Source organism: Vallitalea longa (assembly GCF_027923465.1).
Classification (GTDB): domain Bacteria; phylum Bacillota; class Clostridia; order Lachnospirales; family Vallitaleaceae; genus Vallitalea; species Vallitalea longa.
Window position 1 is genome coordinate 57,672 of record NZ_BRLB01000001.1, and the last position, 230,686, is coordinate 288,357.

Here is a 230,686-nt window from a genome sequence, read left to right on the forward strand (position 1 = left end):
AAACCATTCACCTTTTCCATGAATAGAATACAATCCCCAATGCATGAATAATCCAAATCTATCATTAAGAAACCATTCTGTCCTTTTAGTTCTATCTTCTATTATTTTATTATCCATATACTGTCACCTATCCTTTCACAGCACCTGCTGTTAGACTCTTTACAAACATTTCTGATGTCAAGCTAAAAATAATTATTGTAGGCAATACAGCAACTATTATCGCTGAGAACATTCCATTAAGATTCTGTGAATATGCTGTTTTGAATTGTCCTAACAAAGCTGGTATTGTCATATTCGATTTACTTTGCAATAAGATACTTGCATAATAAAATTCATTCCAGTTATTGAGGAAAACCAGAATTCCACCTGTTGCAAGTCCCGGTTTAGCTATCGGAACAATAATATTGACAAAAGTCTTTGTATACCCACATCCGTCTATTTGTGCAGCTTCTTCCATTTCCTTTGGTATAGTTAGGAAATAACTTCTTATTATGAAAAAAGTTACTGCTATACCAAGTCCAGAATATACAAAAGTCAAACCCATTCTAGTATCATATAAGTTCAATTTGTTCACTAATCTGTATATGGGAAAACTAATGGCTATTGAAGGTATGAATAATGTAGAAGCAAACATAGCAGTAATTATTGAACGCCCTTTAAAATCAACTCTAGCTGATACATAAGCTGCCATGGAAACGATAATTACACTTATTATAGTAGAACCTATTGTGATTATTATGCTGTTAAGGAAATACGTTCCAATATTTAATTTAGTAAATATAGTGATATAACCATCAAACACCCATTTTTCAGGAAGACCAAGTCCACCAGGAGTTTGCTTGAATGATGATATAAATACCCATAATATAGGATATATGGAGATGATCAATACTACAATTATTACTAAATATGAAATTATTTTACCAGCAGGAGATAGATTGTTGTTCTTTTTCGTTTTTGCCATTTATTAATTCACCCCTAATCATTATAAGATTTCCCTGTATTGAAAACTTTTGTAATTAATCCAACTAATATCAACCCCAATATTAATTGTATAACACCAGCTGTATTTGCAAGTGCAAAGTTGAGTTTACTGCTTCCAAGTGCTGTTCTTTCAATAAAAAAACTTATGCTATATGTTGCTTTGTCTGGCCCTCCAGCAGTTATTAACGCTATCTCGTTATATAATAATAGACCATAATTAGCTGCTAGAATAGATATTGTACCTATGGCATTCTTTATTAAAGGCATTGTTATGTATGTGATTGTCTGTATCTGATTAGCTCCATCAATCCTAGCAGATTCAAATAATGGTTTTGGAATAGAAAATATCTGCGCTAATAAAAGAAGTGCAGAAGTTCCTGCAAATAGAACGAAAGAAAATGTTACTCCCCAAAAAGCCATTTTTTCATTAGCTAATATATTAATAGTGCTATTTGGATTAAAGAATTTAACAATCTCTGTTACTGCTCCACGAGCTGGATCATATAAATTGAGAAAGATCAGCCCTATTGCAGCAGAGGAAATTATATTAGGAATTATAAAAGCATTCCTTGTAAATTTCCAACCTCTTGGTTTGTTCGATAGTACCAAAGCGACTATTATCGCTAATGGAACTTGAATAATTAATGCCAAAGCCATCCATTTAAGTGAATTAGTGAGTGCTGTCATGAAATAGTAATCTTTCGTTAATAGTCTTATATAATTATCAAACATATGTGAGAATCCAAGAAATGTTGGATTCGTAATATTTTTGTAATTCCATTTCTGGAACGAAGTAATAAAAATATTAATCAAAGGATAAGCATAAATGATTCCGAATAATAGTACACTGGGCAATAAAAACAATATTATAAATGTCTTTTTCTTATTTTTAGTTTTCATTGATCTGTACTCGCTTTCTTATAATTTAGTATAATTACTGTGAAGATAGTTAAGGCACTAACTTCACAGTAAATAATATATTAATATTATTCATCTAATAACTGATTCAACTCAGATACAATGTCTTCAATTGATTTTGAACCATCTTTTAATCCAGCATATTTACCATCAATGGCATCTGATATATCTTGACCCCAATCAACGCCTAATGATGCTATTTGATATTTGGAATGAGCTGCAAGTTCACATGCGAAAGCTAAATTGGATACTACATAGTCTCCTTCACTTTCATGTTCAAGTTTTTTATAATCTAATACTGTACTTGGTGGCATAGCCATTACTTTAGTAAATATCTTATCTGCAATTTCTTGACTTGTCATATATTTTACGAATTCTATACACGCATCAATTTTAGCTTTATCTTGGTTCTTAGCTATAATGTAACCTGGAGATGCTGACATGATAGCTGCATTTTGGTTATCCTCATAAGTTGGAAATACAGCAGGTTTAATGCTATTGACATCAATAGTTACATTATCTCCTACAAAACTACCTGACTCCCATACTCCGTTAAACAGCATAGCAGCTTTTCCAGTGAAGAAGTCTTCTCTGTATTTATCTGAATCTCCCGCAACAAAGTACTCCGAAGTTACTTTATCAAGTGCATTATCTTTTAAAAATGTTAGAGCTTGTTTAAAAGCTTCATTGTTGAAGTCTTTTACATTATCAGCTAACATGTTTCTTCCATCTTGACTTCCCATCATAAGACCCGTAAATAATATGTTAGTTGTCCAACCTTGTGATAAGGTAAATGGGGTTTCGACTTCACTAGAGTCTACTAATTTTTCTACTGCTATAGCAAAATCATCCCATGTTTTCCATTTATCAGGTGTATCTGCTCCTGCTTTATTGAATAAGTCTTCGTTATACCAGAATCCCATGGTTTCTAACTGGTCACGTACTGTATAGATTTTTCCATCCATGTTATTTTGTTCTATGTTTACTCCAATACCGTTTTTAAAATTTTCATCTTCATCAATATATGGTTTCAAATCAATGATCAGATCTGCTTCTGATGCTGCTGGAATTACATTGTACCCTGCAAGGTCAACAATATCAGGTATTTTACTTGCTGCTATTTCTTGAGTACATTTGTTGTATACTCCTTCCCCACCTGTTTCCATTGCGATTGGCTTAAATATGAATTCGTCTTTATGTAGCTCAGCAAAGTCATCATATATCTTTCTCATTTCCACTGCTGGTTGCCAGTCATCTTGGAAATATCCATGATAGAAAGTTATTTCTGGTATGTCTTTCGCTACTTCTTGGTCTTTATTTTCATTGTTTTTAGTGCTTTCTTGATTTTTGGTGGTGTCTTCTCCTTTTGATGTCTTACTTGAGTCTTTAGAACAAGCTGTAAAGCTTAGTACTAAACATAATGCTAGTACTATTGATAATAGTTTTTTAATATTCTTCATGTTCTTTTCCTCCCAATTGTTTTTGTTTTCCTTCGCTTATAAGGATAACAATTAGTGGTAATTTAGTTAATATAAAAAACTGTTGATTTATTGATTTTTATTTACTTTATTATTTTGGATGGTAAAGAAAGATGTGATTTTTTATCTAAAAGGAAGATTTATTTATTAGAGATAAAAAAATTACAATAATATTTAATGTACATTTAATTTATATTTAATATTAGAGAAGTTTGTTTCAATTGAATTTAAGAAGGAATTTTATTATAGAAGATAAAATTAGGGCTATATTAAGATTTAGTAAGTGAAGATGGACAACGGATATTTAGGTGAAATAATATATAGGGATAATAACTCTCGTTACATTTGTTGCTTTATCTGATTTAAATGTAGCAACAAGCTGTAAAAGTCGTTATTATCCCTATATATTATTTGCTTACTATTCAACCACGCTCAAGCATGAAAAAACCTCTACTTTAGCATTAAAAATAATTAATGTATATAAATGTATGTAATTTCTATATATGTAAGAATAATTAATAGTAGTTCTCATGCTATGCAATAAAATGATAACTAGGTATGTCACTAGAAGAATATAAACAAAAGTGATCTTATCTAGTTTATAGGTTTTTTTGCCTAAAATATTGACGTAGATTTATTTTACAATTCTTTTATAAATTTTATAAGTATCTTCTGCCATATCTCTATACCCAGTATGACTTAAATTTGTTTTACCTTCCGTTTTAATAATAAAATCAAATTGTCTTTTAAAAATGTTAGCCATCTTTTCATCCGAAAAGCTCTCACTAAAATCATCATGTACTCTCAATCCATTATCAACAAACAGTTGGTAAAGTTCTTTTTCGGGCATATCACGTAATTCTTCAAGAGTGTATTTTGGGTTAGTATTTTTTATGTAGTTCAAATATAATGCTCCTATCAATACAATGAAGCCGACTAAGAGTAAGGCTATAGATTTTCGTTTCATCTCATACCTCCTTTAATTTAATATTGCTATTGCTGTACAAATAACATTTATATCTTTTATTCCTCAAATTAACCTTATTCAAATAATAACGTATTAAAATTACAAATTCAACACTTGTTTTGAAAATGCAAAAAACACTTGTCATATAATCCGCCAAGTTCCTAATTGATATTTCATAAATATAGGAACAGGATTAAATCCAAGTGTTTTTATGTTTTTACTAGGCTAATATGTCTGCCACGAAGGAAGGGTAAAGTGTTACAATCATGCAGACCGATCGCTTCTCAGGGTAAGGCAAGTGATTGTAACACTTTACCCTGACCTTACTCTACAGGAATCTTCACAAATTCTTGTGGCACAGCCCACCTCTCTTTTTCTTTTGAACCTGTTAATAGACTCCAATCGTTAAGTATATTATGATTTAAGGCATTCTCTTTGAATTTTTCAATTATTAGTGGTATATCCCAATCTTTCTGAACAGTATTTCTCAATTTCTGTACTATGTTATTATTGTAATCCGCAACATTATTTAATTCGTAAGGGTCCTCTTCCATATCAAAAAGCAAATCGTATTCTTCATGATATGCATATGTGATGAGTTTCCATTTATCTTGCCTTATCATACGTCCTGGAATAATCTTACCATGGATGTTTTCAACGAATTCACTTATTATATACCGATGTGGTTCTCTGGTATCATTTGTTAATTGCTTCATCAAGCTTTTTCCATCTGGAACAGGAGGCATATTAGAACCTGTTAATTGACATAGTGTAGGACCTAGATCCATTATGCTTACAGGGTCATCTATTACACTTCCCTCTTGTATACCATCTCCTTCAAAAATCAATGGTATTCTGGAAGCTCCTTCAAAGAATGTCTGTTTTCCATACATATCGTGTTCACCAATTTGGTCACCATGATCTGACATATATATGAATATGCCTTCTCTATCATAATTATCTAGATATTCTTTCCACTTGCTATGCAACTTACCTATTTCTCTATCCATATTAGTAATCATTCCGAAATATGCTGCACGGATACTCTTTATTTTCTTTTCTTCCGCTTTTTGCTTTCTATGTTGTAAAACAGGATGATCGTGATTTGTTTTATTTTTCATTGACTTAGGTAAAACAACTATCTCTTTATAATAGTCATATAAATCTGGCGGTGCTATATACGTGAAATGAGGTGCATAAGTTCCTACTACTATACATTGAGGTTTGTCATGCTTTTCACTTAAGTATTCTAAGGCTTTTTGTACAACTTGGCGGTCATATTCAATGATAGGTGAAATTCCTCCTCCAGAATAATTCAAACAACCATTAGCACCTACTGTATTACATAATGGTCCTAGTTCATTTCGAAAATAACTTTCTCCCCAATATATTTTAGTTATATCTCCCATTATTCTTTTTGTGAAACCATGACGCTGGTCTACTCCATTGAAATGCATTCTTCCACAAAGGACTGTTTCATAGCCTTCAATCGCTAACATATGTAAAAATGTGGCTTTATCCTCTGGAAGTGCTCCTTTGTTATTATATATATGTGTTTTAGAAGGTAATTGACCACATAGCATTGACATTCTTGCAGGAACACATAAGGGACATGAAGTATATGCTTTATTGAAAAAAGTACCTTTTCCTGCGATGTCTACAAGGTTAGGGGTCTTAACCCCCCAATCAGAATTAAATTCCCAATATAGAGGGCTATGTTGATCACTAAGAAATATCAATATATCCTTTTTGTTCATGTTAATCCTTCTTTCTTATTTATCCAATTCCCACTTTTCATGTTCAAAACCTCTATTATCATCATCCATAGGTACTACATCGGCAGTATGTATATACCAATCCAACATTTTCATTTCAAGTTCATTTCTGATTTTATTATAGGATTCATCGTTGTAACAGTTATATAACTCTTTTGGATCTTTGTTAAGGTCATATAGTTCGTTACAGCCATTTGTTCTTCTAACCAGTTTATGATCAAGCGAACGTATCATAGTAGTTCTACATACACTTTCAGGATGTTCTTGCTGCTGCATTCTCTTAGGATAATAGTCATTTGCACTTGTCATTTTATTAGGATTATAATTTCTACCTACATATCCTTCAAAACAGTTGAGTTCGTGGTCGTCATATCCTCCTTCTGTGAAAACATAACGATCAGCATCTCCACTTGCTCCATTTAATTGTTCCACTAGACTTCTAGCAAAATGTGTATGTTTACATTCTATTCCACCTAGTTCAAGAACAGTAGGCATGATATCAAATAATTCCACTTGTTCATTTACTACATGATTAGCTTTATTACCAGGCATTCTTATAATTAATGGTACTCTGGTAATAACATCACTCATAGCACTTGGCCATTTTTCTACTAAACCATAGTCTCCAGCAAAGTCACCATGATCTGAACTAACTATTACAGTTGTATTCTCTGACAGACCAGTTTGGTCAAGAGCGTCAAGTAGCATACCCAACATACTATCCATACAGGAGTTCATTCCTAGATATACTGCCTGAATTTTCTTCAATAATTCTTTCGGTATACTTTCAAGATTGCGATATTTACGTATTAGTTTATGAAAATCAGGTTTACCATCTTTTATATACGGTCTGAGTTCTATATCATCTATATCATACATATTGTGATATTCATTTGGAGCTGAATAAGGTGGATGAGGCATGGATAATGGTAGATATAACATAAAAGGTTTATCATTTTCTTCATCATAGGAATTAAGAAAATCTACCGCACATTTTACGTTCTGCATATCATTTGTATTTTCTACCCCTTTATTATAACTATCCTTCAAAAATGTATAATAACCTTGATCTTTTATATCAAATATATTATCTCCTTTGTGTCCTCCCGTTGAATTCTTATTACCATATGTATCTGCATTTACATCTAAGAAATCTGATGCGAAAACATCATTTTTTCCGAACCAACGTATTTGGTAAGATGCCTGTTTCAGATATTTCAACATACTTGGTTCATGACTTCTCAATAGATGCCATAATGTTCTATGTCCATGTACATGAGGATACCATCCTGTCATTAAACAACATCTTGATGGTGAACACACAGGATGTTGTACAAAACATTTATCAAATCTTACCCCTTCTTTTGCTACTCTATCATAATTAGGCATTTTTACCTTAGGATGCCCATAACATGAAACACTCTCTGCTCTCATTTCGTCTGGAAAGAAAAATATAAAGTTCATTTTTTTACTCATTTGTTGTACTCCTTTCACATGTTGTATTAGCTGTTTCTATACATATTTGGTGTTATTCCGTAGGTTTCTTTGAATTTTTTAATGAAATATTTAGTATCATTGAAACCCACTGCATTAGCTATAGTACTGATGTTTTCATTACTTGATTTTAATAATTCTGCTGATTTTTGTATACGCACCCTATTAATATAAGATACTAATGTAATTCCTCTATGCTTTTTGAACTTTCTACTTAGGTGTTGTTGAGTTATATTAAGCTCATCTGCCAGATTAGATAAATATATTGGTTCAGTATAATTATCTTTTACGTATTCCAACACTTTACTAATAATGACATCATTGCATTCACCACTTAAACTCTTATAGTAATTAGAAACATTATGGGATAAGTTAACAAACCACTCTTCTATTTGCTTAACGGTTTTCATTTTATCTATCTCTTTGAATATATCTAATTCTTTATCTAGGACACTATTAAAATCGAGTCCTTTGTCAATCATATCTTTATATATGATAGTTACCATTTGAATAGTACAGAACTTAACATTCTGCAATGACATTACATTTTTCCTTATATCATCAAATATATCTCTTATCATCTTATCCACAACATCTTTTTTACCTATCATAATGTTATTTGATATTTTTTCAACATTTTTTAACGGATAATAAATTGCCTCTTGATTGAGGTTAAGTTCATCATGAGCTACTACTGAATGTTTTTCAGTTATTATATTATAATTCAATGCTCTCAAAGATGAAGTATATGATAAACAGATATCTAGAAATTCGTTGATTATATCACCTATTCCTATTGAAAGCAATATACCTGCATATTCATAGATTACTTTTTTTATTTCATTGGCTATATCTATTAGAGATTTATATTCATTATTGAAAGAATCAAAATTCAGCACGATAATTACTTTTTTTTGATCCAAATCAACTCCTACAGCAGTGATATTCTTTTTATTAAGAATTTCTTCTGCCATATTAATAACCGCAAACCTATCTACGATATCAATTTCTTTATTTGCTATACCATTTTCCAGATAAATAGCAAACAAGCAATAACTTTCTTTGTTAAAGTCTATTCCAAGTAGTTCGAGATTAGATTTAATGTCGCTATATTGAAGATAATCTTTATTAAATAACCTATTGAACACACTATTTTTTATCATATTTTTGTTTTTCCTCAAAATGCTCTTAGTATTACTACTTGTTGTCTTATATTGTTTCATTGCATAATTAATGTATTCCACTTCTCCTTTAATATTACCTGATGGTACGTTATTCATATTGGATATATCTTTCCTTAATGAATATATAAGTGTTTCTATGGGATTATACAATTGTCTTGATAAATATATAGACACCAATACACCTACTATCAATAATATCATGCTAATAGATAATACTGTATTCCATATAGGTCTTGATATGTTATCTATATAACTTTTTGGCATGACAGCTAAATATATGTAACCTTGTTTACCTGATAATTTATTAAATAATATATTGTCTCCTAACTTAGTTGTTTTATCTTCTGTTAAGAGATTTGTATCTATGATTTCATTCTTTAGGCTATTATCTGTGGAAACTATAACATCCCCAGATTCTGCTTCAATTAATGCTAAATTGATTTTATCGATGTAGATTCTATTTTGTAGTACTTTAGTCAGTTTATCTATACTGAAGTTATATACAATGTAACCCTCTGGATGTGAAGAATGTAACGGTATCTTCATATACCATGATATTACATCTACGCCTTTTATATTTCGTTTTGCATTTATTTTATCCCGTCTCAATTCGTTTAGAAAATCTTTATCATCAAAATTTTGAAGATCTTCGTAAGTTTGATTGGTAATGATTTTATTATTTCTTACATTATATATATAAATAGAATCCATTATATTAGAATGATACACCCCTGTATCTAACAAATTCCTTATATCTTTTACTTTTAATAGTTTCTTAGTATCTGATATATCCTCTCTGAAGAATTCTAATACATTAGTATTCAACGCTAATGTAAGCATCTTGTACTGTGCATTATCCAGTACTTCATCAATATTTTTCTGAACTAGATCCAATGCCTTTTTATTGAGTTCTCTTTGTTCCTGCTCAGATCTTATAGTCATATTCTCATAAAAAAATATGCCCATGATTAATGTAGGAAGAATTATCAGTAATATGAAACCACTCAGTATCTTAAAAAATAATTCTTTTGAATAAACTACTTCAACAATCTTATCCTTAACCATGTTTACCCCCAACGTCAATACAGATTATATGATATAAATTTACATTTTTAATATCATAAATCTGTATTATCTGTACTTATTATAGAATAAATGACTTAAGAATTTAGTACTAAAATATTATTTTTTCCATACTGCATTTACTTCATCAATAATGTCCTGACCACCTTCAGACAACCATCTTTCTTGCATTGCATCAATTGCATCTAGTGGTTCTTCTCCTATAACAACTTTAGAGAATACTGGATTGACTATTGTCTCAAATAGACTGGAACTTTTAGCCATTGATGGTGTCGCACCTTCAAATTCATTAGTTAACACATATTTGGTTACATTCTTAATCGCTTCAAATACATCATCACTACTGTGTCTTCTATCCTCAATTCTATGAATTCTGTTAGGATTACCTATGCCCACTTTGAATTTTGCATCCGACACACCCCAATCATCAATAAATTCTACTTTAGATTCTGTTTCATCTGTCCAATTCCAATGTTCTCCTCTTATACCGAAATGTGGTATTAAATAATTTTCATCTTTACCAAACCAGTTAAGAAAATCTACAATCAATTCTGGATTCTTGACTTCTGAGCTTATGACAGCTCCGCCTTTTGCAGAAAGTGGTGCACTATATCCTCTTTCTCCATTAGGTCCTTGGAGTGCAGGTACCATAACAAAATCTGCATCTTCATTTGTTTTATGGAGTGAATTTTCTACCTTCCAGAATCTATCTGTATACCAAACATGTCCTTTAAAACTACCTACTTTTTCTTGAACAAGTTTCTTTTCTACTTCTGATACTTTGTTATATACTACGAATTCTTTATCAATCAAACCCTCTTCATACCATTGTCTAATTGTTGCAACGGCTTCCTTATATTCTGGTGTAACTAGCCCCATCACTAATTTACCATCTCTTTCATACCACTGCTCTGGATCAATACCATAAGCATTAAATACCATCTTAAAGGCACTACCCTTGTTTACGACTCCAGAAAGCCCATATGTGTCATCTTCATTATTACCATCAGGATCATCATATGTAAACGCTTTTAAAACATCATGATATTGCTCTAATGTAGTTGGTATTTCAAGCCCTAGATTATCAAGCCAATCTTTTCTTAGAATCATACCTTGTGTTAATGGTTGATTAATATCACCTTTACCAGAACCCCAAGGAATTACGTATAACTCACCATCTATACTAAATCCGTCTATTGCTTTTTCATCTATATAAGGTAATAGATCTTTTCCATATTCTTGTAGTAAATCACCCACAGGCTGTATTACTCCGGCTTCTTTCCATTCTATAACCTGCTGTGGGTTCTCTGCATACCACATGTCAGGATATTTCCCTGAAGCAAGATAAAGTTGAAGTTTTGTTTTGTAATCATCTCCTTTATACATTTCTAATCTGTATTCGTATCCTGATGAATCTTGAATCTTTTGTTTTATGATATCGTCTTCTATATCCTTTGGCCAACCTGGCTTCACTTGATTGGAAAGTATGAAAAATGGATCTTTCTGCTTAGCAGAGTCTCCATCAGAACTACCTGAATCTGCTACACTTTTTACATCTCCTGTAGTTTCTTCCTTACCTTTTTGACATCCTGTAAATAATAACCCTATAACCATAATTGATAATATAAATGTAATTATTCTTTTCATGATAATCAATGACCTCCATAATATGTTTTTTAAATATCCAAATACTATCTTATCCCTTTACAGAACCAACCATAACACCTTTTACAAAATATTTTTGAATGAATGGATAGACAATTAATATTGGAATCGTTACAACCATAATAGATGCTGCTTTTAGTGTTTCTGGAATGGCTGTCAGATCATCCGCATCCATAATATCTTGTGGGTCTGATGTTGTTACAATATCTCTTAGGACTAATTGCAACGTATACTTGTTTCTATCATTCAGATATACTAATCCATGAAAATATTCATTCCATATACGAACAGCTACCCATAATGTAATAGTTGCTAATACTGGTTTAGATAGAGGAAGTATGATTCTCATAAATATTGTAAAGTCACTAGCTCCATCAATCTTGGCAGATTCTTCTAGAGAGTCAGGTATGTTGGAGAAAAAGTTTCTCATGATAATAACGTTGAACCCTCCAATCATAGTTGGTAGGATTAATGACCACAAACTGTCTAATAGACCCATACCTCTAACTACTAAATATGTTGGTATGATTCCTCCACTAAATAACATAGTTACAACTATAAATATATTAAAGAATTTCTTACCAGGAAGATATCTCCTTGATAAGGGATAAGCAAATAATGAAGTTGTAAATACTGCTAATGTTGTACCGACTACTGTAATAAATAACGTATTTCTATATCCAATCCATATTTCTTTGAATTTCAGTACAGCTTTATATGCTGATAAGGAAAAACCTTTCGGTATAAGAAATAAGCCGCCTTTTATCGCTAACTCCGGTTTACTTAATGAAATACATATCTGGTTCCAAAAAGTATACAACATCAATAATCCAACTATAGTCATAAATATAAAATTAAATATATCAAAAACTTTTTCACCTTTACTTCTTTTTATTTTCATTGTTCAACCTCCTTCTACCAAATTCCAGCTTCTCCTAATTTTTTACTGATTTTATTAGCTATCCTTACTAATGCAAATCCTATAACACCTTTAAATAATCCAGCAGCTGTCGCAAAACTGTAATTACTTTGATTAATACCTACTCTGTAGACGAAAGTACCGAATACATCAGCAACATTATATACAATTGGATTATATAGAACTAGAATCTGTTGGAAACCAACATCTAGAATCCTTCCTATTCTTAGAATCAATAGAACGATTATGGTTCCCTTTATAGCCGGTAATGTTACATTCCATATACGTTGAAATCTATTAGCTCCATCTACAACAGCAGCTTCATATAGAGATGGATCCACGCCAACTATTGCAGCCAAGTAAACAACTGTACCCCAGCCGCTTTCCTTAAATATTGAAGAACCGACTACGATACCTCTGAACATATTTGTTTTAGTCATAAACATGATTGGCTCAAGACCTATTGATTGTAAAAGTGTATTAACCGGACCTGATAAGGATAATACATTGTAAACAATTCCTCCGAATATTACCCATGATAGAAAGTGAGGAAGATATATTAAAGTCTGTATTGTCCTTTTATGACCTATATATCTTAATTCATTTATTAGAATCGCTAATATAATAGGTATTGGAAAACCAATCACAAGTTTATAAAAACTTATAATTATCGTATTTTTGAATACATTTATAAACTCAGGTGAATTAAAAAATAGATGTTTGAAATGATCAAGTCCTACCCACTGACTGGCAAAAAATCCTTTGGCTGGTATATAATCTTTAAAAGCTACAGCAATACCAAGCATAGGAACGTACTTGAATATCAATAAAATAAGTATACCTGGTATCATCATAATATATAGCTGTCTGTACTTAACTATATTTTTCATTACTTTATTTTTATATACCTTTTTCCCTGTTATCTCCTTTACAACATTTTTTTGTTTTAAGTGCATTGCTGTTTTCATTACTATCCTCCCATATACAAGTATTTTGCTTTTGACATGGACTATTATTCCATAATAGCTTGTCAATGTATATGAAAGTTTTTTGATATAGTAGGGGGTATTTTTGATATGATTAATAAAATGCCCCTTTCCAAATACAGTAAATATAGAAGTTTGTGGGTTTATCTTTAATCAAGGTAAAATTTTTAACATGAGTATGATTTTTTTAATATGTATTGCAAAAATGTATTTATGGTTATAAAGTTGTTAAGAAAATACTTCTATCAATATGTTAAAATAGAACTATCAAGAACATTGAATTAGCTAAGAATACAAGAAGCCCTTATATTCTTAGCTATTAAATTAGTTAGATCATTTATTTACTTCTATCTTTTGGGACTCCTTAGCAGATTTATATACACCCAATACAATTTCTAGAGCTTTTCTGCCTTCACATCCAGTAACTTTTACTGGTGTATCTTTTATTACATTGTCATAGAATTCTTTTATCTGATGATAATGATATATACCCCAATATCCTTTTCCTTCAAATTCTATTTTATCGTTATGCTTTATAGTAGATGTTTCACCATCTTTTTCAATAGTTACATCGAATCCTTTTATATTGATGATTCCTTTTTCGCACATTATCTCTATTTGGATAGGAGCGCTTTTGGTATAATAATTGGTAGCAAACAGTGAATAGATACAGCCACTCTCAAAACCTATTGCAGCACTTGCCACATCCTCTACTTCTACACTCTTCAATACTCTGTTATCAATTTGACCCTGTATCCATTCGACCTTGCTACCAACTAAATATTGCACTAAGTCAATACTATGAATAGCTTGGTCTATTAATACACCGCCGCCTTCTTTTTCCCAGCTTCCTTTCCAATCACATTCATAATATGAAGGTGGGCGCCACCATGTTAATGATGACCAAGCTCCTAATACCTTGCCCATTTCACCACTATCGATTAATTGCTTTGCCTTAACTACACCTTCAATATATCTATTTTGAAATATCACTCCAAATTTCTTATCTGATTTATTTGCTGCATCAATAATAATATCTGCATCTTCCATAGTAATAGCTAAAGGTTTTTCTGTAAGAACATTAATCCCTTTATCAAGGCACTGTAATATCTGTTCCTTATGAAGAAAATGAGGAGTACATATATGAACAATATCAAGTTTTTCTTCCAGTAAATCTTCTAGCTTATCAGAATAAGAACAATCTTCAAAATCCGTAGCAAAAGTTTTGGCTCTATCTAGCACTTTATCAACTGCAAATGCAACTTCAATCTGGTCACTACATTTTTTGAATACTTCTTTATAGACAACTGAAATTCTCCCACACCCTATAATTCCAATCCTTAACTTTTTCATATTTTCATCCCTTTTTACATAAATTTTTGTAAAAATTCATATGCACGTATATATCTATTAATATCCTGTTCTCCATGTTCATATTCAACTACGGCCCAACCATCTTCACCAAGTGTTTTCTTAAGAGCCTTTATTAATTTGGTATAATCTATGATTCCTTCGCCTAGATCAACAAATTCCTTATTTTCATCAATATCTCTAAGATGAACATAACTTATTCTGTCAGCATAGTTCTCTACAACTTCTATAGGATCAAATCCTCCAGCATATACCCAGCCTAAATCTAAACCCAAATATAGATTAGGTGCATACTCAACTAGTGTTTTAAAAATAAATCCATCATTTTCAAATTCCCAAATATGATTATGCAGATTGAGCTTAACTCCCATTTCCTTACATTTTTTTGCTGCTACATCAATATTTTTAGCTGCCTTGATTAGTTCTTCTTCTGAGCCAGAAAATCTCTTAGTAGACATCATTACATTTTTATTAGGCATATCCTTCATAAAATCTGCTACCTTAAGAATTTTATCAATTGCTTCTTCACCGTTACTAGCCCAATCTTCTATTGGCAAGCCGATATGCATTCCTGTTATCTGATAGTTATAAGTGTTAAGTATGTTAAGTAAGTATTCTTTATCATCTGTTCCAAAGAATCTTGAACCTATTTCTGAACCTGCAAATCCTGTACTTGATAATAGTTTAATAGTATTCTCTGTCTCAGTCTTAATCTTTTCTTTAAATAATACAGCATGACATCCTAAATTCATAATTCTCTCCTCCTAAAATTCAGCTTATTGTAGATATGTTGATTTATAATCCTATTATCCTTCTATAAATCTTTGAACATGATTCTTAGCTCGTATTAATCCTTGCTCAACTTTATCAAGGCTCCCTTCCCATACTGGGTCTTCGTGTTCAATACTAATAGTACCTTCATAACCTATTTCGTATAAATTGGCTATGATTTTATTCCAATCAATATCTCCAAGACCCACTAAACGATGTCTCCACCATTGATGTTCGAAAAACTTTGTTTCTTCTGTAATATTATGAAGTATACCAACTTTGCTTAGGTTATTATATAAAACCTCAGTATCTTTACCATGAAAATGGAATATCTTATCTCTATATTTTAATATGTTCTCGTAAGGGTTCATGAACTGCCAAATCATATGTGAAGGATCATAAGCTAATCCTAATTTGTCTGAATCAACTTTATCAAATAGTACTTCCCACATGTATGGTGATATTGCAATATTACCCATCATTGGACAGTTTTCTATAGCTATTTTCACATTATGTTTTTCTGCATGTTCCATGAGTTCTTTTAACCATATAGTAACTGCTTCTACACTTTTTTCAGGATTGAATCTTGCACCATAGTATGCATCTTTAGTAACACCAGTGGAACATATTACTTTTTCAATACCCAGCTTACCTGCAAATTCAATTCTTTTGATTAGTTGTTCTTTATGTTCTTTCCCTATATCATTTTCTTCATCAAGGAAATTCCTACAATAAATCAATGCTGATATATCTATCTTACCTTCTGCTTTTATATCCGAAAAGATTTTTTCATCTAATTCAACAGTAGGGCCCACTTCTAAATCACGAAAACCATTTTCATAAGCCCACTCGCTAATTTGTTTTAAATCTTTCATTCCAGCCCAAGTTAAGCTGTTAGTGATTAATCCTACTTTCATTTTCATTCTCCTTTCTATCTATTTAAAGTATAACTGTTTTTTTCTCATTAGCTGATGTTTGTAACGCTTCTAATAATTGTTGAATGTATAATCCTCTAGCGAAATCTCTTTCAGATTGTTTGTTGTTAATTACATTATCAATGAATTCATTAATCTCTTCATGGAATTTGGATTCTTCTAATAGTTCATCTGGTACAGGTACGACTTCTTCTTTTCTACCATTATAACCTCCATCTTTTTCCTTAAGATTAATTTTCAATTCCTTATCTTCATGTTCATATATAAGCATGCCGCCTTCTCCTATTATTTCAAGTACATGTCCTCTAGTTCCTAACCTACTTGAATAATAAGTTCCTGCTGCACCATTTTGTAACTTCGTCATAAATACAGTCGTATCATCATTGGTAACTGCTCCCATACCTTCTTCATCGATTTTGTTCCTCTCTGGTATAGAAATTGTTGAAAAAGCTGTTAATTCCGTAATAGGACCTTCAGTATCTTTTAATAAATAATCTACTAAATCAATCATATGTGAACCGAAATCAGCTAAAGCTCCTGTACCAGAATATTTCTCCTGCATTCTCCACTCTAACTTAACATCAGTCTTATTAGCTATTCTTCCTCCGCCTAGGCATTGTCTGAATCCAAATATTCTTCCAATTTTTCCTTCATCTATAATTTGCTTCATATACTTTATAGCTGGAATACCTCTATAGCAGAATCCTATCATATTAATTAATTCAGGATGTTTTTTGGCACATGCTACCATTTCTTCTGCATATTCGATTTTAGAACTCATTGGCTTCTCACATAGAACATTCACTCCTGATTCTAGAGCTTTAATAGCTAATTCTCCATGAGCATCGTTTGATGTACATATACTTACAGCATCTACCATATCAAGTAGTTCTTCATATGTTTTGCATATAGTCACATTCTTAAGTTCTTGTTTTTCTGCCCATTCCTTTGCTCTTCCTTCAACTTTGTCAAATAAAGCTATAAGCTCGCATTTTTCATTAGCTTTATATGCCTTTACATGTTGTTTTGCAATTCCAATTGTATAACCTGTTCCTACTATACCTACTTTAACTTTTTTCATAATAAAATCCCTCCATATTATATTTTAACTTACACGTGTAAGTTGATTGCAAAAAATTATATTGATCTAATAGAATCTCTTTCTTTTAGCTCGCAAGGCAATGTAATATTGAGTGGTAATGTATTGGTATCTTCCAACATCTCTATCAATCTTTTAGCACTTTTTTGTCCTAAAGAATATAAAGGTAAATTACATGTACATAACCTTGGATAAGTATATTCATCAAAATTAGAACCTGCTAAAGCTATTACTGATATTTCATCTGGTATATCTATTTTAAGTTTTTGGGCCTGGTATAAAACTGTATAAGCCATTTTGGTCCATGAAGTAATTATTGCAGAATAGTCATTTCTATTACTAAGAATATCAATAATCGCTTCTTTTTCTTCTTCATTACTTGTTAATATATCTCTTCTAATTAATGTTACATCTTCGTATTCTTTTACAGCATATTCTATTCCTTTTATACGTTGTTCTTCTTGTTTGGTATTGAAATCAGGTGTCAAATATACAATCTTCTTGTGACCATTATTTATTAAATAATTAGCAGCCATATATGCTCCATGATAATAATTGATATCAACACAATTAACCATAGGATTATTCAAATGATAATCTGCAAACACCATTGGTATTTTTTCTGATATTGACATACGTATATAGTCATCAATCTTTTCTTCGAATATATGTTCATGATATGACAGAAACAATATCCCATCTATTTTCTTGCGTTTATAGTAACTATAATATTCTGGATATCCAAAGTCATCTGTATGGTCTGAGCATAAAATGATACTATACTGGTCTTCTAATACAGACTTAATACCATCTAAGAATTTCACATACCTTTGTTCAGATATATTCCTTCTAGATACAATACCTATGGACATAGCTTTATTGGTTTTCAAAGCTACTGCCATTGAATCAGGATAATACCCTAATTTTTTTGCTGCTTGTATTACTTTCTTTTTAGTAGTATCTTTTATACTTACGCCTTGCACATTATTCAATATATAAGAAACTGTAGCTCTAGAAACTCCAGCCTCCCTTGCAACATCCATACTAGTTACTCTTTTAGATTTATCCATTACCTAATTCACCTTATTCATTTCATTTGTATATATCAAATTATACCTCATCTATTTACACCTGTCAATAACGAATCAATGAATCAATGGGGACGGACCTTTTTGATTCACATTAATCAAAAAGACTGCCCCTTGATTCTAGAACCGTCTCTATTGATTCTTATATAGAATTTCAGATGTAATTAAAGCTGTTATAGGAATAATAAGTATAATCCCTATTCCACTACATAATATCTGATAAACTTCTGAACAAAATATTTTGTTATTAATTATATCTGCTAATGTATAGTTAAGTGAGCTAAAGTATATAATCAAAGCCATAAAGCCACTTATATATGCAAATAACAGTGTATTTGTCATTGTTCCAATAATATCTTTTCCAATATTCATTCCTGAATTAAATAAACTCTTCTTAGTTATTAATGAATTATTATTATATATTTCATTCATTGATGATGAAATTGATATTGATACATCTATTACTGCTCCTAATAAACCTATTAATATTTCACATATTATGATGCTAGTAAAATTAAGTTTTATATATACTGATAATGAAGAAATGGAATCATACTGCTCTTTTCCAAATCCTTGTATTTTTGCACCCATTCCCATTGAATAAGTAATAAGAGTTGTAAATAAAACAACTATGGTAACAGAAATCAATGATGCTATAGTTTTCTTATTAACACCGTTTATATAGAATAGAGTTATGGAGCTTATTATTATACACATAATTATAGTAATTATAAGAGGATTGAATTTATTGGCAATAAGTATAACCATGATAAAAAACACTAGAAAATTGAAGCAAAGTGTAAAAAAAGATCTTAATCCTCTATCTCCTCCAACTATAACCATCAATAAAAATAATATTATTAATAAAATAGTTATCACACTCATTCGTCACTCACCCCAATCTTACTATTTTTTAGAAGTATAACAGATATATACATAGTTATTGGGATACTTATAACAACACCAATACTTCCAACTAAAGCTCTTATAATCTCAAGATTGATTCCAATATTAATTATGTACGAAAGAGAAAGTCTATTTCTTAACCAAAACAAAATAATTGGAATACTACCACTGATATATACAAAAACTAACGTATTAGCCATAGTAGCCATAACATCTTTTCCAATTTCCATTCCAGATTTAATTAGGACTTTTTTATCTATATCAGGATTTTTATAATATAATTCATTTATTGATGATGACATAGTTATGGCAATATCCATTATTCCTCCTATTGTACCTATCATAAGTCCTATAAAAAATATTTTATCAGGAGATGTCATAAGGAATTCCATTTCTTCATAATAAATTCCCTTTGATTTAGTGGATATTACAACTATAGCAGTTATTATCATAGTAATAATAATACTAATTATTGTACCAACTATTGCACAAAGGGATTTTTTGTTGATTCCACTTACTATTAATATAGATATGATTATAAATATAATGCTCATCACAGATGTAATAACCCATAGATTACACCCATTCATATATAACTTAATTACACTATAAAAGATTAAAATATTTATTATGACACTTGTTAAAGACTTGAATCCTTTAAATCCACCAATTAATAATATCAATACAGCAAATATTATTGCAATATATGCTAGATATTTATCACGTTTATAACCTGATATGTATGAAGATATGATCTTATTGTTTTCATCTTCGGTTATAGAAACAAATATTCTATCATCTACATTGTATTCTAAATCACTTATTTTTGAATAAGATGTCGTATTTTTAAGTTTTAATTCTTCACCTTTGTGATTACCATTCATTATAATCGCTAGTATTTGTTGATTTTTTATGTATTTAGTATTACCTTCAGTTTCACTAACTGATATGATTTTTGCTATAGTTCTATTATAGTAATTGTCATTATTAGCCACAAAATAATAGCAAAGTATACCAATAACAATTAATACAATAGCTCTTATATAAAAACATCTATTCTTTTTATTAAAAATATGCTTTTGACAAAATAATGCTGTATTTTTAACATTGTCTTTGTCCCGTAATTTGCTAAACATTTTCTAGTACCTCCTTTACTTCAATTAAAAATATTATATAATATCATGTTAATTGTAAATATTACCATTAATCAGCAATTATCATATTATCATATTAATAAATTTATATCAATAATCAGACTATAAAACAGATTAATATAGATTTTGAAATGAAGTATGTATAATATTATACAACTCAAAAAAAGGTACATCTAAGACATTTTCTTGAATGCACCTTTATTTATAACAATCATATGTATTGCTTAATTCTTACCTATCTTATTAACATCATATCTAATTGACCAGGTATACTAGGAAATTCTACCGTTGATATAACCTCTTTATTATATAATGCTATTTGTTTTTGATATGATATCGGTATATATATTGCACTTTCATGTAGTTGTTTCAATATACTATCATAACAATCCTTAATCTCTTTTTCATCATTTATGGAAAAAAGCTTTAATATTTTTTCATCCAACTCTTTTTTATCTTCTAATCCTTGTTGTGCAGGATTATCTAGACTATAACTCATCATACCACCGATATATGTATGTGGATCATAAGGAGCTGCATAAGTTGCATTGAACGAAAGATCAAAATCACCTTCAAATCCTCTAGAACCCCAAACCATTAATTCTACACCATCTAATTCTACATCAATTCCAATTTCTTTCATTTGAGCAGCAAAAACTTGAGCGATACTTTCTTCTGCACCTCTACCTGTTACATACATGAGACTTAATGAAAGTTTATTCCCATCTTTTTCTCTGATTGTTTTACCTTCTGGTAATGTCCATCCTGCTTCTTCTAAGATTTTACAAGCTTCTTCTTTATTATATTCATAAGATTCAACTTCTACATCACAATACTTCAATAATGGATTTAATATTGTATCTGCTTTGTTTTCTATATCTAATAGCACTGTTCCTATAATATCTTTTTTATTAACTCCAAATAATATAGCTTTTCTGACATCCATATCTTTTAATACTTCATTTGCTGTATTCATTAAGATACTTCTGGTTTCTGATTCACTTTCAGAACAAGCTGTTCCAATCTTTTTGTTATCAGTAAACTGTGCATAAGCTTCATATGATAATTGTTTCGCACCATATATAAGATCCACATCACCACTTTGTAACGCCATCACTCTTGAATCATGATCCGGTATTACTTTTACTATAACTTTCTGGTAGGCTGGTTTATCTCCCCAATAATTATCATTTACTGTAAATACATATTGTTGATCCTTCACAGCTTCAGTTAATACATAAGGTCCTGTACCAATACTACTTTTTAGAATATTAGCTGTATTACCATCATCTGGTATAGAATCAGGACTTATCATTCTTATAGGAAACTGAGAACACATATCAAGAGTTGCAGCATAATAAGGCTCTTTGTATACGAATTTTATTGTGTAATTGTCTACTAATTCAACTTTATCTAATTTACCGATAGCTCCCATCCATGAAAATCTATCTGCATTTTGTAGTATTCCATCCATATTTTTTTTAACTGCTTCAGCATTTAATGGAAGCCCATCTGAGAATTTCACATCTTGTCTTAGTTTAAAAGTATATTCTTTTCCATCAGGAGTAGCTTCATAACTTTCTGCTAAATTAGGAACTGCTTTTTTACCATCATATTTTAATAATGATTCATATACAAGCCCTAGTATTTCATGACTATATCCATCTTCTGATGTAAGTGGACCAAAATTGTCTAGATCACTGGCCCAAGCAATTACTAGTTCATCTTTTTGTGCATCTTCAGTAGCTTTTTCTTCATTGTCTGCATTATCTTTTTTAGCTGTGTCATTAGTAGCATTATCATTTGATACAGATTTTTCATTATCCTCAGATTTTGAACAACCTGCTAATGATACTGTAAATAACATTGTTATTAGTAAAATACTTATAATTTTCTTCATCTTATTACTTCCTTTCTTTGTACTCTAGGTACTTATATACATATTCAACTTAAACATCTATACACTCATTTTAATAAGTTCAATATATTTTAGTTTTGGTACTGCCTCTATTAATTCATGAGCATAACTTGTCTTAAGATTGGATATATCATTGGAATGTATTACATCTTCAACAACCATGCCCTCTTTGAGAATAATAATATGAGATGTTAAACTCATGGCTACACTTATATCATGTGTTATGACAATAAATGTGATGTTATAATCCTCTTGAAGTCTTTTTATCAAGTCCATTATATTATTTTTTATTTCAGGATCAAGACCAGAAGTTAATTCATCAAGGATTACTATTTTGGGATTACATATTATCGCTCTTGCCAGATTAATCCGTTTTTGCTGCCCAGTACTAAATGCATAAGGATACTTCTCTCCATCTTCCGACTTAAGGTCAACAAGTTCTAATATTTCATTAACTTTACTATATCTATCTTCTTTACTTAGTCTAGTAAAGTTGCAAAGAGGTTCTGCTATAATATCTTTTACTTTCATCCTAGGATCCAGACTATTCTTAGCATCTTGAAAAACTGGTTGTATATTCTTCCTGTAATTCTTCCAGTCATTACTATTAAATTCATTCAATGACCTTCCTTGGTAATATATTTCAGCTGTATTTTCTTTGTAAAAACCCAATAGAATATTGGCAATAGTAGATTTTCCACTACCACTTTCTCCTACTATTGATATACTTTGTCTATATTTTATTTTAAAACTAACATTATCAAGTATTATATTGTTTCTAAATTTCCTACTAAGATTCTTTATTTCAATCATACACATAGTTCCTTTAGCATTTTAATGGTTAATTCTTTTTCTGGAGCAGTCAGTATTTTCTCTGTACTTCCATATTCAATAAGCTTCCCATCTGATATTACAGCTATATGATTAGCGATTTGACTAATTATTCCAAAGTCATGGGATATGAAAATAATGGTTACTCCATATTCTTTATTGATTCTTATGAATTCTGACAATATCTTTTTTTGGGTTATGGTATCAAGAGCTGTTGTTGGTTCATCAGCTATTATCATCTTACTCCCTACTGCCATTGCTAGAGCTAACATAACCCTTTGTAACATACCACCACTTAATTCGTAACAATAACTTTTATATACTCTTTTCGTATCATTCAGGTTAAGCTTATAAAACCAATCAATTACAATCTTGTCTGCTTCTTTTTTACTTACCTTAAGATGCTCCATTAGAGTTTCCCTGCAATGTGAACCAATGGTAATAACAGGATTAAAAGCAGTCATAGGATTCTGCATGACATAAGATATTTCTTTTCCCAAAAAAGTATTCATCTCACTAGGAGTATAATATTCACTATTCCATTTGATTTTGCCAGTTACTGTTAATTCCTTTGAAGTTAGTAACCCTGTAGCACCCATGAATGTTAAGGTTTTTCCACTACCTGATTTACCTGTTATTGCAATAATTTCTCCTTCTTCAACAGATAAGTTAACAGAATCAACCAATTTTCTAGCTGCACTACCCACTATTAGATCTTCAATTACAAACTGATTCATTTACGCCTTCCTTTCTGTGGTCAAATATATCTCTCAATCCATCCCCTAACAAGTTAAAAGCCATAGCTGTGAAAAATATAAACAGTCCAGGATAAAGCATCAACTCTGGATGGGTAAATATACATTTTCTATTTTCATTGAGCATTGCTCCCCATTCAGGAATCTCTGGACTTACTCCAAGACCTAAGAAAGAAAATGCAGAAAGCTCTAATATTACACGTCCCATACCAACACTTACATATACTATAAATGCAGGTAAGATATTAGGTATTATATGACGTAAGATTATTTTATAACTCTTGGTACCGGACGCTATGGCTGCTTTTACATAACCTTTGTTTTTTTCTTCTAACACATAACCTCTAACGAATTTTGCATACCATGCCCATTGGGATATAATCATAGAAATCATTAGATTACCAATACCCTTTCCCAATATTCCAATGAGAACGAGGACAAAAATCATTTGTGGAAAAGCCATAATCACATCACATACAGCAACAAAAGCCCTATCATATTTTCCTCCATAATAAGCAGGAATTGTTCCTATTAATAGACTGATAACAGAAATTGCTCCTATTATGACAAAAGATACTAAGAGCGAGTACTTAGTCCCTACAGCAATCCTTGTCAGTACACATCTTCCAAAACTATCTGTACCAAGTGGAAATCTTGTTGATGATACTATGTACTTATCTGCTGATGATACCGCATATGGGTCATTTGGTGAAACAATAGGATAAATGACACCGAAAATAATGATTGCTAAAATGATTATTAAACCAACTTTGCACTTTTTGTTTTTAATGAATTTATTTATCATAATAAACTATTTTCACCTACTCTTTTGTCTAATTTCATCGCTGCTACATCTGATAATAAGTTGACAAATACAAAACAAAAAGCAATTATGACAACATATGCATTAATAGCTGGATTATCTCTTGTAAATATAGCATCTATTCCATATCTCCCTAATCCTTTGATAGAAAATACCGTCTCTATAACTGCAGTACCTGCTAAGATATTACCAATATTCTGCCCTAGAAGAGAAATCAATGATACACTTGAACTTTTTAATATGTGCTTCAACATAATCTTGGATGTAGATATCCCTCTTGCTCTTGCATAAACAACAAAATCTTCTTCTATCCTTTCCAATATATTAGTTCTAACCATTCTGGTATAGGTAGCTATAAAAGGTATAGCCAACGTAAAACTCGGCAGAATATATGAACTGAAAGAATCATTGAATATAAATGGTAATATCTCTAACTTGATCGAGAAAAGATATATAAGCATAAATCCGATCCAGTATGAAGGAAGGGACATGCCCATCAATGTAACTACTCTGACAATCTGATCAACTATCTTATCCTTCTTAATTGCCGACAATATCCCCAGTACTACAGATAAAAACAACATAATCAACACTGCACCCAGTACTAATTTAATAGTCCTAGTACAACATATTGATATTTCATTTATGACTGGTTTACCTGATACAAACGAATCTCCAAAATTAAGAGTTAAAGCATTTTTCAACCATAAGACATACCTTACCCCTAGTGGTTTATCAAGACCTAACTTCATCTGTATCTTTTGAACAGTTTCTTCTGTAGGCGGCATCATGTGTTTATGTATATATGCATCTGTAGCATCTATCGGTGATAAATTCAGTAAGGTAAAACATAATATAGTTATAGCTAGAAGTACTAATACTAATAAAACAATTCTTTTTATAAGGAATCTTATTATCTTTAGTTGCTTCGTATTTTCCATTTGTTTACTCCTAACTGACGTTCCCATAAGGACTTATATATACCTTCTTTTTTAGTTAGTTCTTCATGAGTACCTTTTTCTTTCAACTGTCCTTGGTCCAATACTATAATCTGGTCTGCATCAGTTATAGATGATAATTTATGAGCAATAGTAAATACAGTCTTTCCTTTTACCAATTCAGATATCGCTCTTTGTATCTCTACTTCATTAATAGGATCGACACCGCTTGTAGCTTCATCTAAAATAATGATAGGTGAATCCTTTACAATAGCTCTTGCAATAGCGATTCTCTGACGTTCTCCTCCTGATAAGGTAGAACCGCCCTCACCTACCATAGTGTCATAACCATTAGGTAAGGTTTTTATGAATTTGTGACAACAAGCTAATTCTGCCGCTTTTATTATATCTTCTTTTTTGGCATTTTCATTTCCATATATTATATTGTTATAAATCGTGTCGTTGAAAAGATAATTATCTTGAAACACTACAGAAATATATTTCATCAATGTCTCAATTTTATAATCATATATATTTCTTCCTCCTATTTTGATATTGCCTTTATCTATATCCCAGAATCTCATCATAAGTTGTATTAGTGTAGTTTTACCACTACCAGATGCCCCTACAATAGCTGTTGTGGTATTTTCCTTAGCTTTAAAAGAAAGATTTCTAAGTATGGGCTCTTTGGTATAACCAAAAGTCACATCTTGATATTCTACGCTGAAGTTATCTGCCTTGACATCTTCCTTTGGTTCCTTAAGAGGTCTGAATTTCATTAAATATTCCAATCTATCTAAACTCACCTCCATAGCTTTTAATGTTCCTGAATAAGAAGATAAAATTTCAAAAGGTTGATATATATGTACTCCAATAACAGCAAACATAAGAAATACACTGAAATCTATTTTGTTATTCATCAATAAATAAGTTCCAAGTGATAATACAACCCCAAACCCGAGATACATGAATAATGCATATCCCTGTAGTAATGGAATCACTTTTGCATCCGCTTTAATGGTTTTGTTAGCAAATTCTTTGAAAACACCTTTCATTCGTTCTGAGTGATTTCTACCATTATTATAGGCTTTTACAGTTGCAACACCCTGAGTATACTCTACAGTATTGTTTATCAAATAACTTTCTGCCTCTATTTTCGTATTAGCCGATTTTATATACATCTTATGGGATAATTTATTAATCACAAACGAAACAGGAAATCCTACGAAAAAAGCTATTGTCATAGGAATGTTGAGTATTCCTAAAAATATAATTGTGATAACAAGTATTGTTATACTACTTATAACCTTAGAAACCAACTGCATAGCATACAACTCTATTTGAGTAAGTTCATTAGTCACTATTGCATTGATTTCTCCCAAGCTTTTACCAACAAAATCTCCCATAGGAATTTTTTTGAGAAACATTGCTATATCTTTTCTTTTCTGATCAATCACTTCATATCCAACACTGCTGATTGTTGCTGTTTCTTTATAATGGAACAAAAACTGTATCAATATACTTATTGAAAATGTCCCAGTGTATATTAATATATTAGTAGCTGTTAGCTCTTCATTAATCATGTCTCTAATAAAAAATAACATGAACAGTAGTGGCGCACAAGAGAATATACTTTCAAGAATTCCTAACAATATTCCCTTTTTCACTTTCGATTTATACTTACCTGATAGATCCAAGATTCTTTTTATTGAATGCAACATATTAACTTACCTCCTTTGAACGGATTTTGAAGTTAAGGGATTCTTGATATTTCATATACATATTTTCATATAATCCTTTGTGTAATAATAATTCGGAATGAGTTCCCTGCTCTTTTATATGTCCCTTTGAAAGTACTATTATTTTATCTGCATTTTCTATAGTTGATAATCTATGGGCTATAACAAGCACCGTTTTGTTTTTAGCAAGATTAGATATAGCCTTTTGAATTTCCATTTGATTCTCTGCATCAGAAGAAGCAGTAGCTTCGTCCAAAATGATTATAGGTGCATCTTTTAGTATTGCTCTTGCTATAGCTATTCTTTGTTTCTCACCACCAGATAATTTTACATCCGTTCCTCCAATAATTGTATCTAGACCTTTTTCTTCTATCAACTCTGTACACGATGCCAGTTTTGCCACTCTCATAATCTCTTTATCCGAAGCATTTGGTTTACCCATTTTAATATTATTTTCTAAGGGTATCATGAAAGATTATTGTATCTTGGAAAACAAAACTTATATTATCCATTAGCTGTTGAAAAGGTATTTCTCTAATATTAATACCTCCTATTAATATCTTTCCGCTATTTACATCAAAGAAACGTGCAGCCAGTTTGGCAATTGTACTTTTCCCACAACCTGATTCACCAACAAGTGCAGTTAATTTTCCTTCACTTGCAACAAAAGATATATCTTTGATGACTTGTTTTTCACCTGTATAAGAATAAGATACGTTTCTAAACTCTATAGAATTATTCTTAATCTTTACATTAGTTTTGCTATCATTGAACTCTTCTAGTGCCAAAAACTCTTTAATCTGAGAATATGACTGATTAATCATTGGCATAGTATCTGTGAATTCACCTAATTTCACCAGTGGTACAGAAAAAGAGAATGACATCAAGAAGGAAAATATGACTTTACTTATATCCGCTTCTCCATATAAGAATAATAATCCACCGACTGGTAAAAGAATAAGTAAGTTAGCTTTTATTAGTATGGCAAATCCAGACATGTACTTCCAACAGGATTTATACCAATCTAACACATGGAATTTGAAACTATCTACAGAAGAATCTATTCTATTTATTGCTGCATCTGTTTTATTGAAAGATTTTATTACCATCATTCCTTGAATATATTCTATAAGTGAAAAATTCATATTCATTAAGGAAGTAGAGTAATTTTCCATCTTCTCTTCGCTTCCCTGCATCATTCCTGATAAAATTTTGTAAGCAATTGGAATTAAGATTACAGTTGCTAAAGCCATTCTCCAATCTAATATGAATAGTAGAATCGCAACTACTATTGGTACTCCCAGACTTGATGATACTTCTGGAATATGATGTGCAAGAAATCTTTCTAGGCTTTCTATATCTTCTACAATTAATTTTTTGTAATACCCGCTGTTATTTTGCATTACCACACCAAGAGATAATTTCTCTAATTTGCCAAGTACCTCTAGACGTAGATTATAAAGCAAATCAGCTGTAGCTTTATGAGAAGTGTAAGAAGATATGCTAAAACATACAAATCTCAAAATAATACCTAATACAGCAATGAAAATATAATTTCCTACTTGATAACTTGATGCTAGAAATTCTGTAATAATCTTATAAGTACAATAATAAGGTACTATAGAAAAAATCACTGATAAAAATCCACATATAACTGATAAGTAATACTTTCTTTTTTCCCCGCTGCAAATGTTAATGAGTTCTTTAATGCTATTAATCATAATGGTATAATAGTTAATAGAATATAACTATTAATCCTCCTTCCAAGAAAAAAATAAGACCATACAATCTTTATATTAGGATTATATAGTCTTATCAAATATTTTTCTGCCTATGGGGGGAGTATTTATGCCCCGTAAAGAAAAATTTTAGGATTTTCTCCATAATATTCTTTAAATTTTTTTGAAAAATGGCTTGCGTTAGTGTAACCTACTGCACATGAAATTTGACCGATATTCATATCCCGTTGTTCTAGTAGTTCTTTTGCTTTCACCATTCTTATGTGTCTTAGATACCCAAAAATGGTCGTATTATAGAGTTGTTTGAAAGCTTTTTTCAGTTTGTATTCATTCATATGTACTTGTTTTGCTAATTCTTTAATTGTAAAAGGCTCTACCATGTTTTCTTCAATTAGCTGTCTTGCTAGTTCTATTGATTCTAGAGCATCTTTATCAATAAATAATGTATTTTCTTGATTTTCTAACATAGTGATCTCTTTTTCCCATACATAGCATAGTGCTTCTATTGATTTACTTTGAAGATACATTAATTTCCCCACATTGGAGAAATCGCATGATACCATCTGATTAAATATAGCTTTTAATTCTGCTCTTGGTTTATGAGGTCTAGTAAGTTCAATAGCTCTACTTGATCGTTTAAAGTTACTAAGACCTTTATGGTATTCTTCGTTAAGCAAACTCTCTTCAATGAATCTCTCATCGGCTATTATAGTTATGTATCTTACTCTTCTATCTTTTATAATTTTAAATAATCCACTCATCTTTTTTCTGAAATACACACTTATGTTACCACTGCTTATGTTCATATCTTTAGCTTCCATCTCATTATGAAAAAGATTGCCTTCAACCATGTAGTTAATTTCATATGGTGGATTCATTAGATCGTATTCAAAACCAATAGATTTTTTTAGATATAAATCGGTTATACATAACTCCAACCCATTAGGAAATTTTATCTGTTCTATAAAACCTTCTCCGTATTGTGGACTTACATAATATCTTATGTACATACCTGCTTTTTCACTTTGAAATTCACACTCTTCTACGAAAAATTCATAAAATTCGTTTGCATTACTAACAATGATATTATCATTCAAAGCAAGCACCTCTTTCAATATAGTTAACGTCATAAATACTATTATTGTATCATTATACGATTGATAATAATTATCATTATTAATATTATATTCTATTATGTCTTAATTGTAAAGTTTCATTTGCTCATTTTACATTACTCCTTCTACTATAAAATTATTAATTATATTTTTTTTCTATGTTTCATCAGCCCTTATACTCACTAGGACTTACCCCCGTTATAGATTTAAATGTTCTACTGAAATAATGCTGGTCCTCATATCCCACCATTTGTCCTACAGTCTTTATCCCTATATCTTCTGTTTGCTCGATTATTCTTTTAGCTGTTTCTATTTTCTTATTAGTAATATACTTACTCATTGTTGTTCCTGTCATTTTTTTAAATAATCTAGATAAATATGTATAGTTATAATTAAATATTTCTGCGACTTCTTCTACCTTTTCGATTTTAATATAATTCTCATCTACATAGTTCAAAATCTCTTCTTGAATATCTTTAGTTTTCATAGCCAGTTGATTATCTTTTAAAAAATTATTGATACAATATGAAAATACTTTTTCTACTTCTCCATAATCTTTCGTAAGACTTATTGTTCTAAAAAGATCAATCTGAAGTTTTTCCGACCAGATATTATCATATCTATCCATATAAAATTCCAGCATCTGCAAAATGTTCGCTAATATTTTTTCATATTGTTTTTGATTAACATTTACTTTTGACAGATAAGTAAGGATATCCTTTATTTCTTTATACAACTCATCATATTTTTTAGCTTTTATATAAGATTTTATATTCTTATCTATTCTAGATTTTATAGTGTACAAGTAATCCATATACACTTTATTTTCATCCTTCTCCAAAATAAAAATTCTGGGCATTGTTATAACCACAGAGTTTTGTATAATATTTCTCATTCGCTTAGTATATAACCATATCTGACTTCTAATTATAGGTTTTCTATGGCAGCATATGTTCAACATGAATTGTGGATACATCTTTCTAATGACTAATGTCAATCGTTTGGCGATTTCTTCAAAATTATATTCTTCATTGTCTATACCTATAATTATATTTTTCTGATTAATTATATGGTCATCAATAATTATCCATTTTGTTATATCCATTCTAAGTGTAGAAATAATTTTGTCCCAATCCAATTCAGAAAAATTCTTTTCATAATATTTAATAAGATAATCATCTAGATTATCGTAACAAAGATTGTTGAAACAGAGAACAAATAACCCATAATTATTTGTTTTAAATACTTCATTCATAGGATTAGAAGTAACTTTCATAGAATCTGGTATAACAATCGACCTATTACTATTTACTAGATCAACTTCTAATTCATCTTTTATATCATTAAGAGTATCTCTAAGTTTTTCTTTTTCTATAGGTTTCAACAAATAATTGAACACACCAAATTGAATTGCTTGTTGTGCTAAAACAAAATCTGAAAACCCACTAATTATAACCACATATATACTTGGAAAACGACCTTTGATTTCCTTTGATAACTCTAAACCATCCATATTGGGCATCTTGATATCAGTAAATACTATATGCGGATGGTATTTTTCAATAGCTTCTAATGCTTCTTCTCCATTAGTTGCAGAAGCTACGATCTCGCATTCTTTCATCACAGATCTTATTTGGGATATGATATTATTTAATATTTTCGTTTCATCATCAACTACGACAATTTTAATTCTATATATCTCTTTCATCATTAAACCTCTCAACCTGGCCGCCTATTTCTACAAAACAACCGCCATTTTTTATATTACCTATATTGAAACTCATATTATCTTCATATAACAATTTCAATCTAATATATATATTGAGAATCCCCATTCCATCTATTTGGAGACTGTATGACTTATAATTTTTTGATACTTTCTCGCAACGCATCATTATATTATCAATAGTTCCATCACTAAATCCTATCCCATCATCTATAACTCTGATAGTCCAAATATCATCTGTAACAAAACCATCAATTCTTATATTACATTTTTCATTATATTTCAAGCTGTTTTCAACTAAAGGTTGAATTATTAGCTTAGGAACTAATATATCAATCATATCTAAAGAAATATTCCAATCAATACATATATCTTCAAAACGTTCCTCCATAATATCCATATACTTGTCCACATATTGCATCTCATCTGCTATAGTGACACTATTAGTATTATTAGATGATATATACCGTAACATATGTGTCAGGGCAAAACAGACTCTTGAAACTTTATCATTCTCATTATTTTCTGCTAACGCTGATATTGTCATAAGCGTATTATATAAAAAATGTGGTTGCATCTGTGATTGTAACGCTAACATTTTAGATTGAACTTCAAATGATTCCAAACTAACTATTTTATCTAAAGAATCAACTAATTTTTTTTGCATATTATTTATAGTTGTATTTAATATGTCTATCTCATGAATATCTGTTTGAATTAAATTATATTGATATGAACTTCTTTGACGCAAATCAATATTTTCTATTTGGCTGCATATATTTTTTAAAGGTGTTGTAATTCTAATTGCAATTTTATATGTAAGGACTATAAGTATTATATTGACTATCAAGAAAATAACTACAGCAAATAAAATGTACTTTTTTAAGGAAGAATAAAGTCTTGATGATTTAACTATTGATACCATATAGATATTTGAAGATTCTACTGGTAATATACTGATGATGTTCTTATTCTGCTTATATTTTCCTTGATTGATTTTACCATCTGACATGAAATCAGCAATGTCGAATTCATCTTTACCGTATATCGCATTACCTTTAATATCATATAACAATATTTTCATATCCTTAGTATCTTTAGTAGCGATAATGTCATTCATTAGCTCTTCTAATTTGATATAAGGAATATGAACTTCTAACATGGCTTCAGGTCTATTGAATATATTTTTCTCATTTATTGTTCTTGATAAAGAAATAGTGTCTTCATTAACAATTCCCTTACTCTTATGACTTTTGAAAAATTCTTCTAGAAAAGGATTATTTTTAACATAATTGATATTCTTATAACCATAATTAGCATAGTCTTGATAATAAGTAGAACTATCTACCTGTGTCTTATTAATGAAGTAGTTATTACCTAGCCATATATAATATCCATCATAAACATATATACCCACTTTATAACTTTTTTCAATCATTTTATATGCACTTAAATACATATCTCTAAAATAACTGCTGAGATTACCGTTACTTTCATAAGTTTCCGGTAAATTAGTAATAGCTATATTCTTAAAAATCTTAGAATCTTTTAACGCAATGGAAAACTCATTCATGTCTTCAAATATATTATCAATGTTTTTATTAATACTATGGACCATTTGCTCTTGTGTATCAATGATATTATTATTCATATCCACTCCCACATACAGCCCAAAAGTAATTAAAAGAATAGATATAAATGCAGTAAAAAAAATCACATATACTTTAAATAACTTATAAGATATATTTTTTTTCATAAAATCACCTAAATGTGAGACTTAATTATTATAATGTATACCACTTAATTACTTTTTATATTTTATTAATATATATTATACACTATTTTTAAGTTGATTTGTAGAACACTTAACCTTTCACTGCTCCAGCAACCATTCCGGATATGATATATTTTTGACCTATAGCATATATTATGATTATTGGTAATATCGCATATAAAATAGTCACACTGACTAGATTCCAACTTGCTGTAAAAGTACCATAAAAATTATAGACTTGCTGTACAATAACTGCTTTTGAAGGATCAGGCAACATATAAAGTGGTATAGTGAAGTCATTCCAGACATTAAGGAAATTAATCATAACAACCGTTACAGTAACTGGCTTTACCATAGGAAATATTACAGAAAAAAATATTTTGTTAGCAGAAGCACCATCCATTATTGCAGCTTCATCCATTTCAACGGGTATACTATTAATAAAACCATAGTATAAGAATACACTAAGAGGTAATATAAGTGCTGTACATAAGAATATTACTCCAACACGTGAGTTATAAAGATTTAACCATCTCATAACTTTTACAACTGTAACCATATTAACAGGAAACATTAACCCTAATGAAAAATAAATATAGATTCCTCGATTAACACGTGTCTTATTTCTAGCAAGAACAAAAGCACATAAGGACGAACAGATGACACTAATAGTTACAGCTCCACCACTAAGTAAAAAACTGTTCATATAAGACCTTGGTATATTCCCTACTTCCCATACTTTCTTGAAATTTTCCAAATGTATAGATTTAGGTAAAGACAAGCTCATATTAAGTGCTTCATTAGTTGTCTTGAATGCATTAAATAGAACTATCAAAAATGGAGTAATCACTATTAATGATATTATCCATGCAAGTAATCCTTTTAATAAATTAATTAACTTCGTTTTTGTTTTACCGTTCATTTTCTTAACCCTCCCCAACTAAGCATCGTTATCTTTATTAGTCAACTTTAATGTAATCAGTCCAAAAATTGCAGTTATAAAAAATACGATAACACCATAAGCAGTTGACATACCATATAGTTTCTTACCAAATTCTTTGTAAACAATTGTATTAATAAGTTCTGTTGAACCTGCTGGACCTCCTCCTGTTAATACAAAAATTATATCAAAAGCTTTTAAGCCTTGTGAGAGGTTCAATAAAAGATTGATTGCGAAAGATGGCATCATACGTGGCAAAGTTATGTAAATAAGTTGTTGCCAAGCAGTTGCACCGTCTATTGAGGCTGCTTCATAATAAACTGCATCAATCAATTGAAGACCAGCTAAATAAATTACCATATTAAATCCTGTCTGTCTCCATATCTCAACGAACATTGTTGTTCCAAGTGCCGTAGATTTAGTAGTTAACCATGGGACTGCTATATTATCTAATCCCAAGCTTATCAATAACTGATTGACAAAACCATTAGTCATAAATAAAGATCCAAATATCAGACCAATGATTAATGGTGAGAGCATAGAAGGTAAAAAGTATATTGACCTTAAGACATGTCTTGTTTTCAAACCTTTATTCACCAGTAAAGCAAGTGCAAAACCTATAATGTTTTTGAATACAGTAGTTATCAAACCGAAATAGATTGTTCGTAGAATAATGCCTGATAATTCTGGAGTAGTAAATATCTTCTTAAAATTACTGAACCCAATGAATTTAGAAACCTCTCCTGATAATTTTATTGCATTCCAATTAGTAAGCGAATAATAAAAACCTAAAATAACAGGTATTATAAATAGTATTGTATAAAAAGCTAGTGCCGGTATTGTAAATCCCTGACGATATATTTTTTTAGTAGCCATATTGTACCTCCAAGACTTAATATTAATCTAAAATTCTCTTACGTCTAACTCAAGATTTTTCATGGTTTCTTCATCAAAATTCCCCCTCATCATTCTCATCATTTAAGAACTTTATCTTTGTATATAATTATATTTTAATGATTACTTGATTTCCATGGATTGTTCTTACTTGCTTTGTGTAAATATTTTACCTTGTTATATGAATTTTTAGGATAATAAAAGGACCTTAATTTCATATCAAGGTCCTTTGTAATAATTTGATTTATTGTATTAATACAACATACTTACTTATATATGATAAATGTTACATGTACATCATTTATTTATTTTCTCCAAAATCAGTATTTCTGAATTTCGGTGAAGTCGCGTTTTCATTGTAAGGCCACATGTTCGCAAATAGTCCAACGTATGAATCATTGACAATATTGACATTATCTCTATACTCTAGTTGAAGTACATCATCAATATAAACATTAATTAATCCATTTTGAAATTCCGTTTTTAGGCTAACCCAATCACTATCATCCATTATGTATTGTTGGGACTTCAGTATGCCTATTCCACTTTTTTCAATTGCAACCTTATTCTTGCTAATCAGTATTTCATATCCTTGTTGTTTTGCACCATCACTTGTATCATTTCCCCAACCGATAGCTAATCCCTGCTTTTGACCATTATCTGACCCTAAGAAAACATCAGCTTGAATAACCCCTTCTGACATAGTTATACCTTTTCTGATCAACACCTCATCTTTTCCAGTTACCGGAGCAATAAATTCACCATTTTCATTTAGAATCCATTCTGCATCTCTGACTGATAGATTTTGCCACTTGACCTCTAACTCACCTAGAACGTTCACAATCAATGGTTCAGATATATAGTCTACTCCATTAATCTGAGTTTTTGCGGTTATTGTTATATCTTGCGTTGTATTTGGTGTTTTTATGACTGTTATTGTTTGACTATCTTCATTAATACTAATCAGTGATGTATCACTTACATCATATATAATATTTTCATTATTAATATTAATATCGGGGTTTTCAGGAGTTACAGTAAATGCAACCTCATCTCCCTGTTTCATTTCTACACTGTTATTATCATTCACTTGTAAATTAAATTTCGTTGAACCGTCATTATTATTATCTCTACCATAAGCTTCAAGTTCTACAACATTTACATAAGATTTCATATTGGAATCATCAAGAGTATAGAAACCACTATTATATAGTCTTACATATCTACCAACTATAGGTTCATCAAATACGATATCATTTCCAAGTTCGGTAGAAACAAATAATTGGTCTTTACCATTACCCATACCCAATTCATTATTAATATCATTATTAAATACTGTAACTACATCAGAACTGAAATCTTCTTTGGTTGATACTTGTATAACAGTATCATAATATCTGAAACCAGCTTGACCGTATCCCATCTGACCATAAGGTCTATAGAATTGTGTGAAAGATATAGCATCAATAAGATATTCTTTTCCTAGATCAATCCCATACATTAATTTTCCTACATTGTCTTTTCTAGCCGACCATGGTGTATCTTTTCCAGCTAAATCTAGTGCCTTACCATCATTTATTCTATGCCTATCGGTCATATTATCACTGAATATGTCTTTACCCGTAGAGATATTGGTTGCTTTCCCTTTATCAAAACTTAGATTATTAGTAAATCTATCAATTTTTGTTTTGGATACAGCTTCATTGTAGAAAACAAATTCATCTACTATTCCATTAAATATATTATCTTCATCTATATCCGAACCAATATACATATTTGATGAACTATCTTTAACATTATCTTGTGTCCCTCTTGCTACCTCTATGCCATTTTGATAAAGAATAAAATTATTGTTATCTCGTATGACTGCAAAGCTATTGAATGCCTGCCGTTTTTCCTCAGCTAGGGCATCGTATTTTATAGATTTATTAGCTACAAGCTCTATATTATTTACATTGCCCAAAATATTAAGATGCAATTTTCCATCTTCAATATATAGATTCATTTGATTATCGGATAACAGAACTTGTTTCCCTGCCATTTCATATTCATCATTCAGATCATTATTATCTCTTGGTTGATATTTGAACCAACCCATTATTGAATATGAATCTAATTCTTTTATAGGTGATGCAATTTTAATCAAATTATTTTGTGTCTCATTGATGTATATTCCCTTATCAAATGGTGTGTATAATCTCATAAAATCTCCATTTGCCATATTGCCAATGTTACCTGATAGCCCATCAATGATTTCATTACCATCTTCTTCATCCATAGAATATATACTGACTGCTGATTCATATTCATCAAGTAGCTTGAGGTTATCTTTTGCTTCATTCACTGAGATTAATTTATTTACTGCTTCATTGGCATCATAATCATCGTTTTCCAATATAGTCTTTAATTGAGTAAAAGCATCTTCATATATACTATAACTATTATCTGTATAATATTTCTTATTGATGTATGCAACCTTAGCCAAAGCATTTTTAAAACCTATAGAATTAGAATAATATAAACCATTTACTTGTTCTTGTGTTAAACCTATTTTGAATATCTCAACATCACTTATTAATCCGTTATAGAAAAATATTTTATCTCCACCTGCAGAATTAGTTATAGCACCTAAATATAATGCATTATGATAATTACCTATTACTCTTTCTGTACTTATTTCTGCAGCTACATCACCATTTAAATACATAGCATACGAATTTCCATTACAGCTAACTATGATGTTATTCCACTCACCTAAATTAATACTTTTTTTACTTATCAAATTGACTGATTCAGCATTATCGGAGTTACTGATATTAAATTTCGGTATACCATCTTCAATATAAACAGTAAAATCGTTTTCAGCTATTTCATCTTGACCTTGACTCATTATTATTTGTTTTGATATATCAGTCGTATTTATCCACATACTTATTGAATAGTCACTGTCATTCTTGATTAGATTAGTTCCTAAGTCTGCATATGCTCTTTTACTTGAATCAAACTTAGTAACATCTCCAATTACATCCTTAACGATTGTTGCATTTTTTATAGTAATTTGTTGCTGATTAATTATCTCAGGTGTTTTATCATTAACAATACTATCTAAAGGATATCTACTTATATAACCATACATTACATTATTATCCTCAGTATCAACAACATTACTTGCTGCTGATCTGTCTTTTACGTTTTTGACTGTTAATGTATATGTTTTCATTGGAATCAGATTATCTACGGTTAATGTAACCTCATTTTCATGTACCTCACTGTTTATTACATTGATGTTCTCTGTAAATGTATAGTTCTCAATATTGCTTCCTGACATTTCATCAATCGGCTCATTAAATATTATCTTGATTTTATTTTGTTCTAAAGGAATTACATTAATTATGTCTGGATTTACTGTATCAACTAAAGTTTCTGCAACAAACTCATCACTCTTGGTTCCTTTTGTGTCTGCTACTACTGCTTCTACTGTATATTTAAATGTAGCATTTTCAGGTAATGTTTCATCCCTATAAGTATTGGTAATAGAACTACCTACTAGCTCTCCATTTCTGTATATATTAAAATAATCAACAGCAGGTTCATCAGGACATATTTCACCATTTTGAATAACTGTTACTTCAACATCTTTATCCCAAGAAAAAGAAATAGAATGTTCAGTATTAGATGTTAAAACAACATCATTGACTTTTCCTATATTTATTTTTGTTTCAGGTACTTGTCCTTGCTCATAAATTGTATAATATGTAAATGACATTGGTGGCAAAGTGACTTCTAGCATAACATTTCCATTTGAATCAATTGGCATATTTTGAACATTCGTACCTTCTTTTACAAAATCTGCTTGACCTCTTGTAATACCAATTTCAGGTGTTTCATTACAATAATTTGGTTCTTCACTTGGAATCCATGAATAATTAGGAGGCCATTGCCCATAACGTTTTACATTTTTACCAAGAGAACCTTTTAGAGGTATATTGGGATAAGTCATATCAGTAAGTCCTGTATAATACATAGGTACAGTAATTACTTCTGTCCTCTCTTCATCTGACTGATTGTATACCCACAGTAAACCTTTTTCACCATCATTCTGAGAATTGACATGATAGAGTGTATCTAATTTAGTTGTTGATTGTCTATTTGAGTTTTCTGGATACATAGCTTGAGAAATTTTGATCATATCAGAATTAATAATTCCTCTATGTCTCTTATAGAAATCAACCCATTTTTTCATTATTGGCAGAGATTCATCATCAAATAAACTATCACCTCGATAATCTGATGTAACACCATTACCTAAATTCTGAGCTAATACCCAATTATAGTCATCCAAATGTTCACGAAATGGTTTAAAAGCTGCAGCATCACCACCTCCGTGATATTGGACAAATGGTATATGAGACCAACTTAGAGAAGTATTCTTTCCATATGATGAATTATATATGATTTGCCTGCCATATAGAAGTTGTTCATGTCTCGGTTGACTCCAAGCTATTTCTTCATATCCAATAGCTCCTTTGTTTCCACCATTCAAATAATACCATGCAGGTAATTTTACATATACATCTAAATCTCTCATTGTTTTAGTCAACGTTCTAACTGCATTTTCCCACTGTTTTACTACAGAATCATAATAACCGTTATGTACCTTATATTTTGATTCGTTTCCTGTCGTTGTGCTTGACGAATCACCAGGATCTGTCTCTCTATCTTTATTTATATGTTCTTCTCCATTATCACAAGCACTGCCTGGATAAGCACCATCGATTTCAACACAATCAACACCTGTATATTCAACAAAGTGTTTAAAATTATCCCAATAATCATCAAAGGCAGCACTAGCCATACACCATGTTCCCCATTGTCCTATATCGTTAGAACCATATGATGCTCCATTATTTCTATATTTCCCTAAAGTATATTGTGCTTGATATATACCAATATCAATTCCTTTAGTATGAGCATAGTCTATCAGGTCCTTATAATGATTTAATCTATCCGTATTTCGGGTAAGCATAGATTCTGACATGTCTGGTGCAGCATAAGATTGGATAATCATTTCAAAACCTGCTTCTGCTGCATGATCTATAACCTCTTTAGTCAATCTTTGAGTACAATGAAATGTTATTGGATTATCTGTAGTCCATGGGAATAATTTTTTATACATACCTTTTATTTCTTTACATTTATTTTCAAACCAATATGTACTATGTAATAATTCATAAACATCAAATGTTATAAATTCTTCATCTTTATTTAATTCATACCCAGGACCTATTTCATAACATGCATGTACCATATCTGGCAGTTCTTTAAATGCACTATTCTCTTTTTCGTTTTTACAACCACATGGAAGTTTTGTGTTAATTGGTACCGTAGATTCAGTCCCACAAGTATACGTCGTTTCCATATGAATTTGGTCTTTCATATCTTCTTTGGCATTTAGTACTTCTGGTGCTAATTTTCCTACTGTAATTACATGTTCTGATGTATTACATATTTCAACACGCTTTTTCATCGCTGAAATACCATCATACATTTCATATATTACTTTAATATTAATTCCTTGATAAGCTTCTTTAAATGTATCTGGCGCTCTAAACTTGAAAACTACTCTCTTACCTGATGGTGGCCACTCACCAACCGATGGATCACTATATAATTTACTAGGAGTCCATTCAAATGGTTTTTCGCACTCATCATAGATTTCATATCCATCAAATATAAATGTATTGCTATTTTCTATCCCACCAACATAATAATACTCTGGATCCAAATTTATTGTCTTATGATTATAAATCTCATTATATGGTTTATCATAAAGTCCTATATATATATCAGGTTTTACTTCTTCTTTCAGAAATTCCTGCTCTGTATATAGATTCTTATAACTTTGTGAATAGAATTCTGTTGAGCCAATCTGGGGAATATTGAATTTTCTTTCAATAACAGCATTCTTCATGATAATAGAATTTTCATTTTTAATAACCGTGGTAGGCATATCGTTTGTTGTTTCAAGCCAAAATTCTTTACCCTCTTTTGTTACTGCTTCTTCTAGGTTATGGATTTCAATTCCGTTTTCATCCATATAAGGTGTTGCTATGAAACCTTCATCTTGGTTAGCTCTTTCCTGAGCATTTACTGTTAAAGATATTGATGGTATTAATGAACTAACTATCATTGTAATACTAATTAAAAATACTCTAATATAATTTTTAAAATTATTCAACATATAGTCCTCCTTAGTTCAAAATTATAAAATCACAAAATCTTTTCATAAACACATAAATATAAAAATAAGGCTTAAGGAGAGCTATACGAATCAACTCTCCAACCATACCTTTATGTTCATATAAAACCTTAATTTTCTGATGCCTCAAAAAGTGTAGCTCTATAGTTATCAATATTAGTGATGAATTCATCAACAGTTGTAGTTCCTTCTGCGAAACCTTGTAGATATTTATACATATCTGGGTCCCAATACAGTATGTCCCTCATCATCATTACTGGTACATCTGCTCCACCTGATAATTCAATGATTTCGTTTGTTGCATCAGTAGGTTTAACTGAATTGACACCCATAAATGAAGCACTGACAAGGTCACTTCTAGCACCATAGTATTCTTCAAGATTATCTTCTCTTGATAAGAATTCAAGTAATTCTTTACATAAATCAATGTTTTTACTATTTTTGTTAATATATTTTGATATTCCTCCACCATTAGAAATACCTTTTGTATTTCCTGCTATAGGAAGTGGAAACATTCCCCATTCATCTGTACTTTCTTTTTGTTTCAGTTCAGATACGTAAGCGCTATATGTAAACATCATAACCGTATCACGATTAACCATTGAAGGATAGCTCCCGAACCAATCCTCAGATTGTCCATCATTAGTATAATATTTTGGTTTTCCATCTTCTTTTGCATTTAACAATTCATATAGCTGTGATAATCCTAATTTTAATTTTTCACTTGAAGCGAATTTATTGTCAGCTGTTTGATTTAATTTGCCAATAAAATCTGGATCTTCTTCAAACATAACAGGTGTCATAGCGTATATCCAACTTTGAGTATGCCATACCCCATTAATACTCTCATATAAAGGTATTTTTCCAAGTCCTTTTATCGTATCTAGCAATTCCATGAACTGGTCCCATGTTTTTGGTACTTCCAATTTATTTTCATCAAAATAAGATTTATTATATAATACTCCCTCAAAATCAATGCCCCATGTACTAAAACCATATAATGTATTTTTGTATGTATTAGCTGCAACAGCCCATGGCTCTAATCTTGAAACCCATTCTTCATCTGATAGATCAAGAGCTACCTCAGGGATACCTGCTGATACCATTGGTGAACCAGCTGAAAACATAAACATATCAACAGCATTACTTCCACCTGATAAAGATGTTCCAAGTAAAGTTTCATATCCATTATCTGGTGTCAGAAGCACTTTCACTTCGATACCTGTTTCATCCTGAAATTTCTTGAATAACGTACGATCAATATCTTTTATCCAATTTTGTGACGCCATCATTGTGATGGAACCACCTTTTTTCTTATCTGCTGTAGCTTTTGAATTATTGTCCTCAGATGCTTGTTCTTTAGAAGAATTGGTTTCTTTTGGTTCTGATGATTTAGTTGAACAACCTACAATCATTAGAATAATCATAGAAATAGATAAAAACATACTTAATACTTTTGAAAAGTTTTTCATCAAACTTCCTCCTCCATATTTTATATACTACTTTAATAAGATAAAATCATTCTTATCACAATAATAATTTTATAAAAATAATATAGTAATTACTATGGATAGTTTTTACCTTTAAGGTTAAATAATTTTACATATTGAAAAAATGAACTCTTGATAAAACCTAAATATCGTGCTATTATATTTTTTAAAATGGGTATGGTCATTGTACCACTCTATTTATACTGAAAGAAGGCAAAATATGAAACTACTAAGGCAATTCGGCATTATAATAGGTATTTTTCTAATTGGAGAACTACTGAACAAAATATGCCATGTCCCGATCCCGGGTAATATTCTTGGAATGGTAATACTTTTTGTTTTATTGAGTTTGAATGTTATCAAAGTGGAAGCGATAAAGGAAATAAGTGATTTCCTACTTAATCATTTAGCATTTTTCTTCATACCACCTGGTGTGGCATTAATCTCATCTCTTGATACATTGAGCTCTATATGGCTAAGTTTTTTATTTATAACAATTCTTACCACTGCTATCGTTATGAGTGTAACTGGTCTAACTGTGCAAAAAGTCATGAAAAGAGGTAAGAAATAAATGGAAGAAATAATAAATAATCCAACCTTTGGAATATTGATATCAATAGTTATGTTTGAAATCGGACTCTACATAAATAAGAAGACAAAATTAGCGATCATGCATCCTTTACTGATAAGTATAGGGTTGATAATAGGAGTGTTACTAATATTTGATATTCCCCTAGATTCTTATGAAAAAGGCGGAGACATGATATCTTATTTATTAGGTCCTGCGACCGTAATATTAGCTGTTCCTTTATATAAACAATTTCATTTGTTTAAACAAAATAAAAAACCTATCCTTATAGGTATCATAGTGGGAGTACTTACAACAATAACAAGTGTCTTTGCACTTTGTAAGGTTTTTTCTTATGAACAAGAATTGTTATACACACTTATCCCGAAATCAATTACTACACCAATTGGTATAGAAGTTGCTAATAGCATAGGTGGTATTCCATCAATAACTGTAGTTGCAATTGTACTGACTGGAATAACTGGTGCCATAATCGCTCCTATAATATTAAAGCTTTTTAGAATAAACGATAAAGTTGCAATAGGTATTGCAATAGGAACTTCATCTCATGCAGTTGGAACTTCAAAAGCTATGGAAATGGGAGAGATAGAAGGAGCTATGAGTGGTTTATCCATTGGTCTAGCTGGAATAATAACTGTATTATTCAGTTCATTATTCGTTAGAATTCTAGAATTGTTTATGTAAATAAATCAAACCCGAGTAATTATTATTTACTCGGGTTTTACTTTTTTATAATTAATATATATATTTAGTTGGGTTTTGTGGAACTCCATTTTTACGTATTTCAAAATGCACATGTGGTCCTGTACTATTACCTGTACTACCTGAAGCGGCAATAACATCGCCTCTGGATACTTTTTGTCCTTTTTTGACATATAATCTGCTGTTGTGTGCATAATAAGTAGTATATCCGCTACTATGGCTTATTTTAACTAGATAACCATATCCTCCACTCCATCCAGCAAATATAACTGTTCCACTCTCCGAAGCTTTTACTCTTGTTCCAGTTCTTACACCTATATCAATTCCTGTATGGAATGAACCCCATCTTGATCCGAAAGGAGATGTAATCATACCATATACTGGCATACCGAAAACAGGAAGAGTTCTAGTTCCAACTGCTACTATTTTTTTAACTGGTTCTTTTATGATTTTTTCAGATATTATTTCTCTTTCTGATTCTAAACCATTAACATATGTAACATTTGATGTTATCTCTTTAATACCAGGTTCACCTTCTTGAATTACTTTTGAATATGATTTATATTGAGTATCATCATCTTTATATTCAACTGGTGTTTTAATATCTTCTTGATATGTAAGTTTTTCTTGTACTTTTACTGATAACACTGGTTTTGGTATCATTAAATTTAATTCTTGCCCTATATGTATTAAGCTATCTTGTTGTAATTGTGGATTAATCTTCAATAAGTCCGCTAAACTCATATCGTTATTTAACGCAATTTCATATAAAGTATCACCAGATTTTATTGAGTATGTAACTTTTTCATCTTTACTTGACTTTAATTGTTCTACCGCTTCTTCTTTTTCAACAACACTACTTGTCGCTACAAAAAGGGAAGCATCATCCACAGATTCAAGGAATTCAATATTTTCTACTTTAGCTGATGTATCATCTTTCAGATAACCACTTTTGACATCCTCTAATACTGATTCTGCTGTTTCTTTGTCTTTAACAATAACTTTAGTATCTTCATTAATTGATAATACGTTAGCTTTAACAAAAAAATCATCTTTATTATATAGTAGAACATTAAATAATTTATCTTCTAATTCCTGTTCAGTCATAAGAACTTGATCATCTTTATAAACAGGTAAAATATTAACTATATCATCTATTAGGATTGATGTATTCAATTCATATTCCAAACGTAATTGTATATTGTTGATTACTTGTTCCATAATTTCTTTATCTTCTATAAAACCTACTTGATTATTTTTATAAGAAACATTATATATCGTACTAGATTGATCGTTCATATTAGCTTGAATAAGTACTGTAGCAAATATTAGTGAAAAGAATATAACGATTAATGCAACCGTATTTCTACCAATAGTCTTCATATTAATATGACACATAGTTCTCCTCCATATTAGTTTTATTTTTATCAATTATTTATTATAAAAAATACCTATTTATTATCTTCTTAAAATGTTAATTATTCTAATGCTCAATCTGTTCTTTTCTATGTATATATGACTTTTTCAAACACCCTCTTTTCTTATCTTCAAAAATATTAATTTTCTACGATATTTTGTCGAAATTCTACTTTATTACTTGCCTCTGTTCATTTATTACATAATTATAACATTCTTTTATCCAAACGTCAAACTTTTGTAACAATTTTTTGTAACTTTTTTGTAACATCTTGATTTCATTAAATTCTTTTTTATAGTATAATTAATATACGTAAAAGATATCACCTTTATCAATACCTTACTATTCTAATTAGATTTGCTTATAGAAACCCTTACAGAATTATAATAATAGTCTCTTCTGTTTTTTATCTTTGAAATACAAAGCGTAATTTTTCACTTTATTAATGATTGTTTTTTAGTATTAATAATAATTTTTAATATCCAGGGAGGTTATATTATGCAAAATGAGATTATTCATTCAGGTGAACTGCTTAATATTAACGGAGACTTAACTCAAAAAGGGTGGGCAAAAGAATTATTACTTCATTATAATAGACCTAATATTAGAACTTCCAAACTAAAAATCAAAGAATGGGATTACTATTGCATATTAAATGAAAAATTTGGTGTAGCCTTCACTATTGCTGATAATGGTTATATAGGATTAATATCTATAACATTACTAGACTTCCTTATACCAACCCAGTGGACAAAAACTATACTGATACCATTTCCTCTAGGTAAATTCAATATGCCTTCTACTTCACATAAAGGTAATGTTGTATACAATAACAAGAAATGCAGGCTAGAATTTATAAAAGAAGGGGAATACAGATATCTAAAAGTAAATATCAAGGAATTCAATAAAGTAGATACTCTAGAAGGTGAAATAACTTTACATCAACCTAATAATTTGGAATCTATGGTTATTGCAACTCCTTTCTATAAAAAACATCGATTCTATTACAATCAAAAAATTAATTGTATGAAAGCTTACGGAAATTTGATACTAGGCAATAAAAATTATAACTTCAATACTATACCTTCATTTGGGGTTTTAGATTGGGGGCGTGGTGTATGGACCTATTCTAATAAATGGTATTGGGGTTCTCTATCAGGTACAATAAACAACCAATCATTTGGCTTTAATATTGGATATGGCTTTGGAGATACTAGCAATGCAAGTGAAAATATGCTTTTCTACAAAGATAAAGCACATAAATTGGATAAAGTCACTTTTGTAATTCCTAATGATAGTTATGTGAAACCATGGACATTTACAAGTAACGATAATAGATTTGAAATGAATTTCGACCCTATAATAGACAGACATTCCAATTCAAATATTTTAGTAATCAAATCGAATCAGCATCAGGTTTTTGGATACTATTCAGGTAAAGTTATTCTGGATAGTGGTCAAGAATTAAAAGTAAATAATCTATTAGGTTTTGCAGAAGAAGTTACTAATAGATGGTAGTAAATAATAGTAATTATTCTAATTAAATTTACAAGTTCATTAAATTGATAACTCAACTTTCACACTTTAATATTTATGTCAGCAAATATAATTGAATCCATTGCATGACAACCATAGGTGTAAAAAGTTGAGTTATAATAATTATATATGAAGTTTACTGAACTGTAATTTTAATAGTATTAGCTTCAAAACGAGAACATTTTGCTTTTACGACAATATTGCCTTTTTTTCCAGTAGTTCTTATCCATACTCCGATGCATCCACCTATAAGACCTACTTTATCAGGTCCTATGACTTCTCCTTCACCTTCAACATCAAATTCTATTAATTCATTAATAAAAGGAAGTAAATTACCCTTTTGATCAACACATTTATACACAATTCTTGTAGTATCCCAGTCACCGCTATTCAATATAGTATCATCTGCTTCTCCTATAAGTTGAGTAGCTATAGGATTCTTACATAAATTATTTTCTATTACTTTTTGATCATTTATAAAACCAACGAATCTAACATCATCCCAAGCACTACCCCATTTGCTGAAATTAGTTTTTATAATTACTGGTGGATGAGGAAGCCCTCTGTAAGTATCTCTATCAGGATAGAAACTCTCAGTCATTTTATCTCCCATATACATATCTACTCTATCACAATTCGTATATATAGTTAAAGAACAGATACTTGAACCATCTCTTTCTCCATTAGTCCATATAGTTGCAGGCTCAAGTACAGGTTCTTTTTCTGGATCTTTTTGAGAACGATATACACCAGCTGCCATTTTAGGTATTCTAAACATATCCATAACACCATGATAACATATTCTATCACCAGAACCGAAATTATGGTGTGTATTATAATCAAAAGCACACCAACATATAAGTCCTGATATTGTACTATCCAGATATGTTTCATTATGTGCACATAAATGTCTATTAGCATGTTCTATAAGTCTTTCTTCTTTATCAAATCTCTTAGTAGGATACATATGACCTATTTTTTCAGTCACGAGATATGGAACTAAATGATCTAGACCTGTTATACTTTGCTGACGTCTTTGAGAAATATCAAAATCATTCATGGTATAGACATCTTCAAGTAATTCGCTATCGTTAATACATCTTATTCCTCCCGTTTGTCTAACATTATCTAGTCTGTGAGCGATTTCATTAGTTTTTACATAAAAATCATGATTATCTGGTGACTCATTTATCCTTACTCCCCATAAGATGATTGATGGATGATTGTAATCACGAGTTATCATTTCTTCAACATTATTACACGCTATTTCCTGCCAAGCTTTATCTCCTATATGTTGCCATCCAGGAGTCTCTTCTAATACCAATAATCCTATTTCATCACAACGATTGAGAAAATGTCTTGATTGTGGATAATGTGAGGTTCTAACAATATTAAGTCCCAAATCTTTTAATATATCAGCATCTTTCTCCTGAGCTCTTTTCGGCATTGCATAACCGACATAAGGGAAAGATTGATGACGGTTGAGCCCAACCAAATTGATATGTTTACCATTAAGATAAAATCCCGTTTCAGTAAATCCAGCAGACCTAAAACCAATAGTATTCACATACCTATCAATTGTTATATTTTCAGATATCAGTATAATTTCAACTTCATAAAGATTAGGATCATCTATATCCCACAAATTGATATCACTTAATTCAGATAGATCTATTAGAACTTTTTCTTTTCCTTCTTTAATTGTTTTTTCTTGTATCTTTGATTTACACAGATTTCCATTAGAATCTATTAGATTCAACTGGATAGTTAAATTCTGCTCCTGTTTCATATTACTACTAATATATACATCAGCTTCTAACTTCTTTTCATCACATAAAATATCTTTTGTTCTAACAAAAGCATGCTTGATATATACATTTTCAACAATCCTTAGTGAAACTTCACGATATATACCCCCATAACAGAGATAATCAATATATTTTCCAAAGGGAGGTATATCTTCTCTTTCTGTCGAATCAACCATAACAGTCAAAACATTTTCTTCATTAAATACTATGTAATCTGTAACATCAATAGAAAATGGTGTATAACCTCCTTTATGTTCACCTACATATCTTCCATTAATATAACACTTGGCATAAGTCATTACACCTTCAAAATCAACAAATATCATTTTTCCCTTATATTTATCTTCAACACAGAAATGTTTTCTATAACATGAAACAAATTGATAATCGTGTTCATCAAAGTAATTATAAGGTATTGTTTTATTTGCGTGGGGTAACATTACATTGTTGAATTTTGAATCGTCATATGTTTTATTAATATATTCCTCTTGAAAATTTTCAGTATACAACCAATCGCTATTAAATCTAATAATTTCCCTCATTTTTCTCCTCCTAAAAAGTAATCCATATTCATGTATATAATTATATTAATAATATATCAAATATAATTATCCTTGTATATCTAATAATTTTATGATATATATAATTATATGAAACTAATAATTGAGGTGTAGTCATGCAAAAAACTTTTTTCCCTGTTATCTTAGAAAAGCAAAAAAAATTACCTATCTATCTTACATCAGCAGGATGTGATTTTTATCAGGAAAGTGTTGATCGTACTTATGGTTTTCCATCTTATCATTGGATACAGTGTTCTATGGGTAAAGGTAAAATCAAAATAAATAATGAACGTATTATTTTAGAAAAAAACATGGGAATGATAATACATAAAGATGTACCTCATTATTATGAACCTTTATGTGAGAAATGGTTAACTGATTGGGTAACATTTGATGGCTTTGCAGTAAAACAATTACTTAACACACTTGGTTTCTATAAATCCAATTACTACTATATTAATGATATATCTGGAATAAGAGAAAAAATTGTCAACTGCATTGATATAGGTAATCATTATAACAACTACATAGAACTATCTATAATGAATTATGATTTTGTAATGACGTTACCTAAATACATCAATAGGAGTTCCTCACCTGACTATACAACGAAAATAGACATAGTTATAAATTATATTAATGATAATTTCTATAGCGCTCTTACTATAGATTCATTAGCTAATCTTATCAAAGTGACTCCTCAATATTTATGCAATATATTTTCTAAAGCTACTAATAAAAGACCTTTTGAATATGTTAATGAGGTTCGTATACAAAAAAGTAAAGAATTAATGTTGAATACTAATTTTACTATACATGAAATAAGTAAAAAAGTTGGATTTGAAGATGCTAGTTATTATGGAAAATGGTTTAAGCGAATTGAAAAAATGACACCTGGTTCATTTAGAAAACATTATAAAGGATATTGATAAAACCTTAACTTTACCACCTAACATTTATTAAAAAGGTGGTAAAATTAAGTTATCGACTACTCTAAGTATTTGTATTTGAAATCGTTCTTTTATAATAATATATAATCTAATTTCAACGCCCAAAAGTATTAATACATTGAATAGGACTAGAACAATTCATTATTTCGGACATTATGCACATCCCTTTTGCACCGGTTTTTAATATCTCACTTTTTTTATCGCTAGTGATTCCTCCAATTGCAAAAACCGGAATCTTTATTTTACTGCAAATTCCTTCCAAGAAGCTCAATCCTCTAGGAGGAACTCCCTGTTTACATGATGTAGAATATATATGTCCAGCTATTATATAATCAGCACCTAACTTCTGTGCTTCCATAGCTTCCTCCATGGAATGCACAGAAGCTCCCACATTATCAAATATATCCAACTGAATTTTGTATTTCCTAAGTTCCATCATAGATAAATGTATATTAGGAATACATAATTTCAATGCTACTTCGATATTATGATTAATTATTAGCATTACTTTACTATTACTACATATATGCTTTACTTTAATAGCTAAAGCTTCATATTCACAAAGAGCTAAATCTTTTTCTCTTAACATAACAGCATAAGGCTTTCCTTCTGCAATCATATTAATCCTATCCAAAAAATTGTCTTGGCACAGTTTTCTATTGGTTACACATATAAGCATAATCTTCTCCTAAACATAAATATAATCTCTATAAACAGGTTGTAAACCTTTATCTAGAATCATATTGTGTACTTCACTAACATTACGTGGGTCAGAGATTTCAAATTGTTCATCACCTTTTTGATCTTCACCATGTCCTCCCACACTAACTTTAACTCCTGCTGATATTTTAGTGGCTACCATACCGACAACATTATTACGGAAACCTGCTCTTTCCCTAGTAGAAATAGTTATTCCTGCAAATGGCATAAATAATCTATAAGCCAACATTACTTGCAATAGTTGAGTTTCATGTACATCCTTAGCATTATTTTCTTCATTATTTATATAAGGTCGTAGTCTTGGACAAGAAAACGAAACTTCCGCATATGGATATTTCTTCTGTACAGAATATGCGTGTAACCCTGCTGCAAATGCATCTTTTCTAAAATCATCAATACCCAATAACGCACCAAATGATACCCCTCTCATTCCTCCTAATAATGCTCTTTCTTGTGCATAGAAACGATATGGGAAAATTCTCTTGGCACCACTAAGATGTACCTGCTCATATTTATCAGTATTATATGTCTCTTGATAAACTGAGACAAAATCAGCTCCGCAGTTATGTAAATGCACATATTCATCAATATTTACAGGATATACTTCTATTCCTACTGTAGAAAAATATTTTGATGCTAATTTTACTGCTTCTCCAATATACTCTACACTAGAAGTACTTCTTGATTCCCCTGTCAATAATAAAATTTCCTTCAAGCCTGTTGATGCTATATTCTTAAATTCTTGATCTATTTCTTCTAGAGTAAGCATACCCCTGTGAATTTTGTTTTTACAGTTGAACCCGCAATATACACAATGATTCTCACAATAATTAGCTATATATAAAGGTGTAAACATAGTGACTGAATTACCAAAGAACTTTCTGGTTCTTAGCGTTGCAAGTCTTGCCATTTTCTCTATATATGGCATAGCTTGTGGTGATAATATTGCTGCAAAATCATCTATTGAAAGTCTTTCCTTCTCCAATGCTCTTTCTACGTCTTTAGAAGTGTATTTACTATAATCATATTCATTGACTATTGACAATACTTCTTCCATCATATTGGATTCTATAACATCCATACCTTCTAAATATTCCATATGATTTACTTTTTCTCTATTCATAATCAATCCTCCAAAAATCCAGTCAAAGGACTAGATGCTTCAGCCTTATTTTCTAGTACTCTTCCAAGCCCTGCAAGATAAGCAGCACGTCCTGCCTTAATTGCATTTTTAAAAGCTTCTGCCATTGTATATATATCATTGGCCGTAGCAATTGCAGTATTACACATTACTGCATCTGCTCCCATTTCCATAGCCTCACATGCTTGAGATGGACGTCCGATACCAGCATCTACAATGATAGGTATATCTATTTCATCAATTAATATTTGTATGAAATCTTTAGTACATAAGCCTTTATTACTTCCAATAGGTGAACCTAGAGGCATTATGCTAGCAGCCCCAGCATTAACCAATGCTCTTGCAACATTAAGATCCGGATACATGTAAGGCATTACAACGAAACCTTCTTTTGCAAGTATTTCTGTAGCTTTAATAGTTTCATAATTATCTGGAAGTAGATATCTAGAATCATTAATCACTTCTAATTTAATGAAGTTTCCACAACCTATCTCTCTTGATAATCTAGCTATCCTTAGTGCTTCTGAAGCATTTCTGGCACCTGAAGTATTAGGTAGTATTGTTATACCTTTTGGTATATAATCTAATATATTTTCTTGTCCTCCTACATTGGAACGTCGAAGTGCTAGAGTTACTATTTCCGCTTCTCCTTTATTAACAACTGCATCTATCATATCTAAATTAAACTTACCAGATCCTAATATAAATCTAGAATTAAATTCATGTCCTCCAATATTTAATTTATCATTCATCACAATACATCCTTTCCTATATATCTTTTATTCCTAATAATAGTCTTAGTACCATATTAGCTTGATGCCCAGCACATATATTTACTCTTGGTGCCATCAATCCTTGTCCAATCTTTGCTTCGTTCTCCAAATCACCACATACATAGAGGTTTTTTATTGGATTAGTAGTCTGTATCATATTAGAACTATCATATCCAGCCATACCTGAAGCTGCAACAATATATGCATCTTGTAATTTTTCTAAGACTACATTTACAAGTATTGATTTTGCTTCTGGCCCATCAAAAGCTTCGCAAATGATATCATATCCCGTAAAGAGTTTCACAATATTATTTTCTGTTACTTTTATATTTCTCGTCTCTATCTCAACATAAGGATTGATTTCATTAATTTGTTTTTCTAAAGCTTCTGTTTTATACATACCTAAATGACTTATATTATAATGTTGCCTGTTAAGATTACTTGGCTCAACAACATCATAATCAACTAATAATAGTTTTCCTACTCCTGTTCTTGCAAGCATAATTGCTATATTAGACCCTAGACCACCTAAGCCTGCTACTACTACTTTTCCCTTTTTGATTCTGTTATGTACATTAGGGGTATGCCTTGCTGTAAGCATACTTTCAAGCTCATCTTTACCAGGCATAGTTCCTTTTTTTATAATGGTTACTATATCATTTGCTTGTATTTCATTATCTTCTTGCAGTTGGTAACCATTCAATATAACAATATCATTTTCTCTTCCTATTCTCTTACGAAGAGAAAATGCTGTTCTTTCATTAGTATCCATTATCTTTCCATTTATGTTTATTTTCATTATCAACCTCCTCCAACAAAACTTACAATTTCAAGAGTACCTTTATTATCTAATATAATATTTTTATAATTACTCTTGGGAATGATGTTACCATTATATTCAACAGCAATTTTATTGATGTTATATTTGTTACTTATCAGATAATCGTATAGACATATATCTTCATCTAAATCAATATCAGTTCCATTCACTCTCATTATTCTGACACCTCCTATGATTGATTTAATATATAAAACATGGCTACTCTTTTTTGCATAGCAAATCTGTCGTTAGGAAAATTTTCTCCTAATTTAATAAAAAAAAGCACAAAATGAGATTTACACCCGCGGTGGTGTACCCCATTTTATGCTTATTGTTTTCTTTGAACCATATTTAATTAATTCATATTATAGATTATTTTAATCCTATAGTCAAGATTAAATATTGCAATAGCTATTATGCCATTATATTATCATTTAACTTTTGTTCAGCACTCCACATATTATAATACTTACCTTTTCTATCCAATAGTTGTCTATGTGTACCACTTTCTCGTATAATACCATTATCAACAACCAGAATATTATCTGCACCTTCGATAATAGATAATGTATGTGCTACCATAATGACAGTTTTCTTATCCCTAAGCAGATTAGATATAGCATTTTTTACTGCCAATTCATTTTCTATATCTAATGATGCAGTTGCTTCGTCAAGCAATATAATGGGACTATCTTTTATAATCGCACGTGCAATAGATAGCCTTTGTCTTTCGCCCCCTGAAAATAGATTTCCGTTTTCACCTACTAAAGTATCATACCTCAAATCTAATTGATTTATAAACTGTTCACAATTAGCTAACCTACAAGCTTCTTCTATTTCTTTATCTGTAGCTGATGGACGAGCATACCTTATATTATTCCTGATTGTATCATTAAATAGAAATACATCTTGGTCAACCATAGAAATCTGACTAAGCACCTTAACTGCATCTACATTTCTAGTAGATACATTACCAATCTTGATGTCTCCTGAATCAGATTCATAATATTTAGAAATCAAGTTTAGAATTGTAGATTTACCAGAACCAGAATCTCCTACTATAGCAGTAAGCTTTTTATCTTCTGCTGAAAAACTTACTCCATTTAGTACATTTTTGTCTCTGTCATAAGAAAATGTCACATCTTCAAATTCAATATCATGAACATTTGGTGTAAATTGTAAATCTCTTTCTACTTCTTCCTTTTCATCGATAATATTGTTTATATGCCATTTAGATATAGTTAGATTCTTGTAAGAAGTCAAATCAACAAATATTACCCCTGCCAACTTACATGAAAATATTGGAAGTAGGCTTAACATAAATAAAATTGGAGCATCGAAAGTATTAAGGCTATATCCATGCCAAGCAATTAATATCATTAAGGGAAGAGTTAACCATGATAATATACTGAAAACCATACCTATGGGTATTACATTTTTCTCATATACATAACTTATGTTACTGTATGAACGCATAGAATCTGTTACTACTTTATTCTTAGTACCTCCGATACCATACGCTCTAAAAGTTTGAATTCCAGTAATATATTCTACTATATTACTTACATTATTAGCCATCACACTGTTTTTTTCGTTACCATATTTCTTCACTGCACGGAAAGATACCCATAAAGTAGGTAATAACATCAGATCTCCAATAAGTATAATCATACCTGCCGGTACATAGATGGTACATACAAAAATAATCAACATCACTGAAAGTGCTCCGTTCTTAGCAATATCTCCTGCTTTATGTGTTAAGATTTTTTCGTAGTTATTAACATCATTCGTAGCTACATTTATATATTCACCTGTCTGTCCTTTAGTAAATCTAAATAATGGTATTTTCTTGATTTTATCTCCTAGAAACAGACGTATTTGTCTGCTAACGTCAGCTCCACCTATTTGTCCTTCAGTATAGCCTATACTATATATAATTATACGAATGAGAAATACAACACCGAGTGCAGCTGTAGAATTAAGCAGTAATTTTGTACTAAGATTGTTCTGCCATAATGCTCTTATACAATCCAATAAAACTATGAAATTACAACCCGACAACATTCCTTCTATTGTATTTAGAATCATTGATATATAAAAATGCTTATTCTTTTTTAGTACATTTACTTTATTCATGCTCTACCTCCTCCCATATGATATGATGTTTTTCTAGCTTGTTCATAATCATGCCATGCATCTTTGTAATACTTATTTTTACTTTTAACCTCTTCATGCTTACCCATACATGATATTGTATTATTTTCTACTACTGCTACTTTGTCACATTGTAGAACTACACTTAATCTATGAGCGACAATAATAACTGTTTTACCTTTACATAAATTATGTATAGCTTTGTCTATTTCCAATTGATTTTCAGGGTCAGCTGCTGAAGTGGCTTCATCAAGTATTAGGAGTGGTGCATTTTTGAGTATTGCCCTAGCTATTGCTATACGTTGCTTTTCCCCTCCTGAAAAACGTGATCCATAACTTCCGACAAGAGTATCATATCCGTCAGGTAAAGACATAATATAATCGTCTATCTGAGCTTTTTTAGCAGCCTCTCTCACTTGTTCAATTGTTGCCTCACTACCCATTCTGATATTTTCTATAACACTTCCTCTTGTTAGAAAAGTTTTTTGAAATACTATAGACACGTTTTTAAGAAGTTCTTCGTAATTTATTTCTTTAATATCTTTATTACCTATCAATATTTTACCTTTATTCACATCATAGAACCTTGCAATCAATTGAATGATAGTACTTTTACCCGCACCAGAACGTCCCACTATTGCTATTTTTTCTCCATCTTTTATGTTGATACTACAATTTTCTAATATATTGAGTTTATTATCATACGAAAAGGTAACATTTCTAAGTTCCACTGAATGTTTAGTTGGAAATTCAGTCCCTCCTTCATACGCAGGAATCTCTAGTATCTCCTCTGCTTTACGTATTCCATTTAAAACTTGAGCAAAATTAGAACCTAACTCTTGCAACGGACGTAATTCAGTTAGATACAGTGAACCTACTATTGCAAATAATATAAATACACTAGCAGATAAACTTCCTTTTAAAAACCAGAATCCTCCAATAGGAACAATCAACAATAATCCACATTCAACTATTACAATATACATTGCATAAGGAGGACCCATTTTACGTGAAATCTTTTTCCACACTGAATATTCATCTTCTACTGCATTTGAATATTTAGTAAATGATTTGCTTCCCATATTATACGCTTTTATTAATTTCATACCGCTTATGTACTCTATCATAGTTGAATTAAGACTTGCAATGGAATGAGATGCCCTTTCCATCATTTTGTCTGTACCTCTAAACATTATACCCATTATCAAAAATGCCAAGACAAGTGGTATAAGAGATATTAACGCTAATTTCCAATTGACGATACACAAATATATAAATATAGCTAATGGTCCGCTTATGTAAAAAACAAGTTCCGGTAGATGATGAGCTAAAAACAATTCCAGTTTTTCAATCTCTTCATTTAATACTGTTTTTATTTCTCCTGTATTACGTTCACTAAGGCTTCCCAATGGAACTTTGGACATATGATTTATAACCAAGCATCTTACCTTGAACAAAGCATTATATGCTCCCTTATGAGATAAGACACCAGATGTACCGAACAAAATAAATCTAATGATTATACCGAAGAAAAGTAATGTACAATAGTTTACAATCACTCCTTTTGTACAAGTTCCCGAATAAATGTTTTCCATAATCTTGTATACAGCATAATATGGAATTGTAGTGCTTAATCCACTAATCAAAGAACATATAACCGATAAATAGAGATAGTACTTGTCTTTACCAGCCCATTTTAATAATAATCCTATTAACTCTCTTTTGCTTTTATTCATTTTTTTACACTTCTTTCAATTTTATATCGAAAACAATCTATATAGTTATACAATAAAAAACTCACGTAATTTACTTCTAGTTTTTTCATTTAATGAAAAATCATCTAATAATTTACCATCATCAAAATGAATTACCCTGCTACAGACCAAAGAAATAAACTCATAATCATGAGTCACAAGAAAAATCACCTTGCCCATATTAGCTAATTTCTTTATTATTCCAACCACTTGTAACATACTATCATAATCAAGTCCACTAGTTGGTTCGTCAAACACAAGTATCTCTTTCTTACATATCATACTGACAGCTATTGCCGTTCTTTGTTTTTGACCTCCTGATAAAGTGTTCGGATGTCTATTTTTATATTCATATATCTTTAATTCTTTCATCACTTTTTCTATAAGCTCCATATCAGGATTCTTTATCCCAAAATGACATTCTTGTTCAACGCTCTCACTGAATAGTTGATAATTAACATCTTGCATAACCATATATGATAATTTTAGCCTTTGTTTTTTGTTAACTTTTTTACCTTTCCAACAAAAACCACCTTTACAGCCTTTATGCAATCCACATACACTTCTCAGAAATGTTGATTTTCCTGCTCCATTTTTACCGATGATTCCTATAATCTCTCCTCGTTCAGCACATATAGAAACATCTTGTATGATTACATTTTTTTTGTAGGATACTTCCACATTATTGATATCCAGTATACCTTTATCTGCTTTTCTATCTTTATTTGAAGGTACTACTTCTTCTAAGTCAGTGGTTCTGAATCCTAATCTCATTCTTTTATCAAAAGGAATATTCAAGAATTCATCTTTGTCATATATTTTTTCAACTCTTCCTTTTTCAATATGAACAACTCTATCTATAATATCTTTCAAATAATACAATCTATGCTCTGCTACTACTATTGTCTTGCCTTTTCTTTTTAACATGACCAATATGTTTTGTAACTTTTTTATTGCATTTACATCAAGATTAGAAGATGGTTCATCTAAAACATAAATATCTGGAGACATAGCATATATGGAAGCAAAAGCTATTTTCTGTTTTTCACCTCCTGATAATTCAAAAATACTTCTGTTCATCAATTCTTCTATATGTAAATCATTTTCTGCTTTTTTAACAGATTTTATTAATTTCTCATATGGATATGATAGATTTTCTATTCCAAATGCTACTTCACTATCTGTATCAACATTAAAAAATTGAGTCCTGGGATTTTGAAAAACAGAGCCGACTTTTTCTGCTATTTCATACATATTCATATTTGATATATTTTCATTATTAATACTTATATCTCCTTTTAATTCCCCATGATAGAAATGTGGAATCAAACCATTGATCAATCTGGTGATTGTAGTTTTTCCACAACCGCTTTTACCACATAGTAGAATACATTCTCCTTTTTTTATAGTTAGATTAATATCTTTTATTCCATTATCATCTTTTCCTTGATAAGAGAATGAAACATCTTTTAATTCAATCAAGATACTGCCTCCTTATAATACTATCGCTAACACAAGTAATGCAGTAAAGCAAATAGTGCACATAACATCTGCTATTGTAAAATGTATTTTCTGAACACACGTACGCAGCTTAGGATTCTCGATACCTCTTGTAACAGCCGCTGCTGATAATTCATCTGCTACTTTTGATGCTGACATCATAAGAGGTACATATACACATTCTATAGTTTGAAGTGGTGTAACTAGAAAACCTTTAATTGATGGTGATACATTTCTCATCTTCATAGCATCTTTTATACATCCAAAGTCCTCACCAACCATTGGAAAATATCTTAGCATTACAGTTAATGGAATCACTACACTTCTGGGCATATGAATACGATTCATTGCTGCCATGAATTCATTAACTTTTGTTGTAGAAATAATAATTCCACCAAGCATACCACATGGAAATATTTTTCTAATAAACATACAGAAACTTACAAGCATTATCTTTAGCGTTTTGACCAAATATATTGAGCTTAGTGACTGTATCAATAATATTATGAAATATGCAACCGACATTTTAAAAGTAAACCTATATGCTCCTGTAATCAAACCAAATATAATAATAAAGCAAGCAAGTATCACTTCTAATTTAATAGAACCTGCAAAAAAAACTGACAGATTACCAACTAATAATATATACAATTTGGTTCTTGGATCTATATGTATAAGTCCTTGTTTTTTCGAACTAGTTATAAACATTAAATTCATGCTGTTATTCCCGCTTTTTCAAATTGTTTTTTTAGTAGTCTTTTACCTAATAAAGCACTTATAAATGCAAGTAGCAGTGTTCCAATAACCATTGCTGGCAACATCCAATCCTTAGCTGTAGCAACCATTGTATCCATATAAGTCTGTTCTGTTCCTTTACCAACTAAATACTCGATATATTTACTCTGATTTATCCACAACATCATGTATGAACCAATAGGATTAAGAGAAAATATCATGAATCCTAGAATATTAAGTTTATTATTTTTGAACTTACCTGCACCTGATATCAGCTCTGCTACAATTGCAAGTATTATATATGCTACTGACCACAACCAGTACATACCAGTTACAAACATAAGTAATCCCATTAATATACCAAGTATTGTGATTGGTCCATGTTTTGGTACTTTAGCTATTAATAATAAATATACAGGACCAGTTAATAAAGCTACCGATGGTGGTAATAAGAATGTTAGTACTGGATTAGGTGCAAATAATATTCCTCCTATCATCGTTAATACGAAAAACAATGCAGAGAATATTCCTGTTACTACCAAATCTTTAATTGATAATTTTTGTTCTGAAAACCCTGTTACATTAGACATGTCAAATTCCTCCTTAGTTATTAATGCCTTCATTTTCCCTTATTGACAAAGTAAATAAGTTTTATTAAAATAGCAAATATGTATTAATATGCTGAAACTAAGTATACAACTGTGTAATCCAATTGACAATGATTATCAATCGCATTCGTCCGATCCTGTTAAACATTCGTCTAATTGTGATATTAAAGGAGGGTTTCTAATGGAAGATATCATTAAATGCATACATGAACCTTGTTTGAAAGAAAAAGGTTTTACACCCTATAAAAGTAATAAGTATAATTCTATGGGACAATGTTATAAAATTGATCCTAGGATAGGTCAAGGTTACTACTGGATCTATGCTCAAGATAATCTTTTCGCTATTGTCATTCATGATTTCTACTTCTATGAAGATTATCTGTTAGAATGTAAATTACCAGAATATCTCAGTATCACCTATTATGATTCTATTTCAGGTGAAGAACTGAACCCATATAAAAGATTTAGTGCTGGATGTGTCAAAGGCTATTGGAGCCATAATAATGCTTACCAAGCTCTTTTCCATAAAAATATTCCTATACGTTTGATTGGTATAGAAATTACCCCTGAATATTATGAAAACTACCTTAAGCAAAAATATCCTGGTGAATACATGAGTCCAAGGTCAGCTTTATTAAGTATTAATGAAGATACTAGTTTCCCTGAGCTAATACTGTTACTGAACCAATTAAGAAGTTATAAAGGAACTGGAATGGCTGCAAAATTATTCTATGAAGGTAAAGTTGCTGAAGCTATATCACTTATTGTAGAAAAATCGAAACTTATTAAACCAAAAGACATAAAAAGAATAACAAAGCAAGATTTAGAACACATACAAACCGTTACATCATATATCAACGATCATTATGCATATGACCTTCATTTAAAAAAGTTGTCTCAAATAGCTTGTATGGGAACAACTAAACTAAAATCAACATTTAAAGAGATACATAAATGTACCATTACAGAATATATCCAAAATAGACGTATGGGACAAGCAGAACATTTATTATCCAATACCGACCTTAGTATAGGTCAAGTAGCAAACATAGTAGGATATCACAGTGCAAGTCGTTTTTCTGAATTATTCAAAAAAAGCACAGGATTACTTCCACGTAAATATAGAGAATTTACATTAGGAAAAACTAACTAATTCAATTCATCGAAATAAATACAACTTAATAATTATCAAAAAAAGCCTTTATATCTATTTCAATAGAATTAAGGCTTTTTTCAAGTACATTAAATTAATCGTCATACAAAAATCATTTCCAATATGCATAATCATCACATATATTAAATTAGATTTAAATCTATATGAATGCTAACATTCAGCTTTAACTAACTTTACGATATTATTATCTTTTATATTTTTATTTAGAGCAATGAACTCTTTAGAAACCAAAAAGCAACTTAAGATTATAGTGAGTAGGTCTCCAAGTGGCATAGCAAGCCAAGCCCCTGTTTCACCTATGATCTGTGGTAATATTAATACTATTGGTATAAAAAACAATATCTGTCTACCCATGACTAACATTGCCGCTTTGCTTCCTTTTCCAATACCTTGGAAGAAAACTATGGACATGGACATTATGCCATATAGAATAAATATCATAAGGAATATTCTAAACCTACCTATACCTAGTTGTGCTAATGCCGGATCAGTTATAAACCAACTCAATATGGTTTTAGGGAAAATCATGAATAAAAGCCATAACCCACCAGCAACACCAGTTGATATCTTAGTGTATGTTAAGTAAGCCTTTTTCACTCTTAAATACTGTTTGGCACCATAATTAGCTCCTATTATAGGCTGTACCCCTTGAGCTATTCCCCATAAAGTTATAAAAGCAAACATCATTACTCTATAAGATGCACCCATAATATTTACACTATCATTTCCTCCTTTGCTGGATAATACCTTAAACATTATTGACATCTGGATTGCAGGCATTATCTGCATCACCATTCCTGAAAATCCAACATTCAATATCTTAGGCATAATATCAAATGACATCCTGAAACTTTTCCTTGATATTTTTATGATACTTTTTCCTGATTTAAAATATATGACGTCCCCTACTGCAACACAAAATTGAGCAATGATTGTAGCTAATGCAGCACCTTCTATTCCCATTCCAAATACTTTTATAAGTATTGGATCCAGAATAATATTAATAAGTGTTCCAGAAATAATTATTTTCATTGCAACTTTCATTCTTCCTTCTCCACGGATAAGGAAATTAAGTGCAGGTCCTAATGCTGAAAAAATGAATCCCAAAGATATTATTTTTAAATATCTTGTTCCTAACAATAATATATCATCAGTAGCACCTACAAAACTAAGAATTGGTGAAGCAAAATTATAGATTATAAAAGTTAGGGATATTGACAATATAGAAACACCGAACAATACATTTCCAAAAAGTTTATCTATAGTTTTCTGGTCTTTTTCTCCCATAGCTCTTGATAATACAGACATAGCTCCCATAGCCAATAACATTGATACAGCAGTATTTAGTAATACTACATTATATGCTAGAACGATAGCCCCAACTCCATCTGAAGAAACGAACTGACCTACAAATATAGCATCAACCATATTATATAATCCTACTGCTAACATACCAATCATGGCAGGTATTGCAAGTTTAATAAATAATTTCCCCATACTTAATTCCAATAAATCTTTTCTACTATTCATAAATAAACTCCTTTCTATTTCATTAATATGTTATTTATATCCCCATTCCTCCTTATATTAAATATGTACTTGTAATTGATAATGATATTTATTATCAATAAAATTATAGGACTAATATTTATTAAAGTCAATAACTATATATAAAAAATTCTTAATTATTTATAACTTATTATGTGAATGAGCTTACTACAGGACATGAATAGCGAATAAAATATTTCTATTAGAACAAAAGAGGAGTAGGATTTTCCTATAAGATTAAGAAGGCTCTGTTAAAATAGAGCATCCTATCTTAACAGAGTCTTATATGCTTATATTTAATTATTAACTATTACAGGTGGAAAAGTTGAGTTATTAACTTACTTCTTCCATCTTTTTAGAGTTGGAAAGAATTCATTCATAATCTTTCTGGCACCATCTTCACTCATATTTTTATTATTCTTAATCATATGAGGAACACAATAGTCAATCATCTCTTCCATACTACAATCAGCAATAAAGTTACCATCAGTATAGCAATATACACAATAGTCCTTATTTTTACTTCCATCAGAATTTGTTCCATATAAATGAGAGTCTTCCATTGGCATTCCACAACTTTGGCAATAACATACTTTGTTCATATTCATCTTCCTTTCAAATTATGTTTTCTACTCTTTCATATTACCAAACATAATTTGACAACTGAGTGTCATATTATAAAAAATTCATTATTTATATATCATTACCTTTTTAATATGATTAACTTAATTTTAAGTGTAGTAATTATCTAATGTTTTCTGCAGTTTTTTTCTAATTATATCATTAATATAATTTGGCGCAATAACTTTGATATCACTACCGAAAGAAATTATATAATTATATAACCATTCATCTTCAACTGCATTAAACGTAATATCATAACTACCATCACTTTTTTTGAATATATCCTTTAGTTGGAATTCATTAAAAACTCTATGTTTTACTCTACCTGATAAATTAATCTTCATAGTGAATTCTTGAGAAATATTATTGAACAAGTAATTAATATCTATAGGTTTATATTTATCTCTATCAAACATTTTATTTATTATCTTGAGGTTATCAATTCTATATATTTTAAATACCCTATAATCTTTTCTCATTAAACAATAGCCTAATAAGTACCAATCCTTTTGCTTGAATATTAACTTAAGTGGATTAACTACCCTATTACTCTTATCTCCGTTAAAATTATAATAATCAAACTGTATACTTTTACAAGTAGTCAATGCATTTTTCAAATCTTCAAATTTGTTTTTTTCATCTTGGGAACTTCCCCAATAGGAAAAATCCACTTCTATCCAGTTATCATTGTTTTTTTGAAATAGTGTCTTAATTTTTAGAATAGCATCATCAACATTTTCATAGTCTGTCGCTTTTAATAATTCTAGACCAATAAGTATTTTATTTTGTTCATCGTTGGATAAAATTGATTTGTTTATGACAAAATTATCTAGGAGACTAATACCTCCGTATTTTCCTTTATTTGCATATATTGGTACTCCCGCCATAGATAAAGCATCTACATCTCTATATACAGTTCTCGTTGATACTTCAAGGATATCTGCCAATTCTTTTGCAGTCATTTGTTTTTTATCTAATAATAAATATACAATCTGAAATAATCTGTCTACTCTCAATAACATCACCACCTGATATTAATTATAGCAGATAAATATGACAGCAGTTGTCATATTATTGTCTGCAAAACTAAAAATAAAATTTTTTATATAATAATTCTTATTTTTTATACTCATTTTATTTAACTTACATATTCAAGACATAATATGATAAATTAAGAAAAAAATTGACAATTTATTGACAAAAACACCAATTTGGTATAAAATTTTAAGTGCTATTTATTTTTTTATAATAATATTAGGAGGAGAACGAATGAAAAAAATAATTACATTACTATTAGCATTCACCCTTGTTTTTGGTACTTGCACTTTCACTTATGCTGCTGAAAACGATTCACAAGCTAAAACTGCAACATTAGTATACGAAAAAGCTATATGGACAGATTATTATGGAGATAAAATACTTTGTAAAATAACAATTAAAGGTGTTGTTGGACATCAACTAGAAAATAATAATTGTGTTTATAAAAATTATGATCACAAATTTTTAGATGATTACTCTGACAATCCTGAACTCTTTACATATGATGAAGAAACACACGAAGACAATTGGAATGGTAAAGGTGATCTAATAGAGAATGGATTAACTATATTACCAGTTGCTAAAGGTGCTGAAATACTTATTGAAGTAATTGATGGTAGTGAGAGTATTGATTTTTTCCCATCATGTTTCCCATTTATTGATGACGAAAAAACTGTACTTTGTCACGGAATGGGACAATGTGATGCTTATTCAACTGGAGAGACTGTAGTATTTGATACAATATATGAAGGATGTGTTGATCAATTTCCTTTTAATCTAAATGGAAAACCAACAGGAATCATGGTTGTTGATCCTGAAACATATCCTCAACCAACTCAAGAAGAAATTGATAAAGCTATAGCCGATATAGCAGCTGAGAAAGCAAATACTGAAAATGAAGATACTGATGCAACAGAAGTTACACCTACTGAAGCAACTGATACTGAAAATACTGAAACAGCAAACAGCGAAACAGTACCAGGACTTGATAATTTCACTGTAAAAAATGAATATACTAATGAAACTTTCAGTGATGTAGCAGATGCTGACTGGTTCAATGACTCCGTTAAATACTGCTATGAAACTGGTATAATGAGTGGTAAAGGTGCTAACAGCTTTGATCCAAAAGGGTCTATAAGTTTAGCTGAAGCTATCACATTAGCTGCTAGAACTAATAATATCTATACTGGTCAAAGTAACGGAATAGAAAATATTGGTGATAACTGGTATGATGGTTATGTTGCTTATGCTATAGAAAATAATATTATCAAAGAAGGTCAATTCACTGATTACAATAGAAATATCACTAGAGCAGAATTAGCTTATCTTTTCGCACATTCAGTAGCTAGTGAAGAACTAAGAGCTATACAAATGTATACAGTACCAGATGTAGATTTTGATACACCTTATAGTGATGAAATTTTCACATTATTTAATGCTGGTGTCGTAACTGGTTCTGATGAAGATAGAACTTTCTACCCTAATAACGATATAACAAGAGGAGAAGCAGCTACTTTAATATTCAGAGTATTAAACCCTGATAGTAGAGTATCATTCTAATTCTGTAATTATTAGGTAGAAATATATTTTTACATATATACATATTCTTGCGACAAAAAGGCTACAAATCTAAATTTGTAGCCTTTTATTAAGCTAATATACATTCTGTTTTTCTATAAATTATACTGACTCTTGAGTTGCTCTAGTCTGACTGCAAAAAATATTATTATAAATAAACATATACCATATATAATTGCATACTCCATTAATTATACCCCCAATAATATTTATCATCAGCTATTTATAAGCAGTATCATGTAGATTCATAATTCCACTTATATGATTACATGATTTTCTCATATAAGAATAATCTAAAATCGCTACTTTTATCAGGAAACTCTTCACCTATTTTTACATACCCCATCTTCTCGTAGAAATGATGATTTCTAAAACTTTTATATGGAGTATCCAAAGTCCATTTTTTTGCATTAGGAAAATTAGCTTCAATTAGAGAAATAACTTCTTGGCCTATCCCCTTATTCTGAGATGAAGGATGAATAAAAATGGAACCTAATGTATAGTTATCGTTTCCATTACTAAAAATACAAGTACCACCTATCACCTTACCATTGTGTACTATATTATAAGCATATCCCTTATCAATGTATCTCAGCTTATGATTATCGATGTCAATTAAAGGTGGGAAATTACCATACTTGTTCTTATCTTCAAGAAAAGATTCAATCGCGATATCAGTCAACTCTTCCAAGTCATTTTTTTCTACCTTAACTAATTCAACCATAATAAACCTCCTGTTTAATACTAATACTATAATAATGTAATTTCATACATATAATAATTTTACCCTACATAATGATACTTGTAAACAAAATATATGACCTCCGTAAGAATAAAGAGGCTACACCTATAGAATATCTCAAGGAAAATAGAAAATGTAGCACCCTTTCCTATCTTATAAAAAAACAGTTTATACTTCTCATACATGAAAACAGCTTAGCTGTTAATGAGCTAAGCTGTTAATCTGTTTTTTGTAGTATAACAATAATCAATAAGAAATTATTACTCGTATTAAAGGAATGTAATAGTGTTTGTTGTTATTATTCTAGAAATACAAATTCAAATCCACATTACCTGTTATACCCTTAACTTTTCCTTCATCAGTATATTGCCATATTTGAAATTCATAAGGGAAAGATGGTTCATCTGCATAATCAGCAATCCATATATCATACTTCATAATATCAGGTAATAATACAGCGTTTTTAAGATAAGAAGAACTTCCATATATCATTGGAACGAAACCCGCTTCTTCTATCTTTTCACAAAATGCCAGAGCAACTATTGTCTTCTCTTTTCTAGTCAGATTATTGGTTCTACCGTCCTCTACTCGCTCCATATCAAAAACTATCGGTAACTCGATATCATAATCTTTTATGTTATCTAAAATGAATTCTGCTTCTTCCTCTGACTCTTTTATTGAAATAGCTTGTGAAAAGAAATATACTCCTATATCAATACCTGCTTGACTTGCTTTTTCTATATTATTACTATAATTCTTATCAAGTGAGATTTCACCACTTCTATAGCCTCTGTTTCCTAATCGAATAACTGCAAAATCAATATTATCTTGTTTCACTTGTTCCCAATCAATATCTCCTTGGTATGTTGATACATCAATTCCCATTAATGCTTTAACTCCATTTTTGTCAATATATTGCTTTTTACCATCAATATCTGTTAAATACTCCCACTCGTAATTATGTTCTTCCAATGATGATATATTTTCTTTTCCAATATTGGGATATTCCAGTGAATCAAGTTTATTATTAAACATATTTGATTTGACAATTACTAATACTACTATACAGAAAATTAATAACAGTACTATCTTGTATTTCATATAACAACCTCCACACCTAAGACTATACATTAGAAGTGTATCATTTTAGTGACTTTTTTCCATCATTTTTGAATATTTCTCATCTGTTAGTTTAGTCAAGTATTAATTATATCTTATTTAAAATTTTATGTAAAGCTTGTTAATTACTTTACGTTTCATATCATTCAGTTAACATGACTACTAGTACCATAAAAATCTCTTATAGAGATATAGTATCATGTTGAAGTATCTGTGTATGGTATATTGCCTCCAAAATACTAATGTGAAATACTAGTATATTATGCTTAAAAAATTAGTAGCAATTGATGATACAAGAAATTAACAGAATTATGATACAATTATATTGTTATGTTACTGTTAATTGACAGAATGAGGAGGAATTTTATGAGAAAGGCAAAAAAAAGATCAAAACTGTTTCCATTGATGGTTGTGGGATTAGGAATAAGTTTAACAACCCCTTATATCACTTCTTATGGTAATGCGATACAACCAAATACCATAATTGGGACTACTGTAATCAGTGAACTAGAAAGTGATAATCTTCCTGTACTTACAAGTATTGATAATAGTAATTATAGTGACTTATTAAGTCAGTACAATCAATATTTGGTAGCAGAAACCACTGATGCTATAAACGATATTGAATCAAGTCTAGAAGATAATGAATTCTACACTGCTCTAGTAAGAAGAACTTTCATTGATAGACTTGGTGCTGATAATCTAGAAAAATTCGAAGCTAAGAGTACGGACCATGCTGATTTCCTATCAACAATTTTCAGTCGAAGCGATCTACTTGACCTTTTTTTACAAGGAAGAGTAGATTACAAACAAGACAGGCTTGTTAAGTCGTTGGATGTATGGAAAAACCTATGGGAGCATGATGAGGATTGTCATGACGGTTTCTATGCAAAATTCGCTATTGCAATGGCTTTAGTTCATGCTAATCCTATTAGAACCTATGATTCAAATCATACAGTCATAGATCCTATTGTTAGATATGACCATTACAAAAAACTTAACACAGAAGGTAAATTATTACCTTCATTTAATAATCTTGATGTTACACACCTGACTATGGTAGCGGATAATGCTACTTCAGACGCAGATATAGATTGGCTTCATAATTTTCTTAGGACCAAACACCCTGATTATATAACTCAAGGCTCATTAAAGAGAGCAGCATTTTTAATGCCTTATGGAAAAAGAGACGGTAGAAATTATCAAGGTGAATGGAAACTAAAAGATCTGCTTGAAATTGGTGGAGTTTGTACAAGAATATCATACTTCGGTACTCTAATATATAGATCATTCGGTGTACCTTCAACTGATGTAAGACAGCCTAACCATATGGCTTTCTTATACATGAGTTCTGAGAATAGTTGGGGGCTTGGTAATAATATTGGTGGTATTGGATATGCTTGGAATAGACCAGCAACTACTATACCTTGGGGAGATCATCCAATATATACAAAGTTATTAGTAGAAGCTTACAAGGACGAAGATAACTTAGTTAAATCCAACCAGTTACTTTGGCTTTCTGAAGTAATGGATTCAACAGATAAAATGCAAATCATCAATAAAGCCATAGATGTTAACGAAAACAATCTGATCGCATGGTATTATAAAATAGATTCCATGATTGCTAAGAATGCAACTATTGAAGAATGGAAACAGATAATAGATGATATACTTGATACTTTTACATATCATCCAAAAGTTATGACAGACCTTCTTAATAGATTACCAATAAAACAAATCTCAGATTATGATAGAACAATATTGCAGGAAATGATTCTTGACATATACGCTGCTTTCGATAAGAATACAGATAGTGAACAATTAAGTACAATTAGAGCATTACATAAAAGACTACCACAAGGAAATCTAGTAATAGCTAAGTACTCTGTAAATGGTCCAAATGCTGGTAGACTTATGGGTATTAAAAAAGGTGAAGAATATAGTATAGACGGTGGCAATACTTACTTGACTGCTACTGAAGATGATTTATTGCTTACAGAAGATCAAATAAATTATATCAACACGGAAGACCATATTAGAATCAGGATCAACGACACTTACGAACCTTATGTGTTGCATATCTACAAACACTATATAAAAGAAATCCATGTAATATTGAATAACGAAGCAAACACTTTAGAAGGTATGAAAGGTTATATGGAATTTTCTACTGATAAAGTGAATTGGACTAAGTATAGTAATAACCTTCCTGATTTATCTGGTTACATAACAATATATATAAGAAGAAGTGGAGAAGGAGCGAATCTTGCCAGCAATTTCTTGACTAGACAATTCACTGCTGCTTCATTCTCCTTTGATGGTGAAAACGCTAATAGACTTATGGGATTGAAGAAAGGTGAAAAATACAGTCTAGATGGTGGTGAAACTTTCACTACTGCTGATGAAGATGACTTGCTACTCACTAAAGATGAAGTGAAATCCATTAATAGTACAGACAATATAATTATCAAACCATTTGATACAGATGAAGAATTCGTATTGCACATTAAGAATTCTCAACTAAAAGATAAATATATCAAAAGTAGTAATTCAGAAAATACAATTTCCGGTATTAATAAAACCATGGAATTTTCTATAGATAAAATTACTTGGATTAGATATAATGGAGAAAACCTTCCTGACCTATCTGGTAATGTTACAATATATGTTCGTAAAGCTGCTACTGGTCTTTACCTACCAAGTAATATCATCGCTAGAAAATTCACTGCTGCTACATTTTCATTTAGTGGTGAGAACGCTAACAGACTTATGGGTATATCAACAGATTATGAATATAGCTTAGATGGTGGTGAAACTTATACTACTCCTTCTGAAGATAACGTATTGCTTACTAAAGAAGAGCTAGATTCTATCACTACTACTCATGGTATTCTTGTCAGAAAGAAAAATACTGATTATATTCTAAAAATCAAGATCGTCAAAGAAGGATTATTATGGAGTACAATCAAATCAAACGATAATTTAAATACTCTAACAGGTATTAGAAGCGGCATGGAATTTTCTATTGACAATAAACAGACTTGGACTAGATATAACGGTAGCAATCTTCCAAATCTAACTGGTAATCTAACTATCCATGTTCGTAAATATGCTAAGAACAATTCTCTACCTAGTCCTGCTGTTACAAGAACATTTACTGCTGCTACATTCTCTTTTAGTGGTGAGAATGCTGGTAGACTCATGGGAATCACTCCTGATGTTGAGTACAGTTTAGATGGTGGTAAGACTTACACTACTCCTTCCATGGAAGACGTTTTTCTTACTGACTCTGAACTTGAATCCATCAATTATAATAATAATATATTATTAAGAACTAAAGGTGACGAAAAGGCTTATACGATTAATATTAATAAAAGCACACTAAAATCCAACAGTCTAGTTTCTAATGATACTAATAATACTATTAAATTATATAGTAGCTACGAATATTCTTTTGATAAAGTCAATTGGATTAGATACAATGGGAATAACGACCCTGATCTATCTGGTAATGTTACTGTCTATGTTCGTAGAGCTGCTGCTGGTACTACTGCAGCAAGTAACATCATATCTGTTAAATACACCATTGGCAGATTCTCTTTTGATGGAACCAATGCTGGAAGACTCATGGGTGTTACAACAGATACTGAATATAGTTTAGATGGTGGCGAAAATTTCACTACTGCCAAAGAAAAAAATGTACTTCTTACTGAAAATGAGTTGGAATCAATTACTACTACTCATGGTATTCTTCTTAGGATGATAGATACTGATGATACACAATTAATCAAAATAGGTAAAAATGGTCTATGGAACAGTACAATCAAAGCTGATAATACTAATAATACTCTTAAGGGTCTAAGCAAGTATATGGAGTTTTCCATTGACAACAAACAGACTTGGACTAAATATACTGGTAGTAATCTTCCTGATCTGACTGGTAATGTTACTATCCACGTACGTAAATATGCTAGAGGCACTTCTCTACCTAGTCCGATTGTTACAAGAAAGTTTACTGGTAATACTCCATCTATTGATTTATCTCACATCACTTTCTCTTTTGATGGTGAAAACGCTGGTAGACTTATGGGAATTACTACAGATGCTGAATACAGCTTAGATGGTGGTGATTCTTATACTGCTCCTTCTGAAGACGATGTATTACTTGCAGATTATGAACTTGATTCAATCAATTCTAAAGATGATATTTTAATTAGAACTAAAGCTACTGACGAAGTTTACACAATCGACATTAATAGTGGTGAATTAGATTCTAGTAGTCTTGATGCCAATGATACTGACAATACTATTTCATTGGATACAAGCTTGGAATATTCTTATGATGGAGATAGCTGGACTAAGTATGATGGTTCCAATAATCCTGATTTAACTGGTGATGTTACTATTTATGTTCGTAAATTAGCTACTGGGACTACAACTTCTAGTGACATGGTTGAAATCCAGTACACAGAGAATATAATAACTCCAGATATACCAGATGAATTGGATACTGTTACATTCTCCTTTGATGGTTCAAAAGCTGGCAGACTTATGGGAATCACAACATATGCTGAATATAGTTTTGATGGCGGCGATTCTTACACTACTCCTTCTGAGGATGATGTATTATTGACTAAGGATGAGTTAGAATCAATGACTAGTACTGATGGTATTCTTATTAGATTGAAAGGAACGGATAAAACTCAACTCATCAAATTGGACCAAAGGACAATACATCCTCGTAACGTTAAATCCAATGATACTAATAATACTGTAACCATCAATAAAAACATGGAATTCTCTATTGATAATAAGAATACTTGGACTAGATATAACGGCAACAACCTACCAGATCTTACTGGTAATATAACTATCCATCTCCGTAAATACGCTACAGGCAGATCATTACCAAGTAAAACTGTCACTAAGAAATTTACTGCAAACTAATTTCTAATATTTACATTAGTCATCTTATATTGAAATCAACTTTGTTACATTATAAACTCAAAAAAATGATGAGATATTAATACTTCCATAGTAGACAGTTAAATCAATTTAATCAGACTATCTACTTGGAAGTATTTTTTTATTATTCATCACTTGAACTTAAGCCCTTTGTTGATTAATAAATCATCTGCTATTATCGCTGTTCCTTCTACTTTAGTACCTCTTTCTACTCTTGGTTCAACAGATGGATTGCTAGGATATGAATTCCCATCATACTTCATGATAGCATAAAATCTATTAATGCCACCACCATAAACGTCCATTACTATATCTCTATATCCATTTGTTTTATTATCAGTTATAATGATAGGATTATTCACTAATGTAAATCTTGATAGTAACTTGTATCTATCATCATCCTCACTAAAAATTACACCTGTTCATCCTCCAGTTCCACACACAGGTATTCCTGTAAGGTAAACGAATACTTCAGGTCGATTATCGTCATTTATGTCAATTCTATTATAATAATACCTAATATCATCTTTATATTCTTCTAATCCTAAACTGTCCATTATAGCTTTTTCCAACTTGTTATCCCTAATGTTTTCGGAACAATAATATTCTATGGATGAGAAATCAATTCCATCCTGACCATTAAGTTTCTTATATATGCATAGATTGTTTTTGGTGCTGTTCAATTGTCTTCTATACGCGTTCTCGTTAGTTTTTTTAAATAAAATGTCAGTCAATAACTTATAATATATAAAATCATTTATAGATGAACTCACATAACTACCTCTAATTTTTTATTCTACATTAGTATATGATGTTATGTTCTAATTTGTAAGTATTTATGATATCTATTTTGCATCAGGATACTCATTACATAATAATCTATAAGGCAAAACATCTTCTTCTATTTCAGGGAATCGTCCTATAGGTTCATAGAACCTGTTATCCTTATCATCATCATTACACATCGAAACTTCTCCTAGAAGAACAGGTCCTCCTTCATTTGGTACATAAAAATCATGATACATATACTGAGTTATAGTAATACTTTCACCGGGTTTCAATAAAACTTTTGTCCCAGCAGGTACTGTCCTCATTTTTCCATCTGTACTGACTTGTACATCTGTATCTAATCTTCTTCCGTCTTCTGCTCCATTATAGACAGTTATATAAACATCATTGCCTCCACGATTAATAATATCTTCCATTTTACTCCAATGGTAGTGCATAGGTGCAGACTGATTAGGATAGAGCATCAATAATTTCTCTGCATAGGTCTTGTTGTATCTTTTATTATTATGATTTCCATTACGCAAGGTAATAAGTGAGAAACCTATCTTTTCGAAATCTCCCAAACCGAAATCAGTAATATCCCATCCTAATTTATTATCACGAATTTCATCATATTCATGTTCTTTTATTTTCCAATCTTCTGATGTCCATTTGGCAAAAGGTGGCAACATGAATTGTTTCTTTTCTATTAGATTTTCCATGTCTTTTATCACTTTATTTATTTTTGAACGTTTCATTCCAAATCATCTTCTTTCATATTTATATGAATAAATTTTATAACAGCAGGAATTTATATTTCTAAAAATCCCTGCCGTCAATATTAATATTTAGTTTCTGATAAAATGATTTCTGGTTTATCTGCATGTTTTTTAGCTATAGTCTCCTGATTAGTAACTAGCTCAAGTAAAGCATCTATTACTGCAGTTTCATTCAAGTGAGCATAATTCTTATAACAATTAAATATTTCTTCTTTACCATTAGAGATTAATGTATAATCTGCTTTATCTGCTACTGGTGACTGCGAATATCCCGTTATAGCAATGATCTTCAATCCTTTTTCGACTGCAAGCTCCATTCCTTGAACAACTGATTTAGATGTCCCAGACTGGGATAGAGCAATAATGATATCTCCTTTATCAGCAAGATTGACATGATTCATAAAATATTCAGGTGCAATGTTATATGTACACTTAACACCAAGCCTTCCCAATCTAAATCCCATATATTGAGCTAATGGGCTAGTATTTCCAGCCGCGATGATATGTACTTGTTTGCATTTTTTTATTAAGTCAACACAAGATAAAATATCTTCTTGATTAATATTGTGTCCAATAGCCATAATTGTATCTGCATAATTCTTAAACACGCCTACTACATCATCTGTTTCTTCAGGTAATTGAACCGAATTTTTTTGTTTTCTTCCCATATCTCGTGCAAGCATTATCCTAAACTGATAGTAACCTTTATATCCAATATGATGACACATCCTTACTACAGTAGCATCACTTACACCACTGGATTTTGCAAGTTCAGAAACATTCATGTTCACAACTTTTTCTGGGTTTTTCAAGATAAAATCTGCAACTTTCTTCTCTGCTGAAAAAATACACCCATAATTTTCACTAATTACTTCTTTTACTGTTTTTTCCAGTATTCCTCTCATCTTTTCACCTCAATGTAAATACTAAACCAACCAGATTTACGTACAATTAATACAATGAAGCTTTCCCATCAGCTTGAAATAGTTTTATCTTATGATGTGCAACTTCTTTCATTGCCGCAATACAAGGTGGCTCTATAGTGTTTGGTTCTCTAAGACTCTCATCTTGTAGTACATCTCTCATTTTAACATAATACGCCGCTTTTATGTCACTTGAAATATTAATTTTATTAACTCCCAAGTTAACTGATTCACCAATTTCCTTATCTGGATTACTGGAACCGCCATGAAGAACTATTGGTATAGTCACTTTTTCTTTAATTTTCTTCAATAAATCCAATTTCAGTTCAGGTTTAACCCCTTTTGGATAAATACCATGACATGTTCCGATTGCTATAGCTAATGTATCAACTCCAGACTCTTTTACAAATTTCTCAGCATCCTCAGGGTCTGTATATATTATAGTTTCTGTTCCTGCTTCTGCTTGAGAATCTGTTGAACCTATAGTCCCTAATTCTCCTTCAACTGAAACATCAACTGCATGTGCAGCTTCAACAACTTTTTTTAGTACTGCAATATTTTCTTCAAATGGTAAGCTAGAACCATCAAGCATAACTGAAGTAAATCCACTTTGTATTGCTACTATTACCTGTTCAAAAGATGCACCGTGATCTAGATGTATACAAACTGGAATATTTGATTGTAATGCTTTCATTCTAAGAGAAGCCAAGAAATCTGTTCCTACATGACTTAATTCATCCGGATGAATAGCAATGATTACAGGTGCATTAGCTTCTTCAGATGCTTCCATAATTCCATTAAACATTGCATAACTGGAAATATTAAACGCAGGTACTGCAAAATTCTTTTCATTGGCAATTTTCAATAGTTCTTTCATATTCATTAACATATTTTTTTCCTCCATTTTTCGTAAAATTATTATAATCGCTACATTAGGTTGTTAGTCAATCCATTATCGCCTCCTTAATTGAACCAATAATATCTATACTTTATTTTGTAGTGGTATACTCAAAACAGATTTGTACACCAGCAACAAAAGAGTCTCCTAATCCAATAGTATATTTAGGTTTATCAATGTATTTAGATGGCACTATCTTAATTCCATCCCTATATTCACTTTTGGAAACTATTTCTTTGTTTGATAGTCCTACTTTGCTTAAGGGAAGAGTCAATATCTTTTCTATCTGTTCCTTGGTTCCATACCAACCGAACATAGCCTTAGCTGTAGCAATCAAATTACCATAGATCAGACCTCTTTCGATATCAGCTTCTAATTCTTCCCCAACATACATTGAATAATCTTTGGTATGAACTATAATTCCTTTTTTGATATGAAACTTATCTATCAAACATCTAATTCCTCTAATGCAAGATAAAATATCAGTTATATCTATTTTATAGTCATACATCATCAATGTATATTTCAGTTCTTCTTCATTAAGGCTTACTATGTCAACTTTTGAATACAGACTTTCTATACATAATTTTTTTATCTCATTGTCGTGATAATGAGCATCTTCAAAAAATACTATTCCCTTAATATTTTTTTCCTTATATTTCAATATATGTTTCTTCACATATGTCAAATGTTCTTCCAATACCTTCTTATCCATAAGTGCATTAAAGCTGGATAAAACGTTACTACTTATATTGACAGCATTACTTTCGATATAGTTAAAGTAATTTTGATCAAATGGAACATATTCGTTTATAGTGATTTTGGTAATAATCAATCTATTAGATGCTGGAATACTCGCTTTCTGTTCCCCCAGCTCTATTACATCACCTTTCTTAAATTGAATGATGCAATGAATTTCTTGCTCTCCTTTACTGATTACTTCGTTTGTATGTATCAATCTACCTTTTTCTGATACAGTATAGATATATGGCGAACTTAGTATCTCGCATACATCTTTCGAATCATCAGTCAAATGAACAACTGATGGACATTTAATTGTGGCTAAAGCCATCGCTCCTTGAGTTGCAGTACCACCCATGCCTTTTGTATATTGAAAGTTTTTTGTAACCAAATTAATATTTTCAATATCTGCTTCTCCACCAATCCCATTTATAGCGTAGAACACCATAGTCTGTAATAGATCCTCTATAGTTATTATCTTAGGAACTGGTTTCATATCTTTTAAATTCCATCCTTGCATATTTTCTTTCAACAATCTATTTAATATATCAATTTGAAAATCGCATAAGAGATCCAGATTACTTGTATAACCCATTGCGGGAAATATATTTTTTTCTTTTCTCAATGAAATCACATTATCCAAATCATCAAAAGCCACTTTATATTTATCTTCCATTTTCATTACCTTCCCTCAGTACCAATTTGTAATATCAATACGCTAATAATATAATACAATTTAACTTTTTACAGAACCGGCAGTCATTCCTGCAATAAAATATTTCTGGAAGAACAAGAATAGTAAAAGAACAGGAAGGGAACCCAATACACTCATTGCCATCATTTGATTCCATTCATATGCATGTTGTCCCATTAATAGATTAATCCCAACCGGTACAGTTCTCATATCATTGGTTTTAGTTAATGCTAGAGCGAATAGATATTCATTCCATGCCTGCATAAAAGTATACATACCAACTGACACCAATCCTGGTACTGCTGTAGGCACTAATACTTTCCATAGTGCTTTAAACCTTGAACCTCCATCAATCATAACTGCTTCATCTAAACTTTTTGATAATGTATTAAAATATCCTGTTGTCATTAATATCGCATATGGCAGGGTAAAAAGCATATAAGTCAAAATCAATGCCAAGTATGTATTATATAGTTTCATAGTAACAATAAGACTTAGATATGGAATCAATAAAGTAATAGGTGGAACCGCCTGAACACTTACTATTAATGTATTTAGAATATTTTTACCTGGAAAATCAAATCTACTGAAACTATATGAAGCAAGAATTCCGATTACAAGGGTTAATACTACAACTGTAATTGCAATAAAATAACTGTTTATGAAAAATCTAATTTGTTCCGAACTTCCGAATATAGCTTTGTATGCATCGAAACTAAATGTTTTGGAAATCCATACTGGAGGCCATGCAAATATTTCTACATTAGTTTTGAATGAACTAAGAATCATCCAAAGTACTGGAAATCCTGCAAAACAAGCACCTAAGATAAGTAAAACAACAATAATAATTTTTATATATAATTTTCTCCCTCCAACCATCTTAGTCCCTCGCTTTCTGATGTCTCACGTAAAATATTGCTATTATTGTACAAGCTAACAATACGATACATGCACTTGTTGAAGCCATGGAATATTGATAACTGCTGAATCCCTGTTTATATATATATGTACTTAATGTTTCAGTAGCTTTTATTGGTCCACCACCAGTTGTCATCCAGATCAAAGCAAATTGCTGAATAGTCCAAACAAAGTCAAGCATAAGAAGACTTATTAAGATTGGTTTCAGTTGAGGTACTGTAATTCTAAAAAATTGCTTGAAACCATTAGCCCCATCTATAGCAGAAGCTTCGTATAGATCTCCACTTATACCTTGTAGACCAGCTAAGATACTAATCATGTAAAAAGGATAACCAGACCAGATATTAATGAATGTCACTGCCGAAAGTGCAAATTTTCTTGAACCTAACCACTCAATATTAGTACTTGTCAAATTGAACAACTGCAATAAATAATTAATGATACCATTAGGATTCATCATCATTTTCCATAATATTGCAATAACTGACGCTGTAAACATCCATGGTAAAACATATATCACACGAAATAATGCTTTTGATTTATTTCCTAAATATTTAGTGTTAAGCAGTAGTGCAAACATTACCCCAATAACCAAATGTGCCAGAACACTGATTACAACAAAAACCAACGTATTTTTGATTGCAGTAATAAAAGTACTATCTGCTAGAATAGCTTTATAATTGTCAAAACCAACAAAAACAGGATTTTTATTTACAATAACATTGTCATAGAAAGAAAATTTTATAACCATGATTATCGGAATTATCAATAATAAAAACATAAGAATCAGTGTTGGCATAAGATAAAAATAAGGAGTTGCTTTTTTCGTAAAACCGCCTTTAACAATACTTCTTGCTTTCATCAACTTATTTCATCCCTCTCTTATATTTGTGAGCTATATAATATATAGCCCACAATATATAGTCACAAATACCTTATTACTTAAATGCTTTCTCCCATATTTCCTGTGTAGCTGACAGCATATCATTAACACCTGATGTATCTCCATCAATATACAATTGTAATTGTTCATCAAATGCTCTCATCAATTCTTCTGAAGTTGGAAGTCCAGTAAATTCATTTATAGCATAACAATCTTGAAAGATTTCATAAGCCTTAAGAAACATTTCATCTGCTCCCTCATAAGCTGGTTTAGAATATGTATTACCAGGGAAAGCATTAGCTGCTTCTGCCAACTTGGCATTTACTTCTTCACTCATCATATATTCAACGAACTTTATAGCTTCTTCTTTGTGTTCACAATTATCTGATATACCAATTCCCCAGTTGGCTACATCCATACCACTTGTTCCTGAATAACTTTCGATAATAGGAACATTAATAATATCTACATTCATATCTGGTGAACTTTTCCTAATCATTGTTAAATGTGCAAGAGAATCAATCATAAAAGCAATTCTTCCATTAGCGAACTCTTCAACCATATCAGCTTCTTTCATTGCATAAGCTCCTGGAGTGACAACACCTGCATCAAACATACCTTTAACAAAATCTACAGTTTTCACTAAATCATCATTACCAGTCAATGCTGGTTTACCCTCATTTAACATTGAACCTCCTGAAGCCCATAACCAACTCATGAAGTTGTTTTGAATACCACTTGGAGATTCTGTAGATAATGGTATCGCCCAACCATATATATTTTTATCTTTATTAGTGGCTTGTTTACAAGCTTCCATAAATTCTGTCCAATTGGTTGGAATCTTATCAATTCCAGCTTCAGCTAGAATATCTTTATTTACGTACATTGGATAGGCAAAGTTTACAACTGGAATCATATATGTACTGCCATCAACTTTTATTTGATCTGATAATTTACTATCATCATATCCATCAGATTCCATTAACTCCGTTAAGTTAGCGATAGAACCTTGTTTCGCAAAATCATATACCCATGAACCATCTAACCCAACTACATCTGCCATAGTTCCTGCTGCTGCCCCAGCTGCTATTTGAGTTTTTGTATCAGCATATGGATTACTTAATAATTTTATTTTCACACCTGTCTCATCAGTAAATCCATTACAAATATCACTTAAAACCCCATCTGGTAATTCCACACCCCACCATTGCTGAAATTCTAACGTAATACTCTTTTTATCCTTACCCTCTTGAGAAATATCTTTTTCTTTCTCTGAATCTTGTGATGACTTGTCACCACATGCAACCATTAAAATCATCATTGTTCCAATTAATAGTGTACACATTACCTTTTTACAAACCATTTTTAATTTCATTAATATTTCCTCCTTGTAAGTATTTCCTTTGATGATTTTATTGTACATGAAATATTATTTTATTTCAAGTGAGTTATGTAATATTTTTTCTTTTCGCCATTTTTAACAATTTTTCCTTATATTATGACTTATTTTACATTTTTTTTAGTAATTATCAACAATTTTTTAGAGGCTTCTATGAAATATTATTTTTTATTCATTACCTATAATTTTATATGACACATATAAAAACTCTGGTGAAATATTTTTTCTTCTTTATTTGATGAAGACAAAAAAACTCTGTAGTGTACTAAAAAATACACTAACAGAGTCTATATATTACTATTATATATTCAATTAATCAAAACTCATTTAACTTTACATATAATTCTTCTATATTCATAGTTTCAAAATTATATTCATACAGTTGATTCGTATATAGATCTCCAGACCTATAGAAAGATATTCTTGAGTATGGAGATTCTTGTCCACTATTATTTTCATCATAGCCAACTTTTTTTCTGACTTTATTTTCAATAAATCTGGCAAAACCTTCCTTCCATTCTTGCCATATGAAATATTCTCTATCACATTCATTAAGATGTTGTAGTAATAATTTTCTTTTAACTTTAACTGTTTCTAGCTTTTCATTATTAAGGGCATTTATATAATCTTTAAAATAGTTAATGAAATTTTCTTCATTATATTTGAATTTATAATTTATTTCCCACATAGGTGAATTTTCATCGTATATTTTCAATTTATTTTTTATATCTTCTTCTACAGTCATTCCTTGATAACAATGGACCATTTCATGAAAACAAACTATAGGAAAATTTTTTTCAAATATTAATTTATATCCTATGATACAACAATACTTTTTATAGTAATTATCCAAATAGAAACAGGCAGCGATATCATCTGGTATGTGCATCACAGCTTTGAATTCTTTAATAAAAGAATAGTTTGTTCCATTTGATTTATCAAATATATAACAATTATCATCTTTAACGATAACAATTGGATAATTGATCTTATAAAGCATATGTATTTCCTGAATATTTAATTGTATATTTGAAATATCATCTAAATAATTCTGTATATCAAGCATATCTTATCACCCCTCATGAAGTTATTAATAATATGTACTTTTTTATCTACTAATCATTACTTAATTGTTTAGAGAATAATCGTTTATATTCTTCACTATTCTTCATTAAGTGTTCATGATCACCCATAGCTTCTATCCTACCATCTTTTAAAACTACCATATAATTCAAATCATTCAATGATGATAGTCTATGAGAAACTTTGATAACTATCTTATTATTTAGATAGTCATTTATATCCTCAAAGATCGTATCTTCAGAATTACTATCTAAAGCTGATGTAGATTCGTCAAACACTATTATATCAGGATCATACATAAGCATTCTAGCGATAACTATTTTTTGTTTTTGCCCACCTGAGAAATTTAATCCTTTCTCTCTTATTAATGTATCCATTCCTTCTGGTAATGATTTGAAGGGTTCCAAAAATGAATATTCAAGTATTTCATTTAGCTTACTTTCATCATAATCATCTATACCTATTACAATATTATCTTTTATACTTCCAGGGAACATATATGTATTTTGACTTACTACATAAATTTTTCTACGAATAGATTTCAAATTATATTCTACCATTGGTATACCATTTATATATATATCATTAAAATCATATAAATTAAGTAGAAGTTTAATCAATGTTGATTTTCCACTACCCGATTCACCCACAAGCCCAACTTTATCATTTTCGGTTATTTTAAAATATATATCTTCTAAAACAACTTTTTTACTGTCATAACTAAATTTATTGATATCAAATTTTACATCATTGATCTTTTCTAATTTTATCTTAGAAGTATTGTCTTCCAGATTATTCAAAAGTTCTTCATTAATAAATTTCATTGATGCTCTAACATCTCTAAGACTAATATTAATATTCTTCAAATCAGTAAGAGCTGAAAAATAAATACTTAATATCATATTAATGAAAACTATATCAGCAAAACTTATCTGTTTCCTGAAATAAAGATATATAGATAATAATAAAACCGAGTTCTTTATTATATCTATAATAAATCCAAGTATAATGCTTACAATATTTGACTTAAGTATTATATTATTATTTTCTTTTTCAATTTTAAAAACATATTTTCCTATCATGTTAACAAATCCTGAATACTGACCTATTTGCTTTATCTGTTCAATATTCTGTACTACATTTATAATGTTTTTAAAATTATCTGCACATGTTTTTTGTAATTTACTACTATCTTCTTTTAGCTTGTTATTAATGCTTTTGTATCCATAAAAATTCAATAACGACAGTATAATGAATAATATTACTAAGTAAACACTCACATTAGCAACAAAATATAAAGAAATAATTATAGTAAGTATAGCTATTGCCGCTCTAGATACTTTATCTCCCAATAAATTAAATAAGTTATCTACCCCTTGTTTAATACGGGTAATAAAATATGAAGGTTCAAATTTATTTATATATGAAAATTTAGTTTCAAATAAATTATTATACATATTTTTACTTTCATTAACCTTAAATCTTAAAGAAAATCTTGTGTAAACATAGCTTGATATAATTTTAATAATATAAATACTTATTAATGCTACGAAAAATATGATGAAGTACAATAAAATATTACTTTCCTCATTAATCTCTACGTTAGTAAGTATTTCTTTGATTACTAATGGACCAATAAAATTCAGCAATGTCTGGATACATATTAATAAGATAGTTAAAGCAATATACTTCTTATAATTCTTTATATGTTTAAATATTGTATTCATACAACACCTCTTCTTTATTTGAATAACTCATCAAATATTTTTAATTGATTCAAATTCACTATTTTTTGTTGTTCCTTTAATGTTTTATGGATTCTTTTCACAATGTTATAAGAACAATTTGATTTTAGATTACATTCCTCACAATCATAGCAATTTAGTATATCATGATATTTAAATATTTCATTAGGATTTTTTAAATCTTTAATGACTTTTTCTACTATATCCACTGGATAGAATTTTATTAATATGCTCTTTACCGATTTTTCATCATGTTGTTCTGCTTTTCCACCTATATAATCTCTACAACACTTGTAATAAGCTAATGCCGACGTATCTATGTTTTTGAATTTCTTAATATATTTTATATATTTATTAAGCTCATAGTATGATTCTCTGTATCTTTTAGCTTTATAATAAAGGCAAGCTACAAATAAATCTGTTCTTAAATTGTTATATGAAAAAGAATCATTAAGTGGTATTTTCAAAAGATTAAAGACTGTATCATCATTAGTAAAATACTTTTTCTTCATATATGATATAATCTCTTCTATATCATTATCTTTTATATTATTTAGATTCATTAATTCATTTCTGATATTACTACTTATCTTAACTTCATTGATATTTTCTTTGGTCAATTCATTTATTTCGCTCATACCAGGTACAATTATATTCACTGATGGAAAATTCAAATAAGAAACATCTCTAACTAAAACATCAAACCCCTGATCAGTTATTATTTTAATTAGATATTCCAACATTTCTTTATTATCTAACTTAGAATTATCTTTTATATCTATAAATGAATAGGTGAATTCATCACTAAAATATTCCGTAGGATAAAATCCTGCTCCATTAGTAAATATGCTTTCATAATTTTCATTACTATTAATCTTACTATTTATATAAGAAAAATTAACCATATCAAATAAATTATCTAATTGCTTTCCTTGTAATAATTCAGTTAATGTCCTCTCTAGCGCTATTTCGAATACTGGATGGCAACCAAATTTGCAAAAGTATTTTTGAGTATTTTTATCTATAATGATTAATCCTACTACTGGATATTTTCCACCTAATGAACAATCTTTAATTATCACTTCATAATTTTCGATTTCTTCTATCTCTTGTATCATCTTATATGGCAATGGAAATTTTTTTAAATAATCCATTGGTATTGTAGGGGGTACTATCTTTTCTCTATGAATTTTCTTATTTATATATCTTTCTATAATTTCTGATAGTCCTTGTACTAATCCTTCTTCTAATGTATTACCTGCACTCATTCCATTTGTACAATAACAAAATTCAATTATATTGGTAGGTACATAACTCAATTTATTACTATTTATATTATAGAAAGGAATACAAATCAAATCACAAGAATATCCATCTGGAGTTAAAAACATAAGTTCCTTCAGACTATTAATAATATCTTCTTTACTATTGCTTTGCGGAAACAATTTTCTAATCCAATTCTCATCTGATAAAACAAATTCTTCAATATTAAGATATTTCTCATCTGTTGCATTATAAAATCCAAGATATGTTTTGCTTTCATTGCATAAATCCACTTTATAATTATATAAAGCTTTGTTTTGAAGTCTTTCCATAAATTCTCCATAAGCGCTCGCTAATGCATACTCATAAGTAGTTCCTTTACCATTGACATTTAATGCATTAGCTCCTTTTACTCGTAGATGAATAGAGTGAAATCCTTCAGCAGAATTAAGATGTATTTCTTCATCTAACTCGATACCTATATTATCAAGAATTTTTTTTATTATCTTTACTGTATCAGTTGGTTTCTTCTCTTTATATTTATTAGCACTTAATATGGACATTCCTTCAACTCCTTATCTTAATTTATTACTTTGATATAATCTTTGCCATTCTCATTCTTTGTCTTGATTCCTTTTCTAGATAATCACAAAAAAATGATAAATGATGATTTAAATCCCCATATACTTTATATGCTATAGCTGGGCAACCTCCCCCACAGATATATCTATATGCACAATCTTTACAATTTTCCATATCATCGACTTTAATGTTTCTGAATTTTTTTGTTACTTCTGAATTAGCTACTGTATCTTGCCAATTGTCATCTAGAATATTAGCTAATTTAAATTCTGGCAACATGAGACTTTGACATGGGTATATATCCCCTTCCGGATTGATTGCTAATATATTAGAACATGCCCCACATCTATATTTTCTTATTCCCAAATCCAACTTATATTTCTTAGTATCATCAATATCTGGTATTGGTGGCTCTGCAATCAAAGATAATTCATCTTTATTGTTAGGTATAAATCTTACGTTGACACATTTTATTCCATATTTTTCTTGTATTTCATTATTAAATGCTTGTATAGTATCTATATTCTCCTTAGTTATGACTGATCTAACTCTTAACTTTTTAGGAGCTTTTTCTGAAAAATATTCTAATAAGTTTATTATATTATTAAAACCTACCGCACTACGATTAATACTATTTTTTTTGATATCAAGGCTATCAAGACTAACTACAAATGAATCAACTATAGGTAACAATTGATCAACTTTATCCATAAGCAATGAACCATTTGATAAAATCTCCACTTTCGTATTATCATCTTTAATCTCTCTAATGATATCTATAAGATCTTTTCTCATAAGTGGTTCTCCACCAGTAAATATAAAATAATTAACATTCATTGCCTTTAGTTTATTTATTATCTGTATCCATTGATTCGTAGTTAATTCTTTTTGGGTTGCTGCTAAAGATTTATTATAGCAATAGGAACAATTAAAATTACATCTCAATGTAGGATGAATATATACCATATCTATTTCCTGAGTTGGTGAAAACCTATAATCTTCTAATGTAATTCTTTTTTCAGTATCATAATCCTCTTGGTTATAAAAAAATAATTTAGCTTTTACCAAAGTATCAATATACTTTTTAATTTCATCTATCTTTAATTCAATATCAAATTGTTTATAATAATTGATAATATTTTCAAATTCTATTTCCCCATTTTCATTAAGAATATATAGCACCAATTTTTTTACTGATTTACTAGCTTTTGTAAATTTATGGTTAAACGGAGAATAAATTATGTAATTTTCATCATCATATTTTTCTATTATTATTTTTTTATCATATAATAATTTCATATTTTTACTCCTTATTATTAGTTTAATTTTTACTATATATCAAAAACCTTCTCGAATTATTGAAACTATAATTTTAATTATTAAACAGTTTCTCCCTCATCGCTAGATGAGGGAGATTATAACTATTCTTCTTCTAAAATTCCTGAACCTGAACCACTACCTGAACTTAAGCCGCACATGCAAGCACATTTATCTTTTTCTTTTTCTTTTTTGTCTGTTGCTACTTCTAATCTAAAGTCATCCATTTTTTTACCTCCTTTCTATAATTAATGTTTTTTTATGTAAATTAAATTATGTCCTACAATAAAATTACTTTTTTTAAATATACAATTAATTAACATAGATTATTAAGTATATTATTATATATATTTTTTTTATGTAGTAATATTAAATTTTTTATCAAATTGGTAATATGTGTTATATTATAATTTAATAAATACATTTTTTAAGTTTAATATTTATATAGCGTTTTTTTCTAATTTTTCACTTATTTTATGCGATGAATACATTTTACTCTTATAAAATACATATGTCAACAATATATACTGTTTTTTTTAATATTTAATACAAATTTGATAATTTGTTTTATTTATAGGTGTTACGTGCTATTTTGTATTATTTATAGTTAGTAAAATTAATATTATAGTATATAAATATTTAATTATGTGTATAATTTATCATTTTCGAAAGTTATAAATAAAGTTCATATAAATATAATTATTTTAATTTTTTAATATACTTGTACAATTAAGTCAACATACAATTTTCTACCCATAACATATAGTCATAAGTTAAATTCATTAAGTTAATATCCAGTTATCTAACAACTTAATAACTAAAAAACAATAATTAAAAATAACTCTGTAAGGTACTAAAAGATAATTAATACCTACAGAGTCTATATATTATATTTTAAAATCGCAAAATTTTTTTTAATTTAATACTATGTAATAGCAATATTTATTTGACATTAAAATCATTCATCTTTTATATCATTATTCTCTAGTAATAATCTCATACCTCTTATAGTTCCATTTGCATCTCTAGAAAATTTAGTAGCTGTTTTGCGTCCACTATTGTTACCACCTATAGTAACAATTCTAGATGAAATTTCTTCCTCATAAAATACTTGTTCTATATGTATATTACATTCTGAACCCTCATATTCATAATGCAAAATGCCCTCTTCATCAGGAATAACCTCTTTTACTGATTCTGTTATAACAATAGCATCATCAAACTCTTTAACCATTTCTTCCCATTTGTTATTAGTCTCTTCAATCTCACCAAGTTCACTCTCTTTATTGTCTACAGAATCTTCTTCATCTTTCCCCATTATTTCTTCTAAATATTTTTCAGCTTGATCATAATCAGCTCTTTCAATATCTAGTGGTAAATCAAATAGAGCATTAGCACCATCGTAATCGGTATTGACACTTACCTCTCCTGTTACTTCATCATAGTTAAAAGCCTTTTTATCATAAAATGTACTAGTACTAATACAAAGATATACTCCTCTATCAGCAAATATCTCTACATTATCACACTGAATCAGTCTATACAATACTCCATCAATCACATCTTCACTATATCCACCATTCATAGAAGCTATATTATAGAACCAAGGCTCTTGTCCTTTGACTAATGGCGATATAAAAAAGTTAACATCTCCATATCCTTCCTCTGGCGTACTAGGCATCTCACTTCCATCATCTTTTTCAATTGAAACGACAGCCCAGGTTCTAACTGAACTTATATCCTTTGAATACATCTCAAAATCACTTAAGTCTTCCCCTGACACAAGACCAAGTAGAGTGAATTTGTATCCTTTTGAAATTACCGATTCATTGATTTCAACTGCATCTTCCTGTTCAAATGCATGTGCAAGTCCCTCATCTTTGAATTCTTTTGCAATTTGTTTTGCAGTTAATAGATGATATGCTGCCATAGCTGTTAAAGATAATGTTAGAGTAATTATAACAGCAACCAACGCTATTGATACCCTTCTTTTTTTTGGTTTCATATTACTATTCTCCCTTATTTCATCAATTATTTTTTCATTCAACTCTTTACTGGGTTCTATAACTGGTGTAAGGGCTTGTTCTAGCATTTTATTGAATTTCTCAGAATCTCTCATAATTACCAGCCTCCAACTCCAATATATCCTTTAATTCTTTCCTTGCTTTGAAAAGCCTGCTTTTTACAGTGCCTTGTGGAATTTTTAATGCAGATGCTATCTCTTTTATAGACATATCTGCTGTATAATACATGTATAAAGGAATTCTCATTTTACTATTTAGCCGATTAGCTGCATCTTGTATGAATAAACGTAATTCATTAGATAATATTATATCTTCTATACTCATCTCATCATTTGATATGTATTCATTATATATTTCTTCGTTAAATTCTTGTAATGGAGCTATTTTTTGCCTCCAAACATATTTACGGCGATTATTTTTCCAGATACCTATTGCTATTGAAATCAATAAACCTTTCGGATTGTTGTTTTTATCTATTTTATGGCACAGCTTAATTCCCTTTAGAAATGTTTCTTGATATAAGTCATCTGCATCATTTTTATCTTTTGTCAGATTATAACAAAATCCATAAATAGCTTTGCCGTATAATTCCACAAGATCAGTTACATAATCAGCATCCAAAAACCTTTCCCTCCTTTCGCATATTTGTAGCCTCCTTAACTTCTTTTATGTACAGCCCTTCATTTATATATTGTCATAATACCATAAAATGGTTCATTATTTTTGATATAAAAAACATAACTTTGATTACAATAAAAGGGCATCCCCTATAGATTTATTATCTATTGGTAATACCCCTTTGTTTTAATTGTACTCATAAAATTATCCTATTTGTCCTTACCTCTAACGAAATCAGATACGACTCTGGTTAGTGGAACTGGACTTACCTGAAAGGAACCATTATCATTAACTGTAATAAGAGTTCCTCCTCTTTGTGTATGCCTCTTTACAATATTTCTATATCCGAGATAATCTATAGACATTCCATATGTCATCATAATACCTTTATAAGTTAACGAAAGAGTATTCAAATGGTCATGTCCACAGAATATCCCTTTAATTGTATTATTATCTAATGCTTGTTGAAAAAAATCACATTCATATTTTGTTATTCCAAAATAATCGTTACTTTCACCGATACTTCCAAAATTATATTGAATGCTTTTATCTCCAAGTTTCATTTTCTCATAAGCTTCTTTAAATTCAGGTAGGGGCATATGAAAAAATGCCAAAGCCTGTAGATCTGAATTTTGTTTTTTTAGTTTCAATAACTCTTGTGTACACCAATTGGTCTGATCTTCATGTATGCAATCAAACCCACTGAAGAACCATCCATCACCATACATATTAGAATCTAAAATAACTAGTGCCATTATTAACGCATTTTCATCATTCACTAATTTAATTATATAATTACCAACACCAGTAAGCTCTTTCTTTCCTTTTGCAAAAATACTATACTCACCATTCATAATTATATCAGCTATCTGATCTTTATTTCCTTTTGAACCCATTTCAATATCGTGATTACCAAATAAAAAAGCATATGGAATCTTAAAACCATCCATGAAAGCAACTAGTTTTTTGGCTTGCTTAATATTATTTCTTGTACCTGATCTGAATATAAATGGAAATATACTGTCACCAGTCAAAATTATCAAATCAGGATTAGTTTTTTTAATCAATACAGTTACAGCTTCCATCCCTAATCTATCTTTTTTACGACATATTAAACCAAATCCCAAATGTAAATCTGTCAGTTGTAATATTTTATATGGTTTACTTCCAATTTTTATAGCATAATGTTCATCTTTATCTTTATAAAATTCAGGATTCCTATACATATCATTATCCTCCATCCATTAAGTTAATGGTACCATAGCTCCGATTGCACATATTATAGTAGATATTATCATTATAACCTGAAATGGTAACCTTCCAAATCCACCACATATTGGACTGGTTCCAGCTTTTTTTCTAGATTTATTATATGTAAACACAAGCATTACAGCAACAAGCACTACAACTCCTGACATGATTCTTGTTAATATTATAAAACTACTTACTCCAAATATAGCAAATAGTACTGATGGTATTGTCGCTAATAACCAACATACTTTATTATTTATGCCGATTTGTTCATGAACCACATCACGAAGACTTAATGTATTTGACCAGAACGTAGTTAATAAGGCAAACAATGAAAACAAACCTGCAAGTACAGCTGCCCATGTCCCAATATTTTCACCTAATTGAAGATATGCAAGTTCTTTATCAAGTGGTCCATTTACTCCTATCAAAACTGTTATTGTCACAATTAGAGCAAATAGAGAAGATATGCCAAAACCTAAAAATATAGAAGTCCTTATTTTCTTGGCATTGCCATTAAGCCCTTTTACAGATTGTATAACTGCTTGATTAGCAGAAGTTGCAAAAACAACCATACTGTATAACCCTAATAGATTATTGATATGTACTTTTGATGCTCTAATTCCATTAATTGGTCCAACAAAAGTTGCAATACTTATGGTTGCAACTATTACAATTAAAATAGATACTGTATATTTCTGTGCAATTCCAACAGCTTTCATTCCCATAAAAACTACTATTCCTGCTACTATATAATATATTAATTGTGCTACTGAAAATGGCACATGTATCCAGTTTTCTATAATCTGTGCTCCACCATTTATATTGCCACTAACCCCAACAATAATAGCTAATCCATAAATAGTGAACATGATCCATCCAAAAATTTTCTTGGTTTTGCCACTGAACAGCTCTCCTTCAAAACTCTTCACCAACTGAACTCCTCCATTATTGTAGGATAATTCAGCAATAATCAAATGTAAAACAACATTTATGAAATATGCTAATATTACCATTAGAATTACATCTCTTAAATTATTCTTTGTTGCTAAATAAGGTACTGCGATAATTCCTGTTCCGATACTGTGTCCAACTATCATACTGGTAGCTTCATACACAGTAAAATCAGCTTCACTCTTTATCTTCATCTTTTCCTCCCAAATAATACTTAATCCATAACTAAATGCTTTTTACGATTATATTGCTAATTATGTTGGATGATATGACATGTTATATTATCACATTCAAAGAATCTGATAAATGAACACACAAGGCAATTCACCATCACTGTTAAATAACCATTAATTGGTTTACTACCACTAAAATGCCAACAAGGACAAGTCATATCCTCCATACCAAATTTTCCTACAGCAAGTGTCTCTATATCTCCATCTTGGTTTAGAAACGGCTTTCCCATATACTGTACATTACCTAATAATAATAATTTTTCTTCTAGCGTTTTATCTTCATATTCCTTGGCAAAATTTCTCGAATTTTTCAATCTAGCTCCAGTTTTACAACAAGCTCTATCATACATTACTTTACTTATAGTATCATAGTCTAGAAGCTCTTCACATTTCTTCATGACAGAAGCCATAAAATTAGCTTCGTTTTGTTTTGGATTATTCTTGTCCTTAGGATAATCAACATTCATAATCTCTTTAATAATGTTTTCATCAACATTTACTTTCTTAAGATATTGCTCAAATGCCATACTATAATCTCCATATTTTATTATTCCCGATATTGGGTTTATGTGAATAAATTATTTTTCTAGTCATATATATTGAAACCTTTGTAGAAATGTATATCTTCTAATCGTCAAATTGTATCCAAGTAGAAAGACTTATACTATTGAATTCTTTTAGATTATTAAATAGCTCATCTAATTCAGATAATGCTTTTTTATCATCACCATCTGCAATAGCATCCATTAGTTTTGCATGACTATAATTAACTCTTGCAGTCAGCTCCTTATCAATAAAATAATTAAGATAATATTGTCTTCTAGCTAAAGCATGTTGAGGTAATAGCATCTGTCCAATAAATGGATTTTTACTGGATTTACATAATAATCTATTAAATTCATCATCTATTCTCAAAGCTTCTATTGCAGGTGCCCATTCCTCAGTAACTTTTCTATATTCAGTAGCTAATTGTCTTAACTTATCTCTTTCATCTGGAAATGCATATTTTGCAGCTCTTTTGACAACTAACTCTTCTAGTACTTTTCTAGGTTCCATTTGTAGCAATAATTCATCAACAGTAACTATACGTATTAAAATTCCTTTACGAGGAATGGTTTTAAATAAATGTGTTGGCTCTAGTCGTTTTAATGCTTCACGTACTGGTGTACGTCCAATATCTAGATATTCACTAATTTCTTTTTCAGAAACGATACTTCCAGGCTTCAATTCTGCCGTAACAATCATTTCTTCTATTTTCTTACTTGCATCATCAACTAAGAAATCAACATTTTTTTGCTTAAACTTATCGTTTTCCATTGTTATTCTCCTTCCTCTCCTATTGAATTATATCATAATTAATATTTTTATCATATATGCAAAAATATATTTTTCATCTACTTATGATGTCTTATCTTACTATTCCAGATGATTGCTGTATTCAACATAGAACTTTTACATAATCCCTATATTCATATTGACTTTTTCGACATAAAATGATAAATTATTATAATATATCAGTAATATATTACATGTATACCATTAATATATTATGGTCTATAATTTAATCTACTAAACTTCACTATATTGAAAATACATTTTATGAGCAAAATCGACAATCCAAATGTATTACATATAGAGTTGTTAAGCCCTATCATAATTTTAAGGAGGATTTTTATGAATAATAACAGCATTATTCAAGGTATCAAAGATCTACCAAAACATTTAAATTCCAAAACAATAAGTTCAGGTGTCATTGCAGGTATTTTCGGATGGTGTACAGCACTCATTTTATTCGCTAATGGTAACGCTTGTGGATGGAGTATGCAAGAAACATCTTCTTGGATTTTTGCATGTTGGGTATTCGGACCTATTTTAGGAATCATTCTATCTCTAAAATATAAAGAGCCTATCCCAGGTGCTTGGTCAATATCAGGGGCAGCAATTGTGGTTTCAGGTGCTGGTGCAGGTTACTCGTTGCAGCAATTATGTACAGGATTTTTATTAGCTGGTATTTTGGTATTCATATTAGGTATAACAGGATTAATCAGTAAGGTAATGAAATTCTTGCCTATGCCTATCGTAATGGGAATGACTGCCGGTTGTTTGTTTAAATTCGTAACGAACATGGTAAATTATATCTTCAATTGGTCAAGCAACATGAGCGAACCTAATTATAGCAAATATCTATTGATTGCCTTCATTGCAATTGCAGCATGGTTGATATTTACTAAGCTTAGACCAGTGATTAAGGTTATACCTCCAATCTTAGCAGCTTTTGCAGTAGTAATAATATGTGTATTCGCTTTTGGATTATATGATGCTTCAGCTCTAGAGGGCATTAAATTCTATGGTCCAAAATTTATAGGATATTCTTTTGAAAACGTTGGTGGTGTATTCGTATCAGTTTCTCTTCCTCTAGCACTTCTTGTAATCGGTGCAGAAAATGCACAAGCCATAGGTGTATTAAAGAGCCAAGATTACGAACCACCAATTAAAAGTATGACTATATGGTCAGGTATCGGTGGTATTGTCACTTCTCTATTCGGCGGACACAATGCTAATATCGCAGGTCCTATGACTGCAATAGTTGCATCCGAAGAGTCAGGAGATAATAAAGATGACCGTTACGCTGCTTCTGTCGTATGTGGTATATGGTGTTCTATCATTGGTATCTTCGCTAGTTTATTAGTACCTTTCTTAAGTACTATGCCTCTTAATTTAATCTATTTGGTAGCAGGTCTAGCAATGGTGGGAGTTATACTATCTTCACTACAATCAGCATTCAAAGCTAATAAATTCCAAGTTTCAGCTTTCTTCTCATTCTTTATAGCATTATCACAGAAATCATTCTTAGGAATCGGTTCAGCTTTTTGGGCATTGCTGGTTGGAATTATCATAGCAGCAGTATTAGAAACTAAAGATTTGAAAGCAATTATCAACAGCAAAAACAGAAAATGATGAGGAATAGATTATGAAAAAATATAAAAGTCTAATTGTATATGATTCAAATTGTGATTTACCAATATATGATGAAGTAGATGTCTTAGTTGCCGGTGGTGGACCAGCTGGTATAGCTGCCGCAGAAACAGCAGCCAGACATGGTAACAAAACATTGCTTGTGGAAAGGCTTGGTTTCCTTGGTGGAGCATCTGTAGCAGGTTACTCAGGTACATTCTGCGGAATGTTCTATGGATGTGACAATCCATTGGAAGAAGAACCAAAACAAGCGGTTTTCGGCTGGACCAACAAGTTCTATGAGGCATTAAAAGAAAGAAATGGTGTTACAAAGCCTCAACCATACGGTAAAACATTCTTGGTTCCACACGACCCACAAATATTCAAAGAAACTGCTGAAGATATGATCTTACATGCAGGAGGGAAAATATTATATCATTCCACAATAGTCGGTGTCATCAAAGATGATGATGAGTTCAAAGGTGTTGTCATCGATACCAAAAGTGGTTTTGCCCAGATAAAAGCAAAAGCAATTGTTGATGCTACAGGTGATGCTGATATCATCTATCGTGCCGGTTATGAATACACAATGGGAGATAATGGTGTTATCCAGAATCCCACTATGATATTCCGTCTTGCAGGTGTTGATGTGAAAAAGTTCTTCGATTACTGGGGTGAAGACAGAATCTCACCTGACAAAGTAACTGAAGCCATGAAAGACGCTATTGGAAAAGGAGCACATCTTCCTAGACTAAAAGTATGGGTATATCATACAACAAGACCTAATGAATTATTCATGAATGTAACATTGATTACTGGTAGAGATGGGCGACTTCTCAATGTTCTTGATCCAGATGACCATACGGAAGCAGAACAAGTTGCACGTAAACAAGTCAATGAATATGCTAAGTTTTTCAAAGAGTACATTCCAGGTTGTGAAAACTCCTTTATCAATGATTTATCTTGTGAAGTGGGCGTGAGACAAACAAGAAGTATAGTAGGACTTGAAAGACTACGTAATGATGATGTGGCAGAAGCCAGAAAAAGAAGTGACGGAATAGTTGCTTGTCCATGGCCAATTGAATTACATAATGGGGAAACCCCTTACCTATTCTGGTTGATCAATAACTATTATGAAGTTCCTTATGGTGCATTAGTACCGGCTGTTGGTGAAAATCTGATTGTTGCTGGCAGGAACTTAAGTGCCGAACATCAGGCATTGGCAAGTTGTCGTGTAATAGCTCAATGTTTTGGTTACGGACACGCAGCTGGATTGGCGGCAGATAAATCAGTTAAAGAAAATATCAAGTTCAGAGATATAAAAGGTGAAGAAATAAGAAGATTATTAAACCTTGAAGATGCACGTTTAGGATAAAAAAGTATAAAATAGTATATATATATTTCTCTTTATTTACTTAATATAGCCAAGCAGATTTATTGCTTGGCTAATTTTATGTTGAATACATTTTTCAATTAATATAACTCTATATCAAACATGACATAGTGCAATTGTCTTATCCAGTAATAATATACTGATTATTACACTAAAATACAATACTACAATTCTAATCCAAAAAATTTAACTGCATTGTTAAAGCAGATATCCTTAACCATCTCTCCTAGTACTTGGTAATCTTCTGGATACTCTCCATTATCAACTAATTCTCCTAATCGGTTACAGAGAATCCTTCTGAAATACTCGTGGCGACCATAACTAGTGAAACTGCGTGAATCAGTTAACATACCGATGAATTTACTAATCAATCCAGCTTCAAACTGTTCGTCAAGCTGATTGGAAATACCTCTTACATGATCTTGGAACCACCATGCTGCACCAAACTGTATGTATGGTGAAAAATTCCCAGCCATTGATGATAGAACAGTATTATCATTAGGATTAAGACTATAGAGTACAGTTTTCGGTAAGATATCATTAGCTGATAGATAGTTGAAAAATCCACCAAGCTGATTAGCATCTACACAGTTTCCAACACTATCACAACCGACATTAGCTCCTTTTTCTCGGAATAATTCTGCATTGACATTCCTAAGTGCATTCATATGCAATTGCATAGCCATGTTGTTTTTCTTGAACTGCTCCGCCAAGAATCTTAACATCTCACCTGTAAAACATGTTATTTCATTATCTGTCAAAGGTTCATATTTCATAGCCTTAGCAAAAATATCAGAAGCTCCTTGTTCATTAGAGTATCGAAATTGAACAAATCCTATATCAGCAAGAATGCATCCAACATCTTTGAATCTCCCTATTGACATTTTCAATGAGTCTTTTAGATCTTCCAGACTGTTTATCTCCATGTTATTGCTCTTAGCTAATTTTTTAACTGAATCAACAAAGATATCAGTATCCACATGAACAACCGCATCAGGTCTAAATGTTGGCAATACTTTAAAAGGTATAGCTTCATCTTCACTTATCTTACTATGGTATTCCAGTGAATCAAAAGGCTCATCTGTAGTACAGAGTGCCTTGACTCCCATTTTGTTAAGCAATCCTACAGCATCAAATCCAGGTTGTTTCAGAATTTCCTCACATTCATCATATATTTCTTTACATGTTGATGGATTAAGAGGTTTTGTAATTCCAAAATACCTTTGTAATTCTAGATGAGTCCAATGATAAAGTGGACTTCCAGGTATTCTTGCTACTGTATATGCCCATTTTTCAAATTTCTCATAATCTGGTGCATCTCCAGTGATATACTTCTCATCAATACCTAAGTTTCTCATTGCTCTCCACTTATAGTGATCAGCATATAACCATACCTGAGTTAGATTATCATAACTCTTTCTTTCATAAATCTCTTGGGGTGGCAGATGATTATGATAGTCAAAGATAGGCATGTCTTTTGCGTAATCTTGGAAAAGTTTTTTTGCAGGTTCATTGTCAAGCAGGAAATCTTCTTTTATAAATGATTTCATATGTACCCTCCTCGCACTTGCATATTTCTATTAATTATATTATAAACCAATTTATATCAATATGGTTTAATTTCATATACTAATATATTAACATACTAGTAATCGCTTTGCAATTATAATATATTTTCCTATCTAATTTAAATAAAAAGCATCCTCAATAGATGCTTCCTCAATAATGAATTTTAATTCTCACCATAATATACTTCTATTATATATGTAAAGATAATTTCAGTAACCGTATTTCTCTATAATATGAAGTGTGAAATCACTAAGTCTTTTTCTGAAATCCCCTTTTACCAAGTTGGAATCAGTGTTATCTATATAAAATCCTTTGAAATCATTAATAATATCCAGCTCTTCTTTTTCTTTAAAAAGTATTGAAGCAAATTCGTATACATCTTTTTTGCTTATAGACTCCAATCCGTTTGCGATACATATACACCTGATGGCTTCCCAAGCATTTTTTATCTGAGTTATTCCTCCATTTTCAATTTCATAAGCTGATACACTATCACCTAGATTACTTACTGAATTAGCTATACGTTCTATACGAATAGGAACAAAATGTTTTGATGGAATTCTAGTATATTTATCTGTGATATCTTGTCCATATATCACTTTGTGATGCTTGATGGAATCAAAAGCATATAACCATAATTTTGGATAACCCTTAGGTATATTCATTGAATTCCAATCATTTATTTTCCTTTTACCTGTTTTCTCAACTAAGTCTATCTCTTGCCATTGGATATCATATATTAATGGCTTTCTTGGATATTGTCTTAAAGGTAAATCCTTCTGTACATCTCTTATTATTTCTTCTACCTTATTCTTTACACTAGTAATATTATCTGATGTGGTGATGGTAATATCAATATCACTTGACCCATCACAGAAATCTCCTCTTATTATGCTACCATCAATTATTATGCTTTTTATTTCGTCTTTTAGGATAGAATCTAATTCCATAAGCTTATGCTGTAATAATTCAATGTTTTCTTGAACTTTATTATTTATATCCATTAATGTTAATCTCCTTTATCTAGTATCTTATATTTGTTTTTTATTAAACACTATAACACTTATCATCAAAAACATTATCATCAAAAATACTGAACTCCCAACTGAATAATATAACTCAGAAACATCAATCTCTTTTGTAAGCAATGACATGTTTACTGTGACAAGCTGTAGAGGATTGAATTTAGCTATAGGCTCCATAATATTTAATATGAACATGATAGCGACTATGATTACTGTGAATAGTAATCCTCCATAATTATTTCTAAATATGACACCACCCAGTATCAAGAAAACAATCAGAAGCAAACCGAATATCCACGCACAAGTAACAGAGAAAAATAAATTAGCAACCTGTGTCTCTTCCCAAAACAATTTGCTATACAATGAAGTGACAACAAAAGATGTATAATAACATATTGTCCACACAATAACGGAAGCAGTAAATTTGGATAGAATTACAGTCTTTCTCTTCAATCCTTTTGTCAGCATATTAATCAAAGTACCTTTAATCAACTCATTTGCCATGATTCCACTAAACATTATGACTACTAAGATTATTCCCATCTGAGTAACGTTCTTAAAAAATTGTGTCCAACAATCAAAAACTGTAGGTTCCGGTAAAGAAATCATTATACCTTCTGGCATAAAAGCTTTCAACATTTCTGGTGTTAATTTTGCTATTATAGGATTAAGAAATCCAAAGAAAAGAAATACCATCAACAGTATCATCAATTTATATGTTCTAGTATAATCCATTATCTCTTTACGAGTAAATGCCATAAAACCTTTCATTCAACCACCTCCAAAAACAAACTTTCTAAAGTTGGCTCCAACAATTCATAAGAAACAGGTAAAATCTTAGTTTCATATAATACCCTAATAATTGATGATTGGGTTTCTTCTATATGGGATGAATGTATCAATAATGTATTATTCTCTACTTTTTCTACTGTAACAGTATCATTAGTCATAAAATATTTCTGGAAATTTATCTGATCCATCATATCTTGGAAAATGATTCTTAGACTATCTACAGCATGTTTGCTTTTTATATCTGCTAATGTTCCAGTAAGAGCTATTTTTCCATTTTTCAAAATAGCGATATCATCACATATCCTCTCCACATCAGAGAGAATATGTGTTGAAAAGACAATAGTTGTTTTGTCTTTTACTGATTTCATTATATCCAATATTTCTTTTCTACCAACAGGATCTAGAGCAGATGTAGGTTCATCACAAATCAGTAATCTTGGTTCATTCAAAAGGGCTTGTGCTATTCCTAATCTTTGCTTCATCCCTCTTGAAAATCCACCTATTTTCTTTTTCTTGGCATCTTCAAGTCCAACTAATTGAATCAATTCCTTACTTCTTGCTACAATGGATTTTTTGTTCATACCAGTTATTTCACCACATAATTTCAGATACTCCAGTGAGTTCATAAAATTATAGAATTCAGGAACATCGGGTAGATAACCGATAAAACGGTTAGTGTTCGTTTGACCGTAAGCGACTTGTTCTCCAGCAACTGTTATATTACCTTTATCTGCCTTCAATAATCCTAATATCATTTTCATAGTTGTGGTTTTTCCTGCTCCATTCTTCCCGATGAAACCAAAAACCGTATTGCTTGGAACCGATAAACTCAGATCCCTAATGACTTCATTCGACCCGAATTTCTTGTAAAGGTGTTTTATTTCTAGTATATTCATTATTCATCACCTTTTCCTATAGCAAAATATAGAATGGGACCTATGAATCCAATGAATATCACAACTAAAACCCATACCACTCTATTCCCGTATTTATATTCATTGTGTCTCAATACGTGTATCAATGCAGTCAATGCCAGAGCCGCCTGTAAAATGATTAATGGCAATAAATAAACCAGATTATCCCTAAGAACATCCATAATCTCTCCTCCTTTTACACAACTTTTTCCTTTTTATTGGAATTTGATAATATCATAAAAATAACAGTCTCAATAATAACTACAGTAATGGTTAATACAACTGCATAGATTGAATAGTTTACGGGTAATACTATTGAAACCATAGTTAATATTCCTAGTATAACGAATGTAAAACCCATTGTTCTATTAGCCTTTCTCCATAATCTTTTATTGTTGACTAGAGATTTTGGCCTGATACCATGAGTGTAATTATTGTTGGTTTTTGGAATATAATTACCCACTAGCAGAAAAATGATTCCTAAGAAAAAGCAGATTATTTTTCTAAAATCAAGTTCTGCTCCTAAAGAGTCGCAAGAGTGATACTATAAACAAAAATACTTATAACTGGCAAGATGGACTTATATATGTACTCCACTTTTGGTTTATACTCTTTTTTCTTTTTGTTGATATCATTCACTATACAACATATAGCTTGAACTAATCCCAATACAACAGGAAAAACAAATAGTACAATATTCTTATCCATCCAGCTGTTAGGATTGTTGTAAGCATCAAAGTGTATCGCTACCTGTTCAGGTACTGCCTGATAATAAACAACTCCCAGTAAAATGGGCAACATACATATAATACTGGTTATCAACAATGCTTTCCAATCAATTCTTTTCATTTTCTTTTCCTCCTAACTGATGTATCCATACCAAGATATCTTCAAAAACTGATAAATTTAGCTCGTAGAAAATAAAATTTTTCTCTTTACTCACACTAATCAACCCTGCTTTCTTCAACTGTGATAAATGGTATGAAACAGTTGCATTCGTTAAGTCAAATTTTTTGGCAATATCTCCTGCACACATTTTATCGTCTTTCAAAAGTTCTAAAATGTCACGTCGTATTGGATCAGATATTGCTTTTAAAATTTCTGTAATAGCCATTTAATGAATCACCTTTCTATTTAGAAATTTATCTAAATAGATTATAATACTAAATAATAAGATTTGCAATACCTATTTAGAAATTTTTCTAAATAGAATTTTATCATTAGCTTATCTTTGGTTATAGATTCAGTAATATCAATATATCTCTATGCTACAACGAAAAAGATAACCTACTGATTTCAAGTAGATTGAATTAATGATTTTCACCTAGTTATTCTAGTAACTCTTTACACCTACCTCACAAGGAATAGTGATATACCCGTGACCGAATCCTTTTTCTTCGTAAATCAGCCTTAGGGTAGGACACATCCTTGATATGGAACATTTCTTGGAAGCATATGTTATCAGATGGGAGTCTTTTTTCCCTAGTAGTATCAACCCTCTATTCTCTATTTCTTCGTTTATCCAATCCTTAACTATATCAGTGATATCAATCTCCGTAAAACATGAATGAATTATATCTCTAAACTCTTTTTTTCTATCAAAATAAGGATCGGGAATGGAGAAATCACTACTATAAGCGCTGAAATAATCTTCTAACGGACATACTATATATTGGTCTTTATACTTTTTATATTGCTCATTTTTGTTGTATCTTCTATATCTTCTACGTTCATCATGGTCTTCTGGCATTTTATATAGAATAAGTGAGGCTTTTTTCAGCTTCTGTAGAAACGAATACCGGGGAAGAGCAAAATATAGACAGATCAAATAATTACAACGATAGTAACTGCCCAAATACAAACTATCTCCATCTATATCTTTATTACAGCGTTTTGAATAACTAATTGAATCTTTACAAGTCAAATCCATTATACTCATTTACATTTCCCTCCATAATTCATTATATGCAACATCATGGTAGAAAGTAAACGTTATCAATCACTCTTTTACAACATGTCCAATATAATAATATTGAAAGGAATTATTTTGAACTTTCAACTAATAAAATTATAGAAAGGAGATGAAATATATGGCTATCGAAGTAACCGTAGCAAATGCCGAAACCTTAGATGCTTCGACGCAGGGTGCTTTCTTGGATATTACTTTCACCAACACTAATGCATTTGACTATGCTGCTAACTCTAACGTCTACTACTATGCACTTTTGACTGATTCAACAGCTGGTACTCCATTGACACGTGAAGTTACTTTTATCATCAACCAAGTAGCTCAAGGTACAGTTGCCGCTGATACAGAAGAAATTTTTACTTTTGAGAACACTACAGATTTAGTTGAACCTATCACAGGAAGTGATGGAAGAATATGTTATGTGCCTCAATAATCAATAATCTGTCATGAACATAAGAAAACAAGAAGGCAACTAATAACAGAAACAGCTAGTTGCCTTAAACTTATACACATCATTATATACTTAATCATTGATTATATCCAGTCTAACGCTATTCTGTAACTCGTTCAGATTACTCTCAACATTGTTATCTTTATCTATAATCAATTGATACATACTCTCCCCTATATGATTGCTTATTTCAAACCAATTGTTGAATCTTTCAATAACCATTCTATTGTCTGTCAAACTTATATCTATGTCATATTCATTGACATAAGGTGTATCCACACGGGTCCCTATAGTATTTGTCATACTTGCCAAATCAGCTATGCCTTCCCTGCTTATCAGATACTCTAAGATTTCTAATGCTCTACTGTTATTACAATCAGCACTTAACCCAATGTTATATCCTTTAACCAGCCATACTTGTTTTTTATCGTAAGGCACCGAAGTTATATTGGCATCTATATGTTCACTTGACTTGTCAATGATTATTGAACTACTCAAACTACCTACGAACATAGTGAATTCATTATTGAGAAATCCTCTTACCATATCATTTTCATTCCAATATATACTTTCTGGGCTTATCAAATTATTTGCGACCATATCTCTCAGAAGGTCAAATACTTTCTTCCCTCCATCACTTTTAAGAGTTCTGATGGAATCTCCTGTAGAATAAAAGAATTGTAGAAAGAAATTGGTTACCAATTGATTACTAGCCAGTGAAATCCCAATACCGTCTGTGGGAAACTGATTGGTATTCATGGCAACATCCAACAAGCTCTCAAAATCTTCTGGTACATGTTGATTGAATTGCTTCAATCTGTCATCATTAGAATATAATACATAAGGATCAATTATCAATGGGACTCCATAGGACTTTCCATCTTTTCTGCAACTGTCAAGTGCAAAACTGCTGAATACTCTCTCATAATCATCTTGCATATAGATTTTCGTATCAGAAAATATGCCTATCTTAATTAATGAAGGCATATATGTGTTGTTGCATATGATTATATCAGGCAACTCATCATTTTCTTGTGCTGTCAATAGATATTTTTTGAAGTTATCTATATGCACTTTTATAATATCTATTTCTATATTGTTTTCTGTTTCATATTTTTCGCATATCTTTTCAAAGGATTCAACTATAATAGAATTGTCACATGGAATCAAGATACTGACGTTTTCCTTCTCAATAATTTCTTCTACTGTTTCACTATCATCATGATTGATGGATACCAAAAAGACAACTATGATGAATATTGCAATTCCTCCATAGATATATACATTCTTTTTCATAATACATTTTCTCTTCTATAGTTTGATGGTGACATTTTCACTGAACGTTTAAAAACTTTGTTGAAGTATTTGGCATCAGAAAAACCACATTCTCTAGAGATATCCGTAATTTTCAGTTCTGTTCTTTTCAATATCCTCTTGGCTACACTTATCCTATAATCTTGTAGGAAATTAACGAAATTGACCCCTATTTCTTTTTTGAATAATCCGCTTAGATATTCAGGTGTGATATTCACTAATTCTGCACAATCAGAGAGTTTTATGTCTTTTTTATAATTGACTCTTATGTAAGCTATGACTTTAAGGATTATATCATTGTTGATATCCATGGATTCATTTTCCATAGCATGGCTCAATACATCTTCCAGCACATCATCCAATTCTTCTCTATATAATGAATCCCAGATCTTCTGCAGTTGTATTTCAATAGGCAGGTCCCTAACACCATAATACTCATTAAGACACCTGTACAGATACAAAAGGAATTTAATAGTATTTTCTTTTATCTGGTTGGGTTCATGAGTCCCATAAATGACTTTTACCTTGAATTTCTTTACAATCCCTACAGCCTTCTCTATTTCTTTATTCTTGAGAACTTCTTTGAGTTGTTCATGCAGATAGTCCGGATATTCTATATTTTCTAATTTCATTTTATTGATTGTCCTAAGTTTGATTATCTGTCTATTACCCAATAGAAATTGATATTGCCTAATATCCAACAGTTCTTTAACTTTATTGGATATATGATTGAGTCCCTGATTACACGCGTACACAACACATATACTTATTTCTTGAAGCAAATGTTTCAGAATGGTATTTTCCACTAGTTGGTATACCTTTTCATTATTACCCCCTACACTCTTCAATAATAGTATCCCTTCGTTTCTTGGTATGTTGAATAAATGGTAATTCTCTATTTGGTGTATTGAAAATACTTTGTTTACTTCATCAACAATGTTATTACCCACTGATTCTGTATAAAATTCAGGTGAGAAAATGTATATTTCCGTAAAGGTGTTTCTATCGATCTTCAATCTTTCTGTCAATTCCAATATCAAGTCTTCATCATTTTCTTTAGTTACCAAGATACTCCATAATAATTGTTCGTCACTGACTCTAGTTATGGTTCTTTTATTCAATTTGTTTTCGATATCCTCAAGGGTTTGCAGAAAATTTCCCATGTCTACAGGTTTTAATATATATTCTTCTACGTCTAATGAAATGGCTTTTTGGGCGTATTGAAAATCAGAGTATCCAGACAAAATTACTGCATTAACAGGTTTAATCTCTCTTAATTGCTCAAGCATCTCAATACCCGATAGTTCTGGCATCTTAATATCCGTAATAACAAGATCACATTCTGATTCTTTAATACAGTTGTATCCTTCTAGACCATTGTTAGCAATCCCTATTATCTGATGGTCAGTATATTTTTCAATTATGTTCTTGATGCCTTGTCTTATTTTAGGTTCATCTTCAACTATAATTATGTTCATCATTAACCTCCTATTCCATGGGGAAACGAATCTCGAAACATGTTTCCATATTATATGATTTGATATTGTATGATGCTCTATTGCCGTAATACAGATTAATCCTAGTAATGATATTGTTAATACCAATGCTATCGTTCATAAATGTTTCAAAACCATTGTTTATGGCTTCGACTTTCTCAATGGGTAACCCTTTTCCATTATCCCAGACCCTGATTCTAATATCATCTTGTATCCTGTTTACATATATTTTGATAGTATCATTTTCCGTATTAGGAAATCCATGTTCAATAGAATTTTCTATTAAAGGTTGTAGAATCAATTTATGGATCTTAATATCCAATACCTCTTCATCAATATGTAATTCATATTCAAAGGCATGTTCATATCTTTCTTGCTGTAATTCCATATATTTCTTCAAGTACAAAATATCCGTACGAATGGTCACCACTTCATTGGAGTCATGTATTGTATATCTAAGGAATGCTGCCATATTGTTAACCATTCTACTGACAACAAAATCTTCATTCTCTATAGCTACCCAGTTTATGGCATCTAGGGTATTGTAGATGAAATGAGGATTGATCTGAGCTTCAAGTGATTTTATTTCTGCCTCTTTTCCTTTTGACAATGCCATCAGCTCTTTTGCCTTAGCGTTGTTGATTTGTATGACCATATCATTAAACCTATTGGCTATCTCAGAGAATTCATCATTACTCTCAAGCTCTATCTTCACCTTTTCATTCCCTTGATAATAATCGTACATGCCTTTAGTTATGGCCTGAACTTTTTCACCCGTCTTACCGGAATAATAATAGCTTATCAAAAAACTCAATATACCAAGAATAAGTGCAATCAAGACTCCATTTAATCCAAGCTTATTCAAATCTTTGTTTAGATAATTGAGATCTTGTATACTGACTATGGTATAATTTTTCTCTTTTTTATATTTTATATATAACTGCTTAAAAGGTATAAGATCATTCTCTTTGGAAAAGTTTTCCACAGCTTCTTTTATAACAGTTCCATAGTCATATATATTATAACCTATATATTGTTCATGGCTCGTCGCTAATATGAAACCTTTTTCATCAATAATTATGTTGTAACTGCTGTTTTTCACATCAGTATTTTTTATTATATTAACAAATCTCTCAGCATCAACAGCAATAACCAAGTTTCCAACAGAGTCGTTCTGATAATTATTTATATCAACAATGTTTCTGCTTACAAAGAAAAAATGTTTATCTATCTCTTCATTGTAGAAAACATTGGAATATACTTTATTATAATCATTATCAAATCTTCCGCTTCTAAGGAATTTATAGTATTTTTCATCTATGAATATGTTAGTATTGACTACAGAATCTATGGTGGCATCATAGAAATCAGAAAAACAGATTCCATTCACTATCCCTAAACCCAATATATAATCGTAGTTGTATGTAGTATCCTGAAATTTCATATAGCTATCATATAGGCTTTTGTATCTGTCGTTTCTCAGCAATTTAATATAATACATGTCTTTTATGAAAGATTCATCTTCATTATAATCATGAAATATCTTATCTATTTCCTCAAATGTGGCTTTTGTGCTTTCTGAAATTAGTGAAATACTTGAATCTATATTTTTATCCAATCCCTTTCTTATTATTTTCGTACTATAATTAGTAAATATTATTATTAGAACAGTAATAGGTATAATAGATACCAATAAAAGAATAATTAATAATTTTCTTCCTATCCTTAATTTATTAACCATTTCAGATCTTTCTCCTATATTAACTACCAACGATTAGTCCATTTTTAATTCTATAATTTGATGGTCTTTTTTTCTACTGAGATTATATAAGAAATATGATATGCAAAAGGCAAGAAAATTCAAGCAGATGCTGCTTAAATTTTCTCTGGACACTTCTTATTTTAACATCATATTCTATATTTTCAACCTTTCGCTGCTCCTGACATAATAAATCCCTGTGACATATATTTCTGAGATAGGATGTATAATATAACTGCTGGTGTAGCATAAATGACAGAATATGCTGCAAGCTCTCCATATACAACCAATCCATTTTGTCCGAAAAACTGATACAATTTCACTGATACGGGATATTTGCTTACTGTGTTCAACAATATGTAAGGTACCAGAAAGTTACCCCATGCTGTGGTGAATGCTACCATCATAACAACTAATACTCCCGGTAACATCAAGGGAGCAATAACCAATCTGATACTTGTCAGTACATTGGCTCCATCTACCCAAGCCGCCTCTTCAAGTTCAATAGGTACTGAATCCATGAAGTTCTTCATTAACCAGATGGCAAAAGGCAATGCAGAAGCAGTCATGAAAATGATTACACCGAATATGCTGTCATACAGGTTCATGCTAAGGAATAGCTTATAAACTGGAACCATTACAGCTGTTATGGGTAGAGATGTCATAAGTAGAATAGTATACATAAACATCTTCTTATACCTAAGTTCATATCTTGAAAGTGGATAAGCCGCTAATCCAGCGATTAATACGACCAATACAGCTTCTATCGCTGATATTAATAACCCTACTCCAAAAGCTTGCTGATTCAATTTATCCTGTAACACATTTATATAGTTTCCTATAGTCCAATCAGTAGGTATCTTAAAAGCTTGAGTGGCGTTAACATCAAAGGAAGCAAAAATAACCCATAGCAGCGGCAAAGCAAACAGTAGTGCCATTATTGACAATATGATATATGGCAGTTTTCCGTCTTTTATAAATTTTCTCATGTCTTCCCTCCTAATCTTCAACAATCCGTGCATATAGTATACTGAATATTAACCCCAGAACAAGTAATACCATAGATATAGCTGTACCATAACCTAGTTGGAAACTTACGAAAGCCTGTTTATACATGAATATGGGTAGAACTTGAGTTGCAACACCAGGACCACCACCTGTCATAGTATATATCAAACCGAATACGCCAAGTGTAGACAAAGTATTCAACATTGTGTTGGTAGCTATCGTATTCTTTATCTGCGGAATGATTATATAAAATAACCTTTGCCAATAATTCGCTCCATCAACCCTTGCTGCTTCTTCTATATCTCCAGGTACATTATCCAGTGCCGACTGGAAATTAATCATACTGAAAGCCATTCCATGCCAAACGTTAGCAATAATTACTGATAAAAGAGGATATTTGTAAAGCCACTCAACCATTGGAATATTTATTGACTGCAATATGGCATTAAGTGTTCCTGATCTATCAAAAAATGCAAATGAACATAGGGCAACAACTACTTCTGGCATAATCCAACCTGCTAGGAAGAAAGGTCCTATGATCGATCTGAATCTACTGTTTTTCCCTTTCATCATAAGAGCGATGAAAAAGCCTAATATTTGTTGACCAATCAATGAACCCACTAAAAAAATCAAAGTGGTCACAATACTATTTATCATATTCGGATCAGTCATCATCCTAGAATAATTCTCTAATCCAATGAATTGAACATTTCTAGCCCCTTCCCCATTCAGTGCCAAATTGGTGAATGAATAGTATACGGTAAGGAATATGGGAATGAGGAAAAAAAGTATCAACACTAATACAGCAGGTGTAAGTAATACGGATTTCTTTAATTCATCTCCTAGTCCTCTGCTTTCTCTAATCATAAAGATTCTCCTTGTCTCATCATATGTTACTCTCTATTTTCTGACTACATTCTCTTCTCCAACCATTCTAATTACATCGCTTCCATATGTGGCAATTGCATCCTCTGGAGATGTTCCTGTAACGACTGATTCAACCATTGTCTGGATAGCTGTTGAAACCTGTGCATATTTTGCTTCTTTTGGTCTGAAGTATGCACCATCAAGAAGACTTGATGCTTTTGAATAAAATGGTTGATTAGCATATTTTTCGTCTTCAGCTATATCTTTTCTTACTGTAATATTACCTTTTGTACATATTCCATTAAGGTATAGATCATAGCTCATCAAATGTTTCATGAACTGGAATGCAACATCTTTATTGTCAGCATTTTCTGGGATAGCCCATCCCCAACCACCTGACATGGTTATGAAACCAGGTTCTTGTCCTTTTTGTGTTGGCATGGCAGCGAATCCGATCTTATCTTCATATCCAGGCCATGGATTCATTCCGTCTTCATTGAATCTTCCTACAGCCCAGTTTCCATCAAGAGATATAGCTGTTTTTCCTTTTGTGAAATATTCACTATATAATGTGTTTGAAGTCTGACCATTCAATACTAAGCTAAGGTCAGGTCCATAACCTTCTGTAAATATGGTTTTCAGCATGTTAAGTGTATCAAGAATCGCTTGGGACTCTATTATGTATTTACCGTCCTCATCCTGTAATTTCTCTCCTGTTCCATATAGAAGCATTTCATATGTCTGCATTGTTGTTCCTTCTCCTGTAGCAACTCCAGCATTCATCCATATTGGGAATACATCTGGAGATGTTTCTTTAATAGCAGCAAGAGCTTCTAATATATCATTCCAACTGTTAGGTTGCCATGGATAACTGTATCCTGCCTTATCTAGTAATTCTCTATTGTACCAGAGTCCTCTAGTATCAGCTGAATAAGGTATTGCATACACTCTTCCATCAATTGTGTATCCATCTATGATCTTTTCATAGAATTTTCCATCCTGGAAATCAGGAAAATCTTTTACATAATCTGATATGTCTGTGAGATAACCTGCTTCAACATCAGCACTCAATTGGAAAGAATCCTCAGTCAATAGATCGGGAGCAGTTTTTGGTGATTGTAACTGTAATGCGACTTTGGCAAAATAATCTCCTTCACTAGCACTGATTGGAGCTAGGTCCAATTCAACTTGATCTTTCATATCCCAAGTTTCATAAGCATTTTTTATCCATGTGTAGTTGGGTGCTTTTTCTCCTTGTCCATCTTCTCTATATGTGATAGTAATGACTGATTTTTCTTTGGATCCATCATTTTTATCACTGGATACATCCCCTCCTGATTCTGATTTTGAAGAACTATCCAAACTATTTCCTCCACAAGCAGTTAATGATAGAATCATTGTTGAAACAAGTATGAATCTCATAATTCTTCTAAACATAAAAAAACCTCCTAGTCATAATATAATTTTTATATATGAATATTGTAATACCAGAAGTTTTTCTGTCATATTCTAAATTTCTAATAAAGGGGTAAATTTTTAAGAATCCACTAAGAAATATTAAGTCATTGAATAATAACATTTGATTCAAATCAAACGGCAATACCCAAAACTAAAATTTGGGTATTGCCGTTTTTTTGTTAGATATAATATATAGTGATAACATCTACACTAAACTTTATTTACCTTGTCCATATTTATTCTTAGCAAAATCTTTCATCGCTTCAATATTTTCACTAGATAACTGTATAGGTTTCCCTCCTACAGACCTAATTAATTGATAAACTTCTGCTGTAACTTCTAGAACTTTAGCTACTTTGAAAGCAGCTTCCATATTTTCACCTACACAAACAGCTCCATGAGACTGAAGCAAACATGCATTAGCTTCTTTTCCTAATGCTTTAATACATTCATCAGCAAGTTCTTGTGATCCTGGCAATGCATAATTTGCAGTTTTTACTGGGGCTCCTAATGTTTGCGCTGCTTCATCAAGGAATAGAGGAATTTCTTCTCCCATACATGAAAATATTAAAGAATATACTGGATGGGTATGAACAACAGCTTTAACTTCTGGTCTATTTCTATATACACTTAAATGAAGTTCAGTTTCAATTGTGGGTTTTCTTTTTCCTTCAACAATATCACCATTAAGGTTACATACTACAACATCATCAGTAGTACAATCCATATAATCCATTGCACTTGGTGTTAAATACACTAAATTCGTTTTAGGATCTTTAACACTTATATTTCCCCATGTTTCAATTGTAAAACCTCCTTTATACATTTTTTTACCTGATTCAATTATCAATTCTTTATAGTCCATATTTTTTAATCCTTTCTAATATTTTATATTATTTTATTAAGTTCTCTCTTTCCCATAGCTATATAGATATCTATGCCTTTCAGATCTAATATAACAATCAGATATCTTCTGCATATCATTTTTATCAGTAATATCCAGATAAATTCCACATGCTTTCTCAATAACCTTTGAAACAAGAATAGCTTCATCCATTGTTCTACCACAAGCAACTGGTCCATGATTTTTTAGAATCACACCATTTTTTTCTCCAATTGATTCTGCAGCTGCCATTCCTAACTTCTCATGCTCTTGTGCTGGAACATATGCAAAAGTAATAGGTATACTCCCCCCTAGTAACTGAGACATTTCTTCAACCAAACAAGGTACTTCTTTTGCACTAGAAGCTGCTACTGCCATAGCTTTTGGGGTATGTGCATGAATAATAGCTTTTACATCATCACGTAGCAAATAAATCTGTCTATGTACTTCTTTTTCAGAAGTGGGATTTCTATTACCTTCTACTATATCCCCTGACATATTAATTACCACCATGTCTTCTGGTTTCATAGTATCATAATTAACTTTACTTGGAGTCAATAAAATATGATTATTCAAACGCATACTAATATTTCCCCACGTACCTAGAAAAAAGCCTATACTTTGCATTAGCTTGCAAACTGATATAATTGTGGCTCTTTCATCTTCATAAATCATATTAACATCACCACTCTTTTTTAATTAATTTTTCTCTTAATTTCCATGTCTCTTGTAGTACTTGATAAGTTCGTTTATAAAGTCCATAGTATTCCATATATTTTTTTTGATTAATGATATTAGGCTCAAAAATTTTATTAACCTCAACAGTTTCTTCTACTGCTTCCAAATAATCTTTATAAAAGCCCTGTACTATTGCATTGTTAATAATTACACCTTTTGCTCCTAATTCTTCTCCTTTCACTGTAATAATTTTCTTGCCAAGAACATCTGCAAACATTTGACACCATATATTACTCTTGGCTCCTCCGCCACATATAGTAACCTGTTCTATGTTTAAAGGCATATGTTGATAACAATCCAGCATAGCAAATGCAACACCTTCATAAGTTGCTCTTATGATATCATCTAGCGTATGTTTTACACTGATCCCTGTATAACTAGCTCGTGCCCTTGAATCAGTAAAAGGTGCTCTTTCTCCACCCGCTAACAAATAAGGATGATACATTATTCCTCTAGAACCAATAGGAACAGATTCAATTACTTTCTCCATGTAGGAATAAACATTATCTCCCGCTTCCTTTGCATCAATTATTATCTGCTTGCCAATAGTATTTAACATCCATTCCAAATTCGGTGTTCCTGCAAGAGATGCCATCAAACGCAACCATTTTCCTTCCATTACATGTGCAACCGTCATTCCAGCTTTAATATTATCTTTTAAAGGTTCATCAATGACCATTTCATGTAATGCTGCCGTTCCAATTATGGAACAGCAATGTCCTTTTTGAATAACACCACTGCCAAGTGCACAGGCTCCTACATCCATAGGACCTGAAGTTACAATTACATCTTTATTCAATTTCAACTCATCTGCTAGTTCTCCTAAAATATGAAACGCATTTTCTTTTGCACTTTTTATTGGAGGGTATTTATCACGATATTTTTCTATACCGCATATTTTGAATGCCTCATCCATGTATGTACGATCTTTCTGATTAATCATAATGAGTGATTGATCAGTAGCATCAGTTGTTATTTCTCCTGTGAATTTATAAAATAAATAGTCTTTTAGATGTAACAAATGTTTACTTTTATCTAGATTTTCTTTTTCATACTTTTCCATCCATCTAACTATACCGTTTTGGTTTCCAGTAAAAATACGAGTCCCAGTTAATTCAAAAAGTTTATCACAAGTTCCATCTTTAACCCATTCATCAACAAATTCACTAGCTCTTCCATCACAAAAGCAACATCCATTACGCACAGGTTCAATATTCTCATCTACCATCCAAAGACCATCACCCTGAGCTGTTATTCCTATCCCAACAATATTATCTTTGGAATATCTAGAAGTAATATCTTTTATGCAAAGCTTTGCTTTCCCCCATATTTCATACATATCTTCTTCATACTGATTTTCCTTAGGAAAGATACCTGTAAGTGCAAATGCTTTTTTAGCTATTTCTTTTCCTTTAAGATTAAACAGTACCGCTTTAATGCTTGTAGTCCCTGAATCAATTCCGATAAAATATTTTTCCAAAATTCTAACCCCCAGTTAATGAAATATAATTTAATAGTTATTTTATATATTATCTATGAAACCTTAGTAACTTTAATTTTTCTTTGTTTTCTTTCTCTAATAATTGTAGAAAGAGAACTGAATGAAATAGCTATTACAACTACAAAGCCACTAACTGCGGACTGCCAATATACATTAACACCAAATAATACAATCATATTTTGTATAATACTGATTATAGCTGCACCAATAAGTGCACCTGCTGGATTACCAATACCACCTGTTAATGCAACACCACCAATTACCGATGCTGCAATTGAGTTCATTGGCCAATTTTGACCAATAGAAGATTGGGCTGACCCTAATCTAGCAACATATAATATGCCTGCTAAAGCAGATATTAATCCAACCATTCCATAGATCATACCACGAATTTTATCTACTTTAATACCAAGAATCTTTGCTGCTTCTTTGTTGTTACCAATGGCATAAATATATCTACCTGTTTTAGTCTTTTTTATTAAGAACATAACTAAAACAAGTACTATAAGCGTAAAAACAAAAGGAATTGGAATAGGTCCAAGATTGCCTTTACCTAAAAAATGTATAGTTGATGGTATACCCGTAATGGCTTTCCCTTTTGTTAATACCAAGTTAATACCTCCATAAACACCTTGCATACCAATGGTAGCAACCATTGCATTTAATCTTAATTTAGTAATTATCAATCCATTGGTATATCCTAAAATTAATCCTACGATTAATCCCGCAATAAGAGCTAAATAGGGATTTAATCCCCAGTTCATCATCATCATACCTGACATAATTCCACTTAAAGATGCAATTTTACCTACGGATAAATCTAATTCTCCAATGAGCAATAGCAGAGATTGACCAATACCAATCATACCGATAAATGCTAAATCTCTAACAAGAGATTGCAAATTATAGATATCCAAAAAGTATGGTGAAAAAATACTTGCTAATGCAATCATTAGTATAAGTACTGCTCCAATAGCAGTCATATTGCTTTTTTTTAATGAATTAATAAACGTGATATTCTTTTTTATTATTTTTTCACTCATAATAAACGACTCCTTCTTATTCTATCTCACGCCAATAATAGAACCTAAAAGTTCCTCTTTATCAGCACTTATATCAAATTCACCCGCTTTTCTACCATTGTATAATGCAATGATTCTATTGGAGCATTTCATGATTTCTTCCATTTCTGATGAGATCAATATTATTCCAATACCTTTTTCTTCAGCAAGTTCTTTCATCATGCGATATATCTCAGCTTTTGTGCCTACATCAATACCTTTTGTGGGTTCATCGAAAACTAATACCTTTGGATTACAACACATAGATCTTCCAATAATAACTTTTTGTTGATTACCACCACTTAGAAACTTTATTTCTTTCTCCATATCTGTAGTTTTCACTTCATAATCATTAATTACTTTTTGTGCTATATTTGATTCCATTGTTTTAGAAATCCCCATTTTGCTCTTTAACTTATCAAGTATAGAAACGCTGATATTTTCACGTATGCTCAATACTGGTAGAATTCCTTGTGCTTTACGTTCTTCTGGAAGATAAATAAAACCATTTTTTACTGAATAATTCGTGTTACCTAATTCCCAATCCTTGCCATTTAATTCAACAGATCCTGAATATACTGGTAAATATCCAAAAATTGCTTGCATCAGTTCACTTCTTCCTGCACCAACTAAACCTGTGAATCCTAGAATCTCACCTTTTTTTAAGTCAAAACTTATATCACTAAATCTTTCGCCAGTTAAATGTTTTACTTCCAACAGCTTTTCATTCTTCACCTTTGTTGAATAAAATTTTTGTGTTTGGTCTACTTTACGACCAGTCATCTGAGTAATAACCCAAGGTATATCAATACTTTTCAACCTAGAATAGACAACCTTTTTCCCATTTCTAAATACAGTGATTACATCTCCTAATGAAAATATTTCTTCTAATTTATGAGATATAAAGATAATTGCTTTATTATCTTTTTTAATTTGTTCAACAATGTCAAATAATAGTTGTGTATCTTCAGTTGTTAAACTAGTTGTTGGTTCATCTAACATTAACACTTCAAATTCTTCATGAACTGTAGCTCTAGCTATTTGAAGTAATTGCTGCTGTGATATGGAAATATCTTTCACTAAAACATCCGGTTCAACTCTAATATTAAACTTTTCTAATATCCCTACAGCTCGTTCTTCTAATATTTCCTTATTTACTAACCCTTTGAATCCTGATTTTTCATAAGGTAAAAATAAATTTTCCGCTACTGACATATGCAAAAACAAGTCAATCTCTTGGGGAACATAAGCAATTTTATCAAATAACGCTCTATTTTTAATAGCATCTTCGCCATGAATTAGAACTTTACCCTCTTCTGGTTCATATACACCTGTTAAACATTTGATTAATGTACTTTTACCAGCGCCATTTTCACCCATAATACAATGGATTTCACCTAATTCAAAAGAAACATCTACTGAATCCAAAGCTATTACACCTGGAAATATTTTTGTAATATTGTGGGCCTCTAATACTTTCATATGAATGCTCCTTTTAGCAAATCAAAGGGGCTCTTATAAAGATATAGCCCCTTTGATGCATTTATAAATTCTTATTTACTTCAACTTTAATTTTCAACAATTTTAATCCACTCATCAACATTTTCTGAATCAATATATACAATACCTGTATCAATAACTTTTGGTATATCAAGACCTATAGATACTTGCCATAACATTAATACCGACATAGAACCTTGTAATTGAGGAATAGAAGAAGATGTACCTGTAATTGTTCCTTTTTTAACATATTTTAGAATATCGATCAAATTAGCAATAGATACTATTGTAACTTGATCTGTTTTCCCAGCTTCTTCTACTGCTGCTGCAATACCTGCAGCACCACCATCACAATTTAAGTAACCTTCTAAATCTGGATTAGCTGCTAACACTGCTGCTGCTTGTGATTGAGCCTCTTCAACACTGTCATTATCAATACCACCCTCAATAACCTCAATATTAGGGTATTTAGCTAAAGCATCTAAATGTGCTTGGTAACGTTCTGCATGATTTGGAGCTGTCGGAACCCCTTGCATAACAGCAACTTTACCTTCTTCTCCAATAAGTTCTGCTAATTTATCAGATGCCATTGTAGCCTGTTCAGTAAAATCAATTCCTACACTTGTTAAGCCACTTCCAGCAGGTGCTGAAGCATCAAATAATACTACAGGGATTCCTTGCTTCTGAATTTCTTCAATAACTGCTTTGTTTCCTTCATAATCCAATGGGTCAAGAGCAATACCGTCAGGTCTCGTTGCTGCCGCTTGTTCTAATACTGTATTTTGTTCAGCCACATCAGCTGTTACAGGGGCACGGTAGTTAACAGTAACTTTAACTCCTAATTGTTCAGAAAGAGCCTTTGCTTGTGCTTGAGCACCTTTATTAACCTCATCAAACCAAGGATGTACACATTTTGGTACAACAACAAATGTTAAATCTTTACTTACTTTTGCACTACTTTCTGTAACTTCACTTTTATTCTCTTTGCTACACCCAATAACTAAACTTACAACCATAATTAATGTTAACATTAATGATAAAATTTTCTTATTCATGGATTATCCTCCTTAAGTTTTAAAAAATATTGTTATTGTTTTGAAGTAACTTTATTATATATTTAATAATGCCTTGTTCCAATGTGATGTTCTTTAGAATATGTATGAATATATTAATAAAGAGAGGAAATATTTAATATCCCCTCTCTTTATTTATTTAATGTGAATAATGCGATCAGATATATCAGCGATATACTCTTCTCTAGATTTTACGATTATAACTGTGGTTCCTAAACTGGTAAATTTTTTTATATATGATTTCACTAAGGAAACACCGTAAATGTCACAATGTACAAAAGGCTCAAGTAATATCAAAACTTTTGGCTTATAAATATACCATCTTTCAAGTAAAAGAATTATATGATCATTAATACTCATATTCTTAATATCATTTCCCGTTTCTTCTATATTACCCTTCATTTGTTTCTTTAACATTTTATCCATTCTATGTTGTGAAAAAATATATTGTAATGATGAAATTTTATCTAATGATGGAATCCAAAGATTGTCTCCATCAGACATACTTAATAATAATTCATCCACCCCTCCCATATCTGCAATGGAAACAATTTTTTTCTTTACAAAATCTGTTACATTAGAGAAATTGCATATGTTTTGTTCCAAATATATTTTCATATATTTATCTATATATCTTCCTGATATCAAATCAAAAAACTGCTCTTTTTCATTAACATCTAATATAAGAATTGTAACTACTTCACTTTTTGCAAAGTCTAAATGAATATCATCTCTTATTTTTAATCGAACATTTTTAACTGAATATATAACTTGACTAATTATATTTTGTTCGTTTTTATAACTATCTAAATCTTTTTTCTTAGACGTGATTCTTGCACCTAGTAAAAATTTCTCTAAATGATTATTATCTTTTATATACTCTTTATTACACTTCTTTACTATATATCCTTTCTTAAAAATAATATATTTGTCTGACAAAATATTTGATACGTAATCTGAGTGGCTATTTATTATAACTACCATTCTATTATTAATAACACGATTTAGGACCTCTTTGAATTGTTTAATATCCTCAATTGAGCATCCTTGAAATTCATCTTCTATCACTATGATTTTCTTTTCTAGACTATACGCTTTTACTAAGTCTATCAAGCGCTTTTCTAATCCTGATAAATCTCCCAATTTTTTATTAACATCAATATCCAATTTCAAGTGTTTTAGGAATAATTCTGTCTTAGCAGCCAATCTATTTTTCCAGTATATACCTAATATAGAGCTAACAGAATCTAAACATATATATTCTCCTACAGTCCAGTTATCAATCAAGTAATTTGAAGTAGCAATTCTATAAACAGATTTTTGTATATCAGCACAATTAACAATTCTTTGATTTACATAAAAACTTCTTTGATTTAAGTTCTCACCTTTACATAAAATATCAACTAATAAATTTTTCCCAGAGTTCATTAATCCCAAGAATCCTATACATTCTCCAGCCATTAAACTCATAGATATGTTCGTAAGTTTTACTGTAGAACTATACTCCATGTTAAAATCATGAATACGTAATATCTCCTTTTTCATTGCTTATTGGTCTTCCTTTCATAATTAGTAGGAAGCGTAATTTCTACATCAGTTCCTTGATCTATAGTGCTATAAACATTTAAACCATATTCTTCTCCAAAAAGTAGTTTTATTCTTCTTTGAATATTAGCCAATGCTATTCCCGTATGTTTTTTCTTTCTTTCCTCATTATTCTCTAGATTTTGATTAGATGCTCGGATATGCCTATTTAGTTCTAATAATGATTTACTATCCATACCTTTCCCATTATCTGAAACAGTTAATATCAGATTACTATCAGTTACAATAACTTCTATTTCAACTTTTCCACTTTCCAGACTGTCTTCTAAACCATGAAAAATAGAATTTTCCACAATAGGCTGAAGAATTAATTTTGGAATAAAATAGTCATATGCTTTTTGGTCTTCCTCATCAATGTAAATTTCTAATGAAAATCTATTATTGAAGCGATATTGCTGAATCGTCATATAATTCTGGATATATGCCAACTCATCTCGGAGTGTTACAAGGTCACCTTTACGACTTATGCTATACCTAAAAAACACTGCCAATGCTTCCACCATTTCTGCAATTTCATCATTATCATCTATTAATGCCTGTCCTCTTATAGAATCTAACGTATTATATAAAAAATGTGGATTGATTTGACTTTGCAAAGCTGTCAATTCTGCTTGTTTATCATACATTATAGCTGAATTACCTCTTATTTTTTTGTTTGAATATTTTTCTATGACATTTTTGATTTTTGGACCGAAAAGTATACCATCGGAAACTTTTTTCAGAATCTCTTCACTATCCATTGCATTCTCTATACATTGGTTTAAACTTACATCAAAAGTTATCAGAGGCTTCACTACCAAACAATATAAACTAATTAAAACTCCAATATCCACTATTATTAATGTAGCAATAAAAATTATAGGAGAAAATTCCATAATAACTCCAACAATAATTAAAACTATCAATAAAACATTACATAAAATAGCTACCCTTATTCTTTTGTGTAATTCCATACCACTCTCCTCCTACGAATATAATTTACGGTATAGAGCAGGTTTAATACCTACGATTTTCGTAAATATCTGGCTAAAATATCTAGCATCTTTATATCCAACTCCATCTGCAACTGCAGATATTGTTTTATTACTATTACGTATCATTTCTTTTGCAATCTCCATTCTTACATTAACCAAATAAGAACTAAAATTTAATCCAGTTTCTTTTTTGAAAAGTACACTAAAATAAACCGGATTCAAATCTACAATATCTGCAATATCATCTAATATTATTTTTTCATTATAATGTTCATCAATATATTGTTTTGCTTGGCGAATTGGTTTTGATAATTTTACTTCTAGAATTCTTAGACATTTCTCTAGATATTCACCTAGATATTTTTTTAATAATCTTTTTAATTTGCTTAAGGTATAACATTGTTGATATACATTCAGTAACCATTGTTTTAACTGTTCTCCTTCTTTATTTTTAATTGTAATATGGTTAAAGAACATATTAATAAGTTCATTTGTTATATCATAACAACAAGAGAAATCTATATTGTCTTGAAATTGAAATTCACTATAAATTTGATTTATACTCTGCTCAAGGGATACTTTTGATAAAGATTCAATACTCATTAAGAATAATTCTTTCTTCTTATCTAAGTATTTGTGTACATCGAATTGATTTTCCAAACATACGGATTCTACATATATCAATCTACCTGTTCCTAATTTAATTCTATTTTGAACTGCCTTAAATGATTCTTGAATGGAAAACCTTATTTTGTCGAAATTTTTTCCCTCTGAACCAATACCAATGGTAACTTCATATTGCTCGAACCCCAATAAATATTCTTGTATTTTAGTTAATATGAAGTTAATTGCATTTTTTATATCTTTGGAATCTTTTAGTTCATAATTTATTAAACAATAAAGATTAAGATTATCCTTTTCACAAATCAATTGTTCATTTACTTTTTCATTTAAATTTTCTTCAACTATAGATATTACTTTTTCAACAGTTAACCTATCTTGTCGTTTATCAATTTTTTCATAATCCCGATAGTCCAATTTAATGTCAATACCCCTATAAGCAGCTGCATTAATCATTAAATTATAGTCTTCTTTCATTTCAATTTCAGACAAGTTATCTTCGTGTTCAATTATATTATTTAGAATATTACTTTTTATGATATGTTCACTTACTGTAATTGTTTTTTTTAATTGTTCTTCTTTTTTTTGCTTGATACATGCTTTAATTATTTCTTCTTTTATTTTCTTAAGTACTTTATTTAATTCTTTATCATTGATTGGTTTTAATAAGTAATCATTTACTCCGTATTGAAGAGCTTTATGGGCATATTCAAATTCCCTATACCCACTTATAACGATAAATTTAGCCTGTCCTTTTGTCATTCGAATTAAGTCTAATCCACTGACTCTAGGCATACGAATGTCTGTAATAACAATATCAGGATGCTCAGTTAAAATAAGATCATATGCTGTTTGTCCTTTATCTACTACATCAACACATTCTAATCCAATTTCATCCCATTTAATAAGCTTTTTCACAAGCATTCCTATACGAAATTCATCATCGACAATTAATACTCTCAATTTTTTATCTCGCATTTTATCACCTCTTGGTCAACCCCTTTTTTATTACTATACCATATTTATCAAAGCAGTTAAATAAATATAACTGTCAAATTATGTCGATTAGATTGTCTTTATGACTAAAACTGATATATATTGTACTTAATAGAAAATGGTATCCCCTTTTAATAATGCACTAGGAGATACCATTTTACCTACTCTATTTGTCTAAAATGTCTTTTATATACTTAACTTCTAACATCAATCGCCTCAATCGTAATAATGGCATAGGATATTCTGTTAGATTGGACCTAACCATCAGATCAAACCATAATGCACCAGCTTCTACATTCGGTTTATTTCTCATAAACCATTTTAATATATTATCTGTTATATTAGGTATATCATAATCTATTTTCAATTTCTTAGCAGGAAGTAAGAGTACTGGTAACTCAATAGAAGTTAGATTACTATTAATACTATATGAGTATTTACATTCTAATTGAATCATTAGTTCGTTTATCTGTCCATTGGCTATACTTGTAATCATATCTTGTAAATGGTCCTTAAGTATCTGTTCAATTGGTCTTCCTGTTTTGATTGAAGCTACAGGTATTATTTTCCATATATCAATCTTAGGTATATATGGATTGGTAAAACTCACAACTGGAGTTTGATAAATAAATGCTTCATTTGTTATTCTTCCTTCAATCAACTCCTTATTTCTAATCATATAGGAACTTGTAACAGCATTCTGTATAGATAGAACATTAATGTTTGGCACTCTGATTATACGTTTAGATATACCCAAACCTTCATCTACAGTTAAATATTTTCCCGTTTTGATAGATTTGAATATATAATTAACATGATTATCTTCATCAGCTTTTATAGTGTAATAGTTATCTATTTCAACAATAGGTTCAACTATACTTACTGGTCTTGTTTCCTCGTCTATTATAGTAATCTTAAGAGCTTTCACTTTAGTCTTATCTTCATTGATGATATCAATTGATGATTCTTTGGTATAGAATTTATAACAATTATCGTTGCAATCATTTTCTTTACATAATGTAGGATAATTTTTTAATTCCCAAGTCCTAGAAACATCTTCAACAAGAATAATAAAAGATTCAACTGCTATAACAGCCTTTTCCAGTAAATCCTTGTCGCAATCAGTTTGATTTATTTTACATAAATATTCCTCCAGATCTTTTGAAACAGCTGGATATACCATTACAAATTCAGCTAGAGCATCGATCAAATCTCTATTCCCTCGGTTATCTTCTATAGAATATTCTTCTGATATATTATATTTAATCGTAAAATATGTTGCATCTTGAGTATAATGATAATCCTTTTTATACTCGAAAGCATAGTCCCATTTACATGCATCTCTAATATCATCTGACTCTTCATACTTATGCTTGTTGAATTGATTCACCATAGAAGGTGGTGTAGGGTAAGCTCTGTAAATTATAGGTACTTCAAATTTACCAAGTGAACTACTTAATGGCTTTTTATTGTCCTTATCGTTCTTGATGACAAAAGATAACCATGATGAAGCTTTATAACCCTCAATTCCTGGCACATTACTTATTTCATGCTCTATATCCGTAACTTGATAGTCAAGGTCTAGTAGTACGTTGCTAGTCATTTTATCTTTTAGCTTTTCATCGCCGCTGCTTAAAGAAAATGTCAAATGACGTATTTCATTATCAGTATTACTACCCAGATTAAGTTTTGCATCTGACAATAATACATCACTGGATATATCTTTATTATAGTTTTTGAATGTACCATAGAGCTGTAATGATTTATCAGTAGCAATAGTTTCTTTATCAAATATATCAGTTACATTAGCCTGAAATTGAATCATTACCTTAGTATCATAGAAACTTAATAAACTCTGTAATAATTGCTGTTTAAATATTGTCATTGCATCTTCTCGTCCATCTTCACAATTACCATAGACTGGATAAAGCATTTCACTTAAAGATTTTGCAAGGTTTTGTTTCAGTTTCTTTAACTTATCAAGATAATTTATCCCGTTATATAATGTCAATATACCTAAAGAGGATATATATTTTGGGGAAAGAAAGTCATCTACAGCTGTTAAGAATGTTTTCATCCATATATCAATATCAACATCCGTAAATGAAATCCTACGATCAATTTTATTAAAATCAATTATACTACCTGTCTTATATTCATAAATAGGTACATCGCAGCGGCTTTCAAGTCGATTACTAATAGGTATAGGAGTAAAAAATACCGGCTTTCCTGTGTTCATAATTTCATAATGTATTCCATCATTATTATTGGCACTAATTTTTACTGCCCATATCTTACCTGTTAATGCTGTTCTCTCTCTACTCATTCCAGTAGCCAACTTTATGGTATATTCATTTTCTTTGCATAGAGTTTTTTCAAACTCTATGGCGAATTGCTCTAAGTCATAACTTGAGTCATCATTTCCCTTAGAATCATTCTTTATGACCTCTGGCTGAATAGATGTTACTACTTTTCTAACATCTGATGAATCTTTAAAATGAGAATCTACATATTGATTATCCCTTTCCATTATAAAATTTACATCCAATGAAAATATAGGCTTACTGTTAATTTCATAAGCTGCAAATGGATAATATATGATAAGCTGATTAGGGCAAGTCCCACAATCACTCCTACCTTGTGCAAGACACCTTACATATGTATATATTTTTTCTATCCATTCTTCTATATTTGTAATAGAACTATCATCACTTAATATTTCAGTCTTTTCTAATGGTATTGGTCCTATATCAAGTAAACTTGATTGGATAGAGAATCTTGCCTTACCTTTGTACGCTTTTATTTGGTAGTATAATTTTTCATAAATGATTTTAGCATTCTTTGCGTCTTCAACCAATAATGAATTAAATGATGCAGAATCAAAATCCAGTATAATACTTAGCCCCTTTTCTTTGGTGATAGTATACTTATAGTTGACTCCTTGCCACATAGATAATGGAATCAATTTATCTGTATAACCCATTATGGATGGAATGACTGATGACGACGGATCAACTGTTATACAAGATGTATCCATATTTGCATTAATCTTATTTCCGAATAAATCTACCCAGTAATAATCTATCTGCAATAGATTACCAACACCTGAATACGGATTTTTTTCATTATCTAAATTAGTATCTTTTTCTGATTCATAAAATTTATAATATGGTATACTTTGTTGATACTCCCATAGTTCACCCTGTTGACGAATCCCTCTAGGCATACGGATTTTATCTAATTCATCCATATCTGACTTTTCTGTAGGTCCCATTGGTAATCCTAGTGGATTTTCACTGAACCAATTATTTTCCTTTATTTTGAACCCTAGTAAATTATACATATGTTCAATATAAAGCTTACCATAATTATAGTCTTTATCTGATTCTGGCATACTTGGAACTTCTCCAGGAACCTGTCTTTTGGCTTCAAGAACAACTGTACCTGCTGGTACTGAACTAGTAATTGAATATGGTCCGCTTACTATATTAATATTAGTATCGTCAAATAAACTCTTTACATCTTTATTTACATAAGCTAACTGAGAAATTGAAACTCCATAGAAAATAGCTAAACTCTCTAGTGTTGTTCCTCCTTTAGCTGAACCCACATCAATTATAATTTCAGGTAATTGCAAAACATTGCCTACCGACAAGTCGGACCAATCAATTATCTTGGGATTCACTTTTTTCAAATCCTCTAATGCAATATCAAAATAATTACAAATATCTTGAACTGTTATAGGTCCATTTGACTTAACGGTGTATGTACCGTTACTAATCGTTAGACTATTATTATTAAGTCTTACAGTTGAATTATCTTCTGCTAATTTGGCAGGATTAGTATGATAATCACCAGCAATATCTATAAGTGACCTGCCTGCTGGATTAATTGAAGTTATAACCGGATTAACCTTAGCATAAACAACCGATTTAGTTTGATCTATAGAGTCTCCTGTTATAGCACAATTCATGTAATCAGTCATACCGTTCTGCTCAGGTAATTTGTTATACATAATTAATAAAGTGATTCTACCTTCTCCTCTATCATTAAATAAATTATCAGGAAAACCAACTTTAGATTTTCCATTACAATAATAAAGGAAATACCCTCCTGATCTGGTTATGCTGTTTTCCCATAATTGTCTTAAAAAACTGATATTGGTTTGATTCTTTTCTATTATGCTACTATGAACCTTACTCTTACTTTGACTAGGTGGTCTAGTTACTGTTGTTAAATTTACTTGGCTGATAAAATAGTTAATATCCTTAGTGTCCGCAGAAATAAGGACTCTATTTTCATCTGTTAATGATGAATAGTTATATAAAAACCTTAAACTATCTATATAATCTTCCTTATCCTGAATATGACCTACTATCCGTTCCAACAAAATTATATCTTTTTCACTGCATCCCATTAATTCATAGGTACAATTTGCAGCCAGACTTTCATTTGATGTAGGTATCCGTCTAATTGCAATATCAATTTTCGTACCCCATCCATAGCATTTACAAACTTCACTGTCAAGTACTGATGTTGCTTCGTTGAAAGTACCTATTTCAATATTGAATCTTGGTAATATACCTTCTTTTCTTCTATTCACTGATAGGTTCTGAAGACTTTCCGGTATCTGCCATAGTTTTAATTGATTAGAATCATTATGCTGCAATTCTCCATAAGGTAAATTCACTTCATCTGAACTATTCCATAAAGTAACAGAAGAAAATGGAGCCATAAGAGGTTCATATTTTATCATAGATGAAATTCCAATACTACAATTTGCTGGACTGAAGCCTTCTTTTCTTCCATAAGATAATACTGAGGATATAGCATTTGTATCGTTGACATCAAGAGTTATTGTCATATATGTCTTGGCAGGATCGCTATCAAACTCAACCCAGTCTAGCTCTTTAGTTTTTGTAATATTAATACTATAAGGATTTTCTCCATTAGTATTAATATCTATTACAGATTCTGGAACAGTGAATTGTTGACCAGTTAACTTGTATAAACCATATTCTCCTGACTTTATCGTTTGGTCTAACAACTTGATACTACCACCATTGACCATTTCTGTAGGTAAACGAAGTCCATGTAGTAAATATCTGGAAACCATTCCGGACAAATGCTTAATAGCCCCTGTTTGATGAATTTCGTGAATAATTTCCTTAGTTTTAAATTGATTCAAATGAATGATATTCAAGAAACCGTCATTATCAGTACCTTTTCTAAAGAGATCTGTTATCTCTAAATTATCAGGATGAACAGTAATTGAAACATTAAATTTATCAGTTATCCTTGAGTTGCAATCTCCTTCTACTGTCGTGTATAAGAATGTTGGTAATGTTATATCTGCAAAAGCTTGAAGTATTTCATTATTAGTAGAAATATCCGATATTCTGATAAGCTTATCAATATCACCTTCTGTAATATTTTTCGCAATGGACTCTATTGTATCTGAATCTGTAACTTCAAAATTAAAGGTTTGGCTATCCCTCGTATACTTAATGACTGACCCTGAAACAAAAAGTCCAACTCTTTGCCTATTTTCTACAATCAATTCTATCACTGGAAATGCTCTTCTATATATATCAGTAGTTATAGTATTGAAACTCTGACCATCTTTAATAATATGCTTAACGCCAACTATCTTAAGCTTTTTATTAGCATTAAATAAATGATTTTCATTACCCTCCAATAATTCCTCTGCTGTAAATTCATTCTGCTTAGAGAACTTTGCATTATTATTTACCCAACTAATAATATCATTAATTGACATATTATCATCAATTAGTAATTTGAAGTTTCTAAGAGAATCTAGGGCAGCTTGTACCATTTGTTTTGCTATAAGCAAGAAATAATCTGAGAATATGAAACCTGCCAAAGAACCTTCTTCATCATTTAGCATTTCATCTTTATATTTCTTTTCATCCTCTTCCTTAACTATAACGGATAATTTATCAAAATACTCTCTGAGTCCTTCAATATAAGTATCATCTATCTTTGAAAAATCATCAAAAGTATATTGTATGTTGCTGTCATTTCCATAACTCTTAATATCAAGACCTAATTTCCTAGGAATAGGGAAAATAGCTCCTTCTCTTTCACTATTATTCAATAATGATGGTGTCTGTACCTTAAATATCAACTTCTGGCTTTTAATGAATTCTTCCACATCATTAGGAGTTAAAACCTCATTAGAGTCATTATTGGGATCAAATATTCCCTTTGAATCATATTTTCCTGCTAGATATTGTTGAATATTATTGATGAGCTCTGAAGTTATAACAAAATCATCAATCTCCTCCACAGTACATTTTTTTTGCATTGCTGCAGCAATAACCCACCTTAATATATATGTACACAAAATTTCAAAAGATGTCATTTCTTCATTTTCTTGTATCCCTCTGCATAATGAATCTTCTGGTATTGTTTCTATAAACATTAATGGTACGTAACACGCTTCTGCATCTTTTTTCTCTCCATCTATAGACATAGTAAGGGATGGTACTATGTAAGACTTCATGTAAGTAGATACATCTGCATCTATTAGATTAGACCAATTAATTATAAATGGCTGTGTACTTACTCTATCATAAAACAACTTTCCAAGTGTTGAAGCTTTTAACCGTCTTACTTGCTTTTTATGATAATCGCTCATATCACTAAGTTGTGAATCATACCAAGGTGGTTTTCCTGAATCGGTTTTAATGGTAAAAGTTTCTTTAATCCTCATGGAAAAACTAAAATGAATTTTAATTTTAAAAAGTCCACAATTAATGCTTACTTTTAGAGCAACATCTACAGAAGCATGGACAGTTATAGGAATATCAGCATATGAGGCTAATGTCAATCCAGCTGTTATTTTCAGATCAACATCTACTTGAGCCTTTACTATACTGAAATCTACTAAACCGAATAACTTACCAATAATACCAACTGTACCCTGCATCCAAAAATAATAATCACCCTGTAACTGTTGTGATGAACTGCCTCCAGTACTATCTGGTTGAATAGGGTTCCATTTTGCGATAATTCCTTCTAATATACCTGCTACAGTGAGGGATAAACCCGCTCTAAATATACCTTTTTCGATGTATTTGCCTAGTCCGAACTGAAGCCCTATCCCAAACACATGTATTGGTTTAAAGTTTCCCAGAGAACTTTTGGGCACATCTTTACAAGTATCTTGACTTAGCTTTCCGAAATAGAAACCAGCTGATCCAAGCAGTGGTACAGGTACGGGGCCTATCACAACAATACCTTGCAATGTAAAGGAACGAGAAAAATCAAAGTTCCAAGGAAATCCAATATCAATTTTAAAGTCACCGTTAGTATATATCTCTACTCCTAGAACGGGTAATGTAATGGTGTAAGCTCCTACGGAAATATTTCTTATAGTGTCAGGTAATTTTATTTCAGATGAATAGCATCCTACAGTATCATTAATTTTTCTATACATAATTTCAAACTCCAGACCTTTTAACACTTTAGCAGCATTACCTGCTAACGCAATTCGTAGGGCATATAAATCCGAATCATGAAATATTGTGGAAAGTTGTACTACATATCCAGCTTTTTGTTCACTTTCTTCTATCTTCAACAGACCAAAATCAGCTACTATCAACCAAGAATTCTTGCCATCATAAACAGGCTGTCCTGGTTCACCAATAGGTAATTGTCCCCTTTTGAGTTCAGGTAATTCTCTAATTATATCTATTGCATCTTGGACTTTATCTACTTCATTCAAACCAGTTATTGAAACATGTTGTCCAAGGGCAAGTAATCTAAGGTCTATATATTTATTACCACTTCCAGGAGGTACAGGTGCACTATCAGGATCTGTTGCATCCCAGCTAAGAGGTGCATCAGGATCACTCATCCATCTGAATGAACCTTTTAGCTCTACTATTACACTTTTTTCATCTGGATCATACGCTACACCTATTCCCTCTATTTTCGCAAGTCCAAGTTCAATAGGTGCAATGGCTATATTGAATGATACTTTTTTGCCTGTAAAATCGTACTCTAGTTCTAAGTTGCTTAATGAGATACTATTAATTAGATTCCAAGGTTCACTTAAGCCAAACTTCTGACCTGTAGCCCAAGAAATCATTTCTTCTATCATATTCCCAAATGAAAAATCTGATATCTTTAGTGTACCAATCCAATGGTCATTACCCTTAACTTTCATTTTTTTAATTGATCCATAAAAACATAGCCACCTAAACCATAAACTCCATTCTTTTTTTCCTGTATCGAATTCTGAACCTATGATAATATCTATAGATTGCCATCTAGTTTCACAAGAGATTCTACCAAACCATTCACCTTCACCATTACTATCATCAGACATGTCATCTATCATGATTATTTCATTACCACAACTAGTTGTTAGATTAAGGCTTTTACTTCTATATCCGAACTCCACTGTAGCATCTAAACTTAGATCTGAGAAGACCTCCCATTTGTATGCTGTTTTTGCCGAACACTTGAAAAAAGTAGAATTATTGCCTTTATGTATTTCCACATCCATGTTTTCTATCTGTATATCCGCATCTAAGGTTATAATTCCCTGTGTATAGTAATTAAGCATGCTTGCTAGAGAAAATACACCTCTGCTATTTCCTTTTATTAGCCACTTCTTATTATCTGATTCATAGGATGCCAGCATGTTGATTCTTACTTTTTCGCTCTTGCTCTGGTTAATATCTACCGACCCGGATATAGTAACAGATGGTATTTGTTTTCCTTTTCCCTCCACGGATAAACCTAAATTAGTAATGGTGAAGATTGGTTTACTTGCAATTTCTATTTGCCAATCAGTATCTAATGTCACACTAAAACCATAATTTAATTTTTTTATATCCAGATATAATGACATTTGACTTATATATGTCTTAATATCAATGCTGGCATCTGGTAAAAAGATATTAATAAATTTGTTTATATCAATCTTACCTGATGTAAGGTTCCCACTAATGACATACTCAGGATAATTTGCGTTTATTGTTAGTATACCTCCACCAACATCCATTGTTCCTCCTAGATCAACTTCAATATGACGATTAGAAAGATCAATAGGGTTATATACCATAAATTCAATCCATAAATCATTAACATCAATATTCGGAATCAATTGCATTGATACATCATGATTCGGTTTAATAACAACACTTATATAACTTATAGTTTTACTTACAGAATCATATGTAATATTGATTTTTTCTATGCCCAAATCTACAAGTGTATATACAGCTTCCGGAAGATACTGCTGAATATTAATACCACCTAATACTTGACCCATCTTGGCAATAGTCAAATATGGTTTGTCAAATCTACCTTCAATAATCCATTGAGTATTAATAGGATACTGCAAAGTAAGTTGTACTCCTAGTGATTTTAAATTGCCGAATATTATTCCACTGACAGGTTTTGCATAGTTAAATACGTTTAGATCAAATCCTGGTTTTTCAAGTACTATCCACGGCGCTCCCATAATATCCCATTTGGTATCAGATTTTACACAACTATATCTACCCATGGATTTCACTCCCGCAGGTTCGATAGCAAATTCTAATGATTCAATCTTAGTATCAATCCCAAAACAATCAGTTACTCCAGTGATAACTATACTTGTCAGCTGTTTATCATCATTATAATTAGGAGAAATCTTAATATTTTGTACAAGAAATTGTTTATTGATAGTTATGTTTTCATAGAATTCCTTCATATATCCAATGGGTAGAACCTCTAGTAAATCAACAGTCTGCTCAGGAGAAATCTTTTCATTCATCCTTTTCAATAATTCTATGAGTTCTTCTTCAGGTGTATTATTGTTAATTATAAATGATTTATCATCATTCTTGATATCTACTTTTTCTTTTTGTTCTTCCTGTTCCATTAATGAAACAATTGCTTTGAGCAATTTGTCATCTTTCTCACTGGAGTACTCTTTTTGTATCCATTTAATATAATTTTCAACATATGATTTTTTATCATCTATTATTTGCAACATAAATTTGTAGATATTATTAATTTTATTTTTAATGTAATCCATATCAATATCTTCATACTCAACATCCTGCTCTGTTGGAAAAGCATTAAGTAATCCATCTAGTGCATCAATAATATAATCTCTACCTTTTTTATACTTTTTAACATATTCATATTTATGTTCGGCAACTACTTTTCCAAGCTGTAAGTAAGGTTTACCGAAACAAATCGCTTTAGGAGCTGTTCCCTGTCCTTCAAATACAGTAGCTAAATTTGAATTTGAATAAAAATAATTAAAAACAGTTGTTGATACACCACCCAGTTGCAAATATAAAACTTTACTTTTATCATTTAACTTTTGACTTTCTATTGATGTATCTTTCTTAACATAAACACAATCTAATTTGTCTAATAGGTTGCTATTATCTTTTATTAGACTTTTATATATTTTACTTAAGTTTACATATTTTTTATATCTACTATCCTTTTTACTATATTGTGTTATTTTATTTAATATTTTAGCAATTTCGTCTTCTAAATATTCTTTACAACCAGACTCTATTTTTTTAACTGTTTCTTCCCCAATCTCTCCAAATGATACTACAACGATTTTTTTGTCATTATTAGTTTTATTCTCAATTAGCTTAATAAGAGAAGATAATAGGATATACATATATTTTGCTGGATTTTTCATATCAGCTAACTGCATTTTACCATCATCTCTAATCCCGTATATTGGCAGGACATAAATACCACTTTTATCACCTTTTTTAAGTTCTTCATAGAGGTTTTTTGTATGTTCTAGTTTTGTTCTTTCTAAGGTATCTTTATCTTCTTCTTCAAGTATTTTTTCCCAATCCTTTTCATCAAGTTCTATAGCTCTATAGTAATAAGGTGAATCAACCAACTCACTTAATACAATCTTATCTTTTTGTATATATTCAATGTCATTTGGTGCATTTATCCATTTTAATGGCTGTAATCTAAGGAATTTGGAAACATTTAATTTTATAGCATAATTTTCTTCTTTATCATCTGCTCCACCAGTAAATCCATAATTCACTTTATTTTCTGGCTTATTATTTGGGTCATATTCAATAAAAGTTATAGTTGCTTCTTCGGTCTTTGGACCAATTTTTATATATTTATCAAAATTTTTGTTTGTCAAACCCAGTATTAGCTGTATTAGCTTTTCCTTTGTAGGTTTGTCTGCTTTTTCTTTTTCTTCATAGTAAACCTCTACATTACCGCTGTATTCAAATGCATATATGAGTCTCATCATAATATGTACAGTTGTAGTTTGGTGTCCACTCCCATTAGAACCTGCTACAAAAATACGAATAACTTTTTCATTCTGAATGATTTTTTGAAATTTTAAGCAAGCTTTTTTTATATTTGTATCTTGTTTTTTATTGGCTTCTTTAATTAAATTTCCTATTAAATAATCAAAAGCTTTCATGATTAATCCCCCCCAGCCTCTTATTTTTACTATCCTGATTGTATATGGTATACCATCCCAGTTCACTAGAGGTACTTTCACTATCAGGATTTCCGAATAGATAAAAGGAGGTAGAACCATTAGGTGGTAGTTTTAATAGTCCAAAGAATCTGAGTGCTATATCAGAAAGTACTAACATATAAACTTTTTGTTTAATCATATATTTTAGCATAATATCTTTTATAGACAGTTTAAAAACACCTTGCAAAGAAAACATCTTCGAACTGCCAGAAACACCTGGTAGCTTTATACCTACAAAAAATGAATCATTAGATTCTTGAGTTTCATTTCCCGATGACCACGCTAACAGAATATTAGATTTCAACTTGACTTTATCAGCTAGTTCACCTAACGTTCCCATTTTCAACTTAAATGAAAGACCTGTCCAAGTTCCTTGTAATGATACCTGTTCAACATCAGTAGTAACTGGAACATATCCAAAGTCCACAGGCTGTTTCTTTTCATTCCCTACCACAATGCCTTCTAATTGTAATTTGAAGTCATTAAAAAGACTATTTTCAGGGTTATTCTTTCTAGTTCTTATACTACTCCTTAATAAATCAAAAGTTATTTGTGAATAATCCATTGATAATGTTGTATCAGTAGAATCATTTTCTGAGTAAACCATATTGATACCAAGACCTGAGAATTTCAATCCTTTTCTTTTAAACTCTTCATAGAATACATAGTTCTCACTATTTTGACTTCCACGTATTTCATAATTATTTCCAAAGGACAAAAAATCATACACTTGAAATACTCTTTCACTTTCTTTTATATCAACATGACTACTGAGTACTCCAAAATCCATATAGCCTCTTATATCAAATCTACCATTAACGGAATTATCATTTTGAGCTCCTTCATCAGCTTGTGTAGTGTTAAGCTGTACCTTGACAATCTCGACTCTTTTTAATACAGTGCTGTTGAAATAAAAGATATTATCATCAACCGTATCTAACATATAAGTAGTTTGAGTGGAACCATCCTTTGACTTTCTTTGCTGTAATGAACCTTCTAGCAGAATTGTCGGATAAGTATTTTCTTTATCTCCCATATATGCTACTGGAAGATTAAATAATCTATTTATTGTCAGTTGCGCTGTGCTTGAAAAGCTTTTTATAGCAGAATTTTCAAAAAGCACCTTCAATGTGAGAACTCTAAAATCATAATCAGCATCAGAAGCAGGTGTAAGAATCTTTTCTGGATTATTAATATCATAGGAAGGATCAGTATAATCAATCAAACCAAACATAGAACTGCTGTCATTAATCTCAATATTGATACTATCTATAGGACTGGTCTCAATTCCAAAATGATGGGCATAAAAATAATCAGGATTCATTCCTCCTCTAAGAGCTTCTAATTGTTTTGGCATTTTATTGATGTCTACTTTCAAAAATAATATTCCATTCCAGTGTTCATTGGTAACTATATCTTTGAAATGGTCGAAAAGATGATTCCCACGATCTGCTCTTTCAATACCGTCTTCTATATAATCTTGCAACCACTGTGAAACCATTACTATTTCTTCTTGTTTATTGAAATCATATGCTTGTGAGAATCCTCTAGTTTTTTTAACAAGATCTCTCAATTTCCCTTTTGAGAATTTCATGATTATGACGTTACTGTAATTCCCGAAATCATTTGTCTCTGTACCTATATCTACTTTAAAGTTCCAACCGTCTATAGACATCTTATTTTTAAAACCTGATAGATGAGTATTATCTGTTGCAACAAGAAACATTTGATCTGTCTGAAAAATTTGCTGAAGTTTTATATCTGGTTTGTCAAAACTCATTTGTATTCCTTCTTCATTTTGTCCAAGAAGAATCCTTTCCCACTTTCTTAATTCATTATCTACTTCAACAATAATTCCTGATGGTGTTGTTATGTGAAATACTCTATTTTCATTTGTTTTTCTTAAAAATAGTAATTTTGATTTTTCATCTGTATTACATTCAATTGCTTCCATTATTCTATTATGACGTACTGCTGATAGAATCTGTTTTTCAAATAACAAGATAGTTTCATCATTATCCCCATAATCCAGTCTATGATTTCCATATGGAACTAAAGGGAAACATGAATTCTCGTCTTCAGGGATAGGATAACCAAATTCTTCTGCAAAAAGAATATGACCTCTATCATTATTGTCCTTATGTCCATAAAATGAAGCTTTTTCAGGTTGTGATATATAATATGAATTACAATTATCTTCTATTGCTTTTTTTATTGTGACCCAAGATGTATCATATTCATCAGTCAGTAAAGGAGTATTGGTTATGGGCGGTGCTACTGGAGATGCTTCATTAAATGGAAAATCTGGAGCAAAGGCTGGCATATGTGAATAGAAACTAAGTAGATTACCTATATTCTCATCTATCGTTGGTTGAAAAGTCAATACTTCTGTTCCTGATAAACCACAAAGAAGTTTATGTCCTTTTGTCTCTTCATTTTTTTTGGTACCTATTGCAAAATCACCATGAGGCATCAAATATCTATTCAGCCTTTCCCTGGGATTAATACCAAAAACCATTTTGGCCTCTCTAATGGAATTATTATTGACATTCATTCCATCTTTTGACATTGGTATGAGATTAAGAAAATGTCCATAATTGGTAACAAATGTTGTAGGTAAAACTGTTTTTATTATTTCCCCTTTAAGATTTTTATCTTGTCCTGCAAAAGCAAAATAAGTGCGATCTGGATTTAATAAATCTGTTACATCGGTACATGCATTGAAATAAACTCTATTATTTGATGTTTCAAGATTTAGTTTTATAATTGGATAAGTACGAGTTAATATTTCATTATCGTCAATTGTAAAATAATATATACCGAAATTCATAATATCAAAATCTTTTCCTTGGGATATATGTATTTTGTATTTAAAACATCCCATTTCATCTGAGTCAAATGATAGAGTAACTTTTTGTGGTTCTACCTGACAAGTCGATATTCCGCTAATAGTATTTAACTCTATTCTCCCATTAAAAATAATTTCTCTTTTACTATCATCATAACAAATGTCCGACTGTCCTATATACAATTTCAAGTCGTTTGATAGATCAGCTGTAAGAGATTGTACCATTTTATAGGATTTATTGAATTCCATGAATCCAAATCCTTGTAGTTCTATTTTTTTTAGATCATCTTCATAATTCATCCACAAAAAAGCTCTATTTGTAGGTATTTGTTTATTTATGTAATCTCGAATATTAGTTATTAGTAATTCTACGGTTTTGTCATTGAGGATGGTTTCCTCTAATAATGAAAAAATAAAGATACCTTTTTCTTGGTAAAAAGATTGTTCTAATGTCAAGCTATCAGCTCTAAATGTATTCGTTTCTGGAAGTAAGTAAAGAACTCTTCTTCCATGTATTATCTGACCAATATATAGAAGTGTTTTTTCAAATCTTTTGAAATAGGGCAATATCTCAAAACCTCCTTTTTTACTATAATTGTATACAGACGTTTAAAAAATAATCAAACGTCTGTATCAATAATTTTTTAATAAGGTGAAGTTGTAAATGTTACAAATGCAGTTAGATCACTATCTTGAGGTCCACAAGCATATCCAAGGGTATATGTTGTATCAACAGTAAGACTCAAATTATTCATTAACTGTGTATCACTTGAAACATTTGATTCAACCATGATTTTTTTTATTCTATTACTGCCATCATATGTAACTTTAGCACCTTCCCATAAACCTATCCAATTATTATTGGCTTTAGGATTGTTACCGATAGGTGTTGTGAATTTCGCTATAAGAGAATTATCTCCTAGTGCTGGCTCAACTAACTCTATTGTTGTAAAAGATGGTACTCCTTCGGCGCTACCTGGATTGAATTGTAATGTGGCACAAAAAGATGAACCGGAAGCACTTGTTGAATAGGCTACTATGTATGGTTTTTTCTCAACATTAAACTTAAAAACCTGATCACCAGTTTGTGAGTTTTCTTTGATTGTATCATATTGTAATGGGCTTTGTCCTTGTCCCCATGGTAATCCTGTATTTTGCCAAACATAAAGTGCATTTCCATTGCTTGCCGCCTGATTATCAGGTAGTGTTTCCCATTTAATTGACATTAGATTTTTGGAGATGATAGTCCCTTGAATCTTATTAGAATGGGGTATTTGGTTAATAGCTTTTAATTGAATCTGGTTTTTACTTGCATAAAATGAATTAGACATAACAATATTCCTCCTAAAGTGAATTTTTATAAACAAACAAACTATATCGTATTACTGTTATAAGTTCAATTCTAAATTGTCAATAATTTGTTTATAGTTTAATATTACATTATTTATAAATATTTGTAAATTTATTTTGATTTATTTATGTTATTTTTAATATAAGTCCATATTAATACAACATTTGACAATATAGAAATAATTGCGACATTTTTTTGCATTATTGTAACTCTATAGAATCTATAATTTAATTAGAATTAAATTTGTACTGACAACATCTAGTCTTCAATACCCTCATGTGCGATACATTCTTTTCCTTTAACCGTTATATAATACATATTCTTATTTTTTATTGATTTATATTTTATTAATCCTTTATTTATAAGTTTTTCAATGTTTGATTTTATTCTCTCATTGTTTTCTTGTAACTCTTTTACAATTCCATTTATAGTTCTATATACATATTTACTGTTTTCAAGACTCTTTAATATACTTATTTCAAGATTATCTAATGAATCATATGTGCCTTTCATATTTTTTCTAGTATCATTATCAGGCTCTAGCGAACTTTGAATTATCGGTTTTACATCTTCCTCAATTTTATTTACTTTATCTCCCAGTTCTTTCAATATTTTTTCAGATATTGAGTTTATGAATGATTTTGATGATATAGATGCTATTAAACAGAAACCAATAAATACTAATAGCATATAATCATTAGTTTCAGCTTGTTTGATAATATCACTTGATATCATATTCAAAAATAATGGAACTAATAGTGATGCCCCCATACCAACAAATATACACTTAAGCAATTCTACATCAAATATTGATACATACTTTTTTTCTGTTTTCATACCATTCAATAAATAATTGATGATACCTCCAAATATTCCTACTAGTAGTATTATGATAATAATTTTAAAGAAATAACTCATTATACTCCTCCTTATAAGATCAAATTTATATATTGTCTATAATTTTATCATACTTCCCGACACTATCCAAAATAATGAAATAAATTAATTTATATTATTAATTAAAAGACACTCTCCTTAGTTAGAAGATACTAATCCTAAATCTATATCAGTTACACCTTTTTGGTCGATTACCATTTTTTTATACCTTTTGAATCCCCTATAAGTTTCAATTGTTTTATCGTTAAGTGATATCTTCCATATTTTATTAAAATCTCTTCTGACACATAGAAATATGTCCATTGAATCTTGTTTAATTACTATTGAACATTGTGTTGTGATTTCACCTTCTGATAGTTGAGTTTTTTCTAGGACTTCAAATGCTAGGTCATAATCGAATTTGTCTTGTATGTTATTAAGCATTTTTGTAGCAGTAATATATCTATCAATTCCAAATCCATTAATACTATTAATATCCTTATTAATCAATTCGCTATTAGAAAAATTAGTCATAACAGTATTTTTTTTATCTGAAATCAAGTACGTATTTCCACTTTTACTTGGTTCAATAATAACTGTTTGACCAAATTCATCTGCATATAACTGATGTCCTTTTAACTGTCTTGAATAGTTCAATCGCTTTTGTCCAATTACATTATCCATAATATATTCAATATCACTTGCATTTTCCATAGCTTTTTTATATACAAGATATGGTTCTATCAAATCATCATTACCTTCTACAAATGTTTCAATATCAGAAATCATTACTTGAGCAGCTCCAAAAATACCATTACTGTTAAATCCTGCTGTAGGCACATATTCACCCTCTATTTGGAACATTATTTGAAATATATTGATATTATTCTGGTTAACAATATTGAATTTCAGTTTTACATCATTATAATCAAAATTCATTCCGTATATTGGAGCATTATTGTAACAAGCAAAACTTGTACACATACTTAATCACCCTTCTAATTTTTTTAACTCTTCTATTATTTTATTTGATAATTCATCAATTGTTTTAGTTCCATCAAGTATTATGTCACTATCATTTTTGACTTTTTCATATATCTTAATATTAGCTGATCTAAAACCCTTTAAGTACATAGTAAGATTACTTTTTATGATATCTATTTTATCGTCAGGTTTTTTATTTTTTAAGTCTACATCTATATTCCTTAAGATTTTCCTTGATAATGCAATATCCAACGGAACATCAACAAAAAATACTTTATCAATAGATTTGCTTACTCTGTAGTGGGATCTTCCGAAATTCCAATCTATAATAATGAATTTTGCAGTATTAATCTTTCTATGTTTTGAATAAATAATATCTTTATCATCTATCAATTCATCTAAATCATTGAAAAAGCAATTACTCTCAAGCTTATCCATGCTTATTTCTTTACTATTTCCCGTAAACATTTCTTTTGGATAAGATGTTTGTTCCTGATAATCATCAAACATTATGAATGTAGAATCATTAAAAGATTTTGCAATCTTCTTTGTTATTGTACTTTTCCCAGAACCAGAAAAACCACTTATTGCAATTACATATTTTTTTCTATCCATTTTCATATGCCCCCTATTATATTAACTTCTACAGAATAATTAAATATTCAAATAAGCATAAATCCACTTTATATTATAACATAATTCCCGATGTTAGCTACAAAACAAATTTTCTCCTCCTCATTATAGCAAATACCTAAAATTGTTATATAATTTTCAATCATTGCTATGCTATATATAAAATTCCATATATTAACAACTCATTATTAGCAAAGCTTGATGTAGCATTAATTCTTATAGAAGTAAACCTTTCCTACTTAATTAAAAAGAAATAGACATTAAGCCTATTTCCTTTTTGAAAGCACTTTATATTAGCATAATTAATTACCCTTTATAACTCTTAATTTCCCTTAGCTTAAAAATCACCCTTTATGTCAATCATATTCATGATTTAACTATGTCTACTTATATTATTTATTATATCACTACATATTCTATATTAAGCATACAAGCAACTTTCTTAAACAACTCTGCATTATGTCCTACTGACATGGCAAGATGATGTGTAGGTGCCTCATTGAACCATTTGTCCATGTAACTGTCAGGATCGACACTGAATTTTATATGTGTTTGTGTATTCCCTATAGTCAATATAGGCTTTTTGATAGCTTCTCCCTCACTAATAATGAATTTTAGTGAACCTTCCTTTGTTTGAGTAGTACCAAGCATTGTAACAGGTCCCCTAATCACATTAGCTTCTACTGAAACTCCTTGTCCTCTTTTACCATGATATACCCCCATACCCCTTAGGACAGGTTTACCATCAGAAATATTAATATGGAATGGTCCATCATGCCCTAATATGATAGTTTGATATATATAATCTGTCGCAACGATTTCACAGAAACTACCACCGACACCAAGAACATCACATATTTTCATGGAAAGTGCTGTTTTCAGGTCTCCTTCCCCAGAGCATGGTACCCCTTTAGATGTAAGGAGTGAATGACCGACAATGAAACCACTTTGTACTTGTTCATAATGGTTGTCATTCTTACCATGATAGTAATATGCTATAGCATCCAAATCATATTGGTCCACCATTTTTTGTTGTGCTACAGCAACCCTTGCTGACCAATTCAACTGTTCATCTGTTGGTTTCTTAGCAAGTGGTTCTGATGGTGAATCCCCACTTATTGTGAAGAACTCATGGATTTCCTTAAGTTTAGCATCTATGTCTTCATCTGTTACTTTCACAAATGATTCATCTAGATCACACATCTCAAGAATCTCTACATGACATCCTGTCTGAGCTTGAATCATAGCAAAATCCGAATACATATCAAGCATACCACTGTAATTGTTTCCAAGGAATCCAAAACGGCTATGTTGCAATGTTCTTTTAACACTTGCAGCTTTTACCCACTCCACAATCTTATGTTTGGCAAGTTTGGCTTCATCTCTCATGTAAGTCACTTCATCTGTCATAGATATTTCAGGTGTTTCGTTCAGTCCAAGAAGACCATTGACAGTCCTATATGGAATACCTGCTCTATGTAAAGCATTCGTTAGTTCCGGTACTGGACAAGCACCACAATGGGCCAACCATTCACCAGTTGTCGTTACACCATAATTCATCTGTGGTGTTGGCTGCAAATTAAGAATAATCACTGGAGCACTGTTTATTTGATGAATAGGTAGAACAGATGATGAAGTGAAGTATGTACCGCTGTGACAGAAAATCAGATCTACATTCTTTTCATTAAACCATTCACCTGCTGCTCTGCCTGAATACTCATCATCTACCATACCATAATTGTAAACTTCAGCATAGTCTTCAATCATTAATCCAATATGTTTTCCATACTCTATCAATCTCTCTCTCAATCCTTCAAACTGATCCCAATACACTTTTAAACCTGCAGTATAGATTCCAACTCTTGCTTTCAGTTTTTTACTTTTCATTTAAATTACCTCCATTATCCTTGTTTGTTATTGTCTTATATTTATAGTATAATCATTATAAGCAAAAGAAACCATCATGTATCTTGCTTATAAATAACAGTATCTTGCGGAGGTATTATGGAATTTAAAGAACGATTCAAAGAAGCATGGACCAGTAGCTCTATCAGATATATCGCAACCCCAAGCCAACGAGCCAAAAATATCTATTATTACATTCAAGAGATCGGATATTTCCAAACATTAAATAATTATTATACCGAACGAGCTGGCCTTAATTCATATCTTCTAATCTATTCTAAATCTGGTAAAGGTCACCTGAAATACCAAGGTAAAACTTATACTATTATACCTGGCGATTTAATATGGATAGATTGTATGGAGCAACATTATTATAGAACTGATGAAAAAGAATTATGGGAAATATCATGGGTACATTTTAATGGTAGTGCTACTAAAGGTTATTACAATCAATTTCGTGAACAACATGGTCCAGTTATACATTTAGATGATAGCACACAAATACCTTTATGGATAAATACCATGTTTCAACTTCATAAAGAGAAAAACCTTCAAAGAGAAGTACTCTGCTCCAATCTATTGACCAACTGCTTAACTGAAATCATGATAAAAGCTTGTACTTATGGAGAATATGTAGATACACCAAAAATTATTTTATCCATTCAAAATTATATTGATCATCATTATACAGAAAAATTATCCCTTGATACTCTTGGTAAAAAATTCGCCCTAAGTAAATATCATTTAGCCAGACTTTATAAAAAATATACTGGTTTTTCACCCATTGATTATCAGATTAGTTTAAGAATAACCACTGCTAAGAAAATGCTTCAATTCACTGATCTAAGTGTTCAATCTATATCTTACGAAGTAGGAATAAAGAATATCAGTCATTTTATTACACTATTTAAAGAAAGAGAAGAAATGACGCCACTACAATTTAGGAAAAAATGGAAATAAATAATGTTTTATCCGAATAATATTAATATTATGAATTAATATCATCTTAAAACTAAATTTTTCTATTATTTGCACATTAGATATTGTTCTATATTTATCTTAGTGTTATTATAAGTAAGGTATTTCGAAATACAACATTTATTATGAGGAGGAATTTAAATTATGAGTAAGATTAATGTACCAAAATTCTTTGTACTAACAGCTGTTTTTCTACTGTTAGGGGCATCATCTGTATATGCTGCATCAGACTATTATTTTGACACTCCAATAGAAATCAATTTCAATTATATTGAAGAATCAGTAAAAGATACTAATAAGATAATGGATATGGAATTTACTGTAGTAGATGATGATAATGTACAAGATGTAATAAAACAAAATATTGACATTCTTAAATTCAACCCATTTAGACTTAGCTTCAGAGATGGGCAATATCTATATATAGTTATAGGATATGGTGAACAAAGAACAGGAGGATATGGTATACAAGTAAATGAATTATACGAATCCCAAGATTGCATTGTAATCTCAACTGAATTATTAAGTCCTGGTGAAGATGATTCTGTTACTATGAATATTACCTATCCATATTTGGTCATAAGGACAAGTGATTTATTCTTGCCAGTTTACTATAAATAAAAACACTTATTTAAGGTAACAGTTTGAATCTCAATATATTACTGGTTTTCAAACTGTTATCCTTTCTTATGTCAATAAATATCCCTAAATATGGCATACCCCTTTATTAAGTTTATGACTTATTATTTTTATTAACTACTTTTATATTGTGTCTCAACCATAGAAGCAAATATTCCTTGTTGTTCTTTCAACTGTGAAGGTGTTCCTGTTTCTTCTATAGAACCGTCTTTGATAACAACGATTTTATCAGCTCCCGAAACCGTTCTCATACGGTGAGCGATAATAAGCACTGTTTTATTTTTTATAAGCTCACTTAGAGCATTCTGGATTTTACTTTCGTTCTCAGTATCAAGAGATGCTGTAGCTTCGTCAAGCAATATGATAGGCGCATCTTTCAACATTGCTCTAGCTATGGATATACGCTGTCTTTCTCCTCCTGATAATTTCTCACCGTTTTCACCTATCAAGGTATCATAACCTTCTGGAAGGGTATTGATGAACTCATGGCACCTTGCAAGTTTGGCAGCCTTGATGACTTCTTCATCTGTAGCATCTTTCTTACCTATACGGATATTATCTATTACACTCGAATTAAATAGTGTAACATCTTGAAATACTATGGAATAATTATTCAAGAGGGTTTCTGGATCTACTTTGGATATGTCTTCTCCTCCTAGGGTGATTACACCCTTATCTATATCCCAGAATCTTGCAGACAACTTCGCTAGTGTACTCTTACCTCCACCTGAAGGTCCAACAAGCGCTGTCACCTCTCCTTGCTTTGCCTTAAAGCTGACATTCTTCAATGTTTGCACACCATCTTGATAAGAGAAATCCACATTATTGAATTCTATATCGTAATTCTTAGGATAAAATTGAGTCTTTCCATCTTGTCTAGGCATTCCATTCATCTCTTTCATACGCTTAATACGAACGTTAAGATAGATGAGTAGTGCAAAATTATTCATCACGTCCATTATAGGGTTATAAATACGTGCTGACACTACAAGAAAAACAAGGTAAGTAAAAATATTTATAGACCCTGTAGATAGAAGATACGCACCATAAAATATAACACTTGGAAGTCCAAGCTTCAACAATACATAAGATAAGTTGATGAATGCACCTATGAGAAGTTCACCTTTTATCATATGTTTTTCATAATTATCCAATTTGGAATTCAAATTATCTACATATGCTTCTTCTCTATTATAGGATTTAATCTCATGAGCTGAATCAAGTCCTTCTTGAATTTTATCTGATATATCCCTTTTTACATCATAGAGTTTGGATTGTACTCTATCCTGAAATTTCCTGGACAAGTAAAAAACCAATGCTGCAACTGGAACTACCCAAAATACTGCTATAAACAATTTCCAGTTATAGAAGAACAATAGAACTCCCATAACCAGGACGGTCAATATTGAAGCATAGATCTGAGGAACTGAATGGGAAAATAATAGTTCTATCTGCGTAGCATCTTCCATGATTGTCGAACTTAGATCAGCAATATCCTTTTTTCCGAAGAATGCTAAGGGTAATTTCCTAAGTGTTTCAGCTAAGCTTATCCTTGTTCTAGCACTTTCTTCATAGATTTTGGTATAGGCAGAATTATATTGGAAATAAGCGATAACAAACATTACTATAAAAAATGCTATAGACATAATGACATAGTAGAGAATGCTATCTTTGCTATTTGAATTATTCAAAAGCACGCTCATGTATTCGTCCAAGAATTTAAAACTCAGAACTACAGGAACCATAAAACTGATTTCTAGTATTACAGTCCAGATAATTGATTTTATAAGGTCTTTAGCTCCTTTTTCAGACATGGCATATCTGTTTTGAAAATATCTAATCATTTTTGTCCTCCTTTTTCTACATGTTTGTCAGCCTTAATTTTCCATGCAACGGATGTCTGGTATTCGTCCCACATCTTCTTGTATATACCATTTTTAATAATGAGTTCCTTATGGGTTCCTGTTTCTGCGATTCTACCATCCTGAATCACCAATATCCTATCTACATTCTGTACACTTGTAAGACGATGAGCAATCATCAACGTGGTCTTATTGCGGCTAACCTCTTTCAGTGCTTTTTGAATCAGATGTTCATTTTCAGGATCTGCAAAAGCAGTAGCTTCATCCAATAACACTATAGGAGCATTCTTGACAATCGCCCTAGCAAGTGCAATCCTCTGCTGTTCTCCTCCAGAAAGGTAGGTTCCTTTTGAACCTATTACAGTATCAAGTCCATTATCTAAATTGTCTATGATATCTCTTGATTGTGAGAAATCAATAGCTCTATTCATCTCTTTTTCCCTTACATTTTTTTTACCAAAAATTATATTATCTCTTAATGATCCTTTGAATAACTTGGTACTCTGAAAAACGAAAGATATATTGTCCATAAGTTCTTTCTTTGAAATATCTTTTACGTTAGTTCCTCCTACTAACACTTTACCTTCATCTACATCCCAAAAACGTGCTGCAAGCCTTGCTATTGTGGTTTTTCCGCCTCCAGAGGCTCCAACAAGTGCAATAGTTTCACCTTGATTCAATTTGAAACTGATCTTATCTATAGCATGTTTATCACTTCCTTCATATGAGAATACTACATCCTTAAACTCTAGACTGTGGTCTTTTATTTTTTTCACATTACCTGAATAGCTCATATTAGGGTAATCCAAAAGGTTATCCAGTCTATCAATGGCTTGTTGAGCGATTAAGGTATTCTGTTGGAAGTGCATGGATTTCATCAAAAGCATAGTGAATATGGGTGATATGAGCATGTAAAAAATAAAGTCAGCAAGTACAATTGGTAGATTCTCTCCTCTTCCTATCAATAAGATAGCCATAGGAATCAAAAAGAATGCGGCTGATTGCATGATTACTGTATAGAAGGACATTGGTCTTCTCCAAAGAAGAGTATATGCATGAACCATCTCTTTATATTTGACTATGCTATCATAGAATCGCTTGAAAGAATATATACTCTGACCAAACGTTTTTACAACTGGAATCCCTCTAATATATTCAACAGATTCAGAACTCATTTCTTCCAATGAATCATAATATTTCCTTTGAAATTCCCTACCTATAGTTGTGGACATGAATTTCATTGTTATGAATCCTAGAATTATAGGAATAAGAGAAGCAATACCCATTCTCCAGTCTACAATAAAAATCAAAGATATAAGGATGACAGGAGAAACGATACTACCTGCCATATCAGGAAGCTGATGTGCTAAGAAAGTATGTGTGGTTCCTGCTCCATCATTTACAATCTTTCTTATTTTACCACTTGAATAATTATCAAAAAACCCTAGCGGCTTGGATATTACTGTTTCCATACCCACTTTCTGCATTCCTACTTCTACTCTAAATGCTGCAAGATGGGAACTTAAAAGTGCACAAAAATATACTACTATACCTCCTGCTGCACTTGCAAAGGCTATCCAAGCATAAAAACTTACATTTGATATATCAATTGCTTGAGGAGACGATAATATATCACGTACTATATACCATACAAGAACAAAAGGTAAGATGTTAAGTGCTGCTGATATTCCCGATAATACTAGTGCCAAAGGCAAAAGTATTTTTTTCTTACCCATATAAGGTGTGAACCTTTTCAAGATAAACTTCTTTTTATCTTTTTGCATACTGTTGACCCTCCTGTTTCAAATATTTTTTAGAAGTTATGTCTAATACTTAGATTGCAACCAAATGCCATTACATTGATAAAAATAGAACTAATTACTTTAGTATGATTACCTCCCTATCTTCATATATTTATTTTTAATAATTATTGAAAAATCAATAGATGTTACATATATTATTGTTATATTGATACTGGTACAACATAATTAGTATAATCTAATTGATAATGATAGTCAATATTATTTATTAAATTATATGTTTATATTACAAATTAGTTCCATTTACTTCTAAAGATTAAATACCCTCAAAAATATAGTAGTATACTAACTTGGATGATATAATAATAGTAAATCATGATTTTGCTAACAAAACCTAAAGCAGCTTTAGGTAGAAAGGAACGATTATGAAGTATAGTATTACAGATTTGGCAGAAATTCTTGGATGCACTACCAGTGCCATTCACTATTTTGAAAAAGAACATTTGATTAAAGTGAATAAAGAAAAAAATGGTCATCGTTATTACAATGTCGTTGATGTATTCCGATTGCTTTCTTATGCAAAGTATCGTTCTATGGAAATACCCATGAAAAGCATCATTACTCAATTTGGAGGAAAAGAAAATAATTATAGATTAATACAAGAAAGAGAAACAAAATATAGAAATGAAGCCTTAAAAAAGGCAACTTATTATAAAAATCTAGCAGATGCCATTGAAGATCATCTTGTCAGTATACGAAGAATTGAACAACTATTGAACAAATATGAATTAGCACAATCCCCTGCAGTAACTGTTATGTGTGATGAGGAGTGTGGATGGCTTTCAAAAAACCGCAGTTCCCAAAAGATAATACATGAATGGGTAAAACTAATGCCAGTAGTTCAGCTGGGAGTAATTGATGAAAGAATGGGAATGAGTAATTTTGGGTACTTCGTAAGCAGCAAAAAAATGGAAGAATTAGATTTACCACTAGAACTGAATACTAAACAATTGAGAAGTACATCTTGTTTACATACAATTGTAGTGGCAGATGAGGATTTTTCACAGCAACCTCAGAAGGTCTTTAAAAAGGCTTATGAATATATAATGAGCAAAGGACTTGAGATTGATGATATTTCATGGGGAAAGATATTATTGGTTGAGGTTGAAAAAGGTGCTAAGTTACATCCATATATAGAATTATGGATTTCGATAAAAATTTAACAAATTCCTCTTGCAAGTAAAGCTGCTTTATGTTCTATACTGGATTTAACATCAAAAATCAGATGTGGATATTTGATTCCAGAAAGGAGAACAAAATGGAAAAGAATTATAAAGTACTTTACGAACCAATTAAAATTGGAAAATTGGAGATTAAAAACAGATATGTTCTTGGACCAATGGGACCAGGCGGAATGTGCAACGAAGACGGTAGTTTTAATGAGAGAGGAATTGAGTTCTATGTAGAACGTGCAAAAGGTGGAACCGGTTTAATCATGACAGGTGTAACAATGGTAGAAAATAATATTGAAAAATGTGCTCTACCCTCCATGCCATGTCCAACAATCAATCCTCTTAATTTCATTACAACAGGTAATGAAATGACTGAAAGAATACATGCATATGGAGCAAAAATATTTTTACAATTATCAGCTGGTTTCGGAAGAGTAAGTATACCATCTATTGTAGGAAAAGTAGCAGTAGCACCCTCCCCTATTCCACATAGATTCTTGCCAGGTGTGACATGCCGTGAATTGACAAATCAAGAAGTAAAGGAATATGTAAAAGCATTTGGTGAGTCAGCAGCAATTGCAAAAAAAGCAGGATTCGACGGTGTTGAAATTCATGCTGTCCATGAAGGATATCTACTGGACCAATTTGCTATTTCTTTCTTTAACCATCGTACTGATGAATATGGTGGATCATTAGAAAACCGTTTAAGATTCGCTTGTGAGGTTGTACAAGAAATCAAGCGACGTTGTGGAGAAGATTTCCCTGTATCACTTAGGTACAGTATAAAGAGCTTTATTAAGGACTGGTGCAAAGGTGGTTTACCAGATGAAGAGTTTGAGGAAAAAGGAAGAGATATTCCTGAAGGAATCGAAGCAGCTAAAATACTTGTTGAAGCTGGTTATGATGCATTAAATGGAGATGTTGGTTCTTATGATTCATGGTATTGGAGTCATCCACCAATGTATCAAAAGAAAGGACTATACCTTCCATATAACGAAATTCTGAAAAACACAGTAGATGTACCTATCATTACAGCAGGTAGAATGGATGATCCTGAGTTAGCAAGCGAGGCAATTCTATCAGGAAAAACAGATATGATCGCTCTAGCCAGACCACTACTTGCAGATGCAGAAATACCAAATAAAATTTTACAAGGTAAGTGTGAAACAATTAGACCATGTTTATCTTGTCAAGAAGGATGTATGGGAAGGCTACAGAATTTTGCAACAGTATCGTGTGCCGTAAATCCTGCATGCGGACGAGAAAAAGATTATGCAATAGAAAAAGCTGAAAATATTAAAAAAGTTCTCATTATCGGTGGCGGTGTCGCAGGAATGGAAGCTGCAAGAGTAGCAGCTATTCGTGGTCATGAAGTGATACTCCTTGAAAAAAATAGTTATCTTGGTGGTAATATCGTTCCAGGAGGAGTTCCAGATTTTAAAGATGACGATCGTGCACTTGCTAAATGGTATGAAGTAACATTAAAAGATCTAGGTGTTGAAATAAGATTGAATGTGACTGCATCCAAAGAAAGTATTAAAGAATTTCAAGCTGATGAAGTACTTATTGCAACAGGCTCCAATCCAAAAGCATTGACTGTTGAAGGTGCTGACAATGTATATTCAGCAGAAGATGTACTAATGGGCAGAAAAGCTGTTGGTGATAAAGTTGTAATAATCGGCGGAGGGCTTGTTGGATGTGAAACAGCTCTTTGGCTAAGAAAACAAAACAAAGAAGTAACTATCATAGAAATGCAGGATGATATCCTTCAAATAGGAGGACCTTTATGTCATGCTAACCATGATATGCTTCATGAATTGATTAGATACAATAATATTGATGTTATAACAGGTTCTTATATCAACAAGAAAACAGATAAAGGTTTTGTTGTCAATTCAAATGGACAGGAATCAGTTATTGACGCTGATAGTGCTATTGTAGCTATTGGATATCTATCTCAAAAAGATCTATATGATAATATCAGATTTGATATTCCAAAGGCAAAACTCATAGGAGATGCTAATAAAGTTCAAAATATCATGTATGCTATCTGGAATGCATATGAAGTTGCTAAGAATATCTAATACTTGAACACAAGGGCTGTCTCACCAAATAGATGAACATCTAAGGTGAGATGCCCTTAATTTTTTATTATTTCCATAGCTGTACTCTTTTTCTTACCAATTCCATATCCCCATTCACGTCTTCATATGGGGTTGTATTCAAATCATAATTAGAAGCCGCCCATACACCATTTATCGGATTATATGAAGTCATAATACTGGATGTTCTAATCTCCACCTTTATTTAGTATGTATAATAGATATCATTATCTCTTTACTTCAATCTGAGCCCATTTGTCACTAACAGGTATAATTTCATCATTATATTTTAATTGTACAGGCTTATGGAATATAGGACCATCATACACCACTGTATGATATTCTCCATTCTCACCGCAAGCATCCGCACCATATGCTTCAATCTCATCCAATAACGAGTAGCTCAAGTCTTGTCCCAAAAATCTGGCATTAAGCATTGTTGTATTAACTACTATGATTTTTGCCTTGAAACCCAGGTTCAAAAACTCTTGTACTATTTCTCTTCTATCCATTTGCCATAGTGGTAAAAACGATTCCATGGAAGCTTTTTTGCAAACTTCATCTTCCCATTTCTTGTGATCATCTATATCAATATCACCGAATATTCCATAATCAATGCCTTGTTGCCTGAACATCTTAAGATTATCTACAAATATTTCTTCATAATCATCAAACTTTGCTTTTCCTACGGTATGCTCAATTCCCATTGCAGAAGCTTGAGCCTTAATTATTTGTTCTTTCAATCTATGGGCAGAACTGATATTGTTCTCCATACTGAACATAGTGAATAATCTCTTAGGATTATATCCCATTTCTTTGGCTTTATATAAAGCAAGACATGAATCTTTTCCTCCACTCCATGACACAAAACAATTCTTATCCATTTGTACACTCTCCTTTAATTATCTTTTCTTGATTATAGTACTGATAGCTGTTTACTTTATAACTTCATAATTATCATTAACTAATGTTTCTATAGCATTATTAATGTCTTTATCTTTAATTAGAATATAATCAGTATCATAAGTTGATATAGCAAATATACTTATTTTTTTTCTTGCCAATATTGTACTAATCGAAGCAAGAATTCCAATTAAAGAAAAATCCAAAGGTCCTTCTATCTTCAATATTCTCCAATCTTTTTCACATATTATGTCATCAGGTATATTCTCTTGATTACACACGATAGATAATTCATCTAGTGTTCTTGTTATTGAAAAAAAGTCACTTTTCATTATCCAATTAGGAATTTTATCGTTTTCATTCAATCGACAGACTACATATTTTTCTTTCAACAATTTTAAAGATAATTTTTTTTCAACCATTTTTTCTTTCCTTTCTAGATAGTTATATAGAAATTAAAATATATTAAATTATACCATTCCTTCTTAATTATTGAAATTAATTTTAGGAAATACTAACAATTGATTTATCAGTAACTAAAAAAATAACCATTAATGTACCGACATAATTATATCTACATTAACGGTTAATCCTTTATATCTATGTTTTATATGAATTTAATGAAACGCCTTATAATATGAATATCTTAATTATATCTCAACTTTTAATGTATGAATCTCAAAAGGTTTAAATATAAGGTTTACAGTTCCTCCATCAATTGATAGATCATTTGGATTTTCTTCCATTATATCAACTAATTGAACTGACTTGACATTGAAGCCAAAATGTATCTTCGCATTAGATGTAGAATTACTGTTTTCGTATAATCTGACGATCAGACTATTATCATCTTCTGCTTTTTTGATTGCTTCTATTATTACATTTTCATTATCTATCTGAATAAATGCTTTCTCTTGTGGTAGTTCAACATCATTTTTAGTGCCTTTCATGCTATTTAATGGAATATTCAATTCATAAGCTTCCTTAGCTACTTCTCCTGTAACATGATCTCCCTTATGAGGATAAATTGAATATGTGAAATTATGAGTTCCATAATCAGCATTAACACCTGGAAACTCGGAGCTTCTTAGTAAATTCAGGTCAATGGTGTTATCCATTACTTTATACCCGTATTTACAATCATTCATCAATGCAACTCCATAGTCTCTCTGTGACAGGTCTACCCATTTGTGAGCACATATTTCGTGTTTTGCAGCGTCCCAGCTAGTATTTCTATGGCAAGGACGATTAATTGTACCAAACTGAATGTCACAAACAGCTTCACTTGTGTGTACATCAACTGGTATGGATGTTCTCAACATTTTATTGCGTTCTTTCCATTCAACCTTAGTATTAAAATCTATTCTACGACTGTCTTTTGTCAATACAATATCTTGTACTAATTCTGATTCACCGTATTTATAGGTTTGCTTGATAATAGCTCTAGGTCCGTCTACATATGATTTGCTTGATTGTAATACAAATTCAACTGGTGATTTTTGATCATAAGTGATATTGAAATCCCAGGCATCTCCATCATCGTCATAAACAGAAAGCTTATTGCCTTTCATACCTTCTGGTATCACTTCTCTATTATTTTCTTTATCGAATATAGAACTTACTGTTCCATCTGCTGCAAATTCTACTTTTATTAATTCATTTTCAAGAGTATTGTCTGTAGCCACTAAACCATTTTGGTCTACATTGCTTTGACCTTTATCTACTACAACATATCCCATAGCAGGAACAGATATATGTTTCCATTCACCGTCAAGATTGATCCATTCATTACGTTTCCATGAAAGGGAATTGAAAATGATATAAGGATTCTTAATATCGTCTGAACCAATCTTCTCTGCAAGTGCTGAATAAGCCTTTTCAGTCATTTTTCTTGTTTCTTCAGATAGAATCTTATATCTTGCCACACTTTCATCATATACACGCTTGATTGATGAACCTGGCAGAATATCATGGAATTGATATAGAAGCACTTCTTTCCATATCTTTTCAATCTCTTCTTGTGGATAAACATAATCATTATTGATGCTTGCTAACATTGATGCGAATTCTAATTCTCTTAGCATTATTTCCATTTTTCTATTACATTTCTTGTTAGCTGCTTGTGATGTCAATGTACCTTGATGTTTTTCTAGATACAACTCACCATCCCAAGTGTTGTACTTGGAACAATCTTTATCTATTCTATGGAAGAAATCCAGAGCGAATTCTTGTTCTACGGGAACAAGTCCATTTAGGTTTTTCATTCTATCAAGTCTCTCTAAATGTTCTGCTCCTGGACCTCCTCCTCCATCTCCAATTCCATATAATAATAAACAACGATCACTAATTCCTTTTTCCATAAAATCTTTTTCAGAATTCTTGATTGCTTTTGGCGTTGCTGAACTATTATATGTACCTTGTGGAGGCATATGAGTCAATATCTTCGTTCCATCAATACCTTTCCAATTAAATGTATGATAAGGGAATTTATTATGCTCACTCCAAGATAATTTAATAGTCATAAAATAATCAACACCAGATTTTTTAAGTATCTGAGGTAATGCTCCCGTATATCCAAATACATCAGGAAGCCATAATATCTTCATATCTTTATCGAATTCATCTCTAAAAAATCTTTTTCCATATACTACTTGTCTGACAAGAGCTTCTCCGCCAGAGATATTAGTATCTGGTTCTACCCACATAGCGCCTTGAACTTCCCAACGATCTTTCTTAACGCTTTCTTTTATTTTTTCATATAATGCTGGATAATGTTCTTTCATCCAAAAATATAATTGAGGTTGACTAGCTCCAAACTTATAGTCTGGATATCTTTCCATCATTTCCAGTACTGTGGAAAAAGTTCTTGAACCTTTACGGATTGTTTCTCTTATAGGCCAGAGCCATGCAAGATCTATGTGTGCATGACCGATAGCACTGATAGACAGTGATGGGTCTCCACCTTTTTTATCAAGTTCTACTTTCAGTATCTTTCTAGCTTTTATAGCTTCTTCTTCGTTATAGTCTCTAAGTACTTTTGTAGCTTCATGTAAACTATATAATATACTCATGTGCCTTGCATCATCTTCAGGTAATTGATTCATCAAATTGTATAATACTTCAAAATCATAATACAGACTACGAATTTCTTCATTACAGATAGCGACAGAAGCTTCTTCTAAAGTTCCTTCTTTACTGTAATTACCGAATAGATCATTACACCCTGTTTCTATCCATATATCAACTTTTTCATTTCCTTCAGCTTCGTGTAAAAACTGCACAACTCTTTTTCCTGGCTTTCCTCTCTCAAAATTGAACCAGGAACTGACATTGGTTATACCTCTCATGGGACAACCATTATCATCGTAGACGCAACCCTCACCATTGACATCAATCAATAAGACAGTCTTTTTACCTTTGCATATTGCAGGTACTTTTCCTGTGAAATGGAACCAACCACAATCCCATAGTTGTCCCCATGTTTGACCAAGGGATAGTTCTTTCTTTTCACCTTCATACCTATCCTCAAACTTAACTGGTTCCGGTGTTGTCCAACCAACGACATTTAAGTCAGCTACTTTTGTATACATTGCTTTATAAGTTTTCTCTATAACACTACTTATGTGAGCGTCTTTCTGTTTACTGTAGAACGCCATTGCACTAATACAACTCCTATCTTTTTATATATTCCCTATCTAATAATCAAATTGCTTTTATTTTTTATCCTTTAACAGAACCTGATGTCAAGCCTTGTATATAGAACTTCTGTAAGAATATGAAGATTATGATTACAGGTATAACAGAGAACATTGAACCTGCCATAAGTACATTCCATTGCTTAAATGCAGATTGATCCAGATACATGATAGCCATTGGTAATGTAAACATATTCTTATTGTTTATAATGATCATTGGCCAAAGTATTCCATTCCAAGATGCTATAAAGTTCATAACAGCAATAGTTCCAATCGCTGGCATTGACAAAGGAAAATATATTTTTCTATATATCTGGAAAGGATTACAACCATCTATAATAGCTGCTTCGTAAAGCGATTTTGGTACGGACTTGAAATAATTAGTAAATAAGAATACTGCAAAAGGAGCGCCACCATTAATCAACGGTAAAATTACTCCTAAGTAACTATTGTCCAATCCTAAATTAGTCATATTGATATAAAGTGGAATCAATACAGTTATACCAGGAACTAGAATCAAAGATATATACATAAAGAATATAACTTTTTTACCAACAAAGTTCAATCTGGCTAACGCAAATCCTACCATACTATATATGATAACAACACCAATAACTACTCCTAAACTTATAATGACACTATTCATAAAGTACTTGAAGAAATCCATCTTTCCCCATACATCTATATAATTATGCCATTGGAATCCACCTTTAGGAAATAGGCTTATAGGATCAAGTAATGACTCCTGTTGAGTTTTTAAGGAAGTACCTAGCATCCACATAAAAGGATATAAACATGTCAATGCGTAAAGTAACAAAAATAAATATTTAATACCTGTCAAAAGTTTTCTTTTCATTATTTCACCTCACTAATAATCAGTTTTCATGCGTTTTAGGCTTATGAGTGATAATATAAGAGTCAATATGAATACCGTCCAACCCATAGCACTGGCATTACCATACTGTGAATCCCTAAAAGCTGTAGTATAGAGCAAGGTACCACTTACATCTGTACTTTTAGCAGGTCCACCACCTGTAAGAATAAATATATTATCGAACATCTGGAATGACGCGTTAAGTGCATTTATTAACGCAACTACTGTCATAGGTTTCAATAATGGCCATGTTATCTTCCACATAACAGTGAATTTTGATGCTCCGTCAATATTGGCTGCTTCATAAATACTTTCACTAATATTGGAAAGACCAGCATAATACAGTATCATGGTACTTGGTAATGAGGTCCAGATAACTACTATTATTACACCTATCAATGCTGTTTTGGGATTACCTAAAATACCATCTCTAACCACAAAAAAATCCAATCCAATCTTAGAAAGGAAACTATTAAGTACTCCATCAGAAGCGTATAGCCCTTGCCACGCATAATAGATCGCAGCTCCTGATGCAACCATAGGAATGAAATATATAGTTCTTAGAACTCCTCCTCCTTTTTTAGTTCTTTGTATCATAACTGCAATAATTAGAGCTAAAGGTAATATTACGATTATACTAAAAAAGGCTATTTTAAAATTATTAAATATAGCATTCCTAAAATCTATTGTCTGTTGAGGATTCCTTCCAAATAATATATTCTTGAAATTGTTTAATCCTTCAAATCTCGCTGTACTGAAATCCACTCCTGACCAATTATAGAAACTCATTCTGATTGAAAAAATTACACTGTACAGCCCTACTGTAAGAAACAATAATAAACCAGGTAATAGAAAAGTATATGCAACAATATTTTCTCTGACCATTTTCTTTGTAAACTTTTTCTTAAACACTTAAGCACCTCTTTTCTTATTAATAGAGGACATCTAAATGTCCTCTATTCAAATATTACTCTATTTATTTCCTGCTGCTTCCTCAGCTGCTGCTGCATCATCAATAGCTTTTGCCGCTTCTTCAGCAGTAGCTTCACCTGCAACAATCTTCTGAATCATAGTATCATGTACTCTCCATTCAGCATGATTCCAGAAATTATCAGGATATGCAGGAACTCTTGAAAGTGGTGCAGGTTCATCTGTAAATGATTCAGCTATATTTCTTAGAGCTGGGTCAAGTTTCTCAATATCACTACCAAGATCTGTAGCAGGTATTGAGAATCCGTTATTAGCAAATAGAATAGCGCCTTCTTTAGATGACATGAATTTAATGAAATCTAATGCTTCTTCTTGTTTGTCTGATTGATTACTAACAGATAACATTGTTAAAGTAAATGGGTTCATAGTCCACTCTGGATATTTAGAACCTTCAATTGCAGGTACAGTGAATGTAAATATATCTTCTTCATTCATTCCCATTGCAAGTAATGTTGACATTGTGAATGATCCACCTAAATCGAATGCTGCTTTTCCAGCTGCAAATTGTTGATCTGCTGTATCAATATCCATAGTTAATACACCAGGAAGTAATAAATCTTTTTCAACTAATTGTTCAAATGCTTGAAGTACTTTTAAGTGTTGAGGATCACTGAATTTCTCTGTTCTTGTAAGTAAACCTTGATAACCTTCTTCACCATTTAACATTACTTCAAGAGCACAACCAGCAAATGAATACCAGATATCAGGTATTTTACCTGAATATGCTAATGGTGCAACACCAGTTTTTTCTTTGATTGTTTCCATTATAGATATAAATTCTTCCCAAGTTTCAGGAGCTTTCACTTCTAAACCAGCTTTTTCCATAATCTCTTTATTACCGTAGAAAGTGAAGAATCCACCCATGTCAAGAGGTATTCCGTAAGTTTCTCCAGCTTTTAAGCTTTTAAGAACTTCACTTGCGTTTTTATCATTTTGCCATCCATTAACCTGTTCTTCTTTAACAGTTATAATATCAAAAGCGTTGCTCTTGAATTCATTTTCGAATGAATCAACTTTTGGTGCAAGGTCTACTAGAGCGTTCTCTACTCCTTGTCCTGCTGATGCCCATATGTGTACAACATCTGGTAAAGTACCACCATTAGCTGCAGCTAATAATTTTTGTCTATAAGTATCGTCTGGTGTAAAGCTTTCAATATTAACTTTGATACCAGTTTTTTCTTCATATTCTTTTGCAACATTTTCAAATCCAGGAATGTATGCAACTTTCCATGTCCACATTGTTAATTCTTTTGTTTCTTTGTTCGCTGTATCATCGTTTCCTTTATTATCGTTTGAACCACATCCTGTAAGGAAAACCATTCCCATGAGAATTCCTACTAATACGAATGATATAAATCTTTTTCTAAACATATAATCGCTCCTCTTTTACATTCTAGTAATATTTTAGTAAGACCCTAGTAATATAAAAATATATTACCAGTAGCTTTTATTATGAAATGTTATACAAAACACATTACATACAATAAATAACACACATACAATAAATCTTCTATCATATCAACATTTTTGTTTATGTCACTAATAATATTAATGATTTATTTTTTCAATAATCTTTACATTTTCTAAAATACAGCTCATGGTTTTTGACATCAATTTAATTTTTTTCACTTTTTAAGATACTTTTGATTTCATTCATAAAGCTATTCATTCGTTTTCCGCATTACTGTATTTAGAAGTATAAAAATGCTTCTAAAATAGAATACCTAAAACATTATTATGAAATTCTAAAACTTGGACCAATAAATAATTTTATAATAATAAATCAAATTTTCTCTGGTCTCATTATTTTAGCACTAATACACTCTTAAGAAAACTTAAAATCGTACAAATAAAGTGGACAAAAATGAACTATTGTATAAGATTTTATCCAATTTATATTATTTTTATAAGAACAGCTATGTACATATTGTACATATTCATAGAAATATTGAAGTTTTAATTATAATGTGATTACCTATAAAAGATTAAGGTAATCACATTATTGTTTTAAAATGCTGTATATAGAATATTACTAAAATAATCTATTTTATGGAATACACATATCCATCTGAACTCAATACATATAATTTATTTCTATATATACATGGTGTTGGCTCTTCTATCTTGTTCTCCATCTTGAATCTCCAGTAACATGTTGTTGTTCCATCTCCATTACCGTCTTCATCCACACAATAGATATATGGTGTTGAAACAGATCCAAAATATACTTTTCTATCTGCTCCTATAACAGGACCAGCCAAACCTCCACCTTCATGTTTCCATATTATTTCACCTGTATTGGCATCCAAGCAATATATCATTGCAATCAAACATATTCCGCCAAGTCCTAGACCATGCCATGCGGATAAGAATACTTTACCGTCATGATATGCTGCTGTAATATTAAATATCATTTCGGGCTTACCGAATTCCCATAACACTTCACCTGTTTTTCCATCTAGGCATCTGAATTTGTCTCCACCTATAGGAAGATATATCTTACCTTCAAATGCAACAGGTGCACCAGAATCGGAACCTCCACTTAATTGGAATTTCCATATTAGTTTACCACTAATTTTATTGAATGCGTATAAGTAACGGTCCCAACCACCGAAGTATACGAATTCACCATCAATAACCGGCTCTGTACAAGTAGATCTCTCTGTTCTGTATCTCCATATAATATATCCGGTATCTGCATCCAGACAGTTAACAAAACCATCTATTGCTGGAATATATATTCTTCCTTCATCTGCATTACATGATCCCCATACCCAACCAATTGATTGAGTCCAGATTAAATCTCCTGTTTTGGCATCATAGCAATAGTATTCATCTTCTCCACCTTGCTGTCCAACATATATTTTTCCATTATAGTAAACAGGACTTGCTGATATAGCTCCACCTATTTCATTCTTCCAGATTGTTTCTCCTGATTCTGCATCTACTGCAAATAAGAATCTAGAAGGTGTTCCAAAGAATAGCTTACCATCAGCTGCTGTTGGCTTGGATTGATAATATGCTCCTCCAGCAATTTGTTCTGTTAGAATGCGGCTACCATCTTCTGATTGGAAGCAACCGATTAAGCTTTGCTTGAATACTTTATTTCCATCTTTATCATATACATGCATATATAAGCTAGAATCATTAATAAGTACTTTATCTTCATATTTAGTCAAATCACCATAGATTGGATGAGTACTTATTTTTTTTACAAACAATATATTTCCATTCCCATCTGCACAGTACAAGTTACCTGAAACATCAGTGAAGTATACGTTAGAATCAATGATGACTGGTTTTGATCTGAGCCAATCTTCACCTTTTACACTATATATCAATTCACCTTTTGATAAATCAAGGCAGTACAACTTACTGTTGGCACAAGGTATATAAACCTTTCCATCTTCAACCAATGGATTGCCGAAATATCTGAAGACATTTTCTCTTCTATCATCAGTCTCATATCTCCAGATTAAAGAACCGTCCTTTGCATCTAAGCAATAAACATATCCCTTGTTATCTCCGAATACGATTCTACCATCACATGCAGTTACCTGTCTATTGACTTCTCCACATGCTTTGAATTGCCATTTGATTCTTTCTGCTGATGCTGGTGAATAATTTCCATCTAATTTTAATGCATATACGTATCTTGCTCTTGTAGTAGCGATAACTACATCTTTATATATTAATGGTTCTGAAAAAGTAGCCCCGATATTGAATGACCATCTTTCATCACCAGTCTTGAATTCCTTACAAACAATTGTATTAAAAGGTTGATTAACTGGAGGTGTATCTTCAATATCATGAATACCGTGAGGATATACGACAAATTCTTCATTGGCATCAAATTGTGCATAACCATATCTATAATCTATATGACTGGCTTCTATTTTTCTGTCGATATTACCAGTTTTTTTATTTATGAAACTTATATATTTCGTTTCTCCTGAATTACCTCTACTTCCCATATCTCTTATCAATATATAGTCATCGATAATCTTAGGAGTTGATGAATTACAAGGAGTCCAATATAATTGGTCCATCATTATTTTAGTGCTCTGATTAGCTCTGAATACTTCTTTTCCTGAATTGATATCATAACCATATAAAATATTTCTCATACCAGGTGAAGATACATAGATTACTCCGTCTTCTACTACTGGGTGTGACTCCCAACCCAAACCAACTGGAATTCTGAAATTCAGTTCTCCTTCAGATGGTCCATGAGCACCAGTATGACCAGTATGATGTACATTACCATGATATAATGCCCATTCGATATCTTCTTTTGGTCCACTTTCAAATGGTATCTTGGTCATGTCTGGTTGATACGCAGGTAGATTGTTTTGTATATTATCCAGTATTTCATATCCTTCATCTACTATTGAGAAAAATTGTTTTTCTTGTTCTTCAGTCAATATCATTTCTGTTCCCTCAGAAGGTAAACAGTTCCATGGTGAAAGTGATCTTAGACCTTCGTCGATATGCAGATATTCTTCCATATTAGCACCTTGTTGTTGAAGCATGCATACCCATAGCTTCATAAGGAATGCTCTTATCTGATAATTCTCTTTATTGGTTTTTACTGTTTTTATTTCTTCTCTAATCTTATCTATTTCGCTATCATTACATTTTACAAAGTTGTTCATTTTATACCTCCATAAAAAATATTCTCTACCATTCTAACATCAGCAAAGTTCTATGCAAACTTATAATTCTGTTTATAAAGTGGATAAAGCTGAACTAAATGGTGTTGCTTTTATTTATACAAATATAAAGCATCAGTATTATAACTAAAGAACAGAATAAATTTCAATAAAAATAGAAAGTAGAACTTTTTCTATTTGATAAAAATGAACTGATCTTATATTAATAATATCAACTTATATTATATAAAATAAACTTTTATATATTAATTTTTAATAAAAATAATAGAATATATTAATTTATATCTTCACGCTTTGGTCAAATATAATTATTAAATGGCAAAAATAATGTGATTACCTAAGATCAGATGCTATAATCTTTAGGTAATCACATATTTATTAGAATAGTACTTTATTTCCTATATCTCAAGAATCTGTTTCTCAAAATTCTTAGGAGAAATACCAACTATTTTTTTAAACATTCTAGAAAAATATTTAGGATCATTGAATCCAACCATATTACCAATCTCACTAATATTATATTTGGAAAATTTAATTAAACTTTTTGACCTTTCAATTCTATAATAATTTAGATATTGCATAACTGTAAGACCCGTTTCTTTTTTGAATAACCTTGATAGATATGACTTACTTACACATGATATCTGTGAAATGCTATCCATGGTTATATCTTCTTTGAAATTTTCTTGAATATAAAGTGTAGTTTTCAAAACCACATCACTTATTTCAGGATCATAACTTAGAAAGTACCGTCTCATCAATAAAAATACCGATTTGATATATGATGTTATTAATTCTTCATGAAGATTATTAGCCATTTTCTTTTCTTCGTAGATTCTTTCAAGAAACCATTTGATTTCTCCTGTCCTATCTGGTAAGTGGAAAGAGCTTTCCATTTGAGGATTACCCTCGAATTCAACTCCTATACATATGACTTCATGTTCATACTTCACATCCAGACTCTCCTGATGCATTAATCCCTGCGGATATACTATCATATCATATAATGCCATTACAACTTCTTCACTGTCAGTTGTAATTTTTGCTTTTCCATTAATAAAATATATCAACTCAAAATAATTATGGGAATGCTTCTGAAAATTCCATACCGAACTTCTTCCATCAAAGCGATCACAAAATCTTAAAGTCATTTTATTATTAATGAATTGGCCTAAACTATCTGCTATCTGATGATATTGTTCTTTTTTCATATATGATAACATCTCCTTCTGCAAGCAACCTAATGCTTTAATTGGACAAACTTATTAACATAGATTAACCTTTAGTACATAAGGTATAAATATTATATTTTTGCACTGAATATTATGCTAAATATCACTAAACCGCAATACATTAAATACCTAAATTTTTACTTTTTTATACATATTATTGTAAAATACTTTCTTATATATTATACTACATTAAAAGCACATCACTCAAGTGTATTATGGTTTAATTAAGGCTTTTGTTAAAATTTTCCAAGGTAGAATAAATACTAAAAGAAGATATCATGTAACGTGGATTTAAGTTATATCTTCTATGATTTCATCTACAAGAGTTTCATCATAATTCGATCCATAGACAAATATCAAGTTATCGCCATCATGTCCTTTTATGAAAACTGAACTCGCATAATTTTTCTGTATGATTCCCAGTCCATACTCTTGAGGCTTGATTTTATCACATATCTCTACATACTCTTCCCAACCAAGAGTAGCCACTGGATTAAAGAACAATAATGCATAGAAGTATTTCCAGAATTTAATTATCCGTCCATAAATACGTCCATCTATTGGCAAACAGCCAACACTATCAAAACGTCTTTCATCAGTAAATCCTTTAATTTGATATTTTCCATTTGATCGAAGAAATTCAGGTATCTCATATCTATACTTTATAATTTCTTCATCAGTCAAGAAGTCATCATCTTCCCTTCTGAATTCAAAGTAATATTTATCACCTCTTGTAAGTTTTTCTAATACCGTTAGCAACTTATTCACATCTTTATTATCTTCGATATCAATATCCATAAGCGTTAACTTCTTTATATCCTTAGTAATGTTTTCACGTTCTATTTTCATAATAACCATCCTTTGTGAAGATTAATTATATAATCTCTAATCATGAAGCTGATCCATCAAAACTATAACATCTATCAACCTGCATTACTAAGGGCGAACAAATTGATTAGTAACATCTATAATGATTTTACTTCTACCTAAATAGGTAAATTCAATGAATTCATCTTCCTTAAAAGAAATATCCTTCTCATTGTATTTAAATGGTGTTTTCCCATCATTATAATTATCGAAGTGTATTACATGATAGTATTTATTTTTTATGAAATAACTATCATAATATTTGTCTAAGATAACTAAAACACGATCTACTCTTGTATAAAAATTATTTTGATATTTATCCATTATTATTTTATAGATATTGAACAGAACACTTATAAGCCAAAGTGAAAAAAATATACCTACTAATATAGAAACCAAATTATAGAATTCATATGCTAATATTAGGTAACTTAAAAGACATAACATGAATGCAATAATGATTGCCATCTTAATATATTCCTTCAAAAAAGATTTTGTCCTTTTAGATATTAGACTTGAAGCTGAGTCCATATATATCCTCCTTCAACTGAAATAGATAATATTCCGTATAAGAAACTATCCTGTTCTCTATCTATATAATTTACCTGATGAGATGTTTTATTCATAGATAAATAAGAGAATTCGAGAATTTCAAAAAAAGGTACCTGACTTATTATCAGCTACCTTTTTTTCGACTATGATTTTACTAGTCATCTATTATATAATTATTGAAATTGCTGTTCATCTATGTTTCCTTGAATGACATTACATTTTCCTGATTAGATACCCAATTGAATCATGTAACTATAACCCAAATCCAAATAACTGATTTTCCTAAAACCGTAAGGTTTCATAACTTCTTCCAATTCCTCTGGAGACCAACGATTCATCATGGGTGGACCAAAGGGTGTGTCAGTCTTCTTGATTTCAATGATTGCTATTCGTCCATCACGCTTCAGAACACGATGAATTTCATTAAATAGAATATCTTTGCATTCATTAAGACCAATTGCATGAAGAACTGTAGATATTAAGCAGATATCAATACAATCATCATCAATAGGTATCTCTTCTTCAATATTGGATACTAATGTCTTAACATTCATCAATCCTTGTTTATTCACTTCTTTTTCAACCCTATCAATTATCTGCTTCCACTTGTCTAATGAATAGACCATACCAGAGTCACCTACCAATTTAGATGCCTGAATACTGTAATCACCTGCTCCACATCCTAAATCCAGAAGCCTATAACCTTTCTTGATTTTCAGTTCATCAAAAATTATGTCTTGATTATACAAGAAATAACTGCTAGGACCTCTTGTTCGGCTACTGTGCATTGGATTATGTTTGAATGAATCTTTGCTTTTGCATAAATCATTGTTTTGCATATTTATCATTTCCTTTCATTTTTTATATTCTAATATTTGTTAATTGATAACAATAGTAGAATCTTCTCAATTCCAACACTGTACACAAAATTACCTCCTCGACCTATTAATGTTTTGAATATTTAAAAAACAATACTCGTTTTCATTTACTTTTTGATTATAGTACAGTATAATTAAAGAAACTGTATCTGCTGATACACTTTACATATTTATGAAAGGAAATTATATGGATAATCTATCAGTATTACTTCAAAAATGTTATTTATTCAAGAACAAATCATTAGAAGAAATTGACAATCTACTTTCTCACATTCAATATAAAATCGAATCTTTCAAGGAAAACGAAGTCATATTTTCACCTGTTAGAACTGCAGACAAAATTGGTATGCTATTATCAGGAAGTGTGGATATTCAGAAGTTGTTTCCATCGGGAAAAATAGTTATTATTGAAAGAAAGAAAAGTTTGGACCTCATTGCTTCAGATTCTATTTTTTCTAGAATCGACTTCTATCCTGATGCAGTTTCGGTCAGTAGCCCTAGTACCATTTTATTTATAACCAAAACAGACCTCTTACATTTATTTGACTTGGATAAAGATTTCATGTTAAATTTCTTAGAATCAGTCTCCAATTCAACACTTGTACTTAAACACAAGATTGGTATTCTATCATTAAACTCTATTCAAGAGAAAATAGCAGGTTATTTGATTTACAATAACAAGATCTATGATACCTATTGCATAACACTGCCCTTTTCCAAATTGGCATGGGCTGAATATATGAATGTTTCTAGGACTTCTCTGTCAAGAGAATTGAGAAATCTAGAGCTGAAAGGTATTCTATCCTTTAAAAAGCGAAAAATAATTATACATGATATGAAAAGATTAGAAAAACTGTTATCTCTGTAAGAAGGTAACTGTTCTATCAGCTACCTTTATTCTAAATAATATATTTTCTTTGTGCATCTTAACAAATGCTGAAATTATCGCAAAAAAATATTAATACTAAGACTAGTAAAAAATATTATGCCAAGTTACCTTAGAATTAGTCCTGTCTTAAATAACCCTATCATTATAATAGTTGGTACAACAATCCGTCTTTTCGGCAATACCATATAAGCTTTCCATGTCCATATCTAGGAATACGTAATTGTAGATTCCATTCGGGATAATGTTTGATTACCTCGATTTTCTCACTCATAACAAAAGCTGTAAATGATATATAATTGTCTTTTGCCATAGGATGACTGCTTGTTATGAACCAGTCATCTTCAATTATTTCAACTGTCATCATCTCATTTCCTTTTGCTTTCTTGGGTTCATCATTTTCAACATTTCTTCCACAACATGCCATAGTAATATTACCTGTACTAACAGTTACATTTCCACATATGGGGCATATATAGTATTTTAGATTTTTCATGTTTCCTCCTACAGATTCATTTTCCATCAAGTCTCCATTAAGCATTTCTCTAATATTTACTCCCAGAACATCTGATAGACTAGGGAGTAATGATACATCTGGCAACCCAAGTCCCCGCTCCCATTTAGAGATAGCTTTATCACTTAGATTCAATTCATCAGCCAAATTCTTTTGAGTCATGTTCTTTTCTAAACGCAAAGTACGAATCAGAGAACCAATCTTTTCGCAATCCATTTTAATCACCTCTATATATGATTATATCCAAAAAATATCTTGTAGACAATAAACTCTTAGTAGAGTTATGAATGCAAAAGCAGCGTATTTATCCATTATTAAAGTTTCCTTAGAGCATATGAAAACGTTTCTATTACATAGATAAGAATTAGTACTTCCAGTAAAGATCAAAGAGGCTACGCCTCATAAAAGATTTCAAGGAAAATAAAAGTAGAACTTTCGTATTTTACCAAAAAAAGGGCTTTTCAGCCCTATTGTATAAAATCACATCATTAATCTATAAAGGATTTTCTTTCATATAATCAATCAAGTCATCCACAGTAGTGAATGCTAGACTAGTAACAGTATCTGCACAACCGTAATAGATAGCAATTCTTCCTGTCCCGCTGTCAGTTAATGCGGCACATGGAAAAACTACATTAGGTACATCACCTACACATTCATATAATTCATAAGGTGCTAATATGTAATTAGCTGAACGCATCTTAACCTTCCATGGTTCATCTAAATCAAGAAGGGCACATCCCATCCTATATACGTAGCCATTACATGTAGTTAATACTCCATGGTATATCAATAACCAACCTTCATCTGTCTCAATGGGTACAGGACCTGGACCAATTTTCGTTCCCTGCCAAGCTGATTTATCTCCTTTAACCGTACTCATCACATGACGATGATGTCCCCAATATTCCAGGTCTTCGCTCTGACTATAGAAGATATCACCGAAAGGAGTATGTCCAGTATCGCTTGGACGACTTAGCATTGCATAATGCTTACCTATTTTACGTGGAAACAAAACTCCATTTCTGTTATTGGGTAAAAAAGCATTTTCCATTTGATAGAATGTCTTGAAATCAAACGTATATCCTACTCCAATTGTAGGTCCATGATATCCATTACACCATGTGATATAATAACGGTCTTCAATAAAGCAAACCCTCGGGTCATAACGATATTCTTTACAAAGTAATTCTTCATTTTCTCCCCTAAATTCAATTGGAGTGTGATTAATGTTCCAGTTAATTCCATCATGGCTAAATCCCACATAGATATTCATACTTAATGATTTTGAATCACATCTGAATACTCCTGCAAAACCATCTTTAAAAGGAATTACCGCACTATTAAAAATACTATTCGAACTAGGTATTTCATTTCTATTGATAATAGGATTTTTTGAATATCTCCATATAGGCATAGAATCTTTAGAAGCTCTTTCTTGCCAAGGAATATTTTCTAATATATCTCCAACGATCTTTGTCAATTTTACTCCTCCAAATCCTACTTAACTCTTACCACCGAATCTCTATAAATGATTTTACCATTAATCATTGATATGCCTTTTGTGTAATTAGGGGAAGTTTCTACTTTTCGTTTGACTATCTTTACAGCAGTCCTTGCTATACCTTCAATATCTACAGCAACAGTCGTTAGTTTTGGTTCACATATATCGGCATAGATATCGTTATCGAAACTTACAATAGAAATTTCCTCTGGAACTTTATATCCTAGCTGTTTCAAGCTCTTAATCAAACGATGCGCTGTTTCATCACAGTTACATACAAAAGCTGTTGGCATTTCTTCTGGAAATTCAAATTCAATAGCTTCATTATAAGAGCTCCTATCATCAATAACCCAATCCTGTCTTATAGGAATCCTTTTTTCCATCAACGCTCTTGAATATCCTAGATATCTATCTAATATACTCTGGGTTACAGATATCGAACCTACAAAACCAATATCACGATGTCCATAATTCAATAGATGTTTCGTAATCTCATATGTGCTATAAATATTTTCCGAAAGAACACAGTCAGTATCTGAAAGTTCATCATAATAATCAACAAACACTTTTGGTAACCTAGTCTTTCTAACTTTTGCTAAAAAATCATTCTCTAGATTTCCAAGAATTATTATACCATCAATGTTTTGCCCATTAATGATTTGTTCCAGTTCCTTAGCATGATTCATAGGATCCACCGTTGTTAGTATTCCAATATAACCAATCTCGCTTAAATGCTTAGTTATCATTTGATAAATTTTTACGTAAAAATATGCTTTAGTATCTTCCCCAAAATACTTATGATCCAAAAATATAGCGATATTTTTTACTTTATCTTTTGATATTTTGGATATACGATAACCAAATTCCTCAGCTTTTTGTAAAATTTGTTCTTTCAATTCTGGCCCAACGCCATCTTTATCATTTAAAGCTTTAGAGATTGTTACTTTACTAACTCCTAATTCATCAGCTATATCCTGCATAGTAACTTTTTTGATTTTCTTCATTGTTAGACTCCCTTTACAAACATTTTCCTAATCTTTACACATTATAACATTTTGGTAATCTCATGGCAACGAGTTAAGTATTAATTAGCTAACAAATCTATTCGTTAATACTTTCTATAAGCAACTGTCCAATTCCAACCTGATAACCACACCATCCAAATCCTGCAATCTCCTTATGTGTAATCAACACTAACGGTAATCTACAATCTTTCATATTGAATCCAACATATATATCGTCTAATTCTAAGCTTGATTCAATTAAAACTTTTAGTTCTGGTAATTCTTTACAAGCTTTCTTTAAAGTCTTATCATCATACTCATCCTCGTTATTTATAAGTAGAATAACATTTGTAGATAGCTTACGAAATTTCTCCTTCAATTCTATGAATTCATTAAGTAGATGCTCTGTAGGTTCTTCCCCTGGCCTGATCCAGCATACTATATTATCTGTATCCAATAGATTATGTAAACTATCTTTTTCTTTGTTATTAGTGATAAGCGAGTAATCTTTAACAGGCACTTGTCCTTTTTCATTGTGACTTTTTTCAAAAATTAGTGGTACTTCAGTTGAATGATTGCTTGTGATTTTACAATGAACAACACGAACTTTATTAGATTCATCATGCTGTCTATTAGCTGTAATCACTCTATAATAACCCTCTTCCAAGTAATATTCTACTTCATTATCAACCCATTCTATTTCATCCAAATCTAAAGTTTTATAACAACCATTTTCAAAACGTGATACAGTATAGTTTTTATAGTATTCTACATTATTATCACCTGTTAATATCAACTTGCCAAATTCCTTTTTATCTATCTTATTGTCTTCATATATATAATTCCATTTTCCATTGTTATGATAAGCTAATTTTCCATCGGACTTTTCAAGCCTAGCTGGAACACCTAATGAACGAAGTACAGCAACGAAGAATATCTTATGTGATATTTTATTCCCGCCTCTTACTCTAATCATTCCTTTTATAGACGTACATAGATTCGAATATTCCTTGTCATCAATCAGGCGGAAATTAGAGTTTATCCATTTTCTTAATTCAAGTGGTTCTTCTCTAAAATATCTTTGCTGTTCTTCTGTAAAAAATTCCATAATCTCTTTTCTATACTTTCTAATTTTCTCAATCCAAGTTCTAGGATTCATCACATACTCCACGAAAATATTTTCCTCGCAATCATCCTTGTACTTAATTGAATAAGTAAAATGTTCCTCTAATTCTGTTGCCAACACATCAGATATATCTTTTTGAGGTAGGGCTCTTAACATTTTTACCTTCCAATACAGTTCATCCTCAGGAGTATTATCCAAGAACGTCAATATCTCTTTATGATTTCCTCTAGCCTTCATTAAGCAATCAGATATTCCTTCATGAAGAATAGGGTATTCCTTTGCTTTTTCTTTACTAGTTATTTCATCGAAAAATGTTTCTTCAAAGTTTTTTCTCTTATCTATAGCATTGTCGTTCCTTCTCTTTTGTGCTGCACTCTCTTCATCTGTATAAGGTATCTCTTCATCTACTCCACCTATGGGTGGAACCATTGTCCATTTTTCTGTTCCTGTTGGCATATATGTTTTATCTTTCAATATGAGAGTGATATTCTCTTTATTGGAAACATCCATTTTCTCATAAGTAAAAGACTTCCCTTTATGCACATAGATCATCAGATCACCAAGTCCAGTAACAAACGTTACATTACCATGATCATCAGTTTTCAACTGAGCAATAGGATAAAATTCACAATAATTGACTACCTCAAATCTAACGATTGCATCCTGCACTGGACATTCATTTTCATCTACAATTGAAACAATAATTTTCTTAGTCTTAGCATAATGAGATAAGACGTTGATCTCTGTCATACGTTCAGTTTGTTTGGTAATCACTTCATCAGCACAACAAGTAGATAGTACTCGACTGTGTATAAGCATTGCCTTGGATGCAGGCAATCTGAACCAACCATGATTCAACTTATTCTCTGGTTCACAAGCTCCTAAGAATCGCCATCCCTTTTCTGTATAGACTTCTACCCAAGCATGATTGTCATCACAATGACACCACCTAGGAGTATAGCATTGTCTTGCTGGGATACCCACACTTCTAAGTGCTGCTACTACAAAAGTTGATTCTTCACCACATCTACCATAAGCATTATTGATTACTGTAAAAGGAGAACCTGTTCTTGAATCCGTTGACTGATAAGTTGCTTTTTCAAAACACCAGTAATTGACTTCTATAGCTGCCTCTTCCATAGTCATTCCTTTAATTCTAGGTGCTAATTCCTCATAAAACCTTGAACTATAAAATTCTATATCCTCATTGTTGACTCGGAATTGCAACACATAATTGAGGAAGTCATCTTTATCAATAATGTTACCCCAAGGCATATTTCCCTTTACCCAAAGGCTGTGCCTACAAAATTGTAGAAATACTTCTGGGTCATAATCTGCAATATCCGATAGTGGCATATATTTGTACAAGAATTTCATACACTCTTGCTCAGACTCATTCATTTTACACATAAATGAATAAGGCACTTTACGTAATTTCTCTTCATACTCTGCTTGCCCTGATACTGTGGTTCTACCGTCTTCATATATTATTACTTGCTGGCTGCCATCTTCTGTAAAGCAAGAGATTTCAAAACTGCTGCTGGAAATTTCAATTCTAGGATAAATAGAACTTTCCATCTCCATCTCTAAGGCAAAAATATCTGTGGTAAAACTACCATATCTATCATAATATCTATGTTCATAATAATAATACTTTCTCAGCTCCCATTTTAGATACTCTACTTCTGGAATATCCATAGCCTCTCCATTTTCAGTGAAGAAGACGAAGCCCCATAACTCTGGGTAATGTATGTTAATCAAACCAGTTGGCGACCAAACCCAATTTTCTTCAGGTCTATCTTTTTTAACGTATTTTCCATCAATAACATCTACATGCCATTGAACTCTTGAAAAATTCACCCTGTAATAATCACCTACAACAGGCTTTTGAGATTTTGGTGCCATTTCCTTAAGAGCATCAAAAGGTATTACAACTTCTACCATCCAATATTTATTATCAGGATTTATTTCATTAATACTTCCATTAATCTTTACAGCTGACTGAAGACCTTTGATATCCCATCCATTCAGAGGTCTTCCTCCTTCGTCACGGTAAGGCTTGGTCAGAAACAGATCCCATACAGTATTAAGAGCGTTCATTTCAAATTCAAAATACCCATGAGTATCAGAATCAGGATCAATGAATATCTCGAAATCATTATCCTGAAATATTACGCTGTCTCTTTCTGTTAACGTAGCCCATATTTCGTCTCCATATAGAATTCCACCAAAATACATATTATCGTCGTCCCATAGCATTTTGACTTGGGTATCCATATAAGGTTTTTCTTTACTGTCTCCTTCAATATCTACGAAAAGTCTTGTGAACGGTGCATCATCCCAGAACTCTTTATCAAGGTTTCCATCAAGAACAAAAGGCTTCGTTGCCCGCTTACAATAATATTTTGGTGGATTAAAATCAATCTTAGGTATTGGTACTCTTATTGAATTCATTTTTCCTCCTAGTTATGTGTTACAACAGCTCCACTGCCGCCATACATCTCAATTTTTCCTTCAACTTCTATCTTAAGAACAGTTACGTTTTCATGACAATCTTCTGGAGTTAAGTCAAACCACATGGTTCCAGGTATATCAAACCAAGGTACACCACCATGAATTTCATAGTCTATCTCTTTTCCAGAATGTAGCACAGTAGCTCTTTTCACCTTATTGCATAATCCCTTCAGGCATATGTGTTCTTTTGGATTATCATATACAAATAGATACAGTGTCTCTTCATCTTGAGACATTGTAGAACCTCCCAGATAATATCTGGTCATTATACCTTCTTTCGTACCGAATATGGCTTCCTCATTATCACGTATCCAGTTACCAATACCTATAAGAAGCTCTTCTTCCTTAGGTACGATGGTTCCATCTTCTTTCGGACCAATATCCAATAGCATATTCCCACCCATAGTTATACAATCGCAAAACATACGTATCAATTGATTAAGGGATTTGTAATGGTTATCTTGTGGAACATATCCCCACGAACAATTAATCGTGGTACAGAATTCCCAAGGGCCTTCGGGTCTTGTAATAGGAAGTCCTTGTTCAGGTGTCTTATAGTCTCCATATCCTTGTAGCCTGGAATTGATTATCAGCTTATCATTGAATGATTTCAGATAGTCTTTGAACTCTGGCAGATTCCACATCTTCGCACTTCGTTCCCAGTCTCCATCAAACCATAACAGATCCACCTTTCCGTAATTGCTCAGAACTTCTCTCAACTGATTATTGTTGAATTTCAAAAATCTTTCCCATGCTTCAAAATCCTGTTTCCCATCTATCGGATAAGAATATTTATTTACATCCGACAGGTTTTCTGGTACTTCTCCATCTTCATACACACTAGCATAATCCGGATGTGACCAATCAAGAAGGGAAAAATACATACCACATCTGATTCCTTTTTTCTTGATGGCCTCTGCATATTCTTTGATGATATCCCTTTTGGCAGGAGTTCTTTTCACTACACTAAGGTCACTATACTCAGTGTCAAAGAGTGCTACACCATCATGATGTTTGGTTGTCAATACTGCATATTTTGCCCCTGATTTTGCTATAATGTCAGCCCAATGGTCTGCATCAAATGTAGAAGCAGTAAATCCATCAAGCTGTTTCATATATTTTCCGTAAGGAACACGGTTATGATAGAATGACCATGACTCCGAAACTCCATCTACTGCATATATTCCATAGTGAATAAATATTCCTAATTTAGCTTCTTGAAACCATTTCTCCATTAACTTTTTCCTCCTTTTCACTACCTGTTAAACAATTTTTTCTTTCTTTATCAATAAAACTCAAGAGAGTTCCACTTATATCTGTCCCATATTCCCAATACATTAAACCATATAGTCCCCGTTGCCTTATGTAATCTAATTTATAATAAATAGAATCTTGGTCTTCATAACTGATAAAGCAATCTCCATTAAATAAGTAGGGTGCTTTTGCTTGACTGTCCCAATATCTTGTGAATCCGTTTTTATTAATATATCCCGTTAATAAATCATGGAAATCAGGTCCATATCCTCCTGTTGTTTTCGCCATCTGCATTAATCCATTCTGGACGTTAGGGACTCCTTTCCACATTCTAGAATAAAACGCAGCACCGAGAACTAATTTGCCTGTTGGTACTCCGGCTTTCAAATAATTTCTTACAGCTTTATCAGCACTTACTCTGGATAAATCCAATTCACAACTATATAAATTGGCATGATGTCCTGTAACAACTGTGAAACCTCCACGTAAGTCATAAGTCATCAATTGAATATAATCAAGATACTGATGAATCTCATCCATCCTAGTACAACGAGTAAAATATTCATCCCCTGCGGCAGCAATAGTTAGCAATGCATTATGCATGTCTCTTCTATCTAGGTTCATACGAAACTCTTTTATCAAATGGGTAAAATTCTCTTTATCCTCTTTTGCTGCATCGATTCCAGCGATACTGATACATGGATATTCCCAATCAATGTCAATTCCATCAAGAGAAGCTTCTTCGACAATATCTATAGCTGATTCTATCAATTTCTTTCTGCTTTTTGCTGTTTTAGAAGCTGTCGAAAATCCTCCTGCACCCCATCCTCCAATAGATAGAACGAAACGGATATTAGGATTTATAGTTCTTGCTTTTATAATATATGATAGATAGTCACTTACATCAGAAATAACTTTACCTTCTACTATTTTTGCAAATGCCAGATTAATAATCTCAGATTTTTTTATATCTTCTTCTTTGAAATATTTGAGGTCTTTTAATGATAAATAACCTATTAAATGTATTTGGGTCATAAGTGGGCTCCTTTTTTTCTTATATTAAACTGAAAACTCTTGCATATGGTGCTTCATCAGATTCATATTCTGGTAGATGAATCATATACCCATTTTCTTTTTTATTATATTCAAGCGCTTTATTAGTTTTAAAGCATCTAATTTCTTTAACATTTCCTTCATAGGGAATAAATACTTCTTTTGCAACACTATCTGTTTCATCACTGAATCCTTGAATTGCATATACTACGTCATCTTTCTTGGTAAAAGCAATACCATCTTTTTTATATGGCTTACATGCTCTTGTACCATAGATGGCATCACCATATATCTTTAACCATTTTCCTAAACCCTTTAATGAACATATGGCTTTCTGGGGTAATCGTCCATCTGGCTGAGGAGCGACATTGATGGCTAAGTTACCACCTTTGGCAACTATATCTATAAGAAGATTCACAATTTCTCTTGGATCTTTATAATCATCTTCATAAGAATATGCGAATGAATTTCCTAGAGTTATATTACTTTCCCAAGGAATATTCAGTGGTTTATCTGGCACACACTGTTCTGGTGTTACATAATTCTCATAAGCACCTCCAACAGTTCTATCTGCACATAGCATCCCCGGTTGGAATTTCCTAATCTTATCGATTACTTCGCCTAATCTTATATCTTGATTGTTTTGTTTACAAACCCAACCAGCATCAAACCACATGATATCAATCTTTCCATATTTAGTTCCTAGCTCCATAATCTGATTCCCAGTAAACTGTACAAATCGTTCCCATTCCTCTGGATATTCAGATGGATTATAAGATGGTCCTCTATTCTGATAGCTTCCTTTCTCGAACTTAGTATTCCAATAGCTATCTATATGCCAATCAGCCTTAGAAAAATAGGTAGCTATACCGATTCCCTTTTTACGGAAAGCTTCAAAAAGATGAGCGCAAACATCCGCATATCTATGAGTGTGAAAAGGGCAATCTTCATTAGTTATTTTATAATCTGAATATTTCGTATCCCACATACAGAATCCATCGTGATGCTTGGTGGTGAATATGAAATATTTCATTCCTGCTTCTTGCGCTATTTCAGCCCATTTCTCTGGTTGAAAACGAATGGGATTAAATGTTTTATTAAGATCAAAATACTGCTTTTTGAATTCTTCTCCTGTAACTTCCCAATCAATACAATTTCTTGACCATTCAGCATCAGCATCACTAAGCGCCCAGGATTCTACAATCCCAAGTTGTGAATAAACTCCCCAGTGCATCATTAAAGCCAGCTTCTGATCTTGAAACCATTCCAACTTTTGAAGTACTTTTGGATCTGTTGGAGCTACATAGTATTCTTCTGTACTATAATTATGGACACCTTCTTCTACTACATCCTCTTTATCTTCTATTCCTTGCTTTTCTTCCATATCTTCTAATTTAGCCATATTGTCCTCCATTAAAAAAATTTATTAAAGATGGTTATGACTTTGGCCATAGCCATCTTCTATAATTATTGATTTATAGCTTTTTTTCTCATCTCAATATAATCATTAAGCTTCAATTTATCTAATTGATTAAGATAATTATCCCAATCTGTTTCTATGTCTGCCTGTCCTGCAATCCATTGAGCTGTTTTTTCTCTTATGTAATCAGCAATTGCTGTTTGGATATCTGATAATTTTGCACTTTCTTCTGCTGTTGCCCAATATTGTGGAATAGTATGTTCCATAAGATATGGTTCATATAATTCATCAACATGGTCTTTTTCTTGGAACATAGGTACCTTTTCAATGAATTTAAAGTCTGTTGGTATATATCTTGGTAATGATTGTGGATATAAGTTAACCCAACTGTACTTGTCTTTTTCTTCTTCTGTCAACTTACTGTTGTCAGTGTAATAATTATCACCATCTTTGAAGACTACTATGTCCAAAGGACCACCATTAGTCTGAATAGAATTTTCTAATTGGAACATATTATCCCACCATCTTACGATTACTTCTGGATTTTCTGCATTATCGGTAATGACTGCTTGATTTTTAAGTACTGATGTTCCATAACTGTCACGGAACCAAAGTGGTTCATCAGTGAATTCACTACTTAATACTGGGAGTGGCACCCACTCTGGAATTTCTCCAGCTTCAAATGGCATTATATCTCCACTTCCATACATCATAGCTACTCCATATATGTCAGTACTTCCTTTTGCTTTCCATTGAGCTTGGTCAATGGTGAACATTTCTGGGTCTAACAACTCTTCATTAAATAAATCTCTCATGTACTTAACCATATTTTTATATGGTTCACTATTAGCTCCGAATGTGAGTTTCTCACCAACCATGGTGAATCCATAGTCATTGACAGGCATTCCGAACCATCCGGCATAATAACCAAGATTCTTATTGACAGGGTCGAAGGAGAATGGTATCTCATCATTTGGATCGCCATTTCCATTAGCGTCTTTTTCTTTGAATGCTCTCAACACATCTTTCAATTCTTCTGTTGTAGTTGGCACCTTAAGTCCTAGATTGTCTAGCCAACGCGTGTTGATATATGGATTAAAGTCTACTTTTGGTGCTGATAATACATAAGGTATTGAATATATATGACCGTCTGGTGCTGTCATAATATCGCTTACCCCTTCGAGTTCAAGTACTTCTTGGATGTTAGGTGCGAATTTCTCGAAGTACTCTTCAAGTGGTAAGAATGTTCCCATCTCCACACCGAATTTCAAGATATCAGTTGCTGACAAGATCCATCCACCGATACAATCGGCATAATCACCAGAATTAAGAGATAAGCTATATTTCTCTTTTGCTACTTCATAAGGGAAAAGCTGTACATCTACGTTAATTCCTGTTTGCTCTTCCAGTTTTGGCATCAAATAGAAGTCATCTGTTGTTTTGGTTCCATCGGTAAAAATAGAAAAGCTATAGTCTGATGGATCAACTATTGGCAACCCTTCCTTGTACATCAAACCATTGATTTTCCCATTTTCATCTACGGTAGTACTGATTTCCTGTTTACCCTTAGATGTTTTACTTGCTTTGTTACCACATCCGGATGATATGATTGTAAAACTTAAAACAATGATTAGCATAACTGTAATTAATTTCTTGTTTTTCATTAAAACTTCCTCCTTTTTTATTGCATATATAACTCAGTCTTAACATTAAAGACTTAAGCCCAATTTCAGCTATCCTTTTATAGAACCTATCATTACCCCTTTAACAAAATGCTTTTGAACTAATGGATACATAATCAATACTGGTAAACTTGACACTATAATCAATGAGTATTTCATCAATTCCATCAATTGTCTTCTTTGTTCTAGTGCCTCTTGCTGAGCTGCTGTAGTTATCGTTTGCGACAGATGGCTTTGGTTCTGAACCAATATGGACCTTAACACAAGCTGTAATGGGAACTTGGTTTCTGTCTTCATATATAGTAATGCAGAGAAATATGAATTCCAATGTCCTACCCCATAGTAAAGTACCATGATTGCAATGATAGCCTTTGACAATGGTAGAGCAATCTTGAAAAAGAATTTTGCTTCTGCGCATCCATCAATAGCTGCAGCATCATATAATTCTTCTGAAATATTCATTTTGAAGAAAGTTCTTGCTACAATCATGTTATATACGCCTAAAGCCCCTGGTAGAATAAGAGCGAACATTGAATCTAGTAGATGCAGATTTTTGACTACCAAATATGTAGGAATCATCCCCCCGCTAACAAACATGGTAATAACATAAAATATGGTAACTATTTTCTTACCCCCGAATTTATTTCTTGACAAAGCATATGCTGTCGGTAATGTCAATGCTAGATTCAACATGACACCACAAAATGTATAGAATAGAGAGTTCAAAAATCCTGAAACTACTTGTTGGTTTTTAAAAACTTCCATATATCCATCAAATGTTAATCCTACAGGAAATAGAAATACCCTACCACTTGATACAGCTTCTGGATTACTTATTGATGAAATAACAATAAAATATAATGGATAAGCAACAACAGCAAAAATGATAGTAAGTATTATAAAGATAATAGTGTCATATATCTTGTCTTGTTTTGAACGTTTTTTTCTCATCGATTCCCTCTCCTTACCACAAACTGATTCCAGATAATTTTTTGGATATTCTATTTACTACTATCAATAAAATTGCATTGACTGCTGAATTAAACAACCCGATCGCCGAAGAATAGGAGATATTATTATCAATAAGGCCTACCTTATACACATATGTAGAAATTACCTGAGAAACACTTAAGTTCAAGTCATTCTGTAATAAGAAAACTTTTTCGAATCCTACAGATAAGATGCTTCCACAACTAAGTATCAACAAAATAGTTGCTGTAGGGATTATGCTTGGAAAATCGATATACCTTACAATCTGAAACTTAGTTGCCCCATCAACAATTGCTGCTTCATGCAATTCTGGACTTACTGACGATAATGCTGCAAAATAAATTACAGAACTCCAACCCATACCCTGCCAGACACCAGACCAAACATATATATGCCTCCAGTAATCTTTTTCAGCCATAAAGTTGATATTGTTTCCCCCAAAGAATTCAATGACGTTATTGATTATACCTACACTGGGAGATAAGAAAAGCAACAACATACCACACATTACTACTGTGGAAATGAAGTTAGGTGCATAGGTAACGGTTTGGATTACTTTTCGATATTTTTTATGTCGAAAAGAGTTTAATATCAATGCTAAGAGAATTGGTATAGGAAATCCTGCGATCAAAGAATACAGACTAAGAACAAAAGTATTCTTTATCGTTGTAAAAAAATAAGGCGAATCAAAAAATCTCTTAAAGTGTTCTAATCCTACCCAAGGACTCCCAAAAAAACCCAACTTAGGATTAAAATTCCTAAACGCTATCTGAACTCCATATAAAGGTACATAACTAAAAATAAAAGTAATAATAATCCCGGGAAGTACAAATAGCCATAACGGATAATCTTTCTTCAACCGCTTCAAGAATCTATTTTTTTTGCTCATTCCCGATTGCTTAAAAACCCTTGTGCTCATAAATTTTTCACCTAATCCTTCCCTATTAGCTTTATAAAACAAAAGAGACTACGCCTCGTTCCGCTAAGCGGATTTGTCCGTTTGGAAAGTTTCCTTAACGCATATGGAAATGCTCCTATTTCATATGCTTAAAAAGCAGAACTTCCCTATAAGAGAACACATTTAAAGTTACTTAACATTAATTAACTTATGTTTACTAATTTATCATCATTAAGTGCTTTTGTCAATAACATTTTATTGTTTTTTACTTAATTTTACCCTAATTATATTGTTTTATTGTATATTTTATCATTTTTAAGTAAATAATTAATAATTAATTCTCTTTTTTTGCCTTATTAATCATTATAAAAATTAGCTAACAATAATTAATTTTAATTAACTTTTTAAGCATATAATTTATTTCTGTTTTTGGATTGTTTATAACTGAGACCGACTTCAAAATTTTAAATTTTTAATGATGAAAAGAAATGTAATTCTTAGAAGAAACAGGAAGTAGAACTTAACCTATCTTCAAAAAAAGATGAGATAACAGTTATGTACTGAAATCTCATCAAATATCAAATCTAATATGAACTTATTTATACATATTTAGTGAATCAAAAAGGTCCGTCCCTAATGATTCATTAGTGTGAATTTCACTTTAAATATAATCCATCCATCTATAATTTCTGCATTGATCTTTCCTCCCATGGTTTCAACTAGAAGCTTAGTAATGGTAAGACCAAGTCCAGAACTATTATTATTTCTTGAAGCATCTCCCATATAAAACCTATTGAACAATAGTTCGACTTCTTCTTTATCCATTTGTTGAATGTCATTTCCGAATGTTATGTCAACTGATTTATCTTTGATTTTTGACACTACTCTAAAACTAGTTTTCGCATATCTGATGGAATTTTGTATCAAGTTATTGAACACTCTCTCTATTGCTATTTTATCTAATTGTACATCTACTTGATTTCTGCAAAGGTCAAGTTCCACATTGATATGTTTCTTTTCGAAATCATTATAAAACAATAATAGATGTTCCCTTAACTCTTTATTTATATCCATGGTTTCTAGATTAATCCTATAATTATTACCTTCCAATCTAGATAAATCATAGAAAGTTTCAATTAGATTATGTAAACCTTTTGCTTTTCTTTCTACTACACTGATATATTCTTTTCTTTCTTCTTCTGTAGTAGTTTCATCGTTCAATAGTTCCAGATAACCTCGTATTGAAGTTAAAGGTGTTCTAAGATCATGAGATATGTTTTCTATCTCTTTTCTTATTTCTTCTTCTCTTTTAGCATATCTGATTCTATCTAATTGTGTTTTCGCCAGATGATTATTGATTTGCACCAATAACCTCTCAAAACTCCTATCAGGAAATTTAAGTGTCAACTTACTATTTGATTCTGAGTTTTGATGAATTTCTTTATAATCTTTTGTCACTTCTCTGATGTTATTTGAAAGCAATAAAAAGCGTGCAGAAAAATACACACTTGGTATTAACAAAATAATCAGTACCCATTCCATTCTCTGCACACCTCTTTCTATCTATTTGATCTCCTTCTTATTAAAAAATACAAGTCCTAATATCAAAAATATTATACTGCCTATAATCCCAGCTATATAGCATTTTATAAAACCTTCATCCGTGCTTACTGGCATAATCATTCTATTAGCTATTCTGTCATAACTGGAGGAAGCTAGATTCCATGGCATCCAACTAGCTATGGTTCTGCAAATAGAGATTTTTTTACCAGCTAGAGCTAAGATATTAGGTATAATGATTACTATGATTGCCCACTGTACTGCCATTGCAGTTGTTCTTTCATTATCATATATAGATAAAAATGAATGGGCAACCACTAGACTGAATATGAATAGTGGTATACCTCCTATCAATGCATGAAACAAATTTTCAAGATATATTGGTCCACTATCTTCAAGCATCACATATGCACTAATAATATAAGCTCCAGTGATACATATGAAATTTATAAAAGATATAACTATCTCCATTATTAATTTTCCAAAATAAATATGAGTTCTAGAAATTCCGTATGAAACAGAATTCTTTAATGTATGACATTTATATTCTTGTCCAAAAACTGTTGAACATAATATCAAGCATAGACACATCGGAACAGTTAGCGAAGAATATAAACTTGATAAGGAAAAATTTGTATTTCCATAAGGAAAATCAACCTGACTATTAGCATAAATCCCCAATGCTACATTTATAAATATTACAAACCCCATCAATCCAAAGAGAAATTTGTAATTACCTTTCGTACGTACATTACGATACATCTCACTTTTCATATAATTAATCATTTACAACACCTCCTATCAAGGACATGTAGTAATTTTCCAGGTTGACGGACTTTTCTTTTATTTCCAGCAAACCTATACCATTACATACTGCAAGCTCGCTAATCTGTTCAACTCTAGAATTGTTGTCGAATATATGTATGATGTTATTCTGTAGAACTTTGAAATCTTTATAGCCTAGTTTTTGTTCTAATAATGCTGATAATTTATTGGCATTAGTCACTTTGATTTCAATAAAGCTCTTACATTTTTCTCCTAACTCTTCAGTTGATATCTGTTCTACCAACTTACCTTTATTCAGGAAACCATAACAAGTCGCAATATTGGATAACTCTGTAAGTATATGACTAGAAATCAATATTGTAATGTTTTTTTCTTTATTAAGTTTCAACAGTAAGTTCCTAATCTCAACGATACCAGATGGATCTAATCCATTGATTGGTTCATCAAGAAGCAATAAGTCTGGTTCTGTCATAATGGCAAGAGCCAAGCCCAACCTTTGTTTCATACCTAGAGACAAATCTGCAAATTTCTTTTTCTTAGCATAAAGTAAATTAACTTCTTCTAGGACTTTAGTGATTCTATCCTTACCTGGAATACCTCTTTGTATACGATAGTACTCCATATTTTGCCATACTGTCAGATCAGAGTAAAAACCGGGAGCTTCAATAATTGACCCAATCTTTTTTCTTATACGTAGTAATTCTTTATCAGATGACTTAGAAAACAATTCGTAATCTCCACTAGAAGCTACTGTTTGTCCTGTCAAAATTCTTAGGAGGGTTGTTTTACCTGCTCCATTGTTTCCAACCAAACCATAAATATCACCTTGCCCTACAGTTATATTTATATTTGATAAGGCAACATCTTCTCCATATGCCTTAGATAATTTATGAGTCCTTATAACTTCCTTCATTTTTATCTCCTTCTTTTGCTATTCATTATGTTTAATTACTCAACTCTCTCAATCAATATTCTTGAGGTATTTGAGTTAATTGCTCATTAACAAGTACACTACTAATGATACATAAATATCTTTAATAAATATTCAAGAAAGTTTAAAGAAAGTTTAAAGATTATACTTTTAATTGCTTAGTTTAAATCCTATTCCCCATACTGTTTTTATATATTCTTCTCCTTCTCCTACTATTTTCTTTATTTTCTTCCTTATATTACTAACATGAACATTAACAGAATTATCTTCTCCATAATAACCATTCTTCCAAACTTGTTCATACAGAGATTCTCTTGAGTATACCTTATTGGGATTCTTAAGCAGAATACACAAGATATCGAATTCATGTCTAGTCAAACATATATCTACTCCATCAACCTCTACATGTCTTGACTCTTCGTCTAGTATCAATTTTTTGAACCTATACTCACTTTTATCATTTGTCTGTGAAGAGAATCTTCTATATCTCCTTAGCATTGAGTTGACTCTAGCTAGAATTTCTTCTGTTTCAAAAGGTTTGGTCATATAATCATCTGCCCCTATATTCAGAACATTAACCTTATCTTCTAGAGAGGTTTTTGCTGAGATAACAAGTATTGGGGTTTCTTTCTCTCTTCTGAATTCCTTAATCAATTCCTCTCCCGTTATGCCAGGTATCATAAGATCAAGTAACACTATATTAAATTCAGATATAGATAATTGTAGTGACGCTTCACTTCCAGAAAAAGCTTGGGTCACTTGATAACTTTTCTTTTCTAATATTTTTGTAATCAAGTTGTTAACATCAACATCATCTTCTACTACTAAAATATGTTCTTGGTACATAGCTACTCCTAATCTATAATTAATTTTTAAATACTCTATTCCTATCAAAACAAAGTCGTATATAATTTTATACCTATATCATATTTATTTCAATATTATTCAATAAATCTACTATACAAACTATACTAGTTAGTCCAAGATACGAATAATATGAACGTTATTAGTTATATTCATTGCATTCAAAAGTACCTATACTCTTCTTCAAAAGCATAGGCACTTTTTATAATCCATTTTATCTGATATTATTGATTTTTGATTTTTGATTAAATTCTGCTGCTAATGTATCATTAATTTTCTCTACCAACCCTACAAGTTCCATTGGTTTGTGAATGATATAGTCCGGCATCTCACTCTCATCACTTGGTCGTTTGGGGTATCTGGGAGTCCAATCTAAATGTACACTAATCATATTCATCTCATTAGCTCCTTTAATATCCCTAGATAAATTGTTCCCCACCATAACTACCCGATAACAATCATACTTTGTTAACCCTGCAACTTCTAAGGCTGATTCAAACATTTTTGGATCAGGTTTACAAACTCCAATATCTTCAGAATAGATACACCCATCATAATAATCATATACCTCATGTAAAGTATGAACATTTATAAAAGATTGACGATAGCCATCTGCTACCATTATTATAGTATATCCTTTTTCTTTAAGAGTAATTAGCATTTCTTTGGCTCCTGGTATCAAATCAGCTTTTAAAACCAATTTACTGTCTTCATCATATACTTCAGTACTCTCATCTACAATAGTATCTCCACTATCAATAAAAATAACTATCTTCTTTTCCATCACATTGCTCCATTTCTCTATAGTTAATCTCTAATTATGAGGCATTAATATAGATCCTTAATAAAAATCGGATTACTATAACCTATATTTCCCTTATAATCAACACATTCAACTCTAATATATACCATCTCTTTCTTTATTCTTAAATTAGCTTTAGTTAATGGAGATGCATCTTTATTAAAGAATATACCCCCTCGTTCTGGATAAGCTTTAAATTCTATGAACTTACATTCTGAACATTCGACTTTTACAAACCCATCCTCTACACTTAAACTGTAGATTTCAGGTCCAGTACTTGAATAGTAATCCCCCTTTTTTAGAGCTGTCACTATATTTGCATGAGATAAACTATCTACCTGTACCATAACCCAACCACCAAAGTGATCTTTTATTACAGTATCAGTCCATTGGAAATGTGCATCATCAGATGCTATCCCAAAAACTTTTCTACCTTTTCTTAATAAGTAATCCCAAAAACTAGCACCATAAGATCCACTAGTATTGAATTCACTACCATGATTATAAATTTCTAACGCGAAGTACCCATCTAATTGCTCTAACATGTCATATGTATGCATTGACCATTCAGGGTGATTATATATTACAATATTACCTTTTTCTCTCATTTCATTTATTTTATTTTGAACAGTTAATAATCCTTCCCACTTTTCCCGTTCAGTAAAATTATCAAGATGAGAATATCTTTCTTTTACCTTTACAGTAGGATCGTCAATTGCGCTTAAGTGAAACCCTAGATTTCTTGATGGATTTGGTGCCATCTTGCCTTTCTCCATTGCTGGTAATACTATAAAATCTTCACTATTTAATTCATCGTATTTTCCATAGATATCATGATCGGTTAGTGCTAAAAAATCATATCCTGCATCTTTATATAATTTTGCTGTCTCTTGCGGAGAAAAAGCACCATCCGATACAGTAGTATGTGTATGTAGGTTTCCTTTAAAAAATGGTTTTTCTTTATCCAAGTATACTTTATCTTTCAATTTTACAAATATCCTTTCATAATTAAATAAAATATCAGTATTAAGTTTCTCCACTAGTTCTATTAGTTATATGGTCTCATTAATACATAATTGGCTTTCTAACTTTCGTAATTCTATTATTTATTTATAATACCTTTCAAATCAATTTCATTAGCCCTATGACATGCTACAAAGTGATTCGGTTCTTTTTCTATCAACTCTACATTTTTTGTTTTACATTCATCCACACAATATTTACAACGTGTATGGAAAAAACACCCTTTTGGAGGATCTGCAGGATTAGGAATCTCTCCTTCTAATGGGATTCTATCAGATATTTTAGTAGGATCAGCTACTGGAACTGCCGACAATAAGGCTTCTGTATATGGATGAAGAGGTTTTTTGAACAATTCATCTGTTTTACAATATTCTACTATTTTACCTAAATACATTACAGCTATCTTATCTGATATATACTCTACTACTGATAAATCATGACTAATAAAAATATAGGTTAGATCAAGTTCATTTTGAAGCTCTTTCAAAAGGTTAATTACCTGTGCTTGTACAGAAACATCCAATGCAGAAACTGATTCATCACAAACAATTAACTGTGGAAATAGCACCAAAGCTCTAGCTATTCCAATTCTTTGACGTTGTCCACCAGAAAAAGCATGAGGATACCTCATCAAATATGAAGGATTCAATCCAACTTTCGTTGCAATATCTTTAACCTTTGTTTCAATTTCTTTTTTAGATAATTTGAAATTAGCCTTTAGAGGTTCAGAAATGATATCATATACAGTCATTCTAGGATCTAATGATGAATAGGGATCTTGAAAAATCATCTGTATTTCTTTTCGTAATTGCTTAAGTAATTTTTTATCAATATTTGCTAAATCATATTCCCTACCATCTTTTGATTTATATATTATTTCTCCCTTAGTCGGCTTATGTGCGTTAACGATACAACGACCAAGTGTTGATTTTCCACAACCTGATTCGCCAACAACTCCAATAGTTTCTCCTTTATCAACTTCAAAGCTCACACCATTAACTGCTTTTATATCTGCTTTTTTAGAGGAGAAAACTTTATCTAAATCTTTTATTTTTAATATTACTTCTGACATATTACTCCTCCTTATTTATTAATGTCATTTATTTTATTATTATCAATGTTATAACAAGCTACATAATGATCTTCACTAACTTGAGTTAAGCAAGGTTCTTTAGCTAAACATTTCTTATCATCACGAGAAGTACATCTATCATAAAAAGAACACCTGTCTGGTAAATTCATAGCTAAAGGTACTGTACCTTCAATAGAAAATAATTTTTCTTTTGAAGCTCCAATATTATGTACAGAACCAATTAAGCCTCTTGTATATGGATGCATAGGATTCTTAAAGATTTCGTATACAGATGCATATTCAACAATTCTTCCTAAATACATGACTGCAACTTTATCACACATTTTTGCCACAGTACCCAAATCATGTGTAATATATAAAATTGACATCTTAAATTCCTTCTGCAATTCCTTCATAAGCTCTAAAATCTGAGCTTGTATAGTAACATCTAGTGCAGTAGTAGGTTCATCTGCAATTAGCAACTTAGGATTACAGACTAGCGACATAGCTATAAGTGCTCGTTGTAACATCCCTCCTGAAAATTCATGAGGGTACTGATTAAATCTTTTTGAAGCATCAGCAATTCCAACTCTAGTCATCATTTTAATTGATATCTTTTCTGCTTCTTTTTTATTTTTAGTTATATGTAAACGAACTGCTTCTGATATTTGATTACCAACAGTATACAATGGAGAAAAAGATGTCATAGGCTCTTGAAAAATCATTGATATTTTCTTTCCTCTAATTTTTCTAAGCTCTTTACTTTTTCTCTTATACTCTAGAAGATTGATACACCTATTATCCATTTTAAACATAACACTACCGCTTCTAATGCAGTTTTTATTATTAATTCCTAAAATAGCTTTAGATGTAAGACTTTTACCACACCCAGACTCACCAACAAGTCCTAGAGTTTCTTGTTCTTTTATATTAAAACTTACTCCTCTCACTGGGGTTAAGATTCCCTCATCTAATTTTATCTTTACCTCTAAATCCTTTACTTCAAGAATATTGGTATTTTCTATATTAGACATACTATCTATTCTATTATTCATAATATTTCACCTCACTTACTTATATGGGTCAGCTGAATCACGTAATCCATCGCCTAAGAAATTATAAGCAAGAACCGTTATGATAACGTATATAACAGGGATAAGTTTCCATGGATGATTAGCAATATTAGGGATGCTTTGACATTCTTGAAGTAATACTCCCCAGCTAGTGGCTGGGGAACGCATTCCCAAGCCAAGAAAACTCATAGATGTTTCACCTAATATCATTGCAGGAATACCAAGTGTAAGGCTAACTATTAAATAACTCATGAATCCTGGCACAAGGTGTTTAACCACAATTTTAAAATCACTTACTCCACATAATCTTGCAGCAGTAACATAATCTTCATTCTTTAATGATAAAAATTTACTTCTAACTACTCTTGCTAATTTCGGCCAACTTAATAATGACATGATTATCGTTATGTATAGATATACTTTTATTATACCAATACCTGCAGGAATTGCAGCTGATAATGCCATCCATAATGGTAACGTAGGAAATGATGTCAATACCTCAATAATTCTCTGTATGATAGTATCTATAATCCCACCGTAATATCCAGAAATACTACCCATTAATAATGCCAGTACAAATGAAATAGCTGTACCAACAAGAGGTATCGTTAAGGATACTTGACTACCAATTAATATTCTTGAAAATAAATCTCTTCCTAATTGATCAGCTCCAAAAAGCATTATTTGAATGGGTTCTTCTCCTTCTGGAAGATTGGAATTATCTACTCCATACAAGTGAATATCACTTTTGAATAAACCCAGTATCTTATAAGGTGTCCCTTTGACAAAGAAATCAATTTTGTATGGTTGACTTTTATTTTCCTTGAAATATTTCATTTCATATTCATCATATGCTATTTCATTTGGATATACAAAAGGACCTACCCATTTACCATCATGCTTAAAATGAATTTTGCTAGGTGGTGCATTGGAGTAAGAAGCCGAAAAATCTTCCAAACCTTTTGGTGCTAGAAAACCAGCAAAAATAACTCCAAAATATAAAATACCTAAAATCCAAAAACTTATAACAGCTAATCTATGTTTGATAAGCTTTCGATACATTAACTGCCATTGGGATGCTAAATAATATTTTTCTTGTTTACGAATTTGTTTTTCTTTCTTCTTTTTTTGACGTCTTTCCTTATCAAATAAATTCTGAAGGAAAGAAACATTAATCTTTTGTTTTTCCATTATTTACTTTCCTCCATATGTTTTATTCTAGGATCCAATACTGCTAACAGTATGTCCGATAATAATGTTCCCAAAACTACTAATGTAGCAGATATTAATAAAATACCACCTGATAAATATACATCTTGAGATTGAAGCGCTTTCAAAAGTATTGGTCCTTGAGTTGGAAGCATTAACACAATTGCAGTAATAGTTGAACCAGTAAAAATGTTTGAAATCATAGGTCCTAATCCAGCTACTATTGGATTAAGTACAGATCTCATGGCATATTTATACGTAATCGTACTTTCACTTACTCCTTTTGCTCTAGTACATAGTACATATGGTTTTTCTTGTTCATCTAACATTTGTGCACGAACAATACGAATCAAACTACAAGTTCCACCTGTTCCAATAACAATAATTGGTATAATTAAATGTGATAAAAAATCTACAAATGATGCCCACGAGGTTATACCACCCTCTGGAAATAATCCCATAAGTGGTTTTCCGAACCACTTGTACGAAGCAAACATTAAAACAATTGCAAATAAAAAATTCGGTATTGCCATTCCTAAGAATCCAATAAATGTAAAAATATAATCTCCAATTGAATATTGGTGTTTAGCAGCATATATGGCTATAGGAATAGAAACTAAATAAGTAAATAACATTGTTACAAAAGATAATAATAATGTATTACCTAAAACTTCTCCAATCTTAGATAGAACCTCTTGGTTATAATAAAAAGATATTCCCCAATCACCTTTAAATATCCCTGTAAGCCAACTAAAGTATTGTTCTAAAATTGGTTTATCAACACCATACATTTCTTTCAATAATTCTACCTCATCTTGAGTTACCGTTTCCCCTTCAGCAATCATATTAGTAACTATAGTATCAACATAATCACCAGGCGGAAGCTGTATAACCACAAAAACAGCAAATGTAATAATAAAAATCGTTATACAAGCCATAAATATTCTTTTAAGAATAAATTTTGTCATCTTAATCACCTTTATTATAATATTTTTAAGAATTTCAATGAATATAGTAGATTAGAAAAGCCAAAATATATGTGTAACATTAAATAATCGGCACCAAAAAATTATTTAAGTTATTAAACTTATTAAATTGAGGTGAACTAATTTCAACTTAGTTAACAAACTAATACGATACACATTTATTAAATTTTTATTGTATTCTTATTTAAAACAATATGTAGAATTTACTTAAAATAAATTCTACATATTAATAATTAAGTTAAATACTTTAGAACTCACTATTTAAAACATATAAAATCTACTTAACTATATACGCTTGTTCAAATCTAGCAAGATTTTCAAATCTAAATTCATCTGCAAGCACTAAACCATCTGGGTAATTTTTCAAATCATTGCCAATAAGAAATCTAGCAGGAGCAGGTGATAAAAATCCAATACCCCAAATATTTTCTTTATGTAAGTCATATATTTTTTGTGCAGTTTCAGAAACTACTTTATTTCTATCAGTGCCAGTAGCAGTTATAATGTTTTCATAAGCTTTAACTAACTCTAACATATCTCCCGTAGGTTCAATTCCTCCGTTAACTTCTGATTTGTTATCCTCATACCATTTACCATAAGCTCCATACCAAGCCTCATAATTTCTCATTGGAACCATTGAATCAGGACGCAAAACAGGTGTAGCACCATAAGGTAATCGAATGGATGTGTCATGATCATTAGCTAAATCCATTTTTGAAATATCTGCTTCTATCTTGCTACTAACTTTTACACCGATTTTCTTATAAGCTGATTGCAATAATGATAAAAACTCTGCATTTTCTTTCATTTTATCTTCACTAATATAGAAAAGTAATTCTACCTCTTTATCAGTTCCCTTCATTTTACGATAAGTTCCTTGTTTTCCAACCCATGGTTCTGTTATATCATCAAGTATTTTATTTGCTTTTTCCACATCATATTCTGTCCATTTTTTAGACCATTCTTCATCGTAGCCAAGCATACCTTTTGCAGGTGACAATTGCCAAGGTTCTAGTTGATTATTTGCCAAGGTTGAATTCAACAAGTTTCTATCCACTGCTATAGATAACGCTTGTCTAAAACGTTTATCTTGATATAATTTTCTTTTATCTAAATCTTTATGAGTTGGATTTAAACAAAAACCAAATTGAGCCCATGTTACATCACTCCATTTAGATACTCTATGGGTATCTTTTGTAGAACTTGCTATTGTTGAATATTGTTCTGGTTTCATTAGTAGAAAGTTAAATTCTCCAGCTACCGCTTTTAGAGTTACTTGATCAAGCTCATTGATGATCTGAATTTTAATACTATCCACATATGGTAATTGTCTACCTTCGCTATCTGTTTTCCAAAAATATGGATTTCTAACTAATTCATATGTTTCGCCAACTTTGTCCCAATTGTTCTTTGTGGCAATAAAACTTCTTAATTGAGGTATTTGATAATAATCCCAATTATAGTATCCTACACCTTTTCCCATAGTCGTATATGAATCCCATTGCTTTTCAAGTGTTTTATTCGCATTAGCAAGAGCTTCTTCTTCTGTTATGAGAGGAAAAGTTTCATCATCTGTTACACCATCTTTACGGGCAACAAAATCTTTATAGACATGTTTAGGAGCAAACATCCATTTATTATCTACTGCTACAGCTTCTGGAAAATTTGGCTTTGGTGCTGCAAAAGTAATTGTTAATTCATAATCATCCACTTTTTCAAATTCAGCCCAATAGTTTTTTTCATCTTTTATTACATAGTAACAACGATAAGGTTTTGATGTAAACGCATTATAATAATTTTCATCACCAACATTAACAGGTGTTCTATCAGCATTTAATGCAGGTGTTGACATATGATTATAATAGAAAAGAACATCATCAGCTGTAAAAGGTTCCCCATCAGACCATTTCATACCTTCCCTAAGTTCAATTGTCCATACGGTACTATCTTCATTAGCATGAAAATCTTTACATACATTTGGTTCTACTTCACCAGAACCATCCTGTTTAAACCGGAACATACTCTGCTCAGTGTAAGGTCCCCATGTCCAATGAGCATGATCATGAGTTGTAGTAACAATATTTCCACCATATATACCTAGTTCTTCAATATCTGACTCCACCATGACATCTTCGGTAATAGGTAAACGATATTCAAGACTAGGAAGTTCTCCAGCTTTTACTTTTTCAGCTAACATTGGTGCCTCTTTTTGTAATTCTGTAGTATCACTATTTGAAATATTAGTATCAACATCGTTTTCTTCATCAGAAGTTGTCTCTTTCGGTGTGGAACTACACCCAATCATACTAATAGTCATGATACATACCAACATAAACGTACATATTTTCTTAAACATAATGATAAACCCTCCTCCGTCTACTGTTTAATAATTCAACACTTTCAAACAATAATAATTTAATTCATTAAAAAATAAGTCTACAATTTTGATATAATTAATGCATATAATATGTGCATATTCAATATATTTTTTAGTACTATTTAGGCTAATATTTTTAAATATTTTTTTATTTTTTATGCATTTATTATATATAAATCATTAATTTTTGTACTTATATTATATATATTAACCAATATTGAAATAATAGTAAATATGCTTATGTCCTAGTTCTATGTATTAATGTCTTAACCATATATTTCAAAAAAAAATTGGTAATCCCTAGCTAAATACATCTAATTTAATCAAATTAATGCAACTAATCATTAGTCTATATTTTAATTCCTAACTCTTTTTTATTTATCTCTTCTAATTTATTCTTTATCAATTCTGGTATCTCAACATATAGTTCTTCCCAAGTTACATACATATCGTCTGTGATGTTCTTCATTTGGAATTCCATACTTGGTTTAAATCTATAACCTCTCAAACATCTTTCAACCATTTTATTAATTTTTTCATTGGTCTCATATCTACCTCTGCCAATTTCAGTAACTATTAATCCATCGATTCCTGCTTTCTCATCATTTACTTCATACATGTTCGGTATCATATAAAAATACTCCGCTTTGGGCATAAACGCATGTTTACCTGGTTGACAATATAATCTAACATGTGTTTTATCCTCAATATTACTTCTATCTTTCATTAAAGCTTTAATGTATTTACCGTGAAAACTAGCCTCACAATCTACAATATTACCTTTATTATCAATGTGTACCCAAATATGTTCCAAGTCAAATAAATGTTGAATATCAAAATCCCAATATATGGCATATTCAATAACAAAGTCGGTATCCTTAATTTCTATATACCTATCAAAAGATGGAGAGATCCCCGATTCATATAATATTGTATATCCAACTCTCAGTGGAATGAATGGCTCCTTTTTGTCATAATAGATATGTGGTGCATAATTTTTAACAATTTCTATATCCAATTTTATTCCTCCTTAAATTTCTAATTAAATACAAGGTCTACTAGATGAAATCATTTAATTAGTAATCTCTCTAACCTCGATTGCCCCTGTATATTGACATAAATCTTGAACAATCTTTGATCCTTTTATATATCTTGGAACCTCTACCGTATACACTGTTGTTTTATATTTTGTTTTTATGGATTCATCCTCTTGGATATCCATATATTTAATATTTCTTACCTTGACATTTTTTCTTTTAAAATATTTTTGTGCCTTTTCTCGAAAATTATCTTCTGTGTTATATGAAATTTCAAAATCAATATTTTGAAATTGGTCAATGAATTTCTTCTCCACACGCTTTAAGATAATGAGGGCAATTAATACTGCTATCAAAGAAGCAAGACTTATAAAATACATACCTAACCCAATAGCTAATCCAATACAAGATACGACCCAAACGGATGCAGCTGTCGTTAGTCCCTTAACCAATCCCTTTTCACGGATAATTGTTCCTGCTCCAAGAAAGCCTATTCCCGTTATTACTTGTGCACCCATCCTTCCAATATCCGCTTTTAATGATGATGCTAGAATAGGATTCTCCATAATCATTTTTTTTGTATTTTCAATCATTTCAATTTGAATAAGGGAAATTACAGTTGCACCTACAGAAACTAATATATGAGTACGAAATCCAGCAGGTCTATTCTTGAATTCTCGTTCATAACCAATCAACCCTCCCACAATAATCGCAAGTAACAATCTGACTCCTACTTCATATGGCTCCATTTATCTCACCCCCTCCCCGATAATGCAGTTAGCAAAACGCATACTCATATAATAGGATTATAATGGTCGTTGATAAATTGTTTCAATTCATTTATCTCTCTATCTTTTTGCTCTATAATTTGATTAAGAAGTCTGATCTGGTTGTCTTTGTTTTCATTAGTTGATGAATTATCATTTTTTAGATTTCTCTTGTATTGGCTAGGTGATATACCTATCGTTTTCTTAAACATCTTCGAAAACTGAAACTGGTCTTTATATCCTACAGAACGTGCTATGCCGGATATGGATAACATACTGTTTTTCATGATTTCACATGCTTTTTTCATCCTATAGTTAATAACATATTTCTGCGGAGACATATTCAGATTGTTTTTAAATACATGATGCAGATATTTTCTATCGATATTTACATATCTTGATATCTCTGCTATTGATATTTCCTTAGAAAAATTCATTTTGATGAATTCCAATGCTTTTCTTACATAATAGAATTCGCTATCTATTAGTTTTTCTTTTACAGCCTCCTTATCTGCTATATCTCTCAGATATGCGATTATATTGTATAAGACAGCCATCATTTTACAGTATCTATTATGACCTAATCCAAACTTGGCAAACTCTATCATATTATTAAAACATTCTTCCAAAAAGTCATCATCATTTTTATCTGTATACGTTGGACTGTTCACGGATAAATTAGCTCGATATAAATATTCTGTTGCAATATTACCTGAAAATCCTACCCAAGAATATTTCCAAGGCTCATCATTATCCGCAACAAAGTATGTTACCGTATTAGGAGAAACTAAAAAACCTTGCCCTTCATGAAGATCATAACTAACATTATTCACTTGAAGAATTCCTTTACCTTCATGGATGTAATAAATCAAGAAATGATCTACAACTTTTGAACCCCAAGATTGATTGGGACTGCACTCTTCTGAACCACAGTAATAGATATGTAAATTTATATTTGTTGTGGATCTATTAGATATTTGAATTATATTGTTTTCAAACATAAGTCTTCCTCCAAAATTCATATATAGATTTGCTGTTTTAATAGAACAAAAGAGGCTATGCCTCGTTCCGCATCAGCGGATTTGTCGTTAGGAAAGTTTCCTTAGCGCATATGAAAACGCTCCTATTTCATATGCTTAAAAGTAGGACTTTCCTATAAGATAATAAAATGATTGCATGTCATAATTCAGCAATCAAAACATTCAATCAATATGTGTTTAGTCATAACTATATTATATATTTTATTTTTTGAATGTACATGTGATTACATCTTGATATTATGTGTTTATGTCTTATAATATTATTTAGTCATATTTAATATAAACTCATCTATTACACAACATCATTCTAAAATAATATACAATACCTATGGTTTTTATTGCTTAGTATTATATATTTTATTGTATAGATTGGATCTTAATAAGTTTAAATTATTCTTAGTTTTATTTTTTATGATATATGTACCCAAACAATTTATGCATTTATGTCTTACTAAACACCTTACTTTTTTCAATTAACCTCCAAAAATAGTATGTTAATATTTTAATATAAATTTCTTTTACTCTATAATTTCTTAATAAATAAAAAAGTATGCCTCTATAATAGCGACATACTTTTATTGATTTTCATTTATTATGATAATATTTATCCCATTCTTTTTTTGATTCAAAGAACTCTAGGGCATCATTATTCCATGGTTGATATAAAGTATATTCATTAATATCATATGAAGAATATATTTTTTTATATGCTGATCCATTTGGAATATGATGTTTATATTTTCTTACTGCTTTTGATACTTTTCTATTAATCCATCCATTACATCTAGAACCATTCTTAGATTGTAATGCTGGTGTTTTCTTATAAGATCTGCTCATCTATATCACCTCCCGTTAGTAGAACGGGATTAAAATATAGGTTCCTCCTTTTGTTGATTTCACTTTCATATCGTATCTCCTAATCTTTCTCATCGTTTGTAACAGTCAACAATAAGTATTAATTATAGCATAAACAATCATTTATAATATTAAAAATGTCTTACATATCTTATACATGGATAACTTTTTTCTATCTTGATTCTAATATCCTAATTCATCAAGAATCTTCTGCTTTTTATCTACGTATTCTTTAACATATCCTTCAGCTTCCATTTCTGGACGTCCTGCACAATAATCCACAACTACTATTTGTGCCTGACCTTCGTCATAATTATCTTCTATATCTTGGGATGGCAGTAATTTATAATAAAAAATATCTGAATGTCCCATACCAACTTCGGTTCTGCTTTCAAACAATATGTCTTCTTCAGTTGCCTCATCTGAGAACTCGAATATATCAATACCATGCTTTGGTTCATTAGATAATAATACTTTCTCATTTCCCTTATCATCTATTGATACTATTTCATTCCCCCCATTTCCAATCATAGTATGAATCCTTACACCCGGTTCATGAGTCAATATAATATATTCATTGCTACTATCATTATGAATAATGTCCAATGCGGGTCGATCCGTAATTTGCATCAGTCTATCATCTCTCAACACATAATACCCTGCTTCTCCATAGAATTCACAGTCTTTTACATATTTTATACTTCTTCCTTCATAGGGCTCGTTGGGTATATCTTGTGACACACTATAGGAATCGATTATATCAGCATCATCTGCCCTGATACACATAATTTTTGTCATTGATTCATTAATTGTTTCCGTTATCAAACACTTACCCTCAAAAGATAGAATACTTGTATCAACCTCAAGAGAATGAAACCTTATCTCCTGATTATCAATATAATAATATCCATCCTTCCCTTCTACCACCATTACATTTTGTGATATAAAGTAATTGCCATTCTCAAAAGGATAAAAAGCAAATTCATTCTCTCTTAGATTAGATATAGTCTCTGAGACCTCACCCTCCCTAACAGCAAGTAATTTTGATTGCTTTTCTTCTCTATCTATCTCAAAAATGTAATCCACTTCATCTATTGACATACCATATTCATAATCCCATGAAAAATACTCATTAGCATCTCTTGTCAATACTAGAGTCTCATCTAAAGTATTTTTATCAATTCTATAAAGATAAACCTTATCTTCATCAAAACCCTTTGCATAAAAATAATCCACATTATTATCAGTACTTATAGTGTCTTTAATATTTCCTATTTCAGAGCTAAGGGTATCTACATCCAAAATCCTTTTATGAATCTTATCATCCTCTTCAATGACATATGTAGGAGATATAACACCTTCAGACCCTCTAATCAATTCCTCAACAGAAAAATATCCTTTTTCAATAAAGAAACGTGCCATATTATAAGTCCAATTATCATTACGATAATATGTCAATGTCAAAAATCTAGTAGTCAATGTGACAGCTGTATATCTAGTGAAAGTAATATTCTCACTGAATGATTTCGCTTCTTCTTCAGTTGCAATACTCTCAGTCCATTGGTCGTCATCAGCTTGTACACGTCTTAGAAAAAGTGCATATTGTTCAAAAGTGATATCCATTGAACTACCGTATTTCGTTCCACTGATTCCTTTGGTCAATCCACTCTCATATAACCAACCTACGTATGGGTCAGCCCACTCGGGTACATCATCAAATGGATGGGACCACTCTCCAGCAAGTGCTTGTTCTTCTTCTGACAGTAGCCTTACTAACATAACTGCCGCTTCAACTCTTTTTAATCCTCTGTCCAATTCAAATCCATTGGAAGTGCCTTTGAACAATCCTAGAGTTTTTAGCATTTCTGCCTGTTTCTCACCATCATCGATTATTCCTTCTGTATGAACTCCCTTTATGGTTTCTTCACCAACTTCTGTAGTTTCGGCAAATATTTGATTACTGGACAATAATACTAAAATAATTATCGTTGATAAAATTCTTTTCATAATTCTCTCCCCATTCTTTTCAACTATATTATATACTTATCTTCCAAACTATTCCATATTGTTTATAGACATAAATAAAAACTTCTCCCATAAAAAGGAGAAGTTTTTAGTTTGGTACAAGCATATATTTTTTAGTTAAGACCACTTGATCTTAGTCTTCACAGTTTTTATATAATCAATATATTTCTCATCAGGTTTCTTATTGGTGAACAGATAATCGAAATCACCTATATCTCCAAATGAAAATGGATATATCTGATTGAATTTGGTATCATCCACCATAGCGAAATTCAATCTGCTCCTACTGATGATTTTTCGCTTGATATCACATTCAGGCAATGTTCTATTGGATAATCCATTTTCTAGAGAAACACCACTTGCAGTAATGAATGATTTATCAAAATAGAAATCATCGATGAATCTCATTGCAGCATCACCAGTTGCTGATATAGTTTTTCTGTTTACACTACCCGGTATCATTATTAGGTTAACATCCAAATCTGTATCAATAACTTTTATAGCGAACAAAAGATTGTTAGTGACTATAGTCAAATCTTTTTTTGATTCCATAATTTCAGCCAGATGCATATGAGTTGTACCTGAATCAACAAATATGGTATCCCTATCTTTTATATAAGGTTCCGCTAAATCTGAAATTAAGATCTTTTTATCTGAAAGATGGTCAATCCTTGCTTTTATATTAATCAGATTATCATTAATATTCGCTGTTACATATCCGTATTCTTTTTGTATCTTGTCATCGGACAATAATTGATTGATATATCTTCTTACTGTACTCTCAGAAAGTTTGAAGACCTCCATCAATTCTTGAACTTTTACTTCTTTGTTCTTAAAAATATATTCTTCTACTTCAGTAATTTTTTTCGCCAAACACTCACACCCTGACCTTTAGAGATTCCTCAAAACATATTGGTATTATATCACCAAATGTTTTAACAATCAAGCATGTAACAATCTCTTTAGTTAGTCAGTTTATCAGCTAGTTTTATGGCATTTACCATACTTATGGAATTGGCTATTCCTTTGCCTGCTATATCGAATGCTGTTCCATGGTCCACAGAAGTTCGCAATACCGATAGTCCTGCAGAAGTATTCACACCTGATTCGAATGCATACATTTTGAAAGGAATATGTCCTTGGTCATGATACATTGCTACAACGATGTCAAATTCACCTTTGATGCCTCTGTAGAATACTGTATCAGGTGGAATAGGTCCTACAACGTTGAGATGTTTCATTTCCTCAATTGCAGGAGTTATTATTTTTTCTTCTTGATTTCCGAACAAACCATTTTCACTTGAATGAGGGTTGATTCCTGCAACAGCTATTCTAGGTTCTCTCTTCAATATTTTTTTCATATTATCATGTGCAAGTTCTATAACTTTCTTGACACGATCTTTTGACAATGTTTTAATTGCATCTTCAAGAGATACGTGCGTAGACACATGAATGATAGATAGCTTTTCATCATATAGATGCATAGCATAATCTTTAGTTCCGCATTGTGTAGCGAATATTTCTGTGTGACCAGGAAAATTGTGACCAGCCATGTGCAAAGCTTCTTTATTGATTGGTGCAGTTGTTACAGCCCTAGCTTTTTCATCCTTAACATGTTGTATAGCCGAGATTATATACTCATAAGCTGCATGTCCACACATACTACTTAACTGGCCTATATTATATTTTTCCATTTCAATATTATCAAAATCCAATACATTAAGTATCTCACTTGAATAATTTGCTTCTTCTATTGTATCTATCTTATTTAATTCATATCCAGTAATACCAATTCTATCTTTTATCATTGATAGTACTTTCATATCACCGAATACAACAACTGGTATTTTATTTACATCTTTATCCTTGAAACAGCTTAATATGATTTCTGGCCCTATACCAGCAGGGTCTCCCATTGTCAAAATGATTGGTTTAACTTTCATTACTCTCACCTCAAATAATCTAATATATCACTAAATGTTTCTTTGTTACCGAAAGCTCCCGCCTTAGTTACTACATGTATATCGCAGTACTTTTCATGTACGAATCTTCCCATAGGTATCGCTGGAAGAACTTCGTCAATTATCTTCATGCCTTCGATATTGAGATAATTGGCTATTTTAATTAATGTATCACCACCTGTAATGAATAACCCCGATAAATCATTGCTTGCTTCATTTAATATTTCACCTGTAATCTCACCTAATCCTTTTGCGATGAAATCACTGGTTTCGTACTTATTAAGACCTTTTTCTTCTGCATATTCACATGCTGTTTGTATGTCTTTCTTATCTTTTGCAGTACGTATGACGATATCTTTCTTATCATTTATCAACTGTAGAATATTCTGTAGAATTTTCTCTTTTCTATCATCTTCAAAAAAATCTTGTATAGAAATATCAATTATATCAAAATCATGACTTGTGTAAGCATAAATGATTTGTTCTCTTGTAACATCACTAACACTTCCTATTATCGATAATATTGATTTACGTATCTTCAATTGAAAAGCATCCGTAATATATTCAGCAAGTCCTGCTGTCCCTACAATAATAAACTGTGAGTCGAGCTTGGATATCATTTCAGAAAGCATTTTCAGATCAATGTCAGACTCTGCATCAAAAACTACAATTTCAGTTCCTTCATTTCTTAGTTCTATAAGTTTTTCTAAGAGTTTTTCTTCTGTATAATCGTAGTCCTTAGTAATGACTTCAACTTTCCTCTGACATTGATTAGCAATTATATCTGGAATATATGATTGATTCACAGGTGTTTTCGGGTCTTTGGCTATTTCTGTTTCCTGTAAAAACTTACCATTAACTTTTACATGACCCTCTATGGTTTTTCTACCATTAGAAGGTAATGCAGGGATTACAACAGCAAAATCGTATCCCATACCCTGCATGCATCCATCAATCTCAGACCCAATATTACCTCTGAATGTGGAATCTAATTTCTTATACACCAATACATTATCTAATTGTTTTATTTTCTTAGATATTTTATATACTTTTTCATATGCGGTAACCTTATCATCAAATCTACTTTCTGTATCAAATACTACTACATCATTATCTGTTATATTACTCATCAATTCATTGATATTAGTTGTAACAACAGTTTGCAATCCTTTCTTAGCAAATTGGACTCCTGTATCATTTGAACCAGTAAAATCGTCTGCAATTATAGCCAACTTCATGTTTATTCCTCCTTAATACCAAGAAAGAACCAAACTCATCAATACAGGTTCTTTCTTAGTAACATCTTCTACTTGTCCTTTTTCTTCATTCTTTTTCTAATAAACGAAGTAAAGACAGGTGTCAATAATGCAGTAGTTATGGTTGATGCAGCAACTTGAGCAGTCGCGACACTAGCAACGGCCGCTAATGAAGGGTCTGCGATAGCAACAGCTTCTGGTGTACCAACAGCATTACCTGCTGTACTTGAAGCAGCTGCACCAGCGATTCCATTTCCTCCAGATGCTCTGTCAGCCAATACATTAAATATACCACCAATAACTGTAGTCATTATACCAAGTAAGATACCTGCGAATCCTGCCTTAATAATAGTTGCAAAATTAAGTCCAGCTCCTAGAGCGAAAGCAAAAAATGGAATCAATACTGGTCCGCCTTTTTTTAGGAACTCTCTCATATCTTGATCGAGATTACCGATTATCATACCTAGTACTATTGGTACAATAACTCCTACTAGAGTTATAAATGGTATACTTGCAATACCTGCAGTACCAAGTGCGATCATTGTAAGGAATGGTCCATCATTGATGGATATGACAGAAATTGCTCCTACATCTGTTTCATCTCCGAATTCACCAACTAATGCAGCATACAATCCACCATTGGTATTAGTCATGGCTGCAATTATCGCTAATGATGATAAACCGAAGAAACCATTAGCAGGAAACAGCTTAGATACCAACAAACCTATTCCAACACCAATTGCAAATTTCGTTAATGTTATTGCTGACCCTCTGACGATTGCTTTTGGTGCTGCTTTGAAATTCAAGCCGGCACCCATACAGAATAGAAATACTCCAATCATTGGTCCAGCTCCTGTTGCTATAGCAGTTGTAAATCCCCCGATTTTCAATGAAGCTGGGAAAAAAGTGTTGATTATGGCTCCAATAAGTAATGGAATTACCATCATGCCACCAGGAATCTTCTCAATACTCTTTTTAATCTTCATACTGTTCTCCTTTCAAGATGCATTCATTTTTTGAATGGTTTATGATAATATTTTAATATAATTTGACTATGTTGTCAATGTGTTTTTTAAATATCTCAGTAAAAGAGACCAAAAAAATATCTCTCAAAGCTTTATTTTCTACAATTTAACGAATCTTAGTATATAAATATTTTCTTTTCAATAATTAATAAATTATAAAGAGTTACGTCTTACATAAGATTTCAAAAGAAAATAGTAAGTAGAGTTTTACTAACTAATGCAAAAAAATGAGATAAGAATTCGACCAAATAGTCATATCCTATCTCATTGCTTATCATACTTATATGCAATTTTTTGAACTTATCAATAATCTTACCTTTAGTTACGATTATTCTCTATCAAGCTCTAAATGCATATGTACGTTTGCCTTCCGTAATCAATCTGTCAATCTTTTCTATTAGCATAGGTAGATCTTTCATAGTCTCAATAACAAAATCCGCTCCTGCTTCAATATATTGTTTCTTCACATTAGCCATTCTGCTTTCTCTATCCGTTTCATCAAGTCTCATATAGTCTTCATAAGAAAGACCCATCTGAGAACTTCCAACTATAACACCTACAGACCACACACCAGCATTGAAGCCTTCTTTTATATCTGCTATGGTGTCTCCTACCTTAATCACTTTCCATGGTGCTGATAATTTAAGAACTTCCATATTCTTGTATATCATATATGGATATGGCCTTCCTATAGAATGAGTGGAATCAGGCGTTATGTAACAGTCTGGACTATACCCCTTATCCTTTGCACATTTTACTACTATTTCCATCATAGAATCTGTATAACCTGTAGTAGAACCTATTTTCAACCCCATTTCTCTTATTGTTTCTATAGTTTCAATTACTCCTGTAATGGGATCAGTATATTTATGTAATGATGACATCAGCATTGGCTTGAACTCTTCATATAGAGTATCTACATCCTGTTCATCATATTCACAGCCATGTTTTTCTTTCCAAGCACTTCTTATTCTAGGCATCCCAAGCATAGCTTTTATATGGTCCCTTTTCAACATTCCCATGGGCTTTCTCGCCTCTTCTTGTGTTACCTCTATACCAGCACTATGAAATATTTCCAGAAATACGTTAACAGGAGCAAAGCAACCAAAATCAACAGTGGTTCCAGCCCAATCCAAAATAATGCCTTCAATATTTTTCAACATATCTATCCCTCCATGTATGTACTGATTATTTTGCATAATCTTCTTATATCTACTTCGTATATTTCCTCTATATTACCTATTCTGAATGTGTCTTCATCAGTCAGTTTTCCTGGGTATATTATGAAACCTCTTTCTTTTATATATTTATAAAAATCGTCAAAATCGAATCTGTCACTTGGAAATAGGAAGGTGGTTATTATAGGAGATTGCAATTCATCTGTAATGTATGCTTTTATACCGAAGCTGCTAAGCTGATCTCTAAGAATCTCATTATTCCTGCAGTATCTAGCATATCTCTCTTCTACACCGCCTTCTTCAAATAACTCGTCAAGAGCTTTGGAAAAAGCTGCGACAACGTGAGTAGGTGAAGTATAACGCCATTTTCCATCCTTGTTCATAACGACCCATTGGTCATATAAATCCATTACCAGACTGGATGATTTACCTTGTGTCCCTATTAATTTATCAGTTTTGGCAATTACAAATCCGAATCCTGGAACTCCTTGTATGCATTTGTTGGCACTGCTTATCAAGAAATCAATACCCATCTTCTCAATATCCATAGGTATTCCTCCGAAGCTGCTCATTGCATCAACAATGAACGTTATATCATTGTCGTTACATAGCTTAGCCATATCTTCTATGGGATTCAATATACCAGTAGTGGTTTCACAGTGAACCATAGCTATATGAGTTATATCTGTGTCTGTCTCTATTAGTTTTCTAACCTTGTTTACATTAGGTATGATATGGTAATCAGTTCTATATACACTGTAATCAAGTGACATTCTGTTCCCCATCTCTACCATTCTTTCACCATATGCACCATTGACGATAAACAAACATTTGCCATCTTGGCTGACTGCACTATTGAGTGTAGCTTCTACTGCGAAGGAACCACTTCCTTGCAATAAAACAGTTGTATAATCTTCTTCTGATAAATGAGCAACAGATAATAATTGTTTCCTGATCTTTTGTGTTATCATCTTGTAATCGTTGTCCCATGTACAACGGTCCACAAGCATCTGATTCTTTACTTCATCGGAAGTACTTAATGGTCCTGGTGTTAATAATTTGCAAATACTCATATTCATTTCACTCCTATTAATTTTATTAATTCGCTTTCTTGAAAAATTTCTGATGTTCTTCTAGAAGATCAACGGTCAATGGTTCACCAAATTCTTTTGGATTCTCAGGATTATTGGAAGCATCCACTTGTTCGCCATCATATAGAGCTACTGGATAGTATTCTATCAACTTGGAACGGGCTTCTTTTATTATGGTTTCTGCCATTTTCATAGCTAATTCTTCTGTGTCTTCATTTCCTTTCTTCACTACGGCTATTGATTCAGTAAGTGAAAAATTGCCTTCCTTTGGATCTATATATTTGATAGGTTTACCTTCCATGCTGTCTTGTACAGCTTGATGTCTTAATCCGAATCCTGCTGCAACTTCTCCTACTCTAACTTTTTTTATAGGACCCGAACCAGAACTTTCTATATGAGCACCACAATTTTCTACTAATGCCTTAGTCACATCTAAGCCCTCATCTTCACCATATTCATTAATGATTGATAGTATCATCAACCATGCTGTTGATGAATCCATAATGCTGGGTACGGATACCAAATCTTTGTATTCAGGTTTAGTCAGTTCCTTGATGGATTGAGGTAATTGCAATCCTTTCTCACTCATTACTTCAGTATTGACGAATATAGCCCCTGTATTGGCAAGTATAGGTGTATAATACTTAGGGTACGATAATAATGAATTAGTCTCGAAATTCAGTTCCTTGAACATATCATGCTCTTTCTGGGAGCTTTCGATAAAATATGAACTCATAGTAATCAGGTCAGCTTCTATCTTATCTCCTTCAACCATTAGTTTACCTCCAAGTTCCGATGTTCCCATGCCTTGGAGTATATAATCATCTTGATAGCCGGCTTTATCTAGAACTTCCTTCATTACTTCTATAGCTTCTTCGTCTGCATTAGTGTAGATTACGACTTGTTCTGTTTTCTTCCCGCAGCCAGCTAATACCAGCATTACCATTAATAGAGTAACACCTATTAATAATTTTCTTATATTCATGGTTTCATTCTCCTTTTGATTTATGTTCTATTTGTTCACTCGTATATATTTATCTTCGAAGATCTTACTTAAGATCTTGAATGTTATATTAGTTATAAATATTAATATTGACAGTATGAATACTTCATTAAAATTAGCATAATGCTGTAATTCCTTTATTTTACTCGTTAACAGAGATGTCTTGGCAGTTACCAAGAATATGACTGCACTTATGGTTATCATGGAATTGATGAACAGGTATGATATCATCTCTATAATAGTAGTCAACGAATTGGGTATTACCACTCTTATAATAGTTTTAAACCACGTATCACCCATGAGTTCTCCCGTTACTTCCCAATTGGGATTCATCTTGGACAATGCATTTTTTGCCATTAGATATGGTGTAGTGAAAAAATGTATTATGTTACATAGTATAATTATCGCGAATGTTCCTTTTAGGTCACTACCGTTAAACAAGAATAAATAAGCCAATCCAAGAACCATTCCCGGTACGCTATTAGTCACCATGGCTGTGAAATCAATTGTACTTTTCAGTTTCTTGTCAATGTCTGACCTAGTATTGATTATGGCTGATACATAAGTCACTATCGTCCCTATTATTGCTGTAAGTCCTGCAACTAATATGGAGTTCTTGAATACACCTATTACTGTATTTGACATTATGGTTTTCGTGAAATATCTAGTGGTGAATGTCATGTTGTAAGGATAGTTCTCTACAAAAGGTGTTATGAACATGACTACGAATATGGAAGTAATCATCACTATGATAAGTATGGATATAACAGCAAGTATGACATCTCTCTTCCTGTTTTTTATTAGTTGAGATTTATTGATCTTGTCATAGTGGAAATTATATCTTTCCAGATACTTCAACAACACAACTCCCACAAGAGCTGGAATAAGCATGACAACTGCTATAACAGAACCTTTATTGAAATCTGGTATGGACCCCAACATGACTTGATACAAGTAAGTTGAAATCACTTTATATTTTCCACCTATAGAAGCTGGTATCCCAAAATCAGTAAATGTCAATATGAAAGATATCAAGAACGCTCCAGCAATAGTTCCCAATAGGGGTCTTAAAATAGTATTGATGAAACCTCTAAAAAAGTTGTCCTGCATCAACTTGGATACTAGGATATATTTTTTATCAATGTAATCGAATGAATTATTGATAAGGAGAAAAGCCATAGGTAATGTATAGATGACATATCCGATCAGTAATCCGTTAAATCCGTATATATGTATTATTTCTCTATTGAACAATTTCGTTATTAACCCTTGTTTTCCTAATGAATATATGATTGCGAATCCGTAAGTTATCGTAGGCAGCAACATGGGTACAAGTATTCCTATATGTATAACTTTCTTGGTTTTCTTGGATATACCAGTGCAATTTACACTGTATGCCAGTAAAAAAGCTAACATAGTGGTTATTAGAGCAGTGATGAATGAGATCTTGATACTATTAATGACGGCTGTTATTATTTCTTTATCTCTAAGTATAGCTGAATAATTATCGAACATTCCTCCATTCTCATTTTCTATAGAATAGATGAACAATTTTCCTAGAGGCGTGAATAGAAACATAATAATTACTGCAGCGATAAATATGTATATTATTGTTGCTTGCTTTTTGTTTTTATGCATAGCATTCTCCAAAAAGATCATATATGTTGTCTTTCTTAATCTTCAGCTGTCTTAGTATAAACTCTTCTATAAAGCTATTTTGTGGTGTTTCTATGATTTCTTTTGGTGTTCCGTATTGTGAAACCAAACCATCATTGATGATAAGCACTTTGTCTGACATGGTTAATGCTTCTTCTGGATCATGAGTGACTATGATGGTTGTCAAATTGTATTGTTTGGTAATCAATTTAATTCTTTCTTTGATTGTTTCTTTTATGACTCCATCCAATGCACTCAATGGTTCATCCAGCAATAGTATTCTTGGTTTAGTTACTAAGGTTCTTGCTAATGCTACCCTTTGTTTTTGTCCTCCTGATAATTGCTCGATACGTTTTTTTAGATGAGGTGTCAATTCTAACGTCTCTATTATACTGTCCAATTCATCTTTACTGACAAAATCAGTATTGTTCTTCATACTGTATATGATGTTCTTATAAGCATTAAGATTAGGAAACAAAGCATAATCTTGAAATACAATGTTGAATCCTCTATTTTTCATAGGTATGTTAGTAAAATCTTCATCATCAAAAAATATTTTACCGTCATCCATGGGAATCAGTCCAAGAATTATATTTAGAAGAGTTGTTTTTCCACTCCCGCTTGGTCCAAGCATTGAAACTATTGAACCTTTTTCTATTTCAAGATTTATTCCATCAAGTACTGTTTTATCGTTAAATTTCTTTTTTATATTTACTAACTTTAACAATGTTTTCCCTCCAAACTGTAATTTATAGTGTAATGATACACTTGGAAAGTAAAGTTTATATTAAAAAAGAGTAAAGAATGATTAAATTATTAAATCCGTAATTGATGATTTCAATAATAACCGTATAGAATCGAGTAGGAGATAATTGATTAATTCAATTATCGTCCTCTCACACCACCAAGCATACCGTTCGGTACTTGGCGGTTCAATAGAATTAACATACTCGTGCATATGTTTCTGTTAAAGATACTAATCCTGATTTCTTTAGTCTTGCATTAGTTATGGTTCTATGAAGAATCGGGCTGCTGGCTATCCTCCAGTAGCCTTTTCTTGTGTTTGCAAATTCCCATGCTTTGTATTTATCTATTCCCAATCTCTGAAGATTTTTAAACTTTGTTTTAATCTTCTTCCATTGCTTCCAATAGCACATACGAATTCGTCTTCTTAACCATTCATCTAACATTTGCATTTTATTTTTCATCTTAGCCATTTTGAAATAATTAATCCATCCTACTATCACTTGTTTAAGCTTTATATAGGTTGACTTAATATTTCCTATTCTGCTTCTTCCAGTTAGATATTTTATCTTCTGCTTCAGCTTCTTAACTGACTTTTCATGAACTCTAAATTCCACTCCACCTTTTACATTGTAGAATGAATAGCCTAAAAATTTCAGTTTCCATGGTCTACCAACCGTACTCTTTTCTTTATTTACAGTTAATTTGAGCTTTCCTTCTATATATCTTGTGATACTTTCCATTACCCGATTGGCAGCTTTCCTACTTTTGACGTATATATTGCAGTCATCTGCATATCTTACAAAACGTAGACCCCTAAGCTCCAATTCTTTGTCTAATTCATTAAGCATGATGTTACTAAGTAATGGGGATAAATTGCCCCCTTGCGGTACGCCTTTTGCCGTTTTGTTTACAACATCATTTATCATAACTCCTGCTTGTAGATATTTCCGTATTAGACTCAATACTCTTTTGTCCTTAACTTCTTTATAAACTAATCCCATGAGTTTGTCATGATTTACTGTATCAAAATATGCTTTAAGGTCCATATCTACTGCCCAGTTATAACCGTCATTAATATATTCCTTACATTTCTTCAATGCATCATGGCAACTCCTTCCGGGACGGAATCCATAACTGTATTCTGAGAAAGTTTTCTCAAATATCGGACTTAATACTTGGGTAATTGATTGTTGGATTACTCTGTCAACCACTGTTGGTATACCTAGTTTTCGCATCTTTTTATTATCTTTTGGTATTTCTACCCTTCTAACTGGTTTAGGGATATAACTCCCTTCCATTATAGACTGTTTTACTTTGTCACCATGTTTTTGTAAATACTCTAGAAGTTCATCTATTGTTAATTTATCAATTCCATGGCTTCCTTTATTGCTCTTAACTCTTTTAAATGCTTTATTCATGTTGTCTTTGTCAAGAATTTTCTCTAATAGTCTACTATCATATACACTTTCGTCGTTTTGTTTCCTATCTGACGTCAATGAAATACTAGGCACTTTCTCATTACCATCAAGTTCCACTTTACTCTCACGAGAATAGTCTTCAGTATGAAGTTGTCTGCCTTCTTCGCATTTCTTTGTGTCCTTCAATTCTTCAAAACCTCCTATCGTTCAGTCCTTCCTAGAAAATCTATAGCTCTTCTAGTACTATGACGTCTGCTGACTTCTGATAGTTCAGCCATATATCACTATATGGGTTGTTGTTTCAAAGTTCATTTCCACAACTTATCTATCAGATCTCCCCAGGTAAGAGCGCAGTCTTTCATTCCATATATCTGCCACATTTACTGTAATAGCTTTCGGGTGATACGGACTTTGTTTTGTTTTGCAAACTCATCCAACTATAACAGCCTTATATGTGATTCGTGTTTCTCAGACCGGAAATTTGCCATCCGACTTCCTTCAGATTCCATCTCACGATGGACACCCTTGTCTTAGCTAACACCTATATCACCTTCGGTGCTCGGGACTTTCACCCTATAGACTGCGCCCATGCTGGGCGCACAAAAAAACAGCTAGGAACTAATTAGCTCCTAGCTGTTATTTTTTAGTTATTGTTAGTTTAATTAATCTTAATTAGTAGAATCAATATTTTACATATCTTTTTCTTTTACTTCTAATTTCACTTTCCTGCTAGTCTTCATCTTTAGGTTCTTCCAAATCTGAAATGACATTATTATTAACTTTTTCTACATTCTCAGTAAGAATTTGTTCAACTTTTTTATTATCCTCATTTTCTGATGAACTTCCGTTCTCTATTATTGCCTCATCTTCTGTTGAATTATCATCCTCTTCTATTGCTTCGTTTTCTGTTGAATCTTCATCATTTTTTATTGCTTCACTTTCTGTTGAATCTTTATCAACTGTTATTGTTTCGTCTTGTGTTGAACTATCAACTTCATTTATTGCTTCGCTGTCTGTTGAATCTTCACCTTCTGTTATTGTTTCGCCCTCTCTTGAATCTTCACCTTCTGTCATTGTTTCGCTATCTGTTGACTCTTCATCCTTAGTTATTTCTTCGCCCTCTATCGAATCTTCACCTTCTGTTATTGCTTCACCCTCTGTTGAATCTTCATCTTCTGTTATTGTTTCTTCTTCAGGTATATTTTCTTCATCAATATAAATATCTACTGTGTCAAGATTTTCATCTGTTGTGAGAAACTTGGCATCCGCCCAGTTTGCGTGGTCATTTCCTTTGCCGTTTCCAGCATCGTCTACGACTAGTTTAATTATTTGTGCGCCTTCCACATCAATAGTAATAGATTTACATGGTGTTTTTTTCTTCATGATTTCAGATGTATATACTAATTTATTATCAAGATAGACTTCAAATCTAACTGATCCTCTATAATTAGCTGTTTGGCTGACACCTATAACACTTGTAAAATATTTAAAATCTTTACCTTCTATATTGTATATTACTTGTGAATAAGCATGAGTTCCTATACCCTTTTCGTAAGTCACTTCTTTTTGACCATCCCATAGTCTAAGAGTACCACCTGAGTTGGATTTATCTTTCTCAACTCTTCTCCATGCTGTAGTTGCTTTAGTCCAATTCATATCTGTTGCATATATGAATTTTATTTTTACTTCTAATTTAACTTTTTTAGTTGTTTTGTTACCGTGACTATCTGCAACATTATATTCGACTTCAAATTCGCCCAGTTCATCTTCCACATAATCTGTTGTATATGTCACTTGTGAACTTAAGTCTCCATCTTCTTTATCTGTTGCTGTAACTTCAGATAGTATTTCATCAAAATCTATATGTTCACCTTCATAGAAAGTTAAATCTTCAGCATTAATCACTGGACTTTCTCCTACAAATATTTCAAGTTCCCCAATAGCAGATTTTATATCTTCTAGTGCTTCATCAACTTGAATCTGGTCAAACCCACCTATTTGAAGAAGTGATTTTGCAAAACTTATTTTTCCTTGAAGCCTATCCCATGAATCTTTTTCATATGCAGTTTCCTCTAGTTTTTCAACCTCTTCTAAGACTTCATCAAGCATTGATGTATCTACAGCCATAACGATTCCATCTGCTATAAGGAATTTGGAATCTGCCCATATTGCACTATCATTTCCTTGTCCATTACCTCCGTCTGTTATTACTAATTTAAGTTTTTTTGCTCCGCCGATATTTACTTTAATGAACTGTTGAGGTGTATCCTTTTTCATAACTCCCGTTTCAGCAGCAAGCTCTCCATCTACATAGACCTTGAATTCTACAGATGTTCTATAGTTACCTTCTCTTGAGGCACCTACATAACTTGTGAAGTATCCATAATCCTTACCTTCCAGATTGTAGACAGTTTCTGAATGAGCATGGCTTCCTATACCTTTTTCATAAGTAACGGCTTTTTCTCCATCCCATATGATAAGTGGTTTGCTACTGATTGTTAAGTCTTTCTTAGTTCTTGACCAACCTGATTTTGCTGATACCCAATCAGTATCTGATACATAGATGCTACTATTAACTACAATAAGTTTTACATTCTTGTCTGTTTCATATCCTTCACTGTCTGTTACACTGTACACGATATCAAAGTTACCTGTACTTCCTTTTGTGTAGTTTGTAGTATATGTGACTTCTGAACTTAAATCTCCATCTTCAATATCTGTTGCTTTTACGTTTTTCATGATTTCATCAAAATCTATTTCATCATCTTTTTCATATGCTACATTAGTTACTTCAATCACAGGTGCTGAGTCTTTTGATACGAATTTGGCATCTGCCCATATGGAAAAATCATTACCTTTACTTCCATTTGGATCCACTACTAATTTTATTTCTTTTGCATCTCTAATATCTACATCTACATATCTATAAGGAGTTTTTGAAGCAATAACTCCAGAATCGTATTTTAGAGTTCCGTCAACATAGACTTTATATATTACGCTTGAATTAGTGCTATACACATTTTGATTCAGCCCTATATAACTCCGGAAATCAGTATATCCCTTGTTTTCTATATCATATACTATTTCAGAATATGCATGGGCACCCATTCCTTTTTTGAAAGTATCTTTTCCATATTTTGAATATAGAATTATTGGTCCTCCACCAATATTAGTGTCTTTTGAGATACTTCTGTAACCTGCTTTTCCGCTCTTATACTTGATATCACTTAGATATACCACGTCACTTACTACTTCTACTTCTTTTACAATGGTTTCTTCATTATCACCATCTGATATTCTATAACTAACTGAGTACATTCCTTTTTTGTTCACATCTACAGTATTTTCTATAACTTGTATATTATTGCTGATATCATTTCCTTGTGAATCCACTACTGTTATGTGATTCATTGGATCAAATTCTTTGTAAAGAGGAGTACTGATTTTAGATGTAAAACTTAATTTTTGACTTTCTCCCGGAGGAGTTACGCCATTTCCTGCAATCCTTACTAATACATCCAAATCACTTAAAAATATGGCTGGATCGCTTTCTGAATATCTTGTCCAAGTTTTACCGGAATTAACGCTGTATTCCATAGATGAGTCTATTCCTGCTACAATATTTTTGTTGTCATCAGCTTCAACATCTGCAATACTAGGTTTATCTTTAGTCTCTATTGCAGCGATACCTGCGTTACCTCTAATCCTAATTTTTATTCCATATTCTGGTTTGATTACACTTAATTCTTCTTTAGTTAAAGTAATGTTGTCTCTTGAAACTGATTTCCAAGATTGACCTCCATCTATAGTATATTCCATAGATTTAGTACTTCCCATGATCTTTCCTGCATTTTCCCCATCAAAACTGAATGTTACTTCTGGTACTACTACTTTATTAAGGTAATTCAAAGCCCAAACTTGATACTTATTATGAACGAATTTACTTATATTGATAGTAGATTTATTGCTATTCGCTGTTAGTGCAAGTCCAGTCGCTACATTGATTATCTCATATTCGTTATTTCCTAGATTAACGATCTCCCACTTCTGTATATCGTTTCCTGTATAAGTGGTTTGAGCTAATGTAGCACCATCATCAGTACTTGAATCCTTAGGAACCAATACTTTACCACTGTTTCTCATTACTATTTTGTACTGATTTTCAGTAATATTTACTAATCTTACAGTTTGATTTGAACTTCCTGTAAATCTGTATTGTTTTATATTAGCATTATCTTCTTTGCTTCCATATGTTACATCTAAACTTCTTCCTGTTGCCTTACTTATGAATTTATAAGTGACTCTTCCATCAAATATCTCAGTTTCTTCTGCTGTATATTCTAATGCTACATAATCACTAGCAAATGTTGTACCTGTGGCTTGATATCTTACATAGATATTTACATTTCCTCTTAAACCTAAGTTGAATTCTCCATTATAAGTAGTCCAAGTTTCACCATCGTCAAAACTGTATTCCATAGTTTCATCTAAACCAGTGATTGTGTTTTCTATATCGTCTCCTTGTACATCAGGAAGTTTTTCACAAGCTGTAAAGCTTATTTCACCACTTTCGGTTGTATTCTTGAATCTTACTTCAATGATACTTTCTGGGTTGATGTTTATGAAGTCTTCTGGTGTCAAACTCATATTGACTTCTGTTATGTCTTTCCATGTACTTCCGTTATCTATGCTGTATTCCATGTTGGTATTTGCTCCCACAAGTCTTCCGGCATTAGATCCATCAAAGCTGAAGATTACATGAGGTATTAAAGATTCAGTCTTATAGAGTCTTATTTCAGCAGCGGCTATATAATTTCTTCCAGCCTTTACACCTTCGAATCTAATATATTTTGCTCCTCTAGCATTGAACTCGGATGTTTTGATTTTATTGTCACTTGTCCATTTACCTTTTGATACAATTGTAAAGTTTTCACCATCATTGCTTGCATAAATGTTATATTCAGTGATTCTTCCCTGAGAGTTACCATCTTGTCTTGGAACATATTCAAGTTTATATATATCACTTTCTTCTTTCAGCTCTATTGTTACTGATTGTGGCATCTTTCCACCGTTTTCACTATAGTTAGTGTGGAAATATGAATAGATGTTTCCATCAAAAGCTTTTTGGATATCAGTAATTTTTGAAACATCAACTTTAACACTTTCCATATCAGATGGGAGAATTATCAGTGGATTGACTTGACTTGTAAAGTTAAATGTCCTTATTTCACTTCTCAATGTTTTTCCTTGTCCAGGAATCTTTACTATGAAATTCACATCTCCTGTCAAATCAGGAAGACTAGCTTGATCTTTATATCTAGTCCAAGTCTCTCCATTATCAATACTGAAATAAACTTTATCGTTTAGTCCGTATATCTTATTCATATCATCATTACCATAAATTTTAGGTAGAGAAGGTGCTTTTTTTATAGGAATAGTAACATATTCATTTGTACCTATCAGCCTTAATCTGATATTATTCTCAGCAGTTATGGATTCTATCTCTTCATCACTGAGTTTCATATTTTCTTCTGTTATAGGCTTCCAGGATACACCACCATCAAGACTGTATTCCGTATCGGTTTTACTTCTTACCAATTTTCCAGCGTTAGTGCCATTAAAATTAAAATCCGCTAGACATAATCCATTTCCAGACATCACGTTTTTAATTTCCTGCGCTATTTGTTTTTGCTTATTGTTTATTTCATAAGCTTCTTCTAGCATTGAATTCAATTTAACCATATATTCTTGATATTTTTCTCTTGGAGTTTCTTTATTCAATACTAGATTTTGTATGGATCTGAATAAATCATATGCGACTCTTGGTTGTTCTTTTAGATTATCTATAATATAATCTGCTAATTCATATCTTTCCTCAATTGTGATAGGTTTTTCTTCGAATGGTCCATATACTTTAAGTTCTGATGCAGTAGCAAAACCACCATGACCTTTTATGGCTTCTAGTTTTATATGTTTTGCATTTGTTTTTTCAAATTCCACAGTCTTGGTCTTTGAATTATCTGACCAATTTCCATGAGAAACCAATTCGTAATTTTCTCCATCAATACTTGTATATAAATTGTATTCAGTTATACGTCCGTTACTGCCGCTTTGTCTTGGAACATATGTAAATCTGCTGATTTCATATTCTCTATCAAATGAAAGAGTTATTGATTGAGGAAGCTGTGCTTTATTGCTTCCATATCTTGTATGCCATATGGTTTTAGTATTTCCATCAAGTACTTTGCTTGCTCCTTGACTTGAGTTATGTGAGCTTGTAGCTGTTGCTGTCATATTCTCTGATGGTATTCTAGTATCTTCCATAGCATTATTCCAGAGTTTCTTGATTGCATTTACATAATCTTTCCAAACGTCTATATTCCATTTGTTGATTTGCATAGCGACTTTACGAATCGCTTGGGCTTTGTTATAGTCTGTAATTGCAGTAGCAATCCACTTAAGTTGATGTGATTTATGAAGTGCTTCTTCATCCTCTCTAGAAGCTTCATAAGTAAACCAATATGCAGGTCTATTACTAGATATATCTCCATAATTGGTATAAGGAATATAAGTACGTTGACCAACCACTGATTTTCCCCAACCAGATATATTGTAACCAAGATCCCATTTACCTGCTGATTTAGGTGAATAATAAACATGAGCCGCATGACCTGGTTGTCCAACATTGAATCCCGGATTACCGAAAGCATTGTTGGTGATAGTACCGAATTTGGATGCAGTACCACAGACTCCACCTATTTCATGTACTTCTTTTATCGTTGCATCAGGTCCAAAAAATTGGTCACCACTTGCTCTAAATACACTATATGGGTTTCCGTTTTTGTCTTTATATATACTGTTGGCTGTGTAAGGTGGATATTTAACACGAACTCTTTGGCTTGATTCACTCCATCTATCTTTGTGAATCACTTCTCTTACATAGTCTAAATCCCAGTTGCTGCAAGGTGCTTTTACAGTATTTCTCAATTCCCATACACTTCTTGTTTTCATACTTATAGGGAATACCCCTTCGGCTTCACGAACTTTGAAGTACTCATATCTTTCATATGGAGTTACTAGAAGTCTACTTGTATACCATCTCTGGACACCATTACCAAGCCTCAATGCAGTAGCAATGGCTAATTTCAACTCATAGCCAGTATAAGAATCAGGGTCTTTAGTGAAAATTTCAAACCATACATCAAAAGCCTTGGGATAACTGGAAGTTGGCTCACCACCTTCCAAGAATAGATTCATAGCTTCTGTATTATTAAGAACCCAATTCATGAAATTTCTCTTTTCTTCTGTATCTACATATTCTTCAACTGTTGAAACTCCCGCTTTTCTAATAAACTCTCTCTGAGCTATAGCTTTTTCGAAATTAGCATCCTTTAAGTAATTATTCAAGGCAGATTCACTTGTGTCTTTAACAACTTTCTCATTAATGTAAGTTGTTAATTGATTGTATAATTCGGAGTATTCTGTGTTTTCTGTGGCTACTGGTAAACTAAGTGTGTTAGAATTTGCCGATACATTGTAAGTGTTTACTGGCAAAAGCGAAATAATCATAGTCACCAATACTAATATACTTATTCTTTTGTGTTGTTTTATCATAAAACTATCCTCCTCTAGATTATGTTGGTTAGTGTCAAAGTTTTATTCAATAATATTATATTTCAACAAATTTTGATAAACAATGATATTTTTAGACTATTACCTCAAATCCTTTTGAAGCCTAACAATTATAGATATATTGGAACAAAAATCAATATGTTCAATCTGCTATGGTACTATATCAAATTCTAAGACCTAGTAAAAACCAAACTAAAGTCTTACACAAAAATCTTCTAAAATAACATCAAAATACTATAGTTCAAAAAAAAATTGGAGTGCAAATATGCAAACCAATCTTCTATAACTAAATAAGTTTTAACGCCCTGTATTTCGCCTTTTGAATATGTTCACTCAAATACTCTTCAACCTTTTCAACATCTTCTTCCAGAAAAGCATCAATAATATTCAAGTGTTCTTCTCTGTTTCTTAATCTTTCTGTTTTGAACATATTAGTTGTGAGAACTCTAATCCTATAATCCTTGTCATACACTTTATCCATAATTTCTACCAAATTCTGATTTCCGTTGCTGCTTACAATGAACTTATGGAATGCTATGTCTAGTTCAAAAAAATCTTCATAAGAATTATATCTCTCTTCTGTATCGAACTTTTCGAATTCTTGTCTGAAATACAGTAATTTCTCTTTGTCTATTGACTTACAGACCAATACCGCTACTTGTGTCTCTACTATTTCTCTGATCTGTAAGACTTCTTGAATGTCTTTTAGAGTTATTTCAGAAACAAAACTACCTTTTCTTGGATAGATATTGACAAGATTCTCTTGCCCAAGTCTCATAATTGCCTCTCTCACTGGAGTTCTACTGATGCCTAACTCCATAGCTAGTTTTTCCTCTGATATATCTGATCCTGGTTTGAGTTCACAAGTTAATATCTTATTTTTAATATATTCGTATGTTTTTTGCTTAAGGGGTAAACTTTTATTATTCATAATATCATTGCACCTCTTCTAATATATTTAATTTATATTTTACCACATTTCACCTAAGGATATAATATAATTTTTACTATATATATTATTAACAAAGCTTTCACACCTTTAATTTAATGCAGGCAAATAAAGAGTTATAGGTTCAGCTTACCCCCATAGAATAAGGAAGATACCACCCCAAAAAGTTAACATTCCTTATCTTATCACGATCCATACCCCTATAGGGTAACTCCTGTCTTGAAAATAGAAATTTCTCTGCAACCATTTTTTTCATTATCCAGTAAAGTCCCACTGGCTACTTCTAATACATACTCGACAAACTGTTCTACTACAGTTTCCATATATGTATCTTCTATTAACACTCCTGAATTGAAATCTATCCAATTGGATTTTCTATCATACAGTTTAGAATTAGAAGATATCTTCATCGTAGGTACAAGGCTGCCAAATGGAGTTCCCCTTCCTGTTGTAAACAAGACCATATGACAACCAGCAGCTCCCAAAGCTGTTGAAGCGACTAAATCATTGCCTGGAGCACTCAATAGATTCAAGCCTTTTTCTTTTATTGTCTCTCCATAATCCAGAACATCTACAACAGGAGCATTACCTCCTTTTTGTGTACATCCTAGAGATTTGTCTTCTAGGGTTGTAATACCTCCAGCTTTATTTCCGGGAGAAGGGTTTTCGTATACAGGCTGTTTGTAATCCATGAAATACTGTTTGAAATTATTGATAAGATTAACTGTTTTATGGAAAACCTCTTCGTCTATACATCTATTCATTAATATAGTCTCAGCACCAAACATTTCTGGAACTTCGGTCAAAACTGTTACTCCACCCTGTGAAATCAAGTAATCGGAGAACTTGCCCACTAATGGATTAGCTGTAATCCCTGAGAGTCCATCAGAACCACCACATTTCAATCCGATCTTAAGATTGGCTATGGATACTTCTTGTCTATAATCATTTTTCATATGTGCATATAATTCCTTAAGAAGAACAGTTCCTTCTTCTACTTCATTTTCTGCTTCTTGAGCAACTAAGAATCTTACCCTTTTTTTATTGTAATCCCCTAAGCTGTCGACAAAAGCTTCCATACCATTATTTTCACAACCTAATCCAAGTACCAGAACCCCTCCAGCATTAGGATGTTTCACTATGTCACCGAGAATCTTTTTCGTGTTTTCATGATCGTCTCCCAGTTGGGAACATCCATAATTATGATGAAATACCTCTATCGCATCTATTCCCTCTGGATTTACTTCTTCTTTGAACTTTCTGATAATAAGTTCACCCACACTATTGACACAGCCCACAAGAGGAACTATCCATAATTCATTCCTTATTCCCACCTTGCCATCTTCTCTTACATATCCTTTGAAAGTGAGTTTTTTGTCTTCATGGTCAATAGGTTGGATTTTCTTATTATATTGATATTCTTCTATGCCAGACAGATTGGTTTTTATATTATGAGTATGTACCCATTCACCTATACCAATATCTTTTATAGCGTGTCCGATAGGATATCCATATTTGATTACGTTTTCGGATTCATCAATATCTCTTAAGGCGATTTTATGCCCTTTATTGATATCTTCCTTTAGTCTGATTTCTTTATTTTCTACAATCAGGACAGTATCCTTTTTCAAATCCTCCAATGCAACCAATAGGTTGTCTCTATTATTGATTTTGATAAAAGGCTTCATCAGATCACCTCGTCTAGAACTTTATCCATGCCTATCTTTTCGATTCTTGATAGATAATAAGTCACTTGTTCTGTTAATCCTTCTATATCATTCAAATTCATTTTCCAGATTTTCTCTTCACTTAGTACCCTTGTCACAATATCTTTTAATCCATCTTCATCTTTACAATTTTTCCAAAGTTCATTATACATGTCCAGTATCTCAGGATTATCCATGAGCTTAATCTCTTTACCATTGATTTCTCCTTTGAAAAGTCTGATCATGGCAGCTAAAGATAACACTAATTTCTGTGGAAGCTTGTTATTCAATTCTATATATTTCAACAAAGATGGTAATACTCTTGTTTCATATTTAGAATTGGAATTAAGTGATATACTCATCAAAAAGTGTTTGATATATGGATTCTTGAACCGTTCTAATACGGCTTTTCCAAAATACTCTAATTCGTCTTTTGGCATGTTGATTGTTGGTATTATCTCATTGTAGATTGCTTCTTCCACGAATCTACCCATCACTTCGTCTTCAACAGTTTCCTTTACAGTCTCTAAACCATATAGTAAAGATACTGGTACCATACACGTATGAGCGCCATTCAATATCCTAACTTTTCTGGTTCTGTAAGGCTGTAAATCATCTGTGAAGATTACGTTAAGTCCGCATTTTTCAGATGGGAACTCCTTTTTAATCCATTCAGGTCCTTCAATTACCCATAGATGAAATTGTTCTCCTTCTACTACCATCTTATCTTCATAACCCAACTCTTTGGTTATTTCATCTATCTTGTCTTTTGGATAGCCAGGTACAATTCTATCCACTAGACTATTGCAGAATGTATTAGCTTCATTAATCCATCTTATGAATCCTTCATCCAGATTCCATATCTTGGCATATCTTAGAATTATCTCTTTTAGTTTTTCTCCATTCCTGTTTATAAGTTCACATGGTATTATGATAAGTCCCTTTTTATCATCTCCATTGAATTTAACATAGCGATTATATAGAAAAGCTGTTAACTTACCTGGATAACTACTTTGTGGTTTATCATCCAACTTGTCATTTTCGTTAAAAGCAATTCCTGCTTCAGTGGTATTTGATAGTACGAATCTTAACTCTGGATTCTCTGATACTTCAAGATATTTATGGTGTTCTGTATAAGGATTGATTCCTCGGCTTATAGATTCTACGACTCTATGCTCACTCACCGGTTGACCGTCCTTAATACCATTCAAATATACTGTATATAAACCATCTTGTTCATTTAATTTATCAACGAGTCCTCTTTCTATAGGTTGTACTACTACTACGCTACTATCGAAATCGGCTTCTTTATTCATTTTGTCAATCATCCAGTCGGCAAAAGCTCTCAAGAAGTTACCTTCACCGAATTGAATGATTCTTTCTGTATATCTAGCTTGTCTTCTTAGCATTTATAATTATCCTTCCTGAAATAATATTTAATTGAATTTAACTACAACTTTTAATTTGGAACCATCATTATTGATAAGTATATCAAAGGCATCAGTTACTTTCTCCAAGTCGAACTCATCAGTGATGATATCATCAATTTCCACTTTTCCTTGTGATACAGATTCAATAAGGTCAGGAAAATCATTGAGACTGTTTCTGGAACCATATACATTCAATTCTTTCTTCAATAAAATGGAGTGGTTGAATCTTGTTTCAGTCTTTCCATTACCTATTAATATGATCTTAGCTCCGAAAGCAGCGTTATCAATACAACTCAAGAATGTTTCTGATCTTCCTACTGCTTCAACACATACGTCCATACCCTTGCCGCCAGATATTTCCTTAACTCTCTTTACAAGGTCTTCTTCCTTAGAGTTGATTACACCATCAGCTCCTAGCTTCTTAGCTTTTTCAAGTCTACCACCTAATACATCTGTGATATAAACTTTTGCGCCTCTCATCTTTGCAGAAAGCATGGCAAATATTCCGATTGCACCTGAACCTATTATAAGGACATTATCTCCTTCTTTGATATCTCCTCTATTGATTGCATGATATCCAATTGAGAATGGTTCTATCAATGCCAATGTTTTTGGTGATAGTCCCTTTCCATCATATAATCTTTCTATTGGCATTGTTATGTATTCTGCGAATGAGCCATCTCTTTGGACACCCATTGTTTCATTTGATTCACAACAATTGACTTTTCCTCTTTCACAAGAGTAACATTTTCCACAATTGAAATAAGGATTGGCTGTTACTATCATACCAGGTTCAAAACCAAAATCATTCTCTTCTATCTCTACTATTTCTGCTGAAAATTCATGACCCGGTATTCTTGGATAGCTTGCAAAAGGCTGATTTCCAGTGAATGTGGCAATATCTGAACCACATATACCACAATATTTGATTCTAAGAAGTGCTTCTCCTTTTTGTGGTTTTGGTATAGGTTTTTCTACGATTTCTATTTTCCCTGGTTCTTTTATTTCTACTACTTTCATTTTATTCATTGTTGTTTCCCCTTCCTGAACTAGTTGTATAATTGACAATGACGTTTATTAATTGCACTTTATTTTGATGTTGTTTTCAGTAATTCTTTTTATATAATTATAAAAATAGAGTCATATAGTTAATGATGGCTATTCTATATCTATTTCATTATATTTATCAATAACTCTCTAATAATTCCTAAATGGTTCTTCTACATATTTATTGACTGGTCCTAATAAATAAGATTCACAATACCAGTTGAGAAAATTGGTACGAATGTCAATAATAACAAGCATATAAGTAGAAGTATGTAAAATGGTATGGCTTCTTTTATGAAATCCTTGATTTTACAATTGGTAATACCACATGTTACGAACATGAGCGTTCCCATAGGGGGAGAAAGACATCCAATAGCACTGTTGAAGATAAATATCATGGCAAATTGTACGTCATCAATTCCATATGCCCTTGCTACTGGCGCTAATAGTGGTACAAGGACTATCATAGAAGCATTTCCTTCTATAAACATACCTACTATAATCAAGAATACATTCACTATCATTAAGAATACATATTTATTGGATATCATATTTATCATAAGTTCCGTCATCTGCTGAGGGATACGTTCTTTTGTAAGGACCCATGCAAATGCAGATGCAGCACCTACGATAATCATTATTGATGCTGTAGTTGTAATTGTTTCTTTGATACCTTTTATAATCTGTTTGTGTTTTATTTCACGATAGAGCAAACCAAGAAGCAACGCATAAACTATCGCAACGGAACCTGCCTCAGTTGGAGTGAATATACCTAGACGGATACCTCCAATAATTATTACAGGTAGAAAAAGTGGCAAGAGTGCATCTCTAAGAGCAACATTGAACTCTTTTCTTTTTACGAATTTTTCTCTACTAGGCTTATATCCTCTTTTCTTGGAAATCATAGATACCAGTATCATCATTGAAACACATAACAATATCCCTGGTCCTATACCGGCTATGAATAACTTTCCAATAGAAACATTGGCAATGGAGCCATAAATAATCATTGCAATACCCGGTGGAATAAGAGGAGTAATCATGGCTGAAGATGCTGTTACAACTGATGAGAACTCTTTTGAAAAACCTTTCTTTTCCATCTCAGGTACTAACATTTTTGCTTGCATAGCAGCATCTGCTAAGTTGGAACCTGATAATCCACCCATTAAGGTAGATAAGAGAACATTTACCTGTGCAAGACCTCCAGACATATGACCTGTAATAACCTCAGCGAAGTTCATAACTCTCTTGGTTACACCAGAGTAATTCATGAATACACCTGCACATATGAAGAATGGTACAGCAAGCAACGGTATACTCTCGACTCCTGATATGACACGTTGAGCTATTATCTGGGTAGGAACATTAGGAGTAAAAGCAAAATATATAACGGAACCAGATAAAACCGATATGAAAACCGGTACTTTCAAGAATAATAATATCAACATGACTATTGTAGCTATACCTATAATACTTATGTCCATTTTTATTCACCACCTTTTATGTCTGCTTTGTTGAATAGTACTTTTTTCATTGTTAGACTGTAATTTATAATCATCAATATACAGCATATAGGGAATGCCATATATATCAATGGGTATGGTATATCTAATATATTGGTTGTTCTATTCGTATTGATCAGTTGTTTTATGAAATCTGTTCCATGGATAAAAAAATATATGATGACACATATAGATACAATGTATCCGAACACCTCAGTTATTTTCCTCATTGTAGGTCTCATATGATCCACAATGAATTCTATGGCTACATGACTGCCAGTACGAAAGGCAGCCCCTACTCCAAAGAAAACAACCCAAGTAAAGCACCATAACTGCACTTCCTGTAGCCAAACAAAGGGATTGTTGAAAAAATATCTCATCAATACTCCAAAAAAAGTAGTGGATACTAGTACAATCAATGCTATTGCTGCAATTATGATATCCAAATTCATTAGACATCTTTTGATCTTATTGTTAGACTGCATTTTTATCCTCCTTCAAGCTTATGACCTAGAGGTTGTAATACCTTCTAGTTTAATTACTAGTATCACTGATTGCTTCTTTGATTTTGTCATGTAAACCTTCTGACCATTGGGATGTGATTTCAGGCAATGAATAGAATGCTTCGGCTTTTTCTTGGAACTCTGATAAGTCCACCTCTATTATTTCTACACCTTCGTCTTTTAGTTTCTTTAATGTATCTTCTGTCACTTGTTCTTGAATTCCATTATTATATAATCCAGCTTCATTACCAGTTTCAACCAAAATCTTCTGCTGCTCTTGGGATAATGAATTAAAGAAGTCTAAACCAGCAACCCAAGTGGTGAAGTTCTGTACATGTCCATCTAGTGTCAAGTACTTAGCGACTTCATAGAATTTACCATTATATAAAACGGATAGTGGGTTTTCGAGTCCATCAATTGTTCCTTGTTGCAATGAAGTATATACTTCTCCTAGAGCCATAGGTGTAGGTGATGCACCTAATACTTCAAAACCTTTTATCTGAATTGTATTATCAGGAACACGTATTTTCATTCCCTTAAGGTCATCTACTGTTCTTACAGGTTTAGTTGTCATTGTATGACGTGCACCGTAAACCCAATTGGAAGTAAGTAATTTCAGACCTTGATCTTCAAGTTTTTGGGATTGTTCCTTATACCAGTCGCTTTCAATAAGCTTCCAGCATTGGTCCCATGTATCAAATAAATATGGTGCAAAAACAATACCGAAATCTTTTACTCCTCTATCTGAGTAGAAAGCTCCATCTGCAAGAGTTATGACTGAATCTCCAGCAAGCATCTGGTCGATTAGCTCATTCTTCGCTCCTAATTGACTTGATGGGAATATCTCTACTTTCATATTTCCATTACTTCTTTCTTCAATTAGTTTCTTCCATTGGTTTACAGCAAGGTCAAGAGGTTCTCCTGGATTATTTGCGTAACCGATTTGAATTGTAACAGATGCATTTTGGGTAGATTGTTTACTTGTATCACCTTCGTTACTTGTTTCTGTTCCTTTGTTACTTGAACCACATGCAGTTAGCATTGATAATACTAATGTTACTACCAAAAACAACTTAAATTTTTTCATAGTATCTCATTTTCTCCTTTTATTTTATTTTTCTATTTTAATGTGATAACACATCAAAAAACTAAGTAGTCCCCATACGATGAAATCAAAATAAATAATAGAATACTTTAATTATACTTACTATGAGAATGTAAAATTATCTATGTGCATTAGTTAAATACACTATGTATATCAGTTGAACATTAGTATATACCAATTGGATCTTTTTGTCAATATTATCCTTAATAATTTTATTAGATAGTATTTTTTATCTATAATGCACATAGTAATTAATGCTTTATCAACTCCATTATCAAATTTTCAGGTAAAAATGTATATAAAAAAAACAATCTAGGCTAAATTGCCAGATTGCTTTTTTCTAGGATATAAGAAGTATATTATGTCTTATCATTCTCTTTTTCCTCCATATATTCAAGTGATATCGTCTAGATATAATATCCAAGTGCTTCAAATATTCTAGAGCTTATATATTATTTTATTTCTAACGATTAATTTCTATTTTGTTCTAGAAAGTGGAATAATTTTCATTAGGCATTGACTATCACCCATCTTAATACTTTCTAATAATTCTATATCAACTTCACAACCAAAGACGTATTGGAATATCTCCTTGTTATAACCCACTGTACAATAGCACCAAGTCTTCGTTGGCAGAATTTCAATATCTTCAAGCATTGGACATGGACATGAAAAATATTTCGTATGTAGATACCCATCTTCTATGTACCATCCTGCTTCATACTCATTCATTTTGTCAACAAACTCAGTCATGGTTTTAGAATCATCATAAATTCTCTTAATGAATACTTTGGATTCTTTCAACTTACCGTTTTCGCCACAATAACAACCCATCCTAATGTCTTTTATCATTTTATCATCAAATCGTTTTTCAAGTTCAGAAGTAATATAATCAACCCATGCATTTTTTTCATTGATTGTAGGATTCAGTGGCAGGTCCTTTCCTAAAGCTATTTCATGTGCAACATCTAAGTTACTGTATTTTGTTATGTTTTTTATAAGCTTCTTTACTTCCTCATGCATTGGCATATTTTAATACCTCCTGCTTAATTTTTATTGAACCACGTGAAAAACAGCATATATCATCTATATGGAACAATATATACTGTTCTAAATTGTTTGTCAATCAAACTGACCTTATTGATACAAACCACTTCTCAATATTATTATTATAATTTAGAAAGCTACTTTCATAAATAGCGCCACACAACAAAGGAGAATGACAAAAGGAACATAAATATAACGGCCAATAAAATACCATGTACTTCCTTGCTTCTTAGTACTACCCTTATTGATTTCAAAGAATAAGTCTTCTTTTTTCATAACCCAGAACCAACAAACAGCACCTAATGTTGCACCTATAGGGATTATATAAATTGATACGAAGTCCATCCATGGTCCCCACTGGAATATAGCTTCCATATTCACTCCAAATCCCAAACATATCAAACATAAAATCACAAGAACTCCTTTACGGTTGAGTTTTGGAAATTTATTTAACAAAGATTCACCAACAGCTTCAAACATGTTTTGTAAAGAGCTGATACCTGCGAAAATCATAGCAACATATAAAATTATCGCAAAAATACGACCCATAGGGATATCTTGTAAAATAGTTGGCAATGTAACAAAAAGTAATCCTGGACCTGCACCAACATCAAGATTATAAGAGAAACATGCAGGAATAATAACCAAAGCTGCGATAAGTGCTGCAATAGTATCAAATATTGCAGTCTTACGAGCCACAGTAATTACATTTTCATCTTCTCCTAGATAAGCACCATAAACAATCATACCACTTCCAGTAATGGACAGTGAAAATAATGCTTGCCCCATGGCCCAAATCCACACCATTGGATCTTTGAGTACTTCCCATCGAGGAATAAGCATAAACAAGTAACCTTCCATTACATTTGGAAGCATTGCAACACGTACTGCCAAAATAATAAATATTATAAAGAATAAAGGCATCATAATTTTATTTGTCTTTTCAATACTCTTTACGCCTAAAAATAGAGTACATAATGTAACTATTACTATAATAACATGGTATGGTATCACAGAATGAGGCGTAAGTGAAAAGGATTCAAACCACTTATCAGTATTTACAGTCATTAAATTACCTGTTAAAGAATTAACCAAAGCCTTAAATATGTATGATACAATAACTGCATAACCGATAGCAATGCACATTGATCCTGCTAAAGGTAACCAACCGAGAAATCCACCTATTTTTCCAGCTTTTTTACTTCGTGTGTTAAGAGCGTTTTCATAAGAACCCAAAGTACCTGTTTTGGAACGACGTCCAATAGCAAACTCCGCTGGTAAGCCTACATAGCTGAAAATAAAAATAAATAACAGATATATCAGCAAAAATGCACCGCCACCATTGCTCCCCAATTTATTTGGAAATCCCCATACGTTTGCCATTCCTACAGCAGAACCCACAGATGCCAGAATAAATCCCCAACGACTGCGAAATCCTCTAGATTTTTGTTTATTTTCAATATCCATTAATGCGCCTCCTAGATCAATTTTTTTTATAATTTTTATTTTATACATAATAATTTTCAAAATGTTAATAAATACAAACTTAGGTTTCTTCCGTAATAGGAAAGTATAACTGTCTCCTATTTGGCAAAATAAAAGTCCTCTGTCCCCAACAAAAAAAGGGACAGAGGACGAAATTTCCGTGGTACCACCTCTGGTTTAAGTATTTATAAGAAAATACTCCTCTTTGTGTGCCAACACACACTAACGCTATATCGGGCGTACCCGTCTTACCCTACTAAAATATTTTCAGGCAGCTGCTCCGGAATGTATTCAAGACAGTAAGTTTACATCCTTTCACCAACCGGATGCTCTCTATAAAACTTTATCTGTTTTACTTCTTTCCTTCGACGCATTAAATCATTTACTTTACAATATCACACTATTAAAGATAAATCAAGTGTTACGTTACTGTTGTGTGTTATTTTATGGTTTGTGCGATGACTTTCATCTGTAATATCATTTTAATTACTAGAGTAAAATTAGAATTTTAAATTATGATTAAACATTTTAGCTATTTCATAATTAGAACATTCCATTTCAACATTTAGCCCATTAGTAGATTTTAAATATATACGTCCATATAAACATACTGGTAATTGACGATTGTATTTGAATCTTCTGTCTCGCGTTCCATTTTTATTTACATATTGCCATGTTTTACCTACTATTTGAGAATCTTTAGGAACTGATCTAGATTCTATAAATTTAGCTGATAAAACATTTACTTGTATATCTTTATAATTTATAGCTCCGACTTTAGTACCACGTATTATTATAATTTTATCTGGCAGAAATATCAGTTTCTCTTTCTTTAATTTTATTTGTAAAGTATCAATATTGGCAATTAAATAAAATGGAGTTTTCTTTGATATAGTAATAGGTATTCTCTTAATATTCCTTAAAGCACCTGCATTATATTTTTCATTTATAACTTTAACATATTTAATAATTTGCCATATCTTTTTATTTTTATTGAGTAATAACCATGCTTCCGATTGTTTAGAGTACTTTTTAGTTGTATATTCATCCATATTGTAATCAAGTTGTATTTTCCC

177 protein-coding genes and 1 other annotated feature (2 of these 178 only partly in view) are annotated in these 230,686 nt (G+C 31.4%); of the genes, 15 read left to right on the forward strand and 162 right to left on the reverse strand.

What is annotated here, in order from left to right:
- The 33 genes from QMG30_RS00255 to QMG30_RS00415 form a co-directional block, all read right to left on the reverse strand.
- Positions 1-117, reverse strand: the 5' end (the start) of a protein-coding gene (locus QMG30_RS00255; protein WP_281810996.1) for an alpha-L-fucosidase. The gene continues 1,218 nt to the left of window position 1, outside the view; only the first 117 of its 1,335 coding nucleotides appear in the window; its start codon is at positions 115-117; its stop codon lies beyond the left edge, outside the window.
- A 10-nt stretch (positions 118-127) separates the two neighbouring features.
- Entirely contained in the window at positions 128-964 is an 837-nt protein-coding gene (locus tag QMG30_RS00260; RefSeq protein WP_281810997.1) for a carbohydrate ABC transporter permease, read from the reverse strand.
- Between the two features lie 14 nt (positions 965-978).
- Entirely contained in the window at positions 979-1,884 is a 906-nt protein-coding gene (locus tag QMG30_RS00265; RefSeq protein WP_281810998.1) for a carbohydrate ABC transporter permease, read from the reverse strand.
- Positions 1,885-1,970: 86 nt separating this feature from the next.
- Positions 1,971-3,362 carry an ABC transporter substrate-binding protein gene (locus QMG30_RS00270; protein WP_281810999.1) on the reverse strand — a complete coding sequence of 464 codons (1,392 nt, stop codon included), beginning with the start codon at positions 3,360-3,362 and terminating at the stop codon, positions 1,971-1,973.
- Positions 3,363-4,014: 652 nt separating this feature from the next.
- On the reverse strand, positions 4,015-4,347 hold the full coding sequence (locus tag QMG30_RS00275; RefSeq protein WP_281811001.1) for a hypothetical protein: 333 nt from the start codon (positions 4,345-4,347) through the stop codon (positions 4,015-4,017).
- 323 nt (positions 4,348-4,670) lie between these two features.
- Positions 4,671-6,104, reverse strand: coding sequence for a sulfatase family protein (locus QMG30_RS00280; protein ID WP_281811003.1), 1,434 nt, complete (start codon positions 6,102-6,104; stop codon positions 4,671-4,673).
- A gap of 15 nt (positions 6,105-6,119) precedes the next feature.
- Complete coding sequence (locus tag QMG30_RS00285) at positions 6,120-7,598, reverse strand: sulfatase family protein (protein ID WP_281811005.1); 1,479 nt, start codon at positions 7,596-7,598, stop codon at positions 6,120-6,122.
- Positions 7,599-7,624: 26 nt separating this feature from the next.
- Entirely contained in the window at positions 7,625-9,865 is a 2,241-nt protein-coding gene (locus QMG30_RS00290) for a helix-turn-helix transcriptional regulator (protein WP_281811007.1), read from the reverse strand.
- Positions 9,866-9,982: 117 nt separating this feature from the next.
- Positions 9,983-11,530 carry an extracellular solute-binding protein gene (locus tag QMG30_RS00295; protein ID WP_281811009.1) on the reverse strand — a complete coding sequence of 516 codons (1,548 nt, stop codon included), beginning with the start codon at positions 11,528-11,530 and terminating at the stop codon, positions 9,983-9,985.
- A 49-nt stretch (positions 11,531-11,579) separates the two neighbouring features.
- A complete protein-coding gene (locus tag QMG30_RS00300) occupies positions 11,580-12,449 on the reverse strand; it encodes a carbohydrate ABC transporter permease (RefSeq protein WP_281811011.1) in 870 nt (289 codons plus the stop codon).
- 14 nt (positions 12,450-12,463) lie between these two features.
- A complete protein-coding gene (locus QMG30_RS00305) occupies positions 12,464-13,435 on the reverse strand; it encodes an ABC transporter permease (RefSeq protein ID WP_281811013.1) in 972 nt (323 codons plus the stop codon).
- 351 nt (positions 13,436-13,786) lie between these two features.
- Positions 13,787-14,806: a Gfo/Idh/MocA family protein gene (locus QMG30_RS00310; protein WP_281811015.1), complete on the reverse strand. Its 1,020-nt coding sequence runs from the start codon at positions 14,804-14,806 to the stop codon at positions 13,787-13,789.
- A 14-nt stretch (positions 14,807-14,820) separates the two neighbouring features.
- Positions 14,821-15,576: a sugar phosphate isomerase/epimerase family protein gene (locus tag QMG30_RS00315; RefSeq protein ID WP_281811017.1), complete on the reverse strand. Its 756-nt coding sequence runs from the start codon at positions 15,574-15,576 to the stop codon at positions 14,821-14,823.
- A gap of 54 nt (positions 15,577-15,630) precedes the next feature.
- Positions 15,631-16,512, reverse strand: coding sequence for a sugar phosphate isomerase/epimerase family protein (locus tag QMG30_RS00320; RefSeq protein WP_281811019.1), 882 nt, complete (start codon positions 16,510-16,512; stop codon positions 15,631-15,633).
- Between the two features lie 22 nt (positions 16,513-16,534).
- Entirely contained in the window at positions 16,535-17,611 is a 1,077-nt protein-coding gene (locus QMG30_RS00325; protein ID WP_281811021.1) for a Gfo/Idh/MocA family protein, read from the reverse strand.
- 56 nt (positions 17,612-17,667) lie between these two features.
- Positions 17,668-18,699 carry a LacI family DNA-binding transcriptional regulator gene (locus tag QMG30_RS00330; RefSeq protein ID WP_281811023.1) on the reverse strand — a complete coding sequence of 344 codons (1,032 nt, stop codon included), beginning with the start codon at positions 18,697-18,699 and terminating at the stop codon, positions 17,668-17,670.
- A gap of 150 nt (positions 18,700-18,849) precedes the next feature.
- Entirely contained in the window at positions 18,850-19,602 is a 753-nt protein-coding gene (locus QMG30_RS00335) for a YibE/F family protein (protein WP_281811025.1), read from the reverse strand.
- Positions 19,599-20,759 carry a YibE/F family protein gene (locus QMG30_RS00340; protein WP_281811027.1) on the reverse strand — a complete coding sequence of 387 codons (1,161 nt, stop codon included), beginning with the start codon at positions 20,757-20,759 and terminating at the stop codon, positions 19,599-19,601. Before QMG30_RS00340 ends, QMG30_RS00335 begins: the two co-directional genes overlap by 4 nt.
- A 253-nt stretch (positions 20,760-21,012) precedes the next feature.
- Positions 21,013-22,677 (reverse strand): nickel ABC transporter substrate-binding protein, encoded by a 1,665-nt coding sequence (gene nikA / locus QMG30_RS00345; RefSeq protein ID WP_281811029.1) that lies wholly within the window; start codon positions 22,675-22,677, stop codon positions 21,013-21,015.
- 57 nt (positions 22,678-22,734) lie between these two features.
- Complete coding sequence (locus QMG30_RS00350) at positions 22,735-23,508, reverse strand: ABC transporter ATP-binding protein (RefSeq protein WP_281811031.1); 774 nt, start codon at positions 23,506-23,508, stop codon at positions 22,735-22,737.
- Positions 23,505-24,263: an ATP-binding cassette domain-containing protein gene (locus QMG30_RS00355; protein WP_281811033.1), complete on the reverse strand. Its 759-nt coding sequence runs from the start codon at positions 24,261-24,263 to the stop codon at positions 23,505-23,507. Before QMG30_RS00355 ends, QMG30_RS00350 begins: the two co-directional genes overlap by 4 nt.
- Positions 24,244-25,086, reverse strand: a complete 843-nt coding sequence (locus QMG30_RS00360) for an ABC transporter permease (protein ID WP_281811035.1) — start codon at positions 25,084-25,086, stop codon at positions 24,244-24,246. The genes QMG30_RS00355 and QMG30_RS00360 overlap by 20 nt, the downstream gene beginning before the upstream one ends.
- A complete protein-coding gene (locus QMG30_RS00365) occupies positions 25,083-26,045 on the reverse strand; it encodes an ABC transporter permease (RefSeq protein WP_281811037.1) in 963 nt (320 codons plus the stop codon). The genes QMG30_RS00360 and QMG30_RS00365 overlap by 4 nt, the downstream gene beginning before the upstream one ends.
- A complete protein-coding gene (locus tag QMG30_RS00370; RefSeq protein WP_281811039.1) occupies positions 26,024-27,763 on the reverse strand; it encodes an ABC transporter ATP-binding protein in 1,740 nt (579 codons plus the stop codon). The genes QMG30_RS00365 and QMG30_RS00370 overlap by 22 nt, the downstream gene beginning before the upstream one ends.
- Before the next feature lies 1 nt (position 27,764).
- A complete protein-coding gene (locus QMG30_RS00375; RefSeq protein ID WP_281811041.1) occupies positions 27,765-28,223 on the reverse strand; it encodes an ATP-binding cassette domain-containing protein in 459 nt (152 codons plus the stop codon).
- Positions 28,224-28,230: 7 nt separating this feature from the next.
- Positions 28,231-29,502 carry an ABC transporter ATP-binding protein gene (locus QMG30_RS00380; protein ID WP_281811043.1) on the reverse strand — a complete coding sequence of 424 codons (1,272 nt, stop codon included), beginning with the start codon at positions 29,500-29,502 and terminating at the stop codon, positions 28,231-28,233.
- 125 nt (positions 29,503-29,627) lie between these two features.
- Positions 29,628-30,617 (reverse strand): helix-turn-helix transcriptional regulator, encoded by a 990-nt coding sequence (locus QMG30_RS00385; protein ID WP_281811045.1) that lies wholly within the window; start codon positions 30,615-30,617, stop codon positions 29,628-29,630.
- Between the two features lie 184 nt (positions 30,618-30,801).
- Positions 30,802-32,343 (reverse strand): response regulator transcription factor, encoded by a 1,542-nt coding sequence (locus QMG30_RS00390; RefSeq protein ID WP_281811047.1) that lies wholly within the window; start codon positions 32,341-32,343, stop codon positions 30,802-30,804.
- Positions 32,327-34,117 carry a sensor histidine kinase gene (locus tag QMG30_RS00395; RefSeq protein WP_281811050.1) on the reverse strand — a complete coding sequence of 597 codons (1,791 nt, stop codon included), beginning with the start codon at positions 34,115-34,117 and terminating at the stop codon, positions 32,327-32,329. Before QMG30_RS00395 ends, QMG30_RS00390 begins: the two co-directional genes overlap by 17 nt.
- A 109-nt stretch (positions 34,118-34,226) precedes the next feature.
- The gene (locus tag QMG30_RS00400) at positions 34,227-35,057 is read right to left on the reverse strand and encodes a carbohydrate ABC transporter permease (protein ID WP_281811052.1); all 831 of its coding nucleotides are present in this window, start codon (positions 35,055-35,057) and stop codon (positions 34,227-34,229) included.
- A gap of 18 nt (positions 35,058-35,075) precedes the next feature.
- The gene (locus tag QMG30_RS00405) at positions 35,076-35,951 is read right to left on the reverse strand and encodes a carbohydrate ABC transporter permease (RefSeq protein WP_281811053.1); all 876 of its coding nucleotides are present in this window, start codon (positions 35,949-35,951) and stop codon (positions 35,076-35,078) included.
- 319 nt (positions 35,952-36,270) lie between these two features.
- Positions 36,271-42,207: a LamG-like jellyroll fold domain-containing protein gene (locus QMG30_RS00410; protein WP_281811055.1), complete on the reverse strand. Its 5,937-nt coding sequence runs from the start codon at positions 42,205-42,207 to the stop codon at positions 36,271-36,273.
- 131 nt (positions 42,208-42,338) lie between these two features.
- Complete coding sequence (locus QMG30_RS00415; RefSeq protein WP_281811057.1) at positions 42,339-43,700, reverse strand: ABC transporter substrate-binding protein; 1,362 nt, start codon at positions 43,698-43,700, stop codon at positions 42,339-42,341.
- Positions 43,701-43,938: 238 nt separating this feature from the next.
- On the opposite strand from QMG30_RS00415, the gene QMG30_RS00420 reads away from it, so the two are divergent.
- Positions 43,939-44,289 (forward strand): CidA/LrgA family protein, encoded by a 351-nt coding sequence (locus QMG30_RS00420; protein ID WP_281811059.1) that lies wholly within the window; start codon positions 43,939-43,941, stop codon positions 44,287-44,289.
- Positions 44,290-44,991, forward strand: a complete 702-nt coding sequence (locus QMG30_RS00425) for an LrgB family protein (RefSeq protein ID WP_281811061.1) — start codon at positions 44,290-44,292, stop codon at positions 44,989-44,991.
- A 51-nt stretch (positions 44,992-45,042) separates the two neighbouring features.
- Here QMG30_RS00425 and QMG30_RS00430 read toward each other — a convergent pair whose 3' ends face one another.
- Entirely contained in the window at positions 45,043-46,407 is a 1,365-nt protein-coding gene (locus QMG30_RS00430) for a peptidoglycan DD-metalloendopeptidase family protein (protein ID WP_281811063.1), read from the reverse strand.
- Positions 46,408-46,924: 517 nt separating this feature from the next.
- On the opposite strand from QMG30_RS00430, the gene QMG30_RS00435 reads away from it, so the two are divergent.
- Complete coding sequence (locus QMG30_RS00435; RefSeq protein WP_281811065.1) at positions 46,925-47,944, forward strand: DUF2804 domain-containing protein; 1,020 nt, start codon at positions 46,925-46,927, stop codon at positions 47,942-47,944.
- Between the two features lie 154 nt (positions 47,945-48,098).
- On the opposite strand, the gene QMG30_RS00440 is transcribed toward QMG30_RS00435, so the two are convergent.
- Entirely contained in the window at positions 48,099-50,312 is a 2,214-nt protein-coding gene (locus tag QMG30_RS00440) for a glycoside hydrolase family 2 protein (RefSeq protein WP_281811067.1), read from the reverse strand.
- Between the two features lie 134 nt (positions 50,313-50,446).
- Between QMG30_RS00440 and QMG30_RS00445 the strand changes: the two genes are divergently transcribed.
- Positions 50,447-51,259 (forward strand): AraC family transcriptional regulator, encoded by an 813-nt coding sequence (locus tag QMG30_RS00445; RefSeq protein WP_281811069.1) that lies wholly within the window; start codon positions 50,447-50,449, stop codon positions 51,257-51,259.
- 115 nt (positions 51,260-51,374) lie between these two features.
- On the opposite strand, the gene QMG30_RS00450 is transcribed toward QMG30_RS00445, so the two are convergent.
- The 10 genes from QMG30_RS00450 to QMG30_RS00495 all read right to left on the reverse strand — a co-directional run bounded on the left by QMG30_RS00450 (position 51,375) and on the right by QMG30_RS00495 (position 61,467).
- Positions 51,375-51,959 (reverse strand): thiamine phosphate synthase, encoded by a 585-nt coding sequence (locus tag QMG30_RS00450; RefSeq protein ID WP_281811071.1) that lies wholly within the window; start codon positions 51,957-51,959, stop codon positions 51,375-51,377.
- Between the two features lie 9 nt (positions 51,960-51,968).
- Positions 51,969-53,123: a 2-iminoacetate synthase ThiH gene (gene thiH / locus QMG30_RS00455; RefSeq protein WP_281811073.1), complete on the reverse strand. Its 1,155-nt coding sequence runs from the start codon at positions 53,121-53,123 to the stop codon at positions 51,969-51,971.
- A 2-nt stretch (positions 53,124-53,125) separates the two neighbouring features.
- Positions 53,126-53,893: a thiazole synthase gene (locus QMG30_RS00460; RefSeq protein WP_281811075.1), complete on the reverse strand. Its 768-nt coding sequence runs from the start codon at positions 53,891-53,893 to the stop codon at positions 53,126-53,128.
- Between the two features lie 16 nt (positions 53,894-53,909).
- Positions 53,910-54,713, reverse strand: coding sequence for a sulfur carrier protein ThiS adenylyltransferase ThiF (gene thiF / locus QMG30_RS00465; RefSeq protein WP_281811077.1), 804 nt, complete (start codon positions 54,711-54,713; stop codon positions 53,910-53,912).
- Positions 54,714-54,715: 2 nt separating this feature from the next.
- Positions 54,716-54,910 carry a sulfur carrier protein ThiS gene (thiS, locus tag QMG30_RS00470; protein ID WP_281811079.1) on the reverse strand — a complete coding sequence of 65 codons (195 nt, stop codon included), beginning with the start codon at positions 54,908-54,910 and terminating at the stop codon, positions 54,716-54,718.
- A 238-nt stretch (positions 54,911-55,148) separates the two neighbouring features.
- Positions 55,149-56,870 carry an ABC transporter ATP-binding protein gene (locus tag QMG30_RS00475; protein ID WP_281811080.1) on the reverse strand — a complete coding sequence of 574 codons (1,722 nt, stop codon included), beginning with the start codon at positions 56,868-56,870 and terminating at the stop codon, positions 55,149-55,151.
- Entirely contained in the window at positions 56,867-58,624 is a 1,758-nt protein-coding gene (locus QMG30_RS00480) for an ABC transporter ATP-binding protein (protein ID WP_281811082.1), read from the reverse strand. Before QMG30_RS00480 ends, QMG30_RS00475 begins: the two co-directional genes overlap by 4 nt.
- Before the next feature lie 45 nt (positions 58,625-58,669).
- Positions 58,670-60,124 carry an ABC transporter ATP-binding protein gene (locus QMG30_RS00485; protein ID WP_281811084.1) on the reverse strand — a complete coding sequence of 485 codons (1,455 nt, stop codon included), beginning with the start codon at positions 60,122-60,124 and terminating at the stop codon, positions 58,670-58,672.
- Positions 60,125-60,136: 12 nt separating this feature from the next.
- Positions 60,137-60,859, reverse strand: a complete 723-nt coding sequence (locus QMG30_RS00490; protein ID WP_281811086.1) for an energy-coupling factor transporter transmembrane component T — start codon at positions 60,857-60,859, stop codon at positions 60,137-60,139.
- Positions 60,856-61,467: an MptD family putative ECF transporter S component gene (locus tag QMG30_RS00495; protein WP_281811088.1), complete on the reverse strand. Its 612-nt coding sequence runs from the start codon at positions 61,465-61,467 to the stop codon at positions 60,856-60,858. Before QMG30_RS00495 ends, QMG30_RS00490 begins: the two co-directional genes overlap by 4 nt.
- Positions 61,468-61,666: 199 nt before the next feature.
- On the opposite strand from QMG30_RS00495, the gene QMG30_RS00500 reads away from it, so the two are divergent.
- Positions 61,667-62,638, forward strand: coding sequence for a helix-turn-helix domain-containing protein (locus QMG30_RS00500; RefSeq protein ID WP_281811090.1), 972 nt, complete (start codon positions 61,667-61,669; stop codon positions 62,636-62,638).
- A gap of 171 nt (positions 62,639-62,809) precedes the next feature.
- On the opposite strand, the gene QMG30_RS00505 is transcribed toward QMG30_RS00500, so the two are convergent.
- The 3 genes from QMG30_RS00505 to QMG30_RS00515 all read right to left on the reverse strand — a co-directional run bounded on the left by QMG30_RS00505 (position 62,810) and on the right by QMG30_RS00515 (position 65,847).
- Positions 62,810-64,189, reverse strand: coding sequence for an MATE family efflux transporter (locus QMG30_RS00505; RefSeq protein ID WP_281811092.1), 1,380 nt, complete (start codon positions 64,187-64,189; stop codon positions 62,810-62,812).
- 356 nt (positions 64,190-64,545) lie between these two features.
- Positions 64,546-64,809 (reverse strand): zinc ribbon domain-containing protein, encoded by a 264-nt coding sequence (locus QMG30_RS00510; protein WP_281811094.1) that lies wholly within the window; start codon positions 64,807-64,809, stop codon positions 64,546-64,548.
- A 129-nt stretch (positions 64,810-64,938) separates the two neighbouring features.
- On the reverse strand, positions 64,939-65,847 hold the full coding sequence (locus tag QMG30_RS00515) for a helix-turn-helix transcriptional regulator (RefSeq protein ID WP_281811096.1): 909 nt from the start codon (positions 65,845-65,847) through the stop codon (positions 64,939-64,941).
- A 253-nt stretch (positions 65,848-66,100) separates the two neighbouring features.
- On the opposite strand from QMG30_RS00515, the gene QMG30_RS00520 reads away from it, so the two are divergent.
- Positions 66,101-67,429 carry an S-layer homology domain-containing protein gene (locus tag QMG30_RS00520; RefSeq protein WP_281811098.1) on the forward strand — a complete coding sequence of 443 codons (1,329 nt, stop codon included), beginning with the start codon at positions 66,101-66,103 and terminating at the stop codon, positions 67,427-67,429.
- 283 nt (positions 67,430-67,712) lie between these two features.
- Here QMG30_RS00520 and QMG30_RS00525 read toward each other — a convergent pair whose 3' ends face one another.
- Both QMG30_RS00525 and QMG30_RS00530 read right to left on the reverse strand, forming a co-directional pair.
- Positions 67,713-68,171, reverse strand: a complete 459-nt coding sequence (locus QMG30_RS00525; protein WP_281811100.1) for a GNAT family N-acetyltransferase — start codon at positions 68,169-68,171, stop codon at positions 67,713-67,715.
- A gap of 321 nt (positions 68,172-68,492) precedes the next feature.
- Positions 68,493-69,290 carry a glycoside hydrolase family 25 protein gene (locus QMG30_RS00530; RefSeq protein WP_281811102.1) on the reverse strand — a complete coding sequence of 266 codons (798 nt, stop codon included), beginning with the start codon at positions 69,288-69,290 and terminating at the stop codon, positions 68,493-68,495.
- A gap of 384 nt (positions 69,291-69,674) precedes the next feature.
- On the opposite strand from QMG30_RS00530, the gene QMG30_RS00535 reads away from it, so the two are divergent.
- The gene (locus tag QMG30_RS00535) at positions 69,675-74,255 is read left to right on the forward strand and encodes a hypothetical protein (RefSeq protein ID WP_281811104.1); all 4,581 of its coding nucleotides are present in this window, start codon (positions 69,675-69,677) and stop codon (positions 74,253-74,255) included.
- Between the two features lie 149 nt (positions 74,256-74,404).
- On the opposite strand, the gene QMG30_RS00540 is transcribed toward QMG30_RS00535, so the two are convergent.
- The 20 genes from QMG30_RS00540 to QMG30_RS00635 all read right to left on the reverse strand — a co-directional run bounded on the left by QMG30_RS00540 (position 74,405) and on the right by QMG30_RS00635 (position 94,663).
- Positions 74,405-74,686 carry a COG3650 family protein gene (locus QMG30_RS00540; RefSeq protein WP_491851249.1) on the reverse strand — a complete coding sequence of 94 codons (282 nt, stop codon included), beginning with the start codon at positions 74,684-74,686 and terminating at the stop codon, positions 74,405-74,407.
- Between the two features lie 9 nt (positions 74,687-74,695).
- Positions 74,696-75,046: a ferritin family protein gene (locus QMG30_RS00545; protein ID WP_281811108.1), complete on the reverse strand. Its 351-nt coding sequence runs from the start codon at positions 75,044-75,046 to the stop codon at positions 74,696-74,698.
- Between the two features lie 72 nt (positions 75,047-75,118).
- The gene (locus QMG30_RS00550; protein WP_281811110.1) at positions 75,119-75,799 is read right to left on the reverse strand and encodes a D-lyxose/D-mannose family sugar isomerase; all 681 of its coding nucleotides are present in this window, start codon (positions 75,797-75,799) and stop codon (positions 75,119-75,121) included.
- A gap of 83 nt (positions 75,800-75,882) precedes the next feature.
- On the reverse strand, positions 75,883-76,725 hold the full coding sequence (locus QMG30_RS00555) for a MurR/RpiR family transcriptional regulator (protein WP_281811112.1): 843 nt from the start codon (positions 76,723-76,725) through the stop codon (positions 75,883-75,885).
- 46 nt (positions 76,726-76,771) lie between these two features.
- The gene (locus QMG30_RS00560; protein ID WP_281811114.1) at positions 76,772-77,632 is read right to left on the reverse strand and encodes a ketose-bisphosphate aldolase; all 861 of its coding nucleotides are present in this window, start codon (positions 77,630-77,632) and stop codon (positions 76,772-76,774) included.
- Positions 77,633-77,732: 100 nt separating this feature from the next.
- The gene (locus QMG30_RS00565) at positions 77,733-79,058 is read right to left on the reverse strand and encodes an ADP-dependent glucokinase/phosphofructokinase (protein WP_281811116.1); all 1,326 of its coding nucleotides are present in this window, start codon (positions 79,056-79,058) and stop codon (positions 77,733-77,735) included.
- A gap of 60 nt (positions 79,059-79,118) precedes the next feature.
- Positions 79,119-79,955 carry a carbohydrate ABC transporter permease gene (locus QMG30_RS00570; protein WP_281811118.1) on the reverse strand — a complete coding sequence of 279 codons (837 nt, stop codon included), beginning with the start codon at positions 79,953-79,955 and terminating at the stop codon, positions 79,119-79,121.
- A gap of 1 nt (position 79,956) precedes the next feature.
- Entirely contained in the window at positions 79,957-80,856 is a 900-nt protein-coding gene (locus QMG30_RS00575; protein ID WP_281811120.1) for a carbohydrate ABC transporter permease, read from the reverse strand.
- Between the two features lie 76 nt (positions 80,857-80,932).
- Positions 80,933-82,252, reverse strand: a complete 1,320-nt coding sequence (locus tag QMG30_RS00580) for an ABC transporter substrate-binding protein (protein WP_281811122.1) — start codon at positions 82,250-82,252, stop codon at positions 80,933-80,935.
- A 340-nt stretch (positions 82,253-82,592) separates the two neighbouring features.
- Positions 82,593-83,342, reverse strand: a complete 750-nt coding sequence (locus QMG30_RS00585) for a hypothetical protein (RefSeq protein ID WP_281811124.1) — start codon at positions 83,340-83,342, stop codon at positions 82,593-82,595.
- 49 nt (positions 83,343-83,391) lie between these two features.
- Positions 83,392-85,086, reverse strand: a complete 1,695-nt coding sequence (locus QMG30_RS00590) for an ABC transporter ATP-binding protein (protein ID WP_281811126.1) — start codon at positions 85,084-85,086, stop codon at positions 83,392-83,394.
- 14 nt (positions 85,087-85,100) lie between these two features.
- Positions 85,101-86,930 (reverse strand): YcaO-like family protein, encoded by a 1,830-nt coding sequence (locus tag QMG30_RS00595; protein ID WP_281811128.1) that lies wholly within the window; start codon positions 86,928-86,930, stop codon positions 85,101-85,103.
- Positions 86,931-86,955: 25 nt separating this feature from the next.
- Positions 86,956-88,248, reverse strand: coding sequence for a radical SAM/SPASM domain-containing protein (locus QMG30_RS00600; RefSeq protein WP_281811130.1), 1,293 nt, complete (start codon positions 88,246-88,248; stop codon positions 86,956-86,958).
- A 122-nt stretch (positions 88,249-88,370) separates the two neighbouring features.
- Positions 88,371-88,493: a hypothetical protein gene (locus tag QMG30_RS00605; RefSeq protein ID WP_281811132.1), complete on the reverse strand. Its 123-nt coding sequence runs from the start codon at positions 88,491-88,493 to the stop codon at positions 88,371-88,373.
- A 731-nt stretch (positions 88,494-89,224) separates the two neighbouring features.
- The gene (locus QMG30_RS00610; RefSeq protein ID WP_281811134.1) at positions 89,225-90,385 is read right to left on the reverse strand and encodes a DUF4179 domain-containing protein; all 1,161 of its coding nucleotides are present in this window, start codon (positions 90,383-90,385) and stop codon (positions 89,225-89,227) included.
- A complete protein-coding gene (locus QMG30_RS00615; protein WP_281811136.1) occupies positions 90,372-90,911 on the reverse strand; it encodes an RNA polymerase sigma factor in 540 nt (179 codons plus the stop codon). The genes QMG30_RS00610 and QMG30_RS00615 overlap by 14 nt, the downstream gene beginning before the upstream one ends.
- 206 nt (positions 90,912-91,117) lie before the next feature.
- Positions 91,118-92,134 (reverse strand): metallophosphoesterase, encoded by a 1,017-nt coding sequence (locus QMG30_RS00620; protein ID WP_281811137.1) that lies wholly within the window; start codon positions 92,132-92,134, stop codon positions 91,118-91,120.
- Positions 92,135-92,152: 18 nt separating this feature from the next.
- The gene (locus QMG30_RS00625) at positions 92,153-93,307 is read right to left on the reverse strand and encodes an SLC5/6 family protein (protein ID WP_281811139.1); all 1,155 of its coding nucleotides are present in this window, start codon (positions 93,305-93,307) and stop codon (positions 92,153-92,155) included.
- A 56-nt stretch (positions 93,308-93,363) separates the two neighbouring features.
- Positions 93,364-93,873, reverse strand: coding sequence for a hypothetical protein (locus tag QMG30_RS00630; protein ID WP_281811141.1), 510 nt, complete (start codon positions 93,871-93,873; stop codon positions 93,364-93,366).
- Positions 93,874-93,973: 100 nt separating this feature from the next.
- Entirely contained in the window at positions 93,974-94,663 is a 690-nt protein-coding gene (locus tag QMG30_RS00635) for a GntR family transcriptional regulator (RefSeq protein WP_281811143.1), read from the reverse strand.
- A gap of 357 nt (positions 94,664-95,020) precedes the next feature.
- Here QMG30_RS00635 and QMG30_RS00640 point away from each other — a divergent pair, with 357 nt between their 5' ends.
- Both QMG30_RS00640 and QMG30_RS00645 read left to right on the forward strand, forming a co-directional pair.
- Positions 95,021-96,304 (forward strand): benzoate/H(+) symporter BenE family transporter, encoded by a 1,284-nt coding sequence (locus QMG30_RS00640; RefSeq protein ID WP_281811145.1) that lies wholly within the window; start codon positions 95,021-95,023, stop codon positions 96,302-96,304.
- Between the two features lie 13 nt (positions 96,305-96,317).
- Positions 96,318-97,676 (forward strand): FAD-dependent oxidoreductase, encoded by a 1,359-nt coding sequence (locus QMG30_RS00645; RefSeq protein ID WP_281811147.1) that lies wholly within the window; start codon positions 96,318-96,320, stop codon positions 97,674-97,676.
- Between the two features lie 182 nt (positions 97,677-97,858).
- Here the strand turns inward: QMG30_RS00645 and uxaC are convergent, their stop codons facing one another.
- From uxaC to QMG30_RS00690, 9 genes are all read right to left on the reverse strand, one after another.
- Positions 97,859-99,244 carry a glucuronate isomerase gene (uxaC, locus tag QMG30_RS00650; RefSeq protein ID WP_281811149.1) on the reverse strand — a complete coding sequence of 462 codons (1,386 nt, stop codon included), beginning with the start codon at positions 99,242-99,244 and terminating at the stop codon, positions 97,859-97,861.
- A 228-nt stretch (positions 99,245-99,472) separates the two neighbouring features.
- Complete coding sequence (locus QMG30_RS00655) at positions 99,473-100,267, reverse strand: hypothetical protein (protein WP_281811151.1); 795 nt, start codon at positions 100,265-100,267, stop codon at positions 99,473-99,475.
- A 27-nt stretch (positions 100,268-100,294) separates the two neighbouring features.
- Positions 100,295-101,059 carry an ABC transporter permease gene (locus QMG30_RS00660; protein WP_281811153.1) on the reverse strand — a complete coding sequence of 255 codons (765 nt, stop codon included), beginning with the start codon at positions 101,057-101,059 and terminating at the stop codon, positions 100,295-100,297.
- A complete protein-coding gene (locus QMG30_RS00665) occupies positions 101,056-101,976 on the reverse strand; it encodes an ABC transporter ATP-binding protein (RefSeq protein WP_281811155.1) in 921 nt (306 codons plus the stop codon). The genes QMG30_RS00660 and QMG30_RS00665 overlap by 4 nt, the downstream gene beginning before the upstream one ends.
- Positions 101,976-102,176, reverse strand: a complete 201-nt coding sequence (locus QMG30_RS00670; RefSeq protein ID WP_281811157.1) for a PLDc N-terminal domain-containing protein — start codon at positions 102,174-102,176, stop codon at positions 101,976-101,978. The genes QMG30_RS00665 and QMG30_RS00670 overlap by 1 nt, the downstream gene beginning before the upstream one ends.
- Positions 102,177-102,190: 14 nt before the next feature.
- Positions 102,191-102,457, reverse strand: coding sequence for an SdpI family protein (locus QMG30_RS00675; RefSeq protein WP_281811159.1), 267 nt, complete (start codon positions 102,455-102,457; stop codon positions 102,191-102,193).
- A 59-nt stretch (positions 102,458-102,516) separates the two neighbouring features.
- On the reverse strand, positions 102,517-102,843 hold the full coding sequence (locus tag QMG30_RS00680; RefSeq protein WP_281811161.1) for a DUF1648 domain-containing protein: 327 nt from the start codon (positions 102,841-102,843) through the stop codon (positions 102,517-102,519).
- Positions 102,830-103,108 carry an autorepressor SdpR family transcription factor gene (locus QMG30_RS00685; RefSeq protein WP_281811163.1) on the reverse strand — a complete coding sequence of 93 codons (279 nt, stop codon included), beginning with the start codon at positions 103,106-103,108 and terminating at the stop codon, positions 102,830-102,832. Before QMG30_RS00685 ends, QMG30_RS00680 begins: the two co-directional genes overlap by 14 nt.
- A gap of 219 nt (positions 103,109-103,327) precedes the next feature.
- Positions 103,328-103,933 (reverse strand): hypothetical protein, encoded by a 606-nt coding sequence (locus tag QMG30_RS00690; protein WP_281811165.1) that lies wholly within the window; start codon positions 103,931-103,933, stop codon positions 103,328-103,330.
- 214 nt (positions 103,934-104,147) lie between these two features.
- Here QMG30_RS00690 and QMG30_RS00695 point away from each other — a divergent pair, with 214 nt between their 5' ends.
- Positions 104,148-104,396 carry a hypothetical protein gene (locus QMG30_RS00695; protein WP_281811167.1) on the forward strand — a complete coding sequence of 83 codons (249 nt, stop codon included), beginning with the start codon at positions 104,148-104,150 and terminating at the stop codon, positions 104,394-104,396.
- 90 nt (positions 104,397-104,486) lie between these two features.
- Here the strand turns inward: QMG30_RS00695 and QMG30_RS00700 are convergent, their stop codons facing one another.
- From QMG30_RS00700 to QMG30_RS00805, 22 genes are all read right to left on the reverse strand, one after another.
- Positions 104,487-105,710 carry an ABC transporter substrate-binding protein gene (locus QMG30_RS00700; RefSeq protein WP_281811169.1) on the reverse strand — a complete coding sequence of 408 codons (1,224 nt, stop codon included), beginning with the start codon at positions 105,708-105,710 and terminating at the stop codon, positions 104,487-104,489.
- The gene (locus QMG30_RS00705; RefSeq protein WP_281811171.1) at positions 105,707-107,206 is read right to left on the reverse strand and encodes a response regulator transcription factor; all 1,500 of its coding nucleotides are present in this window, start codon (positions 107,204-107,206) and stop codon (positions 105,707-105,709) included. The genes QMG30_RS00700 and QMG30_RS00705 overlap by 4 nt, the downstream gene beginning before the upstream one ends.
- A 10-nt stretch (positions 107,207-107,216) precedes the next feature.
- Positions 107,217-108,965, reverse strand: a complete 1,749-nt coding sequence (locus QMG30_RS00710) for a sensor histidine kinase (protein WP_281811173.1) — start codon at positions 108,963-108,965, stop codon at positions 107,217-107,219.
- A 182-nt stretch (positions 108,966-109,147) separates the two neighbouring features.
- On the reverse strand, positions 109,148-109,972 hold the full coding sequence (locus QMG30_RS00715; protein ID WP_281811175.1) for a carbohydrate ABC transporter permease: 825 nt from the start codon (positions 109,970-109,972) through the stop codon (positions 109,148-109,150).
- Between the two features lie 10 nt (positions 109,973-109,982).
- Positions 109,983-110,858, reverse strand: a complete 876-nt coding sequence (locus QMG30_RS00720; protein WP_281811177.1) for a carbohydrate ABC transporter permease — start codon at positions 110,856-110,858, stop codon at positions 109,983-109,985.
- 33 nt (positions 110,859-110,891) lie between these two features.
- Positions 110,892-112,295: an extracellular solute-binding protein gene (locus QMG30_RS00725; protein WP_281811179.1), complete on the reverse strand. Its 1,404-nt coding sequence runs from the start codon at positions 112,293-112,295 to the stop codon at positions 110,892-110,894.
- 238 nt (positions 112,296-112,533) lie between these two features.
- Positions 112,534-113,181: a class II aldolase/adducin family protein gene (locus QMG30_RS00730; protein ID WP_281811181.1), complete on the reverse strand. Its 648-nt coding sequence runs from the start codon at positions 113,179-113,181 to the stop codon at positions 112,534-112,536.
- A gap of 36 nt (positions 113,182-113,217) precedes the next feature.
- Positions 113,218-113,874, reverse strand: coding sequence for a class II aldolase/adducin family protein (locus QMG30_RS00735; protein ID WP_281811183.1), 657 nt, complete (start codon positions 113,872-113,874; stop codon positions 113,218-113,220).
- Positions 113,875-113,881: 7 nt separating this feature from the next.
- Complete coding sequence (locus tag QMG30_RS00740) at positions 113,882-115,417, reverse strand: FGGY-family carbohydrate kinase (protein ID WP_281811185.1); 1,536 nt, start codon at positions 115,415-115,417, stop codon at positions 113,882-113,884.
- 53 nt (positions 115,418-115,470) lie between these two features.
- A complete protein-coding gene (locus tag QMG30_RS00745; RefSeq protein WP_281811187.1) occupies positions 115,471-116,481 on the reverse strand; it encodes an ABC transporter permease in 1,011 nt (336 codons plus the stop codon).
- 21 nt (positions 116,482-116,502) lie between these two features.
- On the reverse strand, positions 116,503-117,981 hold the full coding sequence (locus QMG30_RS00750; RefSeq protein ID WP_281811190.1) for a sugar ABC transporter ATP-binding protein: 1,479 nt from the start codon (positions 117,979-117,981) through the stop codon (positions 116,503-116,505).
- 86 nt (positions 117,982-118,067) lie between these two features.
- Positions 118,068-119,054, reverse strand: a complete 987-nt coding sequence (locus QMG30_RS00755) for a substrate-binding domain-containing protein (RefSeq protein WP_281811193.1) — start codon at positions 119,052-119,054, stop codon at positions 118,068-118,070.
- 153 nt (positions 119,055-119,207) lie between these two features.
- Complete coding sequence (locus QMG30_RS00760; RefSeq protein WP_281811195.1) at positions 119,208-120,617, reverse strand: ATP-binding cassette domain-containing protein; 1,410 nt, start codon at positions 120,615-120,617, stop codon at positions 119,208-119,210.
- Complete coding sequence (locus QMG30_RS00765) at positions 120,614-121,630, reverse strand: sensor histidine kinase (RefSeq protein WP_281811197.1); 1,017 nt, start codon at positions 121,628-121,630, stop codon at positions 120,614-120,616. Before QMG30_RS00765 ends, QMG30_RS00760 begins: the two co-directional genes overlap by 4 nt.
- Before the next feature lie 12 nt (positions 121,631-121,642).
- Positions 121,643-123,250 carry a response regulator transcription factor gene (locus QMG30_RS00770; protein WP_281811199.1) on the reverse strand — a complete coding sequence of 536 codons (1,608 nt, stop codon included), beginning with the start codon at positions 123,248-123,250 and terminating at the stop codon, positions 121,643-121,645.
- Between the two features lie 184 nt (positions 123,251-123,434).
- Positions 123,435-134,723: a V-type ATP synthase subunit I domain-containing protein gene (locus QMG30_RS00775; RefSeq protein WP_281811201.1), complete on the reverse strand. Its 11,289-nt coding sequence runs from the start codon at positions 134,721-134,723 to the stop codon at positions 123,435-123,437.
- Positions 134,710-138,198, reverse strand: a complete 3,489-nt coding sequence (locus QMG30_RS00780; RefSeq protein WP_281811203.1) for a hypothetical protein — start codon at positions 138,196-138,198, stop codon at positions 134,710-134,712. The genes QMG30_RS00775 and QMG30_RS00780 overlap by 14 nt, the downstream gene beginning before the upstream one ends.
- A gap of 77 nt (positions 138,199-138,275) precedes the next feature.
- Positions 138,276-138,962: a hypothetical protein gene (locus tag QMG30_RS00785; RefSeq protein WP_281811205.1), complete on the reverse strand. Its 687-nt coding sequence runs from the start codon at positions 138,960-138,962 to the stop codon at positions 138,276-138,278.
- 278 nt (positions 138,963-139,240) lie between these two features.
- Complete coding sequence (locus QMG30_RS00790) at positions 139,241-139,900, reverse strand: YEATS-associated helix-containing protein (RefSeq protein ID WP_281811207.1); 660 nt, start codon at positions 139,898-139,900, stop codon at positions 139,241-139,243.
- A 117-nt stretch (positions 139,901-140,017) separates the two neighbouring features.
- Entirely contained in the window at positions 140,018-140,842 is an 825-nt protein-coding gene (locus QMG30_RS00795; protein WP_281811209.1) for a hypothetical protein, read from the reverse strand.
- A gap of 6 nt (positions 140,843-140,848) precedes the next feature.
- Entirely contained in the window at positions 140,849-141,457 is a 609-nt protein-coding gene (locus QMG30_RS00800; protein WP_281811211.1) for a nucleoside/nucleotide kinase family protein, read from the reverse strand.
- A 417-nt stretch (positions 141,458-141,874) separates the two neighbouring features.
- Positions 141,875-143,362 (reverse strand): L-fucose/L-arabinose isomerase family protein, encoded by a 1,488-nt coding sequence (locus QMG30_RS00805; RefSeq protein WP_281811213.1) that lies wholly within the window; start codon positions 143,360-143,362, stop codon positions 141,875-141,877.
- Positions 143,363-143,479: 117 nt separating this feature from the next.
- Between QMG30_RS00805 and QMG30_RS00810 the strand changes: the two genes are divergently transcribed.
- Positions 143,480-144,340 carry an AraC family transcriptional regulator gene (locus QMG30_RS00810; RefSeq protein ID WP_281811215.1) on the forward strand — a complete coding sequence of 287 codons (861 nt, stop codon included), beginning with the start codon at positions 143,480-143,482 and terminating at the stop codon, positions 144,338-144,340.
- Between the two features lie 162 nt (positions 144,341-144,502).
- Positions 144,503-144,979 (forward strand): protease complex subunit PrcB family protein, encoded by a 477-nt coding sequence (locus tag QMG30_RS00815; RefSeq protein ID WP_281811218.1) that lies wholly within the window; start codon positions 144,503-144,505, stop codon positions 144,977-144,979.
- A 131-nt stretch (positions 144,980-145,110) separates the two neighbouring features.
- Here QMG30_RS00815 and QMG30_RS00820 read toward each other — a convergent pair whose 3' ends face one another.
- Both QMG30_RS00820 and QMG30_RS00825 read right to left on the reverse strand, forming a co-directional pair.
- Positions 145,111-146,841, reverse strand: a complete 1,731-nt coding sequence (locus QMG30_RS00820) for an ABC transporter ATP-binding protein (protein WP_281811220.1) — start codon at positions 146,839-146,841, stop codon at positions 145,111-145,113.
- Complete coding sequence (locus QMG30_RS00825) at positions 146,838-148,643, reverse strand: ABC transporter ATP-binding protein (protein WP_281811222.1); 1,806 nt, start codon at positions 148,641-148,643, stop codon at positions 146,838-146,840. Before QMG30_RS00825 ends, QMG30_RS00820 begins: the two co-directional genes overlap by 4 nt.
- A gap of 401 nt (positions 148,644-149,044) precedes the next feature.
- Between QMG30_RS00825 and QMG30_RS00830 the strand changes: the two genes are divergently transcribed.
- The gene (locus tag QMG30_RS00830) at positions 149,045-149,842 is read left to right on the forward strand and encodes a MerR family transcriptional regulator (RefSeq protein ID WP_281811224.1); all 798 of its coding nucleotides are present in this window, start codon (positions 149,045-149,047) and stop codon (positions 149,840-149,842) included.
- Between the two features lie 95 nt (positions 149,843-149,937).
- Positions 149,938-151,935 (forward strand): oxidoreductase, encoded by a 1,998-nt coding sequence (locus tag QMG30_RS00835; RefSeq protein WP_281811226.1) that lies wholly within the window; start codon positions 149,938-149,940, stop codon positions 151,933-151,935.
- Between the two features lie 67 nt (positions 151,936-152,002).
- Here the strand turns inward: QMG30_RS00835 and QMG30_RS00840 are convergent, their stop codons facing one another.
- From QMG30_RS00840 to QMG30_RS00895, 12 genes are all read right to left on the reverse strand, one after another.
- Positions 152,003-152,128, reverse strand: coding sequence for a hypothetical protein (locus tag QMG30_RS00840; protein WP_281811228.1), 126 nt, complete (start codon positions 152,126-152,128; stop codon positions 152,003-152,005).
- 52 nt (positions 152,129-152,180) lie between these two features.
- Positions 152,181-152,837, reverse strand: a complete 657-nt coding sequence (locus QMG30_RS00845) for a Dph6-related ATP pyrophosphatase (RefSeq protein WP_281811230.1) — start codon at positions 152,835-152,837, stop codon at positions 152,181-152,183.
- 51 nt (positions 152,838-152,888) lie between these two features.
- On the reverse strand, positions 152,889-153,278 hold the full coding sequence (locus tag QMG30_RS00850; protein WP_281811233.1) for an ACT domain-containing protein: 390 nt from the start codon (positions 153,276-153,278) through the stop codon (positions 152,889-152,891).
- Between the two features lie 228 nt (positions 153,279-153,506).
- Complete coding sequence (locus QMG30_RS00855) at positions 153,507-156,512, reverse strand: alpha-mannosidase (RefSeq protein WP_281811235.1); 3,006 nt, start codon at positions 156,510-156,512, stop codon at positions 153,507-153,509.
- Between the two features lie 64 nt (positions 156,513-156,576).
- Positions 156,577-157,407 carry a carbohydrate ABC transporter permease gene (locus tag QMG30_RS00860; protein WP_281811237.1) on the reverse strand — a complete coding sequence of 277 codons (831 nt, stop codon included), beginning with the start codon at positions 157,405-157,407 and terminating at the stop codon, positions 156,577-156,579.
- A gap of 12 nt (positions 157,408-157,419) precedes the next feature.
- Complete coding sequence (locus tag QMG30_RS00865) at positions 157,420-158,337, reverse strand: carbohydrate ABC transporter permease (protein ID WP_281811240.1); 918 nt, start codon at positions 158,335-158,337, stop codon at positions 157,420-157,422.
- Between the two features lie 60 nt (positions 158,338-158,397).
- The gene (locus tag QMG30_RS00870; RefSeq protein ID WP_281811242.1) at positions 158,398-159,786 is read right to left on the reverse strand and encodes an ABC transporter substrate-binding protein; all 1,389 of its coding nucleotides are present in this window, start codon (positions 159,784-159,786) and stop codon (positions 158,398-158,400) included.
- A gap of 671 nt (positions 159,787-160,457) precedes the next feature.
- Entirely contained in the window at positions 160,458-163,070 is a 2,613-nt protein-coding gene (locus QMG30_RS00875; protein ID WP_281811244.1) for an outer membrane protein assembly factor BamB family protein, read from the reverse strand.
- Positions 163,071-163,486: 416 nt separating this feature from the next.
- The gene (locus tag QMG30_RS00880; RefSeq protein WP_281811246.1) at positions 163,487-164,299 is read right to left on the reverse strand and encodes a helix-turn-helix domain-containing protein; all 813 of its coding nucleotides are present in this window, start codon (positions 164,297-164,299) and stop codon (positions 163,487-163,489) included.
- A 312-nt stretch (positions 164,300-164,611) separates the two neighbouring features.
- On the reverse strand, positions 164,612-165,169 hold the full coding sequence (locus tag QMG30_RS00885) for a hypothetical protein (protein WP_281811248.1): 558 nt from the start codon (positions 165,167-165,169) through the stop codon (positions 164,612-164,614).
- 87 nt (positions 165,170-165,256) lie between these two features.
- Positions 165,257-165,718, reverse strand: coding sequence for a hypothetical protein (locus QMG30_RS00890; RefSeq protein ID WP_281811250.1), 462 nt, complete (start codon positions 165,716-165,718; stop codon positions 165,257-165,259).
- 248 nt (positions 165,719-165,966) lie between these two features.
- Entirely contained in the window at positions 165,967-166,578 is a 612-nt protein-coding gene (locus QMG30_RS00895) for a class I SAM-dependent methyltransferase (protein ID WP_281811252.1), read from the reverse strand.
- 226 nt (positions 166,579-166,804) lie between these two features.
- Between QMG30_RS00895 and QMG30_RS00900 the strand changes: the two genes are divergently transcribed.
- Complete coding sequence (locus QMG30_RS00900) at positions 166,805-167,485, forward strand: Crp/Fnr family transcriptional regulator (RefSeq protein WP_281811254.1); 681 nt, start codon at positions 166,805-166,807, stop codon at positions 167,483-167,485.
- Between the two features lie 163 nt (positions 167,486-167,648).
- Here QMG30_RS00900 and QMG30_RS00905 read toward each other — a convergent pair whose 3' ends face one another.
- From QMG30_RS00905 to QMG30_RS01135, 47 genes are all read right to left on the reverse strand, one after another.
- A complete protein-coding gene (locus QMG30_RS00905; protein ID WP_281811256.1) occupies positions 167,649-168,233 on the reverse strand; it encodes a helix-turn-helix domain-containing protein in 585 nt (194 codons plus the stop codon).
- 277 nt (positions 168,234-168,510) lie between these two features.
- Complete coding sequence (locus QMG30_RS00910; protein ID WP_281811258.1) at positions 168,511-169,500, reverse strand: glycoside hydrolase family 130 protein; 990 nt, start codon at positions 169,498-169,500, stop codon at positions 168,511-168,513.
- Between the two features lie 17 nt (positions 169,501-169,517).
- Positions 169,518-170,525: a LacI family DNA-binding transcriptional regulator gene (locus QMG30_RS00915; RefSeq protein WP_281811260.1), complete on the reverse strand. Its 1,008-nt coding sequence runs from the start codon at positions 170,523-170,525 to the stop codon at positions 169,518-169,520.
- Positions 170,526-170,622: 97 nt separating this feature from the next.
- Positions 170,623-174,105: a transglutaminase domain-containing protein gene (locus QMG30_RS00920; protein WP_281811262.1), complete on the reverse strand. Its 3,483-nt coding sequence runs from the start codon at positions 174,103-174,105 to the stop codon at positions 170,623-170,625.
- A gap of 8 nt (positions 174,106-174,113) precedes the next feature.
- Positions 174,114-175,400, reverse strand: coding sequence for an alpha-L-fucosidase (locus QMG30_RS00925; RefSeq protein WP_281811264.1), 1,287 nt, complete (start codon positions 175,398-175,400; stop codon positions 174,114-174,116).
- Complete coding sequence (locus QMG30_RS00930; RefSeq protein ID WP_281811267.1) at positions 175,375-176,454, reverse strand: glycoside hydrolase family 18 protein; 1,080 nt, start codon at positions 176,452-176,454, stop codon at positions 175,375-175,377. Before QMG30_RS00930 ends, QMG30_RS00925 begins: the two co-directional genes overlap by 26 nt.
- A gap of 19 nt (positions 176,455-176,473) precedes the next feature.
- Positions 176,474-177,874 (reverse strand): alpha-L-fucosidase, encoded by a 1,401-nt coding sequence (locus tag QMG30_RS00935; protein WP_281811269.1) that lies wholly within the window; start codon positions 177,872-177,874, stop codon positions 176,474-176,476.
- 65 nt (positions 177,875-177,939) lie between these two features.
- Complete coding sequence (locus QMG30_RS00940) at positions 177,940-179,556, reverse strand: type 2 periplasmic-binding domain-containing protein (protein WP_281811270.1); 1,617 nt, start codon at positions 179,554-179,556, stop codon at positions 177,940-177,942.
- A 69-nt stretch (positions 179,557-179,625) separates the two neighbouring features.
- The gene (locus tag QMG30_RS00945; RefSeq protein WP_281811272.1) at positions 179,626-180,525 is read right to left on the reverse strand and encodes a carbohydrate ABC transporter permease; all 900 of its coding nucleotides are present in this window, start codon (positions 180,523-180,525) and stop codon (positions 179,626-179,628) included.
- A gap of 13 nt (positions 180,526-180,538) precedes the next feature.
- Positions 180,539-181,483, reverse strand: a complete 945-nt coding sequence (locus QMG30_RS00950; protein ID WP_281811275.1) for an ABC transporter permease — start codon at positions 181,481-181,483, stop codon at positions 180,539-180,541.
- A gap of 612 nt (positions 181,484-182,095) precedes the next feature.
- A complete protein-coding gene (locus QMG30_RS00955) occupies positions 182,096-183,004 on the reverse strand; it encodes a sensor histidine kinase (RefSeq protein WP_281811276.1) in 909 nt (302 codons plus the stop codon).
- 21 nt (positions 183,005-183,025) lie between these two features.
- Positions 183,026-183,808 (reverse strand): ABC transporter permease, encoded by a 783-nt coding sequence (locus QMG30_RS00960; RefSeq protein WP_281811278.1) that lies wholly within the window; start codon positions 183,806-183,808, stop codon positions 183,026-183,028.
- The gene (locus tag QMG30_RS00965; protein ID WP_281811280.1) at positions 183,801-184,721 is read right to left on the reverse strand and encodes an ABC transporter ATP-binding protein; all 921 of its coding nucleotides are present in this window, start codon (positions 184,719-184,721) and stop codon (positions 183,801-183,803) included. Before QMG30_RS00965 ends, QMG30_RS00960 begins: the two co-directional genes overlap by 8 nt.
- A 168-nt stretch (positions 184,722-184,889) precedes the next feature.
- Positions 184,890-185,585, reverse strand: a complete 696-nt coding sequence (locus tag QMG30_RS00970; protein ID WP_281811282.1) for a response regulator transcription factor — start codon at positions 185,583-185,585, stop codon at positions 184,890-184,892.
- Between the two features lie 232 nt (positions 185,586-185,817).
- Positions 185,818-186,387: an HAD family hydrolase gene (locus QMG30_RS00975; RefSeq protein ID WP_281811284.1), complete on the reverse strand. Its 570-nt coding sequence runs from the start codon at positions 186,385-186,387 to the stop codon at positions 185,818-185,820.
- Positions 186,388-186,431: 44 nt separating this feature from the next.
- The gene (locus QMG30_RS00980; protein ID WP_281811310.1) at positions 186,432-187,391 is read right to left on the reverse strand and encodes a PHP domain-containing protein; all 960 of its coding nucleotides are present in this window, start codon (positions 187,389-187,391) and stop codon (positions 186,432-186,434) included.
- A gap of 116 nt (positions 187,392-187,507) precedes the next feature.
- Positions 187,508-188,500 (reverse strand): ABC transporter ATP-binding protein, encoded by a 993-nt coding sequence (locus QMG30_RS00985; RefSeq protein ID WP_281811312.1) that lies wholly within the window; start codon positions 188,498-188,500, stop codon positions 187,508-187,510.
- A gap of 11 nt (positions 188,501-188,511) precedes the next feature.
- Positions 188,512-189,555 carry an ABC transporter ATP-binding protein gene (locus QMG30_RS00990; protein WP_281811314.1) on the reverse strand — a complete coding sequence of 348 codons (1,044 nt, stop codon included), beginning with the start codon at positions 189,553-189,555 and terminating at the stop codon, positions 188,512-188,514.
- 15 nt (positions 189,556-189,570) lie between these two features.
- Entirely contained in the window at positions 189,571-190,764 is a 1,194-nt protein-coding gene (locus QMG30_RS00995; protein WP_281811316.1) for an ABC transporter permease, read from the reverse strand.
- A complete protein-coding gene (locus tag QMG30_RS01000; RefSeq protein WP_281811319.1) occupies positions 190,764-191,750 on the reverse strand; it encodes an ABC transporter permease in 987 nt (328 codons plus the stop codon). The genes QMG30_RS00995 and QMG30_RS01000 overlap by 1 nt, the downstream gene beginning before the upstream one ends.
- A 295-nt stretch (positions 191,751-192,045) precedes the next feature.
- Positions 192,046-194,124 (reverse strand): ABC transporter substrate-binding protein, encoded by a 2,079-nt coding sequence (locus QMG30_RS01005; protein WP_281811321.1) that lies wholly within the window; start codon positions 194,122-194,124, stop codon positions 192,046-192,048.
- Between the two features lie 370 nt (positions 194,125-194,494).
- A complete protein-coding gene (locus tag QMG30_RS01010) occupies positions 194,495-195,163 on the reverse strand; it encodes a hypothetical protein (protein ID WP_281811323.1) in 669 nt (222 codons plus the stop codon).
- Between the two features lie 54 nt (positions 195,164-195,217).
- Positions 195,218-195,931 carry an MgtC/SapB family protein gene (locus tag QMG30_RS01015; RefSeq protein WP_281811326.1) on the reverse strand — a complete coding sequence of 238 codons (714 nt, stop codon included), beginning with the start codon at positions 195,929-195,931 and terminating at the stop codon, positions 195,218-195,220.
- Positions 195,932-195,975: 44 nt separating this feature from the next.
- Positions 195,976-196,950 (reverse strand): AraC family transcriptional regulator, encoded by a 975-nt coding sequence (locus tag QMG30_RS01020; RefSeq protein WP_281811328.1) that lies wholly within the window; start codon positions 196,948-196,950, stop codon positions 195,976-195,978.
- 624 nt (positions 196,951-197,574) lie between these two features.
- The gene (locus QMG30_RS01025) at positions 197,575-197,826 is read right to left on the reverse strand and encodes a hypothetical protein (RefSeq protein ID WP_281811330.1); all 252 of its coding nucleotides are present in this window, start codon (positions 197,824-197,826) and stop codon (positions 197,575-197,577) included.
- Between the two features lie 201 nt (positions 197,827-198,027).
- Positions 198,028-199,851 carry an S-layer homology domain-containing protein gene (locus QMG30_RS01030; protein ID WP_281811332.1) on the reverse strand — a complete coding sequence of 608 codons (1,824 nt, stop codon included), beginning with the start codon at positions 199,849-199,851 and terminating at the stop codon, positions 198,028-198,030.
- A gap of 135 nt (positions 199,852-199,986) precedes the next feature.
- Positions 199,987-200,742: a DeoR/GlpR family DNA-binding transcription regulator gene (locus QMG30_RS01035; RefSeq protein ID WP_281811334.1), complete on the reverse strand. Its 756-nt coding sequence runs from the start codon at positions 200,740-200,742 to the stop codon at positions 199,987-199,989.
- Between the two features lie 89 nt (positions 200,743-200,831).
- Complete coding sequence (gene pdxA / locus QMG30_RS01040) at positions 200,832-201,812, reverse strand: 4-hydroxythreonine-4-phosphate dehydrogenase PdxA (RefSeq protein ID WP_281811336.1); 981 nt, start codon at positions 201,810-201,812, stop codon at positions 200,832-200,834.
- Positions 201,813-201,817: 5 nt separating this feature from the next.
- Positions 201,818-203,068 (reverse strand): four-carbon acid sugar kinase family protein, encoded by a 1,251-nt coding sequence (locus QMG30_RS01045; RefSeq protein ID WP_281811338.1) that lies wholly within the window; start codon positions 203,066-203,068, stop codon positions 201,818-201,820.
- Between the two features lie 68 nt (positions 203,069-203,136).
- Complete coding sequence (locus tag QMG30_RS01050; RefSeq protein WP_281811340.1) at positions 203,137-204,072, reverse strand: 2-keto-3-deoxygluconate permease; 936 nt, start codon at positions 204,070-204,072, stop codon at positions 203,137-203,139.
- Positions 204,073-204,449: 377 nt separating this feature from the next.
- On the reverse strand, positions 204,450-205,274 hold the full coding sequence (gene phnX / locus QMG30_RS01055) for a phosphonoacetaldehyde hydrolase (protein ID WP_330680623.1): 825 nt from the start codon (positions 205,272-205,274) through the stop codon (positions 204,450-204,452).
- 2 nt (positions 205,275-205,276) lie between these two features.
- Positions 205,277-206,362, reverse strand: coding sequence for a 2-aminoethylphosphonate--pyruvate transaminase (phnW, locus tag QMG30_RS01060; RefSeq protein WP_281811341.1), 1,086 nt, complete (start codon positions 206,360-206,362; stop codon positions 205,277-205,279).
- Between the two features lie 25 nt (positions 206,363-206,387).
- A complete protein-coding gene (locus QMG30_RS01065) occupies positions 206,388-207,365 on the reverse strand; it encodes an extracellular solute-binding protein (protein ID WP_281811342.1) in 978 nt (325 codons plus the stop codon).
- 27 nt (positions 207,366-207,392) lie between these two features.
- On the reverse strand, positions 207,393-209,021 hold the full coding sequence (locus QMG30_RS01070) for an ABC transporter permease subunit (protein WP_281811344.1): 1,629 nt from the start codon (positions 209,019-209,021) through the stop codon (positions 207,393-207,395).
- On the reverse strand, positions 209,014-209,766 hold the full coding sequence (locus QMG30_RS01075; RefSeq protein ID WP_281811346.1) for an ABC transporter ATP-binding protein: 753 nt from the start codon (positions 209,764-209,766) through the stop codon (positions 209,014-209,016). Before QMG30_RS01075 ends, QMG30_RS01070 begins: the two co-directional genes overlap by 8 nt.
- 214 nt (positions 209,767-209,980) lie before the next feature.
- The gene (ltrA, locus tag QMG30_RS01080; protein WP_281811348.1) at positions 209,981-211,390 is read right to left on the reverse strand and encodes a group II intron reverse transcriptase/maturase; all 1,410 of its coding nucleotides are present in this window, start codon (positions 211,388-211,390) and stop codon (positions 209,981-209,983) included.
- Between the two features lie 543 nt (positions 211,391-211,933).
- Entirely contained in the window at positions 211,934-218,818 is a 6,885-nt protein-coding gene (locus QMG30_RS01085) for a DUF4073 domain-containing protein (protein ID WP_281811350.1), read from the reverse strand.
- Positions 218,819-219,122: 304 nt separating this feature from the next.
- On the reverse strand, positions 219,123-219,767 hold the full coding sequence (locus QMG30_RS01090) for a GntR family transcriptional regulator (RefSeq protein ID WP_281811352.1): 645 nt from the start codon (positions 219,765-219,767) through the stop codon (positions 219,123-219,125).
- A gap of 218 nt (positions 219,768-219,985) precedes the next feature.
- Complete coding sequence (locus QMG30_RS01095; protein ID WP_281811354.1) at positions 219,986-221,473, reverse strand: UxaA family hydrolase; 1,488 nt, start codon at positions 221,471-221,473, stop codon at positions 219,986-219,988.
- Positions 221,473-222,900 (reverse strand): tagaturonate reductase, encoded by a 1,428-nt coding sequence (locus QMG30_RS01100; protein ID WP_281811356.1) that lies wholly within the window; start codon positions 222,898-222,900, stop codon positions 221,473-221,475. Before QMG30_RS01100 ends, QMG30_RS01095 begins: the two co-directional genes overlap by 1 nt.
- 27 nt (positions 222,901-222,927) lie before the next feature.
- The gene (locus QMG30_RS01105; protein WP_281813370.1) at positions 222,928-223,941 is read right to left on the reverse strand and encodes a zinc-binding alcohol dehydrogenase family protein; all 1,014 of its coding nucleotides are present in this window, start codon (positions 223,939-223,941) and stop codon (positions 222,928-222,930) included.
- Positions 223,942-224,162: 221 nt separating this feature from the next.
- The gene (locus QMG30_RS01110; protein WP_281811358.1) at positions 224,163-225,452 is read right to left on the reverse strand and encodes a TRAP transporter large permease; all 1,290 of its coding nucleotides are present in this window, start codon (positions 225,450-225,452) and stop codon (positions 224,163-224,165) included.
- A gap of 2 nt (positions 225,453-225,454) precedes the next feature.
- Positions 225,455-225,955 carry a TRAP transporter small permease gene (locus tag QMG30_RS01115; protein WP_281811360.1) on the reverse strand — a complete coding sequence of 167 codons (501 nt, stop codon included), beginning with the start codon at positions 225,953-225,955 and terminating at the stop codon, positions 225,455-225,457.
- Between the two features lie 49 nt (positions 225,956-226,004).
- A complete protein-coding gene (locus QMG30_RS01120) occupies positions 226,005-227,060 on the reverse strand; it encodes a C4-dicarboxylate TRAP transporter substrate-binding protein (protein ID WP_281811362.1) in 1,056 nt (351 codons plus the stop codon).
- A gap of 495 nt (positions 227,061-227,555) precedes the next feature.
- Positions 227,556-228,107 carry a DUF6144 family protein gene (locus tag QMG30_RS01125; RefSeq protein ID WP_281811364.1) on the reverse strand — a complete coding sequence of 184 codons (552 nt, stop codon included), beginning with the start codon at positions 228,105-228,107 and terminating at the stop codon, positions 227,556-227,558.
- A gap of 147 nt (positions 228,108-228,254) precedes the next feature.
- The gene (locus QMG30_RS01130) at positions 228,255-229,592 is read right to left on the reverse strand and encodes a sodium-dependent transporter (RefSeq protein WP_281811366.1); all 1,338 of its coding nucleotides are present in this window, start codon (positions 229,590-229,592) and stop codon (positions 228,255-228,257) included.
- Between the two features lie 160 nt (positions 229,593-229,752).
- Positions 229,753-229,988, reverse strand: a binding site (T-box leader).
- Between the two features lie 122 nt (positions 229,989-230,110).
- Positions 230,111-230,686: the 3' portion of a DUF4236 domain-containing protein gene (locus tag QMG30_RS01135; protein ID WP_281811368.1), read on the reverse strand. 369 nt of this gene lie beyond the right edge of the window; 576 of the gene's 945 nt are visible here — the last part of the coding sequence; its start codon lies beyond the right edge, outside the window; the stop codon is at positions 230,111-230,113.

What these genes read in the sequence shown, in the direction of transcription:
- QMG30_RS00260 (WP_281810997.1), bottom strand. Translation starts at nt 964, where the DNA reads ATGGCAAAAACGAAAAAGAACAACAATCTATCTCCTGCTGGTAAAATA.
- QMG30_RS00265 (WP_281810998.1), bottom strand. Translation starts at nt 1,884, where the DNA reads ATGAAAACTAAAAATAAGAAAAAGACATTTATAATATTGTTTTTATTG.
- QMG30_RS00270 (WP_281810999.1), bottom strand. Translation starts at nt 3,362, where the DNA reads ATGAAGAATATTAAAAAACTATTATCAATAGTACTAGCATTATGTTTA.
- QMG30_RS00275 (WP_281811001.1), bottom strand. Translation starts at nt 4,347, where the DNA reads ATGAAACGAAAATCTATAGCCTTACTCTTAGTCGGCTTCATTGTATTG.
- QMG30_RS00280 (WP_281811003.1), bottom strand. Translation starts at nt 6,104, where the DNA reads ATGAACAAAAAGGATATATTGATATTTCTTAGTGATCAACATAGCCCT.
- QMG30_RS00285 (WP_281811005.1), bottom strand. Translation starts at nt 7,598, where the DNA reads ATGAGTAAAAAAATGAACTTTATATTTTTCTTTCCAGACGAAATGAGA.
- QMG30_RS00290 (WP_281811007.1), bottom strand. Translation starts at nt 9,865, where the DNA reads ATGGTTAAGGATAAGATTGTTGAAGTAGTTTATTCAAAAGAATTATTT.
- QMG30_RS00295 (WP_281811009.1), bottom strand. Translation starts at nt 11,530, where the DNA reads ATGAAAAGAATAATTACATTTATATTATCAATTATGGTTATAGGGTTA.
- QMG30_RS00300 (WP_281811011.1), bottom strand. Translation starts at nt 12,449, where the DNA reads ATGAAAATAAAAAGAAGTAAAGGTGAAAAAGTTTTTGATATATTTAAT.
- QMG30_RS00305 (WP_281811013.1), bottom strand. Translation starts at nt 13,435, where the DNA reads ATGAAAACAGCAATGCACTTAAAACAAAAAAATGTTGTAAAGGAGATA.
- QMG30_RS00310 (WP_281811015.1), bottom strand. Translation starts at nt 14,806, where the DNA reads ATGAAAAAGTTAAGGATTGGAATTATAGGGTGTGGGAGAATTTCAGTT.
- QMG30_RS00315 (WP_281811017.1), bottom strand. Translation starts at nt 15,576, where the DNA reads ATGAATTTAGGATGTCATGCTGTATTATTTAAAGAAAAGATTAAGACT.
- QMG30_RS00320 (WP_281811019.1), bottom strand. Translation starts at nt 16,512, where the DNA reads ATGAAAGTAGGATTAATCACTAACAGCTTAACTTGGGCTGGAATGAAA.
- QMG30_RS00325 (WP_281811021.1), bottom strand. Translation starts at nt 17,611, where the DNA reads ATGAAAAAAGTTAAAGTAGGTATAGTAGGAACAGGTTATACAATTGGA.
- QMG30_RS00330 (WP_281811023.1), bottom strand. Translation starts at nt 18,699, where the DNA reads ATGGATAAATCTAAAAGAGTAACTAGTATGGATGTTGCAAGGGAGGCT.
- QMG30_RS00335 (WP_281811025.1), bottom strand. Translation starts at nt 19,602, where the DNA reads ATGAGTGTGATAACTATTTTATTAATAATATTATTTTTATTGATGGTT.
- QMG30_RS00340 (WP_281811027.1), bottom strand. Translation starts at nt 20,759, where the DNA reads ATGTTTAGCAAATTACGGGACAAAGACAATGTTAAAAATACAGCATTA.
- nikA (WP_281811029.1), bottom strand. Translation starts at nt 22,677, where the DNA reads ATGAAGAAAATTATAAGTATTTTACTAATAACAATGTTATTTACAGTA.
- QMG30_RS00350 (WP_281811031.1), bottom strand. Translation starts at nt 23,508, where the DNA reads ATGATTGAAATAAAGAATCTTAGTAGGAAATTTAGAAACAATATAATA.
- QMG30_RS00355 (WP_281811033.1), bottom strand. Translation starts at nt 24,263, where the DNA reads ATGAATCAGTTTGTAATTGAAGATCTAATAGTGGGTAGTGCAGCTAGA.
- QMG30_RS00360 (WP_281811035.1), bottom strand. Translation starts at nt 25,086, where the DNA reads ATGATAAATAAATTCATTAAAAACAAAAAGTGCAAAGTTGGTTTAATA.
- QMG30_RS00365 (WP_281811037.1), bottom strand. Translation starts at nt 26,045, where the DNA reads ATGGAAAATACGAAGCAACTAAAGATAATAAGATTCCTTATAAAAAGA.
- QMG30_RS00370 (WP_281811039.1), bottom strand. Translation starts at nt 27,763, where the DNA reads ATGTTGCATTCAATAAAAAGAATCTTGGATCTATCAGGTAAGTATAAA.
- QMG30_RS00375 (WP_281811041.1), bottom strand. Translation starts at nt 28,223, where the DNA reads ATGGGTAAACCAAATGCTTCGGATAAAGAGATTATGAGAGTGGCAAAA.
- QMG30_RS00380 (WP_281811043.1), bottom strand. Translation starts at nt 29,502, where the DNA reads ATGATTAATAGCATTAAAGAACTCATTAACATTTGCAGCGGGGAAAAA.
- QMG30_RS00390 (WP_281811047.1), bottom strand. Translation starts at nt 32,343, where the DNA reads ATGAAAGAGATATATAGAATTAAAATTGTCGTAGTTGATGATGAAACG.
- QMG30_RS00395 (WP_281811050.1), bottom strand. Translation starts at nt 34,117, where the DNA reads ATGAAAAAAAATATATCTTATAAGTTATTTAAAGTATATGTGATTTTT.
- QMG30_RS00400 (WP_281811052.1), bottom strand. Translation starts at nt 35,057, where the DNA reads ATGAACGGTAAAACAAAAACGAAGTTAATTAATTTATTAAAAGGATTA.
- QMG30_RS00405 (WP_281811053.1), bottom strand. Translation starts at nt 35,951, where the DNA reads ATGGCTACTAAAAAAATATATCGTCAGGGATTTACAATACCGGCACTA.
- QMG30_RS00415 (WP_281811057.1), bottom strand. Translation starts at nt 43,700, where the DNA reads ATGAAAAACTTTTCAAAAGTATTAAGTATGTTTTTATCTATTTCTATG.
- QMG30_RS00420 (WP_281811059.1), top strand. Translation starts at nt 43,939, where the DNA reads ATGAAACTACTAAGGCAATTCGGCATTATAATAGGTATTTTTCTAATT.
- QMG30_RS00425 (WP_281811061.1), top strand. Translation starts at nt 44,290, where the DNA reads ATGGAAGAAATAATAAATAATCCAACCTTTGGAATATTGATATCAATA.
- QMG30_RS00430 (WP_281811063.1), bottom strand. Translation starts at nt 46,407, where the DNA reads ATGTGTCATATTAATATGAAGACTATTGGTAGAAATACGGTTGCATTA.
- QMG30_RS00435 (WP_281811065.1), top strand. Translation starts at nt 46,925, where the DNA reads ATGCAAAATGAGATTATTCATTCAGGTGAACTGCTTAATATTAACGGA.
- QMG30_RS00440 (WP_281811067.1), bottom strand. Translation starts at nt 50,312, where the DNA reads ATGAGGGAAATTATTAGATTTAATAGCGATTGGTTGTATACTGAAAAT.
- QMG30_RS00445 (WP_281811069.1), top strand. Translation starts at nt 50,447, where the DNA reads ATGCAAAAAACTTTTTTCCCTGTTATCTTAGAAAAGCAAAAAAAATTA.
- QMG30_RS00450 (WP_281811071.1), bottom strand. Translation starts at nt 51,959, where the DNA reads ATGCTTATATGTGTAACCAATAGAAAACTGTGCCAAGACAATTTTTTG.
- thiH (WP_281811073.1), bottom strand. Translation starts at nt 53,123, where the DNA reads ATGAATAGAGAAAAAGTAAATCATATGGAATATTTAGAAGGTATGGAT.
- QMG30_RS00460 (WP_281811075.1), bottom strand. Translation starts at nt 53,893, where the DNA reads ATGAATGATAAATTAAATATTGGAGGACATGAATTTAATTCTAGATTT.
- thiF (WP_281811077.1), bottom strand. Translation starts at nt 54,713, where the DNA reads ATGAAAATAAACATAAATGGAAAGATAATGGATACTAATGAAAGAACA.
- thiS (WP_281811079.1), bottom strand. Translation starts at nt 54,910, where the DNA reads ATGAGAGTGAATGGAACTGATATTGATTTAGATGAAGATATATGTCTA.
- QMG30_RS00475 (WP_281811080.1), bottom strand. Translation starts at nt 56,870, where the DNA reads ATGAATAAAGTAAATGTACTAAAAAAGAATAAGCATTTTTATATATCA.
- QMG30_RS00480 (WP_281811082.1), bottom strand. Translation starts at nt 58,624, where the DNA reads ATGAATAAAAGCAAAAGAGAGTTAATAGGATTATTATTAAAATGGGCT.
- QMG30_RS00490 (WP_281811086.1), bottom strand. Translation starts at nt 60,859, where the DNA reads ATGAATTTAATGTTTATAACTAGTTCGAAAAAACAAGGACTTATACAT.
- QMG30_RS00495 (WP_281811088.1), bottom strand. Translation starts at nt 61,467, where the DNA reads ATGTCTAATGTAACAGGGTTTTCAGAACAAAAATTATCAATTAAAGAT.
- QMG30_RS00500 (WP_281811090.1), top strand. Translation starts at nt 61,667, where the DNA reads ATGGAAGATATCATTAAATGCATACATGAACCTTGTTTGAAAGAAAAA.
- QMG30_RS00505 (WP_281811092.1), bottom strand. Translation starts at nt 64,189, where the DNA reads ATGAATAGTAGAAAAGATTTATTGGAATTAAGTATGGGGAAATTATTT.
- QMG30_RS00510 (WP_281811094.1), bottom strand. Translation starts at nt 64,809, where the DNA reads ATGAACAAAGTATGTTATTGCCAAAGTTGTGGAATGCCAATGGAAGAC.
- QMG30_RS00520 (WP_281811098.1), top strand. Translation starts at nt 66,101, where the DNA reads ATGAAAAAAATAATTACATTACTATTAGCATTCACCCTTGTTTTTGGT.
- QMG30_RS00525 (WP_281811100.1), bottom strand. Translation starts at nt 68,171, where the DNA reads ATGGTTGAATTAGTTAAGGTAGAAAAAAATGACTTGGAAGAGTTGACT.
- QMG30_RS00530 (WP_281811102.1), bottom strand. Translation starts at nt 69,290, where the DNA reads ATGAAATACAAGATAGTACTGTTATTAATTTTCTGTATAGTAGTATTA.
- QMG30_RS00535 (WP_281811104.1), top strand. Translation starts at nt 69,675, where the DNA reads ATGAGAAAGGCAAAAAAAAGATCAAAACTGTTTCCATTGATGGTTGTG.
- QMG30_RS00550 (WP_281811110.1), bottom strand. Translation starts at nt 75,799, where the DNA reads ATGAAACGTTCAAAAATAAATAAAGTGATAAAAGACATGGAAAATCTA.
- QMG30_RS00555 (WP_281811112.1), bottom strand. Translation starts at nt 76,725, where the DNA reads ATGAGAGGAATACTGGAAAAAACAGTAAAAGAAGTAATTAGTGAAAAT.
- QMG30_RS00560 (WP_281811114.1), bottom strand. Translation starts at nt 77,632, where the DNA reads ATGTTAATGAATATGAAAGAACTATTGAAAATTGCCAATGAAAAGAAT.
- QMG30_RS00565 (WP_281811116.1), bottom strand. Translation starts at nt 79,058, where the DNA reads ATGGAAGATAAATATAAAGTGGCTTTTGATGATTTGGATAATGTGATT.
- QMG30_RS00570 (WP_281811118.1), bottom strand. Translation starts at nt 79,955, where the DNA reads ATGGTTGGAGGGAGAAAATTATATATAAAAATTATTATTGTTGTTTTA.
- QMG30_RS00575 (WP_281811120.1), bottom strand. Translation starts at nt 80,856, where the DNA reads ATGAAAGCAAGAAGTATTGTTAAAGGCGGTTTTACGAAAAAAGCAACT.
- QMG30_RS00580 (WP_281811122.1), bottom strand. Translation starts at nt 82,252, where the DNA reads ATGAAATTAAAAATGGTTTGTAAAAAGGTAATGTGTACACTATTAATT.
- QMG30_RS00585 (WP_281811124.1), bottom strand. Translation starts at nt 83,342, where the DNA reads ATGCTTGATATACAGAATTATTTAGATGATATTTCAAATATACAATTA.
- QMG30_RS00590 (WP_281811126.1), bottom strand. Translation starts at nt 85,086, where the DNA reads ATGAATACAATATTTAAACATATAAAGAATTATAAGAAGTATATTGCT.
- QMG30_RS00595 (WP_281811128.1), bottom strand. Translation starts at nt 86,930, where the DNA reads ATGTCCATATTAAGTGCTAATAAATATAAAGAGAAGAAACCAACTGAT.
- QMG30_RS00600 (WP_281811130.1), bottom strand. Translation starts at nt 88,248, where the DNA reads ATGAAATTATTATATGATAAAAAAATAATAATAGAAAAATATGATGAT.
- QMG30_RS00605 (WP_281811132.1), bottom strand. Translation starts at nt 88,493, where the DNA reads ATGGATGACTTTAGATTAGAAGTAGCAACAGACAAAAAAGAAAAAGAA.
- QMG30_RS00610 (WP_281811134.1), bottom strand. Translation starts at nt 90,385, where the DNA reads ATGAGAGATTCTGAGAAATTCAATAAAATGCTAGAACAAGCCCTTACA.
- QMG30_RS00620 (WP_281811137.1), bottom strand. Translation starts at nt 92,134, where the DNA reads ATGTATAGGAATCCTGAATTTTATAAAGATAAAGATGAACATTATGCT.
- QMG30_RS00625 (WP_281811139.1), bottom strand. Translation starts at nt 93,307, where the DNA reads ATGAAGATAAAGAGTGAAGCTGATTTTACTGTGTATGAAGCTACCAGT.
- QMG30_RS00630 (WP_281811141.1), bottom strand. Translation starts at nt 93,873, where the DNA reads ATGGCATTTGAGCAATATCTTAAGAAAGTAAATGTTGATGAAAACATT.
- QMG30_RS00635 (WP_281811143.1), bottom strand. Translation starts at nt 94,663, where the DNA reads ATGGAAAACGATAAGTTTAAGCAAAAAAATGTTGATTTCTTAGTTGAT.
- QMG30_RS00640 (WP_281811145.1), top strand. Translation starts at nt 95,021, where the DNA reads ATGAATAATAACAGCATTATTCAAGGTATCAAAGATCTACCAAAACAT.
- QMG30_RS00645 (WP_281811147.1), top strand. Translation starts at nt 96,318, where the DNA reads ATGAAAAAATATAAAAGTCTAATTGTATATGATTCAAATTGTGATTTA.
- uxaC (WP_281811149.1), bottom strand. Translation starts at nt 99,244, where the DNA reads ATGAAATCATTTATAAAAGAAGATTTCCTGCTTGACAATGAACCTGCA.
- QMG30_RS00655 (WP_281811151.1), bottom strand. Translation starts at nt 100,267, where the DNA reads ATGGATATAAATAATAAAGTTCAAGAAAACATTGAATTATTACAGCAT.
- QMG30_RS00660 (WP_281811153.1), bottom strand. Translation starts at nt 101,059, where the DNA reads ATGAAAGGTTTTATGGCATTTACTCGTAAAGAGATAATGGATTATACT.
- QMG30_RS00665 (WP_281811155.1), bottom strand. Translation starts at nt 101,976, where the DNA reads ATGAATATACTAGAAATAAAACACCTTTACAAGAAATTCGGGTCGAAT.
- QMG30_RS00670 (WP_281811157.1), bottom strand. Translation starts at nt 102,176, where the DNA reads ATGGATGTTCTTAGGGATAATCTGGTTTATTTATTGCCATTAATCATT.
- QMG30_RS00680 (WP_281811161.1), bottom strand. Translation starts at nt 102,843, where the DNA reads ATGAAAAGAATTGATTGGAAAGCATTGTTGATAACCAGTATTATATGT.
- QMG30_RS00685 (WP_281811163.1), bottom strand. Translation starts at nt 103,108, where the DNA reads ATGGCTATTACAGAAATTTTAAAAGCAATATCTGATCCAATACGACGT.
- QMG30_RS00690 (WP_281811165.1), bottom strand. Translation starts at nt 103,933, where the DNA reads ATGAGTATAATGGATTTGACTTGTAAAGATTCAATTAGTTATTCAAAA.
- QMG30_RS00700 (WP_281811169.1), bottom strand. Translation starts at nt 105,710, where the DNA reads ATGAAAAAGAATGTATATATCTATGGAGGAATTGCAATATTCATCATA.
- QMG30_RS00705 (WP_281811171.1), bottom strand. Translation starts at nt 107,206, where the DNA reads ATGAACATAATTATAGTTGAAGATGAACCTAAAATAAGACAAGGCATC.
- QMG30_RS00710 (WP_281811173.1), bottom strand. Translation starts at nt 108,965, where the DNA reads ATGGTTAATAAATTAAGGATAGGAAGAAAATTATTAATTATTCTTTTA.
- QMG30_RS00715 (WP_281811175.1), bottom strand. Translation starts at nt 109,972, where the DNA reads ATGAGAAAATTTATAAAAGACGGAAAACTGCCATATATCATATTGTCA.
- QMG30_RS00720 (WP_281811177.1), bottom strand. Translation starts at nt 110,858, where the DNA reads ATGATTAGAGAAAGCAGAGGACTAGGAGATGAATTAAAGAAATCCGTA.
- QMG30_RS00725 (WP_281811179.1), bottom strand. Translation starts at nt 112,295, where the DNA reads ATGTTTAGAAGAATTATGAGATTCATACTTGTTTCAACAATGATTCTA.
- QMG30_RS00730 (WP_281811181.1), bottom strand. Translation starts at nt 113,181, where the DNA reads ATGGACTATAAAGAATTGATAATTGAATCAGGTAAAAAAATGTATAAA.
- QMG30_RS00735 (WP_281811183.1), bottom strand. Translation starts at nt 113,874, where the DNA reads ATGATTTATGAAGATGAAAGAGCCACAATTATATCAGTTTGCAAGCTA.
- QMG30_RS00745 (WP_281811187.1), bottom strand. Translation starts at nt 116,481, where the DNA reads ATGAGTGAAAAAATAATAAAAAAGAATATCACGTTTATTAATTCATTA.
- QMG30_RS00750 (WP_281811190.1), bottom strand. Translation starts at nt 117,981, where the DNA reads ATGAAAGTATTAGAGGCCCACAATATTACAAAAATATTTCCAGGTGTA.
- QMG30_RS00755 (WP_281811193.1), bottom strand. Translation starts at nt 119,054, where the DNA reads ATGAATAAGAAAATTTTATCATTAATGTTAACATTAATTATGGTTGTA.
- QMG30_RS00760 (WP_281811195.1), bottom strand. Translation starts at nt 120,617, where the DNA reads ATGAAAAAGGAGATATTACGTATTCATGATTTTAACATGGAGTATAGT.
- QMG30_RS00765 (WP_281811197.1), bottom strand. Translation starts at nt 121,630, where the DNA reads ATGGAATTACACAAAAGAATAAGGGTAGCTATTTTATGTAATGTTTTA.
- QMG30_RS00770 (WP_281811199.1), bottom strand. Translation starts at nt 123,250, where the DNA reads ATGCGAGATAAAAAATTGAGAGTATTAATTGTCGATGATGAATTTCGT.
- QMG30_RS00775 (WP_281811201.1), bottom strand. Translation starts at nt 134,723, where the DNA reads ATGAAAGCTTTTGATTATTTAATAGGAAATTTAATTAAAGAAGCCAAT.
- QMG30_RS00785 (WP_281811205.1), bottom strand. Translation starts at nt 138,962, where the DNA reads ATGTCTAATTCATTTTATGCAAGTAAAAACCAGATTCAATTAAAAGCT.
- QMG30_RS00790 (WP_281811207.1), bottom strand. Translation starts at nt 139,900, where the DNA reads ATGAGTTATTTCTTTAAAATTATTATCATAATACTACTAGTAGGAATA.
- QMG30_RS00795 (WP_281811209.1), bottom strand. Translation starts at nt 140,842, where the DNA reads ATGTGTACAAGTTTTGCTTGTTACAATAATGCTCCAATATACGGAATG.
- QMG30_RS00800 (WP_281811211.1), bottom strand. Translation starts at nt 141,457, where the DNA reads ATGGATAGAAAAAAATATGTAATTGCAATAAGTGGTTTTTCTGGTTCT.
- QMG30_RS00805 (WP_281811213.1), bottom strand. Translation starts at nt 143,362, where the DNA reads ATGAAAAGTAAAAAACTGAAAGCAAGAGTTGGAATCTATACTGCAGGT.
- QMG30_RS00810 (WP_281811215.1), top strand. Translation starts at nt 143,480, where the DNA reads ATGGAATTTAAAGAACGATTCAAAGAAGCATGGACCAGTAGCTCTATC.
- QMG30_RS00815 (WP_281811218.1), top strand. Translation starts at nt 144,503, where the DNA reads ATGAGTAAGATTAATGTACCAAAATTCTTTGTACTAACAGCTGTTTTT.
- QMG30_RS00820 (WP_281811220.1), bottom strand. Translation starts at nt 146,841, where the DNA reads ATGATTAGATATTTTCAAAACAGATATGCCATGTCTGAAAAAGGAGCT.
- QMG30_RS00825 (WP_281811222.1), bottom strand. Translation starts at nt 148,643, where the DNA reads ATGCAAAAAGATAAAAAGAAGTTTATCTTGAAAAGGTTCACACCTTAT.
- QMG30_RS00830 (WP_281811224.1), top strand. Translation starts at nt 149,045, where the DNA reads ATGAAGTATAGTATTACAGATTTGGCAGAAATTCTTGGATGCACTACC.
- QMG30_RS00835 (WP_281811226.1), top strand. Translation starts at nt 149,938, where the DNA reads ATGGAAAAGAATTATAAAGTACTTTACGAACCAATTAAAATTGGAAAA.
- QMG30_RS00840 (WP_281811228.1), bottom strand. Translation starts at nt 152,128, where the DNA reads ATGACTTCATATAATCCGATAAATGGTGTATGGGCGGCTTCTAATTAT.
- QMG30_RS00845 (WP_281811230.1), bottom strand. Translation starts at nt 152,837, where the DNA reads ATGGATAAGAATTGTTTTGTGTCATGGAGTGGAGGAAAAGATTCATGT.
- QMG30_RS00850 (WP_281811233.1), bottom strand. Translation starts at nt 153,278, where the DNA reads ATGGTTGAAAAAAAATTATCTTTAAAATTGTTGAAAGAAAAATATGTA.
- QMG30_RS00855 (WP_281811235.1), bottom strand. Translation starts at nt 156,512, where the DNA reads ATGGCGTTCTACAGTAAACAGAAAGACGCTCACATAAGTAGTGTTATA.
- QMG30_RS00860 (WP_281811237.1), bottom strand. Translation starts at nt 157,407, where the DNA reads ATGAAAAGAAAACTTTTGACAGGTATTAAATATTTATTTTTGTTACTT.
- QMG30_RS00870 (WP_281811242.1), bottom strand. Translation starts at nt 159,786, where the DNA reads ATGTTTAGAAAAAGATTTATATCATTCGTATTAGTAGGAATTCTCATG.
- QMG30_RS00875 (WP_281811244.1), bottom strand. Translation starts at nt 163,070, where the DNA reads ATGAACAACTTTGTAAAATGTAATGATAGCGAAATAGATAAGATTAGA.
- QMG30_RS00880 (WP_281811246.1), bottom strand. Translation starts at nt 164,299, where the DNA reads ATGAAAAAAGAACAATATCATCAGATAGCAGATAGTTTAGGCCAATTC.
- QMG30_RS00885 (WP_281811248.1), bottom strand. Translation starts at nt 165,169, where the DNA reads ATGAAAATAGAACGTGAAAACATTACTAAGGATATAAAGAAGTTAACG.
- QMG30_RS00890 (WP_281811250.1), bottom strand. Translation starts at nt 165,718, where the DNA reads ATGGACTCAGCTTCAAGTCTAATATCTAAAAGGACAAAATCTTTTTTG.
- QMG30_RS00895 (WP_281811252.1), bottom strand. Translation starts at nt 166,578, where the DNA reads ATGCAAAACAATGATTTATGCAAAAGCAAAGATTCATTCAAACATAAT.
- QMG30_RS00900 (WP_281811254.1), top strand. Translation starts at nt 166,805, where the DNA reads ATGGATAATCTATCAGTATTACTTCAAAAATGTTATTTATTCAAGAAC.
- QMG30_RS00905 (WP_281811256.1), bottom strand. Translation starts at nt 168,233, where the DNA reads ATGGATTGCGAAAAGATTGGTTCTCTGATTCGTACTTTGCGTTTAGAA.
- QMG30_RS00915 (WP_281811260.1), bottom strand. Translation starts at nt 170,525, where the DNA reads ATGAAGAAAATCAAAAAAGTTACTATGCAGGATATAGCTGATGAATTA.
- QMG30_RS00920 (WP_281811262.1), bottom strand. Translation starts at nt 174,105, where the DNA reads ATGAATTCAATAAGAGTACCAATACCTAAGATTGATTTTAATCCACCA.
- QMG30_RS00925 (WP_281811264.1), bottom strand. Translation starts at nt 175,400, where the DNA reads ATGGAGAAATGGTTTCAAGAAGCTAAATTAGGAATATTTATTCACTAT.
- QMG30_RS00930 (WP_281811267.1), bottom strand. Translation starts at nt 176,454, where the DNA reads ATGACCCAAATACATTTAATAGGTTATTTATCATTAAAAGACCTCAAA.
- QMG30_RS00935 (WP_281811269.1), bottom strand. Translation starts at nt 177,874, where the DNA reads ATGGCTAAATTAGAAGATATGGAAGAAAAGCAAGGAATAGAAGATAAA.
- QMG30_RS00940 (WP_281811270.1), bottom strand. Translation starts at nt 179,556, where the DNA reads ATGAAAAACAAGAAATTAATTACAGTTATGCTAATCATTGTTTTAAGT.
- QMG30_RS00945 (WP_281811272.1), bottom strand. Translation starts at nt 180,525, where the DNA reads ATGAGAAAAAAACGTTCAAAACAAGACAAGATATATGACACTATTATC.
- QMG30_RS00950 (WP_281811275.1), bottom strand. Translation starts at nt 181,483, where the DNA reads ATGAGCACAAGGGTTTTTAAGCAATCGGGAATGAGCAAAAAAAATAGA.
- QMG30_RS00955 (WP_281811276.1), bottom strand. Translation starts at nt 183,004, where the DNA reads ATGGAATGGGTACTGATTATTTTGTTAATACCAAGTGTGTATTTTTCT.
- QMG30_RS00960 (WP_281811278.1), bottom strand. Translation starts at nt 183,808, where the DNA reads ATGATTAATTATATGAAAAGTGAGATGTATCGTAATGTACGTACGAAA.
- QMG30_RS00965 (WP_281811280.1), bottom strand. Translation starts at nt 184,721, where the DNA reads ATGAAGGAAGTTATAAGGACTCATAAATTATCTAAGGCATATGGAGAA.
- QMG30_RS00970 (WP_281811282.1), bottom strand. Translation starts at nt 185,585, where the DNA reads ATGTACCAAGAACATATTTTAGTAGTAGAAGATGATGTTGATGTTAAC.
- QMG30_RS00975 (WP_281811284.1), bottom strand. Translation starts at nt 186,387, where the DNA reads ATGGAAAAGAAGATAGTTATTTTTATTGATAGTGGAGATACTATTGTA.
- QMG30_RS00985 (WP_281811312.1), bottom strand. Translation starts at nt 188,500, where the DNA reads ATGTCAGAAGTAATATTAAAAATAAAAGATTTAGATAAAGTTTTCTCC.
- QMG30_RS00990 (WP_281811314.1), bottom strand. Translation starts at nt 189,555, where the DNA reads ATGAATAATAGAATAGATAGTATGTCTAATATAGAAAATACCAATATT.
- QMG30_RS00995 (WP_281811316.1), bottom strand. Translation starts at nt 190,764, where the DNA reads ATGGAAAAACAAAAGATTAATGTTTCTTTCCTTCAGAATTTATTTGAT.
- QMG30_RS01000 (WP_281811319.1), bottom strand. Translation starts at nt 191,750, where the DNA reads ATGACAAAATTTATTCTTAAAAGAATATTTATGGCTTGTATAACGATT.
- QMG30_RS01005 (WP_281811321.1), bottom strand. Translation starts at nt 194,124, where the DNA reads ATGTTTAAGAAAATATGTACGTTTATGTTGGTATGTATCATGACTATT.
- QMG30_RS01015 (WP_281811326.1), bottom strand. Translation starts at nt 195,931, where the DNA reads ATGGAGCCATATGAAGTAGGAGTCAGATTGTTACTTGCGATTATTGTG.
- QMG30_RS01020 (WP_281811328.1), bottom strand. Translation starts at nt 196,950, where the DNA reads ATGTTTGAAAACAATATAATTCAAATATCTAATAGATCCACAACAAAT.
- QMG30_RS01025 (WP_281811330.1), bottom strand. Translation starts at nt 197,826, where the DNA reads ATGAGCAGATCTTATAAGAAAACACCAGCATTACAATCTAAGAATGGT.
- QMG30_RS01030 (WP_281811332.1), bottom strand. Translation starts at nt 199,851, where the DNA reads ATGAAAAGAATTTTATCAACGATAATTATTTTAGTATTATTGTCCAGT.
- pdxA (WP_281811336.1), bottom strand. Translation starts at nt 201,812, where the DNA reads ATGAAAGTTAAACCAATCATTTTGACAATGGGAGACCCTGCTGGTATA.
- QMG30_RS01045 (WP_281811338.1), bottom strand. Translation starts at nt 203,068, where the DNA reads ATGAAGTTGGCTATAATTGCAGACGATTTTACTGGTTCAAATGATACA.
- QMG30_RS01050 (WP_281811340.1), bottom strand. Translation starts at nt 204,072, where the DNA reads ATGAAGATTAAAAAGAGTATTGAGAAGATTCCTGGTGGCATGATGGTA.
- phnX (WP_330680623.1), bottom strand. Translation starts at nt 205,274, where the DNA reads ATGTTGAAAAATATTGAAGGCATTATTTTGGATTGGGCTGGAACCACT.
- phnW (WP_281811341.1), bottom strand. Translation starts at nt 206,362, where the DNA reads ATGAGTATTTGCAAATTATTAACACCAGGACCATTAAGTACTTCCGAT.
- QMG30_RS01065 (WP_281811342.1), bottom strand. Translation starts at nt 207,365, where the DNA reads ATGAATATAAGAAAATTATTAATAGGTGTTACTCTATTAATGGTAATG.
- QMG30_RS01070 (WP_281811344.1), bottom strand. Translation starts at nt 209,021, where the DNA reads ATGCATAAAAACAAAAAGCAAGCAACAATAATATACATATTTATCGCT.
- QMG30_RS01085 (WP_281811350.1), bottom strand. Translation starts at nt 218,818, where the DNA reads ATGATAAAACAACACAAAAGAATAAGTATATTAGTATTGGTGACTATG.
- QMG30_RS01090 (WP_281811352.1), bottom strand. Translation starts at nt 219,767, where the DNA reads ATGAATAATAAAAGTTTACCCCTTAAGCAAAAAACATACGAATATATT.
- QMG30_RS01095 (WP_281811354.1), bottom strand. Translation starts at nt 221,473, where the DNA reads ATGAAGCCTTTTATCAAAATCAATAATAGAGACAACCTATTGGTTGCA.
- QMG30_RS01100 (WP_281811356.1), bottom strand. Translation starts at nt 222,900, where the DNA reads ATGCTAAGAAGACAAGCTAGATATACAGAAAGAATCATTCAATTCGGT.
- QMG30_RS01105 (WP_281813370.1), bottom strand. Translation starts at nt 223,941, where the DNA reads ATGAAAGTAGTAGAAATAAAAGAACCAGGGAAAATAGAAATCGTAGAA.
- QMG30_RS01110 (WP_281811358.1), bottom strand. Translation starts at nt 225,452, where the DNA reads ATGGACATAAGTATTATAGGTATAGCTACAATAGTCATGTTGATATTA.
- QMG30_RS01115 (WP_281811360.1), bottom strand. Translation starts at nt 225,955, where the DNA reads ATGCAGTCTAACAATAAGATCAAAAGATGTCTAATGAATTTGGATATC.
- QMG30_RS01120 (WP_281811362.1), bottom strand. Translation starts at nt 227,060, where the DNA reads ATGAAAAAATTTAAGTTGTTTTTGGTAGTAACATTAGTATTATCAATG.
- QMG30_RS01125 (WP_281811364.1), bottom strand. Translation starts at nt 228,107, where the DNA reads ATGCCAATGCATGAGGAAGTAAAGAAGCTTATAAAAAACATAACAAAA.
- QMG30_RS01130 (WP_281811366.1), bottom strand. Translation starts at nt 229,592, where the DNA reads ATGGATATTGAAAATAAACAAAAATCTAGAGGATTTCGCAGTCGTTGG.